The 227623-nt window shown below is 70.4% G+C and carries 198 protein-coding genes, 1 pseudogene and 2 riboswitches (1 of these 201 cut by a window edge); of the genes and pseudogenes, 125 read left to right on the forward strand and 74 right to left on the reverse strand.

The window, feature by feature from the left end:
* Both KV106_RS12070 and KV106_RS12075 read right to left on the reverse strand, forming a co-directional pair.
* Positions 1-3240, reverse strand: a 3240-nt coding sequence (locus tag KV106_RS12070) for a hypothetical protein (RefSeq protein ID WP_261210513.1), incomplete at its 3' end; no start/stop codon positions are given.
* Positions 3241-3534: 294 nt separating this feature from the next.
* On the reverse strand, positions 3535-4974 hold the full coding sequence (locus tag KV106_RS12075; RefSeq protein WP_261210514.1) for a short-chain fatty acyl-CoA regulator family protein: 1440 nt from the start codon (positions 4972-4974) through the stop codon (positions 3535-3537).
* 123 nt (positions 4975-5097) lie between these two features.
* On the opposite strand from KV106_RS12075, the gene KV106_RS12080 reads away from it, so the two are divergent.
* The 6 genes from KV106_RS12080 (at position 5098) to KV106_RS12105 (ending at position 12527) form a co-directional block, all read left to right on the forward strand.
* Positions 5098-5493, forward strand: coding sequence for an acyl-CoA thioesterase (locus tag KV106_RS12080; protein ID WP_261210515.1), 396 nt, complete (start codon positions 5098-5100; stop codon positions 5491-5493).
* 5 nt (positions 5494-5498) lie between these two features.
* Positions 5499-6656 carry a bifunctional 2-methylcitrate synthase/citrate synthase gene (gene prpC / locus KV106_RS12085; protein WP_261210516.1) on the forward strand — a complete coding sequence of 386 codons (1158 nt, stop codon included), beginning with the start codon at positions 5499-5501 and terminating at the stop codon, positions 6654-6656.
* 122 nt (positions 6657-6778) lie between these two features.
* Positions 6779-7762, forward strand: coding sequence for a tripartite tricarboxylate transporter substrate binding protein (locus KV106_RS12090; RefSeq protein WP_261210517.1), 984 nt, complete (start codon positions 6779-6781; stop codon positions 7760-7762).
* 56 nt (positions 7763-7818) lie between these two features.
* Positions 7819-10443 (forward strand): Fe/S-dependent 2-methylisocitrate dehydratase AcnD, encoded by a 2625-nt coding sequence (gene acnD, locus KV106_RS12095; protein WP_261210518.1) that lies wholly within the window; start codon positions 7819-7821, stop codon positions 10441-10443.
* A 13-nt stretch (positions 10444-10456) separates the two neighbouring features.
* Positions 10457-11650, forward strand: coding sequence for a 2-methylaconitate cis-trans isomerase PrpF (gene prpF / locus KV106_RS12100; protein ID WP_261210519.1), 1194 nt, complete (start codon positions 10457-10459; stop codon positions 11648-11650).
* Between the two features lie 16 nt (positions 11651-11666).
* Positions 11667-12527 carry an isocitrate lyase/PEP mutase family protein gene (locus tag KV106_RS12105; protein ID WP_261210520.1) on the forward strand — a complete coding sequence of 287 codons (861 nt, stop codon included), beginning with the start codon at positions 11667-11669 and terminating at the stop codon, positions 12525-12527.
* Here KV106_RS12105 and pdxR read toward each other — a convergent pair.
* The gene (gene pdxR, locus KV106_RS12110; protein WP_261210521.1) at positions 12518-13972 is read right to left on the reverse strand and encodes a MocR-like pyridoxine biosynthesis transcription factor PdxR; all 1455 of its coding nucleotides are present in this window, start codon (positions 13970-13972) and stop codon (positions 12518-12520) included. The genes KV106_RS12105 and pdxR overlap by 10 nt on opposite strands.
* A gap of 82 nt (positions 13973-14054) precedes the next feature.
* Between pdxR and KV106_RS12115 the strand changes: the two genes are divergently transcribed.
* Complete coding sequence (locus KV106_RS12115) at positions 14055-14678, forward strand: FMN-binding negative transcriptional regulator (RefSeq protein ID WP_261210522.1); 624 nt, start codon at positions 14055-14057, stop codon at positions 14676-14678.
* Here KV106_RS12115 and KV106_RS12120 read toward each other — a convergent pair whose 3' ends face one another.
* Entirely contained in the window at positions 14679-15563 is an 885-nt protein-coding gene (locus tag KV106_RS12120) for a LysR family transcriptional regulator (RefSeq protein ID WP_057592609.1), read from the reverse strand.
* Positions 15564-15670: 107 nt separating this feature from the next.
* On the opposite strand from KV106_RS12120, the gene metE reads away from it, so the two are divergent.
* The gene (gene metE, locus KV106_RS12125) at positions 15671-17962 is read left to right on the forward strand and encodes a 5-methyltetrahydropteroyltriglutamate--homocysteine S-methyltransferase (protein WP_057592610.1); all 2292 of its coding nucleotides are present in this window, start codon (positions 15671-15673) and stop codon (positions 17960-17962) included.
* Positions 17963-17984: 22 nt separating this feature from the next.
* Here metE and KV106_RS12130 read toward each other — a convergent pair whose 3' ends face one another.
* Positions 17985-19337 carry an LLM class flavin-dependent oxidoreductase gene (locus KV106_RS12130; protein ID WP_057592611.1) on the reverse strand — a complete coding sequence of 451 codons (1353 nt, stop codon included), beginning with the start codon at positions 19335-19337 and terminating at the stop codon, positions 17985-17987.
* A gap of 205 nt (positions 19338-19542) precedes the next feature.
* On the opposite strand from KV106_RS12130, the gene KV106_RS12135 reads away from it, so the two are divergent.
* Genes KV106_RS12135 through KV106_RS12145 form a run of 3 tightly spaced genes read left to right on the forward strand, consistent with a single transcriptional unit; the run spans position 19543 to position 21877 of the window.
* The gene (locus KV106_RS12135) at positions 19543-20640 is read left to right on the forward strand and encodes a putative FMN-dependent luciferase-like monooxygenase (RefSeq protein ID WP_261210523.1); all 1098 of its coding nucleotides are present in this window, start codon (positions 19543-19545) and stop codon (positions 20638-20640) included.
* Positions 20637-21269, forward strand: coding sequence for a CMD domain protein (locus tag KV106_RS12140; RefSeq protein ID WP_261210524.1), 633 nt, complete (start codon positions 20637-20639; stop codon positions 21267-21269). Before KV106_RS12135 ends, KV106_RS12140 begins: the two co-directional genes overlap by 4 nt.
* A 5-nt stretch (positions 21270-21274) precedes the next feature.
* Positions 21275-21877, forward strand: coding sequence for an alkylhydroperoxidase domain protein (locus tag KV106_RS12145; RefSeq protein WP_172705294.1), 603 nt, complete (start codon positions 21275-21277; stop codon positions 21875-21877).
* 3 nt (positions 21878-21880) lie between these two features.
* Here KV106_RS12145 and KV106_RS12150 read toward each other — a convergent pair whose 3' ends face one another.
* Complete coding sequence (locus KV106_RS12150; RefSeq protein ID WP_261210525.1) at positions 21881-22822, reverse strand: CysB family HTH-type transcriptional regulator; 942 nt, start codon at positions 22820-22822, stop codon at positions 21881-21883.
* A 259-nt stretch (positions 22823-23081) separates the two neighbouring features.
* Between KV106_RS12150 and KV106_RS12155 the strand changes: the two genes are divergently transcribed.
* The gene (locus KV106_RS12155) at positions 23082-24554 is read left to right on the forward strand and encodes a SidA/IucD/PvdA family monooxygenase (RefSeq protein WP_261210526.1); all 1473 of its coding nucleotides are present in this window, start codon (positions 23082-23084) and stop codon (positions 24552-24554) included.
* A gap of 24 nt (positions 24555-24578) precedes the next feature.
* Here the strand turns inward: KV106_RS12155 and arr are convergent, their stop codons facing one another.
* Positions 24579-24995 (reverse strand): NAD(+)--rifampin ADP-ribosyltransferase, encoded by a 417-nt coding sequence (arr, locus tag KV106_RS12160; protein WP_261210527.1) that lies wholly within the window; start codon positions 24993-24995, stop codon positions 24579-24581.
* A gap of 685 nt (positions 24996-25680) precedes the next feature.
* On the opposite strand from arr, the gene KV106_RS12165 reads away from it, so the two are divergent.
* Together KV106_RS12165 and KV106_RS12170 are read left to right on the forward strand one after the other, a co-directional pair.
* Entirely contained in the window at positions 25681-27939 is a 2259-nt protein-coding gene (locus tag KV106_RS12165; RefSeq protein WP_261210528.1) for a hypothetical protein, read from the forward strand.
* A 158-nt stretch (positions 27940-28097) separates the two neighbouring features.
* Complete coding sequence (locus tag KV106_RS12170; RefSeq protein WP_409976514.1) at positions 28098-28904, forward strand: MetQ/NlpA family ABC transporter substrate-binding protein; 807 nt, start codon at positions 28098-28100, stop codon at positions 28902-28904.
* A 9-nt stretch (positions 28905-28913) separates the two neighbouring features.
* Here KV106_RS12170 and KV106_RS12175 read toward each other — a convergent pair whose 3' ends face one another.
* The 9 genes from KV106_RS12175 to KV106_RS12215 all read right to left on the reverse strand — a co-directional run bounded on the left by KV106_RS12175 (position 28914) and on the right by KV106_RS12215 (position 37902).
* Entirely contained in the window at positions 28914-29777 is an 864-nt protein-coding gene (locus KV106_RS12175) for an ABC transporter ATP-binding protein (RefSeq protein WP_261210529.1), read from the reverse strand.
* A complete protein-coding gene (locus KV106_RS12180; RefSeq protein ID WP_261210530.1) occupies positions 29774-30817 on the reverse strand; it encodes an ABC transporter ATP-binding protein in 1044 nt (347 codons plus the stop codon). Before KV106_RS12180 ends, KV106_RS12175 begins: the two co-directional genes overlap by 4 nt.
* On the reverse strand, positions 30814-31686 hold the full coding sequence (locus KV106_RS12185; protein WP_261210531.1) for an ABC transporter permease: 873 nt from the start codon (positions 31684-31686) through the stop codon (positions 30814-30816). The genes KV106_RS12180 and KV106_RS12185 overlap by 4 nt, the downstream gene beginning before the upstream one ends.
* Positions 31683-32702, reverse strand: coding sequence for an ABC transporter permease (locus KV106_RS12190; RefSeq protein WP_261210532.1), 1020 nt, complete (start codon positions 32700-32702; stop codon positions 31683-31685). Before KV106_RS12190 ends, KV106_RS12185 begins: the two co-directional genes overlap by 4 nt.
* Positions 32699-33223, reverse strand: a complete 525-nt coding sequence (locus KV106_RS12195) for an ABC transporter substrate-binding protein (RefSeq protein ID WP_261210533.1) — start codon at positions 33221-33223, stop codon at positions 32699-32701. Before KV106_RS12195 ends, KV106_RS12190 begins: the two co-directional genes overlap by 4 nt.
* The gene (locus KV106_RS12200) at positions 33112-34308 is read right to left on the reverse strand and encodes an ABC transporter substrate-binding protein (RefSeq protein ID WP_261210534.1); all 1197 of its coding nucleotides are present in this window, start codon (positions 34306-34308) and stop codon (positions 33112-33114) included. Before KV106_RS12200 ends, KV106_RS12195 begins: the two co-directional genes overlap by 112 nt.
* A 30-nt stretch (positions 34309-34338) precedes the next feature.
* A complete protein-coding gene (locus KV106_RS12205; RefSeq protein ID WP_261210535.1) occupies positions 34339-35547 on the reverse strand; it encodes an SfnB family sulfur acquisition oxidoreductase in 1209 nt (402 codons plus the stop codon).
* Positions 35544-36926 carry an LLM class flavin-dependent oxidoreductase gene (locus tag KV106_RS12210; RefSeq protein WP_261210536.1) on the reverse strand — a complete coding sequence of 461 codons (1383 nt, stop codon included), beginning with the start codon at positions 36924-36926 and terminating at the stop codon, positions 35544-35546. The genes KV106_RS12205 and KV106_RS12210 overlap by 4 nt, the downstream gene beginning before the upstream one ends.
* A gap of 64 nt (positions 36927-36990) precedes the next feature.
* On the reverse strand, positions 36991-37902 hold the full coding sequence (locus KV106_RS12215) for a TauD/TfdA dioxygenase family protein (protein ID WP_261210537.1): 912 nt from the start codon (positions 37900-37902) through the stop codon (positions 36991-36993).
* 216 nt (positions 37903-38118) lie between these two features.
* Here KV106_RS12215 and KV106_RS12220 point away from each other — a divergent pair, with 216 nt between their 5' ends.
* Complete coding sequence (locus KV106_RS12220) at positions 38119-38451, forward strand: helix-turn-helix transcriptional regulator (protein WP_261210538.1); 333 nt, start codon at positions 38119-38121, stop codon at positions 38449-38451.
* A complete protein-coding gene (locus KV106_RS12225; RefSeq protein ID WP_261210539.1) occupies positions 38441-39703 on the forward strand; it encodes a type II toxin-antitoxin system HipA family toxin in 1263 nt (420 codons plus the stop codon). The genes KV106_RS12220 and KV106_RS12225 overlap by 11 nt, the downstream gene beginning before the upstream one ends.
* A 4-nt stretch (positions 39704-39707) precedes the next feature.
* Here KV106_RS12225 and KV106_RS12230 read toward each other — a convergent pair whose 3' ends face one another.
* A complete protein-coding gene (locus KV106_RS12230; RefSeq protein ID WP_261210540.1) occupies positions 39708-40727 on the reverse strand; it encodes an ABC transporter substrate-binding protein in 1020 nt (339 codons plus the stop codon).
* Between the two features lie 235 nt (positions 40728-40962).
* On the opposite strand from KV106_RS12230, the gene KV106_RS12235 reads away from it, so the two are divergent.
* From KV106_RS12235 to KV106_RS12260, 6 genes are read left to right on the forward strand one after another with little or no spacing between them, the layout of a single operon-like run.
* Positions 40963-42153: an ABC transporter substrate-binding protein gene (locus KV106_RS12235; RefSeq protein ID WP_261210541.1), complete on the forward strand. Its 1191-nt coding sequence runs from the start codon at positions 40963-40965 to the stop codon at positions 42151-42153.
* 49 nt (positions 42154-42202) lie between these two features.
* Positions 42203-44032 (forward strand): ABC transporter permease, encoded by a 1830-nt coding sequence (locus KV106_RS12240; protein ID WP_261210542.1) that lies wholly within the window; start codon positions 42203-42205, stop codon positions 44030-44032.
* 15 nt (positions 44033-44047) lie between these two features.
* Positions 44048-44626, forward strand: a complete 579-nt coding sequence (locus KV106_RS12245; RefSeq protein ID WP_261210543.1) for an OsmC family protein — start codon at positions 44048-44050, stop codon at positions 44624-44626.
* A complete protein-coding gene (locus tag KV106_RS12250; RefSeq protein WP_057592630.1) occupies positions 44610-45467 on the forward strand; it encodes an ABC transporter ATP-binding protein in 858 nt (285 codons plus the stop codon). Before KV106_RS12245 ends, KV106_RS12250 begins: the two co-directional genes overlap by 17 nt.
* A complete protein-coding gene (locus KV106_RS12255; protein ID WP_261210544.1) occupies positions 45464-46318 on the forward strand; it encodes an ABC transporter ATP-binding protein in 855 nt (284 codons plus the stop codon). Before KV106_RS12250 ends, KV106_RS12255 begins: the two co-directional genes overlap by 4 nt.
* Before the next feature lie 34 nt (positions 46319-46352).
* Positions 46353-47240 (forward strand): VOC family protein, encoded by an 888-nt coding sequence (locus tag KV106_RS12260; protein WP_261210545.1) that lies wholly within the window; start codon positions 46353-46355, stop codon positions 47238-47240.
* 20 nt (positions 47241-47260) lie between these two features.
* Here KV106_RS12260 and KV106_RS12265 read toward each other — a convergent pair whose 3' ends face one another.
* Positions 47261-47542 carry a hypothetical protein gene (locus tag KV106_RS12265; protein ID WP_261210546.1) on the reverse strand — a complete coding sequence of 94 codons (282 nt, stop codon included), beginning with the start codon at positions 47540-47542 and terminating at the stop codon, positions 47261-47263.
* A 164-nt stretch (positions 47543-47706) separates the two neighbouring features.
* Here KV106_RS12265 and KV106_RS12270 point away from each other — a divergent pair, with 164 nt between their 5' ends.
* Positions 47707-48204 (forward strand): arsenate reductase ArsC, encoded by a 498-nt coding sequence (locus KV106_RS12270; RefSeq protein ID WP_261210547.1) that lies wholly within the window; start codon positions 47707-47709, stop codon positions 48202-48204.
* A 10-nt stretch (positions 48205-48214) separates the two neighbouring features.
* On the opposite strand, the gene KV106_RS12275 is transcribed toward KV106_RS12270, so the two are convergent.
* The gene (locus KV106_RS12275) at positions 48215-48490 is read right to left on the reverse strand and encodes a hypothetical protein (protein WP_057592633.1); all 276 of its coding nucleotides are present in this window, start codon (positions 48488-48490) and stop codon (positions 48215-48217) included.
* A 328-nt stretch (positions 48491-48818) separates the two neighbouring features.
* Here KV106_RS12275 and KV106_RS12280 point away from each other — a divergent pair, with 328 nt between their 5' ends.
* A complete protein-coding gene (locus KV106_RS12280) occupies positions 48819-49142 on the forward strand; it encodes a hypothetical protein (protein ID WP_261210548.1) in 324 nt (107 codons plus the stop codon).
* A 39-nt stretch (positions 49143-49181) separates the two neighbouring features.
* Here the strand turns inward: KV106_RS12280 and KV106_RS12285 are convergent, their stop codons facing one another.
* Entirely contained in the window at positions 49182-50093 is a 912-nt protein-coding gene (locus tag KV106_RS12285) for a LysR family transcriptional regulator (RefSeq protein ID WP_057592635.1), read from the reverse strand.
* 152 nt (positions 50094-50245) lie between these two features.
* On the opposite strand from KV106_RS12285, the gene KV106_RS12290 reads away from it, so the two are divergent.
* The 12 genes from KV106_RS12290 (at position 50246) to KV106_RS12345 (ending at position 65999) form a co-directional block, all read left to right on the forward strand.
* Positions 50246-51223, forward strand: coding sequence for a Bug family tripartite tricarboxylate transporter substrate binding protein (locus tag KV106_RS12290; protein ID WP_057592636.1), 978 nt, complete (start codon positions 50246-50248; stop codon positions 51221-51223).
* A gap of 40 nt (positions 51224-51263) precedes the next feature.
* Positions 51264-52442: an enolase C-terminal domain-like protein gene (locus KV106_RS12295; RefSeq protein WP_261210549.1), complete on the forward strand. Its 1179-nt coding sequence runs from the start codon at positions 51264-51266 to the stop codon at positions 52440-52442.
* A 25-nt stretch (positions 52443-52467) separates the two neighbouring features.
* A complete protein-coding gene (locus KV106_RS12300; protein WP_261210550.1) occupies positions 52468-53325 on the forward strand; it encodes a fumarylacetoacetate hydrolase family protein in 858 nt (285 codons plus the stop codon).
* A complete protein-coding gene (locus KV106_RS12305; RefSeq protein ID WP_261210551.1) occupies positions 53322-53639 on the forward strand; it encodes an NIPSNAP family protein in 318 nt (105 codons plus the stop codon). Before KV106_RS12300 ends, KV106_RS12305 begins: the two co-directional genes overlap by 4 nt.
* Positions 53640-53672: 33 nt before the next feature.
* Positions 53673-54635, forward strand: a complete 963-nt coding sequence (locus KV106_RS12310; protein WP_261210552.1) for a Bug family tripartite tricarboxylate transporter substrate binding protein — start codon at positions 53673-53675, stop codon at positions 54633-54635.
* Between the two features lie 21 nt (positions 54636-54656).
* Positions 54657-56447: a CocE/NonD family hydrolase gene (locus KV106_RS12315; RefSeq protein WP_261210553.1), complete on the forward strand. Its 1791-nt coding sequence runs from the start codon at positions 54657-54659 to the stop codon at positions 56445-56447.
* Positions 56448-56478: 31 nt separating this feature from the next.
* Positions 56479-57285 (forward strand): helix-turn-helix transcriptional regulator, encoded by an 807-nt coding sequence (locus tag KV106_RS12320; RefSeq protein WP_261210554.1) that lies wholly within the window; start codon positions 56479-56481, stop codon positions 57283-57285.
* A gap of 82 nt (positions 57286-57367) precedes the next feature.
* Complete coding sequence (locus KV106_RS12325; RefSeq protein ID WP_261210555.1) at positions 57368-58537, forward strand: acyl-CoA dehydrogenase family protein; 1170 nt, start codon at positions 57368-57370, stop codon at positions 58535-58537.
* A gap of 11 nt (positions 58538-58548) precedes the next feature.
* Entirely contained in the window at positions 58549-59880 is a 1332-nt protein-coding gene (locus KV106_RS12330) for an MFS transporter (protein ID WP_261210556.1), read from the forward strand.
* 21 nt (positions 59881-59901) lie between these two features.
* A complete protein-coding gene (locus tag KV106_RS12335) occupies positions 59902-61632 on the forward strand; it encodes an IlvD/Edd family dehydratase (protein WP_261210557.1) in 1731 nt (576 codons plus the stop codon).
* A gap of 26 nt (positions 61633-61658) precedes the next feature.
* Positions 61659-65150 (forward strand): indolepyruvate ferredoxin oxidoreductase family protein, encoded by a 3492-nt coding sequence (locus tag KV106_RS12340; RefSeq protein WP_261210558.1) that lies wholly within the window; start codon positions 61659-61661, stop codon positions 65148-65150.
* A 95-nt stretch (positions 65151-65245) separates the two neighbouring features.
* Positions 65246-65418: riboswitch (yybP-ykoY riboswitch) on the forward strand.
* 8 nt (positions 65419-65426) lie between these two features.
* Positions 65427-65999 carry a TMEM165/GDT1 family protein gene (locus KV106_RS12345; RefSeq protein ID WP_261210559.1) on the forward strand — a complete coding sequence of 191 codons (573 nt, stop codon included), beginning with the start codon at positions 65427-65429 and terminating at the stop codon, positions 65997-65999.
* Positions 66000-66017: 18 nt separating this feature from the next.
* Here the strand turns inward: KV106_RS12345 and KV106_RS12350 are convergent, their stop codons facing one another.
* Both KV106_RS12350 and KV106_RS12355 read right to left on the reverse strand, forming a co-directional pair.
* Positions 66018-67007, reverse strand: a complete 990-nt coding sequence (locus tag KV106_RS12350) for a tripartite tricarboxylate transporter substrate binding protein (protein WP_261210560.1) — start codon at positions 67005-67007, stop codon at positions 66018-66020.
* 76 nt (positions 67008-67083) lie between these two features.
* Positions 67084-68577 carry an alpha/beta hydrolase family protein gene (locus tag KV106_RS12355; RefSeq protein ID WP_261210561.1) on the reverse strand — a complete coding sequence of 498 codons (1494 nt, stop codon included), beginning with the start codon at positions 68575-68577 and terminating at the stop codon, positions 67084-67086.
* Between the two features lie 198 nt (positions 68578-68775).
* On the opposite strand from KV106_RS12355, the gene KV106_RS12360 reads away from it, so the two are divergent.
* Positions 68776-69579 carry an IclR family transcriptional regulator gene (locus tag KV106_RS12360; RefSeq protein ID WP_261210562.1) on the forward strand — a complete coding sequence of 268 codons (804 nt, stop codon included), beginning with the start codon at positions 68776-68778 and terminating at the stop codon, positions 69577-69579.
* Between the two features lie 25 nt (positions 69580-69604).
* Here KV106_RS12360 and KV106_RS12365 read toward each other — a convergent pair whose 3' ends face one another.
* Entirely contained in the window at positions 69605-70486 is an 882-nt protein-coding gene (locus tag KV106_RS12365; protein ID WP_261210563.1) for an AraC family transcriptional regulator, read from the reverse strand.
* A 147-nt stretch (positions 70487-70633) separates the two neighbouring features.
* On the opposite strand from KV106_RS12365, the gene KV106_RS12370 reads away from it, so the two are divergent.
* Together KV106_RS12370 and KV106_RS12375 are read left to right on the forward strand one after the other, a co-directional pair.
* Positions 70634-71386, forward strand: coding sequence for an SDR family NAD(P)-dependent oxidoreductase (locus KV106_RS12370; protein WP_261210564.1), 753 nt, complete (start codon positions 70634-70636; stop codon positions 71384-71386).
* Positions 71387-71399: 13 nt separating this feature from the next.
* The gene (locus tag KV106_RS12375; protein WP_261210565.1) at positions 71400-71804 is read left to right on the forward strand and encodes a VOC family protein; all 405 of its coding nucleotides are present in this window, start codon (positions 71400-71402) and stop codon (positions 71802-71804) included.
* Positions 71805-71809: 5 nt separating this feature from the next.
* Here KV106_RS12375 and KV106_RS12380 read toward each other — a convergent pair whose 3' ends face one another.
* From KV106_RS12380 to KV106_RS12390, 3 genes are all read right to left on the reverse strand, one after another.
* A complete protein-coding gene (locus KV106_RS12380; protein ID WP_261210566.1) occupies positions 71810-72742 on the reverse strand; it encodes an alpha/beta hydrolase in 933 nt (310 codons plus the stop codon).
* 84 nt (positions 72743-72826) lie between these two features.
* Positions 72827-73210, reverse strand: coding sequence for a MerR family transcriptional regulator (locus KV106_RS12385; RefSeq protein WP_261210567.1), 384 nt, complete (start codon positions 73208-73210; stop codon positions 72827-72829).
* Between the two features lie 35 nt (positions 73211-73245).
* Positions 73246-73623: a tautomerase family protein gene (locus tag KV106_RS12390; protein WP_057592652.1), complete on the reverse strand. Its 378-nt coding sequence runs from the start codon at positions 73621-73623 to the stop codon at positions 73246-73248.
* 88 nt (positions 73624-73711) lie between these two features.
* Here KV106_RS12390 and KV106_RS12395 point away from each other — a divergent pair, with 88 nt between their 5' ends.
* Complete coding sequence (locus KV106_RS12395) at positions 73712-74569, forward strand: LysR family transcriptional regulator (protein WP_261210568.1); 858 nt, start codon at positions 73712-73714, stop codon at positions 74567-74569.
* A 1-nt stretch (position 74570) separates the two neighbouring features.
* On the opposite strand, the gene KV106_RS12400 is transcribed toward KV106_RS12395, so the two are convergent.
* The 7 genes from KV106_RS12400 to KV106_RS12430 all read right to left on the reverse strand — a co-directional run bounded on the left by KV106_RS12400 (position 74571) and on the right by KV106_RS12430 (position 82012).
* Positions 74571-76454: a TRAP transporter large permease gene (locus KV106_RS12400; protein ID WP_261210569.1), complete on the reverse strand. Its 1884-nt coding sequence runs from the start codon at positions 76452-76454 to the stop codon at positions 74571-74573.
* Entirely contained in the window at positions 76451-77464 is a 1014-nt protein-coding gene (locus tag KV106_RS12405; protein ID WP_261210570.1) for a TRAP transporter substrate-binding protein, read from the reverse strand. Before KV106_RS12405 ends, KV106_RS12400 begins: the two co-directional genes overlap by 4 nt.
* 69 nt (positions 77465-77533) lie before the next feature.
* Positions 77534-79123, reverse strand: a complete 1590-nt coding sequence (locus KV106_RS12410; protein WP_261210571.1) for an acyl-CoA synthetase — start codon at positions 79121-79123, stop codon at positions 77534-77536.
* The gene (locus tag KV106_RS12415) at positions 79120-80292 is read right to left on the reverse strand and encodes an acetyl-CoA acetyltransferase (protein ID WP_261210572.1); all 1173 of its coding nucleotides are present in this window, start codon (positions 80290-80292) and stop codon (positions 79120-79122) included. The genes KV106_RS12410 and KV106_RS12415 overlap by 4 nt, the downstream gene beginning before the upstream one ends.
* A 14-nt stretch (positions 80293-80306) precedes the next feature.
* Entirely contained in the window at positions 80307-81125 is an 819-nt protein-coding gene (locus KV106_RS12420; protein ID WP_057591868.1) for an SDR family NAD(P)-dependent oxidoreductase, read from the reverse strand.
* Between the two features lie 22 nt (positions 81126-81147).
* Positions 81148-81549 (reverse strand): PPC domain-containing DNA-binding protein, encoded by a 402-nt coding sequence (locus tag KV106_RS12425; protein WP_057591869.1) that lies wholly within the window; start codon positions 81547-81549, stop codon positions 81148-81150.
* On the reverse strand, positions 81542-82012 hold the full coding sequence (locus tag KV106_RS12430; RefSeq protein WP_256222667.1) for a DNA-binding protein: 471 nt from the start codon (positions 82010-82012) through the stop codon (positions 81542-81544). Before KV106_RS12430 ends, KV106_RS12425 begins: the two co-directional genes overlap by 8 nt.
* A 200-nt stretch (positions 82013-82212) precedes the next feature.
* On the opposite strand from KV106_RS12430, the gene KV106_RS12435 reads away from it, so the two are divergent.
* The 4 genes from KV106_RS12435 to KV106_RS12450 all read left to right on the forward strand — a co-directional run bounded on the left by KV106_RS12435 (position 82213) and on the right by KV106_RS12450 (position 87308).
* On the forward strand, positions 82213-83094 hold the full coding sequence (locus KV106_RS12435; RefSeq protein ID WP_057591871.1) for a LysR family transcriptional regulator: 882 nt from the start codon (positions 82213-82215) through the stop codon (positions 83092-83094).
* Positions 83095-83383: 289 nt separating this feature from the next.
* Positions 83384-85378 (forward strand): M14 family zinc carboxypeptidase, encoded by a 1995-nt coding sequence (locus tag KV106_RS12440; protein ID WP_261210573.1) that lies wholly within the window; start codon positions 83384-83386, stop codon positions 85376-85378.
* A 35-nt stretch (positions 85379-85413) separates the two neighbouring features.
* Entirely contained in the window at positions 85414-85599 is a 186-nt protein-coding gene (locus KV106_RS12445) for a hypothetical protein (RefSeq protein ID WP_261210574.1), read from the forward strand.
* A 59-nt stretch (positions 85600-85658) separates the two neighbouring features.
* Complete coding sequence (locus tag KV106_RS12450; RefSeq protein ID WP_261210575.1) at positions 85659-87308, forward strand: amidase family protein; 1650 nt, start codon at positions 85659-85661, stop codon at positions 87306-87308.
* A 17-nt stretch (positions 87309-87325) separates the two neighbouring features.
* Here KV106_RS12450 and KV106_RS12455 read toward each other — a convergent pair whose 3' ends face one another.
* Both KV106_RS12455 and KV106_RS12460 read right to left on the reverse strand, forming a co-directional pair.
* Positions 87326-87508: a hypothetical protein gene (locus KV106_RS12455; protein ID WP_261210576.1), complete on the reverse strand. Its 183-nt coding sequence runs from the start codon at positions 87506-87508 to the stop codon at positions 87326-87328.
* 329 nt (positions 87509-87837) lie between these two features.
* Positions 87838-88591 (reverse strand): annotated as a pseudogene (locus KV106_RS12460) (SDR family oxidoreductase).
* A 101-nt stretch (positions 88592-88692) separates the two neighbouring features.
* Between KV106_RS12460 and KV106_RS12465 the strand changes: the two are divergent.
* Positions 88693-89619 (forward strand): AraC family transcriptional regulator, encoded by a 927-nt coding sequence (locus tag KV106_RS12465; protein ID WP_261210577.1) that lies wholly within the window; start codon positions 88693-88695, stop codon positions 89617-89619.
* Positions 89620-89628: 9 nt separating this feature from the next.
* On the opposite strand, the gene KV106_RS12470 is transcribed toward KV106_RS12465, so the two are convergent.
* The 7 genes from KV106_RS12470 to KV106_RS12500 are packed head-to-tail and all read right to left on the reverse strand — an operon-like array spanning position 89629 to position 96914.
* The gene (locus KV106_RS12470; protein WP_261210578.1) at positions 89629-90765 is read right to left on the reverse strand and encodes a 2-methylaconitate cis-trans isomerase PrpF family protein; all 1137 of its coding nucleotides are present in this window, start codon (positions 90763-90765) and stop codon (positions 89629-89631) included.
* Positions 90766-90768: 3 nt separating this feature from the next.
* Positions 90769-91767, reverse strand: a complete 999-nt coding sequence (locus tag KV106_RS12475) for a Bug family tripartite tricarboxylate transporter substrate binding protein (RefSeq protein ID WP_261210579.1) — start codon at positions 91765-91767, stop codon at positions 90769-90771.
* A 41-nt stretch (positions 91768-91808) separates the two neighbouring features.
* Entirely contained in the window at positions 91809-92990 is a 1182-nt protein-coding gene (locus tag KV106_RS12480) for a 2-methylaconitate cis-trans isomerase PrpF family protein (protein WP_261210580.1), read from the reverse strand.
* 4 nt (positions 92991-92994) lie between these two features.
* Positions 92995-93978 (reverse strand): Bug family tripartite tricarboxylate transporter substrate binding protein, encoded by a 984-nt coding sequence (locus tag KV106_RS12485; protein WP_261210581.1) that lies wholly within the window; start codon positions 93976-93978, stop codon positions 92995-92997.
* Positions 93979-93997: 19 nt separating this feature from the next.
* Positions 93998-94624: a 3-isopropylmalate dehydratase small subunit gene (gene leuD, locus KV106_RS12490; protein WP_261210582.1), complete on the reverse strand. Its 627-nt coding sequence runs from the start codon at positions 94622-94624 to the stop codon at positions 93998-94000.
* A gap of 2 nt (positions 94625-94626) precedes the next feature.
* A complete protein-coding gene (locus KV106_RS12495; protein WP_261210583.1) occupies positions 94627-96045 on the reverse strand; it encodes a 3-isopropylmalate dehydratase large subunit in 1419 nt (472 codons plus the stop codon).
* Between the two features lie 5 nt (positions 96046-96050).
* Complete coding sequence (locus KV106_RS12500; protein ID WP_261210584.1) at positions 96051-96914, reverse strand: isocitrate lyase/PEP mutase family protein; 864 nt, start codon at positions 96912-96914, stop codon at positions 96051-96053.
* Positions 96915-97049: 135 nt separating this feature from the next.
* Between KV106_RS12500 and KV106_RS12505 the strand changes: the two genes are divergently transcribed.
* Positions 97050-97853: a GntR family transcriptional regulator gene (locus KV106_RS12505; RefSeq protein WP_057591930.1), complete on the forward strand. Its 804-nt coding sequence runs from the start codon at positions 97050-97052 to the stop codon at positions 97851-97853.
* A gap of 60 nt (positions 97854-97913) precedes the next feature.
* Here KV106_RS12505 and KV106_RS12510 read toward each other — a convergent pair whose 3' ends face one another.
* The 8 genes from KV106_RS12510 to KV106_RS12545 all read right to left on the reverse strand — a co-directional run bounded on the left by KV106_RS12510 (position 97914) and on the right by KV106_RS12545 (position 104449).
* The gene (locus KV106_RS12510; protein ID WP_261210585.1) at positions 97914-98309 is read right to left on the reverse strand and encodes a VOC family protein; all 396 of its coding nucleotides are present in this window, start codon (positions 98307-98309) and stop codon (positions 97914-97916) included.
* Positions 98306-99928, reverse strand: a complete 1623-nt coding sequence (locus tag KV106_RS12515) for an FAD-dependent monooxygenase (RefSeq protein ID WP_261210586.1) — start codon at positions 99926-99928, stop codon at positions 98306-98308. The genes KV106_RS12510 and KV106_RS12515 overlap by 4 nt, the downstream gene beginning before the upstream one ends.
* Before the next feature lie 60 nt (positions 99929-99988).
* Positions 99989-100765 carry an alpha/beta fold hydrolase gene (locus tag KV106_RS12520; protein WP_261210587.1) on the reverse strand — a complete coding sequence of 259 codons (777 nt, stop codon included), beginning with the start codon at positions 100763-100765 and terminating at the stop codon, positions 99989-99991.
* 8 nt (positions 100766-100773) lie between these two features.
* Positions 100774-101733, reverse strand: a complete 960-nt coding sequence (locus KV106_RS12525) for a Bug family tripartite tricarboxylate transporter substrate binding protein (protein WP_261210588.1) — start codon at positions 101731-101733, stop codon at positions 100774-100776.
* 148 nt (positions 101734-101881) lie between these two features.
* Entirely contained in the window at positions 101882-102805 is a 924-nt protein-coding gene (locus tag KV106_RS12530) for a LysR family transcriptional regulator (protein ID WP_057591888.1), read from the reverse strand.
* 94 nt (positions 102806-102899) lie between these two features.
* A complete protein-coding gene (locus KV106_RS12535) occupies positions 102900-103586 on the reverse strand; it encodes a PulJ/GspJ family protein (protein WP_261210589.1) in 687 nt (228 codons plus the stop codon).
* A complete protein-coding gene (gene gspI / locus KV106_RS12540) occupies positions 103583-103954 on the reverse strand; it encodes a type II secretion system minor pseudopilin GspI (protein WP_057591890.1) in 372 nt (123 codons plus the stop codon). Before gspI ends, KV106_RS12535 begins: the two co-directional genes overlap by 4 nt.
* Before the next feature lie 9 nt (positions 103955-103963).
* Positions 103964-104449: a prepilin-type N-terminal cleavage/methylation domain-containing protein gene (locus KV106_RS12545; RefSeq protein WP_261210590.1), complete on the reverse strand. Its 486-nt coding sequence runs from the start codon at positions 104447-104449 to the stop codon at positions 103964-103966.
* Positions 104450-104628: 179 nt separating this feature from the next.
* Between KV106_RS12545 and KV106_RS12550 the strand changes: the two genes are divergently transcribed.
* From KV106_RS12550 to gspM, 6 genes are all read left to right on the forward strand, one after another.
* Positions 104629-105078: a hypothetical protein gene (locus KV106_RS12550; RefSeq protein ID WP_261210591.1), complete on the forward strand. Its 450-nt coding sequence runs from the start codon at positions 104629-104631 to the stop codon at positions 105076-105078.
* Between the two features lie 268 nt (positions 105079-105346).
* The gene (locus KV106_RS12555; protein ID WP_057607141.1) at positions 105347-106033 is read left to right on the forward strand and encodes a transposase; all 687 of its coding nucleotides are present in this window, start codon (positions 105347-105349) and stop codon (positions 106031-106033) included.
* Between the two features lie 204 nt (positions 106034-106237).
* The gene (gene gspG, locus KV106_RS12560) at positions 106238-106690 is read left to right on the forward strand and encodes a type II secretion system major pseudopilin GspG (protein WP_057591894.1); all 453 of its coding nucleotides are present in this window, start codon (positions 106238-106240) and stop codon (positions 106688-106690) included.
* Positions 106691-106773: 83 nt separating this feature from the next.
* Entirely contained in the window at positions 106774-107724 is a 951-nt protein-coding gene (gene gspK, locus KV106_RS12565) for a type II secretion system minor pseudopilin GspK (protein ID WP_261210592.1), read from the forward strand.
* A 1-nt stretch (position 107725) separates the two neighbouring features.
* Positions 107726-108931: a type II secretion system protein GspL gene (gspL, locus tag KV106_RS12570; RefSeq protein WP_261210593.1), complete on the forward strand. Its 1206-nt coding sequence runs from the start codon at positions 107726-107728 to the stop codon at positions 108929-108931.
* Positions 108928-109515, forward strand: coding sequence for a type II secretion system protein M (gene gspM, locus KV106_RS12575; protein ID WP_261210594.1), 588 nt, complete (start codon positions 108928-108930; stop codon positions 109513-109515). Before gspL ends, gspM begins: the two co-directional genes overlap by 4 nt.
* 109 nt (positions 109516-109624) lie before the next feature.
* On the opposite strand, the gene KV106_RS12580 is transcribed toward gspM, so the two are convergent.
* Positions 109625-109840 carry a hypothetical protein gene (locus tag KV106_RS12580; protein ID WP_057591898.1) on the reverse strand — a complete coding sequence of 72 codons (216 nt, stop codon included), beginning with the start codon at positions 109838-109840 and terminating at the stop codon, positions 109625-109627.
* On the opposite strand from KV106_RS12580, the gene gspD reads away from it, so the two are divergent.
* From gspD to KV106_RS12745, 33 genes are all read left to right on the forward strand, one after another.
* Positions 109818-112268, forward strand: coding sequence for a type II secretion system secretin GspD (gene gspD, locus KV106_RS12585; RefSeq protein ID WP_261210595.1), 2451 nt, complete (start codon positions 109818-109820; stop codon positions 112266-112268). The genes KV106_RS12580 and gspD overlap by 23 nt on opposite strands.
* Positions 112269-112272: 4 nt before the next feature.
* The gene (gene gspE, locus KV106_RS12590; protein ID WP_409976515.1) at positions 112273-113727 is read left to right on the forward strand and encodes a type II secretion system ATPase GspE; all 1455 of its coding nucleotides are present in this window, start codon (positions 112273-112275) and stop codon (positions 113725-113727) included.
* A gap of 9 nt (positions 113728-113736) precedes the next feature.
* A complete protein-coding gene (gene gspF, locus KV106_RS12595) occupies positions 113737-114939 on the forward strand; it encodes a type II secretion system inner membrane protein GspF (RefSeq protein ID WP_057591899.1) in 1203 nt (400 codons plus the stop codon).
* A gap of 520 nt (positions 114940-115459) precedes the next feature.
* Positions 115460-116695, forward strand: a complete 1236-nt coding sequence (locus KV106_RS12600; RefSeq protein ID WP_261210597.1) for a type 2 periplasmic-binding domain-containing protein — start codon at positions 115460-115462, stop codon at positions 116693-116695.
* A 208-nt stretch (positions 116696-116903) separates the two neighbouring features.
* The gene (locus KV106_RS12605) at positions 116904-118073 is read left to right on the forward strand and encodes a substrate-binding domain-containing protein (protein ID WP_261210598.1); all 1170 of its coding nucleotides are present in this window, start codon (positions 116904-116906) and stop codon (positions 118071-118073) included.
* Positions 118074-118307: 234 nt separating this feature from the next.
* Positions 118308-119015: an STN domain-containing protein gene (locus tag KV106_RS12610; RefSeq protein ID WP_261210599.1), complete on the forward strand. Its 708-nt coding sequence runs from the start codon at positions 118308-118310 to the stop codon at positions 119013-119015.
* On the forward strand, positions 119008-119523 hold the full coding sequence (locus KV106_RS12615; RefSeq protein WP_172705288.1) for an RNA polymerase sigma factor: 516 nt from the start codon (positions 119008-119010) through the stop codon (positions 119521-119523). The genes KV106_RS12610 and KV106_RS12615 overlap by 8 nt, the downstream gene beginning before the upstream one ends.
* Positions 119524-119654: 131 nt before the next feature.
* The gene (locus KV106_RS12620) at positions 119655-120638 is read left to right on the forward strand and encodes a FecR family protein (protein WP_261210600.1); all 984 of its coding nucleotides are present in this window, start codon (positions 119655-119657) and stop codon (positions 120636-120638) included.
* 221 nt (positions 120639-120859) lie between these two features.
* Positions 120860-134176: a filamentous haemagglutinin family protein gene (locus KV106_RS12625; RefSeq protein ID WP_261210601.1), complete on the forward strand. Its 13317-nt coding sequence runs from the start codon at positions 120860-120862 to the stop codon at positions 134174-134176.
* Positions 134177-134187: 11 nt separating this feature from the next.
* The gene (locus KV106_RS12630) at positions 134188-134754 is read left to right on the forward strand and encodes an RNA polymerase sigma factor (protein ID WP_082321724.1); all 567 of its coding nucleotides are present in this window, start codon (positions 134188-134190) and stop codon (positions 134752-134754) included.
* Between the two features lie 42 nt (positions 134755-134796).
* Positions 134797-136050 (forward strand): cation:proton antiporter, encoded by a 1254-nt coding sequence (locus tag KV106_RS12635; protein WP_261210602.1) that lies wholly within the window; start codon positions 134797-134799, stop codon positions 136048-136050.
* Positions 136051-136205: 155 nt separating this feature from the next.
* A complete protein-coding gene (locus KV106_RS12640) occupies positions 136206-137354 on the forward strand; it encodes a transporter substrate-binding domain-containing protein (protein ID WP_261210603.1) in 1149 nt (382 codons plus the stop codon).
* A 16-nt stretch (positions 137355-137370) separates the two neighbouring features.
* Positions 137371-137970, forward strand: a complete 600-nt coding sequence (locus KV106_RS12645) for an ANTAR domain-containing response regulator (protein WP_057591909.1) — start codon at positions 137371-137373, stop codon at positions 137968-137970.
* A 259-nt stretch (positions 137971-138229) separates the two neighbouring features.
* Positions 138230-139477, forward strand: coding sequence for a transporter substrate-binding domain-containing protein (locus KV106_RS12650; RefSeq protein ID WP_261210604.1), 1248 nt, complete (start codon positions 138230-138232; stop codon positions 139475-139477).
* A 76-nt stretch (positions 139478-139553) separates the two neighbouring features.
* A complete protein-coding gene (urtB, locus tag KV106_RS12655; protein ID WP_261210605.1) occupies positions 139554-140447 on the forward strand; it encodes an urea ABC transporter permease subunit UrtB in 894 nt (297 codons plus the stop codon).
* Positions 140448-140452: 5 nt separating this feature from the next.
* Complete coding sequence (gene urtC / locus KV106_RS12660; protein ID WP_261210606.1) at positions 140453-141568, forward strand: urea ABC transporter permease subunit UrtC; 1116 nt, start codon at positions 140453-140455, stop codon at positions 141566-141568.
* Entirely contained in the window at positions 141565-142323 is a 759-nt protein-coding gene (urtD, locus tag KV106_RS12665) for an urea ABC transporter ATP-binding protein UrtD (RefSeq protein ID WP_261210607.1), read from the forward strand. The genes urtC and urtD overlap by 4 nt, the downstream gene beginning before the upstream one ends.
* Positions 142317-143009 (forward strand): ATP-binding cassette domain-containing protein, encoded by a 693-nt coding sequence (locus KV106_RS12670; protein WP_203207381.1) that lies wholly within the window; start codon positions 142317-142319, stop codon positions 143007-143009. Before urtD ends, KV106_RS12670 begins: the two co-directional genes overlap by 7 nt.
* 55 nt (positions 143010-143064) lie before the next feature.
* Entirely contained in the window at positions 143065-144606 is a 1542-nt protein-coding gene (locus KV106_RS12675) for an amidase (protein ID WP_261210608.1), read from the forward strand.
* A gap of 172 nt (positions 144607-144778) precedes the next feature.
* Positions 144779-146017, forward strand: coding sequence for a phosphonoacetate hydrolase (phnA, locus tag KV106_RS12680; protein WP_261210609.1), 1239 nt, complete (start codon positions 144779-144781; stop codon positions 146015-146017).
* Positions 146018-146027: 10 nt separating this feature from the next.
* Positions 146028-147125 (forward strand): iron-containing alcohol dehydrogenase PsrA, encoded by a 1098-nt coding sequence (psrA, locus tag KV106_RS12685; RefSeq protein WP_261210610.1) that lies wholly within the window; start codon positions 146028-146030, stop codon positions 147123-147125.
* Positions 147122-148567: a phosphonoacetaldehyde dehydrogenase gene (gene phnY / locus KV106_RS12690; protein WP_261210611.1), complete on the forward strand. Its 1446-nt coding sequence runs from the start codon at positions 147122-147124 to the stop codon at positions 148565-148567. Before psrA ends, phnY begins: the two co-directional genes overlap by 4 nt.
* Positions 148568-148676: 109 nt before the next feature.
* Positions 148677-150242, forward strand: a complete 1566-nt coding sequence (locus KV106_RS12695) for an ABC transporter substrate-binding protein (protein ID WP_261210612.1) — start codon at positions 148677-148679, stop codon at positions 150240-150242.
* Positions 150243-150291: 49 nt separating this feature from the next.
* Positions 150292-151248: an ABC transporter permease gene (locus tag KV106_RS12700; RefSeq protein WP_093346069.1), complete on the forward strand. Its 957-nt coding sequence runs from the start codon at positions 150292-150294 to the stop codon at positions 151246-151248.
* A gap of 3 nt (positions 151249-151251) precedes the next feature.
* A complete protein-coding gene (locus tag KV106_RS12705; protein WP_261210613.1) occupies positions 151252-152097 on the forward strand; it encodes an ABC transporter permease in 846 nt (281 codons plus the stop codon).
* A gap of 14 nt (positions 152098-152111) precedes the next feature.
* Entirely contained in the window at positions 152112-153815 is a 1704-nt protein-coding gene (locus KV106_RS12710; protein WP_261210614.1) for a dipeptide ABC transporter ATP-binding protein, read from the forward strand.
* On the forward strand, positions 153812-154612 hold the full coding sequence (locus KV106_RS12715) for a phosphodiesterase (RefSeq protein ID WP_261210615.1): 801 nt from the start codon (positions 153812-153814) through the stop codon (positions 154610-154612). Before KV106_RS12710 ends, KV106_RS12715 begins: the two co-directional genes overlap by 4 nt.
* On the forward strand, positions 154609-155868 hold the full coding sequence (locus KV106_RS12720; protein ID WP_261210616.1) for an alkaline phosphatase family protein: 1260 nt from the start codon (positions 154609-154611) through the stop codon (positions 155866-155868). Before KV106_RS12715 ends, KV106_RS12720 begins: the two co-directional genes overlap by 4 nt.
* A 113-nt stretch (positions 155869-155981) precedes the next feature.
* Entirely contained in the window at positions 155982-157049 is a 1068-nt protein-coding gene (locus tag KV106_RS12725; RefSeq protein WP_261210617.1) for a porin, read from the forward strand.
* A 50-nt stretch (positions 157050-157099) separates the two neighbouring features.
* A complete protein-coding gene (locus tag KV106_RS12730) occupies positions 157100-158704 on the forward strand; it encodes an alkaline phosphatase D family protein (protein WP_261210618.1) in 1605 nt (534 codons plus the stop codon).
* A 25-nt stretch (positions 158705-158729) separates the two neighbouring features.
* The gene (locus KV106_RS12735) at positions 158730-160013 is read left to right on the forward strand and encodes an MgtC/SapB family protein (protein WP_261210619.1); all 1284 of its coding nucleotides are present in this window, start codon (positions 158730-158732) and stop codon (positions 160011-160013) included.
* Between the two features lie 38 nt (positions 160014-160051).
* Complete coding sequence (acs, locus tag KV106_RS12740; protein WP_261210620.1) at positions 160052-162049, forward strand: acetate--CoA ligase; 1998 nt, start codon at positions 160052-160054, stop codon at positions 162047-162049.
* A gap of 150 nt (positions 162050-162199) precedes the next feature.
* The gene (locus KV106_RS12745) at positions 162200-162703 is read left to right on the forward strand and encodes a hypothetical protein (protein ID WP_057594542.1); all 504 of its coding nucleotides are present in this window, start codon (positions 162200-162202) and stop codon (positions 162701-162703) included.
* Positions 162704-162712: 9 nt separating this feature from the next.
* Here KV106_RS12745 and KV106_RS12750 read toward each other — a convergent pair whose 3' ends face one another.
* Entirely contained in the window at positions 162713-163018 is a 306-nt protein-coding gene (locus KV106_RS12750) for a c-type cytochrome (protein ID WP_057594543.1), read from the reverse strand.
* A gap of 126 nt (positions 163019-163144) precedes the next feature.
* Between KV106_RS12750 and KV106_RS12755 the strand changes: the two genes are divergently transcribed.
* The gene (locus tag KV106_RS12755) at positions 163145-163399 is read left to right on the forward strand and encodes a TIGR04438 family Trp-rich protein (protein ID WP_057594544.1); all 255 of its coding nucleotides are present in this window, start codon (positions 163145-163147) and stop codon (positions 163397-163399) included.
* A 91-nt stretch (positions 163400-163490) separates the two neighbouring features.
* On the forward strand, positions 163491-165182 hold the full coding sequence (locus tag KV106_RS12760) for an SMI1/KNR4 family protein (protein ID WP_261210621.1): 1692 nt from the start codon (positions 163491-163493) through the stop codon (positions 165180-165182).
* Positions 165183-165192: 10 nt separating this feature from the next.
* Here KV106_RS12760 and ilvD read toward each other — a convergent pair whose 3' ends face one another.
* Positions 165193-166887 carry a dihydroxy-acid dehydratase gene (ilvD, locus tag KV106_RS12765; RefSeq protein ID WP_057594546.1) on the reverse strand — a complete coding sequence of 565 codons (1695 nt, stop codon included), beginning with the start codon at positions 166885-166887 and terminating at the stop codon, positions 165193-165195.
* A gap of 110 nt (positions 166888-166997) precedes the next feature.
* On the opposite strand from ilvD, the gene KV106_RS12770 reads away from it, so the two are divergent.
* Positions 166998-167954, forward strand: coding sequence for a LysR family transcriptional regulator (locus KV106_RS12770; RefSeq protein WP_261210622.1), 957 nt, complete (start codon positions 166998-167000; stop codon positions 167952-167954).
* On the opposite strand, the gene KV106_RS12775 is transcribed toward KV106_RS12770, so the two are convergent.
* Positions 167902-168873: a LysR family transcriptional regulator gene (locus KV106_RS12775; protein WP_057594548.1), complete on the reverse strand. Its 972-nt coding sequence runs from the start codon at positions 168871-168873 to the stop codon at positions 167902-167904. The genes KV106_RS12770 and KV106_RS12775 overlap by 53 nt on opposite strands.
* 140 nt (positions 168874-169013) lie before the next feature.
* Between KV106_RS12775 and KV106_RS12780 the strand changes: the two genes are divergently transcribed.
* The 8 genes from KV106_RS12780 to KV106_RS12815 all read left to right on the forward strand — a co-directional run bounded on the left by KV106_RS12780 (position 169014) and on the right by KV106_RS12815 (position 176841).
* Positions 169014-169787, forward strand: coding sequence for an SDR family oxidoreductase (locus tag KV106_RS12780; RefSeq protein ID WP_261210623.1), 774 nt, complete (start codon positions 169014-169016; stop codon positions 169785-169787).
* Positions 169788-169806: 19 nt separating this feature from the next.
* Positions 169807-170076, forward strand: a complete 270-nt coding sequence (locus KV106_RS12785; protein WP_057594550.1) for a hypothetical protein — start codon at positions 169807-169809, stop codon at positions 170074-170076.
* 64 nt (positions 170077-170140) lie between these two features.
* Positions 170141-170998, forward strand: a complete 858-nt coding sequence (gene lgt / locus KV106_RS12790; RefSeq protein WP_261210624.1) for a prolipoprotein diacylglyceryl transferase — start codon at positions 170141-170143, stop codon at positions 170996-170998.
* Positions 170999-171202: 204 nt separating this feature from the next.
* Complete coding sequence (locus KV106_RS12795) at positions 171203-171874, forward strand: GntR family transcriptional regulator (protein ID WP_057594552.1); 672 nt, start codon at positions 171203-171205, stop codon at positions 171872-171874.
* 55 nt (positions 171875-171929) lie between these two features.
* Positions 171930-173402 carry a malonyl-CoA decarboxylase gene (locus KV106_RS12800; RefSeq protein ID WP_261210625.1) on the forward strand — a complete coding sequence of 491 codons (1473 nt, stop codon included), beginning with the start codon at positions 171930-171932 and terminating at the stop codon, positions 173400-173402.
* A gap of 75 nt (positions 173403-173477) precedes the next feature.
* A complete protein-coding gene (locus KV106_RS12805) occupies positions 173478-174467 on the forward strand; it encodes a Bug family tripartite tricarboxylate transporter substrate binding protein (RefSeq protein WP_057594554.1) in 990 nt (329 codons plus the stop codon).
* On the forward strand, positions 174464-175267 hold the full coding sequence (locus KV106_RS12810; RefSeq protein WP_261210626.1) for an enoyl-CoA hydratase/isomerase family protein: 804 nt from the start codon (positions 174464-174466) through the stop codon (positions 175265-175267). The genes KV106_RS12805 and KV106_RS12810 overlap by 4 nt, the downstream gene beginning before the upstream one ends.
* Positions 175268-175305: 38 nt before the next feature.
* Positions 175306-176841 carry a malonate--CoA ligase gene (locus KV106_RS12815; protein ID WP_057594556.1) on the forward strand — a complete coding sequence of 512 codons (1536 nt, stop codon included), beginning with the start codon at positions 175306-175308 and terminating at the stop codon, positions 176839-176841.
* Positions 176842-176847: 6 nt separating this feature from the next.
* On the opposite strand, the gene KV106_RS12820 is transcribed toward KV106_RS12815, so the two are convergent.
* The 3 genes from KV106_RS12820 to KV106_RS12830 are packed head-to-tail and all read right to left on the reverse strand — an operon-like array spanning position 176848 to position 180426.
* A complete protein-coding gene (locus KV106_RS12820) occupies positions 176848-178287 on the reverse strand; it encodes a serine hydrolase (protein ID WP_261210627.1) in 1440 nt (479 codons plus the stop codon).
* A 56-nt stretch (positions 178288-178343) separates the two neighbouring features.
* Positions 178344-179399 carry a phenylacetaldoxime dehydratase family protein gene (locus KV106_RS12825; RefSeq protein ID WP_261210628.1) on the reverse strand — a complete coding sequence of 352 codons (1056 nt, stop codon included), beginning with the start codon at positions 179397-179399 and terminating at the stop codon, positions 178344-178346.
* 22 nt (positions 179400-179421) lie between these two features.
* On the reverse strand, positions 179422-180426 hold the full coding sequence (locus KV106_RS12830; protein ID WP_261210629.1) for a carbon-nitrogen hydrolase family protein: 1005 nt from the start codon (positions 180424-180426) through the stop codon (positions 179422-179424).
* A 179-nt stretch (positions 180427-180605) separates the two neighbouring features.
* On the opposite strand from KV106_RS12830, the gene KV106_RS12835 reads away from it, so the two are divergent.
* Positions 180606-181568, forward strand: a complete 963-nt coding sequence (locus KV106_RS12835; RefSeq protein WP_057594560.1) for an AraC-like ligand-binding domain-containing protein — start codon at positions 180606-180608, stop codon at positions 181566-181568.
* Positions 181569-181593: 25 nt separating this feature from the next.
* Here KV106_RS12835 and KV106_RS12840 read toward each other — a convergent pair whose 3' ends face one another.
* Positions 181594-182421, reverse strand: coding sequence for an alpha/beta fold hydrolase (locus KV106_RS12840; RefSeq protein ID WP_057594561.1), 828 nt, complete (start codon positions 182419-182421; stop codon positions 181594-181596).
* Between the two features lie 110 nt (positions 182422-182531).
* Between KV106_RS12840 and KV106_RS12845 the strand changes: the two genes are divergently transcribed.
* Positions 182532-183455 (forward strand): LysR substrate-binding domain-containing protein, encoded by a 924-nt coding sequence (locus KV106_RS12845; protein WP_064262364.1) that lies wholly within the window; start codon positions 182532-182534, stop codon positions 183453-183455.
* A 9-nt stretch (positions 183456-183464) separates the two neighbouring features.
* Here KV106_RS12845 and KV106_RS12850 read toward each other — a convergent pair whose 3' ends face one another.
* From KV106_RS12850 to KV106_RS12880, 7 genes are all read right to left on the reverse strand, one after another.
* Positions 183465-184454 carry a Bug family tripartite tricarboxylate transporter substrate binding protein gene (locus KV106_RS12850; RefSeq protein ID WP_261210630.1) on the reverse strand — a complete coding sequence of 330 codons (990 nt, stop codon included), beginning with the start codon at positions 184452-184454 and terminating at the stop codon, positions 183465-183467.
* A gap of 36 nt (positions 184455-184490) precedes the next feature.
* A complete protein-coding gene (locus KV106_RS12855; protein ID WP_261210631.1) occupies positions 184491-184886 on the reverse strand; it encodes a carboxymuconolactone decarboxylase family protein in 396 nt (131 codons plus the stop codon).
* A 13-nt stretch (positions 184887-184899) separates the two neighbouring features.
* Positions 184900-186042: an FAD-dependent monooxygenase gene (locus KV106_RS12860; protein ID WP_261210632.1), complete on the reverse strand. Its 1143-nt coding sequence runs from the start codon at positions 186040-186042 to the stop codon at positions 184900-184902.
* A gap of 170 nt (positions 186043-186212) precedes the next feature.
* On the reverse strand, positions 186213-187034 hold the full coding sequence (locus tag KV106_RS12865; RefSeq protein ID WP_057594573.1) for a sulfite exporter TauE/SafE family protein: 822 nt from the start codon (positions 187032-187034) through the stop codon (positions 186213-186215).
* Between the two features lie 562 nt (positions 187035-187596).
* Entirely contained in the window at positions 187597-187941 is a 345-nt protein-coding gene (locus tag KV106_RS12870) for a cell division protein ZapA (RefSeq protein ID WP_261210633.1), read from the reverse strand.
* Positions 187938-188162, reverse strand: a complete 225-nt coding sequence (locus KV106_RS12875; RefSeq protein ID WP_057594567.1) for a hypothetical protein — start codon at positions 188160-188162, stop codon at positions 187938-187940. The genes KV106_RS12870 and KV106_RS12875 overlap by 4 nt, the downstream gene beginning before the upstream one ends.
* Before the next feature lie 91 nt (positions 188163-188253).
* The gene (locus KV106_RS12880) at positions 188254-189975 is read right to left on the reverse strand and encodes a ClcB-like voltage-gated chloride channel protein (protein WP_261210634.1); all 1722 of its coding nucleotides are present in this window, start codon (positions 189973-189975) and stop codon (positions 188254-188256) included.
* 105 nt (positions 189976-190080) lie between these two features.
* A riboswitch (cobalamin riboswitch) is annotated at positions 190081-190328 on the forward strand.
* A gap of 96 nt (positions 190329-190424) precedes the next feature.
* Between KV106_RS12880 and KV106_RS12885 the strand changes: the two genes are divergently transcribed.
* The 15 genes from KV106_RS12885 (at position 190425) to KV106_RS12955 (ending at position 206413) form a co-directional block, all read left to right on the forward strand.
* A complete protein-coding gene (locus KV106_RS12885; protein WP_261210635.1) occupies positions 190425-192383 on the forward strand; it encodes a TonB-dependent receptor domain-containing protein in 1959 nt (652 codons plus the stop codon).
* Positions 192368-193765, forward strand: a complete 1398-nt coding sequence (locus KV106_RS12890) for a cobyrinate a,c-diamide synthase (RefSeq protein ID WP_261210636.1) — start codon at positions 192368-192370, stop codon at positions 193763-193765. The genes KV106_RS12885 and KV106_RS12890 overlap by 16 nt, the downstream gene beginning before the upstream one ends.
* Entirely contained in the window at positions 193755-194333 is a 579-nt protein-coding gene (cobU, locus tag KV106_RS12895) for a bifunctional adenosylcobinamide kinase/adenosylcobinamide-phosphate guanylyltransferase (protein ID WP_261210637.1), read from the forward strand. Before KV106_RS12890 ends, cobU begins: the two co-directional genes overlap by 11 nt.
* Complete coding sequence (locus KV106_RS12900) at positions 194330-195217, forward strand: ABC transporter substrate-binding protein (protein ID WP_261210638.1); 888 nt, start codon at positions 194330-194332, stop codon at positions 195215-195217. The genes cobU and KV106_RS12900 overlap by 4 nt, the downstream gene beginning before the upstream one ends.
* Entirely contained in the window at positions 195217-196227 is a 1011-nt protein-coding gene (locus KV106_RS12905; RefSeq protein WP_057594572.1) for a FecCD family ABC transporter permease, read from the forward strand. The genes KV106_RS12900 and KV106_RS12905 overlap by 1 nt, the downstream gene beginning before the upstream one ends.
* A complete protein-coding gene (locus KV106_RS12910) occupies positions 196224-197006 on the forward strand; it encodes an ABC transporter ATP-binding protein (protein WP_261210639.1) in 783 nt (260 codons plus the stop codon). Before KV106_RS12905 ends, KV106_RS12910 begins: the two co-directional genes overlap by 4 nt.
* Before the next feature lie 163 nt (positions 197007-197169).
* Entirely contained in the window at positions 197170-197739 is a 570-nt protein-coding gene (cobO, locus tag KV106_RS12915; protein WP_261210640.1) for a cob(I)yrinic acid a,c-diamide adenosyltransferase, read from the forward strand.
* A gap of 5 nt (positions 197740-197744) precedes the next feature.
* Entirely contained in the window at positions 197745-198437 is a 693-nt protein-coding gene (gene bluB / locus KV106_RS12920) for a 5,6-dimethylbenzimidazole synthase (RefSeq protein WP_261210641.1), read from the forward strand.
* Positions 198437-198910: a MotA/TolQ/ExbB proton channel family protein gene (locus KV106_RS12925; RefSeq protein WP_261210642.1), complete on the forward strand. Its 474-nt coding sequence runs from the start codon at positions 198437-198439 to the stop codon at positions 198908-198910. The genes bluB and KV106_RS12925 overlap by 1 nt, the downstream gene beginning before the upstream one ends.
* Positions 198907-199260: a DUF2149 domain-containing protein gene (locus tag KV106_RS12930; protein WP_261210643.1), complete on the forward strand. Its 354-nt coding sequence runs from the start codon at positions 198907-198909 to the stop codon at positions 199258-199260. Before KV106_RS12925 ends, KV106_RS12930 begins: the two co-directional genes overlap by 4 nt.
* Positions 199257-203291: a cobaltochelatase subunit CobN gene (cobN, locus tag KV106_RS12935; protein ID WP_261210644.1), complete on the forward strand. Its 4035-nt coding sequence runs from the start codon at positions 199257-199259 to the stop codon at positions 203289-203291. Before KV106_RS12930 ends, cobN begins: the two co-directional genes overlap by 4 nt.
* Positions 203292-203308: 17 nt before the next feature.
* Positions 203309-204283, forward strand: coding sequence for an adenosylcobinamide-phosphate synthase CbiB (cbiB, locus tag KV106_RS12940; protein WP_261210645.1), 975 nt, complete (start codon positions 203309-203311; stop codon positions 204281-204283).
* Positions 204280-205305, forward strand: a complete 1026-nt coding sequence (locus KV106_RS12945; RefSeq protein ID WP_261210646.1) for an aminotransferase class I/II-fold pyridoxal phosphate-dependent enzyme — start codon at positions 204280-204282, stop codon at positions 205303-205305. Before cbiB ends, KV106_RS12945 begins: the two co-directional genes overlap by 4 nt.
* A 29-nt stretch (positions 205306-205334) precedes the next feature.
* Positions 205335-205688, forward strand: a complete 354-nt coding sequence (locus KV106_RS12950) for a CidA/LrgA family protein (RefSeq protein ID WP_057591611.1) — start codon at positions 205335-205337, stop codon at positions 205686-205688.
* Positions 205685-206413, forward strand: a complete 729-nt coding sequence (locus KV106_RS12955; RefSeq protein ID WP_261210647.1) for an LrgB family protein — start codon at positions 205685-205687, stop codon at positions 206411-206413. Before KV106_RS12950 ends, KV106_RS12955 begins: the two co-directional genes overlap by 4 nt.
* A gap of 10 nt (positions 206414-206423) precedes the next feature.
* On the opposite strand, the gene KV106_RS12960 is transcribed toward KV106_RS12955, so the two are convergent.
* From KV106_RS12960 to KV106_RS12970, 3 genes are read right to left on the reverse strand one after another with little or no spacing between them, the layout of a single operon-like run.
* Positions 206424-206906: a RidA family protein gene (locus tag KV106_RS12960; RefSeq protein ID WP_261210648.1), complete on the reverse strand. Its 483-nt coding sequence runs from the start codon at positions 206904-206906 to the stop codon at positions 206424-206426.
* Complete coding sequence (locus tag KV106_RS12965) at positions 206899-207762, reverse strand: PhzF family phenazine biosynthesis protein (RefSeq protein WP_261210649.1); 864 nt, start codon at positions 207760-207762, stop codon at positions 206899-206901. Before KV106_RS12965 ends, KV106_RS12960 begins: the two co-directional genes overlap by 8 nt.
* Positions 207763-207769: 7 nt before the next feature.
* Positions 207770-208756, reverse strand: coding sequence for a Bug family tripartite tricarboxylate transporter substrate binding protein (locus KV106_RS12970; protein WP_261210650.1), 987 nt, complete (start codon positions 208754-208756; stop codon positions 207770-207772).
* A gap of 132 nt (positions 208757-208888) precedes the next feature.
* Here KV106_RS12970 and KV106_RS12975 point away from each other — a divergent pair, with 132 nt between their 5' ends.
* Positions 208889-209737 carry a helix-turn-helix domain-containing protein gene (locus KV106_RS12975; RefSeq protein ID WP_261210651.1) on the forward strand — a complete coding sequence of 283 codons (849 nt, stop codon included), beginning with the start codon at positions 208889-208891 and terminating at the stop codon, positions 209735-209737.
* Here KV106_RS12975 and KV106_RS12980 read toward each other — a convergent pair.
* Entirely contained in the window at positions 209734-210933 is a 1200-nt protein-coding gene (locus tag KV106_RS12980; RefSeq protein ID WP_261210652.1) for a lanthionine synthetase C family protein, read from the reverse strand. The two genes, KV106_RS12975 and KV106_RS12980, sit on opposite strands and share 4 nt — an antisense overlap.
* A gap of 5 nt (positions 210934-210938) precedes the next feature.
* Positions 210939-211853: a LysR family transcriptional regulator gene (locus tag KV106_RS12985; protein WP_261210653.1), complete on the reverse strand. Its 915-nt coding sequence runs from the start codon at positions 211851-211853 to the stop codon at positions 210939-210941.
* Between the two features lie 183 nt (positions 211854-212036).
* Here KV106_RS12985 and KV106_RS12990 point away from each other — a divergent pair, with 183 nt between their 5' ends.
* The 4 genes from KV106_RS12990 to KV106_RS13005 all read left to right on the forward strand — a co-directional run bounded on the left by KV106_RS12990 (position 212037) and on the right by KV106_RS13005 (position 219343).
* Complete coding sequence (locus KV106_RS12990) at positions 212037-212921, forward strand: alpha/beta hydrolase (protein WP_057591619.1); 885 nt, start codon at positions 212037-212039, stop codon at positions 212919-212921.
* A 175-nt stretch (positions 212922-213096) separates the two neighbouring features.
* Entirely contained in the window at positions 213097-214353 is a 1257-nt protein-coding gene (locus KV106_RS12995) for an efflux RND transporter periplasmic adaptor subunit (protein WP_261210654.1), read from the forward strand.
* Positions 214354-214542: 189 nt separating this feature from the next.
* Positions 214543-217827, forward strand: a complete 3285-nt coding sequence (locus KV106_RS13000) for an efflux RND transporter permease subunit (protein WP_261210655.1) — start codon at positions 214543-214545, stop codon at positions 217825-217827.
* A 34-nt stretch (positions 217828-217861) separates the two neighbouring features.
* Positions 217862-219343, forward strand: a complete 1482-nt coding sequence (locus tag KV106_RS13005; protein ID WP_057591622.1) for an efflux transporter outer membrane subunit — start codon at positions 217862-217864, stop codon at positions 219341-219343.
* Between the two features lie 4 nt (positions 219344-219347).
* On the opposite strand, the gene KV106_RS13010 is transcribed toward KV106_RS13005, so the two are convergent.
* Positions 219348-219905: a MarR family winged helix-turn-helix transcriptional regulator gene (locus tag KV106_RS13010; protein WP_057591623.1), complete on the reverse strand. Its 558-nt coding sequence runs from the start codon at positions 219903-219905 to the stop codon at positions 219348-219350.
* A gap of 126 nt (positions 219906-220031) precedes the next feature.
* Here KV106_RS13010 and KV106_RS13015 point away from each other — a divergent pair, with 126 nt between their 5' ends.
* Positions 220032-221009 carry a tripartite tricarboxylate transporter substrate-binding protein gene (locus KV106_RS13015; RefSeq protein ID WP_057591624.1) on the forward strand — a complete coding sequence of 326 codons (978 nt, stop codon included), beginning with the start codon at positions 220032-220034 and terminating at the stop codon, positions 221007-221009.
* Between the two features lie 10 nt (positions 221010-221019).
* Here the strand turns inward: KV106_RS13015 and KV106_RS13020 are convergent, their stop codons facing one another.
* Complete coding sequence (locus tag KV106_RS13020) at positions 221020-221244, reverse strand: hypothetical protein (protein ID WP_261210656.1); 225 nt, start codon at positions 221242-221244, stop codon at positions 221020-221022.
* Positions 221245-221402: 158 nt separating this feature from the next.
* Here KV106_RS13020 and KV106_RS13025 point away from each other — a divergent pair, with 158 nt between their 5' ends.
* From KV106_RS13025 to KV106_RS13040, 4 genes are read left to right on the forward strand one after another with little or no spacing between them, the layout of a single operon-like run.
* Positions 221403-222890, forward strand: coding sequence for a cobyric acid synthase (locus KV106_RS13025; protein ID WP_261210657.1), 1488 nt, complete (start codon positions 221403-221405; stop codon positions 222888-222890).
* Positions 222887-223933, forward strand: coding sequence for a nicotinate-nucleotide--dimethylbenzimidazole phosphoribosyltransferase (cobT, locus tag KV106_RS13030; protein WP_261210658.1), 1047 nt, complete (start codon positions 222887-222889; stop codon positions 223931-223933). Before KV106_RS13025 ends, cobT begins: the two co-directional genes overlap by 4 nt.
* A 5-nt stretch (positions 223934-223938) precedes the next feature.
* A complete protein-coding gene (locus KV106_RS13035) occupies positions 223939-224733 on the forward strand; it encodes an adenosylcobinamide-GDP ribazoletransferase (RefSeq protein ID WP_261210659.1) in 795 nt (264 codons plus the stop codon).
* Between the two features lie 2 nt (positions 224734-224735).
* Positions 224736-225296 carry a histidine phosphatase family protein gene (locus KV106_RS13040; RefSeq protein ID WP_261210660.1) on the forward strand — a complete coding sequence of 187 codons (561 nt, stop codon included), beginning with the start codon at positions 224736-224738 and terminating at the stop codon, positions 225294-225296.
* Between the two features lie 7 nt (positions 225297-225303).
* Here KV106_RS13040 and nth read toward each other — a convergent pair whose 3' ends face one another.
* Entirely contained in the window at positions 225304-225948 is a 645-nt protein-coding gene (gene nth, locus KV106_RS13045) for an endonuclease III (protein ID WP_261210661.1), read from the reverse strand.
* Between the two features lie 107 nt (positions 225949-226055).
* Here nth and KV106_RS13050 point away from each other — a divergent pair, with 107 nt between their 5' ends.
* On the forward strand, positions 226056-227243 hold the full coding sequence (locus KV106_RS13050) for an aminotransferase-like domain-containing protein (protein WP_208510862.1): 1188 nt from the start codon (positions 226056-226058) through the stop codon (positions 227241-227243).
* 9 nt (positions 227244-227252) lie between these two features.
* Here the strand turns inward: KV106_RS13050 and KV106_RS13055 are convergent, their stop codons facing one another.
* Positions 227253-227480 (reverse strand): hypothetical protein, encoded by a 228-nt coding sequence (locus KV106_RS13055; RefSeq protein WP_261210662.1) that lies wholly within the window; start codon positions 227478-227480, stop codon positions 227253-227255.
* A gap of 72 nt (positions 227481-227552) precedes the next feature.
* Here KV106_RS13055 and KV106_RS13060 point away from each other — a divergent pair, with 72 nt between their 5' ends.
* Positions 227553-227623: the 5' end (the start) of a DUF6172 family protein gene (locus tag KV106_RS13060; RefSeq protein ID WP_057591630.1), read on the forward strand. It continues 265 nt past the right edge of the window; the window shows 71 of its 336 coding nt (coding positions 1-71); its start codon is at positions 227553-227555; its stop codon lies off the right edge, out of view.

The following is a 227623-nucleotide window of genomic DNA, read 5'->3' on the forward strand; positions in this document are numbered from 1 at the left end:
GCCGCCATCGCCACCGAGGACGCCACCCAGCAGACCACCGTCGCCCAGGACACCGCCGAGCAGGCCACCTTCGCCACCGAGCACACCTCCCAGCAGGCCGTCATCGCCGAGGATGCTGCCGAGCAGGCCACCGTCACCGCCGAGCACACCGCCCAGCAGGCCGTCGTCACCGAGGATGCCGCCGAGCAGGCCGCCATCGCCACCCAGCAGGCCGCCAAGCAGGCCACCGTCCGCGGCAGGCGCATCGGCCGCGACCATCAGGCTGGCCGAGGCGCCGGCATCGGCACCACCGCCGAGCAGGCCACCCAGCAGACCGCCGAGAAGGCCGTCGTCGCCAAGGATGCCGCCGAGCAGGCCGCCTTCGCCACCGAGGACGCCGCCCAGGAGGCCGTCGTCACCCAGCACGCCACCCAGCAGGCCACCGTCGCCGCCGAGCAGACCGCCCAGCAGACCGTCGTCACCCAGCACGCCGCCTAGGAGACCACCGTCGCCGCCGAGCAGACCGCCCAGCAGGCCGTCGTCACCCAGGACACCGCCCAGGAGGCCACCGTCGCCGCCGAGCAAGCCGCCCAGCAGGCCGTCATCACCCAGCACGCCACCCAGCAGCCCATCGCCGCCGATCAGATTCGCCACGCCATCGGTCAGGAAGTCGACCTGCGTGCCGACCGCGCCCAGCAGCGCGTCGGTGGTGCCGGCGCCCAGCAGTTGGTCGGTCAGCGGGCTCAGCAGGTCGCCGACACCGCCGGTGACCTGGCTCACGAGGTCGTCCACCGGATCCAGCACGTTCGGGTCGTTCGCCGTGAAGCTGTCGCCGAGCACCGGGGCCAGCAGTCCGCTCACGGTGTCGGTGAGGCTGTCCGTCAGGCCGACGACCGGGGCGAGCACGTCGCCCAGGCCGAGCTCGCCGAGCAGGCCGTCGTTGAGACCGTCGACCAGGCCGCCGACGATGGTGTCGGTCGGGTCGAGCAGTTGCGCGCCGGTGCCACCACCGCCGCCGCCAATGCCATCGACCAGGCCGCCCAGCAAGCCGCCGAGCAGGCCGTCCTCGCCGAGCAGGCCGCCCACGAGGCCGTCGCCACCCAGCAGGCCGCCGACCAGGCCGTCGTCGCCGAGCAGGCTCGGGACCAGGCCGTCTTCGCCCAGCACACCGCCGAGGATGCCGCCTTCGCCGAGCAGGCCACCCAGCAGACCGTCGTCGCCCAACAGGCCACCGACCAGGCCATCGCCGCCGAGCAGGCCGCCCACGAGGCCGTCGCCGCCGATCAGGCCACCGAGCAGGCCGTCGTCGGCCAGCACGCCGCCCAACAGGCCGTCGTCGCCGAGCAGACCGCCGACCAGGCCCTCATCGCCCAGCAGGCCACCCAGCAGGCCGTCGTCGCTCAACAGGCCGCCGAGCGGGCCGCCGGCGCCGAGGAGGCCGTCTTCGCCGAGCACACCGCCGAGCAGCCCGTCTTCGCCGAGCAGGCCACCGACCAGGCCGTCGTCGCCCAGCAGGCCGCCGAGCAGACCGTCTTCACCGCCGAGCAGGCCGCCCAGCGGACCGTCGGCCAGCAGGTTGCCGACCACGCCATCGGGGCCCAGCAGGCTGCCGACCAGGCCGTCCGGTCCGAGCAGCCCGCCGCTCAGGCCTTCGCTGCCGAGCAGGCCGCTGAGCACGCCGTCGCCGCCGAGCAGGCCGCCCACGAGGCCGTCCTCGCCGAGCAGGCCGCCGAGCGCACCGTCGTCGCCCAGCAGGCCTCCGAGCAGGCCGCCTTCGCCCAGGGCGGGGCCGAGCAGGCCGCCAAGCAGGCCGTCTTCGCCGCCGAGGCCGCCGAGCAGGCCGCCGTCACCCAGCAGGGTGTCGAGCAGGCTGCCGACCGCGGTGCCTTCGCCCAGCAGGCCGCCGAGCAGGCCATCGTCGCCCAGCAGACCGCCGACCAGGCCGTCCTCGCCGAGCAGGCCGCCCAGCAGGCTGTGTTCGCCGAGCAGGCCGTCGAGCACCTGGCCGACCACGCCGTCGTCGCCCAGCAGGCCGTCGACCAGGCCATCGATGCCCAGGCCGGTGGTCACGCCACCCAGCAGTCCGTCGCTGCCCAGCACGTTCTCGAGGATGTTGTTCAGTGCATCGGTCAGGTAGTCGACCTGGGTGTTGACCGTGTCGATGATCGCGCCGGTGGTGCCGCCACCCAGCAGGCCGTCGACCACGGGCGACAGCACGCCGCCGAGATTGGTGGTGACGTGGTCGACCACGTTGTCCACGGGATCGAATTCGTTGGGATCGTTGGGCGTGAACTCGTTGCCGGCGATCGGCGCGAGCACGTCGTCGATCACGTCGGTGACGCTGTTGACGATGGGCTTCACCGTCTGCAGCGCGCCGCCCAGGCCCAGGGTGTTGTCCACGGCATCGACCACGTGGCCGACGGCGCTGTCGCCCGGATCCAGCAGGTGGTCGGCATCGGCATCGGCGTCCGCATCGGCGTCAGCGTCAGCATCCGCGTCCGCGTCCGCATCGGCGTCTGCATCCGCATCGGCGTCTGCATCAGCGTCGGCATCCGCATCCGCATCCGCATCTGCGTCCGCATCGGCATCGGCATCACCGTCCGCATCGGCATCCGCATCCGCGTCCGCGTCGGCATCCGCGTCGGAGTCGCCGACGCCGGGAATGAAGAAGGGAATGGTCGAGTCGCCGCCGCCGCCGCCCAGGGCCGCGGCCAGCGCGATGCCACCGAGCGCGCCGAGCGCGAACTCGCCGAGGCCGAGGCCACCGCCGCTGGCGAGCTTCTTGGTGACGGCCAGCGCCGCCGCATCGGCGTCGGCGTCGGGCGGGGTGACCGCGAGGTCGCCCGAGGCCACGTCGACATTGACCTGCTCGAGGCCGCCCGGCAGCTTGGTCGACGTGACGGTGGCATCGGTGCCGCCCGCGAAGACGCCGGCCAGCGGCGCCTTGTTGGTGGCCGAGCCGGGGAACAGCACATTGGCCTGGCCGCCATCGGGAACGATCACGCGGTCGCCGGCGATCAGCGACTGGTTGCCGTCCACCGGGATGCTCACGCCATCGCGCACGATGGTCGTGCCCGGGGTCGCGTTCGACAGCGATCCGATGCTGGCGGGCGCGGCGGCCGCGGGTGCGGAGGGAGGCGCCATGGCGGTCGAGCCCATCGGTGCGATCGGCGTGGTGGTGGCTTGCGCGAGGACCACGGGCGCCCCACCGTTCACGGTGGTTTCCGGGGTCGTCGGGGTCGATGATTGAGTTGTAGTCATGGCGGCCTCTGTGACAAAGATGTGGCCTACAGGGGCAACATGCGTGCCGTCTTTGCGCTGCCGCCATGGCGGTCCTCTGTTACGGCACCTCGACCGCCTTATCTCGTTGATTCCAAAGGCTTTTCTCATCCGGGGTAACACGCGGCGGGAACATCCGTAACACGGCTTTTCGCCGCGCGTTACGTAACGTGAGCGATTTTTTTCCCGGAACGCCGGGCAGGTTCCGGGGGCCGTGGCGGTGTCGGCGAAGCGGCCGAAAGAAGGCCGGACGAGGCCTGCTCGCGTTCGGCGGCTTCAGCGCTCGAAGCCGTACGGCGCGAACCGGCTCTGGTTCTCGTCCACGTCCAGCGCCTCGCCGATGAACGGAAAGGCGCGCTGCGGACAGCGCTCGCGCTCGCAGACCTTGCAGCCCATGCCGATCGGCGTGGCGGCCTCGGGGTCCTGCAGGTCGAGTCCCTTCGCATACACCAGCCGCGGCGCATGGCGGATGTCGCAGCCCAGCCCGATCGAGAAGGTCTTGCGCGGCGAGCCCCAGCCGCGCTGGCCGCGCGAGACCGAGCGCGCGATCCACAGGTAGCGCCGCCCGTCGGGCATGCGCGCGAGCTGCGGCAGGATGCGCTCGGGCTGCGCGAAGGCCTCGTACACGTTCCACAGCGGGCAGGTGCCGCCGGTGCGGCTGAAGTGGAAGTGCGTGGCCGACTGGCGCTTGGAGATGTTGCCGGCCTTGTCCACGCGCACGAAGAAGAAGGGCACGCCGGGCGCGCCCAGCCGCTGCAGCGTGCTGAGCCGGTGGCACACGGTCTCGAAGCCGACGCCGAAGCGCTGGCCGAGCAGGTCGATGTCGTAGCGCAGCGATTCCGCGGCCTCGAGGAAGGCGCCGTAGGGCAGCAGCAGCGCGCCCGCGAAGTAGTTCGCCAGGCCGATGCGCGCCAGCTTGCGCGAGGCCGGGTCCTCGGTGAAGGGCGGCGCGTCGACCAGCGCGTCGATCGCCGCGCCGAGCTCGAGCAGCGCGAGCTGGGTGCCGAGCTGGAAGGCCTGCTGGCCCGGCTCGAGCGCGGGCGACAGCCGCAGGCTGCGCTGCGCGGCGTCATAGCGGCGCTTGCTGACCTCGGTGTCGTCGGTCAGCAGCACGCGCACGCCGTGGCGCTGCCGCAGCCGCTCGACCAGCCATTCGGCGAGATGGCCGCCGTGCTCGCGCGCGCCCGGCGCGGCCTGCGCCTGCTGCGCTTCCAGGGCCAGCACCTCGGCCGCGCGGTCGAGGGTGTCGAAGTGGTTCTGGTGCGCGAAGAAGAAGTCGCGCACCACCTCGAAGGGCATGGCGCGCGGCGCGGCCAGGCCCGAGCGCTCGTCGCCCAGGCGCAGCGCCATGGTCTCGAGCTGCTCCATCGCCTCGAGGTTGCGCCGGTGCAGCGCCAGCAGCGCGCGGCCCAGCGCGGGCATCTGCGCCGCCACCTCCTGCAGCTCGGGCAGCGCCACCGGCTCGGCGGCATCGGCCAGCGCCTCGCGCATGCCGGCCACCAGCCGCGCCTCCTCGTCTTCCGAGAACTGCTGGATGTCGACGCCGAGCGCGCGGCTGATCTTGAGCAGCACCGCCACCGTCAGCGGCCGCTGGTTCTGCTCGAGCTGGTTGAGGTAGCTGGGCGACAGCTCCAGCGCCTGGGCCAGCGCCACCTGCGACAGGCCGCGCTCCGCGCGCAGGCTGCGCAGGCGCACGCCCATGAATGTCTTCTTCATCGTTTCGCCTTCGCTGCGAATGCGGGGAAATTCGCAAAATTTGCAAATCAGAGGATTGGGGTTCGCAAGAATTTGCCTTTTCAGTCCTTCTGCAAACCGCATTCTCTGCGTAGATTGCGAAGCATGACAACACCCGCCGGAACGACCGAACTGCGCGAACTCGTGCTGCCGGTGCATGCCAACCACCGCGGCACGCTGTTCGCCGGGCAGGGCCTGCAACTGATGACCAAAGCCGCCTTCCTGGCCGCGCGCGGCCTGGCGCAGCACGAGGTGGTGATGGCCGGCGTGACCGGCGTCGACTTCCTCGCGCCGGTGCCGGTGGGCCACCAGTTGCTGCTGCGCGGCTGGGTCAGCCGCATCGGCCGCAGCTCGATGACCGTGTGCGTGACCGGCCTGGCCGACGTGCCGGGCGCACCGGCCGAAGAAGTCCTCAAGGGCGTGTTCGAGATGGTGGCGGTCGACGCCGCCGGTCGTCCCGCCGCCATCGATCGCGCCTACCTCAACGAAGAAACCGCATGAACCCCATGACCGACACCACCGCACCCGCGGGCTTCCGCCCCAAGAAATCCGTTGCCCTCTCGGGCGTGACCGCGGGCAACACCGCGCTGTGCACCGTGGGCCGCACCGGCAACGACCTGCACTACCGCGGCTACGACATCCTCGACATCGCCGAGGTCTGCGAGTTCGAGGAGATCGCCCACCTGCTGGTGCACGGCAAGCTGCCCACGCGCACCGAGCTCAAGGCCTACAAGGCACGGCTCAAGGCGATGCGCGGCCTGCCCGCGAGCGTGAAGGAAGCGCTCGAAAGCCTGCCGGCCGGCGCCCACCCGATGGACGTGATGCGCACCGGCGTCTCGGCGCTGGGCTGCGTGCTGCCCGAGAAGGACGACCACAACCTGCCGGGCGCGCGCGACATCGCCGACCGCCTGATGGCCTCGCTGGGCTCGATGCTGCTGTACTGGTACCACTGGAGCACGCAGGGCAAGCGCATCGACGTGGAGACCGACGACGACTCGATCGGCGGCCACTTCCTGCACCTGCTGCATGGCGAGAAGCCCTCCGAGGCCTGGGTGCGCGCGATGCACACCTCGCTCAACCTCTACGCCGAGCACGAGTTCAACGCCAGCACCTTCACCGCCCGCGTGATCGCGGGCACCGGCAGCGACATGCACTCGGCCATCGCCGGCGCGATCGGCGCGCTGCGCGGTCCCAAGCACGGCGGCGCCAACGAGGTCGCGTTCGAGATCCAGAAGCGCTACGACAGCCCGGCCGAGGCCGAGGCCGACATCCGCCGCCGCGTGGAGGCCAGGGAAGTGGTGATCGGCTTCGGCCACCCGGTCTACACCGTGAGCGATCCGCGCAACGTGGTGATCAAGGGCGTGGCCCGGCGCCTGTCGCAGGAGGCCGGCTCGACCAAGATGTACGACATCGCCGAGCGGCTCGAGTCCGTGATGTGGGAGGTCAAGAAGATGTTCCCCAACCTCGACTGGTTCAGCGCCGTGAGCTACCACATGATGGGCGTGCCCACCGCCATGTTCACGCCGCTGTTCGTGATCGCGCGCACCAGCGGCTGGGCCGCGCACGTCATCGAGCAGCGCGTGGACAACAAGATCATCCGCCCGAGCGCGAACTACACCGGCCCCGAGGACCTGGCGTTCGTGCCGATCGAGGCGCGCGCCTGAGGCGGGGGGGCAGCGGCGCGGTGAAGTCCTTCCAGGTCGATGTCGCTCGGAGCACACTCCGCGGTGCCGCCTCCCGCGGGCGGCACGCTCCCACATCGAACGACAACACTGGAGACAAGACCATGACGCTGAACCGCCGCGCCTTCTCGACCGCCGCCCTGGCGGGACTGACGCTGCCCGCCGCCACCCTGAGCCGCGCCCAGGAGGCCTTCCCGAACAAGCCGCTGCGCATCGTCTGCCCCTTCGCGCCGGGCGGCGGCTCCGACTTCATCGCCCGCGTGGCGGCCAACGTGCTGACCCAGCAGCTGGGTCAGTCGGTGGTGGTGGACAACCGGCCCGGCGCCGGCGGCACCATCGGCACCGAGTACGCGCTGCACACGCCGGCCGACGGCTACACGCTGCTGCTGATCGCGGGCAGCTACACGGTCAATCCCTCGCTCTACAAGCTGCGCTTCGATCCGGTGGCCGAGATGACGCCGGTGATCCAGCTCTCCAGGGGCGCCTACGTGCTGTGCGTCAACCCGTCGAAGGTGCCCGCGAAGAACCTGCAGGAGCTGCTGGCCTTCGCGCGCCAGAACCCCGGCAAGCTGACCTTCGCCTCGGCCGGCAACGGCAGCCACCTGCACATCGTGAGCGAGTACCTGTTCGGCATGGCGAAGGTCAAGGCCACGCACGTGCCCTACCGCGGCACCGGGCCGGCCGTCACCGACCTGGTGGCGGGCAACGTCGACATGCTGATCGCGGGCACCGAGGCGCTGATGCCGCACGTGCAGTCGGGCCGGCTGCGCGCCTTCGCCGTCACCACGGCGAAGCGGCTGCAGGCCTATCCCGACATTCCCTCGATCGCCGAGAGCGGCGGCCTGCCCGACTACGACGTGGTGGCCTGGCACGGCCTGATCGCGCCCCGGGGCGTGCCGCCGTCCGTGCTCGCGAAGCTCAACGGCGCGCTCGACGCCGGGCTCAAGGCGCCCGAACTGGTCGCGAAGCTCGATCCCACCGGCGTGTCGCCGGCCGGCGGCAGCGCCGAGCAGTTCGGCGCGCTGATCCGCACCGAGATCCCGCGCTATGCCAAGGTCGTGAAGGACAACGACATCCGCTCCGAATGAACCCCGCGCGGCCCCTCGCAGCGGGGCCGCATCGCTTTCCTGCCCGCTTCCCCACGATGACTTCAAGCCACAGAAAGAAACTCCCCGGCACCGCGCTCGACTACATCGACGCGCGCGCCGCCATCGAAGCGCTGCGCCCCGGTGCCTGGGACACGCTGTCCTACACCGCGCGCGTGCATGCCGAGAACCTCGTGCGCCGCTGCGATCCCGCGATCCTCGACGAATGCCTGCTGCAGATCGCCGAGCGCCGGCGCGATCGCGACTTCCCGTGGTTCCCGGTGCGCGTGGTCTGCCACGACATCCTGGGCCAGACCGCGCTGGTCGACCTCGCGGGCCTGCGCGATGCGATCGCGGCCGAGGGCGGCGATCCGGCGCAGGTGAATCCGGTGGTGCCGGTGCAGCTGATCGTCGACCACTCGCTGGCCGTGGAGTGCGGCGGCTTCGACCCGCGGGCCTTCGAGAAGAACCGCGAGATCGAGGACCGGCGCAACGAGGACCGCTTCCATTTCATCGAATGGACCAAGCGCGCCTTCGCCAACATGGAGGTGATCCCCGCGGGGAACGGGATCATGCATCAGATCAACCTCGAGAAGATGTCGCCCGTGGTCTACGTGCAGGACGGCCTGGCCTTCCCCGACACCTGCGTGGGCACCGACAGCCACACGCCGCACGTCGACGCGCTGGGCGTGATCGCGGTCGGCGTGGGCGGGCTCGAGGCCGAGAACGTGATGCTCGGCCGCGCCTCGTGGATGCGGCTGCCCGAGATCGTCGGCGTGGAGCTCACGGGCCGCCGCCAGCCGGGCATCACCGCCACCGACATCGTGCTGGCGCTGACCGAGTTCCTGCGCCGCGAAAAGGTGGTCGGCGCCTACCTCGAGTTTTACGGCGAGGGCGCGCGCAGCCTCACCATCGGCGACCGCGCGACCATCTCCAACATGTGCCCCGAATATGGCGCCACCGCCGCGCTGTTCCACATCGACGAACAGACGCTGGCCTACCTGCGGCTCACCGGCCGCGAGGACGCGCAGGTCGCGCTGGTCGAGACCTACGCGAAGACCGCGGGCTTCTGGGCCGACGCACTGGCATCCGCCACTTACGAGCGCGTGCTGCGCTTCGACCTCTCCAGCGTGGTGCGCAACATGGCGGGCCCGTCGAACCCGCACCGCCGCCTGCCGACCTCGCAGCTGGCCGAGCGCGAGATCGCCGTCGGCCTGCACGAGGCGCGCCAGCAGGAGGCCGCGGGCCTGATGCCCGACGGCGCCGTGATCATCGCGGCCATCACCTCGTGCACCAACACCTCGAACCCGCGCAACGTGATCGCGGCCGGGCTGCTGGCGCGCAACGCCAACCGGCTGGGGCTGGTGCGCAAGCCCTGGGTCAAGTCCTCGCTGGCGCCGGGCTCGAAGGCCGTCGAGCTCTACCTGCGCGACGCCGGCCTTCTCGCCGAGCTCGAGCAGCTTGGCTTCGGCATCGTCGCCTTCGCCTGCACCACCTGCAACGGCATGTCGGGCGCGCTCGATCCGAAGATCCAGCAGGAGATCGTCGAGCGCGACCTCTACGCCACCGCCGTGCTCTCGGGCAACCGCAACTTCGACGGCCGCATCCATCCCTACGCCAAGCAGGCCTTCCTGGCTTCGCCGCCGCTGGTGGTGGCCTATGCGATCGCGGGCACGATGCGCTTCGACATCGAGCGCGACATCCTCGACGTGGTCGACGGCAAGGAGATCCGCCTGGCCGACCTCTGGCCCAGCGACGAGGAGATCGATGCGATCGTCGCCGCCTCGGTGCGGCCCGAGATGTTCCGCCAGGTCTACGAGCCGATGTTCGCGATCCATGCCGACCACGGCGAGAAGGCCAGCCCGCAGTACGACTGGCGCCCGCAGTCCACCTACATCCGCCGCCCGCCCTACTGGGACAGCGAGGGCGTGGGCGCGCTCGCGGCCAACCCGCGCACCCTGCGCGGCATGCGGCCGCTGGCGCTCCTGCCCGACAACATCACGACCGACCACCTCTCGCCGTCGAACGCGATCCTGCGCGACAGCGCCGCCGGCGAGTACCTCGCGAAGATGGGCCTGCCGGAAGAGGACTTCAATTCCTACGCCACGCACCGCGGCGACCACCTGACGGCGATGCGCGCCACCTTCGCCAATCCGCAGCTCGTGAACGAGATGGCGGTGGTCGACGGCGTGCAGCAGAAGGGCTCGCTCGCGCGCATCGAGCCCGAGGGCCGCGTGGTGCGCATGTGGGAGGCGATCGAGACCTACCTGAACCGCCGCCAGCCGCTGATCGTCGTGGCCGGTGCCGACTACGGCCAGGGCTCCTCGCGCGACTGGGCCGCCAAGGGCGTGCGCCTGGCCGGCGTCGAGACCGTGGTGGCCGAGGGCTTCGAGCGCATCCACCGCACCAACCTGCTCGGCATGGGCGTGCTGCCGCTCGAGTTCAAGCCCGGCACCACGCGGCTCACGCTGGGGCTGGACGGCACCGAGACCTACGACGTGGCCGGCCAGCCGGCCCCGCGCGCCGACCTCGCGCTGATCGTGCATCGGCGTAATGGCGAGGAGCTTCGCGTGCCGGTCACCTGCCGCCTCGACACCGCCGAGGAAGTGTCCATCTACGAGGCCGGCGGCGTGCTGCAGCGTTTTGCGCAAGACTTCCTGGCCGCGAACACCGCGGCCGCTTGAGAAACCCATCGCCATGGCATCCATTCCCCAGATCAAGATTCCCGCCGTCTACATGCGCGGCGGCACCAGCAAGGGCGTGTTCTTCCGCCTGCAGGACCTGCCGCAGGCCGCGCAACAGCCGGGCCCGGCGCGCGACGCGCTGCTGCTGCGCGTGATCGGCAGCCCCGACCCCTATGCCAAGCAGATCGACGGCATGGGCGGCGCCACCTCGTCGACCTCGAAGACCGTGATCCTCTCGCGCTCGACGCGGCCCGATCACGACGTCGACTACCTGTTCGGCCAGGTCTCCATCGACAGCGCTTTCGTCGACTGGTCGGGCAACTGCGGCAACCTGTCGGCCGCCGTGGGTCCGTTCGCGATCGCGCAGGGCCTGATCGACCCGGCCCGCGTGCCGGCCGACGGCGTGTGCACCTTGCGCATCTGGCAGGCCAACATCGGCAAGACCATCGTGGCCCATGTGCCGATCTCGCTCGGCCAGGTGCAGGAGACCGGCGACTTCGAGCTCGATGGCGTGACCTTCGCGGCGGCGGAGGTGCCGCTGGAGTTCATCGATCCGGCCGACGAAGGGGAGGGCGAGGGCGGCGGCGCGATGTTCCCCACGGGGAGGCTCGTCGACGACCTCGAGGTGCCCGGCGTCGGCACCTTCAAGGCCACGCTGATCAACGCCGGCATCCCCACCATCTTCGTCAACGCCGCCGACATCGGCTACAGCGGCACCGAGCTGCAGGACGCGATCAACGGCGACCCGAAGGCGCTCGCGATGTTCGAGACCATCCGCGCGCACGGCGCCGTGAAGATGGGCCTGATCCAGGACTTCGCCGAGGCCTCGAAGCGCCAGCACACGCCCAAGGTCGCGTTCGTCGCACCGCCGAAGGACTACGTCGCCTCCAGCGGCAAGCCGGTGCGCGCCGCCGATGTCGACCTGCTGGTGCGCGCCCTGTCGATGGGCAAGCTGCACCACGCGATGATGGGCACGGCCGCGGTCGCGATCGGCACCGCGGCCGCGATCCCCGGCACGCTGGTGAACCTCGCGGCCGGCGGCGGCGAACGCCAGGCGGTGCGCTTCGGGCATCCCTCGGGCACGTTGCGCGTCGGCGCCGAGGCGCGCGCGGTCGACGGCCAGTGGGTCGTGACCAAGGCCCTGATGAGCCGCAGCGCGCGCGTATTGATGGAAGGCTGGGTGCGCGTGCCCGGCGACAGTTTCTGAAAAACGGATCCTCCCCATGTCCACCCGCAAGCAACTCAAATCCCTCGCCGAGGCCCGCCGCGGCCTGATCGTTCCGGGCGCCTTCAATGCGCTCTCCGCCCGCGTCGTCGAGGACCTCGGCTTCCAGGCGATCTACGTCACCGGCGCCGGCGTCACCAACATGTGGTTCGGCATGCCCGACCAGGGCTTCATGGGCCTGTCGGAGATCGCCGACCACACGGCGCGCATCCACGATGCGGTGTCGGTGCCGCTGATCGTCGATGCCGACACCGGCTTCGGCAACGCGCTCAACGTGCGCCACACCGTGCGCACGCTCGAGCGCGCGGGCGCCGACTGCATCCAGTTCGAGGACCAGGTCGCGCCCAAGCGTTGCGGCCATTTCTCGGGCAAGGAAGTGATCTCCACCGAGGAGGCCGTGAGCAAGATCAAGGCGGCCGTCGATGCGCGGCAGGATGCCGACCTGCTGATCATGGCGCGCACCGACGCGGCCGCGGTCCATGGCTTCGAGGCCGCGGTCGAGCGTGCGCAGCGCTTCGCCGAGGCCGGCGCCGACATCCTGTTCGTCGAGGCCGTGACCAGCGCGGAGGAAGTTCGCGCGCTGCCTCAACGGTTGGACCGGCCACAGCTCATGAACATGGTGATCGGCGGCAAGACGCCGATCTTCAACGCGACCGAACTCGGCGAGCTCGGCTACGGCATCGTGCTCTATGCCAATGCCGCGCTGCAGGGCGCGGTGGCCGGCATGCAGAAGGCGCTGACCGTGCTGCGCGACGAGAAGGAAGTGCGCGAGTCCAGCGGCCTGGTCACGCCCTTCGCCGAACGCCAGCGGCTCGTGGGCAAGCCCGAGTGGGACGCGCTGGAGCAGCGCTACAGCTGAAGCACCGCGGCCAGCAGCCGCACGCCCTGCGCGATCTGCTCGACCGTGAGGCTCGCATAGCCGAGGATCAGGCCACCGCAGCGACCGCTCGCGGCCTTGCCCGCGTAGAGCGGCGACACCGGATAGACACCCACGCCACGCAGCCGCGCGGCGGCGACCAGCGCGGCTTCGTCGCGCGGCCGCAGCCACGGCAGCCACAGCACCACGTGCAGCCCGGCCGCCGTGCCCGCGACCTGTGCCTCGGCCGGCAGATGGCGCGCGATCGCCTCGAGCAGCGCCGTGCGGCGGCGCTCGTTCTCGCGTCGCGCGCGCCGCACGTGGCGCTCGTAGGCGCCGCTGTCGATCAGGGCCGCCAGCACCCGCTGCTCGAGCAGCGGCGCATGGCGGTCGGCCATGCGCTTGGCCTGGCGGAACACCGGCACCAGCTCGGGCGGCAGCACCAGGTAGCCGAGCCGCATCTGCGGCGACAGCGCCTTCGAGAAGGTGCCCACGTAGAGCACGCGCCCGTCGGCATCGACCGCGCGCAGCGCATCGATCGGGCGCTGGCCGTAGCGGAACTCGCCGTCGTAGTCGTCCTCCACGATCCAGGCGCGCTGCTGCCGCGCCCATTGCAGCAGTTCGAGGCGCCGGCCGATGGCGAGCACGCCGCCGAGCGGGAACTGGTGCGAGGGCGTGACATAGGCCAGGCGCGCGCGGCCGTCGCGCGGCAGCGCGGCCGTGTCCAGGCCCTGCGCATCGACGGGCACCGGCAGCAGCGTCGCCCCCGTGGCCTCGAAGCAGCGCCGCGCCATCAGGTAGCCGGGGTTCTCGAACACGAAGGCATCGGCCGGATCGAGCAGCAGCCGCGCGCACAGGTCGATGCCCTGCTGCGAGCCCTGCACCACGACGATCTGCCCCGCGTCGCAGACCAGCCCGCGCGCGCGCCGCAGATAGCCCTGCAGCGCGCGCCTCAAGCCTTCGTCGCCTTCGGGCGGCGCGTAGCTCAGGCTGCGCTGCTGACGCAGCAGCTCGGCCTGGTAGGCGCGCCGCCAGGCCAGCGCGGGGAAGTCGCGCGAGGCGACCGCGCCGTAGAGGAAGTCGATGCGTGGCGGCTCGCTCGGCGCGGCGGGCGGTGGCGCCATCGCCGCGATGCGGCGGCCATAGGCCGACAGCGTGGGCGCGGGCCGGGCGCGGCGGGAGGCGGCCGCCGGTCGTGCCACGGCCGCAGACGGCGGGCTCGCCACGCGCGCCGCGCGGCCCGCCGAGGTGAGCAGGTAGCCCTCGGCCGCGAGCTGCTCGTAGACCGCGGTCACCGTGGTGCGCGAGACCCCGAGCTCGGCCGCCAGGGCCCGCGTCGACGGTGCGGGCGCGCCCGCGGGCAGGGTGCCGTCGGCGATCTGGTCGCGCAGCAGCGCGTAGATGCGGCGGCCCGCGCCCTGGCCCGGGGGAAGCGACAACTGGTCCATGCAAAAAGTGGAAAACTGGTTCTTCGCATTGTGCCGGTTCGAGGCGACAGTGAGGCACCCCACGCTTTTCGAGCCACGCCCGATGTACATCCCCGCGCATTTCGCCGTCACCGATCCCGCCGCGCTCCAGCGCGTCATCCGCGAGCATCCGCTCGGCATGCTGGTCACGCACGGCCCCGCCGGGCTGGACGCCGACCACCTGCCCTTCGAGTTCGATCCCGAGGTCGGCACGCACGGCCTGCTCTCGGCGCACGTCGCGCGCGCCAACGACGTCTGGCAGCGCTGCCCGAGCGGCACCGAGGTCATGGTGGTCTTCCGCGCCGCGCAGGCCTACATCTCGCCGAGCTGGTTCCCGAGCAAGCACGAGCTGCACCGCCAGGTGCCGACCTGGAACTACGAGGTGGTGCATGCGCACGGCACGATCACCGTGCGCGACGACGAGCGCTTCGTGCGCGGAATCGTCGCGCGCCTCACGCGCCGCCACGAGGCGGCCGAGCCCCGGCCCTGGAAGATGGGCGACTCGGCGCCCGACTTCATCGACGACATGCTGGGCCGCATCGTCGGCATCGAGATCGCGCTCACTTCGCTGGTCGGCAAGTCGAAGCTCAGCCAGAACAAGGAAACGCGCGATCGCGCGGGCGCCTCCGAGGCGCTGGCCGCGCGCGGCCACGCCGAGATCGCCGAGCGCATGCGGCCGGCCGGCTGATCAGCCGGCCGCGCGCGCCAGCTCGACGAAGGCACGCAGGTAGTCGATGTCGGTGTCGGCCTCGCGCGCGCCCAGGAAGATCTGCTTGGCGATGCCGCGCGCGCCGAGCCGCACCGGCACCACGTCCATCTTCTGCGCGTACTCCTCGACCAGCCAGCGCGGCAGCGCGGCCACGCCGCGGCCGCTGGCCACCATCTGCAACATGATGTCGGTGGTCTCGATGGCCTTGTGCCGCCTGGGCGTCACGCCCGCGGGCATCAGGAACATGTTGTAGATGTCGAGCCGGTCGGTCGCCACCGGGTAGGTGACCAGCACCTCCTGCGTGAGCTGCGCGGGCTTCACGTAGGGCAGGTTCGCCAGCCGGTGGCCGCGCGCCACCGCCAGCACCTGCTCGTAGTCGAACACCGGCTCGTAGTGCAGGCCCGGCTTGTAGAGCGGGTCGGGCGTCACGAGCAGGTCGATCTCGTAGCCGAAAAGCGCGCCGATGCCGCCGAACTGGAATTTCTGCTTCACGTCCACGTCCACGTCGGGCCAGGCCGCGAGGTAGGGCGAGACCACCTTGAGCAGCCACTGGTAGCAGGGATGGCATTCCATGCCGATGCGCAGCGAGCCGCGCTCGCCCTGCGCGAACTGGCCCAGCCGCTCCTCGGCCAGCGCGAGCTGCGGCAGCACGCGGTTGGCCACCGCGAGCAGGTACTGGCCCGCCTGCGTCAGCCGCAGGCTGCGCCCCTCGCGCTGCCAGACCTCGGTGCCGAGCTGCTGCTCGAGCTTGCGGATCGAATGGCTCAGTGCCGACTGCGTGAGGTGCAGCACCTCGGCGGCCGCTGTCAGCGAGCCCTGCTTGTCCACTTCCTGGACGATCGACAGATGGATGCGCTCGAGCATGGTCAATGAGCCAGATTCATGGATGCGTGAAATAAGACCATTTTACTTCACGGGTCGCCACACCTAGGATCGCGCCTTTCCCTGTACTGCCGGACCTTCCGCTACCCATGACCACCACCCACAACCTCGGCTTTCCCCGCATCGGCGCCAGGCGCGAACTGAAGTTCGCGCTCGAGTCGTACTGGAAGGGAGAGTCCTCGCGCGAAACGCTCCAGGCGCTGGGCGCCACGCTGCGCCAGCGCCACTGGAACGACCAGGCCGGCCTCGACCTCGTGCCGGTCGGCGACTTCGCGTTCTACGACCAGGTGCTGGACATGAGTTTCACGCTCGGCAACCTGCCCGAGCGGGTGCGCGGCTTCCATGGCGATGCGCTCGACAACTACTTCCGCGTGGCGCGCGGCCGCTCGGCGCAGTCGGCCGAGGAGCATGCGGGCTGCTGCGGCGGCGTGGCCGCGGGCGAGATGACCAAGTGGTTCGACACCAACTACCACTACATCGTCCCCGAGTTCACCGCGGCCACCGAGTTCAGGCTCGATGCCTCGCGCCTGCTCGAACAGCTCGACGAAGCCAGGGCACAGGGCGTGAAGGCCAAGCCGGTGCTGGTCGGCCCCGTCACCTACCTGGCCATAGGCAAGGCCAAGGACGACTCGGACCGCCTCGCGCTGCTGCCGCGCCTGCTGCCGGTGTATGCCGAGCTGCTCGACGCGCTCGCGGCGCGCGGCGTCGAATGGGTGCAGATCGACGAGCCGCTGCTCGCGACCGAGCTCGACGCCGACTGGCAGCACGCCTTCAACACGGCCTACCACCACCTCAAGAGCGCGAGGATCAGGATCCTGCTGGCCACCTACTTCGGCCAGCTCGCCGAGAACAAGTACCTGGCCGCCAACCTGCCGGTGGCCGGCCTGCACGTCGATGCCATCAACGGCCGCGACGACGTGCTGCCGCTCTTGAGCATGCTGCCGCCGCACAAGGTGCTGTCGCTCGGCGTGATCAACGGCCGCAACATCTGGAAGACCGACCTGGCCGCCGTGCTCGACTGGCTCGAGCCGCTGGCCGAGCGCCTCGGCGACCGCCTGTGGATCGCGCCCTCGTGCTCGCTGCTGCATGTGCCGGTCGATCTCGCGAGCGAGCAGAAGCTCGACACCGAGCTCAAGTCCTGGCTCGCGTTCGCGCTGCAGAAGCTCGAGGAACTGCGCGTGCTGGCCGGCGCGCTGCGCGACGGCCGCGCGGCCGTGAAGGAGGCGCTGGCCGCGAACGCCGCGGCGCTGGCAGCGCGCCGTGCCTCGCCGCGCGTGAACAACCCCGCCGTGCAGGCGGCCGTGGCCCAGCTCAACAGCCAGCTCGGCCGGCGCGAGAGCGTCTATGCCCAGCGCGCGCCCAAGCAGGCCGCGTTCCTCAAGCTGCCGCCGTTCCCCACCACCACCATCGGCTCGTTCCCGCAGACGGCCGAGATCCGCCATGCGCGCAGCGAGTTCAAGGCCGGCCGCCTCGACGCGGCCAACTACCAGGTGGCGATGCGCGCCGAGATCGAGCGCAGCGTGCGCGAGCAGGAAGCGCTCGGCCTCGACGTGCTGGTGCATGGCGAGGCCGAACGCAACGACATGGTCGAGTACTTCGGCGAGCAGCTCGAGGGCTATGCCTTCAGCCAGTTCGGCTGGGTGCAGTCCTACGGCTCGCGCTGCGTGAAGCCACCGATCCTGTTCGGCGACATCAGCCGCCCGAAGGCGATGACGGTCGAGTGGATCCGCTATGCGCAGTCGCTCACGCAACGGCCGATGAAGGGCATGCTGACCGGCCCCGTGACCATCCTCAACTGGTCCTTCGTGCGCGACGACCAGCCGCGTTCGGCCTCGTGCCGCCAGCTCGCGCTGGCCATCCGCGAGGAGGTGCTCGACCTCGAGCGCGCCGGCGTGCGCGTGATCCAGATCGACGAGGCCGCGCTGCGCGAAGGCCTGCCGCTGCGCAAGTCGCAATGGCAGGACTACCTGGACTGGGCGGTGGATGCATTCCGCATCACGGCCAACGGCGTGCGCGACGAGACGCAGATCCACACCCACATGTGCTATTCGGAGTTCAACGACATCATCGCGTCGATCGCCGACATGGATGCCGACGTCATCACCATCGAGACCTCGCGCTCGGACATGGAACTGCTCGACGCCTTCGACGACTTCAAGTACCCGAACGAGATCGGTCCCGGCGTCTACGACATCCACTCGCCGAACATCCCGAGCCAGGAGCACATCGTGCAGCTGATGAAGAAGGCGGCCGAGCGCATTCCCGCGGAACGCCTGTGGGTCAACCCCGACTGCGGCCTCAAGACGCGCCAGTGGCCCGAGGTGATTCCGGCGCTGAGCAACATGGTGGCGGCGGCCAGGACGCTGCGCGCCGCCGTATGAGCGGAGGAGGGGCGACGCGCCGCTATGCGGCGCTCACCGCGGCCCGGCGCTGCCCATGCCGCGGCCGCTGCAGCCCCAGGTGCTCGCGCAAGGTACTTCCCTCGTACTCGGTGCGCACCAGGCCGCGCCGGCGCAGCTCGGGCAGCACCAGCGCGATGAAGTCCTGCAGCCCGCCCGGGAACCACGGCGACATGATGTTGAAGCCGTCGGCGCCGCCTTCCTCGAACCATTGCTGCAGCTGGTCCGCGATGCTCTGCGGCGTGCCCACCACCTGCTGGTGGCCGCGTGCGCCCGCGATGCGCAGGTAGAGGTCGCGGATGCTGAGGTTCTCGCGCCGCGCGAGGTCGAGCAGCAGGCGCTGCCGGCTCTTGGGGCCGTTGGTCTCGGGCAGTTCGGGCACCGGGCCGTCGACCGGCAGGCCCGAGAAGTCGAAGCCGCCGATCACGTTCGACAGCAGCGAGACGCCCACCACCGGGTGCACCAGGTCCTGCAGCTGCGCGAACTTCTCCTCGGCCTCCTCCTGCGTGCGGCCGACCACCGGGAAGATGCCCGGCATGATCTTGATCGACTCGGGCTCGCGGTCGTAGGCCTGGGCGCGGTCCTTGATGTCGCGGTAGAAGCTCTTGGCCTCGTCGAAGGTCTGGTGCGCGACGAAGATCACCTCGGCCGTGCGCGCCGCGAGGTCGCGGCCGGCTTCCGAGGCGCCGGCCTGCACCACCACCGGCCGGCCCTGCGGCGAGCGCGAGACGTTGAGCGGCCCGCGCACCGAGAAATGCTTGCCCTTGTGATGCAGCACGTGCAGCTTGTCCTCGTGGAAGTACTGGCCGCTGTCCTTGTCGCGCACGAAGCTGTCGTCCTCCCAGCTGTCCCACAGGCCGGTCACCACGTCGTGGAACTCGGCCGCGCGCTCGTAGCGCAGCGCATGCTCGAAATGCTCGTCGCGATTGAAGTTCTGCGCTTCGCCGGTGCCGCTCGAGGTCACGAGGTTCCAGCCCGAACGGCCGCCGCTGATCTGGTCGAGCGAGGCGAACTTGCGCGCCACGTTGAAGGGCTCGTTGAAGCTGGTCGACACGGTGGCGATCAGGCCGATGCGCTCGGTGACCGCCGCCAGCGCCGACAGCAGGGTCAGCGGCTCGAAGTGGTCGCTGCGCGCGGTGCGCGAGAGCGAGGCGAGTTCGCTGCTGCGCACGCCCACCGAGTCGGCCAGGAAGACGGCATCGAACTTCGCGGCCTCGGCCAGCTTCGCGAGCTCGACGTAGTGGCGGAAGTTGCTGCCCGCGTCGGCCTGGGCCTGCGGATGGCGCCAGGCGGCGATGTGGTGGCCGGTCTGCATGAGAAAGGCGCCCAGCTTGATCTGGCGGGAGGAAGTGGCCATGGGAACTCGTGGTCGGAGGGTGCGCGCAAAAGTGCGGCGGCAGGTTAAGTCGGTGCCCGCTCGCGCGGAAAGAAGGGATTCGCACTTCCTTAGGCGCGCACTGCATTTGGCAAGGCGGCCGGGTGGCGCAGCCTCGGTTTGCGCATATGCATGCGACTTTTTCTTCGCAGCCGGCGCAGGCCCCGGCCGCCACAATTTCCGCTTCATGCCCGAGCCTTCGCACGCACCCTCCGCCCAACGACCGACGGTGCGCAAGCGCCTCGGCTTCTTCAGCCGGCTGCTCGACGACGCCCCCGCGGCCGAGCGCTATCGCCTGGTGGCCGCGCAGATCGCGCACGCCGAGGCCTTCGGCTTCGACTCGGCCTGGGTCGCGCAGCACCACTTCCACGAACACGAGGGCGGCCTGCCGTCGCCCTTCGTCTTTCTCGCCCACGTGGCCGCGCGCACGCGTCGCATCCGCCTGGGCACCGGCATCGTGACCCTGCCGCTCGAGAACGCGCTGCGCGTGGCCGAGGACGCCATCGTGCTGGACCTGCTCGCGGGCGGCCGGCTCGAGCTCGGCGTGGGCACGGGCGGCACGCCCGAGGCCTTCGCCGCCTTCGGCCTCGATGCGGCCGAGCGTCCGGCCCTGTTCGCGCGGCAGCTCGCGGCCGTGCGCGCGGCCTGGGCCGGCCGGCCGCTCGCGGGCGGCGACACGCTGTACCCCGCGGGCGCGCAACTGCTGGGCCGGATCTGGCAGGCGACCTTCTCCGTAAGCGGCGGCACGCGCGCGGGCCAGGCCGGCGACGGCCTGATGCTCTCGCGCACCCAGCCGCGCACGCTGGACGCGCCCGATGCGACGCTGGCCGAGCTGCAAAACCCGATCGTCGATGCCTACATGGCCGCGCTGCCCGCGGGCGCCACGCCGCGCATCGTGGGATCGCGCAGCGTCTTCGTGGCGGACACGCGCGCCGAGGCGCTGCGCCTGGCCGAGATCGGCCTGCGCCGCTCGGCCGCGCGCTTCGCGGCCTCGGGCGGCGGTGGCCTCGCGGACCGCGCGGGCCCCGAGGCCTCGCTCGAACAGCTCATCGCGGCCTACGACGTGCACGTGGGCACGCCCGAGGACGTGATCGCCTCGCTCGCGGCCGACAGCACGCTCGCGCGCGTCACCGACCTCGTGTGCCAGGTGCACTCGGTCGATCCGCCGCATGCGGCGATCCTGCGCTCGATCGAGCTCGTCGCCACCGAGGTCGCGCCCGCGCTCGGCTGGCAGCGCGACGCGACGGCGGCATCCACCGGCTTTCCCTCCCTCCAGACCTCATGACCACCACCACCCCTCCCGTCGCCGACGTGATCGACCAACTGGTCGGCATCGCGCCCGGCGATCCGCTCGACCGCCTGCGCGCGCAGCGCGAACAGGCGCGCCTCAACGCGCAGCAGAGCTACCTCGCGCTGTTCGCGCCGGCGCCGCCCGTGCCCGGGGACTTCGACATCGCGGACCGCTTCGCCGTCGCGGCCTTCGTGACCGCGCTGCACGAACAGCCCGAGGTCGCGCGCTTCTATGCGCAGCACCTCGCCGCGCAGCGCGCCCGCACGGGCGTGGCCGAGGCGATCGCCGACGAAGCGAAACGCGCCGCCGCCAAGGGCCCGTACGGCCGCTATCCCGCCGGCCCGCTGAGCGTCGAGGACACGGCCGGCCCCTCGTATGCGGTCGCCGATGCGAACCGCGAAGCGCTGGGCCCGCGCCTCTCGGCCGCGCTCGTGCATGCACAGTTGCTGGTGTTCCATCCGCGCGATGCGAGTCCGGCCGCGCTGCAGGCCTTGCTCGATGCCGGCTGGTCGTCCACCGGCATCGTGACCCTGTCGCAGCTCGTGGCCTTCCTCGCGTTCCAGGTCCGCGTCGTCGCGGGCCTGCGCACGCTGGCGCGCCATCCCATCACTTCCGTCGACTGAACGCCATGGCCACCGAATCGACCCTGAGCTATCCGGACAACGCGCACCCCACGCGCTTCACGCAGGCGCAGCTCGAATGGCTGCCCTGGCTCGAGCCGCTGCCCGAAGCCGAGCTCACAGAGCGCCACTTCGCGGGCCTGGTGGATGCGGCGCGCGCCAAGTCGCCGTACTTCCGGCTGCTCGCGCGCGATCCCGACATCCTCGGCGCGCGCACGCGCACCGACAAGGACATCTTCTACAACCCCGAGGCCGGCCTGCCGCGCGCCGAGCGCGAACTGGCCGCGGCCGCGGCCTCGCGCCACAACGGCTGCATCTACTGCGCCTCGGTGCATGCGCGCTTCGCCACGCATTTCTCGCAGCGTTCGGACGATGTGCAGCGGCTGCTCGACGAGGGCACGACGACCGCGCTCGGCGAGCGCTGGGACGCGATCGTCGCGGCCTCGGTGGCGCTGTCGTCGACGCCCTCGAACTTCGGCACGGAACACATCGAGGCATTGCGCGCGCAGGGCCTCGACGACCTCGCGATCGCCGACGTGATCCACGGCGCGGCCTTCTTCAACTGGGCGAACCGGCTGATGCTCTCGCTGGGCGAACCGCAACAACCCTGACGTTCAGCCTCCGTCGTCGGGCGGTGCCTCCGCGCTGGCGCGCGCGATCGCCTCGCGCGCCATGCCGGGCGCGAAGGCATCGATGAAGGCGTGGATGTAGCCGCGCAGATGCCCGCCGCGACGCACCGCGAGCTGGGTGCGGTTCTCGCCGAACAGGTGGCCGGCTTCCAGCGCGCGCAGGCGCCGGTCGCGCACCGCGTCGTAGGCCAGGTCGGCGACGATGCCCACGCCCACGCCGAGCTCCACGTAGGTCTTGATCACGTCGGCATCCATCGCGGCCAGCACGATGTCGGGCGAGAGCCCATGGCGCGCGAAGGCCTCGTCGATGCGCGAGCGGCCCGTGAGGCCGCTGTCGTAGGTGATGAGCGGATGGCGCGCGAGCTTCTCGATGGTGAGCGGCGCCTCGGTCAGCAGCGGATGGCCCGCGGGCGCCACCACCAGGTGCGTCCAGCAGCGACAGGAGATGGCCGCGAGCTGCGGATGGTTCCGCGGCAACTCGGTGGCGATGCCCACGTCGACCTCGCCGTCGAGCAGCATCTGCGCGATCTGGCGCGGCGTGCCCTGGTGCAGGTGCAGCCGCACCCCGGGAAAGCGCAGCCGGAACTCCTGCACCGCGGCCGGCAGCGCATAGCGCGCCTGCGAATGCGTGGCCGCGATCGACAGCAGGCCCTCCTCGCGCGCCAGGAAATCCTGGCCGGCCTGGCGCAGGTTCAGGCTGTCGTCGAGCACGCGCTCGATGATCGGCAGCAGGTGGTCGCCGGGCGAGGTGAGGCCGGTGAGCCGCTTGCCCGAGCGCTTGAACAGCAGGATGCCGAGCTCGTTCTCGAGGTCGCGGATCTGCCGGCTCACGCCGGACTGCGAGGCCTCGAGCACCACGGCGGCTTCGCTGAGGTTGAAGCCGCAGCGCACGGTCTCGCGCACGGATCGCAGTTGCTGGAAGTTCATGGCGACGGGAAGAGGCTTGTCTCTGGCGGGGGCATGCGCCTTCCGGGCGCGCACTCGGTGGGAGTGCCCGCAGGCTATCGCGCGACGATGCCGCGCGGCAAAGAACAAAAACGGATCAGCGTATGCGGATTACGTGCTTCGCGAAGGCCGCGCTCTCTTGAAGAATGAGGGCTCTTGCCTTCGAGGGTGAGTGTCTCCTGGTCGCTACGGCGATGCAGTTTCAACGGGCCCCTCGGGGCCCGTTTTTTTCTGGACCCCCATGAGCAACGTCACCCTCTTCGACCTTCAGGACCCACGCGACCGCTTCGCCCACGAGGCGCTGCGCCTGCTCGGCCCCGCGCCCGCCAACTGGGTGCCGCGCCACGATGGCATCGACCACGACGTGCTCGTCGTCGGCGGCGGCCAGAGCGGCGCCGCGCTCTCGTTCGCGCTGCGCCGCGCGGGCATCGCCGAAGTCAGCGTGATCGATGCCGCGCCCGATGCGCAGCGCGCCGGCGTGTGGCTCACGCGTGCGCGCATGCACAAGCTGCGCACGCTCAAGAACCTGGTCGGCCCCGAAGGCTCGGTGAGCGCGCTGGGCTTCCAGGCCTGGTACGAATCGCGCCATGGCCTCGAGGCCTATGCGGCGCTCGACCGCATTCCGCGCACCGACTGGGCCGCCTACCTCGACTGGTTCCGCCACATCACCGCCACCGGGGTGCGTTACGGCACGCGGCTGGTCGGCTTCGAGGCGGCGGGGCAGGGCGCGGTGCCGCGCTTCCGCGTGCGGCTCGAGGTCGATGGCCAGGAGCGCATCGAGACCGCGCGCAAGCTGGTCTTCGCCAACGGCGTGGCCGGCAGCGGCGCGCCCTTCGTGCCCGAGCTGCTCGCGAACGCGGTGGCCCGCGGGCTCGCGGCCCACACCGGCCATGCGATCGATTTCGCGGCGCTCGAAGGCAAGCGCGTGGCCGTGATCGGCGCGGCGGCCTCGGCCTTCGACGCGGCCGCGGTGGCGCTCGAGCATGGCGCGGCCGCCGTGCACCTGTTCGCGCGCCGCGACCATCTCGCGGCCACGCCGGTGGCGCGCGTGCGTGGCTATCCGGGGCTGTACGACAACTACTTCGCGCTGCCCGATGCCACGCGCTGGCACCATGCGGCGCGCTACCGGCGCCTGGGCACCACGCCGCCGCCCGACTCGGTGCAGCGCGTGCTGGCCTTTCCCAACTTCCACCTGCACCTGGGCGCGCCGTGGCGCGGCGTCACGCAGAACGGCAACCAGCTCGTGGCCCATGTGCACGACGCGCATTTCCACTTCGACTTCGCGATCGCCGGCACCGGCTACAGCCACGAGCTGAGCGAGCGCCCCGAGCTGGCCGGCATCGCCGACCTGGTGCTGCGCTGGCGCGACCGCTTCGAGGCGCCCGCGCACGAGCGCGACGACGAGCTCGCGGCCGCGCCCTACCTGGGCACGGGCCTCGAGCTGGTCGAGAAGACGGCGGGCACGGCGCCGTGGCTGCGCGACATCCACGTCTACAACCCGGGCGGCTTCGCGAGCACCGGGCTGCCGCTGGGCGACGTGCCCGGCATGCGCGGCTATGTGCCGGCCATCGTGCGCCGCATCAGCGAGGACCTGGTGCTGGCCGACCTGCCGCTGCACGAGGCGCGCACGCGCGCCGAGGTGCCGCCGGACTTCGGGCCCGAGCTCTATGCGGGCGCGCTGTGGCAGGGCGAGACGCGGCTGCGGGCGGCCTGAGCGGGCAACGTGCCCGCTTGGTCGTCAGTCCTCGATCGCCTCGATGCCCGCGCGCTTGAGCGCCTCCAGGTGCTCGCGCATCGCCTGGAGTTGCTCGGGCGCATGGCCCTGCCAGTCCTTCACCTCGCCCGTGATCCGCAGCGGCTGCCGCGTGCGGTAGGACCTGGTCGGATTGCCCGGGAATTTCTTGTCGGTGAGGTTGGGATCGTCCTCGATCGACCCGGTGGGCTCCACCACGTAGATCCTGCCGCGGCCCTCGCCGATGGCCAGCTCGGCACCCCAGGTCGCGGCCTCGAGCGTGGCGCTCAGATAGACATACGCCGCCTTCCTTCGCTGGCCGTAGTTGGAACTGCGGCCGGCTTCGATCAGGTCGCCGGGGTTGAGGTCGGCCTTGGTGCCGTGGTAGTAGGGCGGTGGGCTGGGGATGTCGGCGGGCGCCATGCGATGTGTTCCTGAGCGTGGGTGGTAGCGCGGTGCATCGCCGCGCGCCTGCGCGAGAAGATAGCGGAGTTTCACGGACTCGCGACTACGGATTCACGGACGCGGCCTCGGCCCGGCACGCACCGCGTTCGTGCGTGTGGATGGCCCGGTCCCCATCCGGTCGCGACGAGCGCGCGAGGCATGCACTTCGGTTGCCGGATGCCTCCTGGCATCACCAAGACATTCGCGCGCGGCGACGCACTTCGCATCTTCTGGCGTCATCTCCAGACGGCTTCTCGGCAATTGCAGATTGCTTTTCGAAGGAATAATTCTTCATCGATTAATTGGTCAACGAATATCTTTCATGCCGATGAATCGATGCAGCAAGGAATAAAGAAACGACATCTTCGAGAGGCATATGAATTGCTTCTCCGCGCGGTCCGCAACGCGAGATGCTCATCATCACGAGAGACAAGCGTCGGCCCCGATGAATCGATAAACCCGCATGGCGCGAATCGGACACCACTCGGAGCGAGTCGTGCCTGGATCGCGGATCGCTCCAATCATCGAAAGAATATTTTGGAGAAGATCAATGAATGGACAGCGTTGCATGCGCTTGTTGAAAGCGTGCGCGGTTCTTCTGGGATTCGCCCTCGCGAGCGGATGCGGTGGAGGCAGCGACGGCGGGGCGGGCTCCCTGGCCTTGATGGCGCCTCCGCCCACGACCGGCGTCACCACCGGAACGGCCGATCCGGCGTCGACGATCCCGGTCACGACCCCACCGAACCCGGAGGATCCTTCCGTCGTCACCCGGTTCACCGCGACCGTGCCGTTCGGCGAGAAGGGAGGCCATGTGTCCTCGGAGCAGATCGTCTACGGCTTCGGCACCGCGGCGGTGTCGGATGCGCGGTACAAGGACGTGATCTACACCGTGCCGCTGCGGGGCACGGTGCGCTATCCGACAGGGCCGGCCGGCACACCGGGCGATTCCAGGGTCCAGCCCTCGGCCAGCGGCGGCCATCCGGTGGTGGTGTTCCTGCACGGCATGCATGACTCCTCAGATCTCAACAATGCCAAGGGCTACGACTACCTGCAGAAGAACCTGGCGGAGAACGGCTACGTGGCCTTCTCCATCGATGCGGGAAAGATCAACGGTCTCAACGGCAATGCCTCGGACGCCGGTGCGCTGGCGCGCGGCCAGCTGCTGATGACCACGCTCGACCTGCTGCGCGCGGGCAACGCCACGGGCGTGTTCAACGGCGTGGCGCTGCCCGCGCTCAAGGGCAGGATGGACCTCGGACGCGTGGGCCTCGTCGGGCACTCGCGCGGCGCGGAAGCGGTGGCCTATGCGGTGGAGCTGAACCGGCAACGCGTGGGCATCAGCTACCAGAACGTCGAGAAGGCACGCGACATCCGCGCGGCGACCGTTCCGCTCCAGGCCGCGCTGGACGAAGCGCGGCAGCGGGTCGACGAGGCGCAATCCGCCTCGACCGCCGCCTCGGTGCAGCTCCTGATCGCGAAGTTCAAGCACCAGGCGGCGCTGGGCCGCACGCCGCCCGCGCCAGCGCTGGAGATCGAGGCCTTGACCCGCGAGGTGGAGCAACTGCAGCGCCAGGCGCAGGACGCACAGGCCGTGCTCCAGGCCGCGGAGCTCGCGCTGGAGAAGGCCACCGCCGCGCTCCGGGACCTGGGCACCGTGGTGCGGCGAATCAATGCGAACAGCGAGCAATGGCTGCAGCAGGCCACCTCCGAGGAGGCCCTGCGCCAAACCGGCGTGCTGCTGCCTTCGAGCACCGGGGACCCGCACCGGATCCGCGCGGTCTTCTCGCTCGCGGCGATCAACAAGAAGCAGCTGTCGCGCATCACCCATGTGCCGTTCATGACCCTGCTGCCCAGCTGCGACGGCGACGTCTACACGCTGGAAGGCGCGCAGATCTTCGACGAGAGCCGCTACACCGCCGAGGACGACAGCGCGCCCAAGTACCAGGTCCTGGTGCGGGGCGCCAACCACAACTTCTACAACGACTATTGGGCCAAGATCGACGATTCGCAGATCCGCGCCCCCCTCTACTGCAAGGCCGCAGAGGCCGAGACGCTGCGCCTGAGCCAGGAGGACCAGCGCCGCAACGGCATGTTCCTGATCGAATCGTTCATGCGCTATTTCGTCGGCGACGAGTTCCAGTTCGCGCCGTACTGGAAGGGGCAGGCGCCGATCCCGGCCGCGGGCTGCCCGGTGGGCGAGGGCAGTTGCGACGAGCGCGTGATCCTGACGATCCATCAACCCGCCGCGCAGCGCAAGCTGCTCCAGAACTTCCGCGCCATCGATGCCAGCGCGAAGAACCCGAACGGGCTCTCGACCGCCTACGAGAAATTCGCCCAGGCCGTGCAATGCCGATTCCTCGCGCTCAAGCCCGATCGCGACGCGGCATGCACCGACCCCGCGAGCCAGGACAGCGTCGATCGCCTGTTCAAGGAAGGCGCGTTGTACGACTACACCTATGACGCGAAGACGCTGTTGACCTGGTCGATCACGGACCAGGCCCAGCTGCAGTGGGCCGCGGCCGGCGCCGCGATGACGATCCACACCGGCGACCTTTCCACCCAGGGCTTCGACACGCTGAGCCTGCGCGTCGCCGTGGTGGCTCCCATCGGCCAGGAGGTCGAGATCGCGCTGACCGACACGCAGGATCGCAAGGCCGCGATCAAGGGCAGCGACTTCAGCGACGCGCTCTACGGCATCGCGCGCAAGCCCGACGGCGCGATCCCGCTGGTCGACGCGCCCGCGGACTCGATCTATGCCGACACCGGCACCACCCGGCCGCTGCTGAACATGGTGGCGGTTCCGCTGAAGGCCTTCGCGCTGCATGGCGTGGACCTCGCGCACATCAAGCAGGTCACGCTGCGGTTCCCGAAGGCCTCGGGCAGCGTGGCGGTGACCGACGTGCTGCTGCAGCGCATGAACTGAGGATCATGCCCGCCGCTTGCTCGCAAATCGCATGAGCAAGCGCCGATTCATCGCTTGGGAGCGCGGCATCGCGCCGCTAACCTGCGCAGCGCCGGACGTTCCTGCGAGGACAGGGCGATCCGGCGTTTTTCATTTCTGACGATGAGGGAATTCCAACCATGACGTTTTCGTTTCAGCGCGCCTTCTCGGTAATGGTGCTATCGGTGGCCGGTCTGGGCGCGATGTCCGCGCAGGCGCAGGAGACGCTGCGCGTGGCAGCCTCGCCGGTGCCGCACGCCGAGATCCTCGAATTCATCCGCCCGCAGCTCAAGGCGCAGGGCGTGGACCTCGAGGTCAAGGTGTTCAACGACTACGTGCAACCCAACCTCGCGGTCGGCGACAAGCAACTCGACGCGAACTTCTTCCAGAACCGGCCCTACCTCGATTCCTTCAACAAGGACCGCAAGACCGACATCGTCGAGGTGCCGAACAGCGACGTGCACATCGAGCCCTTCGGCGCCTACTCGCGGAAGATCAAGAAGGCGGCCGACCTGCGCGAGGGCGCGGTGGTGGCGATCCCCAACGATCCGTCGAACTCGGGCCGCGCGCTGGCGCTGCTGGCCAGGCAGGGCCTGCTCAAGCTCAAGGACCCGGGCAACATCAAGTCGACGGCGCGCGACATCGTCTCGAACCCGAAGAAGCTGGTGATCCGCGAGATCGAATCGGCGCAGCTGCCGCGCGCGCTGCCCGACGTGGACCTCGCGCTGATCAACACCAACTACGCGCTCGAGGCCAAGCTCGATCCGGGCCGCGACGCGCTGTTCATCGAGGACGGCCGCAACTCGCCCTATGCGAACTTCATCGCGGCGCGCAAGGACAACCTGCAGTCGCCGGCCATCGCCAAGCTGGTGAAGACGCTGCACACGCCCGAGGTGCGCAAGTTCATTCAGGACAAGTACAAGGGCGCGGTCATCCCGGCGTTCTGAGCCGGCGCTTCAGGCCGCCGGAAAGCGCGGCACCGCCGCGGCCAGCTCGGCGGTATAGGCATGCCGCGGTCGCTCGAACAGCGCCTGCGGCGCTCCCTCATCGACGATGCGCCCCGCGCGCATCACCAACACGCGCTCGCACAGCAGCCGCACCACGCCGAGGTCGTGCGAGATGAACAGGATCGCGAGGCCGAGCTCGCGGCGCAGCCCCGACAGCAGCGAGAGCAGGCCGGCCTGCACCGAGACGTCGAGCGCCGCGGTGGGCTCGTCGAGGATCAGCAGCTCGGGCGCGGGCGCCAGCGCGCGCGCGATGCCCACGCGCGCGGCCTGGCCCCCCGAGAGCTGGTGCGGCCGGCGCGCCAGCAGCTCGTCGCCGAGCTGCACGCGCCGCGCGGTCCGCAGCACGCGTTCGCGCAGCGCGACGCCATCGAGCGCCGCGAGCCGGCGCAGCGGATCGGCGATCGCGTCGAAGGCGCTGCGGCGCGGGTCCAGGCTTTCGTAAGGGTCCTGGAACACCATCTGGATGCGATGGCGCCAGGGCGCCTCGGCGGCCTGGCCGGCGCGCACGGCGGCGAGGTCGATGCCGTCGAACAGCAGCCGGCCCGACAGCGGATCGGCCAGCCGCGCGAGCACGGATGCCAGGGTCGACTTGCCGCAACCCGATTCGCCGATGAGGCCCAGCGCCTCGCCGCGCGCGAGCGCGAAGCTCACGCCGTCCACGGCCGGCAGCCAGCGGCGGCGATGCAACAGGCCGCCCCAGGCCGGCACCGCGGGCAGCGCATGGCGCGCGTGCAGGTCCTCGACGCGCAGCAAGGGGTCGGACCCAGGCACGGGATCGACACCGGTGGATCGGCGGGAAAGCGATGGCGTCATGCGGGAAGCTCCTCGCGCGCATCGGCGAGCGGGAGTTCGGCCTGGGACCGACCCGTCCGGGGCGCCTGCACCCAGCAATGCACGCGGTGCGCGGTGCCTTGCCGCTGCGCCACCGGCGGCTGCATCCGGCAGCGCGTCTCGGCCTGTGGGCAGCGCTCGGCGAAACGGCAGGCCGGCAGGTCGGCGCGCGCGAGATCGGGCAGGCGGCCATCGACGCCGCGCAACGCGTCGAGCGTGTGCGCCGATTGCGGCGTGGCGCGCAGCAGCTGGCGCGTGTAGGGATGGGCCGCGCCCTCGCGCAGGCGACGCGAGGGCAGGGTCTCTACCACCTGGCCCGCATGCATCACGGCGATGCGGTCGCAGCGCTGCGCGGCCAGTGCGAGGTCGTGGGTGATCAGCAGGGTCGCCAGGCCGCGCTCGCGCGCGAGGCCGGCCAGCAGGTCGAGCACCCGCGCCTGCGTGACCACGTCGAGGCCGGTGGTCGGCTCGTCGGCGATCAGCAGTTCGGGCTCGCCGGCCAGTGCCAGCGCGATCATCGCGCGCTGGCACTGGCCGCCCGAGAGCTGGTGGGCAAAGGCGCGCAGCCGGCGCTCGGGCTCGGGCAGGCCCACGCGTTCGATCCATTCGAGCGCGGCCTGGCGCGCGGCGCGTGCCGACAGGCCGCGGTGCAGCCGCAGCACCTGCTGCAGCTGGTCGCCGATGGTGCGCAGCGGATGCAGCGCGCGGCGCGGACTCTGGAACACGAAGCCGATGCGGCGGCCACGCAGCGCATCCCAGGCCGCGCGCGCCGGACGGCCGCTGTCGTCGAGCAGTTCGAGCCCCTGGAAGCGCAGCCGCCGCGCGGCCGCGTCGGCCTGCGCATCGAGCAGGCCCGCGAGCGCCAGCGCGGTCACCGACTTGCCCGATCCGCTCTCGCCGACCAGGCCCAGGGTTTCGCCGGCCGCGAGCTCGAGGCTCACGCGGTCGAGCACATGGACCGCGCCCTGCGCGCCATGGAAGCGCAGGCTCAGCGCATCGACCTCGAGCAGCGGCGCGCTCATGGGCCGCTCCGGTCGGCGGCGCCGCGTGGATCGAGCCGGTCGCGCAGCGCGTCGCCCAGCAGCGTGAAGCAGCCCACGGCCATGAACAGCGCCAGGCCCGGGAAGCCCGCGAGCCACCACTGGCCGGTGATGATGTAGGGCGCGCCTTCGCTCACCAGCACGCCCCATTCGGGCGTCGGCGGCCTCACGCCGAGGCCGATGAAGGACAGGCCAGCGCCATTGAGCAGCGCCCAGCCCAGGTTGATCGAGCCCTGCACCGCGAGCATGGGCAGCACGTGCGGCAGCAGCACGCCGAACAGCAGCCGCGCCGGCCCCTGCCCGCCGAGCCGCGCGGCCAGCACGTAGCCGGCGCCGCGCCGCACGCCGACCTCGCTGCGCGCGAGCCGGATGTAGAAGGGCAGGTTGATCAGCGCCGTCGCATAGACGATGTTGATCACCGTGTTGCCCCAGGCCGCGACCAGCGCCATCGCCACCACGAACAGCGGGAAGGCCATCAGCACGTCGACCAGCCGGCCGACCCAGCGGTCGAGCCGGCCGCCGACGAAGCCGCACAGCGCGCCGATGGCGCTGCCCGCCGCCAGCGACAGCAGCACCGCGCCCGCGGCCATCGAGAGATCGAGCCGCGTGGCCACCAGCACGCGCGAGAACAGGTCGCGGCCCAGCGCGTCGGTGCCGAACCAGTGCAGCGCGCTCGGCGGCTGCAGCCGCGCGGGCACGTCGGTGGCGAGAGGATCGAAGGGCGCGAGCGCGGGGCCGGCGATGGCGGCGAGCAGCAGCAGCGCGAGCAGCAGCAGGCCCGGCGCCTCGTTGCCGCGCGGGCGCCAGCGCGGCCGCGCATCCGCCTCGAACTTGCCCGGCACCGCGCTCATGCCGCGCTCCCCACGCGCGGATCGATGCGCTCGTGCAGCAGGTCGATCGCGAAATTCACCAGCACGAACATCAGCGCGACCAGCAGCACGAAGCCCTGCAGCGGCGCATGGTCGGCCGCCATCAGCGCGTCGAGCGCATAGCTGCCGATGCCGGGCCAGGCGAACACCTTCTCGATCACCACGTTGGCGCTCAGCATGTACGAGAACACCATGCCGGCACTGGTGACCACCGGCAGCAGCGCCAGGTGCAGCGCGCCGGCCAGCACGGCGCGCGGCGGCAGGCCGAGCGCGCGCGCGGTGCGCACGGGGTCGCTGCGCAGCACGCCCAGCAGCGACGCGCGCGTGAGCCGCGCCACCGGTGCCAGCGAGAAGGCGGCCATCGCCACGCTCGGCAGCAGCAGCCGGCCGGCCGCGGAAGCGAAGGCATCCCAGCGCAGTGCGATGGCGGCATCGACCAGCATGAAACCGCTGCGCACCGGCGGCGGCTCGATCATCGCGTCGATGCGGCCCGTGGGTTCGGGCGCCCAGCCCAGCAGGAAATAGAAGACGTAGACCAGCAGCAGCGCGATCACGAAGCTCGGCACGCAGCTGCCGCCCACCGTGAGCACGGTGCAGGCGCGGTCCCACAACGAGCGCGGGCGCAGCGCGGCCGCGGTGCCCAGCGGCAGTGCCACCAGCAGCGTGAGCACGAAGGCCGCGGCGGTGAGCTCGAGCGAGGCCGGCAGGCGCTGCCACAGGTCGGTCAGCACCGGCTGCCCCGTCGTGTGCGACTGGCCCCAGTCGCCGTGCGCCAGTGCCTGCAGGTAGTGCCACAGCTGCGTCGGGAGGGGCAGGTCGAGGCCCATGCGCGCGCGGATCTGCGCGATCTCCTCGGGCCCGGCGTTCGGCCCCGAGGCGAGGAAGGCCGCGGGGTCGCCCGGCAGCACGTGCGTGAGCACGAAGGTGAAGACGGCCGTGCCCGCGAGCACCGGCACGGTGGCCGCGAGCCTGGAGACGACGCGCCGGGCGAAGCTCATGAGCGCGTCAACGGCCGGAAGTCCACCTGGCCATGGATGTAGTAGGTGAAGCCTTGCAGGTCGGGCTGCAGCGCCGCCTCGAAGGTGGGCAGCCACAGCGGCACCAGCGGCACCTGCTCGAAGGCGATCTCGATCGCGCGCTGGATCGCGCGGTCGTATTTCGCGCGATCGGTCTCCCAGCGCGCCTGCTCTAGCAGCTTCGCGAGTTCGTCGTTCTTGAACGAACCGAAGTTCCAGCGCCAGTCGCCCTGGAAGAAGATGCGGAAGAAGTAGTCGGGGTCGTTGAACCAGGCCGAGGAGCTGTCGATGAAGAAGGGCAGCTTCTTCTCGGTCTGCAGCGTGCCCCACTGGGCGCTCGGCACCTTCTCGATGCTCAGCGCGATGCCGATCTTCGCCAGCGCCTCCTGGATCAGCAGCGCCGCGGGCTCGGCCAGCGTGGCGTCGCCGACGTTGTAACTGAAGCTGGTCTTGAAGCCCTGCGGATGGCCGGCCTGCGCCAGCAGCTCCTTCGCCTTGAGCAACTGGGTGTCGTAGGGATAGGGCTGCGGAAAGCGGCTGCTCGCGGGCTTGCCGGCCTGGCGCCGTACAGCGCCTCGCCGCGGCCCAGGTTGGCGCCGCGCAGCAGGGTGGTGTAGGGCAGGGCGTAGGCGATGGCCTGGCGCACGCGCACGTCGTCGAAGGGCTTGGCCTGGGTGTTGAAGGCGACGAAGCGGAAGCTGGTCGTGACCGGCACCGACACCACCTTGGCGCGCGCGGTGTCGGTCAGCGCGTCGAGGTCCTTGGGCGGCAACTGCAGCGCCACGTCGGCGTCGCCCTTGAGCAAGGCGGCCACGCGGTTGGAGGCCGAGGGCACGACCTGGAACACGGCGCGGCGCAGCTGCGGCGCGGTGCCGCCCTTCCAGCCGTCGAAGCGGGTGTAGACCACCTGCTGGCCCGGCGTGAAGCTCTCGATGCGGAAGGCACCGCCGCCGGCTTCGTGCGCCTTGACCCATTCGGTGGCCCAGGGATCGGCCGCGGTGGCATGCGACTTCGCGAGCTCGCTGTTGAGCACCGAGGCGAAGCTCAGCGCGAGGTTCGGCAGCGTGTAGCGGTCGGCGCGCGGCAGCGCGATGCGGAAGGTGTGCGCATCCACCGCCGTGAACTGCGAGGGATTCTCGAGCGAGCCGGTCGCGAGCTGGCGCTTGCTGGCCGGCAGCGAGACCGCGCGGTCGAGCGACCACTTCACGTCGGCGGCCGTCACGGGCTTGCCGTCGTGGAAGGTGGCGTCGCGGCGCAGGAAGAAGGTCAGGGTGCGGCCGTCGGCGCTGGTTTCGAAACGCTCGGCCAGCTCGCCGCGGAAGCGCCCGTAGTCGTACTTGAAGACGCCCGGCGAGAGCTGCGCGCGGTCGAAGTTGATGAGGCGGTCGTAGACGTTGAAGAACAGGCCCAGCGATTCGCGGCTCACGCCCTCGCCGTGCGGGTCCTGCGAGTTGGGCGCGCCCTCGGAGAGCACGCGCAGCGTGTCCTTGCGCGCCTGGGCCCAGGCCGACAGAGGCAGGCTGGTGCCGGCGACGGTGCCGAGCGAGAAGGCGGCGCTGCCTTGTTGGATGAAACGGCGACGGTCCATGGTGATGGCTTTCGGAAAGACGAGGAAGGATCAGATCGAAGCGTGGCGCTGCGGGCTGGCACCGTTGAGCCAGTGGTTGCCCACGGCATGCGGCTTCCAGCGCACCGGGTCGTGCACGGTGTGGGTGCGCGCGTTGCGCCAGTGGCGGTCGAGGTTGTGCTCGGCGAGCGTGGACTGCGTGCCCGCGAGCTCGATCAGCGCGGTGGCGGCCTCGAGCGCGAACTCGGTGCTCAGCACCTTGGCTTCGGCCACCGCGATCGAGGCCTCGGTCACATGCGCGGCACCGGGCTCGTCGCGCGCACGGTCGAGCGCGCGGCCCGAGCGTTCGAGCAGCGCCTCGGCCGCATGCTGCTGGATCACCAGCCGGCCGATGCGTGCAAGCGTGAGCGGATCGTCGGCCGCGCGCGCCACGCCGCTGTCGGGCCAGGGCCGCGCGCGATCGCGTACCCAGCGGTGCAGGTCGGCCATGGCGGCGCGGCCGATACCGAGGTCGATGGCGGCGTGCAGGACCTGGGCGAAGGGGCCGTGGATGGTCGGCGGCTCGAACAGCCTGGCGCGTGGCAGCACCTGCAGCGCGCCGACCGCCACGTTGTCGGCCGTGACCGTGCCGCTCGCGGTGGTGCGCTGGCCGAAGCCGCTCCAGTCGTCGACGACCTCGAGACCCGGCGCCTCGCGCGCGACGTAGACCAGCACCTGCTTGTCCTGCTCGTCCCTGGCCGCGACCGGCACCCAGTGCGCGAACAGCGCGCCGGTGCAGTAGAACTTGCGGCCGTCGAGCCGCAGGCCCTCGGGCGTGGCACGCAGCCGCGCGGTCACGACCTTGGCGTTGGCGGTGCCGCTCTCGGACACCGCGTTGCCGAAGCGCCGGCCCTCGATCGCCTCGCGGAAGAAGAAGGTCTGCTGCTGCGCATCGCCGATCAGCCGCACCGCGTCGACCAGGCAATAGTGGTTCTGCGGGATCTGGCCGAGCGCGGGATCGGCTTCGGAGATCAGCGCCGTCACCTCGGCCAGCGTGGCATGCGAGACCGCGGCGCCGCCGAAGGCGCGTGGCACCGTGATGCCCCAGAGGCCGCTGGCCGAGAAGCGCTCGATCTCCTCGAAGGGCAGGCGGCGCTGCCGGTCGCGCTCGGAGGCGTCGGTGGCGAAATCGGCCGCGAGGCGGCGCGCGATGGCGAGGGCCTCGGCATCGTCGCGCACGACGTGGACCGGGCCGGTGGAGAGGGAGGAGGGAGCTGTCATGGCGAGGCGGAGGTGCGCCGCCGCACCCCGGTGTGGGAGGACGGCAGCCGGGCGCGGCCCGGGCCGAAGATCTTTTCGCGCCAGCTGCCTTGGGCATAGGCGCGCTTGTGCAGGCCGCGGCGCTGCAGTTCGGGCACCACGAGGTCGACGAAATGCTCGAGGCCCTCGGGGCTCACGGTGCGCACGAGGTTGAAGCCGTCGATGCCGGCCCCGGTGACCCAGGCCTCGATGGTGTCGGCGATCTGCGCGGGCGTGCCGACCACGGGCGCATGGCGCGCGCCCAGCGGCATCTGCGCGAGCAGCGCGCGCGGGGTCAGCTGCGCGCCGCCGGGCCGCTTGAGCGAGGCGACCGAGCTCTGGATCGCATCGGCGCTGCCGCCGCCGATGGCGTCGTCGAGGCCGTGGCGCGAGAGGTCGTGGCCGATCGCGCTGCTGAACTGCACCAGGCCGGCCTCGGGTTGCGCATAGCGGCGGTACTCCTCGTAGCGCGCATGGGCCTCGGTTTCGGTGGGCCCGGTCACGACCAGCAGCGTGGTCACGAAGCGCACCGCGTCGGCATCGCGCCCGGCCTCGGCCAGCGCCGCGCGCAGCTTGCGCACCACGGCCGCCGTGGCGGCCAGGCCCTGGTTGGGCACGAACACCACCTCCGCATGGCGTGCCGCGAAGGCCGTGCCGCGCGCCGAGGCGCCGGCCTGGAACAGCAGCGGCGTGCGCTGCGGCGAAGGCTCGCAGGGATGCACCGCATCGAGCCGCCAGCCTTCGCCCGCATGGCGGATGGCGCGCACGCGCGCGGGGTCGGCATAGATGCCGCGCGCGCGGTCGGCGATCACCGCGTCGTCGTCCCAGCTCTCTTCCCAGAGCCGGTAGACCAGCGTCATGAACTCGTCGGCCAGGTCGTAGCGCCGGTCGTGGCCGGTGGCGGCGGCCGCGCCCTGCGCGCGCGCCGAGCTGTCGAGGAAGCCGGTCACGATGTTCCAGCCGATGCGGCCCTCGCTCAGGTGGTCGAGCGTGGACATGCGGCGCGCGAAGGCATGCGGCGCCTCGGCCGCGATGGTGGCCGTGATGCCGAAGCCCAGGTGGCGCGTGACGCTGGCCATCGCGCTCACGAGCACGGCCGGATCGTTGATCGGCACCTGGATGCCGTGGCGCAGCGCGGCCTCGGGGCTGCCGCCCCAGACGTCGTAGACGCCGGTCACGTCGGCGAGGAACAGGCCGTCGAACAGTCCGCGCTCGAGCGTGCGCGCCAGGTCGAGCCAGTAGGGCAGCCGCTTGTAGTCGGTCGCGCGGTCGCGCGGATGCCGCCACAGGCCGTGGGTCAGGTGGCTGGGCGTGTTCATGTCGAACGCGTTCAGCAGGATGGGGCGGCGGGGAAGGGGCATGGCTGGCTCGCGCGCGCGCGCCGCCGCGCTGGGCGGTGGCGCGCATGGCGGTGCGCTTGGGGTGTCAGTACGGGCGGCTGCCCGAGAGGCTGATGCGTTTGAGCACGCGGCGCTCGCCGTTGTCGAAGGCGCTGCGCGCGTGCAGCGTGGCCTGGTTGTCCCAGTAGACGATGTCGCCCACGCTCCAGCGGTGCGTGTAGGCGAAGCGCGGCTGCAGCAGGTGCTGGCGCAGGCGCGCGATCAGCGCGGCGCCGTACTGCGGATCGACGCCGACGATCTCGACCTCGGTGCGCGCGCCCAGGTAGAGGATGCGGCGGCCGCTGTCGGGATGGGTGCGCACCAGCGGATGCACCTCGAAGGGTTCGAGCGGCGCGATGTCGGGCGTGCGGTAGAGCGGGAAGCCGGTGGTGAGCGGCTTGAGCTTGCGCAGGAAGGGGTTGTAGGTGATGAGCCGCAGCTGCTCGATCTCGCGCTGCGTGCCGGCATCGAGTTCGTCCCAGGCGGCCGCTAGGTTGTACCAGGTGGTGTCGCCGCCCTCCGAGGGCACCTCGATGCCGTAGAGCAGCGAGCCCGACGACGGCACCGGCGTCCAGTGGTGGTCGGCATGCGCCGCGAGCTCGTCATGGCCGAGCACGCCGCCGTCGACGTTCGACACCCGCACGATGTCGGGCGTGTTGCCGCCATAGGGATCGGAGCCCAGCACCGGCACGTTCGACGGCGGACGGAACACGGCGCCGAAGTAGCTGGCCAAACGCTCGAACTGCGCGTCGTCGAGCCGCTGCTGCTTGAGCACGAGTACATGCCGCTCGAGCAGCGCCTCCTTGAGCGCACGCACCTGCGCGGCCGGCACCGGGCGCGTGGCATCGAGGCCTGTGACCTCGGCGCCGAGCGACGCGTCGATCGCGGCGATCCTGAACGGGACAACGGAAGAAGGTTCGGCAACGGTCGGCCGTTCGGCGGCAAGCACGGAGGACATGGCGTGGGAGCGCGGGAGCGCTGGGTGGAATGGATGCTGCGCCCGATGCTAGGAAAGTTCGCATGGGTTGCATGCGCTCTTTGCGCATGTGGATATGCGGAAAAGCGGGGGCGAGCGACCGATCCGAATCCGTCCCGCCGAGCTTGTATTCCTGCTTGCGCCATCAAATCAAAATGCCTAACATAATGGTCATTAAATGACTTTATACCTAGAAAAATGAGCAATTTCTCGATGCCCCCCCAAGCCGCCGAGCATGTAGCGCGGCTGGGGCAGCGCATCCGTGTCGCGCGGATCCGTCGTGGCTGGTCGGTGGCCGATCTGGCAGGCAAGGCCGGCATCAACCGCAACACCCTCACCGCGCTGGAACTCGGGAAGCCGGGTACGGCGATCGGCGTGTGCTTCACCGTGCTGTGGGCGCTGGGCCTCGACAACTCCCTGGACGCGGTGGCGGATCCCGACGGCGATCTGCACGGCAAGGCACTCGAAGCATCCCACCGACCCACGCGCGCGGGCAAGGTCCGCAAGACGAGCGACGACTATGACTTCTGAGCGCGAAGCCTACGTCTACATCCAGCTTCCCGGCACCCTGGAGACGGTGCCGGCGGCGTTGCTCCGGGTGCAGACACTGGCCGATGGCACGCGGATCGGTCGCTTTCGCTACGGTGACCGTTACCTTCAGCGCAAGGAAGCGGTTGCGCTCGACCCGTTCCGCCTGCCCCTCGCCAAGGAGGTCTTCGAGTTCACGCAGCTCAAGGGAATTCCGGGCGCGGTGCGGGACGCCGGCCCCGACGCCTGGGGACGGCGGGTGATCGAGCACAAGCTCGAGCGCAGCGCGGGCGATCTCGAGGAGATCGACTATCTGCTGCACGGGCCACAGGACGGGGCCGGCTACCTGAGCTTCGGCCTGAAGGTCGAACCGCCCGCGCCCAGGCGGCACTACAACCGCACGCACCAACTGGCCGAACTGATCGCGGCTACACAGGCGATCGAAGAGGGCCGACCGGTGGCAGCGCATCTGCTCGAACAGCTCGATCCCGGCACCAGCATGGGCGGTGCGCGGCCCAAGGCCACGATCGAGGACGCGCAAAGCCTCTGGCTCGGCAAATTTCCCGCCAGAGGCGACCGCTTCAATCTGCAGCGCATCGAGTTCGCGACGCTGGACCTGGCGCGCCGTTGCGGCCTGAACGTCACCCAGGCCAGGCTGGAAGCGGTCGGCCAGAGCGACGTGCTGATGCTGCAGCGCTTCGATCGCGACCACACCAACGACGGCTATCTGCGCTTCGGTCTCGTCAGCGGGCTGACGGTGCTCGACTGCGGCGACAGCCACCTGGACCGAGAGCGCTGGTCCTACCCGCTGCTGGCCGACAACCTGCGTCGCTGGTCCGACAAGCCGGAAGCCGACTGCACCGAGCTGTTCAGGCGGATGGTCTTCAATGCCGCCGTGACCAACAACGACGATCATCCACGCAACCACGCCCTGCTGCGAAGGCAGAAGGGATGGCGCCTGTCTCCGGCCTACGACCTCGTGCCCGCGCCCATGGTCAGCCTGGAGCGCCGCGACCTGGCCTTGACCGTCGGCGATCACGGCCGCACGGCCAGCATCTACAACCTGCTGTCGCAGGCCGGGCGCTTCGGTCTGTCGACCGAAGAGGCGCGCGGGCACATCGATCGGCTGGTCGATGGAATCCGGCACTGGCGCGACGGCTTCTTCGCTTGCGGCGTGTCGGCCAAAGACATCGACCACATCGCGCCGGCCATCCTGCCGGACTGCTTCTTCTTCGAGAAGCCACCCGGCCTGTAGCCCCTCAAGCCAGCACGTCCAGCGACACGTGGTTCGCAAACCGAACCACGTCCGTGCTCTTCTTCAGGATCCCCGCATTCCGGAAGTCCGTCGCAAACGCCTCCACCTCGTTGCGCAGCGCCTTGCCCGCCGGATGGTGCTTGTAGGTCAGCTCGGTGAACAGCTTCTGCAGGTCTTCCACCGCCACCTTGGGCGCGTACTTGGCATAGATGCGGGCCGACTCGTTCGGGTTCTCGGCGACGTAGTCGGAGGCCTGCGCCAGCGCGCGCACGGTGGCGGCGGCGCGCGGCTTGTCGTTGCGCGCGAACTCGCCGCGCGCGCCGACGATGCAGCACAGGCGCTCGGCGTACTCGCCCTTGGCGCTGTTGGCGATCTCGGTGAAGACGCCGGGGTTGCGCTTCTCGATCAGGTAGATGTTCGGGTCGCCGTCGGCAATGGCCTGGATTTCGCCCTTCTTCACGGCGATGTCGAGCAGGTCGGCCGGATAGACGCGCCAGTCGACGTCCTTGTCGATGTCGATGCCCTTCTTGGCGAGATGGATCGCATAGAACTGGCGCGCCGGGCTGTTCTGGTCCGACACGCCGATGGTCTTGCCCTTGAGGCTCGCGAGCTCGGTGGTCACGCCGGCGGCCTTGGCACCCACCAGCCGCAGGCAGCCGCCATGCACGCTGCCGACCACCTTCACGTCGAAGCCGGCTTCCAGCGGCTTGACCCAGCGGTGGATCAGGCCCACGCCGACGTCGGCCTTGCCGGTGGCCAGTGCCTCGAGCATCTGGTCGGACGAGCCGGCCCAGTTCAGCAGCTCGACATCGAGCCCGTTCTTCTCGAAGAAACCGCGCTCGAGCGCGACCGGCACGGGCGCTAAGCAGAAGCCGGCCTGGCTCCAGGCAAAGGTCAGCTTGCGCGGCTGCGACCAGGCCGAAGCGCCGAGCAGGGCCGCGGAGCCCACGACGGCGGCGGCGGCGCCGGCTTGAAGAACGCTGCGGCGCGAAGGCGGCAGGCGCGAGGAAAGAGAGTCGGTCATCAGGGCTTCTCCACCGGAATATTCGAAGCGGCGAGTGTCCGGGCGCGGTCCGCGCCTATCCAACGAATGTTTTCGGTCATGCATATGTCCGGCCTGCAAGAGCGCGGAGAGCGTCGAGAGCACGCCATGCCTTGCTCGGAAAACGCATATCGCGCAGCGCTTTTTTTCGTTCCAGCGGCCCCGGGCAACGCGAAGAATGACCGGCCTGATCTTCATGCCCCGGGACCCCCACACCATGCCAACACCGATCTCCCGCCAACGCTTCCTGCGCCGGATCGCCGCGCTGTCGCTGGCCGGCGCCGCCTTCGCGCTGTCCGCACCCGTCCTGGCCGCGCCGGCCAGCGGCGAGCCCGTCTGGTTCGGCGTCAGCGGTCCGCTGACCGGCCAGAACGCGCAGTACGGCGCGCAGTGGAAGGCGGGCTTCGACCTCGCGCTCGAGCACATCAACGCGCAGGGCGGCATCCATGGCCGGCCGCTGGCCTACAACTTCGAGGACAGCCAGAGCGACCCGCGCCAGTCGGTCGCGATCGCGCAGAAGCTCGTGAACGACAAGCGCGTGCTGATCGAGCTCGGCGACTTCTCGAGCCCGGCCTCGATGGCGGCCTCGCCGATCTACCAGCGCGCGGGCCTGGTGCAACTGGGTTTCACCAACTCGCATCCCGACTTCACCAAGGGCGGCGACTACATCTGGAGCCCGTCGATCAGCCAGGCCGACGCGCAGCCGCTGCTGGCCGATCTCGCGGTCAAGACGCTGGGCTTCAAGCGCATCGCGGTGCTCTATCTCAACACCGACTGGGGCCGCACCAGCAAGGACGTGCTGGTGAAGGCCGCGCAGGAACGCGGCGCGCAGCTCGCCATCGCCGAGGGCTACCAGCCCGACGAGAAGGACTTCCGCTCGACGCTCGTGCGCGTGCGCGACGCCAACCCCGATGGCCTGGTGCTGATCTCCTACTACCCCGACGGCGCGCTCATCGCGGGCCAGGTGCGCAGCGTGGGCCTGAAGCAGCCGATCGCGGCGGTGGGCTCGGTCTATTCGCCGAAGTTCATCGAGCTCGGCGGCGCCGCGGTCAACGGCATCCACACCAACACCGCCTTCTTCCCCGAGGAGCCGCGCGCCGAGGTGCGCGACTTCGTGAAGAGCTTCCGCGCCAGGTACGACAAGGAACCCGACGCCTTCAACGCCTATGCCTACGACGCCGTGGTGTACGCGGCCGCCGCGTTGCGCCAGGCCGGGCCCAACGCCGACCGCAAGGCGGTGCGCGATGCCTTCTACAAGATCAAGGACGTGCCCAGCGTGATCTTCGGCAAGGCCAGCTTCGATCCGCAGACGCGCCGCGTGATCGGCGTGAAGAGCGTGAACCTGGTGGTGAAGGACGGCAAGTGGACGCAGCTCGACGAGAAGGCGGCGCTGGCCTCGACCAAATGATCGGTCTCGCGCACCGCGCGCCCTGGCGCGCGCAGACGGCGGTCCTTCGATGAACTTCGGCTCCTTCTTCGACTACACGGTCAACGGCCTGATCATCGGCAACATCTATGCGTTGCTGGCGGTCGGGCTGGCGCTGATCTTCGGCGTCTCGCACCTGATCAACTTCGCGCACGGCTCGGTCTACACCGTCGGCGCCTACATCGGCTGGGCCTCGATCACTTTTCTGCACACGCCGCTGCCCGTGACGATCGCGCTGGTGGTGCTGGGCTCGGGCGCGCTCGGCATGCTGATCGAGCGCGTGGGGCTGCGCCCGCTGCAGGGCGCGGCACGCATCGCGCCGCTGCTGGCCACCATCGGCATCAGCTTCGTGCTCGACATCCTGGTGCAGCTGGTCTTCAGCCCCGATCCGCGCGCGCTGCCCACGGCGTTGCCCGACTGGCGGCTGCAGGTCGGCAGCGGCACCATCGGCGCGCTCGACCTGCTGATCGCGGGCATCGGCCTCGCGAGCGCGGCCGTGCTGTTCGGCTTCCTGCGCTTCACCAGGCTCGGTTGGGCGGTGCGCGCCACCGCGCAGGACCGCGATGCCGCGCAGCAGATGGGCGTGGACGTGGACCGCGTGAACCAGACCGTGTTCGCGATCGCGGCCGCGCTCGGCGGGCTGTCGGGCCTGCTGGTGGGCATGTACTACAACAACATCAGTCCCGCGATGAGCTTCCAGGCCACGCTCAAGGGCGTGGTGGCCACGGTGGTCGGCGGCGTGGGCAACGTGCCGGGTGCCATCGTCGGCAGCCTGCTGCTGGGGCTGATCGAGAGCTACGGCGTGGCGCTGCTGGGCACGCCCTACCGCAACCTGTTCGCCTTCGCGCTGCTGCTGGCGATCCTGGTGTGGAAGCCCAACGGCCTGTTCGGCCGCAAGCGCGCGCTGCCGCCCGAGCCGCTGACCGGCACCTTCATCGCGCCGAGCAAACCCTGGCGCGTGCCGCGCCGGCTGCTCGTGGCGCTGTTCGCGGCCGCGGTGCTGCTGCCGCTGTTCGATCCCTCGCCCTATCTGCTGCAGACGCTCACCAATGCCTGGCTCTATGCCGCGCTGGCGCTGAGCCTCACGCTGGTGGCGGGCACCGTCGGCCAGATCTCGCTCGGCCATGCGGGGCTGCTGGCCATCGGCGCCTATGCCTCGTCGCTGCTGGTGCTCGACCTGCACCTGCCGGTGGGCACGGGCATCGTGCTGGCCGGCATCCTCACCTCGCTGATCGGCACCGCGCTGATCTTCCCGGCCTTCCGGCTGCGCGGCCACTACGTGTCGATCGCCACGCTGGGCATCGGCGAGATCGTGGCGCTCACCATCCTCAATTGGGAGAGCCTCACGCGCGGTCCGATCGGCGTCTCGGGCATACCGCCGCTGTCGCTGTTCGGGCGCGACGCCTCGTCGAACGGCGCGATCTACTGGGCCTCGTTCGGCGCCATGGTGCTGCTCGCGCTGCTGCAGTGGAGGCTGCTGAGCTCGCACCTGGGCCGCACCTTCCGCGCGGTGCGCGAGGACGAGGTGGCCGCGCGCGCCTACGGCGTGAGCCCCGACCGCTACAAGGCGCTGGCCTTCGGCTTCGGCGGCTTCGCGGCCGGCGTGAGCGGCGCCTTCACGGCCCACATGTACTCGTACATCAACCACGAGACCTTCGGCTCGCAGATCTCGATCCTCGCGCTCACCATGGTGATCCTCGGCGGGCTCGGGAACATCAGCGGCGCGCTGCTGGGCGCGGTCGCGCTCGTGAGCCTGCCCGAACTGTTCCGCGTCACCGCCGAGTACCGCATGCTGATCTACGGCGTCGCGCTGCTGCTGCTGATCCGTTTCCGCCCGCAAGGCCTGCTGGGCACCGTCTGAAGAAGGAACCACACCATGAGCCATCTCAACGACTACCTCGCCGAGAAGCGCGCCGCCGTGCTGGCGCGCAATGCCGCTGTCGACGCGGGCAGCGCGCAGCCGCTGCAACTGAAGGCCAGCGTCAAGGCCGAGGGCCGCAGCGGCGTGCGCCGGCTGCGCATCCGCGACCACCAGGTCATCAGCGACAGCCCGCCGAACTTCGCGGGCTACGACCTCGGCCCGAGCTCGCCCGAGCTGCAGCTCGGCGTGCTCGGCACCTGCGTCACGCACATCTTCCTGATCCAGGCGGCCGAGCGCCAGGTGCCGCTCGAGAGCCTCGAGGTCGAGGTCACGGGCCTCATCGATCCGCGCGGCGGCAAGCCGGGCCACGAGAGCACGCCGATCTGGCCGCACCAGATCGGCTACACGGTGCACATCGATTCGCCCGCGAGCCGTGCCGAGATCGACGCGCTGTTCGAGGCAGTGGAGCGCAACTGCCCGATCCTCAACCTGCTGCGCAACCCGCAGACCATCCGCGCCGAGGTGAAGCTCGTGAACTCGAAGGCGCAGGCCGCCCACGCGCCGCAGGAAGCGGGCGATGCCGTCGCTGCTTGAGATCCGCGGCCTGGTGCGCCGCTTCGGCGGCCTCACGGCCGTGAACGCGATCGACCTGCACGTGGGCGAGGGCGAACTGCTCAGCGTGATCGGGCCCAACGGGGCCGGCAAGACCACGCTCTTCAACCTCGTGACCGGCCTGGACCGGCCCGACGAAGGGCAGGTGCTGTTCGAGGGGCGGGACATCACGGGCCTGCCCGCGCAGCAGCTCGCCGCGCGCGGGCTGGCGCGCACCTTCCAGCATGGGCGCGTGTTCGCCAACCTCTCGGTGCTCGACAACGTGCTGGTCGGCGCGCACACCCGGCTGCGCGCCGTGAAGCCGCGCGTGGGCGGCGTGCCGGGCCTGGGCGCGCTGGCCGAACTGGCGCTCGCGTTGGTGCAGCCCGCCGCCGTGCGGCGCGAGGAGGAGACGCTGCGCCGGGAGGCGCTCGAGATCGTCGCGCTGTTCGGCGAACGGCTGGCGCCGCGCGTCGATCACCCGGCCTACAGCCTCTCGTACGCCAACCGCCGCCGCGTGGAGATCGCGCGCGCGCTCGCGCTCCAGCCCCGGCTGCTGCTGCTCGACGAACCCACGGCCGGCATGAACGAGAGCGAGACCGCCGAGATGCTCGAGATCATCCGCGGCCTGAAGGCGCGCGGCCAGACCATCCTGCTGATCGAGCACAAGCTCGACCTCGTGATGCAGCTGTCGGACCGCGTGGCCGTGCTCGACGACGGCCGCAAGATCGCCGAGGGCCGGCCCGACGACGTGCGCAACGACCCCGCGGTGATCGAGGCCTACCTCGGCCACCGGCAGGTGGGGCAGGTGGGTCGGGCACGGCCCGAGGCGGTGCCCGCATGATCGCCACCGTCGCTCGCACGGGGCTGCCGCCGTCGCCGTTGTGGGGAGACGGCCGCGACGAGGACCATGCCGCGCCGGCCGTGCCGCCCGCTGGCCCCGCGGCCCGCACCACCGCTCATCCGCTGCTCCAGCTGCGCAAGGTCAACAGCTTCTACGGCCCGGTGCAGGCCCATTTCGACCTCGACATCGAGGTGCGCAAGGGCCAGATCGTGAGCCTGCTCGGCGGCAATGCCAGCGGCAAGTCGACCACCATGAAGATCGTGCTGGGCCTGCTCAAGCCGCGCTCGGGCGAGGTGCTGTTCGACGGCGTCTCGACGCTGGGCCTGAGCACGCCGCAGATCATTCGCCAGGGCATCGGCTCGGTGCCCGAGGCGCGCCGGCTGTTCCCCGCGATGACGGTGCGCGAGAACCTGCTGATGGGTGCCTACGCGCGCAACGACCGCCGCGCGGTGGCCGAGGACCTCGAGCGCATGCTCGAGCTGTTCCCGCGCGTGGCCGAGCGCATCGACTTCCAGGCCGGCACGCTCTCGGGCGGCGAGCAGCAGATGGTGGCGATGGCGCGCGCGCTCATGGGCCGCCCGCGGCTCATCTGCATGGACGAGCCGACCATGGGCCTGTCGCCGCTCTACGTCGACAAGGTGCTCGAGCTGATCGCGCGCATCAATGCCCAGGGCGTCTCGGTCTTCATGGTCGAGCAGAACGCCAGCCTCGCGCTGCGGATCGCGCACCACGGCTACGTGCTGCAGACCGGGCGCATCGTGCTCTCGGGCCCGGCCGCCGCGCTGCTCGACGACCCGCGCATCCGCGATGCCTACCTGGGCGGCGACGGCGCCGCGCGCACCGCCTCCTGAACCTCGCACACCCCCCACGGGAGTACACACGACCATGTCATTGAAACTCGACCACATCGTCATCGCGGTGCACGACCTCGAGAGCGCCATTGCCGACTACGCGGCGCTCGGCTTCCAGGTGCTGCGCGGCGGCGACCATCCGGGCCGCACCACGCACAACGCGCTGGTGGTGTTCCAGGACGGCAGCTACTTCGAGCTGATCGCCTGGCGCGCGCCCTCGCCCGGGGAGCGCTGGTGGCAATTGCTGCAGCGCCATGGCGAAGGCATCGTCGACTTCGCGCTGCTGCCGCGCAGCACCGCGGTCACCGTCGAGGAGGCCAGGGCGCGTAGCCTGGCGCTCGAGGGGCCGGTCGATGGCGGCCGCGTGCGCCCCGACGGCGAACGCCTGCGCTGGCAGATCGCGCGGCCCGCGACGGCCGACCTGCCTTTCCTGTGCGGCGACCTCACGCCGCGCGCGCTGCGCGTGCCCGAGGGCGACGCGCGCACGCATCCCAATGGCGCGCTCGGCGTCGCGAGCCTGGCGCTCGCGGTGCACGACCTCGACGCCACGCTCGAGCGCTACCGCGCGCTGCTCGGCGACGGGCATGGCGAGGTGGCGGTGCATATCGGCGAAGCCGTGGCGCTGCCGGGCAGCGGCGTGCGGCTGGCCGTGATCGCGCTCGGCGGCAGCGCGCTGGTGTTCTCGTCGCCGCGCGCCAGCGCGAAGACCGATGCCGCCACGCCGATCGGCCGCGCGGTGGAACAGCGGCTCAGCGCGCGCGGCGAGGGGCCGTATGCGCTGGTGCTGCACACCGCGGCCACGCCGTCGCCCGAGGCGCCGGATCTCGCGAAGACGCATGGCGCGCTGATCGAGTTCGCGCCGGCCGCGCGCGAAGGCGTCGCGCGGCGCGCATCGGCGCTCGACAGCCTCGTGGGCGGCTGAGGAGTGCCGGAGCGGGTCGCTTACTTGTCGGCGTGCTCGTCCTTGCCGTCTTCGGCGGACTCTTCCTCCGACTCCTCTTCTTCCTCTTCCGATTCCTCGAAGTACTCGGGGATCGGCTGCTCGGCCAGTGCCTTCGCGAGTTGCAGGCGGAACTCGGCCAGCGCCTTGGCCGACTTGGCGATGTCCTTGGCGCCCTGGTCGGCGATCTTCTCGACCAGCAGGGCCGGTTCTTCCGACAGGATGATCTCGATGTAGTGGTCGGCGAGTTCGGCGGCGGCGATGAGCTTGGCGTCGGTGGACATGCGGTGCTTTCGGTGAAGTGGAGAAAGACGCCATCGTGCGCAGCGAAGGTGACGCCGGCACTACACACGCCGGCGCGGGGGTGTCATGCGTGCGTCATCGGAAGCGGCGTCAATGCCCGGGTCCGCAACAAACCGGGCCGCGACGCGCGGCCTCGCGTCACGCCATGAATCCTGGCCATCCCGTCCACGTCCTGTTCCTCTGCAACAGCAACGCCGCGCGCAGCCTGATCGCCGAATCGCTGCTCGGCCAGCTCGGCCACGGCCGCTTCGTCGCGCATTCCGCGGGCCATGCGCCCACGGCCGACGGCCAGGCCGATCCGCGCACGCTCGAGGCGCTGCGTGGCGCGGGTCTGCCGACCGAAGGACTGCGCAGCAAGAGCTGGGAGGAATTCGGCACGGCCTCGGCCCCGCACATGGACCTCGTGGTCACGCTGTGCGACGAATCCGCGGGCGAGACCTGCCCGGTCTGGCCCGGCCAGCCCGCCTCGGCGCACTGGTCGCATCCCGATCCGCGCGCGCCGGGCAACGAGCTCGGCGACGACGCCTTCGTGCAAACCATGCATGCGATCCGCCGGCATGTGGAACTGCTGGTCAACCTGCCCGACGAGCGCATCGACCGGCTCGTGATCGAGGCCGAGGCCCGGCGGATCGGCAGCACCTGAGACGGACGGCTCAGCCTTGCCGCCCACCCCCCTTCGGCACGGGCTCGCGATGGTAGGTCGACCATTTCACGGTCAGGATGTCGGCCGCGATCTTGGCGGCGTTGACGCCCGCATAAGACTCCGAGGGATCGAACTCGAAGGCCTGCTGGTAGCGCACGACCTGCGCATAGTCCTGGTCGAAGACCATCGGCCCCGTGACCTCGGTGGGGTCGGTGCCGGCCGGCAGGGCCAGGAATTTCTGCGGGTCGGTGCTGCTTTGGTAGAGGTCGACGCTCAACTGGGTCATATGCTTGTCCTCGAGGTCTTCGTGAAGGGAATCCGGGCGGGTGCACGGAACGGTCCGGGTGGCGCGCGGGGCGCGGGAGCCCGGTGCCGAAAAAATAGTCACAGGCCTTCGGGGCCCGCGCAATCAGTCCATGCCTACACGCTGTCGCCCGGCCTGACACGGCGCCGTCGGCGCGACCAGGATTCAGGGCCGACGGTCCCTGGCCGGCAAGGCGAGGCGGCGCTGGCCTACAGGAAGCGGCGCCTGGAATCGATAGCGTCGTCCAGCGCGCGATCGGACCGCGCCATCACTTTCTCCCACCATCACGCTCACTGTTGAGGACCAAGCCATGCAAGACGACCGGGATGCCGCTTTCGCGGCTTGGGTGGGAGCGGAGGACGAGGCCCAGGCGGCCATCCACTGCCTGCACCAGCGCACGCGCGGAGGGCGCCTGAAGCCGGCGTCCACCGACATCGAGCAGATCGCGCGGCTGCGCAAGGAAGCCGATGTGCGCTTTGCTGCGCTGTGGGGCGGGCTCGGCACGCCCGCAACGATGCCCGCCGTCCGGCCGGAGGCGCTGCCCGTGACGCCGCGCGCGGAGCGACCGCAGCGCATCGTGGTGGGGCCGCGCATCGCGCCGCAGGGCGCGTCGCTGCCTTCGATCGCGGGCTGAGAACGGCAGGCGGAATCGGCCTCTGGCGGCCGATTCGCGTCACGGTGGCAGGAAGAGTCCTTCCCCCACGCAAAGCGCCATCTGTTCCTCGACGGCACTGCGAAAGACCTTCGCGGCCAGGCTGACCGGCCGCCCCTTGGCCACCGCGAGCATGCGGGCCACCGAGAAGCCGCGCACCGGCACGGCCACGAGGCCTTGCCAGATGCTCGAGGTTCGCACCACGGATTTCGGCAGCACGGCAACGCCGAGGTCCGCCCGAGTGAGTTGCGCGGCCCCTTCGTTGCCGTCGATCTGGATGACCGGCTGCATCACCCCGTGTTCGGTCTCGAGGCTGTGCCGCAGGCCCAGCGAAATGATGATCGGCAGCTTGCGCAGCTCGCGTGCGTGAACGCTCGAACGCGCGGCCAGCTTTGAGCCGGGAAGACAGAAGACCGCGATTTCCTGCCGCGCGAGCGGCGTGAAATGGACGTGCTCCTGGTTGCCGGGATTCGACACGATCGCCAGTTCGATGGTGCCGGCCGTCAGCCGATGCAATGCGTCGTCGGTGGGACTTTCCGTCAGCTCCAGCCGGACCTGCGGAAAGCGCTGGCGGAAGTCCAGCGCGAGGCGGCCGTGGATCGCCTGCCCGACCGTGGGCGCCGACGACATCCGCACCGTGCCGCGCACGTCGCGATGAAAGCCGCGCATGCCGCGGTTGAAGTTGGAGACGTCCAGGGTCGTGCTCTCCACCTCGCGCAGGATGAAGCGCGCGCGTTCCAGGAACATCAGGCCGCTGTCGGTGAGCTGCACCCCCGCGATGCTCCGGTGGAAGAGGGGGCCGCCCAGGTCTTCCTCGAGCAGGCGCATCTGTCGGCTGATCGCGGACTGCGCCACGTGCAATACCGCCGCGGCGGCACTGATGCTTCCCTTCTCCGCCACCGTCAGGAAGTAGCGCACCTGCCGCAGATCCATGTTTCGTCTCCAGAGCCGTTCCAGCTAAATTTTAGATGGATGGCAGCTGAAATCTCTTCTTTTGCGTTGGTATCAACCCCTCCAGAATTGCGCCTGCCGGACGGGGCGCGATCGCAGGGCCCGCCAGCCAGACAAGAAAGATGGAGACAAGGATGATCAAGACCGCGTTGCGTTGCGCAGCCCTGGCGCTGTCCGTGCTTGCACTGGGCACCCCGGCCCACGCCGACTATCCCGAGAAGCCCGTGCGCATCGTCGTGCCGTTCGCGGCCGGCGCGGGCGCGGACATGGCCTCGCGCTTCATGGCGGGCAAGCTCGCGCAACGCTGGGACCAGGGCACCGTGGTCGACAACCAGGTCGGGGCCAACAGCATCATCGGCGCGCAGCAGGTCGCCCGCGCACCCGCCGACGGCTACACGCTGCTGGTGCCCAACGACACCACGCTGGCGGCGAACCCGGCGCTGTACGCCAAGCTGCCCTATGACCCCCTCAGGGATTTCGCGCCGATCGCGCTGATCGGCGAAACCCCCTTCGTGCTGGTCGCGTCGCCCAGCCTCAAGGTGCGTTCGGTCAAGGAGCTGGTGGAGGCCGCCAAGGCCAGGCCCGGCGAGATCAACTTCAGCTCCAGCGGCGTCGCCAGCGCCCAGCATCTCCCGATGGAGATCCTGATGCGCAGCGCGGGCATCCGGATGCTGCACGTGCCTTACAAGGGCGCGGCGGAAGCCGCCACGGCGGTCGTGGGCGACCAGGTGCAGGTGATGTTCGCCGGCGTCTCGGCCGTGCTGCCGTTCCTGCAGTCGGGCCGGCTCGTGCCGCTGGCCGTCGGTACCTCGGAAAGGCTGGCCGTGCTGCCCAAGGTTCCGACCATGGCCGAGTCCGGCTTCCCGGGCTTCCGCTATGGCGCCTGGCTGGGCTTCGTGGCGCCGGCCGCCACGCCCGCGGCCATCGTGCAAAAGATCAACGCCGATGTCGGCGAGGTGCTGCGCCAGCCCGAGGCGCGCGAGCGGCTGCTGGCCATGGGTTTCCTGCCCGCGGCACCGGCCAGCCCGGAAGCCTTCCGCAAGCACATCGACGAGGAACAGGCGCGCTACGGCAAGTTCATCCGGGCGGCCGGCATCGAGCCGTCGCGCTGAGACCACCCACCCAAGAAGTTCAGGACACACAGAAAGCACCATGCGGATCATCGACCTCCAGGAAGCGGCTTTTCCGGTGCAGAGCACCATGCGCAACGCCGTGTTCTCCTTCGCCGAGATGACGACCTCGATCGTCGCGGTACGGCTGGACCCGGGCAGCGGCGCGACGCCGGTCACCGGCTACGCGTTCAACTCCACCGGCCGCTACGCCTGCGGGCAGCCGATGCGCGAGCGCTTCTTCCCGCGGCTGCTGCGGGCCCGGCCCGAGTCGCTGCTCGACGCCGATGGCGTGCTCGATCCGGCCAGGGCCGTGACGGCGATGCTCGTCGGCGAGAAGCCGGGCGGCCATGCCGAACGCTCGATCGCCATCGGCACCATAGAGACCGCGCTGTGGGATGCCATCGGCAAGGCGCAGGATCTCCCGACCGCGGAAGTGTTGGCGCGGCGCTATCGCGGCGGGACCATGCAGCGCAAGGTGTCCGTGTATGTGGGCGGCGGCTGGTACCGCCCGGGCGGCGTGCCGCGGGACGTGGCCGACGAGATCCGCGGCCACCAGGCCGCCGGCTACACCCACGTGAAGATCAAGGTGGGCGGCGCATCGCTCGACGAAGACCTGCGCCGGATCGATTGCGCGCTCGGCGTGCTGCCCGACAGCAGCCACCTCGCGGTCGATGCCAACTGCAAGTTCCAGCGCGACGAGGCGCTCGTCTATGCGAAGGCGCTGGCGTCGTACGACCTGCGCTGGTTCGAGGAGCCCTGCGATCCCAACGACTATGCGCTGATGGCCGAGCTGGCCTCGGTGTACGCGCCACCGCTCGCGGTCGGCGAGAACCTCTATGGCAACCAGGAGGTGACCAACCTCGTGCGCCTCGGTGGCTGGCGCAGCGAGAAGGACCTGATCCAGGTCGACCCGCCGCAGTCGTACGGCCTGCATGCCTTCGCCAGCATGGCGCTGGGGCTCGAGGCGCAGGGGTGGGGCGCAGGCAGCCATTTCCCGCACGGCGGCAACCAGATGTCGCTGGCGCTGGTGGCCGGCCTGGGCCTCGGCGGTTGCGAGGCCTATCCCGGCGTGTTCGGCTCCTTCGGCGGCTTCGCCGACGACACGCGGGTCGAGGACGGCTTCGTGCATCCGCCGCAGCGGCCCGGCATCGGCTTCGAGGGCCACGGCGCGCTGCATGCGCTGATGAGCTCGGTCGGCGCCGGGCTGAAAACCTCCTGATCGATCTCCTTCCTCTCGCAAGCCCATGAACTTCGTCACCTTCCATACCGACTCCGATCCGGCGCCCCGCCTGGGCGCGGTCGTCGATGGCGCCATCGTCACCCTGCCCGGTGACATGGTGGCCCTTTGCAGCCGCGGCGCGGCCGGCTTCGCCGCCGCCGCGCAGGAGGCCGCTTCCGCGCCCGCCACGGCCCGCATTCCGTTCGGCAGCGCCAAGCTGCTGCCCGTGGTGCCACGGCCCGGCAAGATCATCTGCCTGGGGCTCAACTACGCGGACCACGCCGCCGAAGGCGGCAACCAGCGGCCCGACTACCCCAGCTTCTTCCTGCGCGGCGCGTCTTCCCTCGTGGCGCATGGCGCGGCGATCCAGCGGCCGCGCGTCTCGAGCCACCTCGATTTCGAGGCCGAGCTGGCCGTGGTGATCGGCAGGACCTCGCGCCACCTGAGCGAAGCCGATGCGCTCGAGGCCGTGGCCGGCTATGCCTGCTTCAACGACGCCACCTTGCGCGACTACCAGCGCAGGACGGCGCAATGGACCATCGGCAAGAACTTCGACGCCACCGGCGCCCTCGGGCCCTGGCTGGTGCCCGCGTCCGAACTGCCGCCCGGTGCCGCGGGGCTGAAGATCGAGTCGCGCCTCAACGGCACGGTCATGCAGAGCAGCAACACCGCGCGGATGCTGTTCCCCGTGGCCGAAACGCTGTGCCTGCTCACCGAGGCGCTCACGCTCGAGCCGGGCGACGTGATCGTGATGGGCACGCCCGCGGGCGTCGGCTATGCGCGCAAGCCGCCCGTGTGGATGAAGGCCGGCGACACCATCGAGATCGAGATCGAAGGCATCGGCGTGCTGTCGAACCCCGTGGAGAACGAGGCGCAGCCATGATCTTCGAGCTCAGGACCTACACCGCCGAACCCGGGCGCGCTGCCGACTTCCTGAAGCTCTACGAGCGCATGGCGCTTCCGCTGCAGAACAAGTACCTGGGAGGCCTCGTCGGCTTCTACGTCAGCGAGATCGGCCCGCTCAACCAGATCGTGCACCTGTGGCGATTCGCGAGTCTGGCCGACCGCGAGCAACGGCGCTCGGCCATGGAGGCCGATCCGGCCTGGCAGGAATACAGGGCGCGCTCGAAGGAACTGGGCGCGCTGCGGCAGCAGGAGTCGCAGATCCTGAAACCGACTTCGTTCTCGCCCCGCTAGCGGCACCTTGAAGAAAAATCCGGAGACTAAGCAATGAGCAACATCAATCGCAGGACCCTCCTCAGCGCCGTGCTCGGCAGCGCGCTGCCGGCGATGGCCCAGCCCGCCAAGTCCGACGTCCTGCGCATCGTCGTTCCCTTTCCCGCCGGATCCGGCATGGACGTCACCGGACGGCTGATGGCGCACACCCTCGAGACCACGAGCGGGCGCACCGTCATCATCGACAACAAGCCCGGCGCGGGCGCGGTGATCGGATCGCTGGACGTGTCGCGCTCCAGGCCCGATGGCAACACGGTGCTGCTGAACTCCGCGGGCCACACGACCAACGCGGTGCTCTACAAGAACCTGCCCTTCGACTCGAAGTCGGACTTCACGCCCATCACCCGCTTCGCCACCTACTACGGCTGGGCCCTGCTTGTGGGCGCGAACTCGCGCTTCAAGACCCTGCAGCAGTTCATCGATGCCGCGAAGGCATCGCCGGGCAAGCTCACCATCGCGAACTCGGGCCTGGGCAATCCCACGCACATCATGGCCTCGCTGTTCTGCAAGAACGCCGGCGTGGACCTGGTCCATGTCCCGTACAAGGGCGCGCCCAGCAACGACCTGGTCTCGGGCGTCGTCGATTGCACCTTCCTCGCGCCGGTCTCCGCGCAAGGCTGGATCCAGGGCAGGCAGATGCGCGCGCTGGGGCTCTCGGGCAGCGTGCGCTCGCCGATCGTTCCCGACACGCCCACCTTTGCCGAGCTCGGGCTGGACGTGCCCGACATCCCCGCCTGGTCGGGCATCTGGGGGCCGAAGAACATGAACGAAGCCACGGCCAATTCGCTGCACGCCATGTTCGCCAGGCTCGGCCAGGACCCGAAGTACCGCCAGTACATCCAGGACGGCGGCGGCGTGCTCGAGGCGACGGCGCCGCGCGATTTCAAGGCCTTCGTCGATGCCGAGATCGATCGCTTCGCCAGGATCCTGCCGCCGCTGGGCATCCAGATCAGTTGAGTTTCAGAAGGAAAGATCACCATGAACCAAGCGAACCCGAACCGCGCCGACGGCGCGCTCTCCAACGACATGCCCGAGGCCGTCCATGCCGACGGCATGCGCATCCTCTGGGATGTGCCGATCCCGATGAGCGATGGCGTCGTGCTGCGCGCCGACGTCTTCCTCCCGCAGGAGCCCGGCCGTCATGCGGCCCTGATCTCCTACGGCGCCTACGGCAAGGGCGTGCCCATGCAGGTGGGCTACAAGAGCGCGTACGACCGCATGGTGCGCGACTTCCCCGACATCGCCGAAGGCTCGTCGAACAAGTACATGAACTGGGAGGTCGTCGATCCCGAGAAGTGGGTGCCGGACGGCTTCATCTGCATCCGCGTCGACAGCCGCGGTGCGGGCCGCTCGCCGGGCGTGCTCGACCCGACCTCGGAACAGGAGACGAAGGACATCTACGAATGCATCGAATGGGCGGCGGCACAGCCCTGGAGCAACGGCAAAATCGGGATGAACGGCATCTCGTACTACGCGAGCAACCAGTGGTACGTGGCCGCGCTGCGGCCTCCTCACCTCGCCGCCATCTGCGTTTGGGAAGGCTTCGTCGACCGCTATCGGGACGCCGCCCGGCACGGCGGCATCTATTCGCAGTTCGGCGAAGGCTGGTACGAGCGCCAGGTGCTGCGCATCCAGCACGGCTATGGCGAGCGCGGCGCGCGCAATCCGAACAACGGCGAGCTGGTCTGCGGCCCGCAAACGCTGTCGGACGAGGAACTGGCGGCGAACCGCGCGCCCAAGATGGCGAACGAGTCGCTGAACCGCCCGCTCGACGACGCGTTCTACTCCTCGCGCAAGCCCGATGTGAGCCGCATCGAGGTGCCCCTGCTGTCGGCCGCGAACTGGGGTGGCATGGGCGTGCATCCGCGCGGCAATTTCGAGGGCTACCTGGACGCGGGCTCGAGCCAGAAGTGGCTGGAGGTGCATGGCAACAGCCACTTCAGCCCTTTCTACCGGGCCGAGGGCGTCTCGTTGCAGAAGCGCTTTCTTGCTCACTTCCTGCAGGGCAAGGACACGGGCTGGGACCGCCAGCCGCCGGTGCAACTGCAGATTCGCCGGCCGGGCGAGCACTTCACGATCCGCGACGAGCAGGAATGGCCGCTGGCCCGCACGCAGTGGACGAAGTACTACCTCGAGCCCGCCCGCCGCACCCTGGGCACCACGCCGGCCACCGGCGCCAGCATCGCCTACCAGGCGATGGGCGAAGGGCTCATGTTCAAGCTGCCGCCGGCCAGGGAGGAGATCGAGATCACCGGCCCGATCGCGGCGCGGCTCGTGGTGTCTTCCAGGACCGCGGATGCTGACCTCTTCCTGGCGCTGCGTCTGTTCGCGCTGGACGGCAAGGAAGTCCTGTTCGTCGGCTCCAACGATCCGCGCGTGCCGATCGCGCTGGGATGGCTGCGCGCCTCGCACCGCAAGCTCGATGCGGCGAAGTCGCTGCCTTACCGCCCGTACCACACGCACGACGAGCTGCAGCCGCTCGTGCCGGGCGAGCCGGTCGTGCTCGACATCGAGATCCTGCCGACCTCCATCGTGATTCCGCCGGGCTACACGCTGGCCCTCAACGTCCGCGGCTGCGACTACGACCACGGACTCGGCGATGCCGGCTTCTCGGACCAGCCCTATCCGATGACGGGCGTCGGCCCGTTCCGCCACGCGAATCCGCAGGACCGGCCGCCCGAGGTCTTCGGCGGCGAGAACACGCTGCACTTCGACCAGGGCAACGAGCCCTTCATCCTGTTGCCCATCATTCCCGCCAAGGGTGCTTGAGCCCGCTGGATCGCAAGAGCGCGGACGCGACATGACGGATGCCGACGACGCCTTCGTTCCCGGGCGCTGCACCAGCGCCGACCGCGTCATGTGGATCACGAAGGACCGTCTCTTCTATGCCGGCCTTCTCGGAGCCCGAAGCCTGCACACGCAAGGGGCCCTCGTCGCGTACGTCGCGATCGATGGCCGGCTGCGCGTGCGGCTCGAAGGGGGCGAGTGGCAATCGACCGAAGTCGCGATCGTCCAGCCTTACGTGCCCTACGAGATCGCCTGCGAGGGCCGCAACGTGCTCATCGTGCTGATCGAGCCCGAGACGGTCGACGCGAGCGCGCTGCCGCCGCTGCTGCGCCTGTGCGGCGCGGTACATGCACCCGACTTCGCGGCGCATGTGCGCGAGGTCCATCGCCGGCTGGCTTCGCAAGGCGGCGCGCTCGACCTGCGCCCGTGCGATTTCGACTCGAGCTTCTTCGGCGCGGCCTTGCCCGCGCGCGCGCTCGACCAGCGCATCGCGAGCGTGCTGGAGCGCATCAAGGCCGATCCGACCGGTGCCGTCGCCTCCGACGAGTGCGCTTCGCGCGTGAACCTGTCGATCTCGCGCTTCCGGCATCTGTTCAAGGAAGAGGTGGGCATTCCGTTTCGCAACGTGCGGGCCTGGAAGCGGGCCCGCAGCCTGCTGCACCACGTGCACACGGACGCAAGCCTGGTCGACGTCGCGCTCGACATCGGCTATCCCGATTCGACGCATTTCAGCCATTCGATCCGCCAGGTCTACGGGCTCAAGCCCCGGGACATCATCGCGGGCTCACGCAAGCTGCGCATCATCGCGCAGGCGCTCTAGCCATCGGCCTTCGACCTGGCGTCGAACACGCCAGCCGTTCGGCGCAAGACGGCCATCTCTCACCGCAAGAAGATGGGGCACGATGATCGAAACACCTCCACTCCCTCACTACTTCAGCGCAGAGCATGAAGACTTCCGATCGACGCTGCGCGAATTCGTCGACCGGGAGATCGTCCCTTTCGCGAACGACTGGGACGAGGCCGAAACCTTTCCTCGCGAGCTCTATCGCAAGTTCGGTGCCTTGGGTGCCCTCGGCATCGGCTACGACGAAGCGCTCGGCGGCACGGCGGCCGACATCTTCCATTACCTCGTCGCGATCGAAGAGGTGGCGCGCGCGGGTTGCGGTGGCGTGCAGGCTTCGCTGCTGTCGCACACCATCGGCCTGCCACCCGTGGCCGCGCATGGCAGCGAAGCACTCAAGCGCCGTGTCGTGCCGCCCGTGCTCGCCGGCGACAAGATCGCCGCGCTGGCGGTCACCGAGCCCGGCGGCGGTTCCGATGTCGCGTCGCTCAAATGCTCCGCGCGGCGCGAGGGCGACCACTATGTGCTGAACGGCGAGAAGACCTTCATCACCTCCGGCATGCGCGCCGACTTCATCACCGTCGCCGTGCGCACCGATGCCGGCTCGAAGGGCGCCGCGGGCGTGTCGGCCCTGCTGGTCGATGCCGATACGCCCGGGCTCACCCGCACGCCGCTCAAGAAGATGGGCTGGTGGTGCTCCGACACCGCGCATCTGCATTTCGGCGGCGTGCGCGTGCCGGTCGGTAATCTCCTGGGCACCGAGCACCAGGGCTTCAAGGTCTTCATGACCAACTTCAACAGCGAGCGGCTGTCGATGTCGGCCGCTGCCTGTGCCTTCGCGCAGGCCTGTCTCGACGAGGCCCTGGCCTGGGCGCGCGACCGGGTCACCTTCGGACAGCCGCTCGCGCAGCGGCAGGTCATTCGCCACAAGCTCGTGGACATGGCGTTGAAGATCGACGCGGCCCGCGCGCTGGTCTACGAGCTGGCGTGGCGGCTCGAGCACCGGCATGGCGATCCCGAGCAACTGGTGGCGCGCGCCTGCATGGCGAAGATCCTCTCGACGCAGGCCATGCAGTTCTGCGCGGACCAGGCGGTGCAGATCCTCGGCGGCATGGGCTTCATGCGTGGCACCCGCTCCGAGCGCATCTATCGCGAAGCCAAGGTGATGATGATCGGCGGCGGTTCCGAGGAAATCCTCAAGGACCTGGCGGCCCGGCAGCTGGGCATCTGAAGCGCCGCGCCATGAATGACAGGATCGACCTCGGCGACCTGCTGGACGCCTCGCCCGTGCGGCGCGGCCATGTGCTCACGGTGGCCACGCTGTTCCTCGTGCTGCTGATCGACGGCTACGACCTGGCGGTGACCGGCCAGATGCTGCCCGCCATCGCATCGACGCTCGGCGTGCCGACCGCCAGCTTGACCGGCGCGTTCGCGTTGCAGCCCATGGGGCAGGCGATCGGTGGCCTGCTGCTGTCGCCGCTGGCCGACCACTTCGGCCGCAAGCGCATGCTGATCGCACTGCTGGCACTGTTCTCGGTCGCCACCTTGCAGAGCGTGTTCGCCGGCTCGATCGCCACCTTCGGGGCGACACGCTTCATCGCCGGCATGCTGGGCGGCGGCCTGCTGCCCGCGGCCGCCAGCCTGGTGGCCGACATCTCGTCCGTCAAGCGCCGCTCGACCATGGTGGGCATCGTCTATGCCGGCGTGGCCATCGGCGCCGTGGGCGCCAGCGGGCTCGTGGCTCTCGCGCTCGACCGCATCGGCTGGCAGGGCATGTACCTGATCGGCGCATTGGCGCCGCTGCTGATGATCCTGCCGATCGTGCTGTGGATGCCGGAGTCGCCGCTGCACCTGGCGCGCACCGGCGCACAGCCGACCGACATCTTCAAGGCGCTGCGCAAGCTGGGCATCGTCGTGGATGCGAGCTCCAGGCTTCGCGTACCGCAGCGGCGAACCGGCGCGCGCATCTCGATCATCGAGATCTTCGGCGACCGCCGCGCACTCTTCACCGCGGTGCTCTGGTTCTCCTGCATCTGCGGCCAGGTCGCCGTGAACCTGTTCGGCATCGGCGCGGCCTTCTTCCATGAATTCGCGCGCGTGCCGGTCGCCAGCTATGCGGCCTACGCATCGATGGCCGGGCTGGCATCCATCGCCGCCGGCCTGTCGACGGGCTTCGTGATCGACCGCTTCGGGCGCTATTCCGTGACCGCCGTGTATGCGCTGCTGGGCGCGCTGTCGCTGGCCGGGCTCGGCCTGTTCCCGTTCGGCACCGCGGGCTTCATTGCCACGATCGTCAGCGCCGGCTTCTTCGTCGTCGGCACCTACCAGTCGCTCAACATCATCACGCCCATCGTCTATCCGGCCACGCTGCGCAGCGCCGCGGTCGGCTGGAAGGGGGCGGTCTCTCGCTTCGGCAGCAGTGCCGCGCCGCTGATCGCCGCGGCGCTGCTGGCGCAACAGATGGGCGTGAAGGTCGCCATGTGTGCCGCCGCGGCACCGTTGCTGATCGTGGTGCTGCTGGCACCGGTGCTGGCCGTGCTGGAGCGCCGGATGCGATCTGCCCACTCCTTGTGATAGCGATAGGAAAACAAGCGTATGTCCGATGAAGAAAAGCGCAGGCTGCGGTCGCAGGCCTGGTTCGAAGGCCGGGGCGCGAGGAACTTCGCGAACCGGGGCTGGGTTCGCAGCCGCGGCGTGCCGATGGATCATTTCGACGGGCGGCCCGTGATCGGCATCTGCAACACCTGGTCCGAACTCACGCCGTGCAACTCGCACTTCCGCGACCTGGCCCTGCATGTGCGCGAAGGCATCCTCGAAGCGGGCGGCGTGCCGATGGAGTTCCCGGTCATCTCGCCCGGCGAGATGCTGACCCGGCCCACGGCCATGCTGTTGCGCAACCTCTGCAGCATGGACGTGGAGGAGACGCTGCGCGCCACCCCGCTCGATGGCGTGGTGCTGCTGATGGGTTGCGACAAGACGACGCCCGCGCTGCTGATGGGCGCCGCCAGCGTCAACCTGCCGACCATCGGCGTGTCCGGCGGGCCGATGCTCAACGGCAGCTTCCGCGGCAAGTCCTTCGGCATCAAGGATGCGTGGAACCTGGCGGCGGATCTGCGCGCCGGCCGTGCCGTCAACGAGGACTTCGAGGAGGCCGAGGGCTGCCTCACCCGATCGGTGGGCGTGTGCAACGTGATGGGAACGGCATCGACGATGGCGTCGATGGTCGAGGCGCTCGGGGTCGGGCTGCCCGACAACGCATCGATTCCCGCCGTGGATGCCAGGCGTCGCGTGCTGGCGCGCATGGCGGGCCGCCGCATCGTCGACATGGTGCGCGAGGAGCTGCGGCTCGACAAGGTGCTGACGCGCGAGGCCTTCGAGAACGCCATCGCGGTCAACGCGGCCATCGGCGGATCGACCAATGCCGTCATCCACCTCACGGCGGTGGCGCGGCGCATGGAGGTCCCGCTCGACATCGAGGACTGGCACCGGGTCGGACGCGACGTGCCCACGCTGCTCAACCTCCAGCCCTCGGGCCGCTACCTGATGCAGGACTTCCATGAGGCCGGCGGGCTGCCCGTGATCCTGCGCGACATGTGCGAGTCGGGCCTGCTGCATGGCGATGCGCTGACCGTGACCGGCAGGACGCTGGCCAAGAACAACGCCGGCGCCGTCTGCTGGAACCCGGACGTGATCCACAGCGTGGCGAAGCCCTTCATGGCGACCTCGGGCGTGGCCATCCTGCGCGGCAACCTGTGCCCGAACGGCGCCGTCATCAAGCCTTCGGCCGCCGAGCCGCGCCTGCTCACGCACAGAGGCCGCGCCGTGGTATTCGAGAACCAGGACGACTTGAGTCGGCGTGTCGACGATCCCGATCTCGAGATCGATGCGGACTCGGTCATGGTCCTGCGCAACTGCGGCCCCAAGGGCTTTCCGGGCATGCCGGAACTGGGGATGCTGCCCATTCCCGCCAAGCTGCTGAAGCAGGGCGTGACGGACATGGTCCGCATTTCGGACGCGCGCATGAGCGGTACCTCGTTCGGGGCCGTGGTGCTGCATGTGTCGCCCGAGGCGGCCGTGGGCGGCGCCCTGGCCGTGGTGCGCGACGGCGACCTGATCGAGCTCGACGTCGAGGCCCGGCGGCTCGAGCTGCTCGTCTCCGAGCAGGAGTTGCAGCAGCGGCTGGCCGCGTGGACACCGCCCGCCGCCGCGGCCACCCGGGGCTACGTCAGGCTGTACGTCGACACCGTCAACCAGGCCCATGACGGCTGCGACCTGCAATTCCTGGCGGGCCGCAGCGGCAGCGACGTGCCGGCCGCCCAGCACTGAAACCCCACAGGAGACGGATCTTGAACATGGCATTGGTACGTGATGTCGCGGCGCTCGAAGACCGCTATGGCGTCGATGACGGCTGGGTCTACATGACCGGCATCCAGGCGCTGGTGCGCCTGCCGCTGCAGCAGCGCGCGCGCGATGCCGCGGCCGGATGGAACACGGGCGGCTACATCTCGGGCTATCGCGGTTCGCCGCTGGGCCGCTACGACATGGAGCTGTGGGCCGCCGAGAAGCAGCTGAAGGCGGCCAACGTGGTGTTCCGTTCCGGCTTGAACGAGGACCTGGCCGCGACCGCCATCTGGGGCTCGCAGTACGTGGGGACTTTTCCGGGCGCTCGCGTGGATGGCGTGTTCGGCATCTGGTACGGCAAGGGCCCGGGCGTGGATCGTTCGGGCGATGTGCTTCGGCACGCCAACCAGGCCGGCACCTCGCCCAAGGGCGGGGTGCTGTGCCTGGCGGGCGACGATCACGGTGCGAAGAGTTCCTCGGTCGCCAACTTCTCCGATCCGATCCTCATGGCGGTCGGCATGCCGGTGCTCTATCCCTCCAACACGCAGGAGCTGCTGGACTACGGCCTGCACGGCATCGCCATGAGCCGCTTCTCGGGCTGCTGGGTGGGCATGAAAGTCGTGACCGACGTCGTCGAGGGCGGGGGCTCGGTCTACGTGGGGACGGATGCTCCCCTCATCACCGTGCCCGAGGCACCGAGCCGGCCGGTGGACCCGTTCGGCGCGGGCTACAACATCCGCGGCTTCGACATGCCGCTGCCGCAAGAGGACCGGCTCTACAACCACAAGCATGCGGCGGTGCTCGCCTATGCCCGGGCGAACCGGCTCAACCGCATCGTCGCGGACCCGGCCGGGGCGGGTGTCGGCGTCATCGCGGCGGGCAAGGCCTGGCAGGACGTGCTGCAGGCCCTGGGCCGCGAGGGTGAAGCAGCCGTGGGCAGGTTCGCCGATCTGAAGTTGCTGAAGGTCGGGCTGGTCTGGCCGCTGGATCCCGAGGTCGTGCGCGAGTTCGCGCAAGGCCTGCACACCATCGTGGTGGTCGAAGAGAAGCGGCCCGTTCTCGAAGACCAGGTGCGCACCATTCTTTACGGCCGCGCGAATGCGCCGCGCCTGGTGGGCAAGCTGTTCGAAGGCGGGCTCTTCGAGTCGGGTCCGGCCGACGTCGCCTTCCCGAACGCCAGCGAGATCTCGCCGATACGGGTGACCGAAGTGCTGGCGCGCGTGTTGGGCCGTGAGATGCCCGCGCATTGCGCGAGCGCACCCGTCAAGGTGCCGGGGCCGAACCGCGTGCCCGGCTTCTGCTCGGGCTGCCCGCACAACCGCTCGACCAGGGTGCCCGAAGGCAGCCGCGCGCTGGCCGGCATCGGCTGCCACAGCATGGCGCTGCTGGTGAACCCGCAGCAGACCACCACCTGGTCGCACATGGGTGCCGAAGGCGTGATGTGGCTCGGCCAGCAACCCTTCACCGCCGAGCGCCATGTGTTCGCCAACATCGGCGACGGCACGCTGGCGCACTCGGGCCATCTGGCGATTCGGCAGGCCGTCGCGGCGCAGGTGCCCATCACCTACAAGGTGCTCTACAACGGCTTCGTGTCGATGACGGGCGGACAGCCGGTCGAGGGAAACCTGAGCCCGCCGCAGATCCTCGCGGGCTTCGCGGCGGAGGGCATCCGCAAGATGGCGGTCGTGACGGATGAGCCGCAGCGCTATACCGACGTGACCCTGCCCGAGGGTGTGGCTGTGCACCACCGTACCGCCCTCGACGCCGTGCAGCGCGAGTTCCGCGAATACCCCGGCGTTTCGGTGATCCTCTACGACCAGGCCTGTGCCGCGGAGAGACGCCGGCTGCGCAAGCGCGGCAAGCTGCCCGATCCCGACCGGCGCCTGTTCATCAACCCGGCCGTGTGCGAGGGCTGCGGCGATTGCGGCGTGGCCTCGAACTGCATGTCGATCGAGCCGCTGGAGACCGAGCTCGGCCGCAAGCGCCGCATCAACCAGGGAAGCTGCAACAAGGACTATTCGTGCGTGGAGGGCTTCTGCCCCAGCTTCGTCAGCGTCGAGGGCGCAAAGCCGCGCCGGGCCGCGGCGCGCGTCGAGGCACAGGCGGTATCGCCGCGCCCGTACACGCAGGCGCTGCCCGAGCCCGACATCGCACCGCTGCAACGCGCCTGCAGCGTGCTGATCTCCGGCATCGGCGGCACGGGCGTGGTGACCATCGGCCAGACCCTGGCCGTGGCCGCCCATCTGGAGGGCCGCTACAGCTCCAACCTCGATGTCACCGGGTTCTCGCAGAAGTACGGCGCCGTGACCTCGCATGTGCGGTTCGCGCCCGAGCCGGGGATGCTGCATGCCACGCGCATCGCCGAGGGCGAAGCCGATGCATTGATCGGTTGCGACCTCGTCGTCGCGGCCTCGGACGAATCGCTGACACGGCTGCCGGCCGGTCGCGGCCGCGCGGTGGTGAGCACCGGCCTCGTGCCGACCAGCGACTTCGCGCGCAATCCCGACTGGCAGCTCGACCCGAAGACGCTGATCGAGCGCATCGAGGCCGCGGCGGGCACGGCCGATCTCGTGCTGATCGATGGCGAGCGCATGGCCACCGCGCTGGTCGGCGATCCGATCGGCATCAACATGTTCATGCTGGGCCTGGCCTGGCAGCGCGGCTTCGTTCCCCTGGGACGAGCCGCGATCGAGCGGGCCATCGAGCTCAACGGCGTGGCCGTGGCCATGAACAAGGAAGCGTTCCTCTGGGGGCGGCGCGTCGCCCACGACCGACAGGCGGTGGAGCGCCACCTGAAGGCCGAACAGCCGACGCAGGTCATCACCTTCATGTCGCGGCAGACCCGGGGACTCGACCAGACCGTCGCGCATCGCATCGAGCACCTGCGCGCGCACAGCGGCGAACTGCATGTGCAGCGCTACAGGGCGTTGGTGGAGAAGGCGCGTCGGTTGGAAGCAGCGCTCCATGCGGGAGATGCCCTGGCCAGGGCCGTGGCGCACAACTACCACCGGCTGCTGGCGACCAAGGACGAGTGGGAGGTCGCCCGTCTGTTCACGCACCCCGACTTTCGATCGGCACTGGCGCAGGAGTTCGAGGGCCCGATCCGGCTGCGCTTCCACCTCGGGGTCTGGCCCTTCGCGCGGAAGGACGTCCACAGCGGCAAGCCCGTCAAGGGCGACGCGGGACCCTGGGTGCTGCTGGCGATGAAATGCATGGCGCGGATGCGCGGCCTCCGGGGAAGTTGGCTCGATCCGTTCCGCAACGCGGCGGAACGCACACTCGACCGCCGGCTGCTGGCGCAGTACGAAGACGACATGCGCGTGGCCCTGTCCGACTTGCGTGCCGAGACCTTGCCCATCGTGACGAAGCTGGCCTCGCTGCCCCAGTCGATCCGGGGATACGGCCATGTGCGTGAGGCGCAGGCCGAGAAGGCGGCTGCGACGCGGCAAGCGCTGTTGCGGGAACTGGCGCTGGCCGGCGAGCAACAGGCGCGTGCCGCATGACGCCTCGAAACCGTCGCGGTAATGCAACTCGCTCTCGACAAGGGGACATTCATCGAAAAGGCGCGGGCGATTCGCTGCCCGCGACTAAGATCGCGCCCTCAGTCATTGGGGAGTAGCTGACCTGCGCAACGCAGGAGCCCGCGTCAACACACTTGGCCTTTCGGCCATGGCGCGAGCAGCTTTAGAGCCTGGCAAGACCTTTGACCACGTCACCTCGGTATGGGCCGGGAAGTGGCGTGGTCTTCGCGTCGCTGGCCCAGGAGTTCTCTTTTCATCATGGAAGCCTTACTCGTATCCACGGGCGTGGTCGCGCTCGGGGAAATGGGCGACAAGACCCAACTGCTCGCGATCATCCTGGCCGCGACCTTTCGCAAACCATGGCAGATCGTCGCGGGCATCTTCACCGCCACTGTCGTCAACCATGCCGCAGCGGGCGCGCTCGGCGGCTTGGTGGCCCAGGCCATGGGGCCGAACATCCTGCGCTGGGTCATCGGCGCCTCGTTCCTGGCCATGGCCGCGTGGATGCTGATCCCCGACAAGATCGACGACGATGCCGCGAAGACGAAGAGCCGCTTCGGTGCCTTCGGTACCACGGTCGTCACCTTCTTCCTCGCGGAGATGGGCGACAAGACGCAGATCGCGACCGTGGCGCTGGCCGCGCGCTATCCCGAGGTGGTGCAGGTCGTGATCGGCACCACGCTGGGCATGATGCTGGCCGACGCGCCCGCGGTCTTCCTCGGCGAGAAGATCGCCGCCAAGGTCTCGATGCGGCTGGTGCACGGCGTGGCCGCCGTCATCTTCGGCGTGCTGGGGCTGCTGACGCTGTTCAACGTCGGCAACCTGTTCTGAGCCCCGGCGGGCGGTCGCCTATTTCGCGGCGGCCGCCGTGCCCAGGCCCAGCTTGTCGATCACGGCCTTCTCGGTCTTCATGGTGCGCACCGCGTACTGCTTGTAGGCCGCGCTGTCCATGTAGAAGGTCTCCATGTCGAACTTGGCGAGCGACTCCTGGTAGTTGGGCATCTCCATCGCCTTCTTGAAGGCGTCGTGCAGGATCGCGACCACCTTCGGGTTCGCGCCCTTGGGCAGCACCAGGCCGAAGGGCGAGGCCTGCACCATGTCGATACCCGACTCCTTGAGCGTGGGCGCGTTCGGGTATTTCTTCGAGCGAGTCTCGCCCCAGGTCGACAGCAGCCGCAGCTTGCCCTGGTCGACGTACGGGCCCCAGCCCGGCGTGTCGGCCACCGACATCACGTGGCCGCCGAGCACCGCCTGCAGCGATTCGGAGTTGCCCTTGTAGGGCACGTGATTGAACTCCACGCCGGCCTGGATCGCGATCGCTTCCATCGTCAGGTGCAGCGTGGTGAGCGCGCCCGGCGTGCCGTAGCTCAGGCGGCCCGGGTTGGCCTTGGCATAGGCGAGGTACTCGCGCATCGACTTGATCGGCGAATCGGCGGGCACCACCAGGCCGAAGGAATAGCCGGCGAGGCCGATCACGTAGCTCAGGTCGTTGGCCGGGTCCCAGTTGAGCTTGGTGGTGTAGGGCAGCCGGAACACCGGCAGCGGCACCTGCGCGAGCGTGTAGCCGTCGGGCGCGGTGGCCTGCATGGTCTGCGCGGGCAGCACGCCGCCGGCGCCGGGCTTGTTCTCGATGATCACCGGCTGGCCGAGGATCTTCGAAGCGTTCTCGGCCAGCACGCGGAAGGGCACGTCGGTCGAGCCGCCGGCGGTGAAGCCGATCAGCACGCGGATCGGCCGCACCGGAAAGGCATCGGACTGCGCGAAGGCGGGAGCGGCGGCGAGGCCGGCGGCCAGCAGCAGGGCGTGCAGCGCACGGCGGGTGAGGGTGGGTTGTTTCATGGCAGGACGTGCGAACGAAGAAAACGGGAAGGGCGGCGCGGCCGCCCCGCGAAAGGGACGGGCCGCGCCGGCGCCGTCAGGGCGCGGGGCAACCGCCGCGGCTGGCCGAGGAGAACTTGCAGCCGTAGTCGGCGCGCGCCACGGTCGCGGCGTCGAGCACCTCGTCGCCGGCCGGCTTCACGCCGTTCTGCTCCCAGTTCGTCATCGCGTCGAAGGCCTGGGTCTGCTCCTCGGTCGTGAAGTCGCAGTGGCTGATGCCGCGGATCGCGCGCTGCACGAGCCACTTCGAGGTGCCCAGCGCATCGGCGCGGCGCTTGTAGATCTGCTCCATGCTGAACGGCACGTAGACGTCGCCCAGCGTGTGGATGGTGACCACCGGCACGTCGATGCGCGCATTGGACTTGGGAAACCAGCGCAGGCCGTCGCGCCGCAGCCGGTTGGCCTCGGGGTCGGCATGCAGCCGGTAGGCGCCCTGGTTGAAGGTGATCTCCTCGGCGTTCTGCGCCGGGTCGTTGTCGAGCTGGTAGACGATGCTGGTGGTGTCGTAGCCGTCGCGGTTGAGGATGCCGTTGATGGTGCCGTCGCGGCCGAAGGTGCCCCACACGGTGGCGTTCATGCTGCCCGCGAAGCCGGCATCGAACATCGGGCGCTCGCCGCCCGTGAGGTTCTTGACGATGGCCTTGTACTTCTCGCCCTGCGCGGTCGTCGCGCTCGGGAAGCGCGTGAACAGCGCGTTGCGCACCACGGGCAGCAGGTCGTTCCAGTTGCTCACGGGCCAACCGGTGACGGGCAGGCCGGCCAGCTGCTGCGCCGCGATCTGCGAGGCGCCGAAGTAGTTGTAGAGCTCGATGTCGCCGAGCACGCCGCACATCGGCACCGCGCCGGCATAGCGCACCTTGTGGTTGGCCGTCTCCAGCGCCTCGGCGTCGACCGCGGCCGCGGCCACGTGGCCGCCGAGCGACTGGCCGACGATGTAGGTCTTGCGCGGTGCATCGAGCGTGCGGCCGTTCTGCGAGGCGATGCGCTGGAAGGCCAGCGCGAGCGCGTTGGTGTCCTCGACGCCGGCGCGCACGTCGTAGTAGTTCTTGGTGTAGCTCGACGCGGCCCAGGCGTAGCCCTGGGCGATCAGGTGCGCGCGGATGGTGGGATCGCTGACGCTCACCACCGGGCCCGTGCCGCCGTAGCCGTGCGCGTACATCACGAGCATGCCGTTCCAGTTCTTCGGCACTTCCACGCGGTAGCCGGCGCCCTCGAGCACGCCCCACCAGCGGTCGGTGTCGGGCGCGCCCGAGAGTGCGGCGAACGGCAGCTTGGTCTCGTCGACCGTGAACTGGCGGCTGTCCTGCGCGCGCGTTTCCTCGGGCTGGGGCGCCGCCGGGGGCGGCGGTGCCGGGGGATTGCCGGCGCCCGCGCCGCCTGCACCGGCCTGTTGCGCAGCGATGGCGGCGGCCAGCGCCGCGGCGCTGGCGCCCGACGAATCGCCGCCACCGCCGCCGCATGCGGCCAGCGTCGCGGCGGCGATGAGCGAGAGAACGGTGGCGCGGCGGCCCGGATGGCGATGGAACTTCACGAGATGTCTCCTGCGTGTTGGATGAGTTCCGCGTGAATCCTTTAATTTCGTTCAGCGGAATTAAATTTATGGAATGTTCTTTCGAACGACGGCGAGTATCTTTCCGCTCTCGCTTCTCTCGTATAGGGAATTCCATGAACCGTTTCCAAGCGCTGAAAATATAATTCCGTCCAACGAAATTAAATTTACAACGTCAACATGGGCCGCACCAAGCAGATCGACTTCGAGGAGGGCTCCGACAGTCCGCGCTTCGTGACCGCGCTGGCGCGCGGCCTGGACATCCTGGCCGCCTGGGGTCCCGACGAGAAATGGCTCACCAGCACCGAGATCGCACGTCGCACCGGCCTGCCCAAGCCCACCGTCGCGCGGCTTGCCTACACCCTCGTCGTGGCGGGCTACCTGCGCCACTCGCGCGAGACCGGCAAGTACGCGCATGGCGACAGCCTGGTCGCGCTGGGCATCACGATGGTGTCGAACCTCAAGCTGCGGCGCATCGCGCGGCCCTACATGCAGGACCTGGCCGACCGCTACGACGCCTCGGTGTCGCTCGGCATCCGCAACGGGCTGTCGATGCTCTACGTGGAGAACTGCCGCTCGAGCGCGCCGCTGTCGCTGGGCCTGGACATCGGCTCACGGCTGCCCGTGGCGCGCTCGGCGATGGGCCATGCCTACCTCTGCGCGCTCGATGCGAAGGAGCGCGAGCGGCTGCTGGGCGAGATCCGCCTGGCCGACCGCGAGCGCTGGCCGCAGACGCAGCAGGCCATCGAGACCTCGCTCGCGCACTGGCGCGAACGCGGCTTCACGATGGTCGTGCGCGGCTGGGAGAGCGACATCAGCGGCGTGGGCGCGGCCATTCGGCAGGCCGACGGCAACGTCGTGACCTTCAACGTCGGCGGCTCGGCCAGCCGCTTCGGCCGGGAGCTGCTCGAGCAGGACATCGGCCCGCAGCTCGCGCGCATGGTCAAGGTGCTCGAGTCCTTCGTGCGCGCGGACGACCACTGACAAGGTGTGAGCCCGCGGTGCGCGCTCAGGCGTGCCCGGCCAGTATCCGTTCCGCGTCGCGCCCCGGCGGCAGTCCGAAGGCGCGCGCATATTCGCGGCTGAACTGCGTGGCGCTCTCGTAGCCGACCTCGAAGGCAGCCGAGCTCACGCTCCGGCCATGCGCCACCAGCAGCGTGCGCGCCTGCAGCAGTCGTATGCGCTTCTGGTACTGCACCGGGCTCAGCGAGGTCGCGACCTTGAAATGCCGATGGAAGGCCGACGCGCTCATCGAGGCCTGCCGCGCCAGCGCCTCGACGCGCAGCGGCAGCGCGAAGTCGCGCCGGATCCGCTGGATCGCGCGGCTCACGCGCGAGAGGGCGCTGTCGGGCATGGCGATGCCGCGCAGCATCGCGCCCTGCGGTCCCTGCAGCACGCGATAGAGGATCTCGCGCTCGTAGACCGGGGCCAGCGCCGGGATGTCGGCGGGCCGCCGCATCAGCCGCAGCATGCGCACCCAGGCATCCATCAGGTCCGGCGTGACGGCGGCCACCGAGAAGCCGGCCTCGGGCTTCTGCGCGAGCGCGATCGGCGGCAGGTCGGCGATCAGCGCCGCGATCACCGCCGGCTGCAGGCTCAGGGCCACCGCGAGATAGGGCTCGCCGCCCGGCGCGGGCCGCACCGTGCCGGCCGCGGGCAGCTCGATGGACATCACGAAATAGGTGGCCGGGCCGTAGTCCAGCGTGCGCTCGCCCACGGTCATCGACTTGCCGCCCTGCAGCACCAGGTTGACCATCGGGTCGTAGACCGCGTTGAGCTCGTGCTCGGGGATCTTCCCCTGCACCATGGCCACGCGCGGAATGCCGGTCTCCGTGAGGCGGTTGCGCGCATGGGCGGCCAGGTCGCGGAGTTCCGTCAGTTGTTCTTCCATGGCCTGCATCAGATCGCACCGCTCCGTGCGCCGCAAGTGCCCGAGTGCCGGCGCGGCAGTTTTGGGCAGGCCCGAGGCAGGAATGGGCAGGCCGCGATGCGTGCCGCCCCCTATCGTCGATGCATCACCGATTCAACGAAAGCACGCATGAACATCGTCATCATCACCGGCGCGAGCCGCGGCCTCGGCGCCAGCACGGCCCTGCAGGCCGCCAAACGCGGCATGGGCGTGATCCTCACCTACAACAGCCACGCGGCCGGTGCCGAGGCGCTCGTGCGCACGATCGAAGCCGAGGGCGGCAAGGCCGCGGCCCTCGCGCTCGACGTGGGCAAGGTCGCGTCGTTCGCCGGCTTTCGCGACCGGGTTGCGGCAACGCTCGAGGCGACATGGCAGCGCAACAGCTTCGATGCACTGGTCAACAACGCGGGCTATGGCCTCTTCAATCCCATCGCCTCGGTCAGCGAGGCCGAGTTCGACGGTCTGCTCGACGTGCATCTCAAGGGCCCGTTCTTCCTGACCCAGGCGTTGCTGCCGCTGATGGCCGATGGCGGCCACATCGTCAACCTCACGAGCGCGACCACGCGTGTCGCGACACCGGGCGTCGCGCCCTATGCGGCCTTCAAGGGCGGGCTGGAGGTGCTCACGCGCTACATGGCCAAGGAGTTCGGCGCGCGCGGCATCCGTGCCAATGCCGTGTCGCCGGGCGCCATCCGAACCGACATGACCAGCCAGGCCCTCGACCAGAGCCCCGAGTTCGAGACCCTGCTCGCCGCGCAGACCGCGCTCGGCCGCATCGGCGCGCCCGACGACGTCGGCCGCGTGATCGCGGGACTGCTGTCCGCCGACAATGCCTGGATCAACGCGCAGACCATCGAGGTGGCCGGCGGCTACAACATCTGATACGGCGCCGCCCATGCTCGACCACATCTTCCTGTCCGTCAGCGACCTGCGACGCTCCATCGACTTCTATGCCGCCGCGCTCGCACCGCTGGGCATCGCTCACCAGCATGACTACGCGGGCAAGGACGGCCCGCCCGGCCATCCCGACCTGAAGGGCTTCGGCGCCCGGGGTCGCGTGTTCTTCTGGCTGCGGCAGGGCCCGGTGAACGGCGAGGCGGTGCATGTGGGCTTCGTCGCCGCGAGCCATGCCGAAGTCGACGCGGCCCATGCCGCGGCCATGGCCGCCGGCGCCCGCGACAACGGCGCACCCGGGGCCCGCCTGCACTACGACCCGCGCTACTACGCGGCCAACGTGTTCGACCCCGACGGCCACAGCCTCGAGTTCGTCCACAAGAGCTGGCAGCACCCGCCGCGCTGAGGCCGCTATGCAGCGAACAGCGTGGACCGCAGTGCCCGCGCGGCATCGGCCAGCGCCTCGCGCGTGGCGTCGAAGGGCCAGCGCATGAACTCGTGGATCATGCCGTCGTAGCGCTTCACGTTGACCGGCACGCCGGCCTCGCGCAGCCGCTCGCCATAGGCTTCGCCCTCGTCGCGCAGCGCATCGAACTCGGCCGTGACGATATGGGCCGGTGGCAGTCCGCGCAGGTCCCCGGCCAGCAGCGGCGAGACCAGCGCATGGGTCTTCAGTGCCGCGTCGCCGAGGTAGTGATCCATGAACCAGTGCTGCATCTCGCGGCCGATGTTGCCGTACTGCCCCGCATAGGCCTGGATCGAGGTGTTGATGCGGCGGAAATCGACATCGGGATAGATCAGCAGCTGGTGCGCGATCCGCGGTCCCGCGGCATCGCGCGCCTTCAGCGCGACCACCGCCGCGAGGTTGCCGCCGGCGCTGTCGCCCGCGACCGCGAGCCGATGCCCGTCGGCACCGAGCTGCGCCGCATGCTCGGCCACCCAGGCGGTGGCCGCGAAGGCCGCGTCGACACCGGCCGGGAACTTGTGCTCGGGCGCCAGCGGATAGGCCACCGAGACCACGACCGCCTGCGTCGCCACGGCGAGCGCGCGCGCGAGGCCGTCGTGCGTGTCGAGGTCGCCGAGCACGAAGCCGCCGCCGTGGAAGAACACGATGACCGGCAGCACCTGCTGCGGCGACGGGTGGTAGATGCGCACGTCGAGCGGCCCCACCGCGGTGTCGATGCGACGGTCGGCGACCGAGGCCACCGGCGCGCCGGGCGGCAGCGCCGCGAGCATGCGGCGCTTGCCCTGCCGGATCGCGTCGGGCGCGAGCGTGTGCATGTCGGAGAAGCGGGTGGCGGCGAGGCGATCCAGATGCGCCTGGGCCTGGGGATGAAGCGGCATGTCCTGTCTTCCGGTGGTGAAGGGGACAGCCAATCTACGACTTGAACTTCGGTTCAAGTCAAGCGCTTCTTCGAAGTTTTCTTGCTAACGCACCAGCTCGCGGAAGTTGGCCTTGAACTTCGGGCATTCGACCAGCGAGGCATGCGTGCACACGGCCGCGTGCTTCAGGCTGTCGCGCATGGTCTGCAGCCGCTCGATCTCGTGGTCGAGCTCGGTGGCGCGCTTGGCCATGCTGCGACGCAGCTCGACGTCCTTGGGCGTGGACGCGAGGAAACGCCCGATCTGCGCGAGCGAGAAGCCGGCCGACTTCGCGCAGTGGATCAGCGCCAGCCACGCGACCACCTCGGGCCGGTAGGCGCGCCGCAGGCCGGTGCGGCCCGCGGATTCGATCAGTCCGCGCCGTTCATAGAAGCGCAGCGCCGAAGGCGCCAGGCCTGCGCGCTGCGCGACCTCTGCAATATCGAGCATGGGATGTCTCCATCGTGAATCTCTTCGGCCGGGCCTCAGGCGAACTGCGCGAGGCCATGGCCCACCGACCAATTCTCCTTCGGCGAGTCGACGATGTTCACGAACAGGTCTTCGCCGCGCAGGCCGGGGCTTTCGGCCAGCAGTTCCGCGAGCCGCCGGAACAGCGCCTGCTTCTGCGCGGCGCTGCGGCTGTCGAACACCGTGATCCGGATGTAGACCACGTCGTCGCTGCGCGTCACGCCGTAGGCATTGCCGTGGCGGAAGTTCGCGGGCTCGTGCTCGCTGAGCGTCATGAAGCGGTTGTCCTCGGACACGCCGAGCGCGTCGCTGAGCGCGCGGCCGAGGCCGTCGAGGATCGCCGTTCGATAGGCCTCGGGCTTGCCGGCACGCAGGAAGACATGGCTGATGGGCATCGTGATTCCTTCAAAGGGGTGGTGATGTCGGACGATGCTAGTCATACGAAATTGCTATGGATAAATATATCAACGACAATTTTTTGAAATGATTGCACGCCCTCTCGATCTCGATGCCGTCCTGGCCTTCATCCGCATCGTCGAGCTCGGCAGCTTCACGCTCGCGGCCGAGGCGCTGCAGACCACGCAGGCCGGCATCAGCCTCAAGCTCAAGCGGCTCGAGGAGCGGCTCGGCTGCCGGCTGGTGGAGCGCACACCGCGGCACGTGGAGCTGTCGGCCAAGGGCGCGGCCTTTCTCGAACATGCGCGCGAGCTGCTGGCGGTGCACGACCGCGCGCTCGGCGCCTTCGCCCAGGCGCGCCAGCGGCTCACCATCGGCATCAGCGACCACGTGGCGGGCCCCGAGCTGCCCGCGCTGATCGCGCGCATGAACGCGCAGGACCCGCAGCTGCTGATCGAGATCCGCATCGGCTCCTCGGGCGAGCTGCTGCAGAGCTTCGACCGGCGCGAACTCGACACCGTGATCGTGCGCCTGCATGCGGGCCGCAACGACGGCGAGCTGCTGGCCGAAGAACGGTTCGGCTGGTTCGCGGCGCCGACCTGGCAGCACCGCGCGGGCGAGCCGCTGCCGCTGGCCACCATGGCCGAGCCCTGCGGCGTGCGCGCGCTGGCCGCGCGACTGCTCGACGAGGCGCGCATGCCCTGGACCGAGGTCTTCGTCGGCGGTGGCGTCGCCGCCGTCGCGGCCGCGGTCATGGCCGGCCTCGGCGTGGCCGCGCTGGCGCCGCGCATGCTGCCCTTCGGCGCGGTCGAGGTGGGCGCGCGGCTCGGGCTGCCCGAGTTGCCGCGCCTGCCGGTGCTGCTGCACACGCGCGTGGGCGAAGGGCGGCCGCGCGCGGCGCTCGAGGCGCTGTCGGTGGCCTTTCGCAGCGTGGTGCGAAGCTAGTTCAGAGGAAGCCGATCGACAGCCACGGAACTGCCGCCACCACGATCGTCCCCGCGAGCAGCGCCAGCATGTACCCCACGATCGGCCCGATCCCCGCATCGGGCTGCACGCGCCCGATCGCGCAGGCCGCGTAGTAGCCCACGCCGAGCGGCGGCGCGAACAGGCCCAGGCCCATCGACAGCACCACCACCATCGCGTAGTGCACCTCGTGGATGCCGAGCTGGCGCGCGATGGGAAACAGCAGCGGGCCGAACAGCACGATCGCCGGGATGCCCTCGAGCACCGAGCCCAGGATCACGAAGATCACCAGCGACACGGCCAGGAACATCCCGGCGCCGCCCGGCAGGTTCGCCATCAGCTCGGCGAGCCAGCGCGAGAAGCCCGACTGCGTGAGGCCCCAGGCCATCGCGGTGGCGGTGCCGATGATCAGCAGGATCGCGCCCGACAGCGAGGCGGTGGCCACCAGCATCGGCCCGAGCCGGCGCCAGTCGAACTGCCGGTAGATCGCGATCCCGGCCACCACCGCGTAGACGATGCCGAGGGTCGAGACCTCGGTGGCGGTGGCCACGCCTTCCACCACGGCGGCGCGGATCACGAAGGGCAGGGCGAGCGCGGGCAGCGCCACCAGCGCGAGCCGCAGCACCTGGGACCAGGGCGAGCGCTCGACCCGGCTCAGGTCCTCGTGGCGGCTGCGGAAGTGCACCACCACGCACAGCATCAGGCCGAGGATCACGGCCGGCAGCAGCCCGCCGGTGAACAGCGCCGCGATCGACACGCCGGTGACCGAGCCGATGGTGATCAGCACCAGGCTCGGCGGCACGGTCTCGGTCTGCGCGCCCGTGGCCGCCAGCAGCGCGACCAGTTCGCCGTCGCTGGCGCCGCGCTTCTGCATCTCGGGAAACAGCGCCGGTGCGACCGCCGCCATGTCGGCCGCCTTCGATCCCGAGATGCCAGACACCAGGTACATCGCGCCCACCAGCACGTACGAGAGCCCGCCCTTCACGTGGCCGAGCAGGCTCGCGAGGAAGGCCACCATCGCCTTGGCCATGCCGGTCATCTCGATCAGCAGGCCGAGGAAGACGAACAGCGGCACCGCGAGCAGGATCAGGTGCGACATGCCCTCGTCCATGCGCCCGACGATCACGGGCAGCGCGGTGTCGGTGGTCAGCGCGAGGTAGCCGAAGGTGCCGAGGCCGAAGGCGAAGGCGATCGGGATGCCGCCGAGCACGCAGGCCAGCACCACGCCGACGAAGAAGACCAGCAGGTTGAGCCGGCCCAGATCCTCGAACACGGCGCGCCCGAAGCCGAAGGCCGCGACCACGATCGCCACCACGCAGACGGCCTTGGTGGTGGTCTTCCAGTCGAAGTCGCGGAACAGCCGCAGCACCGCGAACAGCGCCATCAGCGCCACGCCCGCGGGCAGGGCGGCGGCGCGCCAGGCGTTCGAGATGTCGAGCGCGGGCGTGGTGATGAAGCGTTCCTCCGCGGCGTATTCCCAGGCCGGCCACGCGATCATCGCGAGGAAGGCGAGGGCCGCGCACAGCGCGAGCGCCTCGGCCAGCTGCCGGCGTTCGGGCGCGAGGCCCGAGACCAGCGCCGTCATGCGCATGTGCTCGCCGCGCCGCAGCGCGACCACCGCGCCCAGCATCGCCAGCCAGATGAAGAGCATCGAGGCCAGCTCGTCCGACCAGATCAGCGGCTGGTGCAGCACGAAGCGCGCGACCACGCCCGCGAGCAGCACCGCCACGTCGGCCAGCACCAGCGCGCCCGCCGCGACGCTCACCGCGGCGCCGAGCGCCTGCTCGATGCGCGCCGCGAGCGGGTTCGACCCCGCCGCATCGAAAGCCAGCGCGGCCCCGTGGCCATGCCCCAGCGCGGCGCTCATGCCAGCTTGCCCACGCTGCGCTCGAGCAGCGCCCAGGCCTCGTCGCCGTACTTGGCCTTCCACTCGGCATAGAAGCCGGCCTTGCGCAGCTGGTCGCGGAAGGCGGCCGGGTCGGGCTGGTTGATCTGCATGCCCTTGGCGGCCAGTTCCTTCTGCAGCCCGGTATTGAGCTCGGCCACGTCGGCGCGCTCCTTCATCGCGGCGGCGTTGACGTGCCGCGCCACGATGGCCTGCAGCTCGGGCGGCAGGCGATCCCAGGCGCGCTTGTTGGCGAGGAACCAGAAGCCGTCCCACATGTGGTTGCTCATCGAACAGTACTTCTGCACCTCGTAGAGCTTGGCGGTCGAGATGATCGCGAGCGGGTTCTCCTGGCCGTCGACGATCTTCGTCTGCAGCGCCGAATACACCTCGGCGAAGTTGATCGAGGTCGGCGCGGCCTCGAGCGCCTTGAACATCGAGGTCCACAGCGGCGAGACCGGCACGCGCACCTTGAAGCCCTTGAGGTCGGCCGGCGCCGCGATGGGTTTGCTCGAGGAAGTGATCTGGCGGAAGCCGTTGTCCCAGATGCGGTCCATCGCGAGGATGTTGGCCTTGGCGATCTGCTGGCGGATGTGGGCGCCGAGCTCGCCGTCCATCGCCTTCCAGACGCTGGCGTAGTCGGGGAACGCGAAGCCCACGCCGCTGATGGAGGCCGCGGGCACCAGGGTGGCGAGGATCAGGCCCGACAGCGTGAAGAACTCGACCCCGCCCGAGCGCAGCTGGCTCAGCATGTCGGTGTCCGAGCCGAGCTGGTTGTTCGGAAAGATCTGGATGTCGACCTGGCCCTGGGTCTCGGCACGGATCGCGTCGGCCATCTCCTTGGCCCGGATGTTCATCGGGTGCGTGACCGGCAGGTTGTTCGCGTACTTGTAGCTGTAGGGCTTCTTCTGCGCGAAGGCGTGGCGCAGCGGCAGGGCCAGCGTGGATGCGGCGGCGGCGGTGCGCAGCACGGTGCGGCGTTGTATGTTCATGGCGCTTGTCTCCTGTTGTGTGGGTTTTCTCGGGATCTGTCGAACGCTGTGGGGGAGGGGGATGGGACTTCAGGCGATGGCGACCTCCGCGATCTCCGCGCGCTCGGCCAGCAGCCGGCGGATGTCGTTCTTCGCGACCTTGCCGTAGCCCGACTTGGGCAGCGCGGGCCAGAACAGCACGTGGCGCGGCCAGCGGTACCTGGCGCAGCGGCCGTCGAGGTGGCGCAGGATCTCCTCGGCGTCGATGTCGTCGCGTTCGCACACCAGCACGGCCACGCCGACCTCGCCCCACTTGGCGTCGGGCCAGCCCAGCACCGCGGCCTCGCGCACCGCCGGATGGGTCAGCAGGATCTCCTCGACCTCGCGCGGATAGACGTTCGAGCCGCCCGAGATGTACATGTCGGACTCGCGGCCCGTGATGTAGAGCAGCCCGCGCTCGTCCATGCGCCCGAGGTCGCCGGTGTGGAACCAGCCGCCGCGCAGCGCCTTGGCCGTGGCCTCGGGGTTGTCGAAGTAGCCCGCGAACACGGCGGGGCCGCGGCAGCAGATCTCGCCGACGGCACCGGCCGGCAGGCGCTGCATCTGCGCATCGAGGATCGCGACCTCCATGCCGGTGCGCGGCCGGCCGCAGGAGCCGAGGTTCGCATCGGGATCGGCATCGTCGGCCGAATGCATCGAGGGCGGCAGCACCGTGATGCAGCCCGTGACCTCGCCGAGGCCGAAATACTGCACGAGCACCGGGCCCAGCTTGCGCAGCGCGCGCTTCTGGTCGGCGCGGTACATGGGCGCGCCGGCATAGACCAGGTAGCGCAACGAGCCGTGGTCGAAGGCATCGACCGACGGGTCTTCCACCAGCATCTTGACGATGGTGGGCACGGTGAAGAGGTTGCTGACCCGGTGCCGCTCGACCAGCGCCCAGATGGCGGGCGGATCGAACCGGTCCGAGGCCGGCAGCACGGTCGCTGCGCCGCGCGCGACGTTGAGCAGCGCATGGATGCCCGCGCCGTGCGACAGCGGCGCGACGGCGATCGAGCAGTCGCGCTCGGTGGTGCCGGGGATCAGGTCGGCGAGGTGGTTCGTGACCACGAAGGCCAGTTGCCCGTGGGTCAGCACCGCGGCCTTGGGCTTGCCGGTGGTGCCTGAGGTGTAGAAGTACCACAGCGGCGTGCAGTCGTCGACCGGTGCCGTGGCATTGGGCGCGCCCGCGTGCGCCGCGAGCAGCGCCTCGTAACCCAACGCACCCTGCGGCGGCACGCCGATCGTCACCACATGGCGCAGGTGCGCCGAGGCCGCGCGCACGGCCTCCACGTGCGCGCCGAAGCAGTCCTCGGCGAGCATCACCGCGGCGCGGCTCGCGCTGCCGAGGTAGGCCACCTCGGGCGGAGTCAGACGCGCATTCACCGGCACCCAGACCGCGCCCAGGCGGAACGCGGCCCAGCAGCTCTCGAACAGCGCGATGTTGTTGCGGGACTGCACGAGCAGCTTGTCGCCAGGCTGCATGCAGAGCGCGCGCAGCGCATCGACCAGCGCGTCGACGCGTGCGTCGATCTCGCGCCAGGTCCAGGTCCGGTCCTCGAGGATCAGGCCCGGCCGGTCGGAAAACAGCGCCGCGGTCTGCGACAACAGCACCGAGAGGTTCGCCGCCTGTGCCGCGCTCACACCGCCTCCAGCACGCTGAGGTAGTTGGCGACCGCCGCGCCACCCATGTTGAAGACGGCGCCGGGCCGGCCCGTGGCCACCTGCATGTCGCCCGCCAGGCCGGTGAGCTGCATCGCCGCCATCACGTGCTGCGACACGCCGGTCGCGCCGATCGGATGGCCGCGCGACTTGAGGCCGCCCGAGGGATTGACCGGAAGCCGGCCGTCCTTGCGCGTCACGCCGTCGAGGATCGCGCGCGCACCCTGGCCGTGCGGCGCCAGGCCCATGGCCTCGTACTCGAGCAGTTCGGCGACGGTGAAGCAGTCGTGCGTCTCGACGAAGCCGAGGTCGTCCAGCGCGAGTCCGGCCGCCTCGAGCCCGCGGCTCCATGCAAGCGCCGCGCCCTCGAAGCGCGTGGGATCGCGGCGCGACAGCGGCAGGTATTCGTTGACCTGCGTGCGCGAGCGCCAGCGCACGGCCGGCACGCGGGCCGATGCCGTCGGCGCGGCCGAGATCACCAGCGCCGCGGCGCCGTCGGAGACCAGCGAGCAATCGGAGCGCTTCAACGGACCCGCGACCACCGGATTGCGCTCCGACACCTGGCGACAGAAATCGAAGCCCAGGTCGCGCCGCATGTGGGCGAAGGGGTTGTGCATGCCGTTGGCGTGGTTCTTGGCCGCGATGGCCGCGAGCGCATCGCCCTGGTCGCCGAAGCGCTCGAAGTAGCTGCCCGCGATGCGGCCGAACACCCCCGCGAAGCCCGCGGGCGTGTCGCCTTCCTCCTTCACGTAGGAGCAGCGCAGCAGCGTCCGCGCGACCACCGGGGCGGGCACGGCGTTCATGATCTCGAAGCCCACCACCAGCGCGTGGCGCACGCGGCCGCTCTGTACCGCGTCGAGCGCGGCCCAGATCGCGGCCGAGCCGGTGGCGCAGGCGTTCTCCATGCGCACGGCCGGTACATGGCGCAACGCCGGCACCGCGAGCGCGACCAGCGAGGCGCTGAAGTCCTGCGGCATGAAGCCGCCGTTGAAGTGGCCGACGAAGACACCGTCGATGTCGGCGGCCTCGAGCCCGGCCGTGTGCAGTGCGGGATCCACCGCATCGCGGATCAGCTGTTCGCTGTCGACCGCGTCGAGCTTGCCGAAAACCGTGTGGCCCCAGCCGGTGATGAAGGCGTTGTCGTGGTTCATGGCGTGCGGCTCCTTCAGGCGTGCGCGGCTTCGGCGGCGCGCTCGGACGGCAGTCCGCGGCGCAGGGTCGGCAGGCCGACGCCCGCGGCGTCGAAGCCGCCATCGACCGCGATCACCTGGCCGTTGATGAAGCTGGCGGCGTCGCTGCACAGGAAGCCCACCGTGTTCGCCATCTCCTCCACGCTGCCGTAGCGACCGAGCGGGATCGCGTCGTAGTAGTCGGAGCGGATCGCCACGCTGTGGACCAGCTTGGCCATCTCGGTCTCGACCGGGCCCGGCGCGATCACGTTCACGCGCACGCCGGCATTGCCGAGCTCGACCGCGTACTGCTTGGTCAGGTGGATCAGCGCCGCCTTGCTGGTGCCGTAGGCCACGCGCAGCGTGCTTGCGCGCAGGCCGGAGATCGAGGCCACGTTCACCACCGCGCCGCCACCGGCCTGCACCATCAGTGCGCCGAAGGCCTGGGTGCAGAGGAACGCGCCATCGAGGTTGGTGCCGAGCACCGTGCGCCAGTCGGCGAAGCTGGTCTCGGCCACGCGCTTGAACACCGCCACGCCCGCGTTGTTGACCAGCGCATCGACGCGGCCGAAGCGCGCGACCACGGCATGCGCGGCCGCATCGACCTGCGCGGGATCGGACACGTCGCAGTTCACGGTCAGCACGCGATCGGGCTGGGCGAGCGTGCGGCCCGTCGCTTCCAGCGTGGCGCGGTCGTTGTCGAGCAGCGCGACCTGGTGGCCGTGCGCGAGGAACCATTGGCCGATCGCGAGGCCGATGCCGCGCGCGCCGCCGGTGACGACGGCGACGCGCCGGGAGGAGGAGGTGTCTGTCATGGGAGTCCTGCAGTTGTCGAAATCAGTTGTCGTCGTCGGCGGGCAGCCACTCTTCGAGCGTGACCTCGAAGGTGACGCACACGGTGTTGGCGCCGGCCACGAAGGGCCCGCCGTAGACCCGGCCCTCGGTGTCGGCGACCACGCCGGTGAGGGCCGAGCGCAGGCTGCCGTCGGGCTGCCGGCGCACTTCGCCGGCCAGGCTCACGACCTCGATGGCCGGGCCGCGGATCACCTGGCAGGCGCCGTCGGGGCGCTCGAGGCAGGCGTCGATCAGGCTGCCGAGCGCGCCGCGCACGAAGGCATGGCGAAAGCCCTGGGCCACGCAGAGCTTCTCGACGCCCTGCATCAGGTCTTCGTTGGGTCCGATGCGTGCGTAGGCCACGCGGCCCATGCGGCCGCGTTCGATCCGGTGGACTTCAGACATGACCGGCCCTCGCCTCGGGGCGCATCAGCGGCATGCGCGTTTCCTCGTCGTAGGCCACGCGCAGCTCGAAGCTGTCGAGCGCGGTCACGAGCACCGTGACCGGCACGCGGCCGACCACGCTGCGGTCGCAGAGGATGTGGCCGCCGCGCACCGCGCCGTCCGCCTCGCAGAAGGCGCCATGGCAATGGACCAGCGGCGCGTTCGACGCCGAGCGGCCCAGCGTGGCATTGCCGAAGATCAGCCGCGCGCCGCGCAGCGGCACCGGCGCGCCGTAGGTGGCGAGCACGCGGCCCGAGGGGTCGGGCAGGGCCATGCAGAAGCTCAGGCTCTCGAGGTCGCCGCCGAGCAGCGTCATCGAGGCGCTGTGCACCGCCTCGCGCGCCAGGGCCTCGACCAGGCCCTCGTGCAGGGTGCGGCCCGCGGGCAGCGAAAGCCGGAAGTGCCGACCATGGTCGGCACGCATGTGGTTGATCCTCACGGGGCCGCTGGGCCCAGGGTGGACCACGGTCCTTGCTCGTGGCAGGGCCGTCGTCGACTGCTTGTTCACTTTGTCTCCTGACTGCGCGGCAGGGGGTAGGGCCGGCGCATGGCCGCGGAGTCTAGGAGCGCTGATCCATAGCAACAAATCTACAATTCAGATCGATCAATACAGGATTCAGATCGATGGAACTCCGCCACCTGCGCTGCTTGGTCGCCGTCGCCGAGGAACTCCACTTCGGCCGCGCCGCCGAGCGCCTCAATCTCTCGCAACCGCCGGTGAGCCTCGCGATCAAGGAGCTGGAGGAGGAACTGGGCGTCGCGCTGTTCGAGCGCAGCTCGCGCCGCATCGCGATCACGCGCGCGGGCGAGGAGGCCCTGCGCGACGCGCGCGCCGTGCTCGGCGGCATGGAGAGCCTGCGCCGCCATGCGAAGGACGCGGCGGCCGGCCTCAAGGGCTCGATCGCGGTCGGCTTCATCAGCCTGCCGGCTTACACCTTCCTGCCGCAGGTGCTGCGCGACTTCAACGAGAACCATCCCAACGCGAGCATCGCGCTGCGCGAGGGCATCACCGAGCAGATCCTGGCCGACGTGCAGTCGGGCCGGCTCGACATCGGCCTGATCCTGCAGCCGGCCGAGATGCCGCCGACGCTGGACTCGCGACTGGTGCAGAAGGACACGCTGATCCTCGCGCTGCCCGAGACGCATGCGCTCGCGCGGCCCGGCAGCGTGGCGCTCGAGCGCTTCGCGAGCGAACGCTTCCTGGGCTTCGAGCGCCACATCGGGCCGCAGATGTTCGACGCCATCGTCGCCACCTGCATGCGGCGCGGCTTCAGCCCGCGCATGTTTCCGGCGCGCCAGATGAACACCATCGTGAGCCTGGTCTCGGGCGGCGTGGGCGTCGCGCTGGTGCCGGCCTGCGTGAAGGCGCTGCATCGCGAGGGCGTGGTGTTCCGTCCGCTCAAGGGCGAGAAGACGCATGTCGACACGCTGGTGGTCTGGCGCAAGTCGGACGAGTCGCCGCTGCTCAAGGCCTTTCTCGCGCTGCTGCCGCGGCTGCGCGACTGACGCGCCGACTTTCTCGAAAGAATAAGGACGAGCGGCTGTTTCGCTCGGACGCTCGAGCCCTTATTCTTTTTCGCCAGCAGGCATTGCTCACGCAGTGAGCCTGCTTCGGGTGCGGAACAGGGAGGGAACGCACCCGCGCGTCCATGCGCCATCCATCACAAATACACGGTCCCGTCGAGGACCCGTGTGGACGCGAGTTGCCGATGCCCTTCGCGACGGTGCCGACCTGGCCTGCCGAACATCGGGCCGGGTCGGTGGACTTCATGGAATGCAGCACAGGACAACCCACATGACACCCGGTCTTCATACGGCGCCTCGGCGCCCGCGTCTTCGTCTCGCGCTCTGCGGGCTGATCGTGCTCGCACAGCTCGCGCCACCCGCGATCGCGCAGGGCACCGTCGACCCCGGGGCTGCACCGCCAGCGCAGCTCGAGCAGGGTCGCATCTGGTCGGTGCGCGTGCCCTATGCGTCGCGCGAGGACATCCAGCGCCTGTCGCGCTGGATCGATCACATGCGGGTCGACAAGGTCGGCAACACCATCGCGACGGAACTCGACACGCGCGGTGTCGAACGGCTGCGCGGCATGGGCTACGCGGTCGAGATCGACGTGGAAGGCTCCGAGCGGATTCGCGGCTTCCAGCGCCAGCGGCAGCAACTGTTGAAGCTCGGCAAGCCCGGCGATCCGCCGTTCGGCGGCAATGCCGCCTGCTACCGCACGGTCGAGCAGGCCAACCTCGACATCGACGCGCTGGCCGCGCGCTATCCGAAGCTGGTCCGTGTCGCGCCCGTGGGACAGACCTGGGTGCAGACGCAGCTGCTGTCGTTTCGCAACGTGCTGATCAAGTACCTGCCACAGAGCGTCGTCAGCCTGATCGACTTCGACCTGCTGCCCGACAGCAAAGGCAATCCGCTGCGCGCCGTCGTCATCGGCAACCAGGATCGCATCCAGGAGAGGACCGTGCCGCGCATGGTGACCACTTCGTCGATCCATGCGCGCGAGTACACGCCGGCCGAGATCTCCACGCGCTTCACCGAATGGCTCGTGAAGAACCATGGCATCGATCCCACGGCCACCTGGCTGCTCGACCACAACGAGTTCCACTTCATCCTGCATGCGAATCCCGATGGCCGGAAGCTCGCGGAGCAGGCCGTGCCGCAGGGTTTCGGCTCGGGATGGCGCAAGAACGTCCATCTCGCGGACGGCTATTGCAAGGCACCCGACGACCCCTTCATGTCCCAGTTCATGGGCCCCATCGAATCGGGCGTGGACCTGAACCGCAATTTCCCGTTCGGCTGGAACAGCACCAAGGGCGCGGGATCCAGCGGCGATGCCTGCGATGCGACCTTCCGCGGCACCTCCGCCGCGTCGGAGCCCGAGACCGCCGCCATCGTCAGGTACGTCGCGGGCACGCGCCAGCAGGACGGCAACTTCACGGGCGGCCTGCTGCGCGACCGAAGGACGGCCGCGGCCAACGACTTCGCGACCGGCGCGCCCGGCGACTACGAGGGCCTGTACATCGACATCCACAGCTTCTCGCAGCTGGTGCTGTGGCCATGGGGCATCCGGCGCGAGTCGCTGCGCGGCGACTCCAAGACGGCGAACGACGACGGCATGGCGGCCTTCGCCCAGCGCCTCGCCTGGTACAACGGCTACGCCGCCACGCAGATCATCGACTACGACACCGACGGCACGACCACCGACACCTTCTATGGCGAGCTCGGCGCGCCTTCGTTCACGATCGAGCTCGGCACCTCGTTCTACGAGCCCTGCGAGGAGTTCGAGCAGAACACCTTCCCGAAGAACGTGGCCTCGCTGCGCTATGCGGCCCGCACGCTGAAGGCGCCCTACCAGCTTCCGCTGGGGCCGGACGCCGCCGACATCCAGTTGTCGGCGGCCACGGTGCGGCAGGGCGAGTCGGTCACGCTGACCGCGACGATCGACGACGACCGGTACCTCTACAACCAGGGCGACAGCAGGCTGCCGGTCACCCGGCACGACCCGCAGCCCATCCAGGCCGCCAACGCCTACATCAACACGCTGCCCTGGGACGGCGCGGCCCGGGCGATCCCGCTGCGCGCCACCGCCGACACGGCCTTCGGCGCGGGGCCCAGGGTCAAGGTGTCGGGCGTGATCGACACCTCGGCCTTCATGCCGGGCAAGCACCTGCTCTACGTGCAGGGCATCAACCAGAAGGGCAGGGCCGGGCCGCCCGACGCGATCTTCCTCGAGGTGCGGGCCAAGGATGCGCCGCAACCCTGCCCGCCCGGGCAGCCCGCGGCCTGAGGGCCGGCGTTCCGTTCCAGACACAGGGAGTCCTCATGCCGATCCAATCCGCGATCCTTGCGCGGCGCGCGTGCGCGCTGCTTCTTCCTTGCCTCTTGCTCAGCGCCTGCGGCGGTGGCGATGGAGGCAGCACCCGCATCCTGCCGGCAGTCATCGGGCCCGGCACCGGAACCATCGCGCCGGTGATCCCGCCGGGCACCGATGCGAACTGCAAGCCCTGAGGTCGCGGCCACATGCCACGGCCCTCGCCTCGTTTCCCCACGATCCACAAGGAGTGAAAGTGAAGAATGATGTTCGTCCGCGCCGCGTCGTGTCGGCCGCGAGGATCGGTTGCGTGCTGCTCTGCGGCCTCGTGCTCTGGGCATGCGGCGGTGGCGATGGCGATGGCGCCAGGGTCGCGCCGTTCGCCGCGGCGCCGCCTGCAACGACCGACGGCACCGGCGTCGAACCCGCGGTGCCCCTCGCTCCGGTCGGCCCCGCCGTGGTCCCGCCCTCGCTCGAAGGCATCGAGTACGCCGACATCGCGGGCCTCGCGGAGAAGGCGGCGCAGGGCGCCACTTCGCGCGACATGGTGGCCTACCTGCTGAAGCGCGTCGACATGCTCGACAAGCGCGGGCCCACCCTCAACGCCGTCATCGAACTCAATCCCGATGCGCTGGCCATCGCCGACCAGCGCGACGCGGAGCGCGCGAGCGGCAAGTCGCGCGGCCCGCTGCACGGCATCCCGCTGTTCCTCAAGGACAACATCGACACCGGCGACCGGATGCAGACCTCGGCGGGATCGCTGGCCATGGTGGGACAGCCCGCGACCCGCGATGCCTTCGTCGCCAGCCGGCTGCGCGATGCCGGCGCGGTCATCCTGGGCAAGGCGAACCTCAGCGAATGGGCCGGCTATCGCGACAGCGCACTGGACGCCGGCTGGAGCGGGCGGGGCGGGCAGACCGCGAACCCCCATGTGCTCGACCAGAGCCCCTGCGGGTCGAGCGCGGGCTCGGCCGTGGTGGTGGCCGCGGGCTTCGCGCCCCTCGCGGTCGCCACCGAAACCGAGGGCTCGATCCTTTGCCCGGCGGCGACCAACGGCATCGTCGGGATCCGGCCCACGCTCGGCCTGGTCAGCAGGACCGGCATCGTTCCGCTCGCGAGCACGCAGGACACGGCAGTCCCCATGGCACGCACGGTGCGCGACGCGGCGATCCTGCTCTCGGCGATGGCGGCCAGCGATCCGAAGGATGCAGCCACCGCCGATGCACGGACCCACGCGGTGGACTACACGCAGTTCCTGCGGTCCGGCGGGCTCGAGGGCCGGCGCGTCGGCTATCCCTCGGTCTTCCTCTCGAGCATCGGCGCGATGCTGTTCCCGGACTTTCCCAAGGCCATCGATGCCATGCGAAATGCGGGCGCCATCGTGGTGGAGGTGGACCTGCCCGACGAATCCGCGCCCGAGGAAACGACACTGCTGTCGTACTACTTCGGCCGTGAACTGAATGCCTACCTCGCCACCCGGCGCGGCATTCCCGTCAAGACCATCGAGGAACTCCAGGCCTTCAACAAGACCGCGCCCCTCGATCCCGGGGGCAATCCCTATCCGCAGCGATCGATCGACGAAGCCGTCCGGTTGCTGAAGGCCGACGAGGCCACCTACGAACGGAAGGCGCGGGAGCAGAAGGCGCGCGTCGCGGCCGAGATCGACCGCGTGCTGCAGGCCAACGGCGTGGATGCCATCCTCACGCCGGGGCGCAGCGGTGCCATGGCGGGCTACCCCGCCATCTCGGTGCCCGCCGGCATGGACAGCCGCGGCATGCCGACCTGGATCCATCTCGTCGGCACGCGCTGGAGCGAACCGAAGCTGCTGTCGATCGCCTACGGCTTCGAACAGGCCACGAAGGCACGGCGCGATCCGCAGTTCCTGAAGACCCTGCTGCCGAAGTGAGCGCGGGCCGGACTGCTTCAGTTCGCCGCCAGCAGCAGTTCCAGCGCGGTGACGACCGCCGCCGCGAACAGGCAGAGCCCGCTGCCGATACGCAACGCCTTGACGTCGCGTTGCTCGCATCCATCGCGTTTCGCCGCCCATGCGGCATAGCCGATGCCCGCCGCGAGCACCAGCCCCATCCAGCCGCCGGCGCCGATCACCGGGCACCTCGCCGATGCGCGCAAGCCCGCGTCGGCCGCAGGCGATAGCCGAGCCGCACGAGGCCGGGCGTGACCGCGATGCAGCGAAAGAGGAGGGGGCGCGGCATCGGCTGCGCGTGCAGCGTTCGATGCAGGGTCCGCAGGACCCGAAGGAGTTCGGCCATGGCAACACCTCGACAAGGTTGCAGGGCCGTCCCTCGGTGTGCGTCAGCGCCGAAGTCGTCCTCGGCGAGTCTCGATGCACGATGCACGATGCATGGAGCGCGCCGAGGATAGCAGCCGCTTGCGCGATGCCTCGCGAATCGGCCTGTGCGCCGAACGGGTATGGCTCAGCGCGCCTCGGCCGCCCATGCGACGGCATCGGCGCCGGCCGGGATGCGCATCGGCGCCGCGGGATCGGTGGCCGCGCGCCACACGGCCTCGGCGACGTCGAGCGCATGGGTGGTCGGGGCGGACGTGTCCTGGAATTCCGCGAAGACTTTCCGCGCGAGCTCCGCATAGTCCTCGTGATCGAAGCCCGCCATGTTCGGCCGCGCGTTGTCGCCGAAGCGCGTCTCGGGCGAGCGGCCCGGCAGCACCAGCCGCAGCCGCACGCCCAGCGGCTCGAGCTCGATCGCCATCGACTCGGTGAAGGCATTGACGGCCATCTTGCTCGCGCGGTAGGCCGCGATCAGCGGCAGCGCCTTCAGCGTCACGCTCGAGGTGACGTTGACCACCACGCCCGCGCGGCGCTGCCGGAACTGGGGCAGGACCGTCTGCATCAGTCGCGAGGGTGCCGAAGGTGTTGGTCTCGAAGAGCTGGCGCACGGTGGCCAGCGGCGTGAGCTCGGCCGGCGAGGCCGCGCCGAAGCCCGCGTTGTTGACGAGCACGTCGATGGGGCCGGCTTCTTCCACGGCGCGCTCGATGCTTCGTTGATCGGTGACGTCGAGCGCGAGCACGCGCAGGCGCGGCGATGCGGGCAGCAGATCGGTGCGCGGGGTGCGCATGGTCGCGACGACCTGCCAGTCGCGGTCGAGGAAATAGCGCGCGGTTTCGAGGCCGAAGCCCGAGGAGCAGCCGGTGATGAGAACGGTCCGGGTCATGGAGATCCTTGAGAAGGGGAGTGATCGATGCCTGACGATAGGTCGCCGGGTCCGGACTTGCTACGATCCCGAGTCCGAGTCTCATCAGGAATCGTCCAAACATGGTGGATCCCCTGGCCGAAGTGGTCATGCTGCTGCGGCCGAGCGCGCGCTTCTCCAAGCGCGTGTTCGGCGCCAGCCCCTGGCGCATCGAGCGCTCCGATGCGGGCGAACCCTTCTACTGCGTGATCCTCGAGGGCGGCTGCCGCCTCGCGGTCGACGGGGGCGAGGCGCTCGAGCTGCAATCGGGCGACTTCGTGCTGGTGCCCGCCGCCCGGCACATCGCGCTCTCCAGCCTCGAGCCGCCACCGCCGGGCGTGCAAACCGCGCCGCCGGTGCCGCTGGGCAACGGCGAATTCAGGGTCGGCGACGCACGGGGTGCGATCGACCTGCGCATGCTCGCGGGCCACTGCAGCTTCGATTCGCCCGATGCCTCGCTGCTGGTGTCGCTGCTGCCGCAGTTCGTGCATGTGCGCGGCGAGGAGCGGCTCGCGATGCTGGTGCAGTTCGTGCGCGAGGAGTCGCGCGAGCAGCGGCCCGCGCGCGAGCTCGTGCTGGCGCGGCTGCTGGAACTGCTGCTGATCGAGGCGCTGCGCTCCACCGGCGGAACCAACGCCTCGTCGGGACTGGCGCGCGGCCTCGCCGAGCCGCGGCTCGCGGCCGCGATCCGCGCGATGCACGAGCGCCCGGCGCAGGACTGGACGGTGGCCGAACTCGCGCACGAGGCCGCGCTCTCGCGCTCGACCTTCTTCGAGCGCTTTGGCCGCACGGTCGGCGTGGCGCCGATGGAATACCTGCTGGCCTGGCGCATGGCGCTCGCGAAGGACCTGCTGCGGCGCAACGCGGGCAGCGTGGCCGAGATCGCACAGCGCGTGGGCTACAACGCCGCGAACACCTTCAGCAGCGCCTTCGCGCGGCACGTCGGGCTGCCGCCGACGCGGTATGCGCGCGAGCACGCGGGCCTCGCGCAGCTGCCGGACGGCGCCTGAGCACGGCGTTCACGCCGTTTCGGCCGGCACGTAGACCACGCCCTCCATCAAGCGCCGCGCCGTGCGCTGAAGGCCCAGCGCCGTGAACCGCGGCTGCGCCGCACCGGGCTGCGCGACGACCTTGACCGCCATCACGCCCAGCGGATGACCGATGCGCAGCACCTCGCCACGCAGTCGGTCGCCCGCGGCCGCATGGACCAGCGTGCCCGGAACGCGCGAGGCCGCCGCGGTGCAGATCGACCCCGTGCCCGCCATGCTGTCGTGGCACTTGCCGAGGAACACGAGGCGCGCGCGCAGGTCGCTGTCCTCGCACCCGGCCGGCGCCACGATCACGGCCAGCGGCAGACCCGGCAGATGCACGTCGCGCCAATGCGCGTAGAGCCCGATGCGCTCGCCGGCCCTGGCCTGGATCTCGCCGATGGTCTCGATGAGCGCGCGGTCGCCGCCGATCGCGGGCGGCATCTCGTCGCCGTGGAGCCCGAGCGACTCGGCCGCGATGAAGACGCAGGGCGTGGCCGCATCGACGATCGAGACCCGCACCTCGCGTCCGTCCTCCAGCGCGATCGCATCGACCGGCTGGCCTGTCGGTAACAGGCGGCCCGTCTTGGCACCGAGCGTGTCGGTGTAGTCCATGAGGATCTCGGCCCCGGTGCCCGGCACGCCCGCGATGGCGCAGTCGCCCGTCACGCGCGCCTTGCCGTCGCGCACCTGCACGCGCGCGACCAGCACGGTGCCCGTGTTCGTGTTGTGGATGCGCACCACGGTCAGCGGCTCGACCGCCTCGACCAGCCCCTCGTCGACCGCGAACGGCCCCACGGCCGAGGAGATGTTGCCGCAGTTGGCGTCGTAGCCGATCAGGTCGCGCTCCACGTCGCACTGCGCGAAGGTGTAGTCGACATCGGCATCGGGCCGCGTCGACGGACCGATCAGCGCCACCTTGGAGGTGACCAGCCGCGAGCCGCCCATGCCGTCAATCTGCAGCGGGTCGGGCGTGCCCATGGCGCGCTTGAGGAAGGCGTCGCGCGCCGGGCCCGGCGGCGGCACGTGGCGCAGGTGGAAGAACAGCGCCTTGCTGGTGCCGCCGCGCATCAGCACGCAGGGCACGCCATGCTGTTCGCCGAAGGTGCTGGAGTCGTCATGCACCATGGCCTACTCCGGTGTGACACCAGCGGCGCGCGCGGCCTCGCCCCACTTGCGGTTCTCGGCCACCAGGAAGGCCTTGAGCTGCTCGGGCGACCCGCCCTCGAGCTCGCTGCCCGAGGTCTCGGCCGAGCGGATCACGTCGGGGCGGCGCTGCGCCTGGAGCAGCGCCTTGTTGAGCTTCTCGACCACGGCGGGCGGCGTGGCGGCCGGGGCCAGCACGGCGGTCCACGACGCGACCTCGAAGCCCGGATAGCCCTGCTCGGCGATGGTGGGAACCTGCGGCAGCTCCTTGTAGCGGCCCTTGCTCGACACGCCCAGCACCTTGAGCTTGCCCTGGCGTACCTGCGGCAGTACCAGCCCGCCCGCGTCCATCATCACGTCGATCTGGCTGCCGATGAGGTCGGTGAGCGCGGCCGACGAGCCCTTGTAGGGCACGTGCACGATGTCGGCGCCGGCCGCCTTCTTGAGCATCTCCATCGCGAGGTTGGCCGTGATGCCGCGCCCGCCCGATCCGTAGTTGAGCTTGCCCGGATGGGCCTTGGCATAGGCCACGAGGTCGGCCAGCGTGTTGAACGGCGACGCGGCGGGCACCACCACGTAGAGCCGGCCCACGCCGTTGAGCATGACGGGCGCGAAGTCCTTGACCGGGTCGTAGCCGGGCTTGGCATAGATCGAGGGATTGATCGCCAGCTGGCCCGAGGTGCCCAGCAGCAGCGTGTAGCCGTCGGGTGCCGCGTTGCGCACGTCCTGCGCGCCGAGGATGCCGTTGGCACCTGCCTTGTTGTCGACGAACACCGGCTTGCCGAGGATGTCCGCGAGCGCGATCGACAGGGCGCGCGCGCCGGTGTCCACGGTCTGTCCGGGTGGGTAGCCGACGACGATGCGGATCGGCCGCGAGGGATAGGTGTCGCCCTGCGCCCATGCGAACGAGGGAGCAAGCGAGGCGGCGGTGGCCGCGGCCGCGCACTGCCCGAGGAAGCGGCGGCGGGAGGAATCGGGTTGCATGAAGTCTCCTTTGGAATGTTGTTGGGGGAATCGACGAGGGCTCAGGCCGGGTCCAGCACCGACCGCGGCACCCAGGCCGTGCCGTCCATCAGGCGGCGCGCCGTGCGTGCGAAGCCCAGCGCCTCGAAGGCCAATGGCCGCGAAGCCTCGCAGCGCCCCTGCACGTCGACACGCATCGCGCCGAGCGGATGGCCGATGTGCAGGCTGTCGGGCACGACGCGTTCGCTGGCGCAGCGTGCCGCCGCATGCACCACCGAGCCCTCGACGCTCGCGCAGGCCGCGGTGCAGATCGCGCCCGTGCCCGCCATGCTCTCGTGGCAGCGGCCGTAGAACACCAGCCGCGCGCACAGGTCGACCTGCGCGGCCGTCACGGCGCGGCCCTGCGCATCGGCATAGGCGGTGGGCGGCGCGACGATCACGACCAGCGGCAGCGCGGGCGACACGCTGTCGGCCTCGCGCCAGTGGTCGCACAGGCCGAGCAGGGCGGCCGCGCGCGCACGCAGGGCCTTCAAGGTCGACAGCAGCGCGGCATCGGCATCGATCGCGTTCGGCAGCTCGGTGCCCGAGAGACCCAGGGCATCGGCCGCGACGAAGACGCAGGGATTGCCGACGTCGCAGAGGCTGACCTCGAAGCGCCGCCCATCGTCGAGCGCGATCTCGTCGCGCGCGCGGCCCGTGGGCATGCCGCGGCCGGTCTTGGCGCCGATGGTGGCGCGGTAGTCCATGAAGATCCGCGCGCCGGTGCCGGGCACGCCGGGAATCGCGAAGTCGCCGCGCACGCGCGCATGGCCATCGGCCACGGGCACGTGCGCCACCAGCAGCTTGCCGGTGTTCGTGTTGTGGATGCGCACGCGCGCCACGGGGCCTTCGGCGGGCACCAGCCCCGCATCGATCGCGAACGGCCCCACGCCCGCCGAGATGTTGCCGCAGTTGCTCGTGAAGACCACGCGGCCCTCGCCCGGCGGCACGATGCCGTAGGTGTAGTCCACGTCGGCCTCGGGATGCGTGGGCGGCCCGACGATCGCGAGCTTGGCCGTGACCAGCCGCGAGCCGCCGAGGCCGTCGATCTGCAGCAGGTCGTGCGCGCCGAGCAGCGCCATCAGCAGGCGGTCGCGCCGCGCGCCCGCGGGCGGCAGGTCGGCGGCGTTGAAGTAGAGGCCCTTGCTGGTGCCGCCGCGCAGCACGGTGCACGCCACGCCGACCTGTTCGCCCATGACTTGCATCGCCTCAGTCCTCGAGCGGGAAGCGCTTGACCAGCGCAGCGAGGCGCGCATCGTCCTCGCGGATCATGGTTTCGAAGGCGGCCGGGCTCGTGAAGGCCGGTTCCGCCCCCGCGACCGCCAGCGCCTCGCGCACATGGGCGTCCTTGCCGGCTTCGCGCGTGGCATCGGCGATGGCGCGCGCGATCGCGGCCGGCGTTCCCTTGGGCGCGAACACGCCGTACCAGGTCACCGAATAGGAGTCGGGCCAGCCGGCCTCGAGACTGGTCGGCACCTCGGGCAGGGCCTGCGCGCGCCGTTCGCCGTTGGTCACGAGGATGCGAACGCGCCCGGCCTTGTGCAGCGGCATCGCGGCCGTGATGCCCGTGAAGGCCATCGTGAGGTTGCCCGAGACCAGGTCGCCCACGATCGGCGAGGTGCCCTTGTAGTTGACGACCGCGAGGTCGCGCAGCTGGTAATCGGCCGCGAACTTCTGCGCCCGCACCTTGGAGCTGTTCTCGCCGCTGCCCGCGTTGCAGGGCCTGGTGCGGCAATGGGCGATGAGTTCGGGCAGGGTCTTGAAAGGCAGGGTGGCGGTCATCACCAGCGCCGTCGGCGAGGTGGCCACCGCGGTCACGGGCGTGAGCCGGGTCACGGGGTCGATCGCCTTGAGGCTGCGCTGGTACTTCATCAGCAGCAGCGAAGGCACCTGGAACAGCAGCGTGTAGCCGTCGGGCGCGGCCTCGATCACGCGCCGGGTGCCGATCAGGCCGTCGGCGCCGCCGAGGTTCTCGACCAGCACCGGCTGCTTCCACAGCACCGACAGCCGGCTCGCGACGGCACGTGCGGTGGCGTCGGTGCCGCCGCCGGGGTTGTAGGGCACGACCAGCGTGACCGGGCGTTGCGGCGCCCAGGCGGTCTGGGCCTGGGCCGTGGCGGCGCCGAGGCCGCAGGCCGCGCAGAGCGCGGGCAGCCAGCGGCGCGACAGCGAGCGAAGGGATGTGTCGAACATGAGAGGCGGTCTCCGGTGGTCAGGATTGCGGCACGGCAGCCGCCGGCCAGGCCCAGGGGCGGGCCGCGCGGTCGCGCGCCTGCCAGGCATCGACGGCACCGCGCAGCTTGAGCGTGCGGCCGATGTCGTCCAGCCCTTCGAGCAGGGCCTCGCGGCGCAGCGGGTCGACCTCGAAGGGCAGCTCGCCGCCATCGGGCAGCGCGATGCGTTGCGTGCGCAGGTCGACCTGCCACGGCCCCTCGGCGGTGCAGGCCGCATGGGCGCGCGCCAGCTCGGAGGGCGCGAGGCGGATCGGCAGCACGCCGCTCTGGAAGCAGTTGGCATGGAAGATGTCGCCGAAGCTCTCGGCGATCACGCAGCGGATGCCGCGCGCCAGCAGCGCCCACACGGCGCCCTCGCGCGACGATCCGCAGCCGAAGTTGCGGCCGGCAACCAGGATCGGGGCCTCGCGCCAGCGCGGCTGGTTGAGCACGCAGTCCGGGTCTTCGCTGCCGTCGGCGCGAAAGCGCAGCGCCTCGAAGGCCCAGGGGCCGAGCGCGCCGCGCGCGAGGCTGGTGAGGCGTTCGATGCGCACGATCAGGTCGGTGTCGACGTTGTCGATGGCCAGCGGCGCCGCGGCGCCGCGCAGGAGGGTGAAGGGCTGCATGCTCAGAGGCTCCGTGGATCGGCGATGGCACCGGCCAGCGCGGCCGCGACGGCGCTGGCAGGGCTGGCGAGGTGCGTGCGCGCGCCCGGGCCCTGGCGGCCGACGAAGTTGCGGTTCGAGGTCGAGACCACGCGCTCGCCCGGTGCGGCCTGCTCGCCGTTGGCGGCCACGCACATGCTGCAACCGGGCTCGCGCCATTCGAAGCCGGCTTCGCGGAACAGCCGGTCCAGGCCTTCGCGCTCGGCCGCGCGCTTGACGTTCTCCGAGCCCGGTACCACCCAGGCCCGCACATGCGAGGCCACGCGACGGCCGCGCAGCAGCGCCGCTGCCTCGCGCAGGTCCGAGAGCCGGGAGTTGGTGCACGAGCCGATGAACACGCGATCCACGCGCTGGCCCTGCAGCGGCGCACCGGCCGCGAGCCCCATGTAGTCGAGCGCGCCCTGCCAGGCCTGGCGCTGCGCGGCGTCGGTGGCATCGGCGGGATCGGGGATGCGCGCGTCGATGGCGATCGCATGCTCCGGGCTCGTGCCCCAGGTCAGCGTGGGCGCCACGGCGCTCGCGTCGACCCGCGCTTCGCGCGCGTAGACCGCACCGGGGTCGCTCGGAAGGCCGCGCCAATACGCAGCCGCTTCGGCGAAGCGCGCCTCGGGCGGCGCGAAGTCGCGTCCGCGCAGATAGGCCTCGGTCTTCGCGTCGGGCGCCACCATGCCGATGCGCGCGCCCAGTTCGATCGAGAGATTGCACAGCGTCATGCGCTGCTCGATCTCCATCGCACGCACCGCCTCGCCGGCGTACTCCACCGCGAAACCCGTGCCCGCGCTGGCACCGAGCCGCGCGATCATCGCGAGCGCGAGGTCCTTGGCGCCTACGCCGGCACCAGGCAGTCCGTCGAAGTGCACGCGCAGGGTGCGCGGCCGGCGCAGCACCAGCGTCTGGCTCGCGAGCGCATGCGTGACCTCGGACGAACCCACGCCGAAGGCGATCGCACCGAGGGCGCCATTGGTGCAGGTGTGGCTGTCGCCGCAGATCAGCGTCATGCCGGGCTGCACGATGCCGAGTTCCGGTCCCATCACATGCACGATGCCCTGGCCGGGCTGGCCCAGGTCGAACAGGCGGATGCCGGCGCTGCGCGTCAGCAGCTTGAGGCCCTGGTACAGATGCACGCCGCCCGCGAAGCTCTGGCCGGTGCGGCCCGGCGCGCTCGAGACGGCATGGTCGGGCGTGGCGAAGGCCAGCTCGGGATTGCGCACCGGCAGGCCGCGCTCGGCCAGCTCGCGCAGGCCGGCGGTGCCCGAGAGGTCGTGCAGCAGGTGGCGGTCGATGTGCAGCAGGTCCCAGCCGTCGGGCAGGGGCTGGACCACATGCGCGTCCCAGACCTTGTCGAACAGCGTGCGCGGCGCGGTGGCGGAGGGTGTCGTCATGGCCGTCATTCCGCCGCCTGGAAGCGCGTGCGCAGCGCATCCCACTCCGCGGCGCCCAGGCGCCGGAAGCGTTCGGCCACGCCGGGCGCATGCGCCGAGCTCGGCGGCTGGCCCGTGCTGCGCAGGGCCGACAGCGCCTGTTCGCAGGCCGAGGCCGCGGCGCCGATCAGCAGGCTCGGCAGGATCGCGAGGCGATAGCCCATCTGCTGCGCCGTCGCGAGGTCGAGGTCGGGCGTCTTGCCACCGCGCACGATGTTGAGCAGGCACGGGCCCTCGACCCGCCGCGGGATCGCGGCCAGTTCCTCCATCGACTGCGCGGCCTCGACGAACACCATGTCGGCACCGGCGGCCAGCGCCTCGCGCGCGCGTTCCACCGCCTCGTCGAGCCCGAGCATCGCGCGCGCATCGGTGCGCGCGATCACCAGGAAGGCCGGGTCGTGCCGGGCGGCGAGGGCGGCGCGGATCTTGGCGACGAACTGGTCGCGCGGAATCACCTCCTTGCCGTCGAGGTGGCCGCAGCGCTTGGGCGCCACCTGGTCCTCGATGTGCAGCCCGGCCACCCCGCGCATCTCGTACTCGCGCACGGTGCGCGTCACGTTGAGCTCGTTGCCGTAGCCGGTGTCGGCATCGGCGATGACCGGCACGCCGACCGAGCGCGCCAGCACGCCAGCGGCCTCGGCCATCTCGTTCATCGACAGCAGGCCGTAGTCGGGAAAGCCGCGCGCCGCCGAGGCGCCGGCGCCGGTCATGTAGACGCAGGCGAAGCCGGCCGCCTCGACCATCTTCGCGGTCATGCCGTCATAGGCGCCAGGGGCGACGACGAGTTCGGGACGGGAGAGCAGCTGGCGCAGGTCGTGGGCGGTGGTCATGGAACAAGGCGTCGAAGTGATTTAGTGATGACATCATAATGCTATAACCTTTCGACGTTGTTAGGGTATGCCTGAATGGGCGGGCACAATCGGCCGAACGCGCGGGCGGCCCGCGCGGCCGAAGCACTGCTCTCCATGGACACACCGAACCCTTCCCAACTGCGCCGCGAACCCGGCACCGCGCTGCACCGGCAGCTCTTCATGGTGCTGCGCGACCAGATCGCCCGGGGCGCCTACGGCGTGGGCGAACTCATCCCGGCCGAGGACGCGCTGTGCGCCCAGTTCGACGTCTCGCGAATCACCGTGCGGCGCGCCGTGTCGGACCTGGAGCACCTGGGGCTGGTCGAGAAGCGGCCGGGCCGCGGCACCTTCGTGCGCGCCGTGCCGCGCGCGCAGCGCCCGCAGCCCTCGTTCGGCCTGATCGAATCGCTGGGCCGGCAGGCGCGCGAGACCGAAGTGACCGTGCTCAAGGTCGAGACCGCGCCGGCGCCGGCGACGGTGGCGCAGCAGTTGCAGCTGGAGGCGGGTGCCGTCGCGGTTCATGCGGTGCGGCTGCGTTCGGCGCACGGTACGCCGATGATGGTCACCGATGCCTGGGTGCCACAGGAGGTGGGGCGCAACGTGACCGCAACCGAATTGCAGAAGCGCGCCCTGTTCGAGATCCTGATGGCCGAGGGCATCAAGTTCGGTCGCGTGATCCAGGAGGTGACCGCCGTCGCGGCCGACCCCGTGCTCGCCGGCCTTTTGCGCGTGGACCTCGGCGCGCCGCTGGTGCGCCTGGTGCGGCTGCTGCACGACCGCCGCAAGCGGCCGGTGCAGCACATCACCATCCATTTCACGGGCGAGCGCAGCCGCGTGCTGATGGAGGTGCCGGCGGAGGCGGTGAACACGATGGGGGCGGGGCAGATCGTGCATGACCTGGAGTTGCCTGAGGGCTGAGCCCATGTTCGAACCCTGCCTGCGGCGCCCGCAGGCAGGAGGCCGATGGCCGGGAGCGGGCTACCCGGCCTCGAGATCCAGATCGAAATTCAACTCGACCTTGAGCCCGAGCGGATCGCTGAGGAGGACCTGGTGCAGCGAAGTCCCGGTCAGCGGCGTTTCGCTGAAGGGCACCTTCGCCGCGCGCAGCGCCTGCCGCGTGGCTTCGAGGCCGCGCGCCTTCAGGGCCACGTGATCGAAGGGGCCGCACTCCCGCGGCGGCGACACCGTCCGCAGCGCGTTGAGATGCACGATCGCGTGCCCGTCGGCATACAGCCAGTAGCCCGGATGACGCAGCGCGGGGCGGTGCCCCTCCTTCAGCCCCAGCGTGCCCACGTAGAAGTCGCGCAGCGCGGGCAGGTCCTCGACAGCGCAGCCGACCGTGAAGTGATGGATGGCGCTGACTTCCATGCTCATGCGGCGCTCCCGGGCGCCGCCGCGCCGCGGCACAGGATGGCGTTCATGACCTCCTGCAGCACGGCCTTCGGGTCGTCGGCGCCCGATGGCGAGCGCCAGGCCACATGGCCGTCGGGCCGCACGAGGACCGCGCCGTCCTCGCGCAGGCCATAGGCCGCGAGCCAGTCGCCACCGTCCTCCTCGCGAATCTCGTCGCCGATGACGGCGTTGGTGACGCGAGGCCCTTCGAGCCGGTCCGCGGCGGCCCGCCAGGCCGAGCCCGCGGGCGCGGTGAGCAGCACGAAGCCGCGGCCCAGCAGGTCGGTGGTCGAAAGCTTCCGCGAAGCCTTGCGCAGCGCGACATGCGGCGCGCGGCAGCCGGGCGCGGCGCTCGGCACATAGGCCTCGATCGCGTCCGCGACCGGCGCGGGCTCTTCCTGCGACACGACCGCGCGCGATGCGTAGCGCGCGCCGAACACCAGGCCGATCTCGTTGAGGAACTCCTTGCGCGGCAGCACGGCCTCGGTCTGCCGCGCCGTGCGCCCCATCGACAGCGCGTTGAGCAGGCTGGTGTGGGTGACGGCCTCGCCGACCGGGCGGCGCTCGGCATCGTAGCTGTCGAGCAGCGCGTCGCCGGCCTCGCCGCGCAGCACCGCAGCCAGCTTCCATGCGAGGTTCTGCGCATCCTGCACGCCGGTGTTGAGGCCGAAGCCACCGGTCGGCGGCATCTCGTGCGCGGCATCGCCGGCCAGGAACACCGGCCCCGCGCGGTAGCGCTCGGCCACCATCGCGGAAGCCTTCCAGGCGCTGACGCCGAGGACCTCGACGGCGAGGTCGGCTACACCCACCGCACGGCGCACGATCTCGGTGCTGAACGCGGGCGTGAACTGCTCGGGCGTGAAGCCGTAGTGCGACAGCGAGGTGACCAGGAAGCCCCAGCGGTCGCTGCCGTTGATCGTCAGGAAGGTGCCGCGCAATTCCGGCTGCTCGATCAGGTACAGCGCCGCCGGGCGCTCCGCGATCCACGGCGTGAGGTCGGCACGCAGATGGATGTTGATGCTGTCGTAGACATCGGCTTCGCCGCGCCGGCCGATCCCGAGCTGCTGCCGGATGCGGCTCTGCGAGCCGTCGGCGGCGATCAGGTAGCGCGCGCGCACCTGTTCGCTGCGGCCCTCGGCATCCTCGATGCTGGCGGTCACGCCGTCGGCGTCGCAACTCAGTTCGCGCAGCGCGGTGCCGAAGCGGAGCCTGCCGGCGCCGGCCGTCTCGGCCCGCTGGCGCAGCACCGGCTCGAGGATGTCCTGCGAGCAGCCGCAGTTGCCGGCGATCGACAAGGCCTGGTTGGCGGCCGATCCGCGCCCGGGATGCAGCCGCTTGATCTCGCGGCCGGCCAGGCTCTCGGACCAGAGGATGGTGCCGCCGAAGCGATCGGGCATGGCGACGGCGCGGATGGCGTCCTCCAGATCGATCTGGCGGTACATCTCCATGGTGCGGGCATTGAGGGCCCGCGCCTTGGGAAGGATCGCGGTGCCCGGATGACGCTCGACCAGCAGCGACTCGATGCCGAACAGCGACAGATACAGGGATGCGGTGAGGCCCACGGGACCGCCACCGACGACGAGGACCGGTACATCAATCATCGAACGAAGACTCCATGCGCCCTGGGGCGCGGAACAGGGGAATGGAAAAGAAAACGGGGTTCACGCCAGGAACTCGCGCAGATGCAGTGCGAGCGCCTCGGGGGCCTGGGCCGTGCCCAGGTGGCCCACGCCGGGCAGCAGCACCGAGCGCGTGTCGCGGATGTGCTGCGCCAGCGAGAGCGTGAGCGCGGCCGGCACCACGCGGTCGAGCTCGCCTGCGACGAGCAGCGTGGGCCGATCGATCTTCGACAGCGCGAGCGCGGGCTGATCGCCGACCACGGCGGCGCGGCGATCGGAGCGTGCGGAGCGCGCGGGTGCCGAAGCGAAATGCGCCCTGAAGACAGGATGCTCGGCCAGGAAGGGCGCGGGAAAGAACAGCGCCGCGAGCTGCTCGGCGCTCGCGGGCAACTGCGCGCGCAGCACGCCGATCTCGCGCGCCACCTCGGCATTGGCCTGCGCGAGCGAGACGGGCAGGGGCCAGGTGCTCGCCAGCACGAGCCGGCGCACGGCCTTCGCATGGCGCACCGCGAAGGCCTGCGCGACCCGGCCGCCGAACGAGGTGCCGAACACGAAGGCGCTCGCGTGCCCGAGGGCCCCGAGCAGTTGCATCGCATCGTCGGCGAGATCGATCAGCGTCGGTGCCCGCTCGGGGCCGGACGTGTCGCCGCAGTCGCGCTGGTCGTAGCTGATCACGGTGTAGCGGTCGCTCAGCGCCGGCAGTATGCGTGCGAACTGCCGGCGGCTGCCTTCGGCGCCATGCAGCATCAGCAGCGGCGGTCCTTCCCCCGCCACCTCGAAGGCGGTGCGGACGTCGCCGAGGTCGACGAATTCGGGCATGGCAGCTCCTAGCCGATCTGGATGTCGAGTGGCGGCAGCAGCCGGCGGTAGCGCCCGATCTCGGCCGTGACATAGGCTCTGAACGGTTCGGGCGGCATCAGGTCGGGCTCGTCGCCGTTGTCGCGCATGTAGGCGATCAGCGCGGGCGTGCGTGCCGCCTTGACGATGGTGTCGTGCAGCGCATGCACCGCGTCGGGCACCATCTTTCCGGGACCGAGCAGGCCCGACCAGGCCGGGATGTCCTCGACCGTGAAGCCCTGCTCGGCGAAGGTTGCGACCTCGGGCAGCAGCGCCGAGCGCCGGCCGCCCGAGATCCCGAGCGCGCGCAGGCGGCCCGCGCGGATCTGCGAGCCCGCGGTCGACGGCGCGAGGAAGGCGCAGTCGACCGTACCCGCCAGCAGGTCGTTGGTCGGCGAGCCCTTGAACGGTACGTGCAGCAGGTCCACGCCCACGCCCTTGCCGAAGAACACGCCCATCACGTGCGTGGTGTTGCCCACGCCCGAGGAGCCGAAGCTCAGCTGGCCCGGCCTGGCCTTGGCGGCCGCCACGAACTCCGCGAGCGAGCGGTACGGCGACTTCTCGCCGACCAGCAGCGCGAAGCCCGAGGACAGCGCCAGCCGCGTGATGGGTAGCAGGTCCGCGACCGGATCGAAGGGCAGCTTCTTGATCAGCACCGCGCTGGTGGTGTAGCCGCCCGTGGTGTAGAGCACGGTGTTGCCGTCGGGGCGCGAGCGCGCCACATCGACCGAGCCGAGCACCGTGCCGGCGCCGGGCTTGTTGTCGACGATGACGGTGCGCCCGCTGCTCTTGACGATCGCATCGCCCAGCACGCGCGCGGTCACGTCCGTGCCGCTGCCCGCCGAGAAGGGAACCACGATGCGAAGCGGCTGCTCCTGCGCCCGCACCAGCGCCGGCGCGAAAGTGGCGGCCGCGGCGGCCCCGAGGAATGTTCTTCGATCACATGCCATCTGCTTGTCTCCGTTCTTGTGAAGTCCGGCGCGCCACCCGGTGGGCGGTGGCGGCAGCGGACGGCGCAAGATTAGGGACGCGCGCGGCGCGGGTCCAAGTGAATTTTCTGACCGCCCTCATAACGAAGCGGCATCGGTCGGCCCCGCCTCAGGACAGCTGCGCGTGCGGCCACTTGCCTTCGCGCACGTGCCGCTCGATCACCATGCGCAGCACGCCCATCACGCCTTCGGTGGCGCGCGACGCGGGCCGGTCCGCGGCGCGCGCCAGCACGCGATGCAGGAACAGGCCCTCGATGGGAACGGCGCGCAGCCGCGATGCCGCCAGGTCCTCCTGGACCGCCGCCGCGAAGTGGGCCGTGAGCCCGACGCCGTCGAGCACGAGCCGGCGCGCCACCTCGGCGGTCTCGACCTCGACCACGCGATGAAGTTCGAGCTTGGCGCGCGCGGCGGCTGCCTCGAGTTCGAGCCGCACACCCGACTTGACGAGCCCGGTCATGATCAGCGGCACGCCGGCCAGATCGCGCATCTTGACTTTCGGCTTGCGCAGGCGCTGGTCGTCGGGCAGGCCGATCAGGCAGATCTGTTCCTTCAGCAGCGGCATGCTGCTGAGGTTCGATCGCTCGACGGGCTCGATCAGCAGCGCGATGTCGACCTCGCCCTGCGCCAGCATGGTCTGCAGCGAAGGCGCGAAGCCCTCGATGAAGCGCAGCCTCACCTCGGGAAGGTACTGGAGCACCGCCTTGGTCAGCAGCACCGTGAGCTGCTGCGCGAGACCGGGCGAGAGCCCGATGGCGACCGGCCCGCGAGGCTCCCGCTGCCGGGCCAGCAGGTCGGACTTGATCTGGTCGACGTAGCGCAGCAGGAACAGCGCCCTCTCGAGCAGCAGCCGTGCCTCGTCGGTCGGCGCCGCGCCGCGCGCGTGGCGCTCGAACAGCTGGACGCCCAGTTCCTCCTCGAGCAGGCGGATCTGCCGGCTCAGCGCCGGCTGCGTCACGTGCAGGATGCCCGCCGCCTTGCCGTAGTGCTGCTGGGTCGCGAGCGCGACGAAATAGCGGAGTTGCCTGAGGTCCATCGCGCTATCGTAGCCAGCGGGCGGCGGTGCCGGCGCTGTCGAAGGTGCCGCGGCTGGGCGGCGAAGCGCCAGGTTCGCGGCCTCGAAGCGGGGCTCAATCGAGCGCGACCACCTGCCGGTAATGCAGCACCGGGCCGCCATTGCGCCGCGCGCCCAGCACGATCTCGAGGCCGGAAGCCGGCGAACGTGCCTGCACCGCCGCGGGCAGGGCTCGCCATCCCTGCTCGGGCTCCCAGGCCCGCAGCTCGAACGAGACCAGGCCCTGGAGCACCGCGACGCGGTCCGCGGCCTCGGGCCCGGGGAGCGGGTACGCCGCGGCGGCCGCGCCCACGGCGCGGTACAGCGTGCCCGACTGCAGCCACCACTGCACGCGCTGCCAGCGCCCGGGCGCCGCCGGAGCCGCGCGCACGAACTCGATCAGCAGCGATCCCTGGTCCGGGCGGCGCGCCTCCATGCCCGGCGGCAGCAGCCGGACCACGGCCTGCGGCCTGCCGGCCCCCGTCGACGGCGCGCCGTCCCGGGCCTGCGCCTCCATGCCGGAAGCCGGCAGCTCGATCGTGGTGCGCCACGCGAGGTCGCGCTGAAGCTGCTGCAGCGCGCGCATCAGCTGCGCGGTCTCCTCGCTGCGCTCCTGCAGTTGCACGTTGGCGCGGCTCATGCTGTCGAGGCCTCGCCAGGCGATCAGGCTGAGCACCGCCATGATCACGATCGCGATCATGACCTCGATCAGGGTGAAGCCCGCGACGGCATCCCGCGGTGCGGAGCGTTTGCTGCTTCTCATCGCCGCCGCTCCGGCAGACTGGACTGCAGGCTGGCCAGCCGCCGGTCGCTGTCGATGCCGGGATAGACGTCGACCGAGACGGCACGCGTGCCATCGCCGAGCGGCGGCCCGATCCTCACGCGGCAGACGAAGGGCTTGCCGGCCTGCGGGCAGGCCACCTGCCGCAGCCCGGCCGAAGGGAGCGAGCTGATCTGCAACTCGGCCAGGCTGTTCTGCGCCGAGAGCATCGCGAGCGAGCGCCGCTCGACCTCGCCGAGGTTGGTGGCGGTCTGGCTCGTGAGCCGCACGAAGGCCGCGAGCGCGATGCTGATGATGGCGAGCGCGACCAGCACCTCGATCAGCGTGAAACCGGAGTCATCGCGATGCATGGCCGCGCCTCATCGCACCCGGAACGCGCCGGCGGCGTCGCGCACGATGGTCGCCGTGTAGGCACCGCTGCGCAGCTCGAGCGAGAGCGGGGCGCCGACCCACTCGGAGGACAGCAGCAGTGGCGATGCGGGCGTCACTTCGACCGTGCCCGCGCGCCATCGGCGGGGACGCAGTGCCTCGTCGCCCGCGAAGCGATCGAGCTCGCCCGCGGTCGAGACCATGGGAACGACGCTGCCGGGCGCGTTCGTCCAGGTGCCGCGCACGAACTGGTAGCCGTCGCCGCGCGCCTCCCAGGCCACCGCCCGCCCATCGGCGCGCACCTCGTGCTGCGCCGTGCTCAGGCGCAGCGCGAGTTCGCGCGCGTCGAGCTTCAGCGGTTCGCCCGGATCGGGCGCCGCGCTGAGCGAGATCGCGGCCGTCGCGATGCCGATGATGACCATCACGATCATCACCTCGATCAGCGAGAGGCCGCGCTGGCGGAAGGAAGTACTCATGGGCGATCCGCCGTGGCATGCAAGCAAGACGGCAACTCCTCTGCGGTGAGCGCGCCATCCTAGGCATCGAATGTGGCGTTGACATGAATCTCCAACATGCCTCTGTTATCACTGGCTCTCTTTCCGGGAGCGCGCGGCACGCGGTCTTCCGGCACACGAATTCGCAAGGGAGCCGCGGGATGCACGCACGATGGAAATGGTCGATCCCCGTACCGCCGGCGAGCGCGATGCACGCGGCAGGACTGGCCGCGGTCGTCGCGGCCGCCGGCTTCTGGGGCTACAGGCTGCAGCAACTGCGTCCCGCCGCCGCACCGGTCGAGAAAGCGGCCACGGTGCTTCCGACGGACCCCGCCACGCAGGTCGTGGCGGCCTGGCTCGGCCCGGGCCAGGTGCGCGTCGATGTCAACGTGATCGGCCTCATGTACCGGCGTGAGCGCGCGGTGGCCGTGCTCGCGATCAACGGCGCGCCGCCCCGGGCTTTCGTCGCGGGCGAGACGCTGCTGCGCAACGTGGTCCTCGCGTCGATCGCATCCGATGCGGTCACGATCAGCCACGACGGCGTGCTGTCCCGCTTCGCCGCGCCGACGCTGCCCGAGCGCGGGCCACCGGGCATCGTTCGAAAGCCTTGAGCGCGCGCGGACGGCGTTCGCGCCAGACACGCACATCGACGATGCACGAACTTTCGCATTGCATCGCGATGCTTTCGCGCGAGGACGCGGCAGCGTTGTGGCGCATGTCACGCCTCGACGGAACACGAGCGTCACGGAACGAAAGGCATTCGAGACTTCGGCTGCGGGTTTGCGGGCCGAAACTCGTCTAGAAGGTTGTGGCCTGTGCCGTGGCCGGAGCGCGCGCGGCGCGTGGCGCGTCCACGTGCGAGGCGGATGGAGGACATGAATGAAGAAAGACAAACCCAGATCCAACGACGCGCTTGATTCGGTCAAGAGCGTCTCGATGCAGACACTGGACAAGGAGCTTTCCAGGCACGTGGAGATCGCCAGGAGGAATCCGGTTCCCATCGACCGCTATGGCGTGCCCTGGGTCTGGATCGTGTCGCATCCGCTGTGGATGGAGGTCGACTACCTGAAGTCCTTCGTTCCCGAGAACCATCCGCTCGTGGCGCTGAAGGAAGTGATCGACAGCATCCTGGCCTACGAAGGCGTGCTGATGAACGAGATCACGCTGCAGTGCCGAAGCGGCATGGACGCGCGCATGATCACGCGCGCATGGCTGCTGCAGATCGCCTACTCGCTGGCCGATCCGAAGGGCGTGTGCGAGGGGCTGCGCTACAACATGCTGTGGCGCTGGTTCGTGGGCTACATGCTGCGCTCGGAGCCGCTGCCCGAGCTTCAGGCCTTTGCCCACGACATCAACATCGCAAGCGCGCATCCGCGCGTGATCGACATCGTGCACCGCTGCCTGACCAGCGATGCCCTGCTGAGCACGGACACGGAGGAATTCAAGATCAACCGGGGCCTGCTGCACGCGCTGATGGCGCACCGCGACGACGCGCCGCGGCTGCCGCCGGCCAGCCTGCGGGAGCGTGCGCCGCGCGAGCGCGACGAACGCACGCTGAGCGGCTGAAGCGGATCGCGCGGGCGATCGAGACGGCCTTCGGCAGATGACAGATTCGTGATCGATGCTCGGGTGGATTCCGCATGCGGCGCGCCGGAACGCCGCGCACCGGCCAGCGCCGACGCGAATCCTCCCGAACTTGCACCATCAAGCTGACACGCAGGCTTGCGATCATTTCCAGCCTTACCCGGCACTGATTTTGGAGAGCGCAACATGGCTTCAGGGAACCTCGCACAGAAGCACCCGAGGCCGTGGCAGCAGCAGGCGTTCACGCTGATCGAGCTGATGGTGGTGCTGGTCATCATGGGCGTGCTGGCCGCGCTGATCGTGCCCAACCTGATGGCGCGCCCGGACCAGGCGCGGGCCACGGCGGCCCGGCAGGACGTCGGCTCGATCATGCAGGCGCTCAAGCTCTACCGGCTCGACAACGGCGAATATCCGTCCGCCAGCCAGGGGCTGCGCGCGCTGGTGGAGAAGCCCACCGCCGGCAAGATCCCCTCGAACTGGCGCAACTACCTCGAGCGGCTTCCGAACGACCCCTGGGGCAAGCCGTACCAGTACCTCAACCCCGGCACCAACGGCGAGATCGACGTGTTCTCGCTCGGAGCGGACGGCGAGCCCGGCGGAGAGAAGGCCAACGCGGACATCGGCTCCTGGCAGCTCTAGGCGCGGCCATGCGTGCTCCCGCGATGCGCCCTTCGGGCGCGAAGAGACCTTGCCGCGCCGAACCGCGCCATCCCGCGAAGGGGATGGCCGTCGTCAGCGTGCTGCTGGTGGTGGCCGTGATCGCGGTGCTTGCCGCGGCGCTGCTTGGCAGGCAGAGCGCGGTCATCCGGGCCGCGCAGACGGAGCAGACCCGCGCGCAGGCGTCATGGCTGCTGCGCAGCGAAATCTCCCGCGCGCAACGCGTGCTGCGCATGGAGGCCCAGCGCGATCCCGCCACGCGGCCCGACGGTCTCTGGAGCCGGCCGGTCAACGGGGAGGACCTCGGCGAACTCGAAGGCGCGCCGGCGCTGGTGTTCACCGAGATCGCCGACGAGCAGGCCAAGTTCAACCTGCGCAATCTCATGGACGCCGGCCGGATCGACATCGCCGAGAGCACGGCTTTCCTGCGGTTGTGCGCGCTGGCCGGCGTGTCGCCGGAGCAGGCGGGCCGCGTCGCCCGGCGCGTGATCTTCAGCCTGGTCGAAGCACAGCCGCCCACGAACCACGCATCCGAGGACGCTGCCGCGGCGCAGAGCCTCGCGCAACGGCTCGGGATCGAGAACCTGCCCCTGCGGGAACAGGCGCCGCGCCTGCGCGTGCTCGAGGACCTGCTCGGCACGCCGGGCCTGAGCGCCGACACCGTCGCGCGCCTGAAGCCCTACGTCACGGTGCTGCCGCAACGCACCTGGATCAACATCAACACGGCCACGGCCGAGGTGCTGGCGGCCTGGGTTCCCGGCCTGTCGCTCGATCGTGCCCGGGCCCTGGTGCGCACGCGCGACGAGGGCCAGTGGTTCATCAACCGCGCGGACTTCGCGAACAGGCTGCAGATGCCGGAGTTCGCCGGCCGCCGCCTGCGCGTGGGCATCTCGAGCTATTGGTTCCGCGTGTCGAGCGCGCTGCGGGTGCCGCGCACCACGTTGCTGATGCAGGCGCTGGTGCACGACGACAAGGAGAGCCTCCCGCGCGTGGTGTGGCTGAGGGAAGGGGCATGAGATGAGGCGCGTCGATGCCTTGCGGCTGATGCTGCCGCGCGCACGGGACCTCGAGTCCTCGCCCTTGCGATGCGCCTGGAGATCGGGCGAGGGTGCCTGGCAGGCCGAGCTGCTCGACGGCCTGCCGGCGGTGGCCCGCCGCTTCCAGCCCAGGCACGTCGAGGCCTGCCTGCATCCGGCCGATGTCTCGATGGCGCAGGTCGAGCTGCCGCCGCTCGCGCCCAGGCGCCAGCGCATCGCGGTGCTCGGGGCCATCGAGTTGCTGGCGCTGGGCCCGGCGGGCGATCTCGCGGTGGGCTTCGGGGCGCGCAATGCCGAGGGGCGGGCGCCGGTGGCCTGGATGAGCGCCCATGTCCTCGCGCGGCTCGTGCAGGCGCTGAAGGACCACGGCGTGGTCGTGAATGCGGTACTGCCTCCTCCCGCGTTCCTGCCAGCCCCCGAGGACGGGCTCGACGACGCGGTCGCCGCAACGATCGTCGACGATTGGGTGATCGCGCGCACGGGCGTGGAAGAGGGCATCGCCTGTCCGCTTCCGCAGGGCCGCGCCGACGCGGCGCAGATCGAGGCCAGAGTGAAGCCGCATCTTCCCGAAGCGCGGCCACTGCGTCTGCTGGCGGCCGATGCGCCCGCGGAAGATGGGCAGTCGATGGGCGGCGGCGGATGGCGCTGGTCATTGCCCGTGGGCCATGCGGCGCAGGCCGGCACTCGACGCCCCTGGCTGCTTCCGCTCGCCGGCTGGACCGCGGCGGCCCTCGCAGTCTGGCTCGTGGGCCTCAACCTCTACGCCGCGCGGATCGCCGCGCAGGGCCAGACGCTGACGCGGCAGATGGCGGCCCAGGTCAAGGCGGCCTATCCCGAAGTGCCGGTCATCCTCAACCCGCTGCAGCAGGCACGCCAGTTGCGCGATGCGCGACGCGCCGGAGCGGCCGCGGGCAGCCCCGAGGCGGGAAGCTTCGCCGCGCTGATGCGGGCTTCCACCGGCCTGCTGACACAGGCGAAGGGCCAGGTGCAGCGCCTGGAATTCCGCGACGACCGGCTCGAGGTCCGATGGCGTGACGGCGCCGCGCCGAGCGCGGACGAGATGAAGTCGCTGCAGGACAGGGCGCTGCAACATGGCCTTGCGCTGGCGGCCGAGCCGGGCGGCCTGCGCATCCAGGCGGGCGCGGTCGAGCCGCGCGCCGCCAGCGCGGCGGGGGCATCGAGATGAACGCGCGTTGGACCGCGGTGCGGACGGCATGGCGCCCCTGGCTCGCAAGACCCCGGGCCCTGCTGCTGCCGCTCGTGGCGCGTGCCCAAGGCCTCTGGCAGGGGTTCTCGCCGCGCGAACGCCTGCAGGTCGCGGCGATGGTGGCCGTCGTGCTGGCGGCGCTCGTCTGGCTGGCGTTCACGAAGCCCGCGCTCGACACGCTCGCGCACTGGGACGAGGCATTGCCCAAGCTGCGCTCGCAGGCCGCGGCGCTGAAGGAGGTGCTGGCCGACACGAACGCGAGCGCGGTGCCCGGCGACTCGTCGCTGGGACCGGCCGAGCGCGTGCGCGCCAGCCTGGAGGCCGCCGGCCTGGCCGGAGCCTACGAATTGCGGGAAGTCGATGCGACCCTGCGGCTGGTATTCACGGGCGGCGATTCGTCGCGCGCGACCGACTGGCTGCTCGGTGCGCCGGCGCCGCTGGGACTGAAGGTGCAGCAGGTCACGCTGCAGCGATCCGACGGCAAGGGGCCGGCGGACGATGGAAACGGGTTCGGCGTCGAGGCGACGCTGATCCCCCAACAGAAATCGGGGAAGGGATCATGATGCATGCCCACGCGTGGCGGATCGGGAGGCGCTGCACGCTGGTGTGCTGCCTGGCGGCGGCTGGATGCGCGACGACCGCGCCCGACGAATCGTTGTTCCGCGAGGGCACCTATGTTCCGAGCGCGGCAAGCACCGCCGCCGCGAGCGCGGTACCGGTATCGCCCGCGCCGCCGCCGGTATCGGCCAGGCCTGTTGCGCCGGCCCCCTCCGCCAACACCGGGCGCGCCGCGCGTTCGACCGGCCCCGAGCGGCGCGCACCGGTGCCGGTCATGCCCGCGCGCGGCAGCGACGACAGGGCGACGATGAACTTCGTCGACGCGGACATCCAGTCGGTGATCTCGGCCCTGTCGAAGTTCCTGGGCCGCAATTTCCTCATGGATCCGCGCGTCAAGGGCCAGATCACCCTGGTGTCCGACGGCGAGATTCCGGCCGCCACCGCCTACGACATGCTGAACTCGGCCCTGCGCATGCGGGGCTTCACCATCGTGGACGTGGGCAAGGTGAGCCGCGTGGTGCCGGTCGCCGACGCCAAGCTGCAGGGCGGCGCCGTCAACGCGAGCGCGCCCGGCGGTGGCATCGCGACCCGCACCTTCAGGCTGGCCTACGAGAACGCCGAGGCGCTGATCCCGGTGCTCAAGCCGATGATCGCGCCCGAGAACAGCATCACCGCCTATGCGGCGAACAACACGCTGGTCATCACCGACTACGTCGACAACCTGGAGCGCATCGCGCGCATTGTCGAGAGCATCGACACGCCGACCTCGCTCGACACCGACATGGTCAAGGTCCGCAACGGCGTGGCCGTGGACATCGCGGCGCTGGCCAACGAGCTGCTGCAGGGCGGCAGCGGCGAGGGCAAGCGCGACATCGTGGTGCTCGCCGACCCGCGTTCCAACAGCGTGATCATCCGCTCGAGCAGCCCCGCGCGCACCTCGCTCGCGCGCGACCTGGTCGCCAAGCTCGACAACGCGCAGGACGATCCGGGCAACCTTCACGTGGTGTACCTGCGCAATGCGCGCGCGAGCTATCTCTCGGGCGTGCTGCGCGGGCTGCTCACCGGCGACTCGGGTGCCACGGCACTGGGCAGCGGCGGCGACAACGTGCGCGCCACGCTCGGCGCGGGCGGCATGGTGGGCGGTGCCGGGAGCGGCACGGACGCGGCGAACCGGACGGGTACCGGCGGGTCCGGCACCAATGGCGGCACCGGCGGCAGCGGGAGCCGCGGCGGCGGCAGCACCCGCTTCGGCGCGGCCGGCGGTGGCGCCGCCGGCGGGTCGCAGCAGGGTGCCGCGGGCGCCGGCACCACCGGCACCGCGTTCTCGGCCAACGGCGTGACCGTGCAGGCCGACGCCACCACCAACGCACTCATCATCGCCGCGCCCGAGCCCATGTACCGCAGCATCCGGCGCGTCATCGATTCGCTGGACCAGCGGCGCGCACAGGTGCTGGTCGAGAGCCTGATCGTGGAGGTGACCGAACAGGATGCGGCGCAACTCGGCATCCAGTGGATGCGCAACAACGGCCGCTTCCTCGGCGGCACCAACCTGGGCGGCGGCGCGGCGCTGAACAACAGCGCGACCAACACCATCGACCGGCTGCCGCAGGGCATCAGCCTGGGCATCGTCGACGGCACCGTGAAGCTGCCCGGCGGGGCCGAGATCCTGAACCTCAACCTGCTGGCACGCGCGCTGCAGACCAAGGGCGGCGCCAACATCCTCTCGACGCCGAACATCATGACCCTCGACAACGAGGCGGCCTCGATCATCGTGGGCAAGACCGTGCCCTTCGTCAGCGGCCAGTACATCACGCCCGGCGGCGGCGGCTCGGACAACCCGTTCCAGACCGTGACGCGCGAGGACATCGGGCTGCAGCTCAAGATCCGGCCGCAGATCTCGGAAGGCGGCACCGTCAAGCTCGACATCTACCAGGAGGTCTCGAGCATCGACGACCAGAACTCCGGCATCGCGGGCGTGGTCACCAACAAGCGGGCGCTGGACACCAGCGTGCTGCTCGACGACGGCCAGATCATGGTGCTCGGCGGCCTGCTGGAAGACAGCGTCAACACCACGGTCGAGTCGGTGCCGGGCATCGGCGGCATTCCGGTCCTCGGCAACCTGTTTCGCTACGACAAGCGGCAGCGCGCGAAGACCAACCTGATGATCTTCCTGCGGCCCTATGTGATCCGCGACGCCAACGCTGGGCGCGGCCTCACCCAGGACCGCTACAACTTCATGCGCACCCAGCAGAGCCGGGTGCAGCCCGGCAAGCACCTGGTGCTGCCCGACATGGCGGCCTCGATCCTGCCGCCGAGCGACCTGCCGGTGGCCGGGCGGTCGCCCAAGCTGGACCTTCGCCCCGAGCAATGGGACAAGACCCGCGAGCTGCCCGCGCCCGCCACGCAGAGCAGCAGCGAAGTCCGTCAGCGCCCCGCGCAAGGCGAGTCGAACGAGCCCGAGATGCGCTCCCAGCTCCCGTCGAACGTTGGCGTGACCAGCGACCCGTCCGTGCTCTACGCCAACTCCGAGAGCAACAAGAGCGTGCTGCAGATCGCCGACGTGCCGAGACAGGACGATGCCGTGCAGGTCGCGCGGCGGGTGCGCATCAGCGGCCTGCCGGCGTACATCGTCGTCGGCCCAGGCGGCATCGGCTACGCGGTGCGCGTGGACCTGCCGCGCGACGCGCGCTCGGTCGATACCGCCACCGGCGTGCTGCGCGAACTCGGCTACCGGCCGGAGATCGTGGTGGCGCCATGAGGGCATGCCGATGAGCGCCGCGCCGCAACCCACGCCGCTGCTGCCGCACACCTGGGCCCGGGCCCAGCGCATCGTCGCGTGCCGCCAGGGCGACGTGGCGGAGATCGTCTTCAGCGTTCGCACGCCGGGATGGGCGCTGGCCGAGGCGCAGCGGCAGACGGCCATCGAGGCGCGGCGCGAGGTCCCGGACGAGGAGATCGATGCGCTGCTGTCCGCGGGCTATGCCGAGACGGGTAGCGCCGCGGCCGTGGTGGGCGCGGCCGAGTCGGAGGTCGATCTCGAGCGGCTCATGCAGTCCATGCCCGCCGTCACCGACCTGCTCGACGCGCAGGACGATGCGCCGGTGATCCGGATGATCAACGCGCTGCTGGCGCAGGCGGCGCGCGACGGCGCGAGCGACGTGCACTTCGAGGCCTTCGAGACGCACTCCGTGGTGCGCTATCGCGTCGACGGCACCTTGCGCGACGTGGTCTCGCCGCGCAAGGAACTGCATGCCGCGTTGATCTCGCGCATCAAGATCATGTCGCAGCTCGACATCGCGGAGAAGCGCATCCCGCAGGATGGCCGCATCACCCTGCGCGTGGGCGGGCGGCCGATCGATGTGCGGGTCTCGACCGTGCCGACCGTGCATGGCGAGCGCGCGGTCCTGCGGCTGCTGGAGAAGGATGCAGGCCGCCTGCAATTGCAGCGGCTGGGCCTCGCGCCGGACACGCTCGAGACATTGACGAAGCTGATCCGCCAGCCGCATGGCATCGTGCTCGTGACCGGCCCGACCGGCAGCGGCAAGACCACCACGCTCTACGCCGCACTGGGCCAGCTCGACAAGAGCGTGAGCAACATCCTCTCGGTGGAGGACCCGGTCGAATACGACCTGCCGGGCGTCAACCAGATCCCGGTGCACAGCAAGATCGGCATGACCTTCGGGGCAGCCTTGCGCGCCGCGCTGCGCCAGGACCCCGACAACATCATGATCGGCGAGATCCGCGACCTGGAGACCGCGCAGATCGCGGTGCAGTCCTCGCTCACCGGGCACGGCGTGCTGGCCTCGCTGCATACCAACGATGCGATCTCCGCGGTCACGCGCCTGACCGACATGGGCATCGAGCCCTTCCTGCTTTCTTCGTCGCTGCTGGGCGTGCTGGCGCAGCGGCTCGTCCGCTGCCTGTGCCCGCAATGCAAGCGCGCCGAGACGCAACCCGACGGCAGCGTGCGCTGGGTGCCCGTGGGCTGCGCCCATTGCAATCAATCGGGCTTCAAGGGACGCACGGGCATTCACGAGCTGTTCGTCATCGACGACGAGGTGCGCCGGATCATCCACGAAGGCGGCAACGAGCATGCGATGCGCGAGCTCGCTCGCCGCAGCGGCATGCGCACCATGCGCGAGGACGGCCAGCGCTGGGTGGCGGCGGGCGTCAGCACCGCCGACGAGATCCTGCGCGTCACGCGCGAGGACGGCTAGGGCAGGGCGATGCCGCGCTTCCAGTTCGAGGCCGCCAACCAGGCCGGCCAGGTTCAATCCGGCGCGATGGAGGCCGAGTCCGTGCGCGCGGTCCGGCTGCAGTTGCGCGACCGTGGCCTGACCGCGCTCGAGGTCCGGGAGACGAGGTCTGGCAGCGGGCAATCCTGGTTCAGCCCGAAACTCGGCGCGGCCGATCTCTGCTGGGCCACGCGCGAACTCGCGAGCCTGCTGAGCGCGCGCCTGCCGCTGGAGTCGGCCCTGATGGCCACCATCGAGCAGGCGGAACACAAGGTGGTGGCCGAGTCGCTGACCGTCGTCTGCAACCACGTGCGCGGCGGCATGCGGCTGGCCGATGCGCTGGGCGAGCAGCCGCGCGACTTTCCCGCGATCTACCGCGCGCTGGTGAGTGCCGGCGAGGATTCGGGCGACCTCGCGCGCGTGATGGAGCGGCTCGCGGATTACCTCGAGAGCCGCGACAACCTGCAGAGCAAGATGCTCACCGCCTTCATCTATCCGGCGGTCGTGGCCTTCGTGTCGGTGTGCATCGTGATCTTCCTGCTCGGCTACGTGGTGCCGCAGGTGGTCAGCGCCTTCTCGCAGGCGCGGCAGGAACTGCCCATGCTCACGCAGGTGATGCTGGGCGCCAGCGCCTTCGTGCGCGAATGGGGCGTGCTCGCCGGCCTCGCGATCGGGGGTGCGGTCGGATGCTTTCGCTGGCGCCTGCGCGACGATGCATTCAGGCTGCGCTGGCATGACCTGCTGCTGCGCACCCCCATGCTCGGCAAGTACGTGCTCGGCGTCAACACGGCGCGCTTCGCTTCCACCTTGGCCATCCTGATGGATGCGGGCGTGCCCTTGCTGCGCTCGCTCGATGCCGCGCGCCAGACCATGGGCAACGAGCGGCTCAAGGCCTGCGCGGCCGACACCACCGCGCGCGTGCGGGAAGGGGCACCGCTCGCCGCCGCGCTCAAGGTGCAGAAGGTCTTCCCTTCGAACCTGATCCATCTGGTCGCCAGCGGCGAGAAGACCGGCGCGCTGGCGCCGATGCTCGATCGCGCCGCGGCCAATCTCTCGCGCGACCTCGAGCGTCGCGCCACGCGCCTGACCGCCTTGCTCGAGCCGCTGATGATCCTCGGCATGGGCGGCGTGGTGATGCTGATCGTGCTGGCGGTGCTGTTGCCGATCATGGAGATCAATCAGATGGTGCAGTGAGCGTCGATTCGAGGATTCCTTCGAATCGACCGGCGCTGCATTGCGAGGTCGGAATTGCTTCCGGCCCCTCGGACTCACGCAAGCGCGATCGCCGATATCGCATCGCATCGGGCCGAACTCGGGTGCGCTTCGCGGATGTTCGGGAGCACCGCTCTCGCGGCCATGGCGATGGGCCCATCGCGAGCCGCGTGCCAAGAAGATACGAAGGTGTTGTTCGGGACGGAATCGCACGGGAAATCAACGGCTTGCGCGTGCTCCGAGAGCTCGCATCGAGGGTCGGCGCGCCGATCTTTCGCGATCCGTGTCCGATCCGGCCATCGCGGCACCGGGGTGCTTTCTCGCCCGTGTTCCGGACTTTCTTCAATGCCGCGTCACCGTCTCTTTTCAGAATTCATTTGTCGCCAAGAGACCAATGCGCGGATCCCCTGGATCGGTTGCCCTGGTCGTTGGCGAATGACGCGAGAAGTTTTATTCGTTCGATTTGGTTTTTCAATTTTTCTGTTTGCTTAGGAGCAACGACATGAAATCCGTGAACTTCAAACTTGTGGCGCTGACTGCGGTGGCCGCAGTGGCAATGGCGGCCGGTGCCGCTTCGGCACAGACCGTGACCGGTGGTGGCGCTTCGCTGCCGGCGGTGATGTATCAGGACATCATGGATCCGGCCCCCGGCCATGGCCCGATCCTCGGTAGCTGGACCTACACCTCGAGCAGCAGCGGTACGGGCAAGACGAACTTCCTGACCGGCAGCACTTTCAACTACGCCGGCAGCGACTCCGCTCTCACCAGCGCTGACATCGCCACGTACACGAACGGTGCGACCTGGGGCCCGATCATCCAGGTTCCGGCCGTGGCCACCCCCGTGCTGCTGCCCTACAAGGAAAACAACGGCACGGCCGCCACGACCGTCTCGACCCTGAACCTGACCACTGCCGATATTTGCCGCATCTTCTCGTTCAGCCCCGCCGCACGCACCTGGAACCAGGTTGCCACCGTCGCCGACGAAGGCGTTGCAGGCACCACCAATGCGATCCAGGTGGTGTTCCGCGACGAAGCTGCTGGCAGCGGCACGACCGAACTGCTGTCGCGTTTCCTGAACGCGGCCTGCGGCCCGTTCCTGCCCGCCGGCAAGTCCTTCACCGTGTCGAACAAGTTCCGCACTGTGGTGGCCAGCGCCATCACGACGCCGACCGCCGCGCAAGACGCCAACGGCGATGGCATCCCCGACGTGTGGGTTCCCGTGACGAACAGCGCGGGCATGTCGTCCGCCGTGGCCGTCAACCACCGTCTCGGCTACCTGAGCCCCGATCCGACGTACACGGGCAACAGCAACGCCGTGGTGTCGCGCATCAACAGCCTGCTGCCGACCGCCGCTTCCATCCAAGCGGCGCTGCCGGCTCCCCCGTCGGGCGCGGCTCGTACCAACCCCCTGAACTGGGTTCCCGCCTACGCGGTTCCGACCGGTGCCTATCCGATCTACGGCACCACCCAGCTGCTGCTGGCTCAGTGCTACGCCGGCGGCTTCGCCGCAGGCACCCGCGGCGCTGCGGTCAAGAACTTCCTGCAGAACTTCAACGACGGCACCTACGACAGCTACATCTCCGGTCCTCGTCCCACCAGCCCTACCGGCCACAGCTTCGTGAAGCTGCCCGCCGCATGGAACACGGCCATCGCCGAAGCCTTCCTGACCGGTTCGGACGGCAACGGCCTGGCCTTCGGCAACGCCGCCGACTGCGCCGGCATCGCTGGCCGCCCGTAAGTTGGTCTGAGCCAACGACCTGGATGAGCCATTGGCCCTTGCATGGCCGGTGACTCATCCACCGTGACGGAGTGGGGCGAGACGAGGGCTGAAACGCACTCGTCTCGCCCTCCTGCTTTTTGATCTCCTGCTTTTCGGGCCTGGGTGAACCGATGCGTCGGAGACGACGTCGAGTTCCGGTTCCTCGATGAAAAAGACTGGAAATCCCATGACGAATCTTCCCGTGAAAAGCGCAATGCTTTCCCTGGCCATGTCCGTGTTCCTGGGGGTCATGGGCAGTGCCTCGGCGCAAGCGGCAACCGTGCGCGGCTCCACGTTTCCGGCGCCACTGCACATGGACCTCATGGCGGCAGGCTGGACCTACAGTCCGGCCGTCGGTACATCGGAAAATGCCGCTTTCCTGACGGATGCCACCGTGAGCCTCGCGGCGGGCGAGTCTCCCTTGACCTCGTCGATTCTCGCGACGTACACGAACGCTCCCACCTGGGGCCCCGTGATCCAGGTGCCCGTGGCTGCGGGCGCGGTGCTGCTGCCGTACAAGGAAAACGGCGTCACGACCCTCAACCTCACCACCGCCGAGCTCTGCCGCATCTTCTCGTTCAGCCCGGCGGCTCGCAACTGGAACCAGATCGCGACCGCCGCCGACGATGGCGCGGCCGGTCCCGCGAGCGCGATCCAGGTGATCTACCGCAACGAAGTTGCAGGCAGCGGCACGACTTACCTGTTGTCGCGCTTTCTGAACGCGGCCTGCGGGCCGCACCTGCCCGCGAACAAGTTCTTCACCGTATCGAGCGGGTTCCAGGCGATGGTGGCGACCGCGCTGCCCACGTTGACCGCGACCCAGGACGCCAACGGCGATGGGTTGCCCGATGCCTGGGTCGGGGTCCAGGGCGATGCGGGCATGTCGCTCGCGAGCAGCCAGCTTCACCGGCTGGGTTACATCGGCCCCGATCCGGCCTACACGAGCGCCACCAACGACCACGTTGCCAGGGTCAACGGGTTCATGCCGACGGCCCCGGCGATCCAGGCGATGCTGCCGGCGCCTCCTTCGGGCTCGAACCGCCTGAATCCGCTGAACTGGGTTCCCGGCTACGTGGTGCCCGCCGGCGCCTATCCCGTCTGGGGTACCACGAACCTGCTGCTCGGTCAGTGCTACCTCGGCGGATTCGGTACCGGAACGAGGGGAGCGTCGTTCAAGAGCTACCTGTCGGGCTTCAGCAGCGGCGGGTTCGACCTTGCCCTCGCGGCTCACAACCTCGTCCCGTTGCCGCCCGCGTGGAAGACCGCGATCACCGATGCCTTTCTGACCGGCAGCGATGGGAACGGCCTGGCCTTCGGCAATGCCGCCGATTGCGGCGGAATCACCGGGCGACCGTAGATGAAGCGATGGATGCGGGGCGTCGCCAGTCCCCGCATGTTCGAGGCTCTTCGCGTGGTCGGGCGCAGCACCGGCTGTCACATGAATGCCATTTCCGAAAGGGATGATCGACCGGTTTAATGGGGTGTTCGTTGCCGTGCTGACCCAGTCCAATGTTTCCTTGCCCCTCGATGGGCGTCTTGGAGCGGCTTGGCACCATCCCCTCAACCGGGCGTCGTCGGCGCACGAGCGGTCATGCAGCACGTCGTCCGGGGCCTGATCCATGGCGCCGCCATTTGCGCCCTTGCAGCCTGGATGTCGCCGCTACCTGCACGGGCAGCGGCCGCCGTCGACGGCGAGGACACACGGGTCCGATCGCGCCTCCTCGATTTCGACATCCCTGCCCAGCCGCTCGCCGTGGCGTTGCAGCGCTATGCCGTGACGGCGGACCAGACCGTGCTGTTCAGCGATGCCCTGGTCTCGGGCCGCGCATCGGCGGCCATCAGGGGCCGCCTTCCGGCCCGCGTAGCGCTCGAAGCCCTGCTGGCCGGCACCGGGCTGGCGGCCGACGATTCCGATCCGCAACTCAACGGCGCTTTCGTGCTGCGCCGGATCCCGGCGAGCCCGGTCGAAGACATGCCGAAGGCCCCGGCGCTGGATCGCCGCTACGACGGTTTGGTCCAGGCGCGGGTCTTCGAGGCACTGTGCGCCGATCCGCGCACCGTTCCCGGCGACTACCGGGCTCTGCTCAGGCTGCAACTCGATCGCGAGGGTCAGCTGTTTCCGCACCTGGTCCGTTCGACCGGCAATGTCGTGCGCGACGCGGCCTTGCTCGGCGCGCTGGGCGGACTGCGCATGGAGCACGCGCCGCCCGCGGACCTTCGCCAGCCGCTGGTGCTGGTGATCCTGCCCAGGGACCGCGTGGCGGGCATGCCCTGCGAAACGGAGGGCGCGCGTGACTGACAGCGTGCTTCCGATGCTCCGTGGCGCGCTGGTGCAGTGCTACAACCAGATCAAGAACAGCCTCTCCATCCACCTGGGCAGCCCGGAGCTGGCGGGCGACACCTTGCACGAGGTGTGGCTGCGGCTGCACCGCGACAGTGAGATCGCGGGGCCGATCGCCAATCCGCAGGCCTACTTGGTACGCATGGGCGTCAACCTCGCGATCGATATCCGGCGCAGCCAGAGCCGCATGCTGTCGGCCGAGGACGTGCAGGAACTCATGCTCGCGATTCCGGACCCGGCACCGGGTCCGGCGCGCATCGCGGAAGGGCGCTCCGAGCTGGAACGCCTGAAGGCCGCGGTGGATGAAATGCCCGCGCGCCGGCGCGAGATCCTGATCCTGGTGCGCTGGGAACATTGGCCGCAGCGCGAGGTGGCCCAACGTCTCGGCATCTCGCTGCGGACCGTCGAAAGCGAGCTCAAGGCCGCCCAGGAGCACTGCGCCGAGCGCCTTCGGCGCGACCCATAACAGAGTTTCTTGACAGGGATGCGAGATTTTTTCGCGGGTTTGGTCCTCGCCAACCGTCTATAGGTTGGGAGCGAACATCGATGCCGCGTTCGACCGTCCCGGTGCCTCGAAAAGGCCGCGAGAACGAAACAATGACCACCACCGACGATTGCAGCAAGCTGCCCGATGTGCTCAAGGACGCGCAGGCCTGGGTGCGCAAGCTCACGTCCGGGCGCGTCAGCGAATGGGAGGCCGAAGCGTTCAGGCGCTGGCGCGATGCCGATCCGCTGCACCAGTCGGCGTTCCAGGAAGCGGCGCATCAATGGCGCCTGCTGGAATCGGCTGTCGGCGGCGTCCTCCACAGCAATCCCGCGGTGGCCCAATACCACCGCAAGGCGCTGCATCGGCCGCGCGTCGGCCGGCGCGCATTCCTCGGCACGGCGATCGGCGGCGCCACCGCCGCGGGGATCGCGGCCTACTCGCCGTTCGGCCTGTGGCCCGCGGCCCCGCAATGGGATGCCGACTACCGCACGGCGGTGGGCGAGCAGCGCGAGGTCCGGATCGACGAGCGCGTGGCCGTCGCGATGAACACGCGCACGAGCCTGCGCCGCACCGGCGATTCGCGGCAGGCGGCGGGGCTGGAGCTGCTGGAGGGCGAGGCACAGGTCGATGTCTCCAGCGCGCAGCAGTTCTTCCGCATGACCGCCGGGGTGGGGCGCGTGAGCGCGCAGGCGGCCGAGTTCGAGGTGCGATATCTCGATGGACGCACGCGCATCACCTGCATGCAGGGACAGGTGCTCGTCGAACACCCCGCGGGCCAGCGCCAGCTCCAGGCACGCCAGCTCGCGGTGTACGACAGCCGAAGCATCAGCGAGATCGCCGCCGCCGATGTCGACAGCGCGATGGCCTGGCGGCGCGGCGAGATGGTGTTCACCAAAGCGCCGCTGCCCGCCGTGCTCGACGAGATCAATCGATACCGGCCGGGGCGCGTGGTGCTGGTCGGCGATGCGATGCGCGACAAGACCGTCACGGCCCGCATCCGGATCGTGGACATCGAGACCGCGCTGCTGCAGATCCAGCGCAGCTTCGACCTCAGCGCGAGGTCGCTACCCGCGGGGCTCCTGCTGCTGAGTTGAGACAGCGAGCGCGGGTCATGGCCGGGCGCGCAGGGCTCCGGCGTCAGAAGAAGATTTACATCGATTCGCTGCGGGTTCGCGAATCGGCACTCGTCTAGAAGAATCGGCCGGCGCTCTCCGCCTCGCGTGGAGCGCCCGTGCCGCAACGTTCACGGACGGCCGCGCGAGAGGAATCGGAGTCGCGCGGCCGGTCGATCTCGATCTTTTGGACCAGAACCCACATGAACACGCACGGGCGCGCAAGCAGGAATCGACATTCGACGGGAGAGGGAAGCCAGGGCTTCGCGCTGGTGCCGGTGGCGCGTGCGATCGCGCTGGTGCTGGCCGCGGGCAGCGTCATCGGCGGCGCGCACGCACAACGTGCCTTCAGTGCGGGCTGGATGGCGCAGAAGAACCTGAACCAGGGCAATGCGATGCAGACGGGCCGTCTGCCCAACGGCCTGCCTGCGTCCACGCTCACCAGTCCGCAGGTCCAGCAGCAGCGCGCCAACGAACAACTGAGCCGCTCGATCGACAACCTCAATCTCGCGGCACGCGGCATCGCCGCGCAGCAGGCGGCACAGGCGGCCGCACGGCTGGCCGCGGGCAACGATCCCTCGGTGCCCGATGGCCTGGCCGATGGCGGCCTGAAGGTCGACACCAACAGTCTCACCGCCGGCTGGCTCAACGCCAATGCACCGGTGCAATCGCAGGTCGATGGCCGCACCAATGTCGCGATCCAGCAGACCGGCGACAAGGCGATCCTCAATTGGGAGACCTTCAACGTCGGGCGCAACACCACGGTCGATTTCAAGCAGGACCCGAGCTGGGCGGTGCTCAACAAGGTCAACGACCCGCTGGCACGCCCCTCGCAGATCCAGGGCCGGATCAAGGCCGACGGCACGGTGCTGATCGCGAACCGCAATGGCATCGTGTTCAGCGGCAGCAGCCAGACCGATACACGCAACCTGGTGGCGGCAGCGGCCACCATCACCGACGATCAGTTCCGCACGAAGGGCATCTACGTGGATGCCAATGGAACGGCACCCACGTTCACGGGCGCAGCCGGCAAGGTCGAGGTCCAGGCCGGCGCGCAGATCGCCACGCATGTGCCCCAATCGGCCACGCAGGGCGGCGGCTATGTGCTGCTGCTGGGCAACGAGGTGCGCAACGCCGGGCAGATCCACACGCCTTCGGGCCAGACCGTGCTCGCCGCGGGCGACAGCTTCACCATCCGCAAGGGCGTGGGCACCGACGGCAACCTGCGCTCGACCACGGCCGGCAATGAGGTGTCGGCCTCGCGCAATGCGGACAGCGCTGCGGGAACGGTGGTCAACACCGGCCTGATCACCGCGCCCGCCGGCGACATCACCTTGACCGGCCACACGGTGACGCAGGCGGGCGTGCTGATCGCCACCACGACGGTGGGCAAGCGCGGCACCATCCACCTGTCGACCCGCGCAAGCGACGAGACGGGCACGGTCACGGTGGCGGAGGGCAGCACCACCGCCATCCTGCTCGACACGAACAGCGCGACGGCGCTGGACAGCCAGCGCGATGCGGCACTGAGGCTCGTCGACGGCCAGCCGGTCAACAACGCCACGGGCGTGTTCGACAACCTGAGCACGATCGCCGATCGCCGCGATCTCTCGCGCATCGAGATCGTGAGCGGCAGCACGGTGGAGTTCCAGGGCTCGTCGCTGAGCCTCGCGACCGGTGGCGAGATCGTGGTGGCGGCGCCGAAGCGCACGCTGGTGGGCCAGGGTGCACAGCTCGATGTCTCGGGCGCGGTGGGCGTCAAGGTCTCGATGGAGAGCAACAACATCCTGATCAACGCCCAGGGCAACGAGCAGCGCGATGCGCCGATCAACCGCGACAGCAGGAACCTCAACAACCTGAACCTGTGGGTGGACCGGCGCAAGCTGGTGTTCGTGCCGGCCGGCACGAACGGCTACCCCACGGACCGCTGGTACACCGAAGGCGGCCTGCTCGAGGTCAGCGGCTACCTCGCGACCGGTGGCCACTCGGTCGGCGAATGGATGGCGCAGGGCGGTACCGTGACGGTGGCGGGCGGCGACCTGGTGACGCGCGCGGGCTCCAGCGTCAATCTCTCGGGCGGCACCCTGGATGTGGCGAGCGGCTTCATCAACCAAAGCTGGCTCAAGGGCAGCGACGGACGGCTGTACGAGGTCTCGAGCGCGCCCGGGGACCTGCTCTACAAGGGCCTGTACCGCGGCTTCGAGGACGAGCATGCACGCTGGGGCAAGAACACCACCGACTACTTCTACAACCCGCTGATCGGGCCGCAGCGTCGCCTCGAGAACGGCTACACGGTCGGGCGCGATGCGGGCCGGCTGGTGGTGGCCACCCACAGCGCCGTGCTCGAAGGATCGATCGTCGGGGAGACCTATCAGGGACCGCAGCAGACCCAGGCGCCGCAGGCGGACCTGGATGGCTACAACCAATCGCAGAACGCGGTGGCGCGGCGCGGCGAACTGGTCATCGGCCAGTACCGGCCGATCTTCGATGCCGCCAGCGGCGTGATCCGCCGCGGGCTCGTGCCGGTGGTCGACAGCGTCGAGCTGGGCGAACCGGTGCCGGGCATCGCCGACGCGCTGGGGCTCTCTGATGCCGTGGCCGCCGAGCGCCAGGGCATGGTGCTGCTCGACGCCGATTCGTTGACCGCGGCCTCGCTCGGCGCGGTGCGCATCGCGGCGAAGAAGAACATCGCCGTTGCAAGCCTGTTGCAGGTCAGCGATGGCGGAGAGATCGTGCTGTATGCACCCTCGGTGGACGTGGCCGCGAACCTCACGGCCCACAGCGGGACGATACGCATCGGCAACGTGCTGAAGCAGGTGCGCGACGCCGCGACGCCGCTCGATATCGGCATCGAGGTGCCACAGGGCGCTCAAGCCGGCGTGTGGGTGCGCGAGGGCGTCACGCTCGATGCGACGGGTGTGCTGGGCGACCTGCGATCGGGCAGCGGCGCGCCGGCGGACCTTGCGCACATCGACGGGGGCCTGGTCAGCATCCGCTCGACCGAGAGCGTGACGCTGGAGAAGGGCTCGCTGATCGACGTGTCCTCGGGGGGCGTGGTGCAGCCGGACGGACGCATCCAGGGCGGCAAGGGTGGCTCGGTGCAGTTGGGCTCCGGGCTCGCGAGCACCGGCGCGGGCAACCGGGCGGCGGTGCTGACCATCAATGGAGACATCCGCGGCTACGGCGTCGAAGGCGGGGGCACGCTGCAGATCGAATCGGCGAGCGCGATTGCGATCGGTGGCAAGGTGGTGCCGATCGATGGGTTGCTGCGGGCTGGAGAAGCAGCGCTCGCAGATCTGGTCCTGCTGAACGAACTCGAGATCAATGTGGCGGCGGGTGGCGTGCTGCCAGGGCGCTACAGCTACATCACGTCCGTTGCCAAGCCTGGAGAGGTGGTCGGGCCAACGGGGATCAAGTTGAACGTCTCCATCACGCTTGCAGCTGACTGGGTTCCGCCCGCGTCGCCACAAAACATGCGTTACTCCATCGTGCTGAACGGTGTAGGTGCATTCAGAACCCCAGAAGGAATCGAGATAAGCCAAGGATTCGGATTGCCCCCCCTGATCCTGGACCACATTCCCGCCGGCACGGTCGTCAGTTTCCCTTCCAGCTATGGTCTGGCGGACACTTTTGCGAACTATGTCGTTCCGGCCAATGTGTTCCCGAACGGCGTGCCGATTGCCGATCGCACGGTGCAGCTTGAGAGCGGCGATCGCGCGCCCTTCGACCTCACGGTGAAGCTGCCGCCCGGTTCGCGCCTGGCGGCCGGGACGGTGCTGCCCGCGGACACCGCCGTGGCGGGCACGACAACGCTTTCCACCGATCTGTTCCGCGGCGGCTTTTCCCGCTACGACGTGCGCGCCTACAACGGACTGGTCGTGCCGGACGGCGTCACGCTGGACGTCGAGATGCCGGTGCTGCGTGCGAGCGGACCCGTGCGCCCCGCGAGCGAAGGCCTGGGTGGCCTGCTCCAGCTCTGGCAGCCCGCGCTGTACCAGGACGACCCCACAGCGCGGGAAGTACAGCAGCGCCGCGGCGCGAGCATCTCGCTGTCCGCCGGTGTCGAGGGAGGGCGGATCGGTGGAGATCTTGGCAGCGTGCAAGCGCAAGTCGGCGATCCCGGCAACCTGTACGTGGGCAAGGATGCCGCGGTGCGCGTGGACCCGGGGCAGTCGATCGCCTTGTCGAGCCGAGGCGACCTGACCGTCGAGGGCCTGTTGCAGGCACGGGGAGGAAGCATCAGTCTGCTCGGGCCGGTGACCGAGCTCGCGGGATCGAAGATCGCGAATGGCGGCATCGCCGCCGACGGCAGGGCCAGCGCGCGCCGCATCCTCGTGGGCGAACAGGCCACCCTCGATGCATCGGCCGAAGTCCACACGGGGTACGACATCCAGGGGCAACCCTTCGGCCTCGTGCCCCGCGGTGGCAGCATCGTCATCGGTGGCGAGTTGCTGGAATCGACGAGCCGCGCCACGGCATCGGATGCCTTCGTGGTGATTCGCGAAGGCGCGGTGATCGATGCCTCCGGTGCACAGGCACCATTGAACGTGAATGGCGCGGGCGTGAAGACCGTCGTGAGCGACGGGGGGCGTATCCAGATCGCCTCGAGCAGCGGCCTGTATCTGGACGGAAGCCTGCGCGCGCATGCCGGCGGTGCCGGTGCCGCCGGCGGCAGTCTCGTGGTGGCCCTGGAAGCGCCCAACTACCGGAACGCCAATGAGGTGGTTCCGGACGCCGCGCTGCTGGCGGTGCGCGACCTGACCCTGGTCCAGAACCGCCCGGCGGGCGCCTCGGATGCGCAGGGCCTGACGCATGGTCACGCGGCGCTGGCCGTGAATCAGGTGCAGGACGGCGGCTTCTCGTCGCTGAGCCTCTACAGCAACGGCCTCGTCAGCTTCGGCGGGGACCTGAACCTCGCCATGGACAAGGAACTGCGCATCTACGCGGGCGCGCTGACGGTCGCGGCCGGCATGGATCCGATCCACAGCGTGTCGCTGTCGGCGCCCTACGTCCTGCTGGCGGGCATCACCGACAACGGCGCATCCGGCGAGGGCTACCTGCGTCCGTCCTACCAGGGCGGCGTGAGCACGCTGAGTTCCTCGGCCGTGCTGAGCGCCCAGGGCAAGCTGGTCGATATCAAGGGTGTCGTGACCTTCGGTGCGAACGATGCGGTGGGCGCCACCTCGGTCGATCGCGCGGGTTTCGACCGCGTGAACCTGATCAGCGAGGGCGATCTGCGCTTCGTCGAAGGCACGCGCATGCTGAGCGATGGGTCGTACGGCGCCGAGCTCAACACCACCGGCGACCTCACGCTGCGCGCGGCGCAGGTCTACCCCGCCACCGGTGTCTCGGCGCGCGTGCTAGCGGGCCGGGCCAGCGCCACGGCGTTCAAGCCGGACCGCCGCCTGGTCATCGAGCGTTACGACACCAGCGCGGCCGACCCGCAGCTGCCCTCTTCGGTCTTCGGCTCCATGCTGCTCAGCGCTGCCCGCATCGAACAAGGCGGCGTCCTGCGCGCCCCCTTGGGCTCGATCACGCTGGGCACGAACGGCGCGAGCACGCCCGGGTCGACCGCCTCGGTGCGCTTCGCGCCGGGCAGTCTCACGTCGATTTCCGCGGCGGGCCTCGTGATGCCCTATGGCGGCACGTCCGACGGGGTGAACTACGACCGCCTCGGCAGCCATGTGAAGTTGTCCGGTGTGGGCAGCGCCGGCTCCATTCTGGTGTCGGGCCAGAGCATCGCGGCGGAGGAGGGCGCGGTGCTCGACCTGTCGGGTGGCGGCGACTTGCGCGGCGCGGGCTTCGTCTCGGGGCGCGGCGGTTCCACCGACGCGCGGATGAATCCGCTGATGCAGGTGGGCCGCAACGGCTTCGTGCTGCCCGGCCTCGACAGCAACCCGGTCTATGCGATCGTGCCCGGCTATGCCTCGGCCTACGCGCCGGCCGATCGCGGTGGCGCGGTCGATCCACGCATCGGCCAGCAGGTCACGATCGGGGCCAACGACATCCTCGGCCTGCCGGCGGGCACCTACACCCTGCTGCCGTCGAACTATGCGCTGCTGCCCGGTGCCTTCCGCGTCGAGATCAACGGCCCCGCCACGGGACGCACGCCCAGCCGCGCCACGCCGATGCGCAACGGCTCCTACACCACGGCCGCCATCGTGGGCACCGCCAACACCGGTCTGGCGGACAGCCTGTCGAGCCAGCTCGTCGTGACCTCGGCCGACGTGCTGCGCAGCTACTCGCAGTACAACGAGACCAGCTACGCCGACTTCGTGCTGCAGCAGGCGGCATTGGCGAACACCGCGCGCGCCGCGTTGCCATCGGATGCCAGGAACCTGGAGTTCCGGCTGCCCTCGTCGCCGGACAGCCGCTTCAGCTTCAATGCGAAGGCGAACTTCGATGCCGGCAAGAACGGCTACCGCGGTACGGCCAACCTCGTCGCGACCGGCGCGAACGTCGGGGACGGCGCCCTCGAGATCCTGGCCGACGGCGCGCGCGCCACGCCCGATTTCGACGGCCTGTCGCTCCATGCCCGCGATCTCAATGCCATCGGCGCGGCACGCCTGACGGTGGGCGGCAACCTGCAGTCGACCTACGGCACGCCGACGGGCGGGGCCAACCTCAGCAACTATGTCGACGTCAGCGGGGAGACCGGCCGCATCGTGCTGCGCGAGGGCGCGATCCTCAAGGCCCCCGAGGTGTTCCTGGTCGCGGCCAGCACCACCGGCGGCATCAGCATCGAGGCCGGTGCGGGGATCAACACCATCGGCATGGGCAAGGCGCCCTACGACTCGACCAACGGCTATGTCTACCGCCCTGGCGCGGTGTCCGTGGTGGCGGCATCCAACGGATGGCTCAACATGCTGGCGCCGCTGCAGCAGGACGATCCCACGCTCCCGATGGGCGCGGGCCCGATCGCCATCGGCGCGTGCGGCACCGCCGTGCTCTGCCAGGGCACGACCGAGCTGTACTCCGAGGGTACGCTGCTGGCCGCCACGCGATCGAGCTTCGACATGAGCGACCGCGTGCGCTACGGCACGCGCAACCTGGTGCTGGCGGTCGGCACGGTCAATGCCGGCAGCAGCGAAGACCTCGCGGCCGCCGCGGCGCGCGGCGCGCTGACCGCCGGGCTCAGCCTGAACCAGGACCTGCTCGATCGACTGCTGCGCGGCGACACGGCCTACGGCGCGCCCGCGCTCGAGCGCCTGGTGCTGACCGCCGCCGAGTCGGTGAACTTCTTCGGCAGCGTGAGCCTCGACACCACCAACGCCGCGACCGGCAGGTCGTCCCTGAGCAACCTGGTGCTCTCCACGCCGGCCATCTACGGCCAGGGCGGCGCCGGCGACATGGCCCGCATCACCACCGCCAAGCTCACCTGGGCCGGTCTCGCGGGCGCTGCCCCGGCGCCGGTCACCGGTGGCCGGGGCACGGGCAGCGGCAGGCTCGCGATCAACGCCGACACGATCGAGTTCGGCTATGACCCGACATCGCAACCCAATGGCGTCGACGACTTCGGCCGCACCATCCTGGGCTTCGCCGACGTGCAGCTGAACGCGACGCAGCGCATCACCGCCAACCAGAAGGGCGCGCTCTCGGTGTACCAGTCGCAGGCGACAGGCACCGATGGGCCGCGCTACGAAGGCGGCAACCTGACCCTCACGGCCCCGCTCATCACGGGTGCCGGAGGCTCGGTCAACCGCATCGCCGCGGGCGGCTCGCTGCAGGTGCTGGCACCCGCGAGCGGCCGCGCCGATGCGTCGGCCACGAGCCTCGAAGCCGGCGTGCAGACCGGCGCGGAACTGAAGCTCCAGGGCGCCACGGTCCGTGTCGACACCACGGTGGCGCTGCCCAGCGGCAAGCTCGGCATCGTGGCCGAGGGCGACATCGTGCTGGGTGACTCCGCCTGGCTCGACCTGGCCGGGCGCGAGATCGCGCTGTTCGACGTGCGCCGCTACTCGTGGGGCGGCGACCTGACGCTGCGCAGCAGCGCGGGCAACATCACGCAGGCGGCGGGGTCGACCATCGACCTCTCGGCGCGGAACAACAACGCGGGCCTGCTGAGTGCCATCGCGCTCGACGAAGATGCGGGCCGCGTCGACCTGCGCGGCACGCTGCGCGCCGGCGCGAGCGGCCACTACGACGCGGGCGGCGCCCTGGTGCCCTACCGCGCGGGCGGCGTGGACATCCGCGCCCAGCAGCTGGGCGGCGGCGCGCTCAGCGACGAGTTCGCGGCCCTCAACACACGGCTCAACGACGGCGGCTTCTTCGGCCAGCGCAGCTTCCAGCTCAAGCAGGGCGACCTGCGCATCGGCAACGAACTCAAGGCCCGCCAGATCAACGTGTCGGTGGACAACGGCCGGCTCGACGTGGTCGGCACCATCGATGCGAGCGGCGAGCAGGTCGGTAGCATCCGCCTCGCGGCCGCCAAGGGCCTCGCGCTGGCAGGCAGCGCCGTGCTCGACGCGCACGGCACGGTGCTGCGCGTGGACAGCCACGGCAAGATCATCGACAGCCCCAACCGCGCGATGGTGGAACTCGATGCCGGCAGCGGCACGCTGGTGCTGGGCGAGGGCGCGCGCATCGACCTGCGCCATGGCACCGGCTCGAGCGGCGGCGACGGCAGGAACCGCGGCACGCTGGACCTGTACGCACCGCGCATCGGCAGCGCAGGCGGCACGACGGACGCCGACGCGGCCACCTTCGGCGACATCGCCATCGATGCGCGCGGCAACCTGAACATCCAGGGCGCGCGCTCGATCGCCGTGTACGGCAAGCAGCGCTACAGCGACGCGCCTTTCGGCACCGACGCGGCCGCGAGCGGCCGGCCCTACCAGGTGATCGACCAGGCCTACCTGAACGCCAAGCATGGCGAGGCCACGCAGTTCGTCGACGGCGCGCTCGGCAACGGCAACCTGCTGAACACGAAGCTGGCCGGCCTCAACAACGCAAGCTACCGCGACGCCTTCCATCTGCGGCCCGCCATCGAGATCGCGAGCGCGACACCCGACGGCGACCTGGTCGTGCAGGGCGACCTGGACCTGTCGGGCTTGCGCTATGCGAGCCTGAATCCGAACACGCAGCGCACCGGCAGCTACGGCTCGGGCGAGGTCGGCATGCTGACCCTGCGCGCCGGCGGCAACCTGTCGATCTACGGCAGCATCAACGACGGCTTCGCGCCGCCGCCCGAGACGCCGGACGACGGCGGCTGGATCCTGACGCCGGGCGTGCAGGCCTTCGGCGGCGACGTGGTGGTGCCGGTGCCGGGCGTGACCCTGGCCGAGGGCACGGTCTACCCCGCGGGCAAGACGCTGAACTACGCGATCACGGTGAAGGACGTCACGCTGCCCGCGGGCACCGTGCTGCCGGGCGCGATCACGCTGGACCGCGAACTGATGCTGCCCTTCGGCACGGTGCTCGCGGCCGATGTGCGCGCGGCCGACGGCAGCGTGCTGCTGCCCGCGGGCCGGATGGTGGGCACCGGCGGGTTGGCACTGCCGGCGGGCGCGCAACTGCTGGCCGGCGCACGCCTGCCGGTGGCCGTGACGCTGGCGCGCCTGACCTGGCCCAAGGGCGCGAAGCTGCCGGTCGCGATGACGCAATCGGGCAGCCTGCTCCTGCCGGTGGGCGCATTGATCGCTTCGGGCACCAACGTGGCGCTGCCCGACGGCGCGTTGTCGGTCAATCTGCGTCCCGCGGATTCGACCGGGCACCAGGCCCGGAACTGGGCGCTGGCGCAGATGCTGCCGGAAGGTTCGCAGTCATGGAGCCTGCGCCTCGTCGCGGGCGCCGACCTGCAGGCGGCGGACAACCGTCTGACGCGGCTCGACGCGGGCAGCATCCTGCTTGCCGACACGCACTACACCGTGTTCAAGCAGACCGAGTTGCGGCGCGGTGGCGCCTGGTACTGGGCGCCCGGCAACATGTATAGCGGCGAACCGGGCACTCCCGCCCCCGATTGGGCCGATGACCCGACCTACAGCATCTGCGGCGAGGAGCCCGGACAGTGCGTACGCGTCTCGTGGGTGTGGGCGGACGGCAATATGTACAACGGCACGCCGGGCGTTCCGGTCGACGACTGGGCCGATGACCCGGGCTACAGCATCTGCGCGGAGGAACCCGGGCAGTGCGTGGCGGTGGGTGGCCCCGCCGGCGAGGTGGTGGTGGCCGTCACGCCCAAGGCGCCCGTCTTCAGCGTGCTGCGCACCGGCACGGGCGACCTGGACCTGGCCGCGGGCGGCAACTTCTCGATGCAGTCGCCCTACGGCGTGTACACAGCCGGCGCGCCCAGGAGCCTGGGCAGTGCCACGCTCGATGCCAACTACAACCTGGCGCGCGGCCTGCAGGCCAATGGCACTTCCGTGCTGTGGAACACCGCCGGCGACAAGACGCCCGCGTACGAGAAGCTGGTCAGCGGCACGGACAGCCTCTACAAGGCCTGGTATCCGGACGGCGGGGGCAACCTGTGGGTCGATGTCGGTGGCGATCTGACCGGCGATTCCTGGAGCGCCAGTGGGGAACTGGCCTCGGCCAGTTCGAGCGTGGGCAATTGGCTGTGGCGCCAGGGCACGGGCCATACGGCGGGGGTGAGCGACGTGCCGACGGCCTGGTGGATCAACTTCGGCACCTACAGCAACAACGAACAGACCGGTGGCGACGGCAAGCTGCTCTACTGGCCCGCCGTCACCGGCTTCACCGGGATGGGCACCCTGGGTGGCGGCGACGCCAACATCCGCGTCGGCGGCAACGCCGGGGTCATCACCACGCGCTCGACGACCGGTGTCGGCGGGAACGGCATGGCGCGCAGCCAGGGCGTGGTGCTCGCCGTGGGCAGCACCGGCCGGGTGTTGCCGGATGGCAGTCTCGTCCTGACGGGAGGCGGGGATCTGGACCTGCGCGTCGATGGAGGCTGGAACAGCAGCATCGAAGGGCGACTGGGTGGGCCCAACGGCGTTGGCGTGGCCCAGACGCAGGACCTGTATGGCAGGCTCGTCAACCTACGGGGCAGCCTCGCCATGTCGGCGGGACGGATCGGCACCGTGGAGCTGTTCTATGGTGCGGTACAGGATCCGAAGGAGGTTCGCGCATCGAATCCCTACGAAGCCAGCATTGCGCGCGCCACGGGCGGATTGATGCTGATGCAGGGCGACGCCGGCGCCAGCATCTCGAGCCGTGGGGACCTGGTGCTGGGCGGCACGGGAGATCCAGGCCTGGTGGCGACGCCGAACACCTTCGCATTCACGTCCGCGGCCGGCAACAGCTCCCGGGGGAGAAGCTGGTTCAGTCTGTGGACCGACCGGACGGCCCTCGATGTGTCGAGCGCGGGCGGCAACCTCGCTTTCGACACCCGCGCCAGCGAAACGGCCGCCAGCTTCAGCGGGACCGAATGGGACTACGTGAGCAATGGGGGTTGGTACCTGTTGCCGGGACGTGTCAGTGCGGTCGCGACCATGGGGAGCATCTACTACGGACCTTCGGCCGCCACGGCCATCACCGGCGGTGCGAGCAGTGCGCAGCAATGGAACAGCAGCCTGTTGCTGGCCCCGCTGGGCGAGCGCCGCATGGAGTTGCTGGCGGGCGGCTCGCTGTATGGCGGCGGCTACGCCATCAGTTCGTCCGGCGCGAACGCATCGGCCACCGCGACGATCGAGCATCCGGGCTTTGTGGGCTTCGACAGCGCGGGGGGGATCCTGATTTCCAATGTTTCCGGGCTTGCACCTGTGCCGCTCATCAGGCTTTCGCCGCTGTTCGCATTCGATGTCAACAGCCTCAGTGCCGATGCCAGCGTCTCGGCCAGTCCTTCCACCCCCTCGCGCTTCTACGCAGCCAATGGAGACATCATCGGGCTGCGAACCGGCACGGTGGTGACCTTCACCGGCACGACCGGTCCCCGCGCGGGTCAGGTCGACTACGTGGCATCCGGACCGGTGGCCGTGAAGGCGGGACGGGACATCGTGTATGCCGGCATGCGCAGCAACGACGCGCCGCTGGAGCTCCCCGGCTTGGCGAATCCCGATTCCCCAGCCCAGGGCCGCGGCAACCTGATCGTCCACACCCACCAGAACGACGTCTCCGTGATCCAGGCCGGCCGCGACATCCTCTATGCGAACTTCGAGGTCGCCGGACCCGGCACCCTCGAGATCTCCGCGGGCCGCAACCTGGTCCAGGACGACCTGGCCAACCTCACGAGCATCGGCCCCGTGGTCGCGAGCGATACGCGCCCCGGCGCCGGCATCGTCGTGCAGGCCGGCCTCGGAGCCCGGGGCGCCAACTACACGGGCCTGCTGAAGAAGTACCTGGATCCCGCCAACCTCGCGGCCTCGGGCACGCCGCTCGCGGACCAGGGCGACAAGGTCGCGAAGACCTATGGCGCCGAGCTGTCGGCGTGGCTGTCCGAGCGCTACGGCTTCCAGGGCTCCGCGGAAGAAGCCCTGGCCTACTTCGATACCCTGGCACCCGAGCAGCAGCGCATCTTCGCGCGCCAGGTCTATTTCGCCGAGCTGCGCGAGGGTGGCCGCGAATACAACGACGCCAACGGACCGCGCTTCGGCAGCTACCTGCGCGGACGCGACGCCATCGCCGCGATGTTCCCGCAGCACGGCGCCGACGGGCAGGCCATCGGCTACCAGGGCAACCTGCTGATGTACGGCGGCTCCGGCATCCACACCAACCTCGGCGGTGACATCCAGGTGCTGACCCCGGGCGGTGCCCAGACCTACGGCATCGAGGGCGCGGCACCGCCCTCGACCGCCGGCCTGATCACGCGCGGCCAAGGCAGCATCGAGCTCTATGCGCTCGGCAGCATCCTGCTGGGCCAGAGCCGTGTCATGACCACCTTCGGCGGCGACATCCTGGCCTGGTCGGCCGAGGGCGACATCAACGCCGGCCGCGGCTCGAAGACCACCGTGGTCTTCACGCCGCCGCGGCAGGTGTACGACGGCATCGGCAACATCAAGATCTCGCCCGAGGTGCCCAGCACGGGCGCGGGCATCGCCACGCTCGCGCCGCTGCCCGAGGTGCCGCCCGGCGACATCGACCTGATCGCGCCGCTGGGCACCATCGACGCGGGCGAGGCCGGCATCCGCGTCTCGGGCAACGTCAACATCGCCGCGCTGCGCGTGGTGAACGCCGAGAACATCCAGGTGCAGGGCAAGTCGAGCGGGCTGCCGGTGGTCGCGGCGGTGAACGTGAGCGCGTTGTCCAACGCCAGCGCGGCCGCGAGTTCGGCGGCGGCAGCGGCGCAGGACGCGATACAGCGCGACCGCGCCGAGGCGAGGAAGGCCTTGCCCTCGGTGTTCACGGTGCGCGTGCTGGGCTTCGGCAACGAGCCCGCGGAAGGCAGCGATCGAAGCGCGCCGACGCCGGCGACGAACCGCGGCGAGCAGCAAGGTCGCAATGCCCAGGTTCCCTACCAGACCCGCAGCTTCGTGCAGATCGCCGCGCACGGCGACGCGGTCGACCCGGCCGTGATGTCGAAGCTGACCGAGGCCGAGCGGCGCGATCTGCGCCAGGGCAAGTAGCGGCCGTGTCCATGTTGGACATGAATGCCTGGTTCTGCTTCGAAGCCTCCGCGGTGGAGGATGTCGAGGCGACGGCCGCGGATGCGGATCGCGGGACGCTGGGGCTGCGCGACGTGCTGGTGGCGAACTACGGCCGCCTGCACCAGCGCCTGCTGCGGCACCTGGGCGATGCCGACCTGGCCAGCGACTGCCTGCACGATGCCTGGGTGCGCCTGGGCGACGCCACGCACGAAGCGGTGCGCAATCCCGAGGCCTATGTTTACCGCGTGGCCTGCAACCTCGCGATGGACCAGTTGCGCCGCAACCGGGCCGCGCAATACACCAGTGATGCCGAAGCCGGGATCGACGGCCTGCCCGATCCCGCGCCGGGGCCGGAGCTGATCGCCGAGGCACGCTCCGACGTGCTGGCGGTAGACCGCGCCATCCAGAGCCTGCCGCGCCGCCATCGGGCGGTGCTGGTCGCGTTGCGCATCGACGAGATGAGCCGTCAGGAGGTGGCGTCGCGCTACCGGCTGTCGCTGCGCGGCGTGGACACCGCGCTGCGCCATGCGCTCACATGCTGCAACAGCATGCACTGACGCCCGCCGCGTCGCGGGCGAAGCCCACGGTAGCATCCACCCATGCTCCCCAGCCTGCTCTCGACCTTCGCCGACCTGATCCTCTTCATGGGCCTGTCCTGGGCCATCTGGCGCGCCCTCGGCCGCTCGGTGCCGATCGCGGTGCTGCCCATCATCATCGGCCTGCTGCTCGCGGCCACTGGCGTGCTGCCCAAGGCCGCGGGTATCCCGTCGGCGGGCGGCGACTTCATCGGCTGGATCGGGGTGCTGCTGCTGGCCTTCACGGCCGGGCTCGAAACGCGGCAGACGGTGCACCTGCCGGGCGCAGCCGACCTGCCGCCCGCTCGGCCCGGCGAGACGCTGCGCTTCGTCGCCAGCGCGGTGATGGCGCTGCTGCTGCCGTTCGCGGTGGGCACGCTGGCCGCCAAGCTCTGGTTCAACCACCTGCCGGGCTGGGCCGCGCCGCATGGTGGCCCATGGTGGGGCGCTCTGGCGATCGGGCTGTGCCTTGCCGTGAGTGCGCTGCCGGTGCTGATCGGCATCGTGCGCGAGCTCGGGCCGCTGCACCGGCCGCTGACGCGCATCGCGCTGCGCATCGCGGTGCTCGATGACGCGGTGCTGTGGATCGGCCTGGCGCTGCTGCTGCTGGCGGCCGAAGGGCAGGCGCTGCTGGCGGGCTCCTGGGTCAAGCCGGCCGCGGCGATCGCGCTGGCCGCGACGCTGGCGGGCATTGCCGCCGTCGCGCGCAAGGCGACGCGCGAGCCGCCGGTCTGGGCGATCTGGTTCGCGATGCCGCTGTTCCTCGCGGCTGGCGCGTGGTCGAGCTCGCAACTGGGCCTGCACGAGCTGCTCGGCGCCTACTTCGCGGGCGCGATCGTGCCGGCGGCCTGGTCGCGGCGGCTGCCGGTGGAGCGGCTCGGCCAGTTCGCGCTGATCGGCCTGGCACCCGTGTTCTTCGGTCACAGCGGACTCAAGATCGACGGCAGCGTGCTGGGCTGGGCCTCGCTGCAGGCCTCGGCCACCTTGCTGGTGCTGGCGGTGGGAGCCAAGCTGGTGGCGGTGCTGGCGTGCGCGCCGGCCAAGTGGCTGTCGCGGCGCGAGGCGCTCGCGGTGGGCACGCTGCTGCAATGCAAGGGGCTGATGGAGATCGTGGCCGCCACGATCCTGCGCGACAAGGGCCTGCTGTCGGAACATGCCTTCGCGGCCCTGGTCACGCTCGCGGTGCTGTCGACCCTGCTGACCGGTCCGGCCTTCCGCTGGATCGTGCGGCGCGTGGCGCCGATGGAGAACGCCAGCGGCCGCCCGGCCTCCCACTGAAGCGCGGGGCTTCTGCAAAGACTTGCCTGCCGTGGACGCGGGACTGCTACAGTAGGGCGGACGACGCCGCAAGGCCTCGACATTGACATGGAGCAGTGAAGCTCCCAGCGGCCGCAAGGGCTGCTGGGGGCTTTTTTCATTTGGGAGTCCAGACCGTGACCGGATCCAAACCACAACCCCCCTGGCGAGTCGGGGTGCTTTTCTCATCGACGGGCGTGACCGCGGCCGTCGAGCGCACGCAGCAGGCCGCGACCCTGCTCGCGATCGAGGAGGTCAACGCGAACGGCGGGGTGCTCGGGCGGCCGATCGAGCCGGTGGTGCTCGACCCGGCCTCGCGGCCGCCGCGCTACCGCGAGCTGGCCAAGCAGCTGTGCGACCAGGCGGGCGTGGCGGTGATCTTCGGCTGCTACATGTCGAGCACGCGCAAGGCGGTGCTGCCGGTGGTCGAGGCGCATCGCGCGCTGCTGTTCTATCCCACGCTCTACGAAGGCTTCGAGTACTCGCCGAACTGCGTCTACACGGGCGCGGCGCCGAACCAGAACTCGGTGCAGCTGGTGCGCTACCTCACGAGCCATTTCGGCAAGCGGCTGTTCCTGATCGGCTCGGACTACGTCTACCCCTACGAATCCAACCGGATCATCGCGGACCTGTTCCGCCAGGCCGGCGGCGAGGTGCTCGACGAGATGTACGTGCCGCTGCGCGTGGCCGACATCGACATGCCGAAGGTGATCCGGCGCATCGAGGCCGCGCAGCCCGACGTCGTCTACTCGACCGTGGTCGGCGACGGCATCGCGCGCTTCTACGAGGCCTACGGCGAGGCGGGCTTCGACCAGCAGACGCATCCGATCGCGAGCCAGTCGACGCAGGAGGCCGAGATCGCGCAGATGTCGGCGCGCGCGGCCGCGGGCAGCATCACGGCGGCGCCTTACTTCTCGACCCTGCAGACGCCGGCCAACCTCCGATTCGTCGCGGCCTGGCGCAAGCGCTTCGGCACCGGCCTGCCGATCACGGCCTGCGCGGAGTCGGCCTACTTCCAGGTGATGCTCTATGCGCAGACGCTCGAGCGCGCGGGCAGCGACCGCCTCGAGGCGATGCTGCCGCACCTGCACGAGCACGAGTTCGACGCGCCGCAGGGCCGGGTGCGCATCGACCAGGAGAACCACCACACCTACCTCTGGCCGCGCGTGGCGCGCGTGGATGCGCAGGGCACGTTCCAGGTGGTGGACGATCCGGGCCTGCGCGTGAAGCCCGATCCCTACATGTACGAGAACCGGTTCGATCCGCTCGCGGGACGGCCGGCCTGAGGGAAGCGGAGGCGCCATGACCATTTCGCTGCTGCGCGAACTGCCCGAGCTCAAGATCGTCGTCGTCCATCCGCCGGACGAGGAGGGCGACGCCCTCGTCAGCCACCTGCGCCGCGTGGGCTGCATGGTCAGCATGGCCTGGCCCATGCCGGCCGCCGTGCCGCCCAATGTCGACGTGCTGTTCCTGCTCGTCGAAGGCGAGTCGCGCCAGGCCACCGAGGCGCTGCTCAAGTCGATGCCGCGGCCCGAACCGACGGTGATCGCGATCGTCAACTACGAGGACCCGACCACCCTGCAGCTGGTGCTCGAGAGCGCGGCCTTCGCGGTGGTGCAGAAGCCGATCAAGCCCTTCGGCCTGCTCGCGCACCTGGTGACCGCGCGCAGCCTGTGGGCCGAGCGCCAGGCGATGCTCAAGGAGAACCGCAAGCTGCGCCGCAAGATCACCAGCGACCAGGCCATGAGCCGCGCGAAGACGATCCTCATGGCCTCCAAGGGCATCAGCGAGGGCGAGGCCTACCAGGCGATCCGCGCGCAGGCGATGGCCAAGCGGCTGTCGATGGAACAGATCGCGAGTTCGATCATCAACATGGAAACCCTGTTGCACCCGTCGCCTTAACTCGCTAGCATGACTGCATCGAGTCGGTCCTCCGGCTCGGTGGCTGCATCCCCTTGATTCGTCAGGCGCCGATGCAGCCGGCACCGGGAACCATGTGTGTTCTCCGGTCCATCTGGCAATGAAGCCCACGCCGCGGTCCCCACCGCGTTGTGGGTTTTTTTTCGCCTGCGCCCGACAGTGCTGTCGGCTGGTTCCACCCATCGAGCTCTTCAACCATTCGTCAGCGCATGGTCGCTGCGTCACGTCCTGAGGTCCCATCATGTTGACAACCAACCGCCGCCACTTCCTCGTTTCCTCGGCTGCTTCCGCGGCTGCCCTCTCGTCGCCCGCGCTGATGCGCAGCGCCTACGCGGCCGACACCATCAAGGTCGGCGCGCTCTATTCGCAGACCGGCGGTCTCTCGATCGTCGAGAAGATGCTCGCCAACGGCGTGCGCATGGCCGTGGCCGAGATCAACGCCGCGGGCGGCGTGATGGGCCGCCAGGTCGAGGTGGTGCTCGAGGACGGCGCCTCCGACCCGAAGACCTTCAACGAGAAGGCCTCGAAGCTGATCACGCGCGACCGCATCGAGACCGTGTTCGGCTGCCACACCTCGGCCAGCCGCAAGGCGGTGCTGCCGGTGTTCGAGCGCCGGAACGCGATGCTGTTCTATCAAACGCACTACGAAGGCTTCGAGTGCTCGAAGAACGTGGTCTACAGCGGCGCGGTCGCCAACCAGCAGCTGGCCAACTACGTGCCGTGGATCGTCGAGAAGCTCGGCAAGAAGAAATTCTTCATCGTCGGCTCTAACTACGTCTATCCGCGCGAGATGTCGAAGGTCAGCAAGAAGCTGATCGAGCAATCGGGCGCCAAGTGGGTGGCCGACGAATACCTCGAGCTCGGCCATTCGGAATGGGCCTCGGTGGTGCGCAAGATCAAGGAGTCGGGCGCCGACGTGGTGCTCTCGCACGTGGTGGGCGACTCGCTGGTGGCCTTCTACCGCGAGTACAAGAACCAGGGCATGTCGCAGGCCGCGGTGCCGATCTGCGCCACCGTGATCAGCGAGATCGAGATCGCGGCCATGGGCGGCGAGTACGCGGCGGGCAGCTACACCTCGGTGCCGTACTTCATGTCGATCGACACGCCGGCCAACAAGTCCTTCATCGAGCGCTACCGCAAGTTCGTCAACGACCCCAAGGCCGTGACCTACCACTCGCTCGAAGCCGCTTACTTCCAGGTCTTCCTCTGGAAGCAGGCGGTGGAGGCCGGCAAGGCCACCACGGCCGATGCCATCCGCGCCCACATCGGCGGCCAGAGCTACGACGCGCCCGGCGGCAAGGTGCGCATCGATCCCGAGAGCCTGCATGCCTGGGTCACGCCGCGCATCGGCCAGTGGCAGGCCGACGGCCAGAGCAAGGTGGTCGACGCGAGCCCGCAACCGGTGCGGCCGCTGCCTTACTTCGCCTACGGCGAGACCGACGCCAACCTGATCTGCAAGCGCAACGGCGCCGCGCCGGTGAAGGCCTGAAAGAGGCCTGAACAGCCGGCCGCGGGCGCGGCGGCAACCGCCGCGCCCGCACTCACCCTCAAGAGAAAGACTTCCGATGTTGGACGTACTCCTGATCGGGCTCAGCATGGGCTCGATTCTTCTGCTGGCCGCGCTCGGCCTGGTCATCATCTACGGCGCGATGGGCGTGGTGAACATGGCGCACGGCGAGATGATCATGGTCGGCGCCTATGCCGCGGTGCTGGCGCAGATCTGGCTCGGGCTCGGGCTGTTCGCCGCGATCCCGATCGCCTTCGTGGTCGCGGCCGCGCTGGGCCTGCTGATCGAACGCTGCGTGGTGCGGCGCCTCTACGGCCGGCTCGGCGACACGCTGCTCGCCACCTGGGGCGTGGCGATCCTGGTGCAGCAGGCGGTGCGGCTCGAAGGCGGCCTGGCCTTCTTCGGCATCCACATCGAAGGGCTGGGGCCGGGGCTGCAGAACATGCCGATCCCCGCCGTGCTGCAGGGCGCGGTGATGGTCGGCGACACGCCGATCAATGCTTACCGCGCCTTCATCGTGGCCTGCACCGTGGTGCTGACCTTCGCGACCTGGCTGCTGCTCTACCGCACGTGCATCGGCATGCAGGTGCGCGCCATCATCCGCAACCCGCGCATGGCAGCGGCCTGCGGCATCGACGTGCAGCGCGTCAACGCCTGGACCTTCGCCTTCGGCGCCGGCCTGGCCGGCATCACCGGCGTGCTGGTGGCGGGCTTCAAGACCGTCTCGCCCGACATGGGCACGGCGCTCGTGGTCGACAGCTTCCTGGTGGTGGTGTCTGGCGGCGTCGGCAGCCTGCTCGGCGCGGTCGTCACCTCGATCGGCCTCGGCGAGGTCACGGGCGTGGTGGCGGCGGTCAGCAACGACATCCTCGCGCGCGCGGTGGTGTTCGGCCTGGTGATCCTGCTGATCGTGGTGCGGCCGCAGGGCCTCTTCTCGTTCAAGGGGCGGTGAGCGGCATGGGCACTCCTCTGGACCGGCGCGCGACCTTCGCCGCCTACGCAATCTTCCTGGCCCTGGTCGCGCTGGCACCGCTGGTGCTCGACGGCTTCTGGCTCAACCGGCTCGCCAAGTACCTGGTGTTCGGCATGCTCGGCATCGCCGTCGCCATGAGCTGGGGCTATGCCGGCATCCTGAACCTGGGGCAGGGGCTGTTCTTCGGCCTCGGCGCCTACATGCTGGCCATGTCGCTGAAGATGGCCAGCCCCACCAGCCTGCAGCATGGCGGCGCCAACCCGGTGCCGGACTTCATGCTGTCGAACGCGCAGCCCGGCGCCACCGTCGACCTGTGCTGCATCAACCCGGGCGCCTTCCTGTGGCAGCCGTTCCAGTCGCAGGGGTTCGGCCTCGCCATGGGCCTGCTGCTGCCGGCGCTGGTGGCCTTCGTGCTCGGCGCGCTGCTGTTCCGCAAGCGCATCGCGGGCGTGTTCGTGTCGATCGTCACGCTGGCCCTGGTGCTGCTGGTGCGCCTGCTGCTGGTCGATGCGCAGCCGATCACCAACGGCTTCAACGGGCTGTCGGACCTGGCCTGGCTGCGCATCGCGGGGCACGAGCTCGATCCCTACGGCGTGTCGACCTACTACCTGGTCGCGGGCGTGCTCGCCGTGGTGCTGGTCGGTGCGCGCGCGCTGCTCGCCACGCGCGCCGGCGTGATCCTGCGCGCCACCTCGGGCGATCCGCAGCGCGCGCGCTACCTGGGCTTCGACGTGGCGCACTACCAGACCTTCTTCTTCGCGCTGTCGGCGGCCATCGCCGCGGTGGCCGGGATGCTCTACGTGGTGGTGGCCGAGTTCGCCTCGCCCACCTTCATGGACCTGAGCTTCTCGATCACCATGGTGGTGTGGGCCGCGGTGGGCGGGCGCGCCTCGCTGCTGGGCGCGTGCATCGGCGCGATCCTGATCAATATGCTCGAGGCCACGGCGAGCGAGACCCAGTCGCTGGTCGAGGCCTGGCGCGTGATCGTCGGGCTCACCTTCGTGCTGGTGGTGCTGTACCTGCCCAAGGGCATGGCGGGCTGGGCGCACGACCTGCTCGAGCGCATCGGTCAGCGCCGTGCCAGCGGAGGTGCGCCATGAGCGACATCGCACTCGAACTGCATGCGCTGGGCGTGAGCTTCGGCGGCTTCAAGGCGGTGGACGGCGTGTCGCTGCGCGTGGCCGAGGGCGAGTTGCGCGTGCTGCTGGGCGCCAACGGCGCGGGCAAGACCACGCTGATGGACCTGATCTCGGGCAAGACGCGCAGCACCGAGGGCCGGGTCGAGCTGCACGGGCGCGACCTCACGAACTGGCCCGAGTACCGGATCGCGCGCGCGGGCATCGGCCGCAAGTTCCAGATCCCGAGCGTGTTCCGCGAGCTCACGGTGCGCCACAACCTGTGCGTGGCCGCGAGCCGCGCGCCCTCGATCCTGCGCAACCTGCGCTGGGGCTTCGGGCGCGAGACCGACCGCCGCGTCGACGAGATCCTGGCGCTGGCCGGCCTGGAAGATGTGCAGCAGCAGCAGGCCGGTGACCTGAGCCATGGCCAGACGCAATGGCTGGAACTGGGCCTGCTGATCGCGCAGCAACCGAAGGTGATCCTGCTCGACGAACCCACGGCCGGCATGACGGCCGGCGAGACGCGCAAGACCGCGCAGATCCTCAAGAGCCTGCGCGGGCGCCACACCATCCTGGTGGTGGAGCACGACATGGCCTTCGTGCGCGACATCGCCGAGCGCATCACTGTGCTGCACCTGGGCCGCGTGCTGGCCGAGGGCAGCGTCGCCGAGATCGAACGCGATGCGCGCGTCCGTCAGGCCTACCTCGGATCCCACGGAATCGCATCAACATGCTGACACTCGCCAACGTCGACAGCTATTACGGCCGCAGCCACGCGCTGCAGGACGTGAGCCTCTCCATCCCGAAGGGGAAGATCACCGCCATCCTCGGGCGCAACGGCATGGGCAAGACCACGCTGCTGCGCACCCTGATGGGCAGCATGGTGCGCGCCACGGGCCGCATCGAACTCGACGGCCTGCGCATCGACGGGCTGCCCACGCACCTGCGCGCGCGCGGCGGCATCGCCTACGTGCCGCAGGGGCGCGAGATCATCCCGGACTTCAGCGTGCGCCAGAACATCCTGATGGGCGCCTTCTCGGGCCGGGGGCCGCGCGCGATCCCGCCGCTGGCGCTCGAGCTGTTCCCGTACCTGGCGGCCAACCTCGACCGGCCCGGCGGCGTGCTGTCGGGCGGCCAGCAGCAGCAGCTCGCGCTGGCGCGCGCCCTCGCGGCGCAACCCAGCGTGATGCTGCTCGACGAGCCCAACGAGGGCATCCAGCCCTCGGTGGTGCAGGAGATCGAGGCCGCGATCGCGCGCATGAACCGCGAGCTCGGCCTGACGATGGTGCTGGTCGAGCAGAACATCGACTTCGTGCGCCGCGTGGCCAGCGGCTTCGCCATGTTCGAGAAGGGAACCATCGTCGAGAGCGGTCCCATCGAGCAGCTGAGCGACGAGATCATCGATCGCCACATGACCTTCTGAATTTCCCTTCTTGTCTCCCTCTTCATTCACCGCATTCACGAGGAGTTTCTTCGCCATGAGCCAGACCACCCCCGCCATCGACCTCGCCACGCTGACCGTCGACACCGTGCAGGAAGGCTTTCGCAACGGCAGTTTCACGGCCGAGTCGCTCGCGCGCGCCTGCCTCGCGCAGATCGAGACCTGGAACGGGCGCTACAACGCCATCATCTTCCTCAACGACGAGGCCATCGACGATGCGCGTGCCATCGACCGCCGGCGCGCGGCCGGCGAGGCGCTCGGCCCGCTCGCGGGCGTGCCCGTGGTCGTCAAGGACCCGATGGACATGGTCGGTTTCCCGACCACGGCCGGCTGGTCGCTGCTGCACGGCAAGAGCGGCGGCGTCGACCTGATGCCCGCCACCGACGCGCCCGTGGTGGCGCGCATGCGCGTGGCCGGCGCGGTCATCCTCGGCAAGACCAACGTGCCGGTGCTGAGCCACACCGGCACCCATGCCGACGACAGCTGGGCCGGCCCCACGCTCAACGTGGTGCTGCCCGATCGCGTGCCCGGCGGCAGCAGCGCGGGCACGGCCACCGCGGTCGGCGCCAGCATGGCCGTGCTGGGCCTGGCCGAGGAGACCGGCGGCTCGATCCAGAACCCGGCCTCGGCGCAGGACTTGGTCGGCATCAAGCCCACCATCGGCCTGGTGCCCAATGCGGGCGTGATGCCGCTGTCGGGCAACCGCGACGTGGTGGGCCCGATCGCGCGCACCGTGAAGGACGCGGCGCTGTGCCTCGACGTGCTCGCGGGCTACTCGCCCGAGGATCCGAAGACGCTGGCCGGCGTCGGCAAGAAGCCGGTGGGCGGCTACACCGCGCAGTTCGGCAGCCGCAACCTCGCGGGCGCGCGCATCGGCCTGTACGGACCGGGCTGGCGCACCCAGCCGCTGTCGGCCGAGGCGAGCGAGCTCTATGCGCGCGCGGCAAAGGAACTCGTCCAGCGCGGCGCGGTGCTGGTCGACGATCCTTTCGCCGACACCGGCTTCGCGCAGCTGCGCCAGCCCACGCTGCCGCTCACGAACTTCGATGCGCGCGGCATGGAGTCGGTGCCCTACGACCTGCAGAAGTACCTCGAGCGGCTGGGCCCCGACGCGGCGCTCAAGTCCTTCGCCGATTTCGCGAAGGCGACCGAGAAGGAATCCGCCTTCGCCCCCGGCGGCGTGCTGAGCTACCTGCACAACCTGCCGCAGTTCGCGGCCGCGCTCAGGTCGCCGGGCACGCCGCCCGACCTGTCGGACTTCATCGCGCTCAAGGAGGCCTATCTGCGCATCGTCGACGCGGTGTTCGCGCGCGAGCAGCTCGATGCGCTGGTGTTCCCGCAGATGCGCGAGGAGCTGCCGGTCACGCGCGGCGGCACGATCCAGGAGACCACGGTGGGCGAGCTCAACATCGCCGGCCTGCCGGCCGTGACGGTGCCCGCGGGCTACTACGCCTCGGGCGCGCCGTTCGGACTGCTGTTCGTCGGGCCGCTGTGGAGCGAGGCGACCCTGCTCGCGCTGGCGCACGACTACGAGACGGCGACGCGGCATCGCAAGGCGCCGCGGCTCGCGGCCGCCTGAGCGCAGCGTACGGAGCGCCGTCTCCGTACTTTCCCGGGCAATGTATAGCTCTGCTCAATACATTGCCCGAAAAACTTGAATTGGACGAATAGAAGCTTCGAGCGGACAGTGCACCCAGCGCGAGACGACAAGGTCTCCGAGACAAGTCACTGATTTCCAAAGGAGCTTCCCGATGACATTTCAAGCCGAGACCGTCCTGGCCAATGGACGGCATTTCGCGAAGCCGCGCGCGCCGGTGGTCGTGGTGTGCGTCGATGGCTGCGAGCCCGACTACATCACGCAGGCGATCCAGGCCGGCGCGGCGCCGTTCCTGCAGCGCATGCTCGAGCAGGGCAGCTCGCTGATCGGCGACTGCGTGGTCCCGAGCTTCACGAACCCGAACAACGTGTCGATCGTGACCGGCGTGCCGCCCTCGGTGCACGGCATCTGCGGCAACTTCTTCTACGACGTGGCGGCGGACAAGGAGGTCATGATGAACGACCCCGAGTACCTGCGCGCGCCCACGCTGCTGTCGGCCTTCTCCGATGCCGGCGCGCTGGTGGCGGCCGTGACCGCCAAGGACAAGCTGCGCACCATGCTCGGCCACGGCCTGCGCGGCATCTGCTTCTCGGCCGAGAAGGCCGACAAGGCGACCGTCGCCGAATGCGGCATCGACCGGGTGCTCGATCTGGTCGGCAAGCCCGTGCCCTCGGTCTACAGCGCCGACCTCAGCGAGTTCGTCTTCGCCGCCGGCGTGCGCCTGCTCGAGACGCGCAAGCCCGACCTGATGTATCTCTCGACCACCGACTACGTGCAGCACAAGTGCGCGCCCGGCACGCCCGAGGCCAACGCCTTCTACGCGATGATGGACGGCTACCTCGCGCGGCTCGACGCACTGGGCGCGGTGATCGGCCTCACGGCCGACCATGGCATGAGCCCCAAGACCGACGCGGCCGGCAATCCGCGCGTTCTCTACCTGCAGCAGGAACTCGATGCGCGGCTGGGCGAGGCCAGCACGCGCGTGATCCTGCCGATCACCGATCCCTACGTGGTGCACCACGGCGCGCTTGGCTCCTTCGCGACGGTGTACGTCAACCGCGCGCCGCTGGAGCAGGTGCACGAGGCGCTGGCCGGCCTGCCCGGCGTGGAGCAGGTGCTCACGCGCGACCAGGCGGTGCGGCAGTTCGAGCTCGCGGGCGACCGCATCGGCGACCTGGTCGTGGTCGGCGACCACCTGACGGTGCTGGGCACCAGCGCGGCGCGGCACGACCTCAGCGGCCTCACGGTGCCGCTGCGCTCGCACGGCGGCGTCTCGGAGCAGAAGGTGCCGCTGCTGTTCAACCGCGCGCTGCAGGGCGTGGACCCGCGCCGCCGGCTGCGCAACTTCGACGTCTTCGACCTGGCCCTGAACCACGCGGGCGCCGCCCGCTGAAGAGGTCCAGATGTCCCAGGAATTCTTCAATCCCGTGCGCAGCGTGTACGGGGCAGGGGCCCTGTCGTCCCTGCCGAAGCTGCTGGCCGGCCGCAAGGCCGTGGTCGTGACCTTTCCGGAGGCGCGCCGCTTCGGGCTCGTCGACCGGCTGCAGGCCCTGCTCGGCGACGGCCTGGCCGGTGTGATCGACGCGGTGCTGCCGAACCCCGACGTGGCCGAACTGCGGGCGCTCTACGAGGCGTTCTGGAGCGATGCGCAGCAGGCCGAGGTGCTGGTCGCGGTCGGCGGCGGCAGCGCGATCGACACCGCCAAGGCGCTGATGGTCGGCACGCGAAGCGGCCGCTTCGACGACCTGGTGGCGGCCCTGGCCGCGGGCGGGCCCTTCGTTCCGGCGCGTGTGAAGACGCTGATCGCGGTGCCGACGACCGCCGGCACCGGCAGCGAGGTCACGCCCTGGGCCACGATCTGGGACCGCGAGGCGCAGCGCAAGCATTCGCTGCACCTTCCCGAGACCTGGCCCAGCATCGCGATCGTCGACCCCGAGTTGATGCTCTCGCTGCCGGCCTCGGTGACGCTGCAAAGCGGCCTCGATGCGCTGTCGCATGCGCTCGAGGCGATCTGGAACGTGAATGCGAACGCGCTGTCCGACACCTTCGCGGTCGCGGCGGTGCAGCGGATCTTCGAGACCCTGCCGCTCTTGATGGACAAGCTCGACGACCTCGATCTGCGCGCCCGCATGGCGCTGGCCGCGCTGCAGGCCGGCATGGCCTTCTCGAACACCCGCACCGCGCTCGCGCACTCCATCTCGTACGAGATGACCCTGCGCTACGGCCTGCCGCACGGCATCGCCTGCTCGTTCCCGCTGCCGATGGTGCTGCGGCGCGCGATCCTTCAGGACGCCGGCCGCGACGCGGTGCTCGAGCGCGCGCTCGGCCCGCTGGACCGCGCGCCGGAGAAGCTGGCCGGCTTCATCGAGCGGCTGGGCGTCAAGACGCATTTCTCGGACTACGGCGTGTCGAGCGAGCAGGCCGACCGCATGGTCGCGCATGCACTGACCGGCGCGCGCGGCAAGAACTTCATCGGCACCCAACAGAAGGAGGCGGCATGAGCGCCATTCTCGACAGACAGGACATCCGCGTCGAAGCGCTGCGCATCGGCGGCGAGAAGGTCCACACGCCGCGCACGATCGCCGTGCGCAACCCCTACACCGGCGAGACGGTGGGCACCGTCGCCATGGCCACGCTGGAGGACGTGCGGCGCGCCTACGAGATCGCGCACGCCTACGTGCCGCGCCTGTCGCGCTACGAGCGCTCCGCGATCCTCAACCGCGCCGCGCTGCTGCTGCGCGCGCGCACCGACGAGGCCTCCACGCTGATCACCAGCGAGTCGGGCCTGTCGAAGAAGGACAGCATCTACGAGATCGGCCGCGTGGCCGACGTGCTGAACTTCGGCGCCAACGAGGCGCTGCGCGACGACGGCCAGGTGTTCTCGTGCGACCTCACGCCGCACGGCAAGCAGCGCAAGGTGATCACCACGCGCGAGCCGCTGCTGGGCGTGATCACCGCCATCACGCCCTTCAACCACCCGATGAACCAGGTGGCCCACAAGGTGGTGCCCTCGGTCGCGACCAACAACCGCATGGTGCTCAAGCCCTCGGAGAAGGTGCCGCTGTCGGCGCTGTACTTCGCGGACCTGCTGTACGAGGCCGGCCTGCCGCCCGAGATGCTGCAGGTGATCACGGGCGACCCGCGCGAGATCGCCGACGAGATGTTGACCCACCGCCACGTGGAGCTGATCACCTTCACCGGCGGCGTCGAGATCGGCAAGTACATCGCGAACAAGGCCGGCTACCGGCGCATCGTGCTCGAGCTCGGCGGCAACGACCCGCTGATCGTGATGGACGACGCCGACCTCGACCGCGCCAGCGATCTGGCCGTGCAGGGTTCCTACAAGAACTCGGGCCAGCGCTGCACCGCCGTCAAGCGCATGCTGGTGCACGAGAAGGTGGCCGCGGAGTTCACCGAGCGCGTGGTGGCGAAGACCCGCGCCTGGAAGTTCGGCGATCCGATGGATGCGGGCAACGACATGGGCACGGTGATCGACGAGGCCGCGGCGCGCCGCTTCCAGGCGGTGGTGGAAGAAGCGGTCGCGCAGGGCGCGCGGCTGCTGGCCGGCAACGAGCGCGAGGGCGCGCTGTACGCGCCGACGGTGCTCGACCGGGTGCGCCCCGAGATGACCGTGGTGCGCGAGGAGACCTTCGGCCCGGTGTCGCCGATCCTGCGCTTCGCGAACATCGACGAGGCCATCGCGATGTCGAACGGCACCGCCTTCGGCCTCTCGTCGGGCATCTGCACCAACCGCATGGACGACGTGATGCGCTTCGCCAAGGAGCTCAAGGTCGGCACCGTCAACCTCTGGGAGGTGCCGGGCTACCGGATCGAGCTCACGCCCTTCGGCGGCATCAAGGACTCGGGCCTTGGCTACAAGGAAGGGGTGCAGGAGGCGATCAAGTCGTTCACCAACTGCAAGACGCTCTCGCTGCCATGGTGAGCCCACCGACAATGGACTGAACGGCGCGCGGCCTCGCATCGACATGCGATGCGAGGCCGCGCGAACCGAAGAGCGCCGGCCAGGCGCCCGATGACTGCCAGGAGACACGATGAAACCCAACGACAACTGCCCGATCGACGCCATGCGCCGCCGATTGCTGACGGGCGCCGGCGCCGGCGCCGCGCTCTCGCTCGGCGAGCTGCTCTTTCCGCGGGCGGCGCAGGCCGCCCCCAAGCGCGGCGGCACCTTCGTCTACACCAACACCTACCCGAACAACCGGATGGGCGATGCGCGCACCGGCCGCCATCCCCAGCACTGGCTCGACCTCAACAACCGCAGCGCCTACAACGCGCTGACCTGGGTCGACGAGAACCTCGAGGTGCAGCCCGAGCTCGCCACGGCCTGGGAGCCGAGCGCCGACCTCAAGGTCTGGGACATCACGCTGCGCGAAGGCGTGCTGTTCCACGACGGCCGCGAGATGACGGCCGACGACGTGGTGTCGTCCTACCGCTTCCACCAGACCGCGACCGGCTACGCCAAGCAGATCGTCAAGGTCGAGAAGGTGGGCAGGAAGGTGCGCATGACGCTGGACGCGCCGAACAGCGAGTTCCCCTACGTGCTCGCCGAGTACCACCTGATGATCATGCCGGCGGCCGAGAAGGAGGCGATCGGCCTCTCGGGCATCGGCACCGGGCCGTTCCGGATCGCGAGCCTCGATCCCAAGCGCCGCATCATCCTCGAGCGCAACGAGAAGTACTGGCGCGCCGGCTTTCCCTACCTCGACCGGCTCGAGGTCGTGAGCTCGCCCGGCCGCATGGAAGGCGCGCTGAACGGATTCCGCGGCGGCCTGTTCGATGCCGTGATCGGCGTTGACCCCGGCCTGTTGCCCGACCTCGAGCGCACGCCCGACCTCAAGTACAGCCTGTCGAGCAGCGGCGACCAGGCGCTGATGGTGATCCCCAAGGTCGAGGGCTCGCCGCTCGACGACAAGCGCGTGCGGCAAGCCCTGGCGCTGGCGGTGGACCGCGAGAAGATCATCCGCATCGTCTACGGCAAGAAGGCCGGCTGGGTCGGCAACGACTCGCACCTGACGCCGGCCAATGCCGCCTTCCAGCCGCTGCAGCGCATGCACGACGTGGCACGGGCGCGCGCGCTGCTGGTCGAGGCCGGCCATCCCAACGGCGTGAAGCTGCCGACCTTCTATTTCGCGCCCACCTGGCCCGAGGTGCCGCGCGTGTTCCAGGTGCTGGCCGAGTCGGTGAAGGAGGCCGGCATCGTGCTGCCGATCGAGCAGCGGCCGAGCGACGGCTACCGCCAGTGGCGCGTCGAGGATGCCGAGAAGACGCGCAAGCACCGCTTCGCCTACACGCCGGCCGGCCCGCGCAATCCGGGCGTGAGCCTGTACCGGCTGCGGCCCGACAACAACGAGAGCGGCTACTGGCGCGGCGCGGGCTGCGACGAGTACATGGCGCTCTACCAGAAGTCGCTCGCCGAGCCCTCCACCGAGAAGCGGCGCGCGAACTACGTGCGCATGCAGGAGATCCTGCGCGACGAGGTGCCGACCCTGTCCGCGGGCGGACGGCGCAACCTGCTGATCCACAAGCCCAACGTGCACGACCTGCGCAACCACTCGCAGTTCTGGTCGATGCGCTTCGACGAGGTCTGGAAATCGTGAGCCGGCCCCGCATTCCCTTCACCGAACCGCGCGCGAACGGCGACCCATCATGCTCATGACCTTCCTGCGGCGCGTGGGCCTCTACGCGCTGACCCTGCTGCTGGCCTCGATGCTGGTGTTCGTGGCGACCGAGGTGCTGCCCGGCGACGCGCTCGAAGTCAGCCTCACGGCCGACGAGATCGCGATGATGAATCCCGAGGACCTGGCGCGAAAGCGCCACGACCTCGGCCTCGACCGGCCGGCGCCGGTGCGCTACTTCGAGTGGCTCACGGGCGCCATGCGCGGCGATTTCGGCAAGACCATCCTCGGCGGCACGCCGGTGGTCGAGATCATCCGCGAGCCGGTGAAGAACTCGCTGCTGCTCGCGGCCGTGACGGCGCTGGTGGCCATTCCGGTGTCGCTGCTGCTGGGCATCGTCGCGGCCTTCTGGCGGGGCCGGCTGCCCGACACGCTGGCCTCGATGGGCGCGGTGATCGGCTACTCGATCCCCGAGTTCGCCTCGGGCAACCTGCTGGTGCTGGTGTTCGCGATCTGGATCCCGGTCTTCCCCGCCGTGATCCTGGCCTTTGCCGACGCGCCGCCGTCGGCGCTGCTGGCCGTGTCGGTGCTGCCGGTCGCGACGATCGTGTTCGGCTCCATCGCCCACCTGGTGCAGCTGATCCGCACCGGGCTGATCGAGTCGCTGGCCAGCGACTACGTCGAGCGCGCCCGCTTCACCGGCCTGGGCGAGCTGCGGCTGATCCTGCGCCATGCATTGCCGGCCTCGGTGATCCCGGCGCTCAACTCGGCCGCGCTCTACGTGGCCGGCCTGCTCAGCGGCATCGTGGTGGTCGAGAAGGTGTTCGGCTATCCCGGGCTCGGAATGATCCTGCTGCAGGCCGTCGACAAGCGCGAGGTGCCGATCGTGCAGGCCATCAGCCTGCTGGCGGCCCTGGCCGTCGTCTCCATGAACCTGCTGGCCGACCTCGCGGTGGCCGCCCTCGACCCCCGCGCCAGGAGCCGCTGAATCATGATGTTCAAGATCAACCACCACGCGCTGCTGCGGCCCGTGGCCCTGTTCGGCATCGGCATCGTCGTGCTGCACCTGGCCGTCGCGCTGGCCGCGCCCTGGATCGCGCCCTACGACCCGATGTCGCTCAACGGCGGCCGCGCCGAGCCGCCGAGCGCCGAGTTCTGGCTCGGCACCGACGTGCTGGGCCGCGACTATCTGTCGCGCCTGCTGTGGGGCGGACGCACGGCGCTGCTGGCCGCCTTCACGGGCGTGGTCGTCGCGGTCGGCGTCGGCAGCATCCTCGGCGTGACGGCCGCCTACCTCGGCGGGCTGTTCGACGACGTGATGATGCGCATCGTCGACCTCAAGCTGGCGCTGCCGGGCATCCTGTTCGTCGCGCTGTTCGCGGTCGGCTTCGGCGAATCGCTGCCGGTGCTGATCGTGCTCATCGGGATGGTGTACTTCCCGGGCGTGATCCGGATCGTGCGGGCCCAGGCGCTGACACAGGTGCAGCTGGGCTACGTGAAGGCCGCGCAGCTGCGCGGCGAGGGCACGGTGTCGATCATCCTGCGCGAGCTGCTGCCCAACACGCTCGACGTGGTCTACGTCGAGTTCGCGATCCGCATGTCGCACGCGATCCTGCTGCTGAGCTCGCTGTCCTTCCTGGGCATGGGCATCTCGCCGCCCACGCCCGACTGGGGGCTGATGGTCGCCGAGGGCGTGAGCCAGCTCGCGTTCGCACCCTGGCTGGTGCTGGCGCCGGCGGTCTTCATCTCCACGCTGGTGGTGGGACTCAACTTCGGCGCGGAAGCGCTGGCACGGGCCCTCGGACTGGACGCCACGCGCGGCCAGGACGCGGCATGAAGGAACAGGCAACGATGAAGCATCCCGAATCCAACGCGCTGGCACGGCGCCAGCAGGCGGCGCGCCGCATCGGCGGACGGCTCGAGGTCCAGGGCCTGGGCATCGGCTACCGGCGCGCCGACGGACAGGTCGTCGGCGCGGTGCGCGGTGTCGAGTTCACGGTCGAGGCCGGCAGCAGCCTGGGCATCGTCGGCGAGAGCGGCTCGGGCAAATCGACCGTGGCGCGCGCCCTGCTGGGCCATTGCCGGCCCGGCGGCGTGATCACCGCGGGCTCGGTGCGCATCGCGGGCGAGGACATCCTGCCCCTGGACGAACCGGCGCGACGCCGGCTGCGCGGCCGGCACATCGCCTTCGTGCCGCAGAACCCGCTGAGCTCGCTGACGCCGCACATGCGCATCGGCGACCAGGTCGACGAGGCCGTGCGCCACCTGCGCGGCTGCGGCGCTGCCGAGGCGCGGGCGCGCACGCTCGAGCTGTTCGAGGCCACCAACCTGCCCGATCCGAAGGGCATCTGCGCGCGCTATCCGCACGAGCTCTCGGGCGGCCAGCGCCAGCGCGTGGTGATCGCCGCGGCGCTGGCCGGCGACCCCGGCGTGCTGGTGCTCGACGAGCCGACCACCGCGCTCGACAAGACCACCGAGGTCCAGGTGCTGGAGCTGGTGCGCACCCTGCGCGAGCGCTTCGGCACCTCGCTGATCTATGTGAGCCACGACCTCGGCGTGATCTCGCGCATGTGCGACCAGGTGATCGTGATGCACCAGGGCCGCATCGTCGAGCAGGGGCCGGCCGCGCGCATCTTCGGCGCGCCCGCGCATGTCTACACGCGGCAGCTGATCGCGGCCATTCCGCGCGTCGATGCCGAGCCGCCGGCGCGCGAGCCGCAGCAGCAGGCGCAGGGCGCGCTGCTGGTGGCGAAGGACCTCGCGTTCTCGTACCCGGCGCGCCGCCGCGCCTGGTTCCAGCCGCAGCAGGCCACGGCGCGGCCCGCGCTGGCCGGCCTGTCGTTCGCGATCGGGCGCGGCGAGACGCTCGGCCTGGTCGGCGAGTCGGGCAGCGGCAAGTCCACCGCGGCCTCGCTGGTCGCGGGGCTGATGGCGCCCTCGGGCGGTTCGCTGCACTTCGATGGTCAGCCGCTGGCCGCGAAGGCCACCGACCGCTCGCCGACGCTGCGCCGGCGGGTGCAGATCGTGTTCCAGGACCCGCTGTCCTCGCTCAATCCGCGCCAGCGCATCGCCGCCATCCTCGAGCGGCCGCTGACCCTGTTCACCGGGCTGCGCGGCCCGGCGCTGCGCGAACGCGCGCAGGCGCTGATGCGCGCCATGCACCTCGATCCGGCGCTGCTCGAGTGCTACCCGCGCCAGCTCTCGGGCGGGCAGCAGCAACGCGTCGCCATCGCGCGCGCCTTCGCGGCCGAGCCCGACCTGATCGTCTGCGACGAGATCACCTCGGCGCTCGACGTGTCGGTGCAGGCCCAGGTGCTGGAGCTGCTGCTCGAGCTGCAGCGCAAGACCGGCACGGCCTACCTGTTCATCAGCCACGACCTCGGCGTGGTCCGGCGCATGGCCGACCGCGTCGTGGTGCTGCGCCATGGCGAGGTCCGCGAGGCCGGCGCCACGCGCCAGGTCTTCGATGCCCCGGCCGACGACTACACGCGCCTGCTGCTGCAGGCCACCGCCCTGCATTCCGTGACCGCCTCACCCGAAACTCTTGCCGCATGACCAAGTTCATCCACATCACCGATCCCCACCTCGTCGCGCCCGGCGAGATCCTGCACGGCCTGGACCCGTACGCGCGGCTCGCCGCCTGCATCGACGACATCCTCGAGCACCACCGCGACGCGGCCTGCTGCGTGATCACGGGCGACCTCGCGCACCGCGGCGAGAGCGCGGCCTACGCGGCGCTGCGCACCCAGCTCGCGCGGCTGCCCATGCCGTGCTTCCCGCTGGTGGGCAACCACGACATCCGCGCGCTGCTCGCGGCGCAATGCCCGGGCGGGCCGAGCGACGGCAACGGCTTCGTGCAGGGCCGCTTCGACCTGGCCGACGCGAGCTTCCTGCTGCTCGACACGCTCGACGAAGGCCGCAACGGCGGCCTGTACTGCGAGCAGCGTCTGGCCTGGCTCGCGGCCGAGCTCGACCGACTCGGCGAGCGGCCGACCTACCTGTTCATGCACCACCCGCCGTTCGACATCGGCATTCCGTGCCTCGACCGCATCGGCCTCGCGAACCCCGAGCCCTTCGCGCGGCTGGTGGCGGGCCGGCGCAACCTGCGCCACCTGTTCTTCGGCCACGTGCACCGACCGGTCTGCGGCAGTTGGCGCGGCATCCCGTTTTCGACCATGCGCGGCCTCAACCACCAGGTGCCGTTCGATCTGCACACCATCTCGCCGGTGCCCAAGAGCCACGAGCCGCCGGCCTATGCGGTGGTGTTCCTCGCGGCGGACCAGGTCACGGTCCACTTCCACGACTACCTCGACAAGTCCACGCTCCCGGCGCCCCGGGACGTTTCGAAATGAGCAGCCGGCGGCGCGCCGTCGTGGTGGTCTGCGACAGCCTGTGCGCGGACCTGGTCACGCCCGACGTGGCTCCCGCGCTCGCGGCGCTGCGCGCGCAGGGCGCCGACTTCGTTTCGGCGCGTGGCGTCTTTCCCTCGACCACGCGCACCAGCTCGGCCTCGATGGCCACCGGCTGCCTGCCGGCCGCCCACGGCCTGCTGGGCAACACCATGGTGCTGCGCGAGCAGGGCGCGCTGGTGCGGCTGTCGGTGGGCAAGCCCGACTTCCTCGAGCGCCTGCGCCGCGCCACGGGCCGCACCTTGCGGCGCCCGACCTGGGCCGAGCGGCTGGCGCGGCAGGGCGGTGCGATCGTCATGTCGAACGTGTCGCCGGGCGCGGCCTACCTGCAGGATCCCGACGGCTTCGGCCATGTCTACCACCGCGCCGGCTCGCGCGGACCGGGCGGTGTCGCGTTGACGGACGGCCTGGCCATCGAGGTGGGCGCCGCGGGCGACCGGGCGATGACCGATCGCTTCTGCCGCGAGGTGCTGCGCGAACGCGCGCCCGCGCTGGCCGTGCTGTGGCTCTCGGAGCCCGACCACACGGCGCACGGCGTGGCGCTCGGATCGGGCGAGCACCTGGCGATGATCGCCCACGCCGATGCCTGCGTCGACCAGGTGCGGCGCACCGTGGAGGCGCTCGATCCGGCCGGCGACGAGATCCTGCTGGTCGCCTGTTCCGACCACGGCATGGAGACGGTGGAACGCAAGATCGACCTCGACGCGCTGCTGGTCGAGGCCGGCTGGAAGCGCTCGCGCGAATCGCAGGAGGTGGTGGTGGCGCCCAACGGCAATGCCGCGCTGCTGTACTTCGCCGACGAGGCACGCGACGCCATTCCCGCGCTCGTGCGGTGGCTGCAGGACCAGGACTTCACGGGACGCGTGTTCGCCGGCCAGGCCCTCGCCGAGATCGGCCTGCCGACCGAAGGCCCGCTCGGCCTGGCGCTGGCGCTGCGTCATGACGCGCGCGCCAATCCCCATGGCGTGCCGGGCCGCAGCGTCTCGCTGCTGAGCCCGTTCAGCGATTCATCGCCCGTCGGCTGCGCGCAGCACGGCGGACTGGGCGAACACGAACAGCATCCCTTTCTCTACCTGAGAGGGGGAGGGCTTCGTCCCGGCGAGCGACGCCAACCCGCGTCGCTGATCGACATCGCGCCGACCGTGCTGCGCCACCTCGGCGTGGCGGCGGACGGCATGCAGGGACGCGCATTGCAGTAGACGCGCCGCGTCTTTTGCTCCCCCGATGCCGGATGGATTCGTCACGCATGCGCGTGAGGGGCCCGCCTGCGCGTCGCCATCCCTGGGTCACCCCCAACCACTCGAAGAAAAAGATGAAGAGACAAAGAAGATTCACCCCCGTCATCGCCGGCGGCGCCATGCTCGCCATCGGTGCCTGCCATGCCCAGTCGAGCGTCACGCTGTTCGGGCTGATCGACACCGGCGTCGCCCACTACCGCGTGCACGGCAAGGGCAGCCAGACCGCGCTGGCCTCCGACGGGCTCGCGAGCAGCCGCCTGGGCTTTCGCGGCCAGGAAGACCTGGGCGGCGGCCTGAGCGCGGGCTTCTGGCTCGAGGGCTCGCTCGCCGTCGACAACCCGACATCCTTCGACCTCGCGCGGCGCTCGACCGTGAGCCTGGCCGGCCCCTGGGGCGAGCTGCGGCTGGGCCGCGACTACACGCCGACCTACCTGATCCAGTCGGACTTCTCGGGGCCCTGGGTCACCAACGGCGTCGGCGAGAGCATCGTCTACCGCGGCCGCGCCATCCTCTACGGCAGCGCCAACGCGGGTCAGAGCTCCCATGTGCGCGTGAGCAACTCGGTCGGCTACTTCCTGCCGCGCGACCTGGGCGGCTTCTCGGGCCAGTTCCAGTACGGCCTGCCCGAGGCGGTCGACGGCGGCGACGCGGAGCGCTACCTCGGCGGGCGCCTCGGCTACAGGCAGGGCGCGTTCCGCGTGGGTGCGGCCTACAGCCGGACCATGGGCGGGCCCAAGGCGCCGACCACGCGCCCGCGCGACATCCGCTCTGCCAGCATCGGCGTCGCCTACGACTTCGGCGTGGCATCGGTCGAGGCGCTGTACGCGCAGGACCGGGTGCAGATGCCGCTGGGCCACAAGCGCTTCGAAGGCGCGACCGTCGGCGTGACGGTGCCGATCGGCCCCGGCGAGATCCGCGCGAGCTACGGGCAGGTGGCCTTCCGCTACCCGGGCGACCGCTCGCGCGCCAGCAAGATCGCGCTCGGCTACGTGCACCACCTGTCGAAGCGCACCGCGCTCTATGCGACCTTTGCCCATGTGCGCAACCGGCGCGGCGCCGCGCTGACCGTCGGCGGCGACGTCGCGGGCCTCGCCGACCACGCGGCCAGCGGCCAGAACTTCGGCATCCGCCACGCGTTCTGAGCGCGCCCGGCCCGCTGAACCACCCCCACAATCCACGATTGGAGACAAGCATGCACCGTCGCGATCTCATCCGCCTGGCCTCGGCCGCCGCGGCCGCCACCTCCCTGCCGCGCTGGAGCTGGTCGAACACGCTGGCCCAGCGCGACCTGTTCCCGCTCGGCGTCGCCAGCGGTTCGCCGACCCCCGACGGCTTCGTGCTGTGGACCCGGCTGCTCGACGGCCCGGTGCCCGGCACCGTGCCCTTCGACACGCCGCGCCTGCCGCTGCCCGCCTCGCTGACGGTGCGCTGGGAGGTGGCCGAGGACGAGGCCTTCCGCCGCATCGTGCGCACGGGCCAGGCGAACGCGCTGGCCGAACTCGGGCACGCGGTGCACGTGGAGGTGTCGGGCCTGCGGCCGGACCGCTGGTACTTCTACCGCTTCATGCACGGCGACGCGGTCACGCAGACGGCGCGCACGCGCACCGCGCCGGCCTTGCACGCCATGCCCGGGCGCACGCGCTTCGCCTTCGTCTCGTGCCAGCGCTGGGAGCAGGGCCACTACGCGGGCTACCGCCACATGCTCGACGAGGACCTCGACCTGATCGTGTTCCTCGGCGACTACGTCTACGAATACGCGATGCCGAAGAAGCCGCCGAGCTACCAGCTGGTGCGCACGCACACGCTGCCGGCCGCGAAGACGCTCGCGGACTTCCGCGACCGCTACGCGCTCTACAAGACCGACGCGCAGCTGCAGGCCGCGCACCGCGCCTGCCCCTGGCTCGTGACCTGGGACGACCACGAGGTGCAGAACGACTACGCGGGCCTCGAAGGCACCGGCGCGGCGGGCGACTTCCTCGCGCGGCGCGGCGCCGGCTACCAGGCCTTCTACGAGAACATGCCGCTGCGCGCCTCGGTGCTCACGCAGGGCATCGGCGGGCTCGGCACGCTCGACGGCCTGCGCATTTACGAGCGGCATGCCTGGGGGCGGCTGCTGCGCTTCCACATGCTCGACACGCGCCAGTACCGCGACCGCCAGCCCTGCCGCGTGCCCGGCGAGGAATCGCCGAGCTCGGTGACGCCCACGGGCTGCCCCGAGCTGCGCGACCCCGCGCGCTCGATCCTCGGCAGCTACCAGGAGCGCTGGCTCGAGCAGGGCCTGGCGCAGGACGCCGCGCTGGGCGAGCGCTGGAGCGTGGTGGCGCAGCAGACCATCTTCGCGCAGCGCAACTACAAGCCGCTGCCGGCCGAGAGCTACCACCCCAGCACCTGGGACGGCTATCCCGCGAGCCGCCAGCGCGTGCTCGACGCGGTGCAGGGCGCGGGCGCGCGCAACACCGTCTTCCTCGGCGGCGACATCCACCAGAACTACGTCAGCCGCGTGCTGGCCGACTTCTCGCGGCCGCAGTCGCCGGTCATCGCGAGCGAGTTCTGCGGCACCTCGATCGCCTCGGCCAGCGGCACGGCGCAGAGCCGCGCGCAGGAGATCGCCGACAACAACCCGCACATCCTGCTCGCGCGTTCCGACCGGCGCGGCTATGCGGTGGCCGACGTGACGCCCGGGCGCTGGCTCACCTCGCTGCGCGTGCTCGACGACGTCGCGCAGCCCGACAGCGGCATCTCGACGCTGGCGCGCTTCGCGGTCGACGACTGCGTGCCGGGTCCCCGGGCGGTCTGACCCCATGCCAGACAAGACCATCCCCATGACCACCGGGGCCGAGTGGCCCTACCTGGAGATCCTGGTGCGGCTGGCGCTGAGCCTGGCGCTCGGCCTGCTGATCGGGCTGGAGCGCGAGCGCCGCGGCAAGGAGGCGGGGCTGCGCACCTTCGGCTTCATCTGCCTGCTCGGCGCGCTCGGCGGCCTGCTGGGCATGCCGGTGGCGCTGCTGTGCCTGGCGCTGGTCGGCGTGCTCGCGGTGCTGCTCAACGTGCAGACGCTGCGCGCCGGGCAGGGCGCCGAGCTCACGACCTCGGCCGCCATGCTCGTGACCTGCCTGGCCGGCGTGCTCTGCGGCCAGGGCCACACCATCTCGCCCGCCGCCGTGATGGTGCTGGCCACCGCGCTGCTGGCGTGGAAGGAACGGCTGGCCGGTTTCTCGGCCGAGCTGACCGAGAGCGAGATGCGCTCGGCACTGCTGCTGGCCATCCTCGCGATCGTGATCTATCCGGCGCTGCCGGCCGGGGCCGTGGGACCGTGGCACCTGGTGGAGCCGCGCGCCGCCTGGGTCACGGTGATCCTGATCGCGGGCATCGGCTTCGTGAACTACATCCTCTGGAAGCTCTACGGCACGCGCGGCACCGAGCTCTCGGGCTTTCTCGGCGGGCTGGTGAACAGCAACTTCACGGTGATCGAGATGGCCTCGCGCGTGGTCGCCACGCGCGGCGCCTACGTGGGCACGGCCTATCGCGGCATCCTGCTGGCGACCACCGCGATGGTGGTGCGCAATGCCGGGCTGCTGCTGATCCTGGCGCCGCTCGCGCTGCTGGGCGCCTCGGGCGCCTTCGCGCTGATGATGCTCGCGAGCGCGGTGCTCGTGCTGTGGAGCTACCGGCGAGCCACGCGTGGCCCCGTGCCCGACGTGCCCGAGATCAAGCTCGACCTGCCGTTCTCGCTGCCGCTGGCGCTCAAGTACGGCGTGGTGTTCCTGGTGCTGCACATCGTCGGCGGCCTCACGCAGCGGCAGTTCGGCGATGCGGGCTTCTACTTCGTGAGCGTGGTCGGCGGCCTGATGTCGAGCGCGAGCGCCGTGGCCGCGGCCGCCGCGCTCGCGTCGCAGGGCAGCCTGTCGGCCACCACCGCCGGCACGGGCGCGGTGCTGGCCTCGCTCACGAGTATCGCGTTCAGCATGTCCTTCGTGCTGCGCACGCGCGAACGCAGCCTCACCACGAAGCTGTGCACGGCCATGCTGTGCATCGCCGTTGCAGGCGCCGTCGGGCTGGCCGGCCGGCACCTGGTGCTGCCGCTGATCCTGCCGAGCGTCGGTTGAGCGCCGCATCGGTCCCTCACTTCTTGAACCCCATACCCATGAGCCATCCCTCGAAGAACATCGAATCCGTCCTGGTCGAGAACCGCGTGTTCCCGCCCGATGCCCGCGCCACGCAAGGCGCCCGCATTTCCGGCATGGCCGCCTACGAGGCGCTGTGCAAGGAAGCGGAGGAAGACTTCGAAGGCTTCTGGAGCCGCCAGGCCACGAGCCACCTGCAGTGGACGAAGCCCTTCAGCAAGATCCTCGACGAATCGAACGCGCCGTTCTACCAATGGTTCGGCGACGGCGAGCTCAACGCCAGCGCCAACTGCCTCGACCGCCACATCGGCACGCCCGTCGAGAACAAGACCGCCATCGTCTTCGAGGCCGACGACGGCACCGTCACGAAGGTCAGCTACAAGGAACTGCTCGCGCGTGTGAGCCAGTTCGCCAATGCGCTCAAGGCGCAGGGCATCAAGAAGGGCGACCGCGTCATCGTCTACATGCCGATGACGGTCGAGGGCGTGATCGCGATGCAGGCGTGCGCGCGCATCGGCGCCACCCACAGCGTGGTGTTCGGCGGCTTCTCGGCCAAGGCGCTGCAGGAACGCATCATCGACGCCGGCGCGGTCGCGGTCATCACCGCCAACTTCCAGCTGCGCGGCGGCAAGGAGCTGCCGCTCAAGGCCATCGTCGACGACGGCATCGCGCTCGGCGGCTGCGAGTCGATCAAGACCGTGTTCGTCTACGAACGCACGCCCTCGGCCTGGAACCGCGTCGAAGGCCGCGACAAGACCTTCGCCGAGGCGCTGGCCGGCCAGAGCAGCGAGTGCGCGCCCGAGCCGGTGAATGCCGAGCACCCGCTCTTCATCCTCTACACCTCGGGCTCCACCGGCAAGCCCAAGGGCGTGCAGCACGCCACCGGCGGCTACCTGCTGTGGGCCAAGATGACGATGGACTGGACCTTCGACATCCGCCCCGAGGACGTGTTCTGGTGCACCGCCGACATCGGCTGGATCACGGGCCACACCTACGTCGCCTACGGCCCGCTCGCGGCCGGCGCCACGCAGGTGGTGTTCGAGGGCGTTCCCACCTTCCCGCACGCGGGCCGCTTCTGGCAGATGATCGAGAAGCACAAGGTCAGCGTGTTCTACACCGCGCCCACCGCGATCCGCTCGCTGATCAAGGCGGCCGAGGGCGACGAGAAGGTGCATCCGAAGAACTGGGATCTCACGAGCCTGCGCATCCTCGGCTCGGTCGGCGAGCCGATCAATCCCGAGGCCTGGATGTGGTACCACCGCAATATCGGCGGCGAGCGCTGCCCGATCGTCGATACCTTCTGGCAGACCGAGACCGGCGGCCACGTGATCACGCCGCTGCCGGGCGCCACGCCGCTGGTGCCGGGCTCGTGCACCTTGCCGCTGCCGGGCATCATGGCCGCGATCGTGGACGAGACCGGCAAGGACCTGCCCAACGGCGCGGGCGGCATGCTGGTGATCAAGCGGCCCTGGCCCTCGATGATCCGCACGATCTGGAACGACCCCGAGCGCTTCAAGAAGAGCTATTTCCCCGAGGAGATGGGCGGCACGATCTACCTGGCCGGTGACGGCGCGGTACGCAGCGCGGACCGTGGCTACTTCCGGATCACGGGCCGCATCGACGACGTGCTCAATGTGTCGGGCCACCGGCTGGGCACGATGGAGATCGAGTCGGCGCTGGTGTCCAAGACCGACCTCGTGGCCGAGGCCGCGGTGGTGGGACGCCCGGACGACCTGACGGGCGAGGCGGTGTGCGCCTTCGTGGTGCTCAAGCGCGCGCGCCCGACCGGCGAGGAGGCGAAACAGATCGCCACCGAGTTGCGCAACTGGGTGGCCAAGGAGATCGGTCCGATCGCCAAGCCCAAGGACATCCGCTTCGGCGACAACCTGCCCAAGACGCGCAGCGGCAAGATCATGCGGCGGCTGCTGCGCAGCATCGCCAAGGGCGAGGCGATCACGCAGGACACGTCCACGCTCGAGAACCCGGCGATCCTGGAGCAGTTGTCGCAGACGAACTGATCAACACGGCATTCCTGCTGTAGGACAGGGGCGTCTGTGCCGGGCCGAGGGCCGGGCAGGCCCCTTCGCTGAGGTAAAACCGCTGGCACCACCGCGCGCCTCGAAGCGCGCGGGTTCCCAACGTGTTCGATCTTTCCGAAGGAGGCCCCCATGGGCGTGAGATCCGCTTTCCTGTTCGTCATCGTGCTGCTGATCGCGGCGCTGGCCGCGCTCAACTGGGGCACGCTGTCCACGCCCACCGACGTGTGGCTGGGCTTCATGACCGTCTCGGCGCCGCTGGGGCTGATCATGCTGGGGCTCACCGTGGTGCTGGCGGCCTTCTTCCTGGTCTACGTGCTGTACCTGCACAGCGCGGTGCTGCTCGACACCAAGCGCCACACCAAGGAGATGCAGGTGCAGCGCGACCTCGCCGACAAGGCCGAGGCCTCGCGCTTCACCGAGCTGCGCAACTTCCTGCAGGCGCAGGAGAACCAGCACATGGCGCAGAACGCAGAGCGCCAGACGGCGCTGCTGGCGCGCATCGACCAGCTCGAGTCCGCGGTGCGGCTGCGTTCGGACCAGTCCGACAACACGCTGGCCGCGCACATCGGCCAGCTCGAGGACCGCATCGAGCGCCGGCCCTCGCTGCCCGCGGACATCGAGCCGCGGATCTGAGGAGTCGCCTTATTTCGTCGACAGGATCCAGGCCGCGAGCTTCTTCGCGTCGGCTTCGCTGACCTGGTTGTTGGCCGGCATGGGCACCGGGCCCCACACGCCCGAACCGCCCTTGATGATCTTGCCGGCCAGCATGTCGGCCGCGCCCGCGTTGTCCTTGTACTTGGCCGCCACGTCCTTGAACGAGGGGCCGAGCACCTTGCGCTCGACCGCATGGCAGCTCATGCAGTTCTTCGAGGTGGCCAGCGCCAGGTCGGCGAAGGCGGGGGCTGCCAGGCCGAGGGCCAGGGTCGCGAACAGCAGGGCTCTTTTCATGGGGATCGGATTCTCTGTTTGTGTAAGGGCTGAGTTACATTCGATGGCTCAACGCGATGATGATTGTAGGGAGCGCCGGCCACCGGCGCGCGACCGCATCGCGCGATACGACCCGGAGGATTCGCGATGTGGTTTCTGGTGCTGGGCATCCTGGGCGTGGCCCTCAAATACTTCGAAGTCGGCCCGGTCGGCACCTGGAGCTGGTGGATCGTGCTGATTCCTTTCGCGCTCGCCGTGGCCTGGTGGGCCTGGGCCGATGCCTCGGGCTACACCAAGCGCAAGGTGGTCGAGCGCGAGGACGCGCGCCGCCAGGCGCGCATCGACCGGCAGAAGGCCAACATGGGCCTGAAGACCGGCACCGGATCGCGCCCACGCCGCTGAGTCCTGGGCGCTGACGGGCCCGCCGCGGCCCGCGTGTGAAACTCCTCCGACACGCCGCGCGGACCGCGGCGCTTCACAGGGAGGATCGAGGATGTCCACGCGCCTTTCATCGAACGGGCTTGCGCCCGTGCTGCGCATCGCCATGGGCTTGCTGATCGTGCTGGCCATGGGCACGGCCGGCTGGCTGCATCGCTCGCCATGGATCGTGCTGCTGGCGACGCCGTTGTTCACCGTGCTCTACGCGCTCGGCAAGTGGAATGCCTGGACCTTGGCCTGGCGGCTCGGCGGCGCACAGCGGATCGCGCTGTCGGCGCTCGTGACGCTGCCGATCCAGGCGGTGCTCGCGGGCGTGTTCTACCTGCTCGGTCTGGGCCTGAGCATGCTGCTGGCGCCCACCGCGCCGATCGCTGTGTTCTCGGGCGCCGATGCGCAGTGGGCCGCGGCGCTGTTCGTGCTGGCAGTCGCCGTGAGCGCGGCGATCATCCGGCTCGAGGACGTGGCGCCCGAGCCCGTGGCTGCCACGCCATCGCCCGTATCACCCGCAGCGGAGACCGAGCCCGAACTCGACATCGACCCAACGGCGCTGAATCACGACACCTTCTTCGAGTCCCCCGGCTACTGGCGCACCAATGCCGCGCGCGAAGCGCTCGCGCAGCGCGGCACGCCGGTCGAGAAGCCGCCGTTCGCGGCCAGCGAAGCCATGATCGAAGCCGCCGAGGCGCGGCTGGGCTTTCGACTGCCCGACACGCTGCGCGCGCTCTATGGGCGCATGAACGGCGGCTACGTGGGCTGGCTCTACGTGCCGCTGAAGCGCGACGCGGGGCCGTTCCACGACGACTGGCGCGGTGCCTTCTCCATCGACTATTCGAGCCTCGCGACGCTGGCCGAGCTGCGCACCGTGGCCGAGCACTACGAGGACTTCACGCACGATCCCGAGGACGTGCCGGCTGGCGCCGACAAGCTGGTGGTGCTGCAGGCCCGCTACGGCGACATGACCCTGCTCGACTACACGCGCGGGCCGCAGGCGCGGGTGCTGATCGCGGACTTCGATCGCCAGCCCGGCGTGGAGCCGGTCGACATCGCCTTCGAGAGCTTCGACCATTTCTTCGCGGCGCTGCGGCGCGTGCGTCCGGAGCGCGGCGTGGCGCGAACGGTCGCGCGCGATCTCGGCCCGCCGCTGGGCGAGGCCCCCGAGCAATGGCGCGCCTCGATGTTCTGGGGCGAGGCGCAGTCGCATTTCTTCCATCTCAATGCCGTGCAGCGCAAGGACGGCTCCGAGCCGCAACTGGTGGCCGACGATGCGTTGATCGCGCAGACCGAGGCGCGGCTGGGCCTGCGGCTGCCACGTGCGCTCGTGGCGCTGTGGCGCGTGAAGAACGGCGGCGGCGTCTCGTGCCGCTGGGTCGACATCGCCGACGGCGAGGGCCAGCCGTACAGCGAAGCCCTGCGCTACCTGATGCCGATGGAATACCTCGCGACCCTGGCCGAGCTGTCGGACCGCATCGTGTTCCCGCCGGGCGAAACGCCGTGGAAGCAGCGCTTCGATGCGCCGCAGCGGCTCGTGGTGCTCGAGGCCGACCACGGCCGGGTGGTCATGCTCGACTACCGCGACAGCGCCGCGCAGGCCCCGGCCGTGCTGGTCGTGGACGACCTGGACCGTGGTCCACCGCGCGAGCTGCTGCGCTTCGACAGCGTCGATGCGTTGCTGACGCGCCTGCGCCCGAAGTCCATCGGCTACGAGGACGTGGCGAAACCGTGGCAGCCGCCGGCCGCCACGGCCTGAGCGCCGGGCTTCAGAACTTGTCGAGCACCGCGCCCGAGCTCGCGCTCGAGGCATTGAACGCGAACTTGGCCTGCACGCCGCGCGTGTAGCGCGGGGCTGGAGCCTTCCAGCCTTCGCGGCGCTTGGCGATCTCGGCCTCGGGCACGTTGAGCTCGAGCTTGAGCGCATGCGCGTCGATGGTGATCGAGTCGCCCTCGTGGACGAAGGCGATGGTGCCGCCGGCCGCCGCTTCGGGCGCCACGTGGCCCACCACCATGCCCCAGGTGCCGCCCGAGAAGCGGCCGTCGGTGATCAGGCCCACGCTCTCGCCGAGGCCCGCGCCGATCAGCGCACCGGTGGGCGCGAGCATCTCGGGCATGCCCGGGCCGCCCTTGGGGCCGAGGTAGCGCAGCACCATCACGTCGCCGGCCACGATCTTGCCGTCGAGGATGGCCTTGAGCGCCGACTGCTCGTCGTCGAACACGCGCGCCGGGCCGGTGATGACCGGGTTCTTGAGGCCGGTGATCTTGGCGACCGCGCCTTCGGGCGACAGGTTGCCCTTGAGGATCGCCAGGTGGCCTTCGTCGTACATCGGCTTGTCAATCGGGCGGATCACGTCCTGGTCGGCGCGCGGCACGTCGGGCACGTCCTTGAGCACTTCGGCGATGGTCTGGCCGCTGATGGTGATGCAGTCGCCATGCAGCAGGCCGGCGTTGAGCAGCACCTTCATGACCTGCGGAATGCCGCCGGCCTGGTGCAGGTCGACCGCGAGGTACTTGCCCGAGGGCTTCAGGTCGCAGATCACCGGCACCTTCTTGCGCATGCGCTCGAAGTCGTCGATGGTCCATTCCACGCCGGCCGCGTGCGCGATCGCAAGGAAGTGCAGCACCGCGTTGGTCGAGCCGCCCGTGGCCATGATCACGGCCACCGCGTTCTCGATCGCCTTCTTGGTCACGATGTCGCGCGGCTTCAGGTCCTTCTTGATCGCCTCGATCAGCACCTTGGCCGATTCCTTGGCCGAGTTGGCCTTCTCGTCGTGCGGGTTCGCCATGGTCGACGAGTAGGGCAGCGAGATGCCGAGGGCCTCGAAGGCGCTGGACATGGTGTTGGCCGTGTACATGCCGCCGCACGAGCCCGTGCCGGGAATGGCGCGCTTCTCGATCTCGAGCAGGTCCTCGTCGCTCATGTTGCCGGCGGCGTTCTGGCCCACGGCCTCGAACACGCTCACGATGTTCAGGTCCTGGCCCTTGTAGCGGCCCGGCAGGATGGTGCCGCCGTAGACGTAGATGGCGGGCACGTTGGCGCGCAGCATGCCCATCAGGCCGCCGGGCATGTTCTTGTCGCAGCCGCCGACCACCAGCACGCCGTCCATCCACTGGCCGCCGACGCAGGTCTCGATGCAGTCCGAGATCACCTCGCGGCTCACCAGCGAGTACTTCATGCCTTCGGTGCCCATGGCCATGCCGTCGGAGATGGTGGGGGTGCCGAACACCTGCGCGTTGCCGCCGGCTTCCTCGATGCCCGCGATGGCCGCGTCGGCCAGCTTCTGCAGGCCCGAGTTGCAGGGCGTGATGGTGCTGTGGCCGTTGGCGACGCCGACCATCGGCTTCTTGAAGTCGCCTTCCTCGTAGCCCATCGCGTAGAACATCGAACGGTTGGGCGCGCGGCTCTTGCCTTCGACGATGTTGGCGCTGCGGCGATTGATCTGGATTGGCTTGGTGTCCATGGTGGGTGTCTCTTCGATCGTGGGGAGGGAAAACCGGGGAGCGCCAAGTATCGGACTTCTGATTGATTGCTTCCAATCCATTTTGAGAGGCTGATTGATATGCTTGGCATATGAATGAAAGCCTGATCGACCTGCGGGCCTGGCGCCAGTTCGTGGCCGTGGCCGAGGAACTGCATTTCGGCCGCGCCGCCCGGCGCCTGCACATGACCCAGCCGCCGGTCACGCAGGCCATCGCCCAGCTCGAGAAGACGCTGGGCGTGGTGCTGTTCGACCGCACGCGGCGCCGGGTGGCGCTCACGCCGGCCGGCGAGGCGCTGCTGCCCGACGTGCGCGAACTGCTGGCGCGGGCCCAGGCGCTGCCGGCGCGCGCCCGCGCGGCCGCGGCCGGGCAGGTGGGGCGGGTGCGCATCGCCTTCGTCTCGACCGTGGGCTTCGAGCAGTTGCCCGACTGGGTGCGCGAGTTCCGCGTGCTCTGCCCCGAGGTGGCGCTCGAGCTGGTCGAGGCCACGGGCGACGTGCAGCTCGAGGCTTTCGCCCGCGGCGAGATCGATGCCGGCCTGATGCTGCATTCGCCGGGCGCCGCGCCGCCGGGGCTGGCGCGGCTGGCGGTGTCGCAGGAGCCGCTGGTGCTGGCCCTGCCGCAGCGGCACGCGCTCGCGAGCGCCCAGCAGCTGCCGCTGGCCGAGGTGCTGGCCGAGCCGCTGGTGATCTTCCCGCGCCGCATCGTGCCTTCGCTGCACGACGCGGTCTTCGCGCTCTACCACGCGGCCGGGCGCGTGCCGCAGCTGGCGCAGGAGGCGATCCAGATGCAGACCATCGTCAACCTGGTCTCGGGCGGCATCGGCGTGGCCTGGGTGCCCGAGAGCGTCACGCAGTTCCGGCGCGCGGGCGTGGTCTACCGGGGCGCCGGCGAGTTCGCGCCCGCGGGCCGGCGCCGCGCCGCGTCGGCGCTGCCGCGCTGCGAAACCAGCCTGGTGTGGCCGGCGGAGGCCGCCAACCCGGCGCTCGAGCGCTTCATCGCGTTCGTGCGGGAGCGCCAGCCGGCGGCCGCGCGCGGCGCGGCGTAGCGGCGGAAGAGGGCGGCGGCCCGTCGAGCGCGGCGGCCAGCAGCGTCTCGAGCCAGCCCGCGAAGGCCTGCAGGCGCCGCGACAGGTTGCGCCGGTGCGGGTACACCAGGTGCACCGGCAGCGGCTCGGCGCGCGCGTCGGGCATCAGCTCGACCAGCTCGCCGGCCGCGAGCTGCGTGCGCACGTCGTACAGCGGTATCTGGATCAGCCCCAGGCCCGCGAGCGCGCAGGCGATGTAGGTCTCGGCGTTGTTGGCCGTCACCTGGCTGCGCATGCGCAGCGAGGCGGTCTCGCCGTCGCGCTGCCATTCCCAGGGCGCCGCGCGGCCGCTGGTCGGCGAGGCGTAGTTCACCGCCAGGTGCTGCGGCAAGTCGGCCGGCGTGCGCGGCGTGCCGTGCCGCGCCAGGTAGGCCGGGCTCGCGCAGTTGACCAGCGTGAAGTGCCCGAGCGGCCGCGCCACCAGGCTGCTGCTGGCCAGCGGCCCCACGCGCAGCGCGCAGTCCACGCCCTCGTGCACCAGGTCGACCGCGCGGTCGCTCGAGCCGAGTTCGAGCTCGAGCGCCGGATAGCGCGCGAAGAAATCGGGCAGCGCGGGCGCGATCAAAAGCCGCGCGATGCGGCTGGGCACGTCGACCTTGAGCCGCCCGCCCACGCTGCCGTGCGCGGGCAGGAACTGCTGCTCGAGGTCGTCCATGTCGGCCACCAGCGCGCGGGCGCGCTCGAGCAGCACCTCGCCGTCGGGCGTGAGGCCCACGCGCCGTGTGGTGCGGTGGAGCAGCCGCGAGCCCAGCCGCGCCTCGAGCTGCTGCACCGCGGTCGAGATGGTGGCGCGCGGCAGGCCGAGGCGGTCGGCGGCGCGCGTGAAGCTGCCGGACTCGGCCACGCGCAGGAAGACCTGGAGGAGGTCGATGCGGTCCATGAGAAGGGCGCCGGGGCGGGAAGGGATTGTTCGGGGATTTCCGAGCAGTCTAGCCTCGAATTGCCTATTTATCGGCCGTCTGACGATCAATACACTGCCCCCGTGTCACACATCAATGGCTTTCAACCCAGGAGATCCCCATGTCCGCACGCACACTGAAGAACAAGGTCGCCGTCATCGCCGGCGGCGGCAAGAACCTCGGCGCGCTCGTCGCCCAGCAACTGGTCGACGGGGGCGTGCGCGGCGTCGCCATCCACTACAACAGCGACAGCTCGCGCGCCGATGCCGAGAAGACCGCCGCCGCCCTCGAGGCCAAGGGCGCCGACACCCTGCTGGTGCAGGGCGACCTCGCGGTGGTCGAGAACAACGTCAAGCTGTTCGACCAGGCCGTCAAGCAGTTCGGCCAGGTCGACATCGCGATCAACACCGCGGGCGTGGTCATCAAGAAGCCGATCCTCGAGGTCACCGAAGCCGACTACGACAAGAGCTTCGACGCCAATGCCAAGGCCGCCTTCTTCTTCATCCAGCAGGCCGGCCGCACGCTGGCCGAGGGCGGCAGCATCGTCACGATCGTGAGCTCGCTGCTCGCGGCCTACACGCCGTTCTATGCGATCTACCCGGGCTCGAAGGCCGCGGTGGAGCACTACACGCGCGCCGCCTCCAAGGAGTTCGGCGAGCGCGGCATCTCGGTCAACGCGATCGGCCCGGGCCCGATGGACACGCCCTTCTTCTACGGCCAGGAGAGCAAGGAGGCGGTGGATTACCACAGCAGCGCCGCCGCGCTCAGCAAGTTCTCGAAGAAGGGCCTGACCGACATCGAGGACATCGCGCCCATCGTGCGCTTCCTGGTCACCGAGGGCTGGTGGATCACCGGCCAGACCATCTTCGCCAACGGGGGCTACACCACGCGCTGACGCATCGCGCCGAGAAGCGATGCACACGCTCATCGTGATGGGCAGCGGCTTCGTGCTGCTGGCCTTCTTCCTGCTGGCCGGCCGCGTGCTCGGCGGCGGCGGCGACGCGGCCCTGGGCACGGCCGCGCTCTGGTTCGTGCCGGCCTGGTTCGTCGGCGCCGGCATCAACATGGCGGTGGGGGTGATCGAGGCCGGCTACAGCGTGGCCGAGGAGCTGCCGATCTTCCTGCTGGTGTTCGCCGTGCCGGCCGCCGTCGCCGGCATCGTTTGGTGGAAGTTCGGGCGCTGAGGCCCGCGCCCCCGGATGCCCCCACGCCCCCGGCCGCGTCATGCGGCGCGGGCACAATCCGCGGATGCTCATGTATCCGCAGATCAATCCCATCGCCCTGCAGCTCGGGCCGATCGCCATCCACTGGTACGGCCTGACCTACCTGGCGGCCTTCGCGCTGTTCTACTTCCTCGGCACGCTGCGGCTCAAGCACGAGCCCTACCGCAGCCTCGTGGGCGCCGGGGCCTGGCAGCGCAAGGACATCGAGGACATCCTGTTCCTCGGCGTGGTCGGCGTCATCGTCGGCGGCCGGCTCGGCTACTGCCTGTTCTACCGGCCCGAGTTCTACCTGTTCAATCCGCTCGAGATCTTCAAGGTCTGGGAAGGCGGCATGAGCTTCCACGGCGGCATGCTCGGCGTGATCGCGGCCATGGTCTGGTTCGCGCGTTCGCGCGCGCGGCCGTTCTGGCAGGTGATGGACTTCGTCGCGCCCTGCGTGCCGACCGGGCTCGCGGCGGGCCGCGTGGGCAACTTCATCAACGGCGAACTCTGGGGCCGCTTCAGCAGCCCCGACCTGCCCTGGGGCATGGTGTTCCCGCAGAGCGGCTCGATGCTGCCGCGCCATCCCTCGCAGGTCTACCAGTTCCTGCTCGAGGGGCTGCTGCTGTTCGTGCTGCTGTGGCTCTACGCGCGCAAGCCGCGCAAGCAGGCCCAGGTGTCGGCCTTCTTCCTCGTGGGCTACGGCATCTTCCGCTTCATCGCCGAATTCTTCCGCGAGCCCGACAAGATCTTTGCCCACCCGGGCAACGAGCTGGGCCTGCGCGCGCTCGACCTGAGCCAGGGCCAGTGGCTCTGCGTGCCGATGATCCTGGGCGGCATCGCCCTGTGGGTCTGGGCCTCGCGCCGCGAGCAGGCGCCGCCGCCGGTGGCCAGCAAGGCCTGACGCCGCACCGGGAGCCGGGGAGGGCGGGGCGCCGCCCCGTCCCGCGCCTCCTGCACCTGCCGCGTGCCGCACCGCCGGCCACGCAAGCTATCGTCTGACCAGGGTAAGTCCGGAGCCCCGCGTTTCACGCGCGGCCCTTGCGCTGCCTCGCATCCGGGCTCAGAATTACGCGTAATTACAGGAAATTACGCGATCGAACCCGCCATGCGCCTGGTCCACAACTCCCTGCACGACGAAGTCGCCACCACGCTGCGCGAGCAGATCTTCGACGGCACCCTGGCACCCGGCAGCTTCGTCGACGAGATCGCGCTGTGCGAGCGGCTGTCGATCTCGCGCACGCCGCTGCGCGAGGCGCTCAAGGTGCTCACCGCCGAAGGCCTGCTGCGCCACGAGCCGCGCCGCGGCTGCTTCGTGCGCGAGGTGACCGAGCGCGACCTCGACGAGATCTTCCCGGTCATCGCGCTGCTCGAGGGCCGTTGCGCCTTCGAGGCGGCGCGCAACGCCAGCGATGCCGAGCTGCACGAGCTCGACGCCCTGCACGAGCGGCTGGTGCGCCACGCCAAGGCCAAGCGCATCAACGACTACTACGCCACCAACCACCTGATCCACGAGGCCATCATCCAGCTGGCCGACAACAAGTGGCTGGCCCAGGTGATCGGCGACCTGCGCAAGATCCTCAAGCTCGCGCGCCAGCAGCAGCTGCATGCGCCGGGGCGGCTCGAGCAGAGCCTGTCGGAGCATCTCGCGGTGTTCGCGGCGCTCAAGGCGCGCGACAGCGAAGGCGCCGATGCCGCGATGCGCACCCACATGACGCGCCAGCGCGAGGCGCTGCGCGAGGTGATGCGCAACCAGCAGAAATCGCGGGTCATGCCATGAAGCGCGCCGCCACCTCTTCCTCGTCTTTTTCTTTCTGCATGGGAGTGCATCCACGATGAGTGCGACCGAATGGTTCCAGGCGCGATTGCGCACGGGCGACAAGAACGAACGCAAGGTACCGGTGGCCTCCGACGCCCCCGCGAAGGGTGCCGCCAAGTCCGCGCCCAAGCCCAGCGCCCGCACCACCGCCGAGCGGCTCGAAGCCACCCTGCGCAAGGCCGACGAGGCGCTGTCGCCGCGCGCGCTGCGCCGCGTGCTGGCCGCCATGCAGTCGGTGATCGACCCGCGCGTGAGCGAGGTCGAGGGCGGCCGCCGTGCCCATGCCATCGCGATCGAATACGCCGCCGCCACGCCCGAGGAGCGGCGCGATTTCTGGGCCCTGATGAGCGAGCATTTCGCCGCCGACGCGCAAAAGCTCAAGACCGCGCGCGACCAGCACCAGGCCGCCGTCGGCACGCCCGACGAGGGCCAGGCCGAGCTCAAGCTGCGCCGCGCGCTGGTGTCGCCGCGGATGCGCCTGCTGCAGCGCTTCGCGGTCGAGCCCGCGGGCATGCGCTTCCTGGTCGACCTGCGCGCCGAGCTGCTGCCCGGCCTCAAGGGCGACCGCCGCCTGCTCGCGCTCGACGCCGAGCTCGAGCAGCTGTTCTCGACCTGGTTCGACGTCGCCTTCCTCGAGCTGCGCCGCATCGACTGGAACTCGCCGGCCTCGCTGATCGAGAAGCTGATCCGCTACGAGGCGGTGCACGACATCAAGAGCTGGAACGACGTGAAGAACCGGCTCGACGACAGCGACCGCCGCTGCTACGGCTTCTTCCATCCACGGCTGCCCAACGAGCCGCTGATCTTCGTCGAGGTGGCGCTGGTCGACCGCGTGAGCGACGGCATCACGCCGCTGCTCGACGAGACGGCCGTGCCGGTGCCGCCGGCGCGCGCCACCACCGCGATCTTCTATTCGATCAGCAACACGCAGAACGGCCTGCGCGGCGTGAGCTTCGGCGACTCGCTGATCAAGCGCGTGGTCGAGACCCTGCAGGACGAACTGCCGCGGCTCAAGACCTTCGCCACGCTGTCGCCGATCCCGGGCTTTCGCACCTGGCTCGCGAAGAACGCCCCCGACATGACCGCGCGCCTCGACGAGAAGCGCGCCGCCGAGATCGGCCGCCTCGTGGGCTCGCTGCCGCCCACGCCCGACCGGCTGCTGGCCGCCGTCGATGCCGCCGCGAGCCTGGACCCCAAGTCGCCGCTGCGCCAGTGGCTGCTGCAGTGCGCGGCCGAGTACCTGGGCCGCTCGCTGGTCGACGGCACGCCGGCCGACCCGGTCGCGCGCTTCCACCTGGGCAACGGCGCGCGCGTCGAGCGCCTCAACTGGGCCGGCGATCCGTCGCCCAAGGGACAGAAGCAGTCCTATGGCCTCATGGTGAACTACCTATACGATCTCAAGCGTCTGGACCGGCACCGCGACTGGCTCGCGCAGGGCAAGGTGGCCGTGTCGGGAGACGTCGAAAGTCTGTTTTTCAAGAAAGGCTGATCGGGCCTCAAGCCCGGCGCATACAGCGCCGGCCGTCGCTCGCGCGGCGATCCACAACGACAGGAGATGAGACAGATGAACCAGAGTTTTCAGCGGCGCGACGTGTTGCGCCTGGCGGCTGCGGGCGCGGCGGTTCTTTGCGGCGGCGCCGCGACCGCGCAGGGCAACTGGCCGACCAAGCCGGTCAACGTGGTCGTGCCGTTCCCGGCCGGCGGCGGCACCGACGCCTTCGCGCGTCCGCTGTCGGGCCAGTTCGCCAAGCTCACGAGCCAGACCCTGGTGATCGACAACCGCGGCGGCGCGGGCGGCACGCTGGGCGCGAGCATCGCCTCCAAGGCGCCGGCCGACGGCTACACGCTGTTCATGGGCGCGGTGCACCATGCGATCGCGCCTTCGATCTATCCCAAGCTCGACTACGACATCGAGAAGGACTTCGTGCCGCTGATGCTGCTGGCCAACGTGCCGCAGGTGGTGGTGGTCAATCCCAAGCGCGTGCAGGCCGCGACCATCCAGGAGTTCATCGCGCTCGTGAAGCGCAGCCCCGGCAAGTTCAACTACGGTTCGGCCGGCGCGGGCACCTCGCACCACCTGGCGGGCGAGCTGTTCAAGATCCAGACCGGCACCTTCATCACCCACATCCCGTACCGCGGCGCGGGCCCGGCGCTGGCCGACCTGATCTCGGGCAACGTCGACCTGATGTTCGACGGCCTCGGTTCCTCGGCGCAGCACATCAAGAGCGGCCGCATCAAGGCGCTGATGGTGGCGGGTGCCAAGCGCAACCCGGCCTTTCCCGACGTGCCCTGCGCGGCCGAGGTGGGCCTGCCCGACTACACCGTGACCACCTGGTACGGCCTCTGGGCGCCCAAGGGCACGCCGGCCGACGTGCAGGCCAAGGTGGTGGAGGACATGAAGAAATCGCTCGCGAGCGACGAGCTCAAGGCCATCTGGGCGCAGAACGGCTCCGAGATCCCGAACCTGACCATGGCCGCGTACGGCGGCTTCGTCAATTCGGAGATCAAACGCTGGGCCGCCGTGGTCAAGGCCTCGGGCGCCAAGCTCGAATGAGCGCGGGCAGCGTCAGCCTGCGCCGCGAGGGCGCGCTCGCGTTCCTCACGCTGTCGAACCCGGCACGCCTGAACGCGATGACGCGCGCGATGTGGCGCGAGCTGCGCGCGCTCGTGGCCGGCCTCGGCGCCGACCCGGCGCTGCGCTGCGTGATCGTGCGCGGGGAGGGCGGCGCCTTCTGCGCGGGCGGCGACATCTCCGAGTACCCGTCGTTCCGCTTCGAGGCCGCGAGCCTGCGCGAATTCCACGAGAACGAGGTCTGGGCCGCGCTGCAGGCGCTGCTCGACTGCCCGCTGCCGCTGGTCGCGCAGATCGAGGGTGCGTGCATGGGCGCGGGCATCGAGATCGCGAGCTGCTGCGACATCCGCCTCGCGGGCGCCTCGTCGAAGTTCGGCGCGCCGATCGCGAAGCTCGGCTTTCCGATGGCGCCGCGCGAGGCCGCGCTGGTGCATGGCGCCATCGGCGACACGCTGGCGCGCGACATGCTGCTGGCCGCCGGCGTGCACGATGCCACGCGGCTCTACCACGCGGGTTTCCTGCTCTCGGTGCTGCCCGACGCCGAGGTGGCCGCCGCGGCCGAGGCGCACGCGGCGCGCATCGCGCGGCTCGCGCCGCAGACCGCGCGCATGCACAAGCGCACCTTCGCCGTGCTGCACCATGCCGTGACCGGCGCCAACACCGCGCCGCCCGAGGTGGAGCCGGTCGCCGCGCTGGTCGCCACCGCCTACGACTACGCCGACTCGGCCGAGCACCGCGAAGGCATCGCCGCCTTTCTCGCCAAGCGCGCGCCCGATTTCTGACCCGCCTTTCGTTTTTCGCCTCCTGTGAAGTCCGACCGATGAAGAAGACCGCCAACGCCAACCTGTTCGCCGCCCTGCGCGCGGCCTTTCCCGCCGACCTCGATGCCATCGCGGTCGAGACCGACAACGGCCTCGCGTACTCGTGGCGCGACCTCGACCGCGCGAGCGCGATGATCGCCAACCTGCTCGACGCGCTGAAGCTCGAGAAGGGCGCGCGCATCGCGGTGCAGGTCGAGAAGTCGGTCGAGGCGATGCTGCTGTACCTCGCGACCCTGCGCGCGGGCTATGTGTTCCTGCCGCTCAACACCGCCTACCAGAGCGCCGAGATCGAGTACTTCATCGGCAACGCCGAGCCCGCCGTGGTGGTCTGCACCAGCCGCAACGCGGCCTGGGTGGCGCCGCTGGCCACGGCCGCCGGCACCCGCCACGTGTTCACGCTCGACGACGACCGCAGCGGCACCCTGCTCGAGGTCGCGGCCAGCTGCAGCGACGTGCACAAGCCGGCCGCGAAGTCGGCCGACGACCTGGCCGCGATCCTCTACACCAGCGGCACCACCGGCCGCAGCAAGGGCGCGATGCTCACGCACGGCAACCTGCTGTCGAATGCCGAGGTGCTCAAGGACTACTGGGGTTGGACCGAGGGCGACGTGCTGATCCACGCGCTGCCGATCTTCCACGTGCACGGCCTGTTCGTGGCGCTGCACGGCGCGCTGCTCAACGGCAGCAAGATCCTCTGGTTCTCCAAGTTCGATCCCAAGCGCATCGCCGCGAAGCTGCCCGAGGCCACCGTGTTCATGGGCGTGCCCACGCTCTACGTGCGCCTGCTGGCCGAGCCCGGCCTCACGCGCGAGGCGGTGCGCAACATGCGGCTGTTCGTCGCGGGTTCGGCGCCGCTCTTGATCGAGACCTTCGACGAGTGGCGCGAGCGCACCGGCCACACCATCCTCGAGCGCTACGGCATGAGCGAGACCATCATGCTGACCTCGAACCCCTACCGCCCCGAGCAGGGCGAGCGCCGCGGCGGCACCGTCGGCTTCGCGCTGCCGGGCGTGCAGCTGCGCGTGCGCGACGACCAGGGCCGCGACTGCACCACCGACGAGATCGGCGGCATCGAGGTCAGCGGCCCCAACGTGTTCGCGGGCTACTGGCGCATGCCCGAGAAGACGCAGGAGGAGTTCACGGCCGACGGCTTCTTCAAGACCGGCGACGTGGGCAAGATCGACGGCCGCGGCTACATCACCATCGTCGGGCGCAGCAAGGACCTGATCATCAGCGGCGGCTACAACGTCTATCCGGCCGAGATCGAGGGCTACATCAACGAGATGGCCGGCGTGGCCGAGAGCGCGGTGGTCGGCGTGCCGCACCCCGACTTCGGCGAGGTCGGCGTGGCGATCGTCATCGCCAAGCCCGGCGCCACGCTCGACGGCGATGCGATCGTGGCCGAGCTCAAGGCCAGGCTCGCGAACTTCAAGATCCCGAAGCGCTGCTTCATCGTGCCGGAGCTGCCGCGCAACACCATGGGCAAGGTGCAGAAGGCGCTGCTGCGCGGCGAGCACAAGGGGCTGTTCGCCTAGGCCCTTCTAGGTTGTCGGCGCGTCCTTCGCGCGCCTGAAGACGATGTCCTCCACCATCGGCTCGAAAGGCACCGCGATGCGGTCGATGCGGCCCGCGCGGTCGTAGAGAAAGCTCAGCGCGAGGTTGTCGGGGTGGAACACCGTCGGCCGGTCCGGCGTGACGAACATGTCGTAGTGCCAGTGCGTGAGCGCGCCGGCGGCGCCGCGCCAGTGCCAGGCGAGGTGGTCGCCCTCGTGCGCGATCTCGATGCAGCCGTAGGCCGGATGCTCGTAGCGGCCCGCGTACTCCTCGAGCGCATGGCTGGGCTGCGTGCCGGTGCGGCGCCGGTCCGTGCGCGCCTTCTCGTCGACCCGCTGCTGCACCAGGTCGGCGCGGCGCTTCGCGAGCAGCCGCTGGAACCAGTCGACCGGCTCGCGGCCCGCGATGCGGTCGAGCGCCGCGAAGGTGAGGATCGAGGTCACGGCGCCCGGCGCGCGATTGGTCAGCACCGCCACGCCCGCGCGGCGCGAGGGCACCACGGTCATCAGCGTGGCCCAGCCGAACCACGAGCCCGAATGCGCGAGCGTGCGGTCGCCGCGGTAGTTCTCGCAGAACAGGCCCAGGCCGTAGTGCGAATCGCCGATCTCGGCATGCTCGGAACGCGACATCCAGGCGCGCGGCATGCCCATCTCGCGCACCGTCCTGGCCGACAGCAGCGGCGTGTCGCCGACACGGCCTTCGTCGAGCAGGCAGCGCATCCACTTCGCGAGATCGGCGGCGCTGGCATTGAGCCCGCCGCCCGCGGCCGTCGGCACCGGCCACAGCTGCGCGGGCACGGGATCGCCCTCGACCATGGTGTGCGGGCGGGCCGCATCGGCGGCCGCCACCAGCGCGTCGATGCCGAAGCCGTAGTGCGTGAAGCCCAGCGGTTTGAGCAGCCGCTCGGTCACGAAGTCCTGCCAGCCCTGTCCGCTGAGTCGCTCGATCACGATGCCCGCGACCATGTAGCCGAGGTTCGAGTACTGGAAGGCCTCGCGCAGTTCGCGGCTCGGCACCAGGTGGCGCAGCAGCGGCAGCATCTGCGCGCTCGTCAGGTCGGCCGGCATGTGCAGCCAGTCGTGGCGCGGCAGGCCGCTGAGGTGGCTCAGCAGGTCGCGCACCGTGAGCTGCGCGGTCGCCACCGCATCGTGCAGCCGGAACTCCGGGATGACTTCGCGCACCGGCCGGCTCCAGGCGAGCCGGCCCTCGTCGACCAGCAGGCCGAGCCCGGCCGCGGTGAAGGACTTGGTGATCGAGCACAGCAGGAACTGCGTGTCGGCGGTCACGGGCTCGCTGCCGCGCAGGTCGCGCACGCCATAGCCCTTCAGCAGCGAGACCTCGCCATCCTCGATCACCGCGAGCGCGAGCCCCGGGATCTTCCATTCCTTCATCGAGCTTTCGACGAGGCTTTCGAATTCGCGCCACATGATCGGGGTCCTAGGGTTCGGGGCGCGAATCCTAAGGCATCCGTCATGCGGCGCTCTCAACCCATGCCGTTCATCAATCCCGTGCGCGCATGGCAGTTGATGTATTCGTAGCGCTGCTCGTCGGCCTTGAGCACCGACACCTCGTGGTACACGCGCAGCTGCAGCTGGAAGTTCAGCGCCTGCACATAGCGCATGAAGCTGCCGAAGATCGCCACGTGGGTCGGATGCGATTCGGCCCAGCGCTCCATGTCGGCCAGCGAGCGCCAGAAGCTCAGGCCGAAGGACTTCTGCAGCGGCGCGCCGCGCGCATCGAGATGCCGCATGTAGCGGTTGCTGTAGCAGCCGATGGCCAGGCCCTGGTCGCGCAGGAAGTCCATGCCTTCGCGCAGCACCGGCTCCATCTCCTCGAGGTAGAGCGTGCGCTCCTGGCCGGTGGTGTCGGTCCATTCCTGGCCCGAGCGGATCATCGCGACGTGTTCATGGCCCGCGATGCGCACGCGCCGGCCCGGCGCGGGCGCGTCGCCGACCGCCGCGCGCGTGCCCGAGGGCGACATCGGATCGGTCTGCGACAACGGGATGCGGTCGCGCATCGATCCCCAGTAGCCATGCTCCTGCAGTTCGCCGCTCACGCCACCCATGGCCACGCCGATGCCCTCGAGCCGGTCGGGCGTGTTGAACATGGTCTCGAAGTGCTGCACGCGCGGCGACACGATCTCGCGGAAATAGCCCAGGCCCTCGTGCAGCCGCTCGTCCGATTGCCACCAGCCGTCGATCTCGGGCGTGGCGCTCCAGCGCGCGAAGGCCGCCGGGTCGGTCCAGTAGGCGATCGCGATCATGTTGTCGTGGCCCTCGGCATCGACATAGTGCGTGAGGTCGTGGTGCAGCGGGCCATCGGGCTGCGCGAAGTCGCGCGCGATGCGCATCAGCGCGGCGCAGGCGCGGCCCTGCTGCTCGGCGCCGAGCGACTGCACGCCGAAGTAGCCCATCACCACCTGCGTGACCGCGCGGTCGGCGCGGGCCGACCAGACGGGGTAGGGCGGTGTGTAGTCGTCCTCCACGCGGCGGGTGCGCGTGCGCGGGCACTTCAGGTGCTCGTCGATGGCGGATTCCATGGCGCGGCTCCTTCGTGCGCGCTCAGGCCTCGACCGGCTCGGCCGCGTTGCCCTCGGGCACGGGCGTGAGCTGCACCACCACGGGCTCGCGGCGCGTCTTGTTGAGCAGCAGCTGCGTGACGTCGGGGCGCGAGTAATGGCCGCTCGGATCGGCCGCGGCCTTCGCGAGCGAGATCATCCCGAGGTCGATGTCGGCGATCACCAGGCCTTCCTCGGTCTCGGGCAGCGGCGTGCCCAGGGCCGAGCCGTCGGGCCCGTAGATGCGCGCATGGCCGCCGCCCACGCCCAGCATCTGCTGCTTGCCGGCATCGGTGCACATCAGTTCGCTCATCGCCTTCGAGACCGTGGCGCAGGGCGCGAGCACGAAGCAGCCGCCCTCGACCGCGTAGACCTGGCTCGCGGCGTTGTTGACCTCGGCGCCCAGCGCGTTGGCCGCGCCGCGGTAGAGCGAGAAGCTGGGCCAGGCGGCGCAGTGGATCTGCTCGTTCTGCGAATACATCGCGTACTTGCTCAGCGGCTGCAGGTGTTCCCAGCAGCACAGCGAGCCGATGTTTCCGATGGCGGTGGGCACCACGTGCAGGTCGGCGCCGTCGCCTTCGCCGAACACGGTGCGCTCCACGTGCGTGGGCTTGAGCTTGCGGCGCGTCTGCGCCACCTGGCCCTGGTCGTCGATCAGCGCCTGCGCGATGTAGAGGCTGCCGGCGGCCTTCTCGCTGAAGCCGAACGAGAGCCAGATCGAATGCGCTCGCGCGGCCGCCTGCAGGCGCTCGAACTCGGCCGAGCCGATCACCAGCGAGTTGTCGTGGTAGCGCTGCACGAACTGCATGCCCCAGGCCGGCGAGTCGAGCCAGATCCACCAGGGATAACCGGGGATCCAGGTCTCGGGAAAGGCGATCAGTTTCACGCCCTGCGCGGCGGCTTGCGCCATCAGGTCGATGGTCTTGTCGATGGTGCCGTCGAGGTCGAGGAACACGGGCGCGGCCTGCACGGCGGCGACGCGGAGCTTGGGATGAACGGTGGTGGGCATGGCGGGGCCTTTCGGTGGGGAACGTGGATTCGCCGCCTTGCCCCGGCGCGGGTTTGCGCGGTGGCATGCGGGTTGCATGAAGCGTAGATTCGCCGCGCTGGAACGCCTTGACCGCAGCTTGCGGCGTTCTTGTTCCTGCGTTGCATGCCCGCCGATCCCCGTTTTTCGAGATTCCACCGATGAACACGCTGCTCAGCACCGATGCCGTGGCTCGCCCGCAGCGGCTGGCCTACTGGACCGACATGATCTGCAACGTCTATGTGCAGCTCGGTTGCGATCCGGTGCGGCCCGACGAGTCCGAGGACTTCGAGGGCAGCATCCGCCAGCACACGCTGCCCGGGCTTGACGTGTCGGTGGTGCGCTCGGGCCCGCAGAAGGTGCTGCGCACCTCGGGCCACATCGCGCGCTCGGGCGACGACTACTTCCTCGTGAGCATCCAGGCCCAGGGCCGCGGCGTGGTGCGCCAGGACGGGCGCGACGCGGTGCTCGAGGCCGGCGACTTCGCGCTCTACGACAGCACGCGGCCCTACCAGCTGCTGTTCGACGACCGCTTCGAGCAGATCGTGCTCAAGCTGCCCGGCGACCGGCTGCGCAGCGAGCTGCGCGAGACGCAGGCGTTGACGGCCACCACCGTGTCGGGCCGCCAGGGCGCGGGCCACCTGCTGCTGGGCATGATCCGCACCCTGCGCGAGGACATCGAGACGCTGCAGCCGGCCTCGGCGCTCGCGGTGGCCAATGGCGTGCAGAACATCCTGGTGGCGGGGCTGCAGACCTTGCCGGCGGCCAGCGCGCCCTCGCTCAGCAGCCTCACGGCCTACCACCTCGCGCGCGTGAAGCGGCGCATCGAGGAACAGCTCGGCGACCCCGCGCTGTCGGTGGGCAGCCTCGCGGCCGAGCTCGGCGTGTCGGCCAGCCAGATCCATCGCGTCTTCAAGAGCGAGCCGCTGACGCCCGCGCAGTACATCTGGGAGCGTCGGCTCGAGGCCTGCAGCCGCGACCTGCTCGAGCCGCGCCTCGCGGGCCGGCCCGTGGCCGAGATCGCCTATGGCCGCGGCTTCAACGACGCGGCGCATTTCAGCCGCGCGTTCAAGGAGCGCTTCGGCTGCTCGCCGCGCGAGTGGCGGCAGCAGCGCGTGCAGTAGGCCGCGCGGAAGGGCCGGCGCAGTGTCAGGCGGTCCGGCGGGCGCGCTCGAGGTGGGCGCGCAGCGCGGCGTCGAAGCGTTCTGGCTGGTCGATGTTCGGCAGATGACCCGCGTCCGGAACGATCTCCAGATGCGCGCCGGGAATCTCGGTCCGCAGCTCGCGCATCGCATCGGGCAGCGCGGCGTCGTTGGCGCCGACGAGCAGGGTCGTGGGCACGCGGATGCCGCGCGCGGCCGCGCGATGGTCGAGTTGCTGGATCGCGCGCGCGCAGCCGACCATGCCCGCGCGCGAAGTGCCGGCCGCGGCCGCGTGCAGGGCCCGTGCTTCGGCGGGATGGGCCTCGATGAAGCCGCGGCCCAGCCAGCGCTCGATGGTCGGGCCCGCGAGCGCTTCGCAGCCCTGGGCCTCGACGAGCGCGATGCGTTCGTCCCAGGGCCGCGCGAAGGCCGCGGGCGCGTCGGCGCGGCAGTCGCACAGGCACAGGCTGGCCAGGCGCTCGGGATACCGTTCGGCCAGCGCGAAGCCGCACATGCCGCCGAGCGAGAGCCCGACGTAGTGCGCGGCGCGGATGTCGAGCGCATCGAGGATCTCGACCACGTCGCGCGCCAGGTCGCCCATGCGCCAGGGCAGTGATGGCGGTGAGGGCGCTTCCGACCGTCCATGGCCGCGCGTGTCGGGCCGCAGCACGCGCCAGCCCTCGGCGGCCAGCCATTCGGCCTGGCGGCGCCACAGAACGGAGGATGAAAGGATCGCGTGCGCGAGCAGCACGACGGGGCCGTCCGCGGGGCCGTCGACGTGGACCGCGACACGGCAGGCCGCGCTCGGCAGGAACAGATGCTGGGTGGTCGTCATGAGAACGCCAGTCTCGGCCCCTTCCCCAGGCCCCGCCACCGAGTAAAACTGAAGCCCGTTGAGAAAAACGCAACCCGCTTGCACCCATCGCGGCCTACAGTCGCCCCGCCATGTCCAGAAAACTTCCACCCCTGAACGCGATCCGGGCCTTCGAGGCCGCGGGCCGGCACGTGAGCTTCACGCGCGCCGCGGAAGAACTGAGCGTGACCAACGGCGCCATCAGCCGCCAGGTCGCGCTGCTCGAGGAATGGCTGGGCGTGCCGCTGTTCCGGCGCACCTCCTCGCAGCTCGCGCTGACCGAGGCCGGGCGCCTCTATCTCGGCGAGCTGACGGCCACGCTCGACCGCGTGGCGGTGGCCTCGATGCAACTGCGCGAGCAGGCGGTGCCGACCGCGCTGCGCATCAATGCGCCGCCGACCTTCACCATGCGCTGGCTGCTCTCGCGCCTGCCGGCTTTCCAGCGCAAACGGCCCGAGGTCGACCTGCGGCTCACCACCTTGCTGGCGCCGGTCAACTTCGACGAGGGCCGCTACGACATCGCCATCGCGGGCGCGCTCGAGCCGCCGCCGCACTGCGTGTCGCGGCCCTTCATGAGCGAGCTGATCCTGCCGGTGTGCCATGTGGACCTGCTCGACGGCGGCCGGCTGCGCGAGCCGCGCGACCTGGCCACGCACACGCTCGTGAGCTTCGCCACCGAGCCTTATGCCTGGGAGGACTGGCTCGCGGCGGCCGGCGTGGCCGGGCTCAAGCCCGGCGGCGCGATCCGCTTCGAGCAGATGTACTTCGCGCTGCAGGCCGCGATCGACGGGCTGGGCCTCGCGCTGGTGCCGCTGTTCCTCGCCTTCGACGACATCATCGCGGGCCGGTTGTGCGCGCCCTTCGGTGTGCTGGCCGCCAAGCAGCGGCGCTACTTCGCCAGCACGGCCCATGCCGACCCGGTGACCGAGAGCTTCTGCGAATGGCTGGTGCGCGAGGGCAGCGACACCGAGGCCTCGATGCAGCAATGGCTGCGCTCGCAGGCCCCGGCGTCCTGAGCGCGCAGCTCAATCCATCTGCACGCCGCTGCGGCGCACCAGGTCGCCCCAGCTCCTGAACTCGCTGGCGACGTAGGCCGCGGCTTCCTCGGGGCTGGCGCTGTAGCGCGGCAGCGCGCCGATGCTGCGCATGCGCCGCTCCACCTCGGGCTTGCGCATGGCCTTGGCGATCGCGTCGTGGGTCGAGGCCACCAGCGCCTTCGAGGTGCCGACCGGGTAGAGCAGCATCAGCCAGGTCGAGGCGCGGAAGTCGGCGAAGCCCTGCTCGATCAGCGTGGGCACGGCCAGCGGCGCGTCGAGCCGGCTCGCGGTGGCCGCGCCGAGCGCGCGCAGCTTGCCGCCCTGCACGAAGGCCTGCACGCCGGCCGCGGTCTCGAGCGCCAGCGAGACGTTGCCCGCGACCACGTCGGTCAGGCCTGGCGCGCTGCCCTTGTAGGGCACGTGCACGATGTCGATGCCGGCGCGCCGCTTGAACTCCTCCATCGCGAGGTGCGACACCGTGCCGTTGCCCGAGGAGGCATTGGTGAGCTTGCCCGGGTTGGCCTTGGCATAGGCCACCAGCCCCTGCGCGTCGCTGAAGGGCAGCGAGGGATGGCACACCAGCACGAAGGGCAAGTCGCCGACCAGGCCCACCGCCTCGTAGTCCTTGAGCGAGTCGTAGGGCACGCTGCGGTAGAGGTGCGGGTTGGTGGCCACGGCCGACATGTGCGTGAGCATCATCGTCGAGCCGTCGTTGGGCGACTTCGCGAGCTGGCCCATCGCGATGCTGCCGCCCTGGCCGGGCTTGTTGTCGACGATGTAGTTTTCTCCGGTCACGGCCTGCATCTTCTCGGCCATCAGCCGCGCCACGATGTCGGTGGCCTGGCCCGGCGGAAAGCCCACGAGGATCTTCGTGACCTTTCCGCGCGTGGTGGCCGGCTGCGCGAGGGCCGCCGTGCCCATCGACGCGGCCGCGAGCGCGAGCAGCGCGCGGCGGCTCAACATTGCCTGGTTGTCCATGTCGTTGTCTCCGATGTTCTTTAAAAGGGCGAAGCTTCAGGCGAGCTTCATCTCCTTGAGCACCTCGCGCGCGTTGCGCAGGCTGTCGAGCGCCGCGGGCACGCCGCAGTAGATGGCGACCTGCAGGAACACTTCCTGCAACTCGGCGGGCGTGATGCCGTTGTTGATCGCGCCGCGCACATGCAGGCGCAACTCGTGCGGCCGGTTCAGCGCGCTGATCATGCCGAGGTTCAGCAGGCTGCGGCTGCGCCGGTCCAGGCCCGGCCGGTTCCAGATCTCGTCCCAGCAGTACTCGGTGGTGAGCTGCTGCATCGGCCAGTTGAAGTCGTCTGCCTCGGCGATCGACTTCTCGACGTATTCGGCGCCGAGCACCGCCTTGCGCGTGGCGAGCCCGCGCTGGAACTTCGCCGAGGTGTGGGTCTTGTCCGTCATGTCGTCGCTCCCTTCAGGCCACGGCCGGCTCGGCCAGCGGCGTGTTCCAGGCGTCGTAGGCATAGACCCAGTCGGAGTCCTGCGGGTCGCGCAGCCAGGTGTTGGTGCGCGAGGTCAGCTGGACCTTCGAGGTGCGCGGCTTGCGCGTGGCCTCGAAGCGCTGGAAGGCCTCGGCCACGCCGTCGCGGTCGGTGCCTTGGAGACAGCGCGAGAGCACCGCCGCATCCTCGATCGCCATCGCCGCGCCCTGCGCCATGTAGGGCGTCATCGGGTGGCAGGCATCGCCGAGCAGCGTGATGTTGCCCTCGCTCCAGCGCGGCAGCGGGTCGCGGTCGACCAGCGCCCACTTGTGGACCTCGGGGCAGGACTGCAGCACGTGGCGCACCTGCGGATGGAAGTCGGCGAAGGCCTCGCGCAGCGCGTGGATGTCGCCCTTGGTCGACCACGATTCGAGGCGGAAGCCGGGCTCGGGCTGGCTGGTCACGAAGTAGACCTCGCTGCGGTCGGGCTTGATGTAGTAGATGACGATGTGGCGGTCCTTGCCCCACCACTTGGTGCACTGGTCGATCTCCTGGCCGCCGAGCAGCGCCGCGGAGAAGGTGGTGCGATAGGCGATGCGGCCCGTGAAGTTGGGCTCGGACCTGCCGAACAGCTGGTCCTTGACCAGCGAGTGCACGCCGTCGGCCGCCACCACCGCGTCGGCATGCACGGTGGCGCCGTTGGCGAAGCGCAGCTCGACGCCGCCGTCGCCCTGCGAGAAGCCCGCGAGCTTGTGGCCGCGGCGGATGAATTCGTCGGGCACCGCGCTGTGCAGCGCGGCATGCAGGTCGCCGCGGTGCGCGAGCAGGTAGGGCGCGCCGAACTTCCGCTCGGCGGTCTCGCCGAAGATCATGTCGAAGCGCACCTCGCCGGTGTAGGCGTCCTTGTTGTTCCAGGAGCGCGGGTAGAAGGCCTCGGCGCGCATGCGCGCCTCGAGGCCCAGGCCGCGCAGCACCTGCATCGCGTTGCAGCCGATCTGGATGCCCGCGCCCAGGCGGGTGAATTTCTCGGCCTGTTCGTAGACCATGACGTCGATGCCGACGCGGCGCAGCGCCGCGGCCGTGGCCAGGCCGCCCATGCCGGCGCCGATGATGGCAACCGAAAGTCTCTTGCTCATGTCCGTTCCTCGTGTGGTTTGCGTGAACGGAATGGTCCTGTTTTCAGCCGCCGCGAACCATCGAGATTTGCTGGCGCTGGTTGAGAAAAACTGCGGCGCGCGCCTGCGCGACGCGTCGGCCGGGCGCGTCGTGGCGTCGAGAAAAGGAGGGGCGGAAGAGGGCCGCGCGCTCAGCCGCGCAGGCCCTTCCAGAGCATGTAGGCCGCCAGCAGGTAGAGGATGCTCGCGAACACGCGCTTGAGCTTCTTCACGGGCAGGTTGTGCGCGGCCTTGGCGCCCAGCGGCGCGGTCAGCACGCTGCACACGGCGATCACCGCGAGCGCGGGCAGCCAGATGTAGCCGAACGAGCCTTCGGGCAGGCCTTGCACCGACTGGCCGCTGATCACGTAGCCGGCCACGTTGGCCACCGCGATCGGGAAGCCCAGCGCGGCGCTGGTGGCGACCGCGTTGTGGATCGAGATGTTGCACCAGGTCATGAAGGGCACGCTGATGAAGCCGCCGCCCGCGCCGACCAGGCCCGAGACCAGGCCGATGGCGCCGCCCGCGCCGAGCTGGCCCGCGGTGCCCGGCATCTGGCGCGTGGGCTTTGGCTTGCGGTCGAGGAACATCTGCGTGGCCGAGAAGCCCACGAACAGCGCGAACACGATCGCCAGCGCCGTGCCCTTGATCAGCGCGAAGATGCCGAGGCTGCCCACGAGGCTGCCGATCACGATGCCGGGCGCGAGGCGCTTGACGATGTCCCAGCGCACCGCGCCGCGCTTGTGGTGCGCGCGCACGCTCGACACCGAGGTGAAGATGATGGTGGCCATCGAGGTCGCGATCGCCATCTTCACCGCGAGGTCGGCCGGCACGCCGCGGTGGCCCATGATGATCGTGATGAACGGCACCATCACCATGCCGCCGCCGATGCCGAGCAGGCCCGCGAGAAAACCGGTGCCGAGGCCGAGGACGGCGAGTTCGGCGATCAGGAGGGGGTCGAGCAGGCTGGTCACGTTCACGCCACGGACTTTCGGGTAAGGCAAGGGCGCCGTGCAGCGATGGCAACGGGCCTCGGGTCGAGGGAAAAAGGGAGGGGGATGGGCTGCAATGCTATCTGAAACGTAGCTGCGGCCCGGCGCGCACGGTCGCGCGCGAGCCAGGATCGGATGTATCGATGCGAATACAGCGTGGGTTCCTGGGGCGATCCCGCCATGCCGGGGATCGCCGATGTTCGATGCGCACTCAGCGCAACGAAGAGGAATAGGTGTCTGCGAATGGGCGCCAGACTCGCATCCTGAACCGGGGTTCAGGTGGGCGAGGGCAGCAAGACTTCGGGTTCATCTGACGCGAGATGATCACACCCGTCGAGCGATATACCAAGCCCGGCTCCGTAGAGCATTGGAACAAGGACATATAAAGCCCAACGCGCACCGCAGACAGGAACGATTTTACGCCTTCGCGCCCGGGCGCTTTCCGGTTTTTTGAGGGGAGTCCCTGCGGCGCGGGCAGGTTTGCATCGAAGTTCTTGCAGTGCGCGCCGATCTCTGCAAGCGAGAGAAAGAAAGCGCGTAACGCTTAAAGCAGATGCCCGTCGCCGGCCAGTGCCTGATCGAGCTTGTGGATCAACTGCGTGGCCTTCGGATCGACCGCGCCGTCGTCGGCGGGGGCCGCGGCCGGAGTCGGGGCCGGCTCGGCGGGCGGCGCGGCCTTCGCCGTGGTCTCCTGCGCCGCGAGATCGAAGGCCAGGTTCAGCGAGGCCAGCACCGCGATGCGGTCGCGCGCCTTGACCTTGCCCGCGTCGCGGATCTTGCACATGGCCGCGTCCACGCGTTCGACCGCGTCGCGCAGCTGCGCTTCGCCGCCATCGGGACAGCCGAGCAGGTAGCTCTGGCCCATGATCTGAACTTCGATCTGCTTCATGCGGGGGAATCTTCGGAGGGAGGTACGGCCGGCAACTGCTCGAGCAGCGCGTCGAGCCGCGTGCGCGCCGCCGCGAGCCGCGACTTGAGCGCATCGCGCTCGCGCGTCAGCGCATCGACCTGTTCCTGCAGCAGCGCATTCGTGCGCTGCACCTCTTCGTGACGCAAGAGCAGGCGTTCCACGCGCTCGGCGATCTGGTCGATGGGGCTGGAGGCGGGCATGGTGCGCGATTGTAGTTTCCCGTGAAAGCGGCGGTCCTCCGGGGCACCCGCCGCGCCTGGCACGGCATTCTGCGGCCTGCGCGCCGCGCCATCAAACTTCGCTGAGCCGCACGTAGGTGGCGAGCAACGCGCTCTTGGCGGCCACCCCCAGCAGCACCGGGTTGGCCGGGCTCTCGATCACCGGCAGCCGTTCGCCCAGGTGCTCGAGGAAGCGCTGCAGCGCCTCGCCCAGGCTGGTGTCGGCGGTGATCGGCGCGATGGCCTGCGACAGCAGGTCCGCCGCGCGCACCTCGGCCGCGGCCGTGCCGAGCGCGGAGAGGGGCACCACGCCGAGGTAGCGCTGGTTGGCGTCGACCACGTAGAGGTACTTCACCGGGTGCTGCAGGAACAGCCGGCTCATCGCCTCGCGATCGGCCTCGGGGCCGACCACCGTCTGCGCCGGCTGCACCAGGTCGCGGATGTGCAGCGAGCGCAGCCGCAGCTGCTCGTCCTGCTGCTCGCGCCGGCGCAGCGTGATCTCGTACATCGAGCCGGCGTTGGCCGAGCGCGCGACGAAATAGGCGATCACGCCGGCCAGCATCAGCGGCAGCATCACCTGGTAGTTGAGCGTCATCTCGAAGATCATGAGGATCGCCATCAGCGGCGCCTGCGTGGCCCCCGCGAGGAAGGCGCCCATGCCGACCACCGCATAGGCGTAGGGGGCCGACACCGCATGCGGCCACAGCGCCTGCGCGGCATGGCCGAACAGCGCGCCCACCATGCAGCCGAAGAACAGCGCCGGCGTGAACACGCCGCCCACCGCGCCCGAGCCGGCCGTGGCCAGCGTGGCGACCAGCTTGGCCGCGAGCACCATGGCGATCAGGGTCCAGGTCCAGGGCGTGTGCAGCACCGCGTTGACCACGCTGTAGCCATTGCCCCAGACCTCGGGCCAGGGCACCGACACCAGCCCCATCGCGAGCCCGCCGAGCGCGAGCCGCCACGGCAGCGCGAACGGCAGCCGCGCGAACAGCGCCCGGCTGCCCTGCAGCGCGCGCAGGAAGCCCGCGGCCGCGAAGCCCAGCAGCACGCCGAGCAGCGCGAACAGCGGGATCTCCGCGCCATGCAGCTCGGGGAACACCGGCATCTGGTAGGGCGGCTGGTAGCCGGGCAGGGCGCGCATCACGATGTTGGCGACCACCGCCGCGATCAGGATCGGGCCCACGCTCTCCATCACGATCGAGCCCAGCACGATCTCGGCGACGAAGAAGGCGCCCGCGATCGGCGCGTTGTACGCGGCCGTGAGGCCCGCCGCCGCGCCGCAGGCCACGAGCAGGCGCAGCCGCTCGACCGGGAAGCGGAACACCCGGCCCAGCAGCGAGGCGGCCAGCGCGGCGAGCTGCACCATCGAGCCCTCGCGGCCGATCGAGCCGCCGGTGCCGATGCTCACGAGCGAGGAGGCGCTGCGCACCAGCGTCTGCGCCACCGGGATGCGGCCGTCGCCGAGCACGATCGCCTCCATGTAGTCGGAGGTGGCACTGCGCACCGCCACGCGCTTCGCGAGCACGAGCAGGCCGCCGGCCACGAGGCCGCCCACGGCGGGGAAGGCGATGCGCGCCCACCACGGCAGCGCGCGCGCCATCGCGACCAGGCTGTCGCCGGGGCCGAGCACGAGGTGCTCGAAGCCGCGCAGCGCGGCGCGGAAGCCCTCGGTCGCGAGCGTGCCGAGCAGGCCGGCGACGATGGACCACAGCAGCATCGATTGCCAGCCCGATACGCCGAACAGGCGCTGCAGGGCGGAGCGCAGGCGCAGCAATGGCGAGGAACGCAGGGTCATGCGGGGTGGTGGTGATGGCATCCCATAGCCCGTCGATGTTAGTGCGCGGGACGCGGCGAGCGTCGGGCGCACGCAACTTTCGACTTAAGGCGCGCGGCGCAACGCCTAGAATCTCGCCCGTTGGTGCCTGCGGCGTGGTTCACGCGCCGCGGTTCAACGGGAAGCAGGAGTGAAGGGACCGGCCGCGCGCCGGCACCGAAGCCGCCTGCGCTGCCCCCGCAACGGTCAAGCAGACGGCGCCGCAAGGCGCCACCCTCTCCACACGAGCCACTGGGCGCCCTGAAACAGGCGCCTGGGAAGGCGGCGAGGGCCGGTCTGCCAGCCCGGATACCGGCCAACAAGGCGGTTCGCGCATGCTCTTCGCTTCGTCGATGCAGGCACGGACCAATGGCGCCCCGGGCGCCGGCGGGGAGGCCGGCAAGGGGCATAGACGTTCGTTCGCTCACTCCATGATTTCCTGCGTTTTCTTCTCGCGCCGTTCGCGCGCTCGCATTCCCGCGTCCCGCATCGGCATGCGCCTGGCCGGCCTGCCGCTGGCCCTGGTGCCGGCCTTCGGCGGCCTGCTGCTGGCTCAGTTGCCGCTGGCGGCCTCGGCCCAGACTCCGGCCGGCGCGCTCGGCGAGACCGTGGTCACGGCCAACCGCACCGCGCAGCCGCTGTCGGACCTGGTGGCCGATGTCTCGGTGATCGACCGCGAGACCATCGAGCGCAGCGGTTCCACCGGCGTGGCCGACGTGCTCGCGCGCCAGGCCGGCATCCAGATCGTGCGCAACGGCGGCGTCGGCAACTCGACCAGCGTCTACATCCGCGGCGCCGAGACGCGCTTCACCGCCGTCTACATCGACGGCGTGCGCGTGGACTCGCAGGCCACCGGCGGCGCGGCCTGGGAGAGCATCCCGCTGGCGCAGATCGACCGCATCGAGGTCTTGCGCGGCCCGGCCGCGGCGGTCTACGGCTCCGACGCCATCGGCGGCGTGATCCAGCTGTTCACCAAGCGCGGCGAAGAAGGCGTGTCGCCCTCGATCGGCGTGGGCGTCGGCAGCCACGGCCTGTTCCGCACCGAGGCGGCGATCAGCGGCAAGGCCAACGCCTTCGACTATTCGTTCGGCGTGGCGCACGAGGAAAGCCGCGGCTTCAACATCCAGCCGCTCGAGAAGCGCACGCTGCCCAAGGACGGCTTCACCAGCCCCGACCGCGACGGCTACAACACCACCTCGGGCAACGTGCGCCTGGGCTGGCAGATCGCGCCCGGCCAGCGGCTCGAGGCCACCGCGCTGTCGAGCGATACCAAGGCGCACTACGACGCCGCCAAGTCCGGCAGCAAGCCGCCGGCCTACTACCTCGACGACCAGAGCCGCAACCGGCTGCGCACCGCCGGCCTGACCTGGTCGGCGCAATGGAACGAGGTCTACAGCACGCGGCTGCAGGTGACCGATTCGCAGTCGGTCTACAGCACCATGCCCTCGTACTACCGCACCGAGACCCGGCTGCGCGGCTACCTGTTCCAGAACGAACTGCGCTTCGGTCCACACCTGGTGACGGCCGCGCTCGAACGCCGCGAGGACCGGCTCGAGAACGCCCCCACCAGCAGCACTGACAAGGGCCTGGCGCGCAAGCGCTCGCAGGACGCGGTCTCGCTCGGCTACGGCTTCGTGCAGGGTCCGCACTCGTTGCAGCTCAACGTGCGCCACGACGACGACAGCGAGTTCGGCGGCAAGACCACCGGCAGCGCCGCCTACGGCTTCGCGATCACGCCGAAGCTGCGCGTGACCGCCTCGGCCGGCACCGCCTTCCGCGCGCCCACGCTCTACCAGCGCTTCAGCGAATACGGCAAACCCGACCTGCAGCCCGAGTCGAGCCGCAACGTCGAGCTCGGCCTCAAGTACACCGACGGCCCGACCAACGCCGGCATCGTGGTCTACCGCAACAACGTGCGCAACCTGATCGTGTTCGACTCGACCGCCAGGGGCTGCGCCTCGTCCTTCGGCTGCTACGGCAGCACCGCGCGGGCGCGCTACGAGGGCGTGACGCTGTCGGCCGGCCACCGCATCGGCGACGTGACGCTGCGCGCCTCGCTCGACTTCCAGGATCCGCGCGACCTCGCGACCGACAAGCTGCTGGCCCGCCGCGCCAAGCGCTACGGCACCCTGGGTGCCGACTGGCGCCTCGGCGGCTGGACGCTGGGCGCCGAGGTGCAGGCCTCGAGCCAGCGCTACGACGACGCGGCCAACACGCGCAAGCTCGGCGGCTACACGCTGCTGAACCTCGTGGCCAGCACGAAGATCGTGCGCGACGTCGACCTGGTCGCGCGCATCGACAATGTGGGCGACAAGGACTACATGCTCGCGCGCGGCTACGTCACCGGTGGCCGCAACGCGTACGTCGGATTGAAGTGGACGCCCCAGTAAGCCAGCACCTGCCCGATCGCGCGGCGCGCTGCGCCGCCGTGCTCGTGGCCGCGCCCGCTTCGGGTCAGGGCAAGACCACCGTGGCCGCCGCGCTCGCGCGGCTGCATGCGCGCCAGGGCCGGCGCGTGCGCGCCTTCAAGTGCGGGCCCGACTTCCTCGACCCGCACTGGCTGCGGCTCGCCACCGGCGCGCCCGTGCATTCGCTCGACCTGTGGATGACCGGCGAGGCCGACTGCCGCGCGCGGCTGCATGCGGCCGCGGCCGAGTCCGACCTCGTGATCGTCGAGGGCGTGATGGGCCTGTTCGACGGCACGCCGAGCGCGGCCGACCTGGCGCAGCGCTTCGGCCTGCCGGTGCTGGCCGTGATCGACGCCCAAGCGATGGCCGGCACCTTCGGCGCGCTGGCGCATGGGCTGCAGAGCTTCAGGCCCGGCATGCCCTGGGCCGGCGTGCTGGCCAATCGCGTGGCCGGCGAGCGCCATGCCGACATGCTGCGCGGCGCCTTGCGCGAGCCCGCGGACTGGCTCGGCGCCTTGCCGCGCGACGCGGGCTTCTCGCTGCCCGAACGCCACCTGGGCCTGGTGGCGGCGCACGAGTTGGGCGACGCGGCCGAGCGGCTCGACCGCGTGGCCGATGCGCTGGCCGGCACGCCGCTGGGGTCGCTGCAACTGCCGCAGGTGCGCTTCGAGCCACCTTCCACCGATGAGGTCGCCCCGATCGCGCCGCTGCTCGCGGGCCGCACCATCGCCATCGCGCGCGACGCGGCCTTCTCGTTCATCTACCCGGCCAACCTCGACACGCTGGGTGCGCTCGGCGCCAGGCTGGTCTTCTTCTCGCCGCTGGCCGGCGATGCGCTGCCCGACTGCGATGCGCTGTGGCTGCCCGGCGGCTATCCCGAGCTGCATGCCGCCACGCTCGCGCGGCGTTCGGACCTGCGCGCCGCGCTCGCCGCCCATGCGGCCGCGGGCCGGCCGATCTGGGCCGAATGCGGCGGGATGATGGTGCTGTTCGACGAGATCGCGGTGCCCGGGGATGGCGACGAAGCCGCGGTGCATGCGCTCTGGGGCCTGCTGCCCGGGCGCGTCACGCTGCAGAAGCGGCTCGCCGGCCTCGGCCCGCAGGCGCTCGCGCTGGGCGCGCACACGCTGCGCGGCCATACCTTCCACTACTCGCGCTGCGAGACACCGCTGGTGCCGGCCGCCCATTCGCGTCGCCCGCAAGGCACGGCCGGTGGCGAGGCGCTCTACGTGCGCGGCTGCGTGCGCGCGAGCTACTTCCACGCCTGGTTCGCCTCCAGTCCCGAAGCCACCGCGCGGCTGTTCGACGCCGCGCCGCTCGAAACCGGGGCACCGGCTGCCCAGGAGCATCGCGTTGACGCCTGAACACGAATTCATCCTCGGCGGCCAGAAGAGCGGCAAGTCGCGTCGCGCCGAGCAGCGCGCGGCCGACTGGCTGGCGGCCGCGCCGAAGCAGCGCCGCGCGGTACTGATCGCCACCGCGCAGGCCTACGACGACGAGATGCGCGAGCGCATCGTGCGCCACCAGGCCGACCGCGCCGAGCGCGTGCCCAGCCTGCGCACCATCGAGGAACCGGTCGAGCTGGCGCGCGCCATCGTGACCCAGAGCACGCCCGAGTCGCTGGTGCTGGTCGACTGCCTCACGATGTGGCTCACGAACCTGCTGATGCCGCTGCGCGCCGAGGGCGCGCGGCCGGTCTCGCGCACGCCCGCCGCGCACGTCAACCTGCTGTTGGGCGCGCTGCGCGATGCGCGCGGTCCGGTCGTGCTGGTGGGCAACGAGATCGGCCTGGGCGTGATCCCGCTGGGCCGCGAGACGCGCGCCTTCGTCGATGCGCTGGGGCGGCTCAACCAGGACGTGGCGGCGGCCTGCCAGCGCGTCACGCTGATGACGGCCGGATTGCCGCTGACGCTGAAGGAGCCGGGCCGATGAAGAAGTTTTTCGCCGCCGCGCTGGCGGCACTCGCGCTGGGCCTCGGCCTGTGGACGTCGCCCGCGAGCGCGCTCGAGGTGGTCGACGAGCGCGGCGTGAGCGTGGAGCTGCCGCAGCCGCCGCAGCGCATCGTGACCCTGCTGCCCTCGCTGACCGAATCGGTCTGCGCGCTCGGCGCCTGCGCGCGGCTGGTCGGCGTCGATCGCTATTCGAATTCGCCCGTATCGGTGCGCACGCTGCCGCAACTCGGTGGCGGCATCGATCCCAACGTCGAGGCCGTGGTGGCGCTCAGGCCCGACGTGGTGCTGCTCGCCAAGTCCTCGCGCGTGACCGAGCGGCTCGAGGCGCTGGGCCTCAAGGTGCTGGTGCTCGAGCCGAAGAACCATGCCGACGTGCGTCGCGTGCTCGGCAAGCTCGACCAGGTGCTCGGCACCCACGAGGCGCCGGCGGTCTGGCGCGCCATCGATGCCGCGGTGTCGGCCGCGGCGCAGTCGCTGCCGGCCGCCGCGCGCGGCGTGCGCGTGTACTTCGAGGTCAACAGCGGCCCGTACGCGGCCGGCGAGTCCTCCTTCATCGGCGAGACGCTGACGCGGCTGGGTGCCAGGAACATCGTGCCGGCGGCGCTCGGCCCCTTTCCCAAGCTCAACCCCGAATACGTGGTGCGCGCCAATCCCGGCCTGATCATGGTCAGCGTGCGCAGCGCGCAGGGCCTCGAGCAGCGCCCGGGCTGGAGCACCATGCGCGCGGTGCGCGAAGGGCGCATCTGCCGCTTCACGGCCGAGCAGTCCGACGTGCTGGTGCGCCCCGGTCCGCGCATGGACGAGGCGGCACGGCTGATGGCGCAGTGCCTGGGCGACAAGGCAAGCAAGGGAGGCGCGCGCTGATGCCCGCGGGCCACCTGCGCCGCGTGGTGCTGTTCGGCCTCGCGCTGCTGGTACTCGGCGCCTCCTTGCTGCTGCTCGGCCTGGGCATCGGCAGCACCGGCTTCGAGAGCTTCCTGTCGGCGCGCCACGATCCGGTCGCGCTGCAGATCGTCTGGGACATCCGGCTGCCGCGCACCCTCGGCGCCTGGCTCGCGGGCGCGCTGCTCGGGCTGGCCGGCGCGGTGGCGCAGGGGCTGTTCCGCAATCCGCTGGCCGATCCCTTTCTGCTCGGCAGCGCCTCGGGGGCCTCGCTGGGCGTGGCGCTGGCGCTGCTGTTCTTCGGCGGCTCGGCCGCCAGCGCGCAGTGGGTGGTGCGTCTCGGCCTCACGGGCGCGGCCTTCCTCGGCTCGATGGCGGCCGTGATGCTCACATTGCTGCTCGCGCGCGGCGTGCAGCAGACGCTGCGGCTGCTGCTCGCAGGCGTGATCGTCGGCGTCGTGCTGGGCGCGATGAAGGACCTGATCACCATCGCCTCGGCCGACATCCTGCAGGCGATCCAGGGCTTCACGCTCGGCAACACCGGCCTGGTCGGCTGGAGCGCCTGCGCCGTGATGGCGCTGGCCTGCGCGCTGTGCCTGTTGCTGGCCTGGGCGCTGGCGCCGGTGCTCGACGGCCTGGCACTGGGCGAGGCCACCGCGCGCAGCCTGGGCTTGCCGCTGGGCGCGATGCGCGCCGCGCTGGTGGTGGTGCTGGCGCTGGCCACCGGCGCCGCCGTGGCGCAGACCGGCCTGATCGCCTTCGTCGGCCTGGCCGCGCCGCACCTGGTGCGCTCGGTGGTCAAGACCACGCATGCGCGGCTGATCGTGCTGTCGGCCGCGATGGGCGGGCTGCTGCTGATGGCGGCCGACCTGCTGGCGCGCTGGCTGATCGCGCCGCAGGAGCTGCCCGTGGGCGTGCTCACTGCGGTGCTGGGCGGCAGCTACCTGCTGTGGCTGATGCACCGGCGCACCGCGAGGGGCACGGCCTCATGACGGCCGTCACCGCACAGGCGCTCGAGGTGCGCGGCGTGAGCGCGGCGCTCGGCGGCACCGAGGTGCTGCACGGCATCGACCTCGCGATCGGCGCCGCGCGCTGGACCAGCATCGTCGGCCCCAACGGTGCCGGCAAGTCGACCCTGCTCAAGGTGCTGGCCGGCCTGCTCGCGCACCGCGGCGAGCTGCGCCTGTTCGGCGAGCCCGCGGCGAAGCTGCCGGCGCGCCAGCGCGCGCGCCGCCTCTCGTGGCTGGGCCAGGGCGTGGCGGGCGAGGGCGCGGCCGACGACCTGCTGGTCTACGACGTCGCGATGCTCGGTCGCCTGCCGCACCAGCGCTGGCTGGCCGCGCCCGACGCCGCCGACCGCGCCGCCGTGGAGCGCGCGCTGCGCGCCACCCAGGCCTGGGACTGGCGCGAGCGGCCGCTGGGCCAGCTCTCGGGCGGCGAGCGCCAGCGCGTGCTGCTGGCGCGCGCGCTCGCGGTCGAGGCCGAGCTGCTGCTGATGGACGAGCCGCTCGCCAACCTCGACCCGCCGCACCAGGCCGACTGGATGCAGACCGTGCGCGCGCTGGTCGCCGCGGGCCGCACCGTGGTCAGCGTGCTGCACGAACTGCCCATGGCCCTGGCCGCCGACGAACTCGTGGTGATGGACCGCGGCCGCGTGGTGCACCACGGCGGCAGCAGCGATCCCGCGACGCATGCGGCGCTCGAGCAGGTGTTCGATCACCGGATTCGCGTGCACCGCGTGGCCGAGCAGTGGATTGCGTTGCCGCGATGAATGCGGGGTCGGACAGCCGTACGCGAAGGGCGCGAAGGTTTCGCGAAAGGCGCGAAAGAATTCAAAGAAAATTTTTGGATGTCTTCTTTTGCGTCCTTCGCGAAACCTTCGCGTCCTCTGCGTCCGGCTGCCCGCATTCGACAGCCTTGAAAGAGACCACCCCATGCAGATAGAAACCCCACCCAGCGAGAAGCCCTACGAAAAGCCCGAAGGCGAACGCCGCGGCATCGTCATCGTCAACACCGGCGACGGCAAGGGCAAGAGCACCGCGGCCTTCGGCTTGGCGCTGCGCGCGCATGGCCGCGGCAAGGCCGTGAAGATCTACCAGTTCATGAAGGTGCCGAGCGCGCGTTTCGGCGAACACCGCATGTTCGAGCAGATCGGCATCCCGATCGAGGGCCTGGGCGACGGCTTCAGCTGGAAGAGCCAGGACCTCGAGCGCTCGGGGCAGCTCGCGCGCGACGGCTGGGAAAAGGCCAAGGCCGCGATCCTCTCGGGCGAGTATTTCCTCGTGGTGCTCGACGAGATCACCTACCCGCTGATATACGGCTGGCTGCCGCTCGAGGGCGTGCTCGAGACTCTGCGCGCGCGGCCCAAGCAGGTGCACGTGGCGCTCACGGGCCGCCGCTGCCCGCCCGAGATCATCGAACTCGCCGACACCGTGACCGAGATGACGCTGGTCAAGCATGCGTTCAAGGCCGGCATCCCGGCGCAGCGCGGCATCGAGGATTGAGCCGGATGAGCCAGGCGTTCGCGGCCGAGGAGGCGAGGGCGGTCTACCGCGCCATCCACGAGCGGCGCGACATGCGGCATTTCGCGGGCGGCGAGGTCGCGCCCGCGCTGCTGCGCCGGCTGCTCGAGGCGGCTCACCATGCGCCCAGCGTCGGCTTCATGCAGCCCTGGCGCTTCATCCGCATCCGCGACGCGGCCCTGCGCACGCGACTGCATGCGGCGGTCGAGCGCGAACGCGTGCTGACGGCGCGCGCGCTCGGCGAGCGCGAGGATGCCTTCATGCGGCTCAAGGTCGAGGGCCTGCTCGACGCGGCCGAGCTGCTCGCGGTGACGCTGGCCGACGGCCGCGAGCACCATGTGTTCGGCCGCCGCACCCTGCCGCAGATGGACCTGGCCTCGGCCGCGTGCGCGATCCAGAACCTCTGGCTGGCCGCGCGCGCCGAGGGGCTGGGCATGGGCTGGGTCTCGCTGTTCGATCCGGCCGAGGTGGCGGCGCTGCTGGGCCTGCCGGCCGGCGCCGAACCGATCGCGCTGCTGTGCCTCGGGCCGGTGCACGGCTTCTACGAGGAGCCGATGCTGCAGCGCGAGCGCTGGGCGCGGCGCGCGCCACTGTCGTCGCTGGTGTTCGACGAGGCCTGGGGCCGGCCCTCGGACCTGTTCGATCCCGATCCTTCTTCGCCTGACCTGGAGTCCGCCTGATGCTGGCCTTCGATACCGTGCTGTTCGAGCTCGCGCGCCTGTTCCTGTGGCCGGTGACGCTGGGCGTGCTGCTGTCCTTCGTCTATGCCGTGTGGTGCCTCGGTGCCTTCGGCGTCGAATACCTGCAGCGCCGGCGCGACCCTGCGCGCGCGCTGGTGCTGGCGCGGCATGCGCAGGCCAGCCAGGAGCAGATGGAGCTGGCCGTGCTCAAGGAACTCGAGGGCGTGCGGCTGTGCAGCCGCGTGGCGCCGATGCTGGGCCTGATCGCCACCATGATCCCGATGGGCCCCGCGCTGGTGGCCGTGGCCTCGGGCGAATCGCAGGGCGTGGCGCAGAGCCTCGCGCCGGCCTTCGCGAGCGTGATCGTCGCGCTGGCCTCGGCCTCGATCGCCTTCGTGGTCTACACCGTGCGCCGGCGCTGGCTGATGCGCGAGCTGGTGATGCTGCTCGACGCGCGGGATCGGCTCTCATGAGCAGGCGGCAGTTCTCCATCCTGAGCAGCCTGGACGGCGACGACGACGATCCGGTGCTCTCGACCATCAACCTGATCGACGTCTTCATGGTCGTGATCGGCATGCTGATGATCGCGGTCATCAACAACCCGATGAACCCCTTCGCGCAGGACAAGGTCACGGTGATCCGCAACGAGGGCCAGCCGAACATGGAGATCGTCACGCGCGAGGGCCGCAAGATCACGCGCTTCAAGGCCAGCGGCACGACCGGCGAGGGCGACGGCGAGCGCGCGGGCACGGCCTGGCGCCTCAAGGACGGGACCATGGTCTACGTGCCGGCCGACGCGGTGCCGGTGCAGGGCGGCAAGTGAGCCTGACGCGGCGCTGGGTCGCGCTGTGGCTGCTGGCGTGGCTGGCGGCGCTGCCGGCCTGGGCGCAGCAGTCGTCCACCGGGCCGGTGGTCGTGCTCGCGACCTCGCTGGTATCGCCCGCGCGCGTGGCGCGGCTGCAGGCCGCGGCGCAGCAGGCCGGGCTGCCATTGCAGGTGCTGTCGGCCACGCGAGATTCGCCCGAGGCCCTGTCGGCCGCGCTCGAGGGCGCGCGGCTGCTGGTGATCGACGCGCCGCACCAGAGCGTGGCGCAGGCCGCGGCGGCGCGCTTCGGCGACGCGATCGCGCGCAGCGCGGCGCCCTATGTGCTGGTCGGCGAGTTCGCGCTGGTGGCCCGGGGCCAGGTCACGGCCGCGCCGCCGCTCGCGGCCGAGCGTGGCGTCGACGCGGCCTGGGCGCAGCGGCTGCGTGCCTACTGGCGCTTCGCGGGTAGCGCGAACCTCTCGGCGTCGATGCAGGCGCTCGCCAGGGTCGGCGTGTCCGATGGTCTGCCCGAACCCGTGGCGACGCCGCTCGCGGGCTTCTATCACCCGGGGTGGCCGCGCATCGAAACAAGCATCGAGGCGGTCGAACAGTTGCCCGGCACGAACGGCACGGTCGCGATCGCGGTCAATGCCGCCACCGTGACCGGCGAGGACACGGCCTGGCTCGACACGCTGATCGCCGCGCTCGCGCAGCGCGGCCTGCGCGCCTATGCCTTCTACGGCCCGCGCCAGCAGAAGGACCTCTACACGCGCATGACCCAGGCCGAGGGCGGCCGCCGCGTGGCCGACCTGATCGTGAATGCCGCGCTGGTCTTCACGCCCAACGAGCGCAAGGCCGAGCTCGAGCGCATCGGCGTGCCGGTGCTGCAGACCCTGCCGTCGCTGGCCATGGATGCGGCGCAGTGGGCGCAGAGCAAGGACGGCCTCGCGCAGTCCGACATCGCCGCCTACTACAGCCCGAGCGAACTGGCCGGCATGACCGACCCGATGCTCGTGAGCGCGCGCGATGCCGCGAGCGGCAGCCTGCAGCCGCTGCCCGCGCAGGTCGAGGCGGTCGCCGACAAGGCCGCGGCGCTGCTGCGGCTGCAGCGCACGAGCGCGGACCAGCGCCGGGTCGCGATGCTGGTCTACAACTACCCGCCGGGCGAGGCCAACTTCGGCGCCTCTTTCCTCAACGTGCCGCGCAGCGTGAGCCGCATGATCGCGGCCATGCAGTCGGCCGGCTACCGCACCGAGGCGCCCGCGCCCGAGACGCTGATCGCGCAGGTGCAGGCCACGCTCAAGGCGTCCTACCCGGCGCCGGGAACCGACGAACTGCGGCCGCTGTTCGCGCAGGACCTGGCCGACACGCTGCCGCTCGCGCGCTACCTCGCATGGTTCCGCGCGCTGCCCTTAGAGACGCAGCAGCGCATCGAGGCCTACTGGGGCGCGCCCGAAAGCTCGACCCAGCTGCGCACGGTGGACGGCGCGCCGGCCTTCGTGATTCCGCGCGTGCGCTTCGGCAACGTGGTGGTGCTGCGCCAGCCGCCGCGCTTCGAACCCGGCACGAGGGTGATGGACAAGGCGCAGCAGGTCTACCATCGCTCGGCGGTGCCGCTGGGCCATGCCTACCTCGCCACCTATCTCTGGCTGCGCACGCAGTTCGGCGCCTCGGCCGTGGTGCACGTGGGCACGCACGGCACGGTCGAATGGTCGGCCGGCAAGGAGCGCGGGCTGTCGGTGCAGGACGATCCGCTGCTGGTGCTCGGCGACCTGCCCAACGTCTATCCCTATGTGATGGACAACCTCGGCGAGGCCACCACCGCCAAGCGCCGCGGCCGCGCGACCATGGTCAGCCATTCGACGCCGATGTTCTCGTCGGCCGGCCTGCGCCCGGGCCTCGCGCGGATGCACGAGCGCATGCACGACTGGGAGACGCTCGCCCCCGGCCCGGTCAAGGCCGCGCTCGAACGGCAACTGCTGGCCGACTTCGTGGCCCGGCACTACGACCGCGACCTGGCCTGGACCCCCGCGCGCATCCGCGGCGACTTCGCGGGCTTCGTGGCGGTGCTGCATCCCTACCTCGACGAACTCGCGCAGACCGCGCAGCCGCTGGGCCTCGCGACCTTCGGCGAGGCGCCCAGTGCGCAGCGCCGGCGCGCCACGCTGCTGCAGATCGTCGGCAAGCCGCTGGCGACCGCGCTCGGCGAGGACCTCGACGAAACCTTCCTGCGCGAGCCGGCCGACATGGCCGATTCGCCGCTGGGGCGCTGGGTGGCGCGGGTGCTCGACGATGCGGCCTTCGACGGCGCGACCACCGTGCCCGCGCAAGCCGAGACCTTGCGCGCGCTGGCCATGCGCGTGCGCCAGCTCGACGCGACGCTCGCGCACAACGAGGAGATCGAGGGCCTGCTGACGGCCCTCGACGGCCGCTACCTGCGCGCGAGCTATGGCGGCGATCCGGTGCGCAATCCCGACAGCCTGCCCACTGGCCGCAACCTCTACGGCTTCGATCCCAGCCGCGTGCCCACGCGCGCGGCCTGGGACACCGGCGTGGCCGCCATGGACGCCTGGATCGCGGCCTATGCGCAGTCCCACGGCGGCAAGGCGCCCGAGAAGATCGCGTTCACGCTCTGGGCCGGCGAGGCCTCGCGCCACCAGGGCGTGCTCGAGAGCCAGGCCTTCCACGCGATGGGCGTGCGGCCGCGCTGGGACGATGCGGGGCGCATGAACGGCATCGAGGTGCTGCCCGCCTCGGCCTTGAAGCGGCCGCGCATCGACGTGCTGGTCAGCGTGACGGGCTCGTACCGCGACCAGTTTCCGCACGTGATGCGCTGGCTCGACGAGGCGGTGCGGCAGGTGGCGGCACTGCGCGAGCCCGCGGGCACCAATGCGGTCGCGCGCCACAGCGAGGCGCTGGCGCGGCGGCTGCGGGCCGAGGGTGCGTCGGAGGCGGAGGCCGCGCGCTGGTCGACCGCGCGCGTGTTCTCGAACGAGCAGGGCAGCTATGGCGCCGGTCTCGAGGAGGCCGCGCTCGCGAGCGAGCTCTGGCGCTCGCAGCGCCGCGGCGGCGGCGACGCGCAGATGGCGGGCCTGTTCATCGACCGCATGGGCCATGCCTATGGCCAGGGCCTCGACGGCGCCTCGCGGCCCGGCGCCTTCGCGGGCAATCTCGCACAGGTCGATGCGGCGCTGATGGCGCGCAGCTCCAACCTCTATGGCGTGCTCACCAACGACGACCCGTTCCAGTACCTCGGCGGCATCGCGCAGGCGGTGCGCCATCTCACGGGCAAGGATCCGGCGCTTTATGTGCAGAACCTGCGCGACACCGGCGCGGTGCGCACCGACACCGCCGCCGGCGCGATCGCGCGCGAGATGCAGACGCGCTACCTGCATCCGCAGTGGATCGCGGCGCAGCAGGCCGAGGGCTACAGCGGCGCGCTGCAGGTGCTGAAGACCGCGCAGTTCCTCTGGGGCTGGCAGGTGACCGCGCCGGCCACGGTGCGGCCCGACCAGTGGCAGTCGTTGCACGACACCTATGTGCGCGACCGCGAGCGGTTCGGCACCCGCGCCTGGCTCGAAGGCGCGAATCGCGCGGCCTTCGCGCAGACGCTGGAGCGCATGCTCGATGCGGTGCGCCTGAACTACTGGTCGCCCGATGCCGCGACGCGCCGCGAGCTCGCGCGGGCCTATGCGCAGGCGGCGCAGGCCAGCGGGTTGCGCGAGCGCAACGTGGCGGTGGAGCGCTTCGCGCGCGCGGCGATGGCCGCGCCGCCGAAGCCGGTGGTGGTGCCGGTGGAAGTGCGGGGCGCCACGGCCCCGGCCACGCAGGCCGAGTCGCCGGCACCCACTGAAAGCAAACAAGGCGACGAGGCCGCGACCCAACTCGTGCGCGGCCTGCGGCTCGAACCGCAGCCCGAGCCCGTGCCCGCGCCGCGCAGCGCCTCGGTGGTGCGCACGCTCTGGGCGCTTTTCGGCATGGCGGTGCTGCTGGCGCTCGGCGCGCTGACCCAATGGCACCGGCACCGCCGGCCGCGGCCGGCCCTCTGATTCGGGACAATCGCGCCATGCCGGCCATCGATTTCACCGCTCCCGTGCTGGCCATGCTGGCCGCGCTGTGGATCGCGCTCGCGGTCGACCTCTGGCTCGGCGAACCGCCCGCACGCTGGCATCCGGTGGTGTGGATCGGGCGCTACCTGGGCTGGGCCGGCGCGCGCATCGCGCCGCCGTTCGGCGCGGCCTCCGGTAATGCAGGGCGCGCCTTCGCGCTCGGCGCCATCGCCTGGTGCGCGGGCGCGCTGGCCGTGCTCGCGATCGCCGTGGCGCTGCAGGCCGCGCTGCAGCAGGCGCTGCCGGCCTGGGCCTTCGCGCTGCTGCTGGGGCTGGTGCTCAAGCCGCTGTTCGCCTGGCGCATGCTGCGCGACGAGGTGCTCGCGGTCGAGGCCGCGCTCGGCGAATCGCTGGACGCGGGCCGGGCGCGGCTCGCGCGCCTCGTGAGCCGCGATGTCTCGCAGCTCGGCGAGCGTGAGGTGCGCGAGAGCGCGATCGAATCGCTGGCCGAGAACCTCAACGACTCGCTGGTGGCGCCGCTGTTCTGGTTCCTGCTGTTGGGCCTGCCGGGCGCGGCGCTCTACCGCTTCGCCAACACGGCCGATGCGATGTGGGGCTACCGCGGCGAGCGCGGCGGCCGCGACTGGACCTGGGCCGGCAAATGGGCCGCGCGCGCCGACGACCTGCTGTCGTGGCTGCCCGCGCGGCTCACGGTGCTGTTGCTCGCGCTGGCGGCCGGGCGCTGGCCGCGCGGCCTCGCGCGCGAGGCGCGCCGCACGCCGTCGCCCAACAGCGGCTGGCCGATGGCCGCGATGGCGCTGCTGCTCGGCGTGCGGCTGGCCAAGCCCGCGGTCTATGCGCTCAACGCCGAGGGCCGGGCCGCGATGCCCGCCGACACCGCGCGTGCGGCCCGCTTCGGCCAGCGCGCCGTGCTGCTGCTGGCGCTGGCCGCCTGGCTGCCGGTCGTCCTGCTGTTCATGGGGGTGCGATGAGCGAGCTCGACTTCACCCCGAACCATGGCGGCCCCGATGCGCTCGGCGCACCCGCCCACGATTTCTCGACCAATGCCAATGCCTGTGGCCCGTGCCCCGAGGCGCTCGCGCAAGTGCGCGCGGCCGACGCGACACGCTATCCCGATCCGGCCTACACGGCCCTGCGCGCGCGGCTCGCGGCGCTGCATGGCGTGGAGCCCTGGCGCATCGTGATCGCGGCCGGTGCGAGCGAATTCATCCGGCGCATCACCGCCTGGGTGGCGCAAGAGGACCGCGGCGCGCACGGTGAGGTCGTGCTGCCGGCCACCTCCTATGGCGACTACGCGGCCGCCGCGCGCGCCTGGGGCCTGCAGGTGGTGCGCGCGCCGCACGCGGTGCGGCGGCCGCGGCTCGCGTGGTGCTGCGATCCGTCTGCGCCGCAGGGGCAGGCGCAGCCCGGCCTGGCCGCGTCGATCGACGCGCTGCCCGAGGGCGTGCCCTGCGTGCTCGACCGTGCCTACGAACCGTTGCGGCTCGATGGCGAACTCGCGCTGGCGCCCGCGCGGCTCGACCGGCTCTGGCAGATGTGGTCGCCCAACAAGGCGCTGGGCATGACGGGTGTGCGCGCGGCCTATGCGATCGCGCCGGCCGACGCGCAGGAGGCGGTGGGCGCGCTGCTGCGCCTGGGTTCATCGTGGCCCGTGGGCGCGCATGGCGTGGCGATGCTGTCGGCCTGGGCCGAACCCGCGGTGCAGGCCTGGGTGCGCGACAGCCTGGCCACGCTGCGCGAATGGAAGGCCGCGCAGCTCGCGTTGTGCGCGCGCATGGGCTGGCAGACCACGCCCAGCGTGGCGAACTACCATCTCGCGCAACCGATGACGGCGGATTTCGCGGGCCTGCTGGCCGGCTTGCGCGCCGAGGGCATCAAGCTGCGCGACTGCGCTTCATTCGGCCTGCCGGGCCAGGTGCGCATGGGCGTGCTGCCGCCCGCGAGCCAGGCCGCGCTGCACGCCGCATGGCAGCGCCTGGCGGGTGCAAACTAGCCGACAGGAACGACCACGAGGACCTTGCCATGCTCTACGCCATCACCACGCTCTTTCTCTGCCAGCTCGCCGGCGAACTGCTGGTGCAGTGGCTCAGCCTGCCGGTGCCCGGTCCGCTGCTCGGCATGCTGTTCCTGTTCGCCGGCCTGCTGTGGCGCGGCGGCGTGCCCGAGAGCCTGGGCGAGACCTCGGGCCATCTGCTGCGCAACCTGATGCTGCTGTTCATCCCGGCCGTGACGGGCGTGATGCTGCACTTCGAGCGCGTGGGCCGCGAATGGCTGCCGTTCCTGGCCGCGGGCATCCTGGGCGCGGCCTTCACCATGACCGTCACCGCGCTTACCCTGCGCTGGATGATCCGCATCACCGGCAAGGACGCCCAATGAGCGCGCCCGCGAAGCTGTCCGAGATCTGGGTCTTCCTGGCCCAGTCGCCGCTCTTGTGGCTCGCGCTCACGCTGCTGGCCTACCTGGGCGCGCTGTGGCTGCACCGGCGCAGCGGCGCCAACCCGGTGGTCAATCCGGTGCTGGTGTCGGTGATCGTGATCGTCGCCGTGCTGCTGCTCACACGCACGCCCTACGACACCTACTTCGAGGGCGCGAAGTTCGTGCACTTCCTGATCGGGCCGGCCACGGTGGCGCTCGCGGTGCCGCTCTACAGCCAGGTGGCGCGGCTGCGTCGGCTGTGGCTGCCGATCGGCGTGGCGCTGCTCGCGGGCTCGGTGGCGGCCATCGTGTCGGCCGTGGGCATCGCCTGGGCGCTCGGCGGTTCGCACGAGCTGCTGATGTCGCTGGCGCCGAAGTCGGCCACCATGCCGATCGCGATGGGCGTGTCGGAAAAGATCGGCGGCCTGCCGTCGCTGTCGGCGGTCGCGGCCGCCATCACCGGCATCGCGGGCGCGATCATGGCCACGGGCCTGTTGAACCTGCTGCGCATCAAGGAGCCCGCGGTGCGCGGCTTCGCGGTCGGCATCACGGCGCATGGCATCGGCACCGCGCGCGCGATCCAGGTCAACGAGACCGCGGGCGCGTTCTCGGCGCTCGCGATGGGGCTCAACGGCATCGCGACGGCCCTGCTGGTGCCGCTGGTGGTGCGCTGGCTCGGGGCCTGAGGCGCGGCCTTCAGTCCGCCGGCCGCTCCTGCAGCACCAACGAGATCTCGACCGCGCCGCCGCCCGGCAGCGAGGCCACGCCGACCGTGGTGCGCGCGGGCAGCGGCTGGTCGGGAAACACCTGGCGCAGCAGCTCGCTCGCGGCATTCATCACCCGCACATGCTGCGTGAAGCCGGGCCCGGCCTGCAGGTAGCCGGTGAGGGCGACAATCTTCTGCACCCGGTCGAGGCCGCCGAGCTCGGCGCGCGCGGCGCGCAGCAGCGCGATGGTGGCGGCGACCGCGGCCCGCTCGCCGAGCGCGATGCCCGCGTCGCTGTCGTCGATAGGGCCCGCGATCACCACGCCATTCTCGCGCCCGACCACGCCGCTCGAATGCAGCAGCTCGCCGGCGCGCGCGAAGCTCGCATAGCGGCCCGCGGGGCGCGCGGCGGGCGAGGCGTCGTGGCCCGCTTGCGCGGCGAGCGCCTCCAGGCGCCGGTCGGCATCAGTCATGCGGCAGCGCCTCCATCGCCTGCGCGTCGCCGCGCAGCCAGCAGCCTTCGGCGGCCTCGGCCTGCGCGGGCAGCCGCACCTGGATCGCCGAGGGCGAGCCCATGGCCTCGCCCTGGCGCACCGTGACCAGCGTGCCATCCGCGCCGACCAGCGCCATCTCGCGCAGGCCCCAGGCCAGCGCGGCGGCGGCGATGCCGGTGGCCGCGTCCTCGGGATAGCCGGAGGAGCGCGGGAACTGGCGCGCGCTGACCTCGGTGCCCTGCGCATCGGCGTTCGATGCGAAGGGATAGAGCCCGGTCGAGCCGAGCCGGTCGCACAGCGCCTCGACGCGCGCGAAGTCGGGCCGCAGGCCGTGCAGCAGTTCGGGGCTTTCGAGCCGCACCAGCGTCTTCACGCGGCTGGTGGCGGCGTTGAGCACCGGCGACACGATCTGCGCGAGCCCGATGCCCAGGCACTGCGCGATCTCGCGCACCAGGGCCGCGTCGACCGCGGCGATGCTGGCGCTGGGCTGGCTGATCTCGACCGCGCCGTCGACGAAGCGGCCGTGCACCGTGCCGCTGAGCGTCTGCACCGCGATCGGCTCGCCGCTCCAGCGGCCGCGCTCGTGCAGCAGCCACAGCGCGCCGAGCGTGGCATGGCCGCACATCTCCATCTCGTGGCGCGGCACGAAGTAGCGCATGCGCAGGCGGTGCCGGGCGGCATCGTCGGGCGCGAGCACGAACACCGACTCGTGCCCGCTCTCGCGGGTGCGGGCCTGCATGTCCTCGGTGGACATGGCATCGGCATCGAGCCAGACCGGGGCCGGGTTGCCGCCGGCGCGGGTGCCGGGGCGGGCGAAGACGCGAACGAGCTGCATCGTCATCTCAGTCCGCCTTCGCGTTGACGGAGCGCGCGATGCCGCCCCACAGCGCGATGTCGGCGCGCACGCGCTGGCCGAACTGCTCGGGCGACCAGCTCGCGGGCGAGACGCCCTTGGCCATCATGTCGGCGCGCAGGTTGCGGTCCTGCAGCGCCTTGTCGAGCGCCGAGCGCAGCCGCTCCACCACCGGGTTGGGCGTGGCCGCGGGCGCCATCAGGCCGTACCAGAGCTCGGGCTTGAAGTCCTTGATGCCCGCGGCCTCGAAGCTCGGCAGCTCGGGGAACACCGCCGAGGGCTGGCTGATCGCGAGCGCACGCATGCGGCCGGCGCGCACCTGGGGCGCGAGCGCGGTGGGGTTGTCGAACAGCGCCTGGATCTGGCCGGCCATCAGGTCGGTCTGCGCGGGCGCCGCGCCGCGGTAGGGAATGTGCGTCATCTCGATGCCGGTGCGCTGCTTGAACAGCTCGCTCGCGAGGTGGCTCGCGGTGCCGTTGCCGATGCTGCCGTAGTTGAGCGTGCCGGGCCTGGCCTTGGCATCGCGGATGAAGTCGGCGAGGTTCTTCGCGGGCAGGGTGGGTGCCACCACCAGCACGAAGGGCGTGGTGCCCAGCGTGCCCACGGGCGCGAGGTCGGCCAGCGGGTCGTAGGGCAGCCTGGGGTAGACGGCCTGGGCCGAGGCGATGGTCGTGGTGGTGGCGGCCACCAGCGTGTAGCCGTCGGGCGCGGCCTTGGAGGCATAGCCCGTGCCCACCGTGCCGCCGGCGCCCGCGCGGTTGTCGATGATCACCGGCACGCCGAGCTCGGCCTGCAGCCTGACCTGCACCGCGCGGAAGATCACGTCGGTGCCGCCGCCGGCCGGGAAGGGCACGACGATGGTGATCGGCTTGGCCGGATAGGCGTCGGCGGCGGCCGCGGCACCGCAGGCGGCGGCGAGCAGGGCGGCGGCGGCCATCAGGGCGAGGCGCCGTGGCGGGCGGAGGCTGGCGGTCATGGAGGTCCTTGGCGGAACGGGTGGAGGGGAGGTCCTAGTCTTCCTGCCGGTTCCCCTCCGCGTGCCTCCGCTCGCGACGCCCGCGCGCACGAATGCGACATCGGCCGCGCGATTGACCACACAATCGGCCCCATGCCGTCCCCAGCCGCCCCAGCCGGACCGCGGATTTCCGCGTTCTCCGACCGCCTCGCCCACAAGGCGACGCCGGTGGCGAGCACGCTCGACGGCTACGCCACGACGCCGCATGCGCACGATTGCGACATGCTGTTCGTGCCGCTGGCGGGGCGCTTCGACGTGATCGATCCGCGCGGCGACGCGCTGCAGTCCTCGCCCGGCCACTTCCTCTGGTTCGCGGCCGGCGCCGCCCATGCCACCAGCGCGATGACCCTGCGCCAGACGCACCTCGCGGTCTATGTCGATTCGGAGTTCTGGGACACGGCGCTGCGCGCGCACGGCATCGCGAAGCCGGCCCAAGGCCTGCGCGCGGGCAGCGGCGCGCTGAACCTGCTGTCGCACCGGCTGCTCGAGATGGCCGGCACGCCGGCATCGCCCGAGCCCTCGATGGCGCACGTGGCCCATTGCGGCGCGCTGGTGATGGAGGCGGCGCGGCTCATGGCCAATCCGCTGGTGCATCCCGATGGCCGCGGCACGCCCGGCGCGGTGATCGCCGCGCTGCTGGCCAGCGACATCGAGGCCGAGCTCGCGGCGACGCTGCCGCTCGAGGCCTTCGCGGCGCGGCACCGGCTCTCGCGCCGGCAGGTCGAGCGGCTGTTCCGCGCGGCCTACGGGCTGTCGCCGCTCGAATTCCAGCAGCAGCGGCGCCTCGAGCGCGCGCGCCACCTGCTGCAGAGCACCGACGAATCGGTGCTGTCGGTGGCGCAGCAGGTCGGCTGGGCCTCGGGGGCCTATCTCACGCGCATGCTGGGCAAGGCCTGGGCGACGACGGCGGGCGAGCTGCGCGCGCGGCGGCCGCCGGCCTAGAAGAAACAGTCGAGGGTCGGGAAGCGGTCCGTGCCCTCGATGCAATCCCACAGGTAGATCGCGAAGCCGGGGTCGCCGGTCCACAGCGAATAGCGCAGGTGGCCGTGTTCCGCCAGGTCGGCCTCGGTCTGCGCGATGCCGTGCATGGCGAAGGCGCGCGCCCGGTCCAGCCAGGCGGCGTCGCCGAAGCGGCGGTGCAGCTTGAGGAAGGCATAGCCGTTGCCGCCGGTGCCGTGGCAGAGGTTCGAGCCCTTGTGGAGCGGGCCGGCCTGCCAGGTGGTTTCGCCGGCGGCGAGCAGCAGCTCGTCGAGCGTGCCGTCCGGAAAATCCGCGAGGCAGATCACGAAGCCCGGCGCGCCATGGCACATCTGCACGAGTTTCGGCCGCGAGGCATCGGGCAGCGGGAACAGGCGCGGGCGCCAGTTCGCCTGCGCGCCCTCGCGGTCGGCGGTGCGCTGCACGGTGTTGGCGATGCAGTCGCGCCAGGCGTTCCATTCGGCGTCGCCGAGCAGGTGGCGGCCATGGATCAGCGGCACGGCGGTGGCGACGAAGCCGTGCACCGCATCGATGTAGGTCGAACGCTGGCCGTAGAGCTGCTGGGTCCAGAAATGGCAGCCGAAGTCCTCCGACCATTCGAGCTGCGACCACAACCGCCGCGCGGTGTCGCGGTAGATGCCGGCCCAGCGTTGCTCGCCGGTGCGCTCGTGCATGAACAGCGCCGCGAGCATGGTGCCGGGCGTGCCCCACATCAGTTCGAGCGTGGGGTCGTCGAGGTGGCCGCCGCACAGCCGCGCGAGTTCGTCGGCGACGGTGTCGGAGGGCCGCAGCCGGTGCTCGAGCAGCCGGATGCCGGTGTCGCCCATCAGGTAGGCCGCGAAGCGGGCATCGGCGGGGCGGCCCATGGCCGCGCGGTTGGCGGCGATCAGGCCCGGCACGAAGGGCGCGTAGTCGCGCGCCAGCCGCGCGGCGCCGCGCTCCTGCAGATGGTGCAGCGCCCAGATCACGCCGCTCGCGCCCCAGTACAGCAGGTATTGCGGGTCGGGATTCGATGCATCGTCCGGATGCATGGGCCACAGGCCCTCGGGCGTGAAGCGCGCCTCGGTGTCGCGCACGATGCGCTCGATGGCCTCGCGCGCGCGGCCCTCGTCCCAGGCGTCGGTCCGCAGGGGCTCGTGGCGCTCGGGCGAGAACAGCATCGCGCTCAGCGCCGCTGCAGCCGCGGATTCTTCGCGAACAGCTCGGCGGCCCAGTCCACGAAGGCGCGCACCTTGGCGCTCAGGTGGCGGTTCGGCGGGTAGACCACGTGGATCGGCAGCGGGTCGCGCTGCCAGTCGGACAGCACCTCGATCAGCTCGCCGCTCTCTAGATGCGGTTCGGCCATGAAGGTGATGCACTGCGAGATGCCGAAGCCGCCGAGCACGGCCGCCATGTGGGCGTTGCTCTCGTTGACCGACACGCGGTAGGGTCCGTTGAGCTCGATGTGCTCGTCGCCCTTCTTGAACTCGTGCGGATAGACGCGCCGCGTGGTGCCCGAGAAGTAGCTCACCACGTGGTGGCGCTTCTCGATGTCGTTCGGATGCTGCGGCGCACCATAGCGCTTGATGTAGGCCGGCGAGGCCACGGTCACGAAATGCAGGGTGCCGATGCGCCGCGCCACCAGCGACTGGTCGGCGAGGTCGCCGGCGCGGATCACGCAGTCGACGTTGTCGCTGATCAGGTCCACCGTGCGGTCGCTGACGCCGAGGTCGACCTGGATCTCGGGGTAGCGGTCGCAGAAGGTGGCCAGGGCCGGCAGGATCACCAGCCGCGCGACCGAGGTCCCGACGTCGATGCGCAACCGGCCCGTGGGGCTGGACTGCGCATTCGTCATGCTGGCCTCCATGTCGTCGAAGTCGTTGAGCAGGCGCGCCGCGCGTTCGAAATACGCGGCGCCGTCCGGCGTGACCGTCACCCGGCGGGTGGTACGGTTCAGGAGCTTCACGCGCAGCCGCGATTCCAGGGCCTGGATCTGCTTGGTGACGGTGCCCTTGGGCAGGGCGAGCGAGTCCGCCGCGCGGGTGAAGGTGCCGGCTTCCACGACGCGGACGAAGATCCGCATGGCCTGGATCTGATCCATCGAATGCCTGTTCTCTAGACCCGGCCCTCGCCGGGGGGTGCGGATTCTCACACAAGGCCATAACCCTTTGGTGACCCGGTCCGATTGTTCGTAGTTTGGAAACAGAGTAGGGCTTGCATCCCTGTTTAACGCGACAGTCGGCGCCTTATATTTCAACCATCGCCCATTTCCCGAGGTCGTCCCATGTCACCCCGTCCATCGTCCCGCTCCGCCGAAGCAGCCGCGCTCGCCGCGGGGCAAGGCGCGGAAGCCGATCTGTCGATCGAGCTGCCCGGCCGCGATCCGGTGGGCGCCCGTGTCTACGGCCAGCGCCCCAAGGGCGAAACGGTGCCGCTGGTGCTGCACTTCCATGGCGGCACCTTCATCTGCGGCGGCCTCGACAACGGCCGCAACGTGGCGCGCCTCCTGGCCGGCTCCGGCGCGGTGGTGGTCTCGCTCGACTACCCGCTGGCTCCCGAGTCGCCGTTTCCAGAGCCGATCGAGGTCGGCTACGCGGCGCTCGAATGGCTCTACAAGCAGCGCGTCAAGCTCGGCGGCCGCGGCGCCCAGGTCTACCTGGCCGGCGAGGAAGCCGGCGGCAACCTGGCGGCGGCGGTGGCGCTGATCTCGCGCGACCGCGCCCATCCGCCGCTGGCGGGCCAGATCCTGCTGTCGCCGATGCTCGATCCCTGCGCCGGCACGGCCTCGCTGCGCAAGGCGACCAACGACTCGCCCGAGTGCCGCTGGGCCACGGGCTGGGAGAAGTACCTGAGCTGCCCGTCGAACGCCACGCACCCCTATGCGGTGCCCAGCGGTTCGCTGCGCCTCTCGGCCCTGGCCCCGGCCCTGGTGCTGGTGGGCGAGGACGACGCGATGCGCGACGAGGCGCTGACCTTCGCGGGCCGGCTGCGTTCGGCCGGCATCGAGGTCACGAGCGCGGTGCTGAGCAACGCGGCCGAATGGCCCAAGGCGCTCTACGACGCCGAGTGCATGGGCTGCAAGGTCTGCGAGGCGACCGTGCAGCAGCACTTCCGCGAATTCTTCGCGGCCACCACACCGCCCCCCGGGGCGACCCCGAAGCCCAGTTAGCCAGCGCCGCCAGCCGCAGAGCCAGCCGCTAGCGCCGAGCCACCGGGGGCACCCGGTGCGGCCGGCCTTTTTCCGAAATTTCCGTTTTTCTTGGTGCGAGGGCGCCAGGACGGACTGTTGCATCCCGAAAAGTCATCCGAGTCATTTGAGTCATCTGAGAGAAGGACGAATCACCATGTCGAACAACAAGCCAACGTTTTCCTCCGCGGCCCGCAAGGGCCTGTGGCCCGCCGTGACCGGCGTCACCGCCTTGCTGGCGGTGGCCGCCGCGGTGCTGGGCATGCACAGCTTCAAGGCCGAGGCCAACGCGCCGGCCGCGGGCGCGCCGCAAGCCATCCCGGTCTCGGTCGCGGCGGTGGCGCCGAGCGAGATCAATGCCTGGGACGAGTTCTCGGGCCGCCTGGAAGCGGTCGAACGCGTCGACGTGCGCTCCCGCGTCGCGGGTGCCGTGCAGTCGGTGCATTTCCGCGAAGGCGCGCTGGTCAGGCAGGGCGACCTGCTGGTGACCATCGACCCCGCGCCGTACGCGGCCGAGGTCGAGCGCGCCGAGGCGCAGGTGGCGTCGGCGCAGGCCCGCCAGTCCTTCAGCCGCAGCGAGCAGGAGCGCGCCAAGCGCCTGTGGGACGAGCAGGCCATCGCCCAGCGCGAATACGACGAGCGCGTGAACGCCGGCCGCGAGGCCGAGGCCAACCTGCGCGCGGCCCAGGCCTCGCTGCAGTCGGCGCGCCTGAACCTGGGCTACACCCAGGTGCGGGCCCCGGTCTCGGGCCGCATCGGCAAGATCGAGGTCACGGTGGGCAACCTGGTGGCGGCCGGTCCCGGCGCCCCGGTGCTGACCACGCTGGTCTCGGTGAGCCCGATCTACGCGAGCTTCGATGCCGACGAGCAGGTGATCACGCGGGCCCTGAAGGACCTGCCGAGCGGCTCCAGCGCCCGCGGCCAGATCGAATCGATCCCGGTGCAGATGGGCACGGCCGGCCTGGAGGGCACGCCCTTCGTCGGCAAGCTGCAGCTGATCGACAACCAGGTCGACGCCCGCAGCGGCACGGTGCGCGTGCGCGCCTCCTTCGACAACAAGGACGGCGCCCTGATCCCCGGCCAGTTCGCCCGCATCCGCATGGGCCAGGCCCGCAACGACACCGCGCTGCTGGTCAGCGAACGCGCCATCGGCACCGACCAGAACAAGAAGTTCGTGATGGTCGTGGGCGAGGACAACAAGGCGGTCTACCGCGAAGTTGCGCTCGGCGCCTCGATCAACGGGCTGCGTGTCGTGAGCAAGGGCCTGAAGGCGGGCGACCGCGTGGTGGTCAACGGCCTGCAGCACATCCGCCCGGGTGCGCTGGTGGCACCGCAGACCGTGACCATGGACGCCAAGGCCGACGGCAAGGCGCAACAACCGACGGAACAAGTGGCGCAGGCCGCGAAGTCCTGAACGACACCGGGCCCCGCGCGCCAGCCTGAAGGCCGGCGCGCCGGGAAACCCGGGACACCGACAACGGCGACAGCGGCACCGGCCGGCTCGCCAGCGTTACTCGAAGTTCCTTGATGGGAGCCACCTGGATGCCGCTCGTCTTTTTCGAAGCGGCGTGGATCGCGCTGTCCGCGCGATGGAGCCAACGAAATGAATCTCTCTAAATTCTTCATCGACCGGCCGATCTTTGCCGGCGTGCTGTCGCTCTTGATGCTGATAGCCGGCCTGATCGCGTTGCGCGGTCTGCCGATCTCCGAGTACCCGGAAGTCGCGCCTCCCTCGGTGGTGGTGCGCGCCCAGTACCCGGGTGCCAACCCGAAGGTGATCGCCGAGACCGTGGCGACCCCGCTGGAGGAGCAGATCAACGGCGTCGAGGGCATGCTCTACATGGGCAGCCAGGCCACCACCGACGGCGTGATGACGCTGACGGTGACCTTCCGCCTCGGCACCGACCCCGACAAGGCCCAGCAGCTGGTGCAGAACCGCGTCTCGCAGGCCGAGCCGCGGCTGCCCGAGGAAGTGCGCCGGCTCGGCATCACCACGGTGAAGAGCGCGCCCGACCTCACGATGGTGGTCCACCTCGTGTCGCCCAACGGCCGCTACGACATCAACTACCTGCGCAACTACGCGGTGCTGAACGTGAAGGACCCGCTGGCGCGCATCGAAGGCGTGGGCCAGGTTCAGATCTTCGGCGGCGGCGACTACTCGATGCGCGTCTGGCTCGACCCGCAGAAGGTGGCGCAGCGCGGCCTCTCGGCCTCCGACGTGGTGGCCGCCATCCGCGGCCAGAACGTGCAGGCCGCGGCCGGCGTGGTCGGCGCTTCGCCGGGCCTGTCGGGCGTGGACATGCAGCTCTCGATCAATGCGCAGGGGCGCCTGCAGAGCGAGGAAGAGTTCGGCGACATCATCGTCAAGAGCGGCACCGACGGCGCCGTCACGCGCCTTCGCGACATCGGCCGCCTCGAGATGGGCGCCGCCGACTACTCGCTGCGCTCGCTGCTGAACAACGACCCGGCCGTCGGCATGGGCGTGTTCCAGGCCCCGGGCTCGAACGCGCTCGACATCTCGGCGAACGTGCGCAAGACCATGGCCGAGCTCAACAAGAACATGCCCGAAGGCCTGGAATACCGCATCGCCTACGACCCGACGCAGTTCGTGCGCGCGTCCATCGAATCGGTGATCCACACGCTGCTCGAAGCCATCATGCTGGTGGTGCTGGTCGTGATCCTGTTCCTGCAGACCTGGCGCGCGTCGATCATTCCGCTGCTGGCCGTGCCGGTGTCGGTGATCGGTACCTTCGCCGTGCTGCACGTGCTCGGCTTCTCGATCAACGCGCTGAGCCTGTTCGGGCTGGTGCTGGCCATCGGCATCGTGGTGGACGATGCCATCGTGGTGGTGGAGAACGTCGAGCGCAACATCGAGGCGGGGCTCACGCCGCGCGAGGCGACCTACCGCGCGATGCGCGAGGTGTCCGGGCCCATCATCGCGATCGCGCTGGTGCTGGTGGCCGTGTTCGTGCCGCTGGCCTTCATCAGCGGCCTCACGGGCCAGTTCTACCGCCAGTTCGCGGTGACCATCGCGATCTCGACCGTGATCTCGGCGATCAACTCGCTGACCCTGTCGCCCGCGCTCGCCGCCTTGCTGCTGCGCGGCCATGACCAGCCGAAGGACGCACTGACACGCGGCATGGACCGGGCCTTCGGCTGGCTGTTCCGCGGCTTCAACAAGTTCTTCCATCGCGGCTCCGAGGCCTACAGCGGCGGCGTCAAGCGCGTGATCTCGCGCAAGACGCTGATGCTGGTGATCTACCTCGCGCTGGTCGGCGTGACCTTCGGCCTGTTCAAGGCCGTGCCCAGCGGCTTCGTGCCGGCGCAGGACAAGCAGTACCTGATCGGCTTCGCGCAGCTGCCCGACGGCGCCACGCTCGACCGCACCGACGAAGTGATCCAGCGCATGGGCGAGATCATGAAGAAGAACCCGAACGTGGAGGACGCGATCGCCTTCCCGGGCCTGTCGATCAACGGCTTCACCAACAGCTCGAACTCGGGCATCGTGTTCGCCACGCTCAAGCCCTTCGACCAGCGCAAGCGCGCCGACCAGAGCGGCGGCGCGGTGGCGGGCCAGCTCAACCAGGCCTTCGGCAGCATCCAGGACGCGTTCATCGTGATGTTCCCGCCGCCGCCGGTGGCGGGCCTGGGCACCACGGGCGGCTTCAAGCTGCAGATCGAGGACCGGGCCTCGGTCGGTTACGACCAGATGGACGCGGCGGTCAAGGCCTTCATGGCCAAGGCCTATGCGGCGCCCGAGCTCACGGGCATGTTCACGAGCTGGCAGGTCAACGTGCCGCAGCTGTATGCCGACATCGACCGCACCAAGGCGCGCCAGCTCGGCGTGCCGGTGACGGACATCTTCGACACGATGCAGATCTACCTGGGCAGCCTGTACGCCAACGACTTCAACAAGTTCGGCCGCACGTACTCCGTGCGCGTCCAGGCCGATGCGCCTTACCGCGCGCGGGCCGAGGACGTGGGCCTGCTGAAGGTGCGCTCGAGCTCGGGCGAGATGGTGCCGCTGGCCGCGCTGATGAAGGTCAACTCGACCTTCGGTCCGGAACGCGCCATGCGCTACAACGGCTACCTGGCCGCCGACATCAACGGCGGCCCGGCACCCGGCTATTCGTCGGGCCAGGCGCAGGACGCGATCACCAAGATCGCGGCCGAGACGCTGCCCAAGGGCGTGAGCTTCGAGTGGACCGAGCTGACCTACCAGGAGATCCTGGCCGGCAACTCCGCCTTCCTCGTGTTCCCGCTGGCGATCCTGCTGGTGTTCCTGGTGCTGGCCGCGCAGTACGAAAGCCTGACGCTGCCGATCGCGATCATCCTGATCGTGCCGATGGGCATCATGGCCGCGATGGCGGGCGTGTGGATCTCGGGAGGCGACAACAACGTCTTCACGCAGATCGGGCTGATCGTGCTGGTGGGGCTCAGCGCGAAGAACGCGATCCTGATCGTGGAGTTCGCGCGCGAGCTCGAGTTCGCCGGGCGCACGCCGATCCAGGCCGCGATCGAGGCCAGCCGGCTGCGCCTGCGCCCGATCCTGATGACCTCGCTGGCCTTCGTCATGGGCGTGCTGCCCCTGGTGCTGTCGACCGGCGCGGGCTCGGAGATGCGCAAGGCGATGGGCGTGGCGGTGTTCGCCGGGATGATCGGCGTGACGGCCTTCGGCCTGTTCCTGACGCCGGTGTTCTACGTGCTGATGCGCCGCATCGCGGGCAACCGGCCGCTGAAGCTGCACGGCGAGGTGCCGCATGGCGAGGACTTCGTGTCGGCCGACCATCCGGCGCCGGCCTCGGGCGGTTCGCACGGTGGATCGGGCGGCGGCCATGGCGGCGGCCTGCATCCGGTGCCGGCCTCGCCGCGGACCTCGCATGAATGACGAACGAACCACAGAACAAGAAGGAAGGTCGATCATGAACTTCAAGCTCTCATCCCTCTCGGCGCCGCTGCGCGCGGCCGTGCTGCCCCTGGTGGCGGCGCTGGCCCTGGCCGGCTGCGCGAGCGTGCCCTCGGGCCTGCCCGAGACCCCGGCCGCGGCCCAGTTCAAGGAGCAGGGCGCCACGCCGCCCGCCGGCTGGACCCGCGCCGTGCCTTCCGAGGGCGCCGCGCGCGGTGCCTGGTGGCAGGCCTTCAACGATCCGGTCCTGAACGAGCTCATCGCCAAGGCCGAGGTCAGCAACAACAACATCCAGGGCGCAGCGGCGCGGCTGGCCGAGGCCCGCGCCATCGCGCGCAGCGTCAACGCCGACCGGCTGCCGCAGGTGGGCCTGAGCGCCGGCGCCAACCGCGGCGCCGGGCTCGACAAGGCCACGGCCAGCACCTCGCCGGCCACCATGACCAATGCCGGCGCCACCTTCTCGTACGAGCTCGACCTGTTCGGCCGCCTCTCGCGCGCCAGCGACGCGGCGCGGCTCGACGCGGCCGGCCGCGAGGCGCTGCTGCAGAGCACGCGGCTGGCGGTGCAGGCCGAGGTGGCGCAGACCTACCTCACGCTGCGTGCCCTCGATGCCGAGCGCGTGCTGGTGCGCGAGCAGGTCGAGGCCTACCGCGACACGCTGCGCCTGTCGCAGCGCCGCCAGCAGGCCGGCGACATCGCCGAGCTCGACGTGGCGCGCGTGCAGACCGAGGTCTCGTCGACCGAGTCGGACGCGCTCGCGATCGATCGCCAGCGGGCCCAGGTCGAGCATGCGCTCGCGGTGCTGGTGGGCGATTCGGCCTCGAGCTTCGGCGTGCGGCCGGCCGACTGGACCACCGCACTGCCGGCGATCCCGCCCGGCGTGCCGGCCACGGTGCTGACGCGCCGGCCCGACGTGTCGGCCGCGCAGAACGCGGTGTTCGCGGCCCAGTCGCGCGTGGGCGTGGCGCAGGCCGCGTGGTTCCCCGACATCTCGCTGACCGGCGCCGCCGGCTATGCCTCGCCCGAGGTCGGCGACCTGTTCAAGTGGTCGGCCCGCTCGTGGGGCGTGGGCGCGCTGCTGTCGCTGCCGATCTTCGACGGCGGCCGCCGCGAGGCCGGGCTGCAGAGCGCCAACGCGCAGCTCGACGGCGCGCTGGCGAGCTACCGCAACCAGGTGCTGGTGGCCTTCCAGGAGGTCGAGGACCAGCTGGCGTCGATCCGCATCCTGCAGGAGCAGTCGGGCGTGCAGGCCACGGCCGTGGCCTCGGCCGCGCGCGCGACCAGCCTGTCGGACACGCGCTACCGCAACGGCTACATCAGCCAGCTCGACCTGCTCGACGCGCGCCGCAGCGAGCTGCGCAACCGGCGCCAGGCGCTGCAGGTGAAGTCGGCGCAGTACCAGGCGGCCGTGGGGCTGATCCGCGCGATCGGCGGCGGCTGGGACGTGCCGGGCGCGGTGGCCTCGGGCGACAGCGCACCGCGCGGCCCGCAAAGCTGAGGCCCTACGCGCCCCGCTTCGGCCAGCGGTGGCGCGTGCCGCCCGAGCGGCGGTCGGCCTTCTCGGGCACCACGCCCTGCGCGCTCAGCGCGCTGCCGCGCTGCTCGAGCCGCCGCAGGCATTGCAGGAAGATCTCGACATGCCCCGCCGGCAGGCCGTCGAGCAGCCCGGTGTTGAGCTCGGCGATGCGCGGGAACAGCTCGTCGAACAGCTGCAGCCCCGCGGCGCTCAGCCGCACATGGACCTCGCGCCGGTCCTCGTCGTCGCGGCGCCGTTCCACCAGCTGCTTCTCGACCAGGCTGCGCAGCCCGCGCGAGGTGCGCACGCGGTCCAGGCTCAGGCAGTCCGACAGCGCCGAGGGCGTGATCTCGCCGGTCTGCGCGAGCATCGCGACCATGCCCCATTCGCGGCGCGTGATGCCGAAGCCGCCCTCGACCAGGCGCGTGGCCATGCCGCCGCCGGTGCGCGCGGCGCGTGCGAGCCGGTAGAGCAGCAGGTCGTCGAGGCAGCGGGGCGCGAGCAGCGCGGCCGCGTCGGGAAAGGCAGGAGGGGAAGAACTCACGAAGGATGCGGGTGTGTGGCGGCGCCGCCGCGGCGCCCGATGATGGATTAGATCAACTATTTGTTACCTGCATATAAACAGCGTAACAAAAGCCGGCCACCAGCCGCCGGCGAGAGGAGATCCCCTGTGCCCTTTTTTCCCTCCCGGCGACGACTCGCCGCCTGCTGCCTCGCGCTCGCGATCGGCGGCATCCTGGCGCCCGCGCAGGCGCAGAACCTCGAGAGCCCGCTCACGCTGGTCGTGGGCTACGCGCCCGGCGGCAGCACCGACCGCATCGCGCGCCTGATCGCCGAGCGGCTCGGCCCCAAGCTCGGCGTGGCCGTCACGGTCGAGAACCGCGCGGGCGAGGGCGGCCGGCTCGCGGCCAAGCAGCTGCGCCGCGCGGCCGCGACCGAGAACGTGCTGATGCTCGGCAATCCCGCCGTGATGGTGGTGGCGCCGCTGGTGATCAAGGACGCGGGCTACGACCCCGACAAGGACTTCGTGCCCGTCACCCAGGTCAGCAGCTACGACTTCGCGCTGGCCGTGGGGCAGAAGCTGCAGCTCGACCGCGCCATGTTCCTCGTGGGCCGGCTCTGGGCCCATCCCGAGGAGGCGGTCTTCGGCGTGCCGGCCACCGGCAGCCTGCCGCACTTCTTCGGCCTGATGGTCGGCGATGCGCTGAGCGTACAGCCGCAGATCAAGGGCTATGGCGGCTCGGCGCCGCTGGCCGCCGACCTGACCGGCGGCTCGCTGCCGATCGCCATCGACACGCTGGACTCGCTCTATGCGCAGCACGTGGCTGGCAAGATCCGCATCCTGGCCGTGTCGGGCAAGAAGCGCGCGAGCTTCGCGCCCTCGCTGCCGACCTTCCGCGAGGCCGGCATGAAGATCGATGCCGACGGCTGGAACACCTTCTTCGCGCCGAGCAGCATGCCGCCGGCGAAGGTGCAGCTGCTGGCCGCGAAGATCCGCGAGGTGATGCAGGACCCGGGGTTGCAGAAGGCGGCCGATGCGCTCTACATCACGCCGGTGGTCAGCAGCAACGCCGAGACGGTGCAGATGCTCAAGGCCTACCGGCAGCAGTGGGAGCCGGTGGTGCGGCGCTCGGGCTTCGCGCCCTGAACGCGCGCATTCAGGCGTCGGGATCGGATGGCCGCGCGGCGCTGATCCTCTGCAGCTCCGCCACGCCCATCACCAGCGCATTCGAGTAGCTGGCCTCGGCGCGCGCCGCGCGGCGGTAGACGCGGTAGTCGAGCACCTCGGCCTCGCCGCTGTCCAGCGCCTCGAGCAGGACCCAGTGGAAACGGTCCGGTTCGGGTTCTTCGACGGTGAGGGCCAGGTCGTTGAGGGCGGGCATGAGGCGGGGTCGCGGGGCGCTGTGACGGGGAAGCCCTGTATACGGAGGATTCGCCGAACCGGATGCAGCCCGTGGGTTCACCGGGCCGGTTGCGTGACGGAAGCCGCATTCCGGCGTTGCGTTTCGGGCACCCGCGCGCGCTCAACGACAATCCCGCCATGAATTTCCAGGCAGCGGCGGCGCCGGCGAGCGCGCGAGAGCACACCGGCGGGGCGCGTTGCGTGATGGTGCTGGGCACGACCAGCGGGGCCGGCAAGAGCTGGATCGCGACCGCGCTGTGCCGCTGGTACGCGCGCCAGGGCCTCAAGGTGGCGCCCTACAAGGCGCAGAACATGAGCAACAACGCGCGTGTGGTCGAGGGCGGCGAGATCGGCAGCGCTCAGTACTTCCAGGCGCTCGCGGCCCGGGCGCGGCCCGAGGTGCGCATGAACCCGCTGCTGCTCAAGCCCGAGCGCGACACCCACAGCCAGGTGGTGCTGATGGGGCAGGTCGACGAGACCCTGTCGGCGCTGCCGTGGCGCGGACGCAGCGAGCGCGTGTGGCCGCAGCTCGCGCGCGCGCTCGACGAGCTGCGCGCCGAGAACGACGTGGTCGTGATCGAGGGTGCCGGCTCGCCGGCCGAGATCAACCTGATGGCCAGCGACATCGTCAACCTGCGCATCGCGCGCCATGCCCGGGCGCGCTGCCTGCTGGCCACCGACATCGACCGCGGCGGCGCCTTCGCCCATCTCTACGGCACCTGGGCGCTGCTGCCCGAGGCCGACCGCGCGCTGCTCGCGGGTTTCGTGCTCAACAAGTTCCGGGGCGATGCCTCGCTGCTCGCGCCCGCGCCCGAGCAACTGCGCGAGATGACCGGCGTGCCCGTGGTCGCGACCCTGCCGATGTGGTGGCAGCACGGCCTGCCCGAGGAGGACGGCGTGTTCGACGACCGCAGCCGGTCCTCGGGCGCGGTGACGCGCACCGTCGCCGTGATCGCCTATCCGCGCATCAGCAACCTCGACGAATTCCAGCCGCTGAAGAACGTGCCCGGCGTGCGCCTGGTCTGGGCCCGCGCGCCGGCCGACGTGGCGGGCGCCGACTGGATCGTGCTGCCCGGCTCCAAGCACACCAGCGGCGACCTGGCCTGGCTGCGCGCGCAGGGGCTCGACCGCGCGGTGGCCGAGCACGCGGCGCGCGGCGGCGCGGTGCTCGGCGTCTGCGGCGGTCTGCAGATGCTCGGCGAGGCGCTGGTCGATCTGCATGGCATCGACGGCAACGCGCCCGGCCTGGGCCTGCTGCCGCTGGTGACGGTGTTCGAGCGCGACAAGACCGTGCGCCGCCGCGAGGCCGCCTTCGGCACGCTGGCCGGTGCCTGGGCCGCGCTGTCGAACGTGGCGGTGGCCGGCTACGAGATCCACCACGGCCAGACCGCGGCCCATCCGCAGATGGCCGGCGACGGCGGCGCGGTGATGCCCGAGGGGCTGGCCTGGCAGAACGCGCGCGGCAACGTGCTCGGCCTCTATCTGCACGGGCTGTTCGAGGACCCCGCGGCGCTGCGGGCGCTGTTCGGCGTCGCGGCGCCCACGCTCGACGCCACCTTCGACGGCCTGGCCGACTTCATCGACAACCACTTCGACGCCGGCGTGCTCGCCGGCCTGATCGCATGACCCACGACGACCTTCTTCCCGCGGTGCCCGACATCGCCGACGCCGCGCTCGCGGCCCGGCTGCAGGCCGTGCTCGACAACAAGACCAAGCCGCTGGGCGCGCTCGGCCGGCTCGAGGCGCTGGCGCTGCGCCTGGGCACGATCCTCGGCACCGAATCGCCGGTGCTCGAGGCGCCGCAGATGCTGGTCTGCGCGGCCGACCACGGGCTGGCGGCGCGCGGGGTCTCGGCCTATCCGAGCGACGTGACCTGGCAGATGGTCGAGAACTTCCTGGCCGGCGGCGCCGCCGTCAGCGTGCTCGCGCGCCAGCACGGCCTGGCGCTGACCGTGGCCGATTGCGGCGTGCGGCGCGACTTCCAGCCGCGGCCCGGCCTGGTGCAGCGGCGCATCGCGGCCGGCACCGCCGATGCCTCGGCCGGCCCGGCGATGAGCGCCGCCCAATGCGCGCAGGCCATCGCCAACGGCCGCGAGATCGTGCGCGCGCTGCCGGGCAATGCGCTGCTGCTCGGCGAGATGGGCATCGGCAACAGCTCGGCCGCCGCGCTGCTGCTGGCGCGCCTGACCGACATCGACATCGACCGCTGCACCGGTGCCGGCACCGGGCTCGACGCCGACGGGCTGGCGCGCAAGCGCGCCGTGCTGCGCGAGGTGCTGGCGCTGCATGCGGATGCCACCGCGCCGCTCGACGCGCTGGCCGCGCTCGGCGGCTTCGAGATCGCGACCCTGGTCGGCGCGGTGCTGCAGGCGGCCGAGGAACGGCGCGTGATCGTGCTCGACGGCTTCATCGCGAGTGCCGCAGTGCTGGTGGCGCAGGCATTGCGACCGCATGTGGCGCAGCGCTGCGTGGCGGCCCACGTCTCGGCCGAGCCGGGCCATGCGCTGCTGCTCGAGCGGCTGCGGCTCGAGCCGCTGCTGAACCTGGGCCTGCGCCTGGGCGAGGGCTCGGGCGGCGCGCTGGCCTGGCCGCTGCTCGAATCGGCCTGCCGCATCGTGCGCGAGATGGCGAGCTTCGAGTCGGCCGGCGTCTCGCGCAAGGACGCCTGAGCCCGATGCGCGGTCTGCGGCACTTCCTGCTCGCGCTGCAGTTCTTCACGCGCGTGCCGGTCACGGGCCGGCTCGCGGCCTGGGTCGGCTACAGCCCGCAGATGCTGCGCGCGAGCGCGGCGCACCTGCCGGGCATCGGCTGGCTGGCCGGCGGCGTGGCGGCGCTGGTGTTCGTGGGCGTGGCGATGGGACTGCCGGGCCTGGCGGGCGCGTTCGCGGCGGCGGTGCTGAGCACGGTCGCGACCGTGATGCTGACCGGCGCCTTCCACGAAGACGGCCTGGCCGACGTGGCCGATGGCCTGGGCGGCTCGGCCGACCGGGCGCGGGCGCTCGAGATCATGAAGGACTCGCGCATCGGTGCCTTCGGCGCGATTGCGCTGGTGCTGGCGCTGGGCCTCAAGTGCGCGCTGATCGCTGTGCTGGCCGGCGGCGGGTTGCATGCGGTGGCCGCGGCCATCGTCGGCGCGCACGTGCTGTCGCGGCTCGCGCCGCTCGGTTTGATCCGCTGGCTGCCCTATGTGGGCGACAGCGGCGCGAGCAAGGCCAAGCCGCTGGCCGATGCGATCAGCGGCGGCGCGCTCATGATCGGCGTGCTGTGGACGCTGCCCGCGCTGGCGTTGCTGGCGCTGTCGCACGGCGCGGCCCATGCGCTGGCGGCGCTGCTCGCGACGGCGCTGGCGGCGCTGTGGATGGCGCGGCTCTTCCGGCGCCGGCTGCAGGGCTTCACGGGCGATGGCCTCGGCGCCACGCAGCAGGTCTGCGAGATCGCGGTCTATCTCGCGCTGGCGTGGCGGGTCTGAGCATGCGCAGGCTCTGGCTGCTGCGGCATGCGCCGGTGATCGCCGAAGCGGGGCTGTGCTACGGCGCGAGCGATCTCGAGGCCGAAGCCGAGGCCACGCGCGCGGCCGCCGAGCGCATCGTGCGGGAGCTGCCGCCGGGGCTCGCCGTGCTGTCGTCGCCGCTGCGGCGCTGCGCCGCGCTGGCCGGCGCGATCGCTGCGCTGCGGCCCGACCTCGCCGTGCAGCACGACGCGCGCATCGCCGAGATGGATTTCGGCGCCTGGGAAGGGCAGTCCTGGTCGGCCATCGCGCGCGCCGAGCTCGATGCCTGGACCGCCGATTTCGCCGACACCCGCGCCGGCGCGCATGGCGAGAGCGTGCGTGCCTTCATGGCGCGCGTGGCCGGCGCCTACGACGAATGGCGAGCCGGGCAGGGCGATGCGCTGTGGGTCGCGCATGCGGGCGTGCTGCGCGCCGTGTCGCTGCTGCACGCCGGTACGCGCTGTCCGCGCGATGCCACCGAGTGGCCGTCGGCGCCGTTGCCCTTCGGCGGCTGGCAGGTGGTCGAGCTTCGGCCGGCCTGATGCAGGCTCAGCGCTTGGGTGCCGGCGTCTTCGGCTTGTAATCGCAGTACTTCGACACCGCGCAGTCCCAGCAGCGCGGCGTGCGCGCCACGCAGACATAGCGCCCGTGCAGGATCAGCCAGTGGTGCGCATGCAGCCGGTATTCGACCGGCACGCGCTTCTCGAGCTTGAGCTCGACCTCCAGCGGCGTCTTGCCCGGCGCCAGCCCGGTGCGGTTGCCGACGCGGAAGATGTGGGTGTCGACCGCGATCGTGGCTTCGCCGAAAGCCACGTTAAGCACCACGTTGGCGGTCTTGCGGCCCACGCCGGGCAGGGCCTCGAGCTCGGCGCGCGTGCGCGGCACCTCGCCGCCGTGCTGCTCGACCAGCATGCGGCAGGCCTCGATCAGGTGCTTGGCCTTGCTGCGGTACAGGCCGATGGTCTTGATGTAGCCCTCCAGGCCCTCGACGCCGAGGTCGAGGATCGCCTGCGGCGTGTTGGCCACGGGGAACAGCTTGCGCGTCGCCTTGTTCACGCCCACGTCGGTGGCCTGCGCCGACAGCAGCACGGCGGCCAGCAGCTCGAAGGGCGTGTCGTATTCGAGTTCGGTCTCGGGCGTGGGGTTGGCGGCCTGCAGGATGGCGAAGAAGGGCGCGATGTTTTCTTTTTTCATGGGGCGGGACAAAGGCAGGCGCAATATATCGCTGAAACGGGAATGACCTACGCAACTTAATTTCCCGCGGCTTTCGCCACAATGGCGGCCAGAAAGTGAGACTGACCATGCAATTCGCCTCCCGCCTCGACAACGTCGAAACCTCCGCCATCCGCGAACTCTTCAAGCTGCTGGGCAAGCCCGGCATCATCAGCTTCGCGGGCGGCTTCCCCGACAGCGCGATGTTCGACGTCGAGGGCCTTAAGGAGGCGAGCCAGAAGGCACTCACCGAGGAGGCGGGCGGCGCGCTGCAGTACGGCGCCACCGAAGGCTACGAGCCGCTGCGCGCGCAGCTCAGCGCCTTCATGAAGACCAAGGGCGTCGAGGTCGATCCCAGCGGCCTGATCGTCACCACCGGCAGCCAGCAGGCGCTCGATCTGCTGGGCAAGACCATGATCTCGCCCGGCGACAAGGTGATCGTCGAGGGCCCGACCTTCCTGGCCACCATCCAGTGCTTCCGTCTCTACGGCGCCCAGCTCATCAGCGCGCCGATCGACGCCAACGGCGTCAAGACCGACGAGCTCGAGAAGCTGATCGCCGAGCACAAGCCCAAGTTCGTCTACCTGATCCCCACCTTCGGCAACCCCAGCGGCGCGATGCTGAGCCTGGAGCGCCGCAAGAAGGTGCTCGAGCTGGCCGTGAAGTACCAGACGCTGATCGTCGAGGACGATCCCTATGGCGACCTGTACTTCGGCGAGGCGCCGCCGCCCTCGATCATGGCCCTGAGCAAGGACGTGCCCGGCAGCCGCGAATTGCTCGCGCACTGCGGCAGCCTCAGCAAGGTGCTGAGCCCGGGCCTGCGCATCGGCTGGATGATCGCCCCGGCCGAACTGCTGGCCAAGGCCACCATGTGCAAGCAGTTCAGCGACGCCCACACCAGCACCTTCTCGCAGGCCACCGCGGCCCAGTACCTCAAGAGCGGCCGCATGCCGGCCACGCTGGCGCATGTGCGCGAGGTCTACGGCCAGCGCGCCAAGGCCATGGGCCAGGCGCTGCAGCGCGAACTCGGCGACGCGGTGAGCTTCACCCAGCCCAATGGCGGCCTGTTCTTCTGGGCCCGCCTCACGGGCGCCAACGGCAAGCTGGCCAATGCCAACGAACTGGCCAAGCGCGCGATCGAGAAGCTGGTTGCCTTCGTGCCCGGCGCGCCGTTCTATGCCGAGAACCCCGACGTGGCGACCCTGCGCCTGAGCTTCGCGACCGCCGACGTGGCGAAGATCGAAGAGGGCGTCAAGCGCCTCGGCCAGGCGCTGTAAGGCCGGCCGTCAGGGCGCGCGGTGCAGCCGGGGCGCCGCGAGCAGCGTCAGGTTGTCCGCGATGGCCGCATCCACGTTCGGATAGCGGCCTTTCATCTTCGAGAGCGTCATGATGGTCTGCAGCGCCTTCAGGTCCTTGACCGAGGGCGCGACCTTGATCTGCGCGATGGCCGCGGTGGGATTGCCGCCGTTGATCAATGCCATCACCTTGCTTGCCCAGTCGTTCGCGCGCGCCATGTCTTTCACCTGCTTTCCGTTGAGCCGCCGACTGTACACAGTGGCGCGGCGGGGCATTGGTTACCATCACCCATGAGAAAAACCTTCCAGCTTCAGGTCGAGGGCAAGCACCCCGACCGCCTCCTCGAAGCCACCAAGCACGA

The organism is Variovorax endophyticus (assembly GCF_025376855.1).
In the GTDB taxonomy this organism is placed as follows: Bacteria; Pseudomonadota; Gammaproteobacteria; order Burkholderiales; family Burkholderiaceae_C; genus Variovorax.

Bases quoted from the DNA above. Each gene is read 5' to 3' on its own strand.
- KV106_RS12075 (WP_261210514.1), bottom strand. From the start codon at position 4,974: ATGAAGAAGACATTCATGGGCGTGCGCCTGCGCAGCCTGCGCGCGGAG.
- KV106_RS12080 (WP_261210515.1), top strand. From the start codon at position 5,098: ATGACAACACCCGCCGGAACGACCGAACTGCGCGAACTCGTGCTGCCG.
- prpC (WP_261210516.1), top strand. From the start codon at position 5,499: ATGACCGACACCACCGCACCCGCGGGCTTCCGCCCCAAGAAATCCGTT.
- KV106_RS12090 (WP_261210517.1), top strand. From the start codon at position 6,779: ATGACGCTGAACCGCCGCGCCTTCTCGACCGCCGCCCTGGCGGGACTG.
- acnD (WP_261210518.1), top strand. From the start codon at position 7,819: ATGACTTCAAGCCACAGAAAGAAACTCCCCGGCACCGCGCTCGACTAC.
- prpF (WP_261210519.1), top strand. From the start codon at position 10,457: ATGGCATCCATTCCCCAGATCAAGATTCCCGCCGTCTACATGCGCGGC.
- KV106_RS12105 (WP_261210520.1), top strand. From the start codon at position 11,667: ATGTCCACCCGCAAGCAACTCAAATCCCTCGCCGAGGCCCGCCGCGGC.
- pdxR (WP_261210521.1), bottom strand. From the start codon at position 13,972: ATGGACCAGTTGTCGCTTCCCCCGGGCCAGGGCGCGGGCCGCCGCATC.
- KV106_RS12115 (WP_261210522.1), top strand. From the start codon at position 14,055: ATGTACATCCCCGCGCATTTCGCCGTCACCGATCCCGCCGCGCTCCAG.
- KV106_RS12120 (WP_057592609.1), bottom strand. From the start codon at position 15,563: ATGCTCGAGCGCATCCATCTGTCGATCGTCCAGGAAGTGGACAAGCAG.
- metE (WP_057592610.1), top strand. From the start codon at position 15,671: ATGACCACCACCCACAACCTCGGCTTTCCCCGCATCGGCGCCAGGCGC.
- KV106_RS12130 (WP_057592611.1), bottom strand. From the start codon at position 19,337: ATGGCCACTTCCTCCCGCCAGATCAAGCTGGGCGCCTTTCTCATGCAG.
- KV106_RS12135 (WP_261210523.1), top strand. From the start codon at position 19,543: ATGCCCGAGCCTTCGCACGCACCCTCCGCCCAACGACCGACGGTGCGC.
- KV106_RS12140 (WP_261210524.1), top strand. From the start codon at position 20,637: ATGACCACCACCACCCCTCCCGTCGCCGACGTGATCGACCAACTGGTC.
- KV106_RS12145 (WP_172705294.1), top strand. From the start codon at position 21,275: ATGGCCACCGAATCGACCCTGAGCTATCCGGACAACGCGCACCCCACG.
- KV106_RS12150 (WP_261210525.1), bottom strand. From the start codon at position 22,822: ATGAACTTCCAGCAACTGCGATCCGTGCGCGAGACCGTGCGCTGCGGC.
- KV106_RS12155 (WP_261210526.1), top strand. From the start codon at position 23,082: ATGAGCAACGTCACCCTCTTCGACCTTCAGGACCCACGCGACCGCTTC.
- arr (WP_261210527.1), bottom strand. From the start codon at position 24,995: ATGGCGCCCGCCGACATCCCCAGCCCACCGCCCTACTACCACGGCACC.
- KV106_RS12165 (WP_261210528.1), top strand. From the start codon at position 25,681: ATGGCGCCTCCGCCCACGACCGGCGTCACCACCGGAACGGCCGATCCG.
- KV106_RS12170 (WP_409976514.1), top strand. From the start codon at position 28,098: ATGACGTTTTCGTTTCAGCGCGCCTTCTCGGTAATGGTGCTATCGGTG.
- KV106_RS12175 (WP_261210529.1), bottom strand. From the start codon at position 29,777: ATGACGCCATCGCTTTCCCGCCGATCCACCGGTGTCGATCCCGTGCCT.
- KV106_RS12180 (WP_261210530.1), bottom strand. From the start codon at position 30,817: ATGAGCGCGCCGCTGCTCGAGGTCGATGCGCTGAGCCTGCGCTTCCAT.
- KV106_RS12185 (WP_261210531.1), bottom strand. From the start codon at position 31,686: ATGAGCGCGGTGCCGGGCAAGTTCGAGGCGGATGCGCGGCCGCGCTGG.
- KV106_RS12190 (WP_261210532.1), bottom strand. From the start codon at position 32,702: ATGAGCTTCGCCCGGCGCGTCGTCTCCAGGCTCGCGGCCACCGTGCCG.
- KV106_RS12200 (WP_261210534.1), bottom strand. From the start codon at position 34,308: ATGGACCGTCGCCGTTTCATCCAACAAGGCAGCGCCGCCTTCTCGCTC.
- KV106_RS12205 (WP_261210535.1), bottom strand. From the start codon at position 35,547: ATGACAGCTCCCTCCTCCCTCTCCACCGGCCCGGTCCACGTCGTGCGC.
- KV106_RS12210 (WP_261210536.1), bottom strand. From the start codon at position 36,926: ATGCCCCTTCCCCGCCGCCCCATCCTGCTGAACGCGTTCGACATGAAC.
- KV106_RS12215 (WP_261210537.1), bottom strand. From the start codon at position 37,902: ATGTCCTCCGTGCTTGCCGCCGAACGGCCGACCGTTGCCGAACCTTCT.
- KV106_RS12220 (WP_261210538.1), top strand. From the start codon at position 38,119: ATGAGCAATTTCTCGATGCCCCCCCAAGCCGCCGAGCATGTAGCGCGG.
- KV106_RS12225 (WP_261210539.1), top strand. From the start codon at position 38,441: ATGACTTCTGAGCGCGAAGCCTACGTCTACATCCAGCTTCCCGGCACC.
- KV106_RS12230 (WP_261210540.1), bottom strand. From the start codon at position 40,727: ATGACCGACTCTCTTTCCTCGCGCCTGCCGCCTTCGCGCCGCAGCGTT.
- KV106_RS12235 (WP_261210541.1), top strand. From the start codon at position 40,963: ATGCCAACACCGATCTCCCGCCAACGCTTCCTGCGCCGGATCGCCGCG.
- KV106_RS12240 (WP_261210542.1), top strand. From the start codon at position 42,203: ATGAACTTCGGCTCCTTCTTCGACTACACGGTCAACGGCCTGATCATC.
- KV106_RS12245 (WP_261210543.1), top strand. From the start codon at position 44,048: ATGAGCCATCTCAACGACTACCTCGCCGAGAAGCGCGCCGCCGTGCTG.
- KV106_RS12250 (WP_057592630.1), top strand. From the start codon at position 44,610: ATGCCGTCGCTGCTTGAGATCCGCGGCCTGGTGCGCCGCTTCGGCGGC.
- KV106_RS12255 (WP_261210544.1), top strand. From the start codon at position 45,464: ATGATCGCCACCGTCGCTCGCACGGGGCTGCCGCCGTCGCCGTTGTGG.
- KV106_RS12260 (WP_261210545.1), top strand. From the start codon at position 46,353: ATGTCATTGAAACTCGACCACATCGTCATCGCGGTGCACGACCTCGAG.
- KV106_RS12265 (WP_261210546.1), bottom strand. From the start codon at position 47,542: ATGTCCACCGACGCCAAGCTCATCGCCGCCGCCGAACTCGCCGACCAC.
- KV106_RS12270 (WP_261210547.1), top strand. From the start codon at position 47,707: ATGAATCCTGGCCATCCCGTCCACGTCCTGTTCCTCTGCAACAGCAAC.
- KV106_RS12275 (WP_057592633.1), bottom strand. From the start codon at position 48,490: ATGACCCAGTTGAGCGTCGACCTCTACCAAAGCAGCACCGACCCGCAG.
- KV106_RS12280 (WP_261210548.1), top strand. From the start codon at position 48,819: ATGCAAGACGACCGGGATGCCGCTTTCGCGGCTTGGGTGGGAGCGGAG.
- KV106_RS12285 (WP_057592635.1), bottom strand. From the start codon at position 50,093: ATGGATCTGCGGCAGGTGCGCTACTTCCTGACGGTGGCGGAGAAGGGA.
- KV106_RS12290 (WP_057592636.1), top strand. From the start codon at position 50,246: ATGATCAAGACCGCGTTGCGTTGCGCAGCCCTGGCGCTGTCCGTGCTT.
- KV106_RS12295 (WP_261210549.1), top strand. From the start codon at position 51,264: ATGCGGATCATCGACCTCCAGGAAGCGGCTTTTCCGGTGCAGAGCACC.
- KV106_RS12300 (WP_261210550.1), top strand. From the start codon at position 52,468: ATGAACTTCGTCACCTTCCATACCGACTCCGATCCGGCGCCCCGCCTG.
- KV106_RS12305 (WP_261210551.1), top strand. From the start codon at position 53,322: ATGATCTTCGAGCTCAGGACCTACACCGCCGAACCCGGGCGCGCTGCC.
- KV106_RS12310 (WP_261210552.1), top strand. From the start codon at position 53,673: ATGAGCAACATCAATCGCAGGACCCTCCTCAGCGCCGTGCTCGGCAGC.
- KV106_RS12315 (WP_261210553.1), top strand. From the start codon at position 54,657: ATGAACCAAGCGAACCCGAACCGCGCCGACGGCGCGCTCTCCAACGAC.
- KV106_RS12320 (WP_261210554.1), top strand. From the start codon at position 56,479: ATGACGGATGCCGACGACGCCTTCGTTCCCGGGCGCTGCACCAGCGCC.
- KV106_RS12325 (WP_261210555.1), top strand. From the start codon at position 57,368: ATGATCGAAACACCTCCACTCCCTCACTACTTCAGCGCAGAGCATGAA.
- KV106_RS12330 (WP_261210556.1), top strand. From the start codon at position 58,549: ATGAATGACAGGATCGACCTCGGCGACCTGCTGGACGCCTCGCCCGTG.
- KV106_RS12335 (WP_261210557.1), top strand. From the start codon at position 59,902: ATGTCCGATGAAGAAAAGCGCAGGCTGCGGTCGCAGGCCTGGTTCGAA.
- KV106_RS12340 (WP_261210558.1), top strand. From the start codon at position 61,659: ATGGCATTGGTACGTGATGTCGCGGCGCTCGAAGACCGCTATGGCGTC.
- KV106_RS12345 (WP_261210559.1), top strand. From the start codon at position 65,427: ATGGAAGCCTTACTCGTATCCACGGGCGTGGTCGCGCTCGGGGAAATG.
- KV106_RS12350 (WP_261210560.1), bottom strand. From the start codon at position 67,007: ATGAAACAACCCACCCTCACCCGCCGTGCGCTGCACGCCCTGCTGCTG.
- KV106_RS12360 (WP_261210562.1), top strand. From the start codon at position 68,776: ATGGGCCGCACCAAGCAGATCGACTTCGAGGAGGGCTCCGACAGTCCG.
- KV106_RS12365 (WP_261210563.1), bottom strand. From the start codon at position 70,486: ATGGAAGAACAACTGACGGAACTCCGCGACCTGGCCGCCCATGCGCGC.
- KV106_RS12370 (WP_261210564.1), top strand. From the start codon at position 70,634: ATGAACATCGTCATCATCACCGGCGCGAGCCGCGGCCTCGGCGCCAGC.
- KV106_RS12375 (WP_261210565.1), top strand. From the start codon at position 71,400: ATGCTCGACCACATCTTCCTGTCCGTCAGCGACCTGCGACGCTCCATC.
- KV106_RS12380 (WP_261210566.1), bottom strand. From the start codon at position 72,742: ATGCCGCTTCATCCCCAGGCCCAGGCGCATCTGGATCGCCTCGCCGCC.
- KV106_RS12385 (WP_261210567.1), bottom strand. From the start codon at position 73,210: ATGCTCGATATTGCAGAGGTCGCGCAGCGCGCAGGCCTGGCGCCTTCG.
- KV106_RS12390 (WP_057592652.1), bottom strand. From the start codon at position 73,623: ATGCCCATCAGCCATGTCTTCCTGCGTGCCGGCAAGCCCGAGGCCTAT.
- KV106_RS12395 (WP_261210568.1), top strand. From the start codon at position 73,712: ATGATTGCACGCCCTCTCGATCTCGATGCCGTCCTGGCCTTCATCCGC.
- KV106_RS12400 (WP_261210569.1), bottom strand. From the start codon at position 76,454: ATGAGCGCCGCGCTGGGGCATGGCCACGGGGCCGCGCTGGCTTTCGAT.
- KV106_RS12405 (WP_261210570.1), bottom strand. From the start codon at position 77,464: ATGAACATACAACGCCGCACCGTGCTGCGCACCGCCGCCGCCGCATCC.
- KV106_RS12415 (WP_261210572.1), bottom strand. From the start codon at position 80,292: ATGAACCACGACAACGCCTTCATCACCGGCTGGGGCCACACGGTTTTC.
- KV106_RS12420 (WP_057591868.1), bottom strand. From the start codon at position 81,125: ATGACAGACACCTCCTCCTCCCGGCGCGTCGCCGTCGTCACCGGCGGC.
- KV106_RS12425 (WP_057591869.1), bottom strand. From the start codon at position 81,549: ATGTCTGAAGTCCACCGGATCGAACGCGGCCGCATGGGCCGCGTGGCC.
- KV106_RS12430 (WP_256222667.1), bottom strand. From the start codon at position 82,012: ATGCGTGCCGACCATGGTCGGCACTTCCGGCTTTCGCTGCCCGCGGGC.
- KV106_RS12435 (WP_057591871.1), top strand. From the start codon at position 82,213: ATGGAACTCCGCCACCTGCGCTGCTTGGTCGCCGTCGCCGAGGAACTC.
- KV106_RS12440 (WP_261210573.1), top strand. From the start codon at position 83,384: ATGACACCCGGTCTTCATACGGCGCCTCGGCGCCCGCGTCTTCGTCTC.
- KV106_RS12445 (WP_261210574.1), top strand. From the start codon at position 85,414: ATGCCGATCCAATCCGCGATCCTTGCGCGGCGCGCGTGCGCGCTGCTT.
- KV106_RS12465 (WP_261210577.1), top strand. From the start codon at position 88,693: ATGGTGGATCCCCTGGCCGAAGTGGTCATGCTGCTGCGGCCGAGCGCG.
- KV106_RS12470 (WP_261210578.1), bottom strand. From the start codon at position 90,765: ATGGTGCATGACGACTCCAGCACCTTCGGCGAACAGCATGGCGTGCCC.
- KV106_RS12475 (WP_261210579.1), bottom strand. From the start codon at position 91,767: ATGCAACCCGATTCCTCCCGCCGCCGCTTCCTCGGGCAGTGCGCGGCC.
- KV106_RS12480 (WP_261210580.1), bottom strand. From the start codon at position 92,990: ATGCAAGTCATGGGCGAACAGGTCGGCGTGGCGTGCACCGTGCTGCGC.
- KV106_RS12485 (WP_261210581.1), bottom strand. From the start codon at position 93,978: ATGTTCGACACATCCCTTCGCTCGCTGTCGCGCCGCTGGCTGCCCGCG.
- leuD (WP_261210582.1), bottom strand. From the start codon at position 94,624: ATGCAGCCCTTCACCCTCCTGCGCGGCGCCGCGGCGCCGCTGGCCATC.
- KV106_RS12495 (WP_261210583.1), bottom strand. From the start codon at position 96,045: ATGACGACACCCTCCGCCACCGCGCCGCGCACGCTGTTCGACAAGGTC.
- KV106_RS12500 (WP_261210584.1), bottom strand. From the start codon at position 96,914: ATGACCACCGCCCACGACCTGCGCCAGCTGCTCTCCCGTCCCGAACTC.
- KV106_RS12505 (WP_057591930.1), top strand. From the start codon at position 97,050: ATGGACACACCGAACCCTTCCCAACTGCGCCGCGAACCCGGCACCGCG.
- KV106_RS12510 (WP_261210585.1), bottom strand. From the start codon at position 98,309: ATGAGCATGGAAGTCAGCGCCATCCATCACTTCACGGTCGGCTGCGCT.
- KV106_RS12515 (WP_261210586.1), bottom strand. From the start codon at position 99,928: ATGATTGATGTACCGGTCCTCGTCGTCGGTGGCGGTCCCGTGGGCCTC.
- KV106_RS12520 (WP_261210587.1), bottom strand. From the start codon at position 100,765: ATGCCCGAATTCGTCGACCTCGGCGACGTCCGCACCGCCTTCGAGGTG.
- KV106_RS12525 (WP_261210588.1), bottom strand. From the start codon at position 101,733: ATGGCATGTGATCGAAGAACATTCCTCGGGGCCGCCGCGGCCGCCACT.
- KV106_RS12530 (WP_057591888.1), bottom strand. From the start codon at position 102,805: ATGGACCTCAGGCAACTCCGCTATTTCGTCGCGCTCGCGACCCAGCAG.
- KV106_RS12535 (WP_261210589.1), bottom strand. From the start codon at position 103,586: ATGAGAAGCAGCAAACGCTCCGCACCGCGGGATGCCGTCGCGGGCTTC.
- gspI (WP_057591890.1), bottom strand. From the start codon at position 103,954: ATGCATCGCGATGACTCCGGTTTCACGCTGATCGAGGTGCTGGTCGCG.
- KV106_RS12545 (WP_261210590.1), bottom strand. From the start codon at position 104,449: ATGAGTACTTCCTTCCGCCAGCGCGGCCTCTCGCTGATCGAGGTGATG.
- KV106_RS12550 (WP_261210591.1), top strand. From the start codon at position 104,629: ATGCACGCACGATGGAAATGGTCGATCCCCGTACCGCCGGCGAGCGCG.
- KV106_RS12555 (WP_057607141.1), top strand. From the start codon at position 105,347: ATGAAGAAAGACAAACCCAGATCCAACGACGCGCTTGATTCGGTCAAG.
- gspG (WP_057591894.1), top strand. From the start codon at position 106,238: ATGGCTTCAGGGAACCTCGCACAGAAGCACCCGAGGCCGTGGCAGCAG.
- gspK (WP_261210592.1), top strand. From the start codon at position 106,774: ATGGCCGTCGTCAGCGTGCTGCTGGTGGTGGCCGTGATCGCGGTGCTT.
- gspL (WP_261210593.1), top strand. From the start codon at position 107,726: ATGAGGCGCGTCGATGCCTTGCGGCTGATGCTGCCGCGCGCACGGGAC.
- gspM (WP_261210594.1), top strand. From the start codon at position 108,928: ATGAACGCGCGTTGGACCGCGGTGCGGACGGCATGGCGCCCCTGGCTC.
- gspD (WP_261210595.1), top strand. From the start codon at position 109,818: ATGAACTTCGTCGACGCGGACATCCAGTCGGTGATCTCGGCCCTGTCG.
- KV106_RS12580 (WP_057591898.1), bottom strand. From the start codon at position 109,840: ATGTCCGCGTCGACGAAGTTCATCGTCGCCCTGTCGTCGCTGCCGCGC.
- gspE (WP_409976515.1), top strand. From the start codon at position 112,273: ATGCCGATGAGCGCCGCGCCGCAACCCACGCCGCTGCTGCCGCACACC.
- gspF (WP_057591899.1), top strand. From the start codon at position 113,737: ATGCCGCGCTTCCAGTTCGAGGCCGCCAACCAGGCCGGCCAGGTTCAA.
- KV106_RS12600 (WP_261210597.1), top strand. From the start codon at position 115,460: ATGAAATCCGTGAACTTCAAACTTGTGGCGCTGACTGCGGTGGCCGCA.
- KV106_RS12605 (WP_261210598.1), top strand. From the start codon at position 116,904: ATGACGAATCTTCCCGTGAAAAGCGCAATGCTTTCCCTGGCCATGTCC.
- KV106_RS12610 (WP_261210599.1), top strand. From the start codon at position 118,308: ATGCAGCACGTCGTCCGGGGCCTGATCCATGGCGCCGCCATTTGCGCC.
- KV106_RS12620 (WP_261210600.1), top strand. From the start codon at position 119,655: ATGACCACCACCGACGATTGCAGCAAGCTGCCCGATGTGCTCAAGGAC.
- KV106_RS12625 (WP_261210601.1), top strand. From the start codon at position 120,860: ATGAACACGCACGGGCGCGCAAGCAGGAATCGACATTCGACGGGAGAG.
- KV106_RS12630 (WP_082321724.1), top strand. From the start codon at position 134,188: ATGTTGGACATGAATGCCTGGTTCTGCTTCGAAGCCTCCGCGGTGGAG.
- KV106_RS12635 (WP_261210602.1), top strand. From the start codon at position 134,797: ATGCTCCCCAGCCTGCTCTCGACCTTCGCCGACCTGATCCTCTTCATG.
- KV106_RS12645 (WP_057591909.1), top strand. From the start codon at position 137,371: ATGACCATTTCGCTGCTGCGCGAACTGCCCGAGCTCAAGATCGTCGTC.
- KV106_RS12650 (WP_261210604.1), top strand. From the start codon at position 138,230: ATGTTGACAACCAACCGCCGCCACTTCCTCGTTTCCTCGGCTGCTTCC.
- urtB (WP_261210605.1), top strand. From the start codon at position 139,554: ATGTTGGACGTACTCCTGATCGGGCTCAGCATGGGCTCGATTCTTCTG.
- urtC (WP_261210606.1), top strand. From the start codon at position 140,453: ATGGGCACTCCTCTGGACCGGCGCGCGACCTTCGCCGCCTACGCAATC.
- urtD (WP_261210607.1), top strand. From the start codon at position 141,565: ATGAGCGACATCGCACTCGAACTGCATGCGCTGGGCGTGAGCTTCGGC.
- KV106_RS12670 (WP_203207381.1), top strand. From the start codon at position 142,317: ATGCTGACACTCGCCAACGTCGACAGCTATTACGGCCGCAGCCACGCG.
- KV106_RS12675 (WP_261210608.1), top strand. From the start codon at position 143,065: ATGAGCCAGACCACCCCCGCCATCGACCTCGCCACGCTGACCGTCGAC.
- phnA (WP_261210609.1), top strand. From the start codon at position 144,779: ATGACATTTCAAGCCGAGACCGTCCTGGCCAATGGACGGCATTTCGCG.
- psrA (WP_261210610.1), top strand. From the start codon at position 146,028: ATGTCCCAGGAATTCTTCAATCCCGTGCGCAGCGTGTACGGGGCAGGG.
- phnY (WP_261210611.1), top strand. From the start codon at position 147,122: ATGAGCGCCATTCTCGACAGACAGGACATCCGCGTCGAAGCGCTGCGC.
- KV106_RS12695 (WP_261210612.1), top strand. From the start codon at position 148,677: ATGAAACCCAACGACAACTGCCCGATCGACGCCATGCGCCGCCGATTG.
- KV106_RS12700 (WP_093346069.1), top strand. From the start codon at position 150,292: ATGCTCATGACCTTCCTGCGGCGCGTGGGCCTCTACGCGCTGACCCTG.
- KV106_RS12705 (WP_261210613.1), top strand. From the start codon at position 151,252: ATGATGTTCAAGATCAACCACCACGCGCTGCTGCGGCCCGTGGCCCTG.
- KV106_RS12710 (WP_261210614.1), top strand. From the start codon at position 152,112: ATGAAGCATCCCGAATCCAACGCGCTGGCACGGCGCCAGCAGGCGGCG.
- KV106_RS12715 (WP_261210615.1), top strand. From the start codon at position 153,812: ATGACCAAGTTCATCCACATCACCGATCCCCACCTCGTCGCGCCCGGC.
- KV106_RS12720 (WP_261210616.1), top strand. From the start codon at position 154,609: ATGAGCAGCCGGCGGCGCGCCGTCGTGGTGGTCTGCGACAGCCTGTGC.
- KV106_RS12725 (WP_261210617.1), top strand. From the start codon at position 155,982: ATGAAGAGACAAAGAAGATTCACCCCCGTCATCGCCGGCGGCGCCATG.
- KV106_RS12730 (WP_261210618.1), top strand. From the start codon at position 157,100: ATGCACCGTCGCGATCTCATCCGCCTGGCCTCGGCCGCCGCGGCCGCC.
- KV106_RS12735 (WP_261210619.1), top strand. From the start codon at position 158,730: ATGACCACCGGGGCCGAGTGGCCCTACCTGGAGATCCTGGTGCGGCTG.
- acs (WP_261210620.1), top strand. From the start codon at position 160,052: ATGAGCCATCCCTCGAAGAACATCGAATCCGTCCTGGTCGAGAACCGC.
- KV106_RS12745 (WP_057594542.1), top strand. From the start codon at position 162,200: ATGGGCGTGAGATCCGCTTTCCTGTTCGTCATCGTGCTGCTGATCGCG.
- KV106_RS12750 (WP_057594543.1), bottom strand. From the start codon at position 163,018: ATGAAAAGAGCCCTGCTGTTCGCGACCCTGGCCCTCGGCCTGGCAGCC.
- KV106_RS12755 (WP_057594544.1), top strand. From the start codon at position 163,145: ATGTGGTTTCTGGTGCTGGGCATCCTGGGCGTGGCCCTCAAATACTTC.
- KV106_RS12760 (WP_261210621.1), top strand. From the start codon at position 163,491: ATGTCCACGCGCCTTTCATCGAACGGGCTTGCGCCCGTGCTGCGCATC.
- ilvD (WP_057594546.1), bottom strand. From the start codon at position 166,887: ATGGACACCAAGCCAATCCAGATCAATCGCCGCAGCGCCAACATCGTC.
- KV106_RS12770 (WP_261210622.1), top strand. From the start codon at position 166,998: ATGAATGAAAGCCTGATCGACCTGCGGGCCTGGCGCCAGTTCGTGGCC.
- KV106_RS12775 (WP_057594548.1), bottom strand. From the start codon at position 168,873: ATGGACCGCATCGACCTCCTCCAGGTCTTCCTGCGCGTGGCCGAGTCC.
- KV106_RS12780 (WP_261210623.1), top strand. From the start codon at position 169,014: ATGTCCGCACGCACACTGAAGAACAAGGTCGCCGTCATCGCCGGCGGC.
- KV106_RS12785 (WP_057594550.1), top strand. From the start codon at position 169,807: ATGCACACGCTCATCGTGATGGGCAGCGGCTTCGTGCTGCTGGCCTTC.
- lgt (WP_261210624.1), top strand. From the start codon at position 170,141: ATGCTCATGTATCCGCAGATCAATCCCATCGCCCTGCAGCTCGGGCCG.
- KV106_RS12795 (WP_057594552.1), top strand. From the start codon at position 171,203: ATGCGCCTGGTCCACAACTCCCTGCACGACGAAGTCGCCACCACGCTG.
- KV106_RS12800 (WP_261210625.1), top strand. From the start codon at position 171,930: ATGAGTGCGACCGAATGGTTCCAGGCGCGATTGCGCACGGGCGACAAG.
- KV106_RS12805 (WP_057594554.1), top strand. From the start codon at position 173,478: ATGAACCAGAGTTTTCAGCGGCGCGACGTGTTGCGCCTGGCGGCTGCG.
- KV106_RS12810 (WP_261210626.1), top strand. From the start codon at position 174,464: ATGAGCGCGGGCAGCGTCAGCCTGCGCCGCGAGGGCGCGCTCGCGTTC.
- KV106_RS12815 (WP_057594556.1), top strand. From the start codon at position 175,306: ATGAAGAAGACCGCCAACGCCAACCTGTTCGCCGCCCTGCGCGCGGCC.
- KV106_RS12820 (WP_261210627.1), bottom strand. From the start codon at position 178,287: ATGTGGCGCGAATTCGAAAGCCTCGTCGAAAGCTCGATGAAGGAATGG.
- KV106_RS12825 (WP_261210628.1), bottom strand. From the start codon at position 179,399: ATGGAATCCGCCATCGACGAGCACCTGAAGTGCCCGCGCACGCGCACC.
- KV106_RS12830 (WP_261210629.1), bottom strand. From the start codon at position 180,426: ATGCCCACCACCGTTCATCCCAAGCTCCGCGTCGCCGCCGTGCAGGCC.
- KV106_RS12835 (WP_057594560.1), top strand. From the start codon at position 180,606: ATGAACACGCTGCTCAGCACCGATGCCGTGGCTCGCCCGCAGCGGCTG.
- KV106_RS12840 (WP_057594561.1), bottom strand. From the start codon at position 182,421: ATGACGACCACCCAGCATCTGTTCCTGCCGAGCGCGGCCTGCCGTGTC.
- KV106_RS12845 (WP_064262364.1), top strand. From the start codon at position 182,532: ATGTCCAGAAAACTTCCACCCCTGAACGCGATCCGGGCCTTCGAGGCC.
- KV106_RS12850 (WP_261210630.1), bottom strand. From the start codon at position 184,454: ATGGACAACCAGGCAATGTTGAGCCGCCGCGCGCTGCTCGCGCTCGCG.
- KV106_RS12855 (WP_261210631.1), bottom strand. From the start codon at position 184,886: ATGACGGACAAGACCCACACCTCGGCGAAGTTCCAGCGCGGGCTCGCC.
- KV106_RS12860 (WP_261210632.1), bottom strand. From the start codon at position 186,042: ATGAGCAAGAGACTTTCGGTTGCCATCATCGGCGCCGGCATGGGCGGC.
- KV106_RS12870 (WP_261210633.1), bottom strand. From the start codon at position 187,941: ATGAAGCAGATCGAAGTTCAGATCATGGGCCAGAGCTACCTGCTCGGC.
- KV106_RS12875 (WP_057594567.1), bottom strand. From the start codon at position 188,162: ATGCCCGCCTCCAGCCCCATCGACCAGATCGCCGAGCGCGTGGAACGC.
- KV106_RS12880 (WP_261210634.1), bottom strand. From the start codon at position 189,975: ATGACCCTGCGTTCCTCGCCATTGCTGCGCCTGCGCTCCGCCCTGCAG.
- KV106_RS12885 (WP_261210635.1), top strand. From the start codon at position 190,425: ATGATTTCCTGCGTTTTCTTCTCGCGCCGTTCGCGCGCTCGCATTCCC.
- KV106_RS12900 (WP_261210638.1), top strand. From the start codon at position 194,330: ATGAAGAAGTTTTTCGCCGCCGCGCTGGCGGCACTCGCGCTGGGCCTC.
- KV106_RS12905 (WP_057594572.1), top strand. From the start codon at position 195,217: ATGCCCGCGGGCCACCTGCGCCGCGTGGTGCTGTTCGGCCTCGCGCTG.
- KV106_RS12910 (WP_261210639.1), top strand. From the start codon at position 196,224: ATGACGGCCGTCACCGCACAGGCGCTCGAGGTGCGCGGCGTGAGCGCG.
- cobO (WP_261210640.1), top strand. From the start codon at position 197,170: ATGCAGATAGAAACCCCACCCAGCGAGAAGCCCTACGAAAAGCCCGAA.
- bluB (WP_261210641.1), top strand. From the start codon at position 197,745: ATGAGCCAGGCGTTCGCGGCCGAGGAGGCGAGGGCGGTCTACCGCGCC.
- KV106_RS12925 (WP_261210642.1), top strand. From the start codon at position 198,437: ATGCTGGCCTTCGATACCGTGCTGTTCGAGCTCGCGCGCCTGTTCCTG.
- KV106_RS12930 (WP_261210643.1), top strand. From the start codon at position 198,907: ATGAGCAGGCGGCAGTTCTCCATCCTGAGCAGCCTGGACGGCGACGAC.
- cbiB (WP_261210645.1), top strand. From the start codon at position 203,309: ATGCCGGCCATCGATTTCACCGCTCCCGTGCTGGCCATGCTGGCCGCG.
- KV106_RS12945 (WP_261210646.1), top strand. From the start codon at position 204,280: ATGAGCGAGCTCGACTTCACCCCGAACCATGGCGGCCCCGATGCGCTC.
- KV106_RS12950 (WP_057591611.1), top strand. From the start codon at position 205,335: ATGCTCTACGCCATCACCACGCTCTTTCTCTGCCAGCTCGCCGGCGAA.
- KV106_RS12955 (WP_261210647.1), top strand. From the start codon at position 205,685: ATGAGCGCGCCCGCGAAGCTGTCCGAGATCTGGGTCTTCCTGGCCCAG.
- KV106_RS12960 (WP_261210648.1), bottom strand. From the start codon at position 206,906: ATGACTGATGCCGACCGGCGCCTGGAGGCGCTCGCCGCGCAAGCGGGC.
- KV106_RS12965 (WP_261210649.1), bottom strand. From the start codon at position 207,762: ATGCAGCTCGTTCGCGTCTTCGCCCGCCCCGGCACCCGCGCCGGCGGC.
- KV106_RS12970 (WP_261210650.1), bottom strand. From the start codon at position 208,756: ATGACCGCCAGCCTCCGCCCGCCACGGCGCCTCGCCCTGATGGCCGCC.
- KV106_RS12975 (WP_261210651.1), top strand. From the start codon at position 208,889: ATGCCGTCCCCAGCCGCCCCAGCCGGACCGCGGATTTCCGCGTTCTCC.
- KV106_RS12980 (WP_261210652.1), bottom strand. From the start codon at position 210,933: ATGCTGTTCTCGCCCGAGCGCCACGAGCCCCTGCGGACCGACGCCTGG.
- KV106_RS12985 (WP_261210653.1), bottom strand. From the start codon at position 211,853: ATGGATCAGATCCAGGCCATGCGGATCTTCGTCCGCGTCGTGGAAGCC.
- KV106_RS12990 (WP_057591619.1), top strand. From the start codon at position 212,037: ATGTCACCCCGTCCATCGTCCCGCTCCGCCGAAGCAGCCGCGCTCGCC.
- KV106_RS12995 (WP_261210654.1), top strand. From the start codon at position 213,097: ATGTCGAACAACAAGCCAACGTTTTCCTCCGCGGCCCGCAAGGGCCTG.
- KV106_RS13000 (WP_261210655.1), top strand. From the start codon at position 214,543: ATGAATCTCTCTAAATTCTTCATCGACCGGCCGATCTTTGCCGGCGTG.
- KV106_RS13005 (WP_057591622.1), top strand. From the start codon at position 217,862: ATGAACTTCAAGCTCTCATCCCTCTCGGCGCCGCTGCGCGCGGCCGTG.
- KV106_RS13020 (WP_261210656.1), bottom strand. From the start codon at position 221,244: ATGCCCGCCCTCAACGACCTGGCCCTCACCGTCGAAGAACCCGAACCG.
- KV106_RS13025 (WP_261210657.1), top strand. From the start codon at position 221,403: ATGAATTTCCAGGCAGCGGCGGCGCCGGCGAGCGCGCGAGAGCACACC.
- cobT (WP_261210658.1), top strand. From the start codon at position 222,887: ATGACCCACGACGACCTTCTTCCCGCGGTGCCCGACATCGCCGACGCC.
- KV106_RS13035 (WP_261210659.1), top strand. From the start codon at position 223,939: ATGCGCGGTCTGCGGCACTTCCTGCTCGCGCTGCAGTTCTTCACGCGC.
- KV106_RS13040 (WP_261210660.1), top strand. From the start codon at position 224,736: ATGCGCAGGCTCTGGCTGCTGCGGCATGCGCCGGTGATCGCCGAAGCG.
- nth (WP_261210661.1), bottom strand. From the start codon at position 225,948: ATGAAAAAAGAAAACATCGCGCCCTTCTTCGCCATCCTGCAGGCCGCC.
- KV106_RS13050 (WP_208510862.1), top strand. From the start codon at position 226,056: ATGCAATTCGCCTCCCGCCTCGACAACGTCGAAACCTCCGCCATCCGC.
- KV106_RS13055 (WP_261210662.1), bottom strand. From the start codon at position 227,480: ATGGCGCGCGCGAACGACTGGGCAAGCAAGGTGATGGCATTGATCAAC.